General features: G+C 69.1%; 208 protein-coding genes, 1 tRNA gene, 2 pseudogenes and 1 riboswitch (2 of these 212 only partly in view). Of the genes and pseudogenes, 113 read left to right on the forward strand and 98 right to left on the reverse strand.

The annotated features are described in order from the left end of the window. A protein-coding gene (gene fdh, locus ACIBO2_RS24730; RefSeq protein ID WP_397299530.1) for a formate dehydrogenase crosses the window boundary here: on the reverse strand, positions 1-283 show its beginning. 2,969 nt of this gene lie to the left of the window's left edge; the window shows 283 of its 3,252 coding nt (coding positions 1-283); its start codon is at positions 281-283; its stop codon lies beyond the left edge, outside the window. Between the two features lie 29 nt (positions 284-312). Next, the gene (locus ACIBO2_RS24735; protein WP_358545423.1) at positions 313-1,497 is read right to left on the reverse strand and encodes a cytochrome P450; all 1,185 of its coding nucleotides are present in this window, start codon (positions 1,495-1,497) and stop codon (positions 313-315) included. 200 nt (positions 1,498-1,697) lie between these two features. Between ACIBO2_RS24735 and ACIBO2_RS24740 the strand changes: the two genes are divergently transcribed. Next, on the forward strand, positions 1,698-2,129 hold the full coding sequence (locus tag ACIBO2_RS24740) for a hypothetical protein (RefSeq protein ID WP_397299534.1): 432 nt from the start codon (positions 1,698-1,700) through the stop codon (positions 2,127-2,129). Further along, the gene (locus ACIBO2_RS24745; protein ID WP_358545426.1) at positions 2,129-2,488 is read left to right on the forward strand and encodes a hypothetical protein; all 360 of its coding nucleotides are present in this window, start codon (positions 2,129-2,131) and stop codon (positions 2,486-2,488) included. The genes ACIBO2_RS24740 and ACIBO2_RS24745 overlap by 1 nt, the downstream gene beginning before the upstream one ends. Before the next feature lie 50 nt (positions 2,489-2,538). Here the strand turns inward: ACIBO2_RS24745 and ACIBO2_RS24750 are convergent, their stop codons facing one another. Continuing rightward, entirely contained in the window at positions 2,539-6,039 is a 3,501-nt protein-coding gene (locus ACIBO2_RS24750) for a WD40 repeat domain-containing serine/threonine protein kinase (protein WP_358545428.1), read from the reverse strand. Between the two features lie 126 nt (positions 6,040-6,165). After that, positions 6,166-7,047, reverse strand: coding sequence for an SDR family oxidoreductase (locus ACIBO2_RS24755; RefSeq protein ID WP_358545429.1), 882 nt, complete (start codon positions 7,045-7,047; stop codon positions 6,166-6,168). Between the two features lie 86 nt (positions 7,048-7,133). Here ACIBO2_RS24755 and ACIBO2_RS24760 point away from each other — a divergent pair, with 86 nt between their 5' ends. The 3 genes from ACIBO2_RS24760 (at position 7,134) to ACIBO2_RS24770 (ending at position 11,226) form a co-directional block, all read left to right on the forward strand. Then, a complete protein-coding gene (locus ACIBO2_RS24760) occupies positions 7,134-7,712 on the forward strand; it encodes a helix-turn-helix domain-containing protein (RefSeq protein ID WP_358545431.1) in 579 nt (192 codons plus the stop codon). Between the two features lie 76 nt (positions 7,713-7,788). Continuing rightward, positions 7,789-9,042: an ATP/GTP-binding protein gene (locus ACIBO2_RS24765; protein ID WP_397299539.1), complete on the forward strand. Its 1,254-nt coding sequence runs from the start codon at positions 7,789-7,791 to the stop codon at positions 9,040-9,042. A 96-nt stretch (positions 9,043-9,138) separates the two neighbouring features. Then, a riboswitch (SAM riboswitch) is annotated at positions 9,139-9,227 on the forward strand. Between the two features lie 859 nt (positions 9,228-10,086). Further along, complete coding sequence (locus ACIBO2_RS24770) at positions 10,087-11,226, forward strand: RICIN domain-containing protein (RefSeq protein WP_358545435.1); 1,140 nt, start codon at positions 10,087-10,089, stop codon at positions 11,224-11,226. A gap of 60 nt (positions 11,227-11,286) precedes the next feature. Here ACIBO2_RS24770 and ACIBO2_RS24775 read toward each other — a convergent pair whose 3' ends face one another. Next, a complete protein-coding gene (locus ACIBO2_RS24775; RefSeq protein WP_358545436.1) occupies positions 11,287-12,084 on the reverse strand; it encodes a hypothetical protein in 798 nt (265 codons plus the stop codon). 373 nt (positions 12,085-12,457) lie between these two features. Between ACIBO2_RS24775 and ACIBO2_RS24780 the strand changes: the two genes are divergently transcribed. Further along, positions 12,458-12,985 carry a hypothetical protein gene (locus ACIBO2_RS24780; protein ID WP_358545438.1) on the forward strand — a complete coding sequence of 176 codons (528 nt, stop codon included), beginning with the start codon at positions 12,458-12,460 and terminating at the stop codon, positions 12,983-12,985. 73 nt (positions 12,986-13,058) lie between these two features. On the opposite strand, the gene ACIBO2_RS24785 is transcribed toward ACIBO2_RS24780, so the two are convergent. Together ACIBO2_RS24785 and ACIBO2_RS24790 are read right to left on the reverse strand one after the other, a co-directional pair. Continuing rightward, positions 13,059-14,594: an alpha/beta fold hydrolase gene (locus ACIBO2_RS24785; protein ID WP_358545440.1), complete on the reverse strand. Its 1,536-nt coding sequence runs from the start codon at positions 14,592-14,594 to the stop codon at positions 13,059-13,061. 120 nt (positions 14,595-14,714) lie between these two features. Next, positions 14,715-15,344 (reverse strand): TetR/AcrR family transcriptional regulator, encoded by a 630-nt coding sequence (locus ACIBO2_RS24790; protein ID WP_397299544.1) that lies wholly within the window; start codon positions 15,342-15,344, stop codon positions 14,715-14,717. A gap of 76 nt (positions 15,345-15,420) precedes the next feature. On the opposite strand from ACIBO2_RS24790, the gene ACIBO2_RS24795 reads away from it, so the two are divergent. The 3 genes from ACIBO2_RS24795 to ACIBO2_RS24805 all read left to right on the forward strand — a co-directional run bounded on the left by ACIBO2_RS24795 (position 15,421) and on the right by ACIBO2_RS24805 (position 17,210). After that, positions 15,421-15,828: a DUF4345 domain-containing protein gene (locus ACIBO2_RS24795; RefSeq protein ID WP_358545443.1), complete on the forward strand. Its 408-nt coding sequence runs from the start codon at positions 15,421-15,423 to the stop codon at positions 15,826-15,828. 42 nt (positions 15,829-15,870) lie between these two features. Continuing rightward, a complete protein-coding gene (locus tag ACIBO2_RS24800) occupies positions 15,871-15,996 on the forward strand; it encodes a hypothetical protein (protein WP_358545445.1) in 126 nt (41 codons plus the stop codon). 296 nt (positions 15,997-16,292) lie between these two features. Then, the gene (locus ACIBO2_RS24805; protein WP_358545447.1) at positions 16,293-17,210 is read left to right on the forward strand and encodes a hypothetical protein; all 918 of its coding nucleotides are present in this window, start codon (positions 16,293-16,295) and stop codon (positions 17,208-17,210) included. On the opposite strand, the gene ACIBO2_RS24810 is transcribed toward ACIBO2_RS24805, so the two are convergent. Next, positions 17,194-17,670, reverse strand: a complete 477-nt coding sequence (locus ACIBO2_RS24810) for a hypothetical protein (RefSeq protein WP_397299548.1) — start codon at positions 17,668-17,670, stop codon at positions 17,194-17,196. The two genes, ACIBO2_RS24805 and ACIBO2_RS24810, sit on opposite strands and share 17 nt — an antisense overlap. A 32-nt stretch (positions 17,671-17,702) precedes the next feature. Between ACIBO2_RS24810 and ACIBO2_RS24815 the strand changes: the two are divergent. The 3 genes and pseudogenes from ACIBO2_RS24815 to ACIBO2_RS24825 form a co-directional block, all read left to right on the forward strand. After that, a pseudogene (locus tag ACIBO2_RS24815) lies at positions 17,703-17,828 on the forward strand (BTAD domain-containing putative transcriptional regulator); the annotation flags it as partial. A 52-nt stretch (positions 17,829-17,880) separates the two neighbouring features. Continuing rightward, positions 17,881-18,450, forward strand: coding sequence for a TetR/AcrR family transcriptional regulator (locus ACIBO2_RS24820; protein WP_397299551.1), 570 nt, complete (start codon positions 17,881-17,883; stop codon positions 18,448-18,450). Positions 18,451-18,499: 49 nt separating this feature from the next. Beyond that, entirely contained in the window at positions 18,500-19,411 is a 912-nt protein-coding gene (locus ACIBO2_RS24825) for an SDR family NAD(P)-dependent oxidoreductase (RefSeq protein ID WP_397299554.1), read from the forward strand. 10 nt (positions 19,412-19,421) lie between these two features. On the opposite strand, the gene ACIBO2_RS24830 is transcribed toward ACIBO2_RS24825, so the two are convergent. Next, positions 19,422-19,883: an anthrone oxygenase family protein gene (locus ACIBO2_RS24830; protein ID WP_397299557.1), complete on the reverse strand. Its 462-nt coding sequence runs from the start codon at positions 19,881-19,883 to the stop codon at positions 19,422-19,424. 97 nt (positions 19,884-19,980) lie between these two features. Continuing rightward, positions 19,981-20,337, reverse strand: a complete 357-nt coding sequence (locus tag ACIBO2_RS24835; RefSeq protein WP_358545453.1) for an antibiotic biosynthesis monooxygenase family protein — start codon at positions 20,335-20,337, stop codon at positions 19,981-19,983. Between the two features lie 139 nt (positions 20,338-20,476). On the opposite strand from ACIBO2_RS24835, the gene ACIBO2_RS24840 reads away from it, so the two are divergent. Continuing rightward, complete coding sequence (locus ACIBO2_RS24840) at positions 20,477-21,199, forward strand: TetR family transcriptional regulator (RefSeq protein WP_358545454.1); 723 nt, start codon at positions 20,477-20,479, stop codon at positions 21,197-21,199. 15 nt (positions 21,200-21,214) lie between these two features. Here the strand turns inward: ACIBO2_RS24840 and ACIBO2_RS24845 are convergent, their stop codons facing one another. Next, positions 21,215-22,642, reverse strand: a complete 1,428-nt coding sequence (locus ACIBO2_RS24845; protein ID WP_358545456.1) for a serine/threonine-protein kinase — start codon at positions 22,640-22,642, stop codon at positions 21,215-21,217. Positions 22,643-22,811: 169 nt separating this feature from the next. Between ACIBO2_RS24845 and ACIBO2_RS24850 the strand changes: the two genes are divergently transcribed. From ACIBO2_RS24850 to ACIBO2_RS24860, 3 genes are all read left to right on the forward strand, one after another. Then, positions 22,812-23,354 carry a DinB family protein gene (locus ACIBO2_RS24850; RefSeq protein WP_397299562.1) on the forward strand — a complete coding sequence of 181 codons (543 nt, stop codon included), beginning with the start codon at positions 22,812-22,814 and terminating at the stop codon, positions 23,352-23,354. Positions 23,355-23,755: 401 nt separating this feature from the next. Then, a complete protein-coding gene (locus ACIBO2_RS24855; protein ID WP_397299899.1) occupies positions 23,756-24,271 on the forward strand; it encodes an RNA polymerase sigma factor in 516 nt (171 codons plus the stop codon). After that, on the forward strand, positions 24,268-25,128 hold the full coding sequence (locus ACIBO2_RS24860; RefSeq protein ID WP_358545459.1) for a hypothetical protein: 861 nt from the start codon (positions 24,268-24,270) through the stop codon (positions 25,126-25,128). Before ACIBO2_RS24855 ends, ACIBO2_RS24860 begins: the two co-directional genes overlap by 4 nt. Before the next feature lie 1,212 nt (positions 25,129-26,340). Here the strand turns inward: ACIBO2_RS24860 and ACIBO2_RS24865 are convergent. The 3 genes from ACIBO2_RS24865 to ACIBO2_RS24875 all read right to left on the reverse strand — a co-directional run bounded on the left by ACIBO2_RS24865 (position 26,341) and on the right by ACIBO2_RS24875 (position 29,469). Next, positions 26,341-26,640: a hypothetical protein gene (locus ACIBO2_RS24865; protein ID WP_397299564.1), complete on the reverse strand. Its 300-nt coding sequence runs from the start codon at positions 26,638-26,640 to the stop codon at positions 26,341-26,343. 90 nt (positions 26,641-26,730) lie between these two features. Further along, on the reverse strand, positions 26,731-29,070 hold the full coding sequence (locus ACIBO2_RS24870) for an NACHT domain-containing protein (RefSeq protein ID WP_397299566.1): 2,340 nt from the start codon (positions 29,068-29,070) through the stop codon (positions 26,731-26,733). Positions 29,071-29,280: 210 nt separating this feature from the next. Then, the gene (locus tag ACIBO2_RS24875; protein WP_397299569.1) at positions 29,281-29,469 is read right to left on the reverse strand and encodes a hypothetical protein; all 189 of its coding nucleotides are present in this window, start codon (positions 29,467-29,469) and stop codon (positions 29,281-29,283) included. On the opposite strand from ACIBO2_RS24875, the gene ACIBO2_RS24880 reads away from it, so the two are divergent. Next, positions 29,468-29,917, forward strand: coding sequence for a hypothetical protein (locus ACIBO2_RS24880; RefSeq protein WP_397299572.1), 450 nt, complete (start codon positions 29,468-29,470; stop codon positions 29,915-29,917). The genes ACIBO2_RS24875 and ACIBO2_RS24880 overlap by 2 nt on opposite strands. A 91-nt stretch (positions 29,918-30,008) precedes the next feature. Here the strand turns inward: ACIBO2_RS24880 and ACIBO2_RS24885 are convergent, their stop codons facing one another. From ACIBO2_RS24885 to ACIBO2_RS24910, 6 genes are all read right to left on the reverse strand, one after another. Continuing rightward, on the reverse strand, positions 30,009-30,620 hold the full coding sequence (locus tag ACIBO2_RS24885; protein ID WP_397299574.1) for a glyoxalase: 612 nt from the start codon (positions 30,618-30,620) through the stop codon (positions 30,009-30,011). Positions 30,621-30,673: 53 nt separating this feature from the next. Beyond that, positions 30,674-31,009, reverse strand: a complete 336-nt coding sequence (locus tag ACIBO2_RS24890) for a VOC family protein (RefSeq protein WP_397299577.1) — start codon at positions 31,007-31,009, stop codon at positions 30,674-30,676. Between the two features lie 1,358 nt (positions 31,010-32,367). Further along, positions 32,368-32,829 (reverse strand): hypothetical protein, encoded by a 462-nt coding sequence (locus ACIBO2_RS24895; protein WP_358545470.1) that lies wholly within the window; start codon positions 32,827-32,829, stop codon positions 32,368-32,370. Between the two features lie 121 nt (positions 32,830-32,950). After that, complete coding sequence (locus ACIBO2_RS24900; protein ID WP_397299580.1) at positions 32,951-33,466, reverse strand: hypothetical protein; 516 nt, start codon at positions 33,464-33,466, stop codon at positions 32,951-32,953. A 108-nt stretch (positions 33,467-33,574) separates the two neighbouring features. Then, positions 33,575-33,961 (reverse strand): VOC family protein, encoded by a 387-nt coding sequence (locus ACIBO2_RS24905; RefSeq protein ID WP_397299583.1) that lies wholly within the window; start codon positions 33,959-33,961, stop codon positions 33,575-33,577. Continuing rightward, positions 33,962-35,455 carry an MFS transporter gene (locus tag ACIBO2_RS24910; protein WP_358545476.1) on the reverse strand — a complete coding sequence of 498 codons (1,494 nt, stop codon included), beginning with the start codon at positions 35,453-35,455 and terminating at the stop codon, positions 33,962-33,964. It lies immediately after the preceding gene. Between the two features lie 105 nt (positions 35,456-35,560). On the opposite strand from ACIBO2_RS24910, the gene ACIBO2_RS24915 reads away from it, so the two are divergent. After that, positions 35,561-36,187: a TetR/AcrR family transcriptional regulator gene (locus ACIBO2_RS24915; protein ID WP_397299586.1), complete on the forward strand. Its 627-nt coding sequence runs from the start codon at positions 35,561-35,563 to the stop codon at positions 36,185-36,187. Positions 36,188-36,317: 130 nt separating this feature from the next. Here ACIBO2_RS24915 and ACIBO2_RS24920 read toward each other — a convergent pair whose 3' ends face one another. Beyond that, a complete protein-coding gene (locus tag ACIBO2_RS24920) occupies positions 36,318-40,469 on the reverse strand; it encodes a discoidin domain-containing protein (RefSeq protein ID WP_397299589.1) in 4,152 nt (1,383 codons plus the stop codon). A gap of 83 nt (positions 40,470-40,552) precedes the next feature. Then, positions 40,553-42,745, reverse strand: a complete 2,193-nt coding sequence (locus ACIBO2_RS24925) for a glycoside hydrolase family 36 protein (RefSeq protein WP_397299902.1) — start codon at positions 42,743-42,745, stop codon at positions 40,553-40,555. A gap of 404 nt (positions 42,746-43,149) precedes the next feature. Between ACIBO2_RS24925 and ACIBO2_RS24930 the strand changes: the two genes are divergently transcribed. Further along, the gene (locus ACIBO2_RS24930; protein WP_397299591.1) at positions 43,150-44,169 is read left to right on the forward strand and encodes a LacI family DNA-binding transcriptional regulator; all 1,020 of its coding nucleotides are present in this window, start codon (positions 43,150-43,152) and stop codon (positions 44,167-44,169) included. 14 nt (positions 44,170-44,183) lie between these two features. Here the strand turns inward: ACIBO2_RS24930 and ACIBO2_RS24935 are convergent, their stop codons facing one another. Beyond that, positions 44,184-44,897 (reverse strand): hypothetical protein, encoded by a 714-nt coding sequence (locus ACIBO2_RS24935; protein ID WP_358545484.1) that lies wholly within the window; start codon positions 44,895-44,897, stop codon positions 44,184-44,186. Between the two features lie 166 nt (positions 44,898-45,063). On the opposite strand from ACIBO2_RS24935, the gene ACIBO2_RS24940 reads away from it, so the two are divergent. Together ACIBO2_RS24940 and ACIBO2_RS24945 are read left to right on the forward strand one after the other, a co-directional pair. Further along, positions 45,064-47,049, forward strand: a complete 1,986-nt coding sequence (locus tag ACIBO2_RS24940) for a sensor histidine kinase (protein WP_397299594.1) — start codon at positions 45,064-45,066, stop codon at positions 47,047-47,049. After that, positions 47,046-47,684 carry a response regulator gene (locus ACIBO2_RS24945; protein WP_397299597.1) on the forward strand — a complete coding sequence of 213 codons (639 nt, stop codon included), beginning with the start codon at positions 47,046-47,048 and terminating at the stop codon, positions 47,682-47,684. The genes ACIBO2_RS24940 and ACIBO2_RS24945 overlap by 4 nt, the downstream gene beginning before the upstream one ends. Positions 47,685-47,829: 145 nt before the next feature. Here the strand turns inward: ACIBO2_RS24945 and ACIBO2_RS24950 are convergent, their stop codons facing one another. Beyond that, positions 47,830-47,988 (reverse strand): hypothetical protein, encoded by a 159-nt coding sequence (locus ACIBO2_RS24950; RefSeq protein ID WP_358545488.1) that lies wholly within the window; start codon positions 47,986-47,988, stop codon positions 47,830-47,832. Between the two features lie 335 nt (positions 47,989-48,323). Between ACIBO2_RS24950 and ACIBO2_RS24955 the strand changes: the two genes are divergently transcribed. The 5 genes from ACIBO2_RS24955 (at position 48,324) to ACIBO2_RS24975 (ending at position 51,966) form a co-directional block, all read left to right on the forward strand. After that, positions 48,324-49,376, forward strand: a complete 1,053-nt coding sequence (locus ACIBO2_RS24955) for a hypothetical protein (protein WP_358545490.1) — start codon at positions 48,324-48,326, stop codon at positions 49,374-49,376. A gap of 203 nt (positions 49,377-49,579) precedes the next feature. Continuing rightward, positions 49,580-49,921, forward strand: a complete 342-nt coding sequence (locus tag ACIBO2_RS24960; RefSeq protein WP_397299601.1) for a PadR family transcriptional regulator — start codon at positions 49,580-49,582, stop codon at positions 49,919-49,921. Then, entirely contained in the window at positions 49,918-50,784 is an 867-nt protein-coding gene (locus tag ACIBO2_RS24965; RefSeq protein ID WP_358545493.1) for a hypothetical protein, read from the forward strand. Before ACIBO2_RS24960 ends, ACIBO2_RS24965 begins: the two co-directional genes overlap by 4 nt. Before the next feature lie 54 nt (positions 50,785-50,838). Continuing rightward, the gene (locus ACIBO2_RS24970) at positions 50,839-51,507 is read left to right on the forward strand and encodes a DUF2993 domain-containing protein (protein ID WP_397299605.1); all 669 of its coding nucleotides are present in this window, start codon (positions 50,839-50,841) and stop codon (positions 51,505-51,507) included. 318 nt (positions 51,508-51,825) lie between these two features. Next, positions 51,826-51,966, forward strand: coding sequence for a hypothetical protein (locus ACIBO2_RS24975; RefSeq protein WP_358545495.1), 141 nt, complete (start codon positions 51,826-51,828; stop codon positions 51,964-51,966). Positions 51,967-52,078: 112 nt separating this feature from the next. Here ACIBO2_RS24975 and ACIBO2_RS24980 read toward each other — a convergent pair whose 3' ends face one another. After that, entirely contained in the window at positions 52,079-53,434 is a 1,356-nt protein-coding gene (locus tag ACIBO2_RS24980; protein ID WP_397299608.1) for a DUF1996 domain-containing protein, read from the reverse strand. 488 nt (positions 53,435-53,922) lie between these two features. Between ACIBO2_RS24980 and ACIBO2_RS24985 the strand changes: the two genes are divergently transcribed. Beyond that, positions 53,923-54,801, forward strand: coding sequence for a DUF1963 domain-containing protein (locus ACIBO2_RS24985; protein ID WP_358545499.1), 879 nt, complete (start codon positions 53,923-53,925; stop codon positions 54,799-54,801). 159 nt (positions 54,802-54,960) lie between these two features. On the opposite strand, the gene ACIBO2_RS24990 is transcribed toward ACIBO2_RS24985, so the two are convergent. Continuing rightward, positions 54,961-55,686 carry a dienelactone hydrolase family protein gene (locus tag ACIBO2_RS24990; RefSeq protein ID WP_358545501.1) on the reverse strand — a complete coding sequence of 242 codons (726 nt, stop codon included), beginning with the start codon at positions 55,684-55,686 and terminating at the stop codon, positions 54,961-54,963. A 541-nt stretch (positions 55,687-56,227) separates the two neighbouring features. Between ACIBO2_RS24990 and ACIBO2_RS24995 the strand changes: the two genes are divergently transcribed. Further along, positions 56,228-56,563 carry a VOC family protein gene (locus ACIBO2_RS24995; protein WP_358545502.1) on the forward strand — a complete coding sequence of 112 codons (336 nt, stop codon included), beginning with the start codon at positions 56,228-56,230 and terminating at the stop codon, positions 56,561-56,563. 72 nt (positions 56,564-56,635) lie between these two features. Here ACIBO2_RS24995 and ACIBO2_RS25000 read toward each other — a convergent pair whose 3' ends face one another. Then, positions 56,636-57,004 carry a VOC family protein gene (locus tag ACIBO2_RS25000; protein ID WP_358545504.1) on the reverse strand — a complete coding sequence of 123 codons (369 nt, stop codon included), beginning with the start codon at positions 57,002-57,004 and terminating at the stop codon, positions 56,636-56,638. Between the two features lie 63 nt (positions 57,005-57,067). Between ACIBO2_RS25000 and ACIBO2_RS25005 the strand changes: the two genes are divergently transcribed. Then, positions 57,068-57,526: a MarR family transcriptional regulator gene (locus tag ACIBO2_RS25005; RefSeq protein WP_358545506.1), complete on the forward strand. Its 459-nt coding sequence runs from the start codon at positions 57,068-57,070 to the stop codon at positions 57,524-57,526. A gap of 251 nt (positions 57,527-57,777) precedes the next feature. Beyond that, positions 57,778-58,188, forward strand: coding sequence for a hypothetical protein (locus ACIBO2_RS25010; protein WP_358545508.1), 411 nt, complete (start codon positions 57,778-57,780; stop codon positions 58,186-58,188). 255 nt (positions 58,189-58,443) lie between these two features. Here the strand turns inward: ACIBO2_RS25010 and ACIBO2_RS25015 are convergent, their stop codons facing one another. Together ACIBO2_RS25015 and ACIBO2_RS25020 are read right to left on the reverse strand one after the other, a co-directional pair. After that, on the reverse strand, positions 58,444-60,960 hold the full coding sequence (locus ACIBO2_RS25015; protein WP_397299614.1) for a DUF262 domain-containing protein: 2,517 nt from the start codon (positions 60,958-60,960) through the stop codon (positions 58,444-58,446). Between the two features lie 534 nt (positions 60,961-61,494). Next, positions 61,495-61,842, reverse strand: a complete 348-nt coding sequence (locus ACIBO2_RS25020; protein ID WP_397299617.1) for a pentapeptide repeat-containing protein — start codon at positions 61,840-61,842, stop codon at positions 61,495-61,497. Between the two features lie 1,005 nt (positions 61,843-62,847). On the opposite strand from ACIBO2_RS25020, the gene ACIBO2_RS25025 reads away from it, so the two are divergent. From ACIBO2_RS25025 to ACIBO2_RS25040, 4 genes are all read left to right on the forward strand, one after another. Further along, the gene (locus ACIBO2_RS25025) at positions 62,848-63,081 is read left to right on the forward strand and encodes a hypothetical protein (protein ID WP_358448069.1); all 234 of its coding nucleotides are present in this window, start codon (positions 62,848-62,850) and stop codon (positions 63,079-63,081) included. Further along, complete coding sequence (locus tag ACIBO2_RS25030; RefSeq protein ID WP_397299620.1) at positions 63,078-65,144, forward strand: hypothetical protein; 2,067 nt, start codon at positions 63,078-63,080, stop codon at positions 65,142-65,144. The genes ACIBO2_RS25025 and ACIBO2_RS25030 overlap by 4 nt, the downstream gene beginning before the upstream one ends. A gap of 1 nt (position 65,145) precedes the next feature. Next, complete coding sequence (locus ACIBO2_RS25035; protein ID WP_397299623.1) at positions 65,146-65,730, forward strand: hypothetical protein; 585 nt, start codon at positions 65,146-65,148, stop codon at positions 65,728-65,730. A 357-nt stretch (positions 65,731-66,087) separates the two neighbouring features. Then, the gene (locus ACIBO2_RS25040; protein ID WP_397299626.1) at positions 66,088-66,678 is read left to right on the forward strand and encodes a hypothetical protein; all 591 of its coding nucleotides are present in this window, start codon (positions 66,088-66,090) and stop codon (positions 66,676-66,678) included. Positions 66,679-66,922: 244 nt separating this feature from the next. Here the strand turns inward: ACIBO2_RS25040 and ACIBO2_RS25045 are convergent, their stop codons facing one another. Then, complete coding sequence (locus ACIBO2_RS25045) at positions 66,923-67,810, reverse strand: phosphorothioated DNA-binding restriction endonuclease (RefSeq protein WP_397299628.1); 888 nt, start codon at positions 67,808-67,810, stop codon at positions 66,923-66,925. Here ACIBO2_RS25045 and ACIBO2_RS25050 point away from each other — a divergent pair. Beyond that, positions 67,743-70,973, forward strand: coding sequence for a DUF3427 domain-containing protein (locus tag ACIBO2_RS25050; protein ID WP_397299631.1), 3,231 nt, complete (start codon positions 67,743-67,745; stop codon positions 70,971-70,973). The two genes, ACIBO2_RS25045 and ACIBO2_RS25050, sit on opposite strands and share 68 nt — an antisense overlap. 107 nt (positions 70,974-71,080) lie before the next feature. On the opposite strand, the gene ACIBO2_RS25055 is transcribed toward ACIBO2_RS25050, so the two are convergent. From ACIBO2_RS25055 to ACIBO2_RS25065, 3 genes and pseudogenes are all read right to left on the reverse strand, one after another. Then, positions 71,081-72,028: a restriction endonuclease gene (locus ACIBO2_RS25055; RefSeq protein ID WP_397299634.1), complete on the reverse strand. Its 948-nt coding sequence runs from the start codon at positions 72,026-72,028 to the stop codon at positions 71,081-71,083. A gap of 124 nt (positions 72,029-72,152) precedes the next feature. Beyond that, positions 72,153-72,329 carry a hypothetical protein gene (locus ACIBO2_RS25060; protein WP_397299637.1) on the reverse strand — a complete coding sequence of 59 codons (177 nt, stop codon included), beginning with the start codon at positions 72,327-72,329 and terminating at the stop codon, positions 72,153-72,155. Between the two features lie 94 nt (positions 72,330-72,423). Beyond that, positions 72,424-72,606, reverse strand: a pseudogene (locus ACIBO2_RS25065) (cytochrome P450); the annotation flags it as partial. A 1,324-nt stretch (positions 72,607-73,930) separates the two neighbouring features. On the opposite strand from ACIBO2_RS25065, the gene ACIBO2_RS25070 reads away from it, so the two are divergent. After that, on the forward strand, positions 73,931-74,590 hold the full coding sequence (locus ACIBO2_RS25070) for a DUF3800 domain-containing protein (RefSeq protein ID WP_397299640.1): 660 nt from the start codon (positions 73,931-73,933) through the stop codon (positions 74,588-74,590). Positions 74,591-74,704: 114 nt separating this feature from the next. Next, positions 74,705-76,906, forward strand: coding sequence for a hypothetical protein (locus tag ACIBO2_RS25075; protein ID WP_397299642.1), 2,202 nt, complete (start codon positions 74,705-74,707; stop codon positions 76,904-76,906). A gap of 68 nt (positions 76,907-76,974) precedes the next feature. Here ACIBO2_RS25075 and ACIBO2_RS25080 read toward each other — a convergent pair whose 3' ends face one another. Continuing rightward, entirely contained in the window at positions 76,975-77,214 is a 240-nt protein-coding gene (locus tag ACIBO2_RS25080) for a GntR family transcriptional regulator (RefSeq protein ID WP_397299645.1), read from the reverse strand. 180 nt (positions 77,215-77,394) lie between these two features. Here ACIBO2_RS25080 and ACIBO2_RS25085 point away from each other — a divergent pair, with 180 nt between their 5' ends. Both ACIBO2_RS25085 and ACIBO2_RS25090 read left to right on the forward strand, forming a co-directional pair. Next, a complete protein-coding gene (locus ACIBO2_RS25085; protein ID WP_397299648.1) occupies positions 77,395-77,577 on the forward strand; it encodes a hypothetical protein in 183 nt (60 codons plus the stop codon). 540 nt (positions 77,578-78,117) lie between these two features. After that, positions 78,118-78,384, forward strand: coding sequence for a hypothetical protein (locus ACIBO2_RS25090; protein ID WP_397299651.1), 267 nt, complete (start codon positions 78,118-78,120; stop codon positions 78,382-78,384). Positions 78,385-78,392: 8 nt separating this feature from the next. Here the strand turns inward: ACIBO2_RS25090 and ACIBO2_RS25095 are convergent, their stop codons facing one another. The 7 genes from ACIBO2_RS25095 to ACIBO2_RS25125 all read right to left on the reverse strand — a co-directional run bounded on the left by ACIBO2_RS25095 (position 78,393) and on the right by ACIBO2_RS25125 (position 87,764). Next, positions 78,393-79,631: a hypothetical protein gene (locus ACIBO2_RS25095; protein ID WP_397299654.1), complete on the reverse strand. Its 1,239-nt coding sequence runs from the start codon at positions 79,629-79,631 to the stop codon at positions 78,393-78,395. 164 nt (positions 79,632-79,795) lie between these two features. After that, on the reverse strand, positions 79,796-81,013 hold the full coding sequence (hutI, locus tag ACIBO2_RS25100) for an imidazolonepropionase (RefSeq protein WP_397299657.1): 1,218 nt from the start codon (positions 81,011-81,013) through the stop codon (positions 79,796-79,798). Continuing rightward, complete coding sequence (locus ACIBO2_RS25105; RefSeq protein ID WP_397299660.1) at positions 81,010-82,290, reverse strand: formimidoylglutamate deiminase; 1,281 nt, start codon at positions 82,288-82,290, stop codon at positions 81,010-81,012. Before ACIBO2_RS25105 ends, hutI begins: the two co-directional genes overlap by 4 nt. A gap of 128 nt (positions 82,291-82,418) precedes the next feature. Continuing rightward, the gene (locus ACIBO2_RS25110) at positions 82,419-83,621 is read right to left on the reverse strand and encodes an allantoate amidohydrolase (protein WP_397299904.1); all 1,203 of its coding nucleotides are present in this window, start codon (positions 83,619-83,621) and stop codon (positions 82,419-82,421) included. Between the two features lie 32 nt (positions 83,622-83,653). Next, positions 83,654-85,360 (reverse strand): urocanate hydratase, encoded by a 1,707-nt coding sequence (gene hutU, locus ACIBO2_RS25115; RefSeq protein ID WP_397299662.1) that lies wholly within the window; start codon positions 85,358-85,360, stop codon positions 83,654-83,656. Positions 85,361-85,396: 36 nt separating this feature from the next. After that, the gene (locus ACIBO2_RS25120) at positions 85,397-86,257 is read right to left on the reverse strand and encodes a MurR/RpiR family transcriptional regulator (protein ID WP_397299665.1); all 861 of its coding nucleotides are present in this window, start codon (positions 86,255-86,257) and stop codon (positions 85,397-85,399) included. A 13-nt stretch (positions 86,258-86,270) separates the two neighbouring features. Then, positions 86,271-87,764 (reverse strand): aromatic amino acid ammonia-lyase, encoded by a 1,494-nt coding sequence (locus ACIBO2_RS25125; protein WP_397299668.1) that lies wholly within the window; start codon positions 87,762-87,764, stop codon positions 86,271-86,273. Positions 87,765-87,865: 101 nt separating this feature from the next. On the opposite strand from ACIBO2_RS25125, the gene ACIBO2_RS25130 reads away from it, so the two are divergent. From ACIBO2_RS25130 to ACIBO2_RS25145, 4 genes are read left to right on the forward strand one after another with little or no spacing between them, the layout of a single operon-like run. Next, positions 87,866-88,954, forward strand: a complete 1,089-nt coding sequence (locus ACIBO2_RS25130; protein WP_397299671.1) for an ABC transporter ATP-binding protein — start codon at positions 87,866-87,868, stop codon at positions 88,952-88,954. Further along, the gene (locus tag ACIBO2_RS25135; protein ID WP_397299673.1) at positions 88,951-89,598 is read left to right on the forward strand and encodes an ABC transporter permease; all 648 of its coding nucleotides are present in this window, start codon (positions 88,951-88,953) and stop codon (positions 89,596-89,598) included. The genes ACIBO2_RS25130 and ACIBO2_RS25135 overlap by 4 nt, the downstream gene beginning before the upstream one ends. Continuing rightward, on the forward strand, positions 89,595-90,257 hold the full coding sequence (locus ACIBO2_RS25140) for an ABC transporter permease (RefSeq protein WP_397299676.1): 663 nt from the start codon (positions 89,595-89,597) through the stop codon (positions 90,255-90,257). Before ACIBO2_RS25135 ends, ACIBO2_RS25140 begins: the two co-directional genes overlap by 4 nt. Positions 90,258-90,279: 22 nt before the next feature. Continuing rightward, complete coding sequence (locus ACIBO2_RS25145; protein ID WP_397299678.1) at positions 90,280-91,203, forward strand: glycine betaine ABC transporter substrate-binding protein; 924 nt, start codon at positions 90,280-90,282, stop codon at positions 91,201-91,203. Between the two features lie 39 nt (positions 91,204-91,242). On the opposite strand, the gene ACIBO2_RS25150 is transcribed toward ACIBO2_RS25145, so the two are convergent. Beyond that, positions 91,243-91,746 carry a hypothetical protein gene (locus ACIBO2_RS25150; RefSeq protein WP_358545564.1) on the reverse strand — a complete coding sequence of 168 codons (504 nt, stop codon included), beginning with the start codon at positions 91,744-91,746 and terminating at the stop codon, positions 91,243-91,245. Positions 91,747-91,917: 171 nt separating this feature from the next. On the opposite strand from ACIBO2_RS25150, the gene ACIBO2_RS25155 reads away from it, so the two are divergent. From ACIBO2_RS25155 to ACIBO2_RS25165, 3 genes are all read left to right on the forward strand, one after another. Then, positions 91,918-92,460 (forward strand): RNA polymerase sigma factor, encoded by a 543-nt coding sequence (locus ACIBO2_RS25155; RefSeq protein WP_397299682.1) that lies wholly within the window; start codon positions 91,918-91,920, stop codon positions 92,458-92,460. 110 nt (positions 92,461-92,570) lie between these two features. After that, positions 92,571-93,119: a permease-like cell division protein FtsX gene (locus ACIBO2_RS25160; protein ID WP_397299685.1), complete on the forward strand. Its 549-nt coding sequence runs from the start codon at positions 92,571-92,573 to the stop codon at positions 93,117-93,119. Between the two features lie 250 nt (positions 93,120-93,369). After that, positions 93,370-94,236 carry a hypothetical protein gene (locus tag ACIBO2_RS25165; RefSeq protein WP_358545569.1) on the forward strand — a complete coding sequence of 289 codons (867 nt, stop codon included), beginning with the start codon at positions 93,370-93,372 and terminating at the stop codon, positions 94,234-94,236. On the opposite strand, the gene ACIBO2_RS25170 is transcribed toward ACIBO2_RS25165, so the two are convergent. Beyond that, positions 94,223-94,681, reverse strand: coding sequence for a MerR family transcriptional regulator (locus tag ACIBO2_RS25170; protein ID WP_358545571.1), 459 nt, complete (start codon positions 94,679-94,681; stop codon positions 94,223-94,225). The two genes, ACIBO2_RS25165 and ACIBO2_RS25170, sit on opposite strands and share 14 nt — an antisense overlap. A gap of 72 nt (positions 94,682-94,753) precedes the next feature. On the opposite strand from ACIBO2_RS25170, the gene ACIBO2_RS25175 reads away from it, so the two are divergent. After that, positions 94,754-95,359 carry a class I SAM-dependent methyltransferase gene (locus ACIBO2_RS25175; RefSeq protein WP_358545573.1) on the forward strand — a complete coding sequence of 202 codons (606 nt, stop codon included), beginning with the start codon at positions 94,754-94,756 and terminating at the stop codon, positions 95,357-95,359. A gap of 4 nt (positions 95,360-95,363) precedes the next feature. Here the strand turns inward: ACIBO2_RS25175 and ACIBO2_RS25180 are convergent, their stop codons facing one another. Beyond that, positions 95,364-96,041 (reverse strand): TioE family transcriptional regulator, encoded by a 678-nt coding sequence (locus tag ACIBO2_RS25180; protein WP_358545574.1) that lies wholly within the window; start codon positions 96,039-96,041, stop codon positions 95,364-95,366. A gap of 91 nt (positions 96,042-96,132) precedes the next feature. Here ACIBO2_RS25180 and ACIBO2_RS25185 point away from each other — a divergent pair, with 91 nt between their 5' ends. Further along, the gene (locus tag ACIBO2_RS25185) at positions 96,133-97,317 is read left to right on the forward strand and encodes an erythromycin esterase family protein (RefSeq protein WP_397299690.1); all 1,185 of its coding nucleotides are present in this window, start codon (positions 96,133-96,135) and stop codon (positions 97,315-97,317) included. On the opposite strand, the gene ACIBO2_RS25190 is transcribed toward ACIBO2_RS25185, so the two are convergent. After that, positions 97,294-98,265, reverse strand: a complete 972-nt coding sequence (locus tag ACIBO2_RS25190) for a WYL domain-containing protein (RefSeq protein ID WP_358545578.1) — start codon at positions 98,263-98,265, stop codon at positions 97,294-97,296. The genes ACIBO2_RS25185 and ACIBO2_RS25190 overlap by 24 nt on opposite strands. A 63-nt stretch (positions 98,266-98,328) precedes the next feature. On the opposite strand from ACIBO2_RS25190, the gene ACIBO2_RS25195 reads away from it, so the two are divergent. Both ACIBO2_RS25195 and ACIBO2_RS25200 read left to right on the forward strand, forming a co-directional pair. Then, positions 98,329-99,474 (forward strand): epoxide hydrolase family protein, encoded by a 1,146-nt coding sequence (locus ACIBO2_RS25195; RefSeq protein WP_397299694.1) that lies wholly within the window; start codon positions 98,329-98,331, stop codon positions 99,472-99,474. Between the two features lie 107 nt (positions 99,475-99,581). Beyond that, the gene (locus ACIBO2_RS25200; protein ID WP_397299697.1) at positions 99,582-99,980 is read left to right on the forward strand and encodes an AAA family ATPase; all 399 of its coding nucleotides are present in this window, start codon (positions 99,582-99,584) and stop codon (positions 99,978-99,980) included. Here the strand turns inward: ACIBO2_RS25200 and ACIBO2_RS25205 are convergent. Continuing rightward, positions 99,942-101,927, reverse strand: coding sequence for a hypothetical protein (locus ACIBO2_RS25205; RefSeq protein WP_397299700.1), 1,986 nt, complete (start codon positions 101,925-101,927; stop codon positions 99,942-99,944). The two genes, ACIBO2_RS25200 and ACIBO2_RS25205, sit on opposite strands and share 39 nt — an antisense overlap. Before the next feature lie 245 nt (positions 101,928-102,172). Here ACIBO2_RS25205 and ACIBO2_RS25210 point away from each other — a divergent pair, with 245 nt between their 5' ends. After that, complete coding sequence (locus ACIBO2_RS25210) at positions 102,173-103,462, forward strand: ATP-binding protein (RefSeq protein ID WP_397299703.1); 1,290 nt, start codon at positions 102,173-102,175, stop codon at positions 103,460-103,462. Between the two features lie 53 nt (positions 103,463-103,515). Here ACIBO2_RS25210 and ilvD read toward each other — a convergent pair whose 3' ends face one another. Continuing rightward, positions 103,516-105,162 carry a dihydroxy-acid dehydratase gene (gene ilvD, locus ACIBO2_RS25215; protein ID WP_397299706.1) on the reverse strand — a complete coding sequence of 549 codons (1,647 nt, stop codon included), beginning with the start codon at positions 105,160-105,162 and terminating at the stop codon, positions 103,516-103,518. Positions 105,163-105,274: 112 nt separating this feature from the next. Between ilvD and ACIBO2_RS25220 the strand changes: the two genes are divergently transcribed. From ACIBO2_RS25220 to ACIBO2_RS25230, 3 genes are read left to right on the forward strand one after another with little or no spacing between them, the layout of a single operon-like run. Further along, positions 105,275-106,069, forward strand: coding sequence for an alpha/beta fold hydrolase (locus tag ACIBO2_RS25220; protein ID WP_397299709.1), 795 nt, complete (start codon positions 105,275-105,277; stop codon positions 106,067-106,069). After that, complete coding sequence (locus tag ACIBO2_RS25225; RefSeq protein WP_397299712.1) at positions 106,066-106,512, forward strand: YdeI/OmpD-associated family protein; 447 nt, start codon at positions 106,066-106,068, stop codon at positions 106,510-106,512. Before ACIBO2_RS25220 ends, ACIBO2_RS25225 begins: the two co-directional genes overlap by 4 nt. A 50-nt stretch (positions 106,513-106,562) precedes the next feature. Further along, positions 106,563-107,096 (forward strand): ferritin-like domain-containing protein, encoded by a 534-nt coding sequence (locus ACIBO2_RS25230; RefSeq protein ID WP_358545593.1) that lies wholly within the window; start codon positions 106,563-106,565, stop codon positions 107,094-107,096. Between the two features lie 12 nt (positions 107,097-107,108). On the opposite strand, the gene ACIBO2_RS25235 is transcribed toward ACIBO2_RS25230, so the two are convergent. Next, entirely contained in the window at positions 107,109-108,284 is a 1,176-nt protein-coding gene (locus tag ACIBO2_RS25235) for a cytochrome P450 (RefSeq protein WP_358545595.1), read from the reverse strand. A 47-nt stretch (positions 108,285-108,331) separates the two neighbouring features. Here ACIBO2_RS25235 and ACIBO2_RS25240 point away from each other — a divergent pair, with 47 nt between their 5' ends. From ACIBO2_RS25240 to ACIBO2_RS25265, 6 genes are all read left to right on the forward strand, one after another. Further along, positions 108,332-108,889, forward strand: coding sequence for a TetR/AcrR family transcriptional regulator (locus ACIBO2_RS25240; protein WP_397299716.1), 558 nt, complete (start codon positions 108,332-108,334; stop codon positions 108,887-108,889). 875 nt (positions 108,890-109,764) lie between these two features. After that, positions 109,765-110,025, forward strand: coding sequence for a MerR family transcriptional regulator (locus ACIBO2_RS25245; RefSeq protein ID WP_358545787.1), 261 nt, complete (start codon positions 109,765-109,767; stop codon positions 110,023-110,025). Positions 110,026-110,335: 310 nt separating this feature from the next. Then, positions 110,336-110,920: a hypothetical protein gene (locus ACIBO2_RS25250; protein WP_397299719.1), complete on the forward strand. Its 585-nt coding sequence runs from the start codon at positions 110,336-110,338 to the stop codon at positions 110,918-110,920. Between the two features lie 49 nt (positions 110,921-110,969). Then, positions 110,970-112,139 (forward strand): histidine kinase, encoded by a 1,170-nt coding sequence (locus ACIBO2_RS25255; RefSeq protein WP_358545601.1) that lies wholly within the window; start codon positions 110,970-110,972, stop codon positions 112,137-112,139. After that, positions 112,136-112,852 carry a response regulator gene (locus tag ACIBO2_RS25260; protein ID WP_397299723.1) on the forward strand — a complete coding sequence of 239 codons (717 nt, stop codon included), beginning with the start codon at positions 112,136-112,138 and terminating at the stop codon, positions 112,850-112,852. Before ACIBO2_RS25255 ends, ACIBO2_RS25260 begins: the two co-directional genes overlap by 4 nt. Positions 112,853-112,989: 137 nt before the next feature. Then, positions 112,990-113,202 (forward strand): hypothetical protein, encoded by a 213-nt coding sequence (locus ACIBO2_RS25265; RefSeq protein WP_358545605.1) that lies wholly within the window; start codon positions 112,990-112,992, stop codon positions 113,200-113,202. Positions 113,203-113,244: 42 nt separating this feature from the next. Here ACIBO2_RS25265 and ACIBO2_RS25270 read toward each other — a convergent pair whose 3' ends face one another. Then, on the reverse strand, positions 113,245-113,847 hold the full coding sequence (locus tag ACIBO2_RS25270) for a TetR/AcrR family transcriptional regulator (RefSeq protein ID WP_358545606.1): 603 nt from the start codon (positions 113,845-113,847) through the stop codon (positions 113,245-113,247). Positions 113,848-113,909: 62 nt separating this feature from the next. Between ACIBO2_RS25270 and ACIBO2_RS25275 the strand changes: the two genes are divergently transcribed. Next, positions 113,910-114,848 (forward strand): beta-ketoacyl-ACP synthase III, encoded by a 939-nt coding sequence (locus ACIBO2_RS25275; RefSeq protein WP_397299727.1) that lies wholly within the window; start codon positions 113,910-113,912, stop codon positions 114,846-114,848. A gap of 11 nt (positions 114,849-114,859) precedes the next feature. Here ACIBO2_RS25275 and ACIBO2_RS25280 read toward each other — a convergent pair whose 3' ends face one another. Further along, on the reverse strand, positions 114,860-115,450 hold the full coding sequence (locus ACIBO2_RS25280) for a TetR/AcrR family transcriptional regulator (RefSeq protein ID WP_397299730.1): 591 nt from the start codon (positions 115,448-115,450) through the stop codon (positions 114,860-114,862). A 65-nt stretch (positions 115,451-115,515) separates the two neighbouring features. On the opposite strand from ACIBO2_RS25280, the gene ACIBO2_RS25285 reads away from it, so the two are divergent. From ACIBO2_RS25285 to ACIBO2_RS25300, 4 genes are all read left to right on the forward strand, one after another. Further along, positions 115,516-116,766, forward strand: coding sequence for an NAD(P)/FAD-dependent oxidoreductase (locus ACIBO2_RS25285; protein ID WP_358545611.1), 1,251 nt, complete (start codon positions 115,516-115,518; stop codon positions 116,764-116,766). Positions 116,767-116,810: 44 nt separating this feature from the next. After that, the gene (locus ACIBO2_RS25290; RefSeq protein WP_357651355.1) at positions 116,811-117,146 is read left to right on the forward strand and encodes an antibiotic biosynthesis monooxygenase; all 336 of its coding nucleotides are present in this window, start codon (positions 116,811-116,813) and stop codon (positions 117,144-117,146) included. A gap of 22 nt (positions 117,147-117,168) precedes the next feature. Further along, complete coding sequence (locus ACIBO2_RS25295; RefSeq protein ID WP_397299734.1) at positions 117,169-120,081, forward strand: BTAD domain-containing putative transcriptional regulator; 2,913 nt, start codon at positions 117,169-117,171, stop codon at positions 120,079-120,081. A 162-nt stretch (positions 120,082-120,243) separates the two neighbouring features. Continuing rightward, a complete protein-coding gene (locus tag ACIBO2_RS25300) occupies positions 120,244-121,257 on the forward strand; it encodes a fatty acid desaturase family protein (protein WP_397299737.1) in 1,014 nt (337 codons plus the stop codon). On the opposite strand, the gene ACIBO2_RS25305 is transcribed toward ACIBO2_RS25300, so the two are convergent. Further along, complete coding sequence (locus ACIBO2_RS25305) at positions 121,254-121,472, reverse strand: hypothetical protein (protein ID WP_358545616.1); 219 nt, start codon at positions 121,470-121,472, stop codon at positions 121,254-121,256. The genes ACIBO2_RS25300 and ACIBO2_RS25305 overlap by 4 nt on opposite strands. A gap of 65 nt (positions 121,473-121,537) precedes the next feature. Here ACIBO2_RS25305 and ACIBO2_RS25310 point away from each other — a divergent pair, with 65 nt between their 5' ends. The 6 genes from ACIBO2_RS25310 (at position 121,538) to ACIBO2_RS25335 (ending at position 126,251) form a co-directional block, all read left to right on the forward strand. Further along, entirely contained in the window at positions 121,538-122,662 is a 1,125-nt protein-coding gene (locus tag ACIBO2_RS25310) for a sensor histidine kinase (protein WP_397299740.1), read from the forward strand. After that, positions 122,659-123,327, forward strand: a complete 669-nt coding sequence (locus tag ACIBO2_RS25315) for a response regulator (protein WP_397299743.1) — start codon at positions 122,659-122,661, stop codon at positions 123,325-123,327. Before ACIBO2_RS25310 ends, ACIBO2_RS25315 begins: the two co-directional genes overlap by 4 nt. A gap of 138 nt (positions 123,328-123,465) precedes the next feature. Then, entirely contained in the window at positions 123,466-124,716 is a 1,251-nt protein-coding gene (locus ACIBO2_RS25320) for a cytochrome ubiquinol oxidase subunit I (protein ID WP_358545622.1), read from the forward strand. Between the two features lie 9 nt (positions 124,717-124,725). Further along, positions 124,726-125,466, forward strand: coding sequence for a cytochrome d ubiquinol oxidase subunit II (locus tag ACIBO2_RS25325; RefSeq protein WP_358545624.1), 741 nt, complete (start codon positions 124,726-124,728; stop codon positions 125,464-125,466). 72 nt (positions 125,467-125,538) lie between these two features. Then, positions 125,539-126,030, forward strand: a complete 492-nt coding sequence (locus ACIBO2_RS25330) for a DUF2975 domain-containing protein (protein ID WP_397299748.1) — start codon at positions 125,539-125,541, stop codon at positions 126,028-126,030. Then, the gene (locus tag ACIBO2_RS25335) at positions 126,030-126,251 is read left to right on the forward strand and encodes a helix-turn-helix transcriptional regulator (RefSeq protein WP_358545628.1); all 222 of its coding nucleotides are present in this window, start codon (positions 126,030-126,032) and stop codon (positions 126,249-126,251) included. The genes ACIBO2_RS25330 and ACIBO2_RS25335 overlap by 1 nt, the downstream gene beginning before the upstream one ends. A 250-nt stretch (positions 126,252-126,501) precedes the next feature. On the opposite strand, the gene ACIBO2_RS25340 is transcribed toward ACIBO2_RS25335, so the two are convergent. Together ACIBO2_RS25340 and ACIBO2_RS25345 are read right to left on the reverse strand one after the other, a co-directional pair. Beyond that, on the reverse strand, positions 126,502-127,314 hold the full coding sequence (locus tag ACIBO2_RS25340) for a metallophosphoesterase (protein ID WP_397299751.1): 813 nt from the start codon (positions 127,312-127,314) through the stop codon (positions 126,502-126,504). A 227-nt stretch (positions 127,315-127,541) separates the two neighbouring features. Next, positions 127,542-127,949 (reverse strand): MerR family transcriptional regulator, encoded by a 408-nt coding sequence (locus ACIBO2_RS25345; protein ID WP_358545631.1) that lies wholly within the window; start codon positions 127,947-127,949, stop codon positions 127,542-127,544. 58 nt (positions 127,950-128,007) lie between these two features. Between ACIBO2_RS25345 and ACIBO2_RS25350 the strand changes: the two genes are divergently transcribed. After that, positions 128,008-128,715 (forward strand): SDR family oxidoreductase, encoded by a 708-nt coding sequence (locus tag ACIBO2_RS25350; protein WP_397299754.1) that lies wholly within the window; start codon positions 128,008-128,010, stop codon positions 128,713-128,715. 112 nt (positions 128,716-128,827) lie between these two features. Here the strand turns inward: ACIBO2_RS25350 and ACIBO2_RS25355 are convergent, their stop codons facing one another. Further along, a complete protein-coding gene (locus ACIBO2_RS25355; protein ID WP_358545635.1) occupies positions 128,828-129,385 on the reverse strand; it encodes a dihydrofolate reductase family protein in 558 nt (185 codons plus the stop codon). Between the two features lie 558 nt (positions 129,386-129,943). Next, entirely contained in the window at positions 129,944-130,456 is a 513-nt protein-coding gene (locus ACIBO2_RS25360) for a DUF3841 domain-containing protein (RefSeq protein ID WP_358545637.1), read from the reverse strand. 1,207 nt (positions 130,457-131,663) lie between these two features. Between ACIBO2_RS25360 and ACIBO2_RS25365 the strand changes: the two genes are divergently transcribed. After that, positions 131,664-132,131, forward strand: coding sequence for an NUDIX domain-containing protein (locus ACIBO2_RS25365; protein ID WP_358545639.1), 468 nt, complete (start codon positions 131,664-131,666; stop codon positions 132,129-132,131). Between the two features lie 29 nt (positions 132,132-132,160). Here the strand turns inward: ACIBO2_RS25365 and ACIBO2_RS25370 are convergent, their stop codons facing one another. The 3 genes from ACIBO2_RS25370 to ACIBO2_RS25380 form a co-directional block, all read right to left on the reverse strand. Continuing rightward, complete coding sequence (locus ACIBO2_RS25370; RefSeq protein ID WP_358545641.1) at positions 132,161-133,252, reverse strand: nuclear transport factor 2 family protein; 1,092 nt, start codon at positions 133,250-133,252, stop codon at positions 132,161-132,163. Between the two features lie 117 nt (positions 133,253-133,369). Next, entirely contained in the window at positions 133,370-134,314 is a 945-nt protein-coding gene (locus tag ACIBO2_RS25375) for an NAD(P)-dependent oxidoreductase (RefSeq protein WP_358545643.1), read from the reverse strand. Beyond that, positions 134,311-134,904, reverse strand: a complete 594-nt coding sequence (locus tag ACIBO2_RS25380; RefSeq protein ID WP_397299760.1) for a dihydrofolate reductase family protein — start codon at positions 134,902-134,904, stop codon at positions 134,311-134,313. The genes ACIBO2_RS25375 and ACIBO2_RS25380 overlap by 4 nt, the downstream gene beginning before the upstream one ends. Positions 134,905-135,116: 212 nt before the next feature. On the opposite strand from ACIBO2_RS25380, the gene sigJ reads away from it, so the two are divergent. After that, entirely contained in the window at positions 135,117-136,025 is a 909-nt protein-coding gene (gene sigJ / locus ACIBO2_RS25385; protein WP_358545646.1) for an RNA polymerase sigma factor SigJ, read from the forward strand. A 34-nt stretch (positions 136,026-136,059) separates the two neighbouring features. Here the strand turns inward: sigJ and ACIBO2_RS25390 are convergent, their stop codons facing one another. Next, a complete protein-coding gene (locus ACIBO2_RS25390; protein ID WP_397299762.1) occupies positions 136,060-137,802 on the reverse strand; it encodes a bifunctional metallophosphatase/5'-nucleotidase in 1,743 nt (580 codons plus the stop codon). A 53-nt stretch (positions 137,803-137,855) separates the two neighbouring features. Further along, entirely contained in the window at positions 137,856-139,517 is a 1,662-nt protein-coding gene (locus tag ACIBO2_RS25395) for an alpha-amylase family protein (RefSeq protein ID WP_358545650.1), read from the reverse strand. Positions 139,518-139,648: 131 nt separating this feature from the next. Here ACIBO2_RS25395 and ACIBO2_RS25400 point away from each other — a divergent pair. From ACIBO2_RS25400 to ACIBO2_RS25430, 7 genes are all read left to right on the forward strand, one after another. Continuing rightward, positions 139,649-139,720: transfer RNA gene (locus ACIBO2_RS25400), tRNA-OTHER, on the forward strand. 34 nt (positions 139,721-139,754) lie between these two features. Continuing rightward, a complete protein-coding gene (locus tag ACIBO2_RS25405) occupies positions 139,755-141,221 on the forward strand; it encodes an SDR family NAD(P)-dependent oxidoreductase (protein ID WP_358545652.1) in 1,467 nt (488 codons plus the stop codon). Next, positions 141,221-142,354 (forward strand): gala protein, encoded by a 1,134-nt coding sequence (locus ACIBO2_RS25410; protein ID WP_358545654.1) that lies wholly within the window; start codon positions 141,221-141,223, stop codon positions 142,352-142,354. Before ACIBO2_RS25405 ends, ACIBO2_RS25410 begins: the two co-directional genes overlap by 1 nt. A gap of 74 nt (positions 142,355-142,428) precedes the next feature. Beyond that, positions 142,429-144,192: a hypothetical protein gene (locus ACIBO2_RS25415; protein ID WP_397299766.1), complete on the forward strand. Its 1,764-nt coding sequence runs from the start codon at positions 142,429-142,431 to the stop codon at positions 144,190-144,192. After that, positions 144,189-145,892 (forward strand): ankyrin repeat domain-containing protein, encoded by a 1,704-nt coding sequence (locus ACIBO2_RS25420; protein ID WP_397299769.1) that lies wholly within the window; start codon positions 144,189-144,191, stop codon positions 145,890-145,892. The genes ACIBO2_RS25415 and ACIBO2_RS25420 overlap by 4 nt, the downstream gene beginning before the upstream one ends. An 11-nt stretch (positions 145,893-145,903) precedes the next feature. Next, entirely contained in the window at positions 145,904-147,106 is a 1,203-nt protein-coding gene (locus tag ACIBO2_RS25425; protein ID WP_397299771.1) for an AAA family ATPase, read from the forward strand. 3 nt (positions 147,107-147,109) lie between these two features. Beyond that, on the forward strand, positions 147,110-148,282 hold the full coding sequence (locus ACIBO2_RS25430; protein WP_358545659.1) for a VWA-like domain-containing protein: 1,173 nt from the start codon (positions 147,110-147,112) through the stop codon (positions 148,280-148,282). 19 nt (positions 148,283-148,301) lie between these two features. Here ACIBO2_RS25430 and ACIBO2_RS25435 read toward each other — a convergent pair whose 3' ends face one another. The 3 genes from ACIBO2_RS25435 to ACIBO2_RS25445 form a co-directional block, all read right to left on the reverse strand. Further along, positions 148,302-148,724 (reverse strand): PIN domain nuclease, encoded by a 423-nt coding sequence (locus ACIBO2_RS25435; protein WP_358545661.1) that lies wholly within the window; start codon positions 148,722-148,724, stop codon positions 148,302-148,304. Continuing rightward, positions 148,721-148,966, reverse strand: coding sequence for a type II toxin-antitoxin system VapB family antitoxin (locus tag ACIBO2_RS25440; protein WP_358545663.1), 246 nt, complete (start codon positions 148,964-148,966; stop codon positions 148,721-148,723). The genes ACIBO2_RS25435 and ACIBO2_RS25440 overlap by 4 nt, the downstream gene beginning before the upstream one ends. A gap of 68 nt (positions 148,967-149,034) precedes the next feature. Further along, on the reverse strand, positions 149,035-150,018 hold the full coding sequence (locus ACIBO2_RS25445) for an aldo/keto reductase (RefSeq protein ID WP_397299776.1): 984 nt from the start codon (positions 150,016-150,018) through the stop codon (positions 149,035-149,037). A 62-nt stretch (positions 150,019-150,080) separates the two neighbouring features. Between ACIBO2_RS25445 and ACIBO2_RS25450 the strand changes: the two genes are divergently transcribed. From ACIBO2_RS25450 to ACIBO2_RS25460, 3 genes are read left to right on the forward strand one after another with little or no spacing between them, the layout of a single operon-like run. Beyond that, positions 150,081-150,959: a LysR family transcriptional regulator gene (locus ACIBO2_RS25450; RefSeq protein ID WP_358545665.1), complete on the forward strand. Its 879-nt coding sequence runs from the start codon at positions 150,081-150,083 to the stop codon at positions 150,957-150,959. A 29-nt stretch (positions 150,960-150,988) separates the two neighbouring features. Next, the gene (locus ACIBO2_RS25455) at positions 150,989-151,192 is read left to right on the forward strand and encodes an EF-hand domain-containing protein (protein WP_358545666.1); all 204 of its coding nucleotides are present in this window, start codon (positions 150,989-150,991) and stop codon (positions 151,190-151,192) included. A 59-nt stretch (positions 151,193-151,251) separates the two neighbouring features. Continuing rightward, entirely contained in the window at positions 151,252-152,448 is a 1,197-nt protein-coding gene (locus ACIBO2_RS25460; RefSeq protein WP_358545667.1) for a helix-turn-helix domain-containing protein, read from the forward strand. Here ACIBO2_RS25460 and ccrA read toward each other — a convergent pair. Both ccrA and ACIBO2_RS25470 read right to left on the reverse strand, forming a co-directional pair. Beyond that, entirely contained in the window at positions 152,420-153,778 is a 1,359-nt protein-coding gene (gene ccrA / locus ACIBO2_RS25465) for a crotonyl-CoA carboxylase/reductase (RefSeq protein ID WP_358545669.1), read from the reverse strand. The genes ACIBO2_RS25460 and ccrA overlap by 29 nt on opposite strands. Next, positions 153,775-159,999: an SDR family NAD(P)-dependent oxidoreductase gene (locus tag ACIBO2_RS25470; RefSeq protein ID WP_397299782.1), complete on the reverse strand. Its 6,225-nt coding sequence runs from the start codon at positions 159,997-159,999 to the stop codon at positions 153,775-153,777. The genes ccrA and ACIBO2_RS25470 overlap by 4 nt, the downstream gene beginning before the upstream one ends. Positions 160,000-160,227: 228 nt before the next feature. Here ACIBO2_RS25470 and ACIBO2_RS25475 point away from each other — a divergent pair, with 228 nt between their 5' ends. The 4 genes from ACIBO2_RS25475 (at position 160,228) to ACIBO2_RS25490 (ending at position 163,561) form a co-directional block, all read left to right on the forward strand. After that, the gene (locus ACIBO2_RS25475; protein WP_397299785.1) at positions 160,228-161,391 is read left to right on the forward strand and encodes an alpha/beta hydrolase-fold protein; all 1,164 of its coding nucleotides are present in this window, start codon (positions 160,228-160,230) and stop codon (positions 161,389-161,391) included. Between the two features lie 144 nt (positions 161,392-161,535). Beyond that, a complete protein-coding gene (locus ACIBO2_RS25480; protein ID WP_225300811.1) occupies positions 161,536-161,760 on the forward strand; it encodes a hypothetical protein in 225 nt (74 codons plus the stop codon). Between the two features lie 368 nt (positions 161,761-162,128). Then, the gene (locus tag ACIBO2_RS25485) at positions 162,129-163,175 is read left to right on the forward strand and encodes an MDR family NADP-dependent oxidoreductase (protein ID WP_397299788.1); all 1,047 of its coding nucleotides are present in this window, start codon (positions 162,129-162,131) and stop codon (positions 163,173-163,175) included. Positions 163,176-163,192: 17 nt separating this feature from the next. After that, positions 163,193-163,561, forward strand: a complete 369-nt coding sequence (locus tag ACIBO2_RS25490) for a MerR family transcriptional regulator (protein ID WP_397299790.1) — start codon at positions 163,193-163,195, stop codon at positions 163,559-163,561. Here ACIBO2_RS25490 and ACIBO2_RS25495 read toward each other — a convergent pair whose 3' ends face one another. The 5 genes from ACIBO2_RS25495 to ACIBO2_RS25515 all read right to left on the reverse strand — a co-directional run bounded on the left by ACIBO2_RS25495 (position 163,562) and on the right by ACIBO2_RS25515 (position 172,123). Beyond that, positions 163,562-164,845 (reverse strand): hypothetical protein, encoded by a 1,284-nt coding sequence (locus ACIBO2_RS25495; protein WP_358545675.1) that lies wholly within the window; start codon positions 164,843-164,845, stop codon positions 163,562-163,564. A gap of 52 nt (positions 164,846-164,897) precedes the next feature. Continuing rightward, entirely contained in the window at positions 164,898-166,133 is a 1,236-nt protein-coding gene (locus ACIBO2_RS25500) for a glycosyltransferase (protein ID WP_358545677.1), read from the reverse strand. A 188-nt stretch (positions 166,134-166,321) separates the two neighbouring features. Continuing rightward, positions 166,322-167,683 (reverse strand): MFS transporter, encoded by a 1,362-nt coding sequence (locus ACIBO2_RS25505; protein ID WP_397299794.1) that lies wholly within the window; start codon positions 167,681-167,683, stop codon positions 166,322-166,324. Next, positions 167,680-170,460: an MMPL family transporter gene (locus ACIBO2_RS25510; RefSeq protein WP_397299797.1), complete on the reverse strand. Its 2,781-nt coding sequence runs from the start codon at positions 170,458-170,460 to the stop codon at positions 167,680-167,682. Before ACIBO2_RS25510 ends, ACIBO2_RS25505 begins: the two co-directional genes overlap by 4 nt. Next, on the reverse strand, positions 170,453-172,123 hold the full coding sequence (locus ACIBO2_RS25515; protein WP_397299800.1) for a fatty acyl-AMP ligase: 1,671 nt from the start codon (positions 172,121-172,123) through the stop codon (positions 170,453-170,455). The genes ACIBO2_RS25510 and ACIBO2_RS25515 overlap by 8 nt, the downstream gene beginning before the upstream one ends. A gap of 190 nt (positions 172,124-172,313) precedes the next feature. Between ACIBO2_RS25515 and ACIBO2_RS25520 the strand changes: the two genes are divergently transcribed. Beyond that, positions 172,314-173,564: an MFS transporter gene (locus tag ACIBO2_RS25520; protein ID WP_397299803.1), complete on the forward strand. Its 1,251-nt coding sequence runs from the start codon at positions 172,314-172,316 to the stop codon at positions 173,562-173,564. 3 nt (positions 173,565-173,567) lie between these two features. On the opposite strand, the gene ACIBO2_RS25525 is transcribed toward ACIBO2_RS25520, so the two are convergent. After that, on the reverse strand, positions 173,568-174,155 hold the full coding sequence (locus tag ACIBO2_RS25525; RefSeq protein ID WP_397299806.1) for a hypothetical protein: 588 nt from the start codon (positions 174,153-174,155) through the stop codon (positions 173,568-173,570). Positions 174,156-174,283: 128 nt separating this feature from the next. Between ACIBO2_RS25525 and ACIBO2_RS25530 the strand changes: the two genes are divergently transcribed. The 7 genes from ACIBO2_RS25530 (at position 174,284) to ACIBO2_RS25560 (ending at position 180,821) form a co-directional block, all read left to right on the forward strand. After that, positions 174,284-174,913, forward strand: coding sequence for a helix-turn-helix domain-containing protein (locus ACIBO2_RS25530; protein ID WP_357957876.1), 630 nt, complete (start codon positions 174,284-174,286; stop codon positions 174,911-174,913). Between the two features lie 78 nt (positions 174,914-174,991). Further along, the gene (locus ACIBO2_RS25535) at positions 174,992-176,161 is read left to right on the forward strand and encodes a homogentisate 1,2-dioxygenase domain-containing protein (RefSeq protein ID WP_358545687.1); all 1,170 of its coding nucleotides are present in this window, start codon (positions 174,992-174,994) and stop codon (positions 176,159-176,161) included. Beyond that, complete coding sequence (locus tag ACIBO2_RS25540; protein ID WP_358545689.1) at positions 176,158-176,913, forward strand: hypothetical protein; 756 nt, start codon at positions 176,158-176,160, stop codon at positions 176,911-176,913. The genes ACIBO2_RS25535 and ACIBO2_RS25540 overlap by 4 nt, the downstream gene beginning before the upstream one ends. After that, positions 176,910-178,013 carry a fumarylacetoacetase gene (gene fahA / locus ACIBO2_RS25545; protein WP_397299810.1) on the forward strand — a complete coding sequence of 368 codons (1,104 nt, stop codon included), beginning with the start codon at positions 176,910-176,912 and terminating at the stop codon, positions 178,011-178,013. The genes ACIBO2_RS25540 and fahA overlap by 4 nt, the downstream gene beginning before the upstream one ends. Positions 178,014-178,083: 70 nt before the next feature. After that, the gene (locus tag ACIBO2_RS25550) at positions 178,084-179,241 is read left to right on the forward strand and encodes an Ig-like domain-containing protein (RefSeq protein ID WP_397299813.1); all 1,158 of its coding nucleotides are present in this window, start codon (positions 178,084-178,086) and stop codon (positions 179,239-179,241) included. A gap of 72 nt (positions 179,242-179,313) precedes the next feature. Next, the gene (locus ACIBO2_RS25555) at positions 179,314-179,745 is read left to right on the forward strand and encodes an NfeD family protein (RefSeq protein ID WP_358545694.1); all 432 of its coding nucleotides are present in this window, start codon (positions 179,314-179,316) and stop codon (positions 179,743-179,745) included. A gap of 2 nt (positions 179,746-179,747) precedes the next feature. Beyond that, entirely contained in the window at positions 179,748-180,821 is a 1,074-nt protein-coding gene (locus ACIBO2_RS25560; RefSeq protein WP_358545696.1) for an SPFH domain-containing protein, read from the forward strand. A 272-nt stretch (positions 180,822-181,093) separates the two neighbouring features. Here ACIBO2_RS25560 and ACIBO2_RS25565 read toward each other — a convergent pair whose 3' ends face one another. Continuing rightward, entirely contained in the window at positions 181,094-181,714 is a 621-nt protein-coding gene (locus ACIBO2_RS25565; protein ID WP_397299817.1) for a hypothetical protein, read from the reverse strand. A 379-nt stretch (positions 181,715-182,093) separates the two neighbouring features. On the opposite strand from ACIBO2_RS25565, the gene ACIBO2_RS25570 reads away from it, so the two are divergent. Further along, a complete protein-coding gene (locus tag ACIBO2_RS25570; RefSeq protein ID WP_397299820.1) occupies positions 182,094-182,963 on the forward strand; it encodes a helix-turn-helix domain-containing protein in 870 nt (289 codons plus the stop codon). Between the two features lie 87 nt (positions 182,964-183,050). Here ACIBO2_RS25570 and ACIBO2_RS25575 read toward each other — a convergent pair whose 3' ends face one another. From ACIBO2_RS25575 to ACIBO2_RS25585, 3 genes are read right to left on the reverse strand one after another with little or no spacing between them, the layout of a single operon-like run. Beyond that, positions 183,051-183,614 carry a hypothetical protein gene (locus ACIBO2_RS25575; protein ID WP_397299823.1) on the reverse strand — a complete coding sequence of 188 codons (564 nt, stop codon included), beginning with the start codon at positions 183,612-183,614 and terminating at the stop codon, positions 183,051-183,053. Then, positions 183,611-184,198 carry an RNA polymerase sigma factor gene (locus ACIBO2_RS25580; RefSeq protein WP_397299826.1) on the reverse strand — a complete coding sequence of 196 codons (588 nt, stop codon included), beginning with the start codon at positions 184,196-184,198 and terminating at the stop codon, positions 183,611-183,613. Before ACIBO2_RS25580 ends, ACIBO2_RS25575 begins: the two co-directional genes overlap by 4 nt. 30 nt (positions 184,199-184,228) lie before the next feature. Then, the gene (locus tag ACIBO2_RS25585; protein ID WP_358545703.1) at positions 184,229-185,422 is read right to left on the reverse strand and encodes a Gfo/Idh/MocA family oxidoreductase; all 1,194 of its coding nucleotides are present in this window, start codon (positions 185,420-185,422) and stop codon (positions 184,229-184,231) included. A 273-nt stretch (positions 185,423-185,695) separates the two neighbouring features. Between ACIBO2_RS25585 and tdh the strand changes: the two genes are divergently transcribed. The 4 genes from tdh to ACIBO2_RS25605 are packed head-to-tail and all read left to right on the forward strand — an operon-like array spanning position 185,696 to position 190,017. Next, positions 185,696-186,724 carry an L-threonine 3-dehydrogenase gene (gene tdh, locus ACIBO2_RS25590; protein WP_358182103.1) on the forward strand — a complete coding sequence of 343 codons (1,029 nt, stop codon included), beginning with the start codon at positions 185,696-185,698 and terminating at the stop codon, positions 186,722-186,724. After that, positions 186,724-187,905, forward strand: coding sequence for a glycine C-acetyltransferase (locus ACIBO2_RS25595; protein ID WP_358545705.1), 1,182 nt, complete (start codon positions 186,724-186,726; stop codon positions 187,903-187,905). Before tdh ends, ACIBO2_RS25595 begins: the two co-directional genes overlap by 1 nt. 20 nt (positions 187,906-187,925) lie before the next feature. Beyond that, positions 187,926-188,840 (forward strand): LysR family transcriptional regulator, encoded by a 915-nt coding sequence (locus tag ACIBO2_RS25600; RefSeq protein WP_358545707.1) that lies wholly within the window; start codon positions 187,926-187,928, stop codon positions 188,838-188,840. A 16-nt stretch (positions 188,841-188,856) separates the two neighbouring features. Further along, positions 188,857-190,017, forward strand: a complete 1,161-nt coding sequence (locus ACIBO2_RS25605; RefSeq protein ID WP_397299832.1) for a hypothetical protein — start codon at positions 188,857-188,859, stop codon at positions 190,015-190,017. 97 nt (positions 190,018-190,114) lie between these two features. Here the strand turns inward: ACIBO2_RS25605 and ACIBO2_RS25610 are convergent, their stop codons facing one another. The 9 genes from ACIBO2_RS25610 to ACIBO2_RS25650 all read right to left on the reverse strand — a co-directional run bounded on the left by ACIBO2_RS25610 (position 190,115) and on the right by ACIBO2_RS25650 (position 200,308). After that, on the reverse strand, positions 190,115-191,875 hold the full coding sequence (locus ACIBO2_RS25610; RefSeq protein ID WP_397299835.1) for a GTPase: 1,761 nt from the start codon (positions 191,873-191,875) through the stop codon (positions 190,115-190,117). Next, a complete protein-coding gene (locus ACIBO2_RS25615; protein WP_358545712.1) occupies positions 191,872-193,671 on the reverse strand; it encodes a GTPase domain-containing protein in 1,800 nt (599 codons plus the stop codon). Before ACIBO2_RS25615 ends, ACIBO2_RS25610 begins: the two co-directional genes overlap by 4 nt. A 9-nt stretch (positions 193,672-193,680) precedes the next feature. Continuing rightward, positions 193,681-194,337 (reverse strand): response regulator transcription factor, encoded by a 657-nt coding sequence (locus ACIBO2_RS25620; RefSeq protein WP_357957984.1) that lies wholly within the window; start codon positions 194,335-194,337, stop codon positions 193,681-193,683. Positions 194,338-194,402: 65 nt separating this feature from the next. Beyond that, a complete protein-coding gene (locus tag ACIBO2_RS25625) occupies positions 194,403-195,824 on the reverse strand; it encodes a sensor histidine kinase (RefSeq protein ID WP_397299838.1) in 1,422 nt (473 codons plus the stop codon). Continuing rightward, the gene (locus ACIBO2_RS25630; RefSeq protein ID WP_357651246.1) at positions 195,824-196,519 is read right to left on the reverse strand and encodes a response regulator transcription factor; all 696 of its coding nucleotides are present in this window, start codon (positions 196,517-196,519) and stop codon (positions 195,824-195,826) included. The genes ACIBO2_RS25625 and ACIBO2_RS25630 overlap by 1 nt, the downstream gene beginning before the upstream one ends. A gap of 14 nt (positions 196,520-196,533) precedes the next feature. Continuing rightward, positions 196,534-197,724, reverse strand: coding sequence for an L-2-hydroxyglutarate oxidase (gene lhgO, locus ACIBO2_RS25635; protein WP_358545716.1), 1,191 nt, complete (start codon positions 197,722-197,724; stop codon positions 196,534-196,536). Then, entirely contained in the window at positions 197,721-198,710 is a 990-nt protein-coding gene (locus ACIBO2_RS25640) for an NAD-dependent epimerase/dehydratase family protein (RefSeq protein WP_397299840.1), read from the reverse strand. The genes lhgO and ACIBO2_RS25640 overlap by 4 nt, the downstream gene beginning before the upstream one ends. 81 nt (positions 198,711-198,791) lie before the next feature. Further along, positions 198,792-199,229 (reverse strand): VOC family protein, encoded by a 438-nt coding sequence (locus ACIBO2_RS25645; protein WP_358545789.1) that lies wholly within the window; start codon positions 199,227-199,229, stop codon positions 198,792-198,794. 173 nt (positions 199,230-199,402) lie between these two features. Continuing rightward, positions 199,403-200,308, reverse strand: coding sequence for an NAD(P)H-binding protein (locus ACIBO2_RS25650; protein ID WP_358545720.1), 906 nt, complete (start codon positions 200,306-200,308; stop codon positions 199,403-199,405). A gap of 75 nt (positions 200,309-200,383) precedes the next feature. Here ACIBO2_RS25650 and ACIBO2_RS25655 point away from each other — a divergent pair, with 75 nt between their 5' ends. Continuing rightward, entirely contained in the window at positions 200,384-200,755 is a 372-nt protein-coding gene (locus ACIBO2_RS25655; protein WP_357957930.1) for a hypothetical protein, read from the forward strand. A gap of 83 nt (positions 200,756-200,838) precedes the next feature. Here the strand turns inward: ACIBO2_RS25655 and ACIBO2_RS25660 are convergent, their stop codons facing one another. Continuing rightward, the gene (locus ACIBO2_RS25660; protein WP_397299844.1) at positions 200,839-201,849 is read right to left on the reverse strand and encodes a hypothetical protein; all 1,011 of its coding nucleotides are present in this window, start codon (positions 201,847-201,849) and stop codon (positions 200,839-200,841) included. Between the two features lie 7 nt (positions 201,850-201,856). Beyond that, positions 201,857-203,131, reverse strand: a complete 1,275-nt coding sequence (locus ACIBO2_RS25665) for an MATE family efflux transporter (RefSeq protein WP_358545723.1) — start codon at positions 203,129-203,131, stop codon at positions 201,857-201,859. A gap of 119 nt (positions 203,132-203,250) precedes the next feature. Here ACIBO2_RS25665 and ACIBO2_RS25670 point away from each other — a divergent pair, with 119 nt between their 5' ends. Next, entirely contained in the window at positions 203,251-204,219 is a 969-nt protein-coding gene (locus tag ACIBO2_RS25670; protein WP_357957936.1) for an aldo/keto reductase, read from the forward strand. 95 nt (positions 204,220-204,314) lie between these two features. On the opposite strand, the gene thpR is transcribed toward ACIBO2_RS25670, so the two are convergent. The 4 genes from thpR to ACIBO2_RS25690 form a co-directional block, all read right to left on the reverse strand. After that, entirely contained in the window at positions 204,315-204,872 is a 558-nt protein-coding gene (gene thpR / locus ACIBO2_RS25675; protein ID WP_358545725.1) for an RNA 2',3'-cyclic phosphodiesterase, read from the reverse strand. Between the two features lie 22 nt (positions 204,873-204,894). After that, complete coding sequence (locus ACIBO2_RS25680) at positions 204,895-206,121, reverse strand: MFS transporter (protein ID WP_358545726.1); 1,227 nt, start codon at positions 206,119-206,121, stop codon at positions 204,895-204,897. A 23-nt stretch (positions 206,122-206,144) separates the two neighbouring features. After that, a complete protein-coding gene (locus ACIBO2_RS25685; RefSeq protein WP_357957941.1) occupies positions 206,145-206,597 on the reverse strand; it encodes a MarR family transcriptional regulator in 453 nt (150 codons plus the stop codon). 115 nt (positions 206,598-206,712) lie between these two features. After that, positions 206,713-208,155 (reverse strand): NCS2 family permease, encoded by a 1,443-nt coding sequence (locus tag ACIBO2_RS25690; protein ID WP_358435952.1) that lies wholly within the window; start codon positions 208,153-208,155, stop codon positions 206,713-206,715. Positions 208,156-208,237: 82 nt separating this feature from the next. Here ACIBO2_RS25690 and ACIBO2_RS25695 point away from each other — a divergent pair, with 82 nt between their 5' ends. Both ACIBO2_RS25695 and ACIBO2_RS25700 read left to right on the forward strand, forming a co-directional pair. Continuing rightward, positions 208,238-208,453 carry a DUF2530 domain-containing protein gene (locus ACIBO2_RS25695; protein ID WP_225300771.1) on the forward strand — a complete coding sequence of 72 codons (216 nt, stop codon included), beginning with the start codon at positions 208,238-208,240 and terminating at the stop codon, positions 208,451-208,453. A 91-nt stretch (positions 208,454-208,544) separates the two neighbouring features. Then, positions 208,545-210,110: an alpha/beta hydrolase gene (locus tag ACIBO2_RS25700; protein WP_397299851.1), complete on the forward strand. Its 1,566-nt coding sequence runs from the start codon at positions 208,545-208,547 to the stop codon at positions 210,108-210,110. A gap of 97 nt (positions 210,111-210,207) precedes the next feature. Here the strand turns inward: ACIBO2_RS25700 and ACIBO2_RS25705 are convergent, their stop codons facing one another. Then, positions 210,208-213,255, reverse strand: a complete 3,048-nt coding sequence (locus ACIBO2_RS25705; protein ID WP_358545730.1) for a sacsin N-terminal ATP-binding-like domain-containing protein — start codon at positions 213,253-213,255, stop codon at positions 210,208-210,210. A 101-nt stretch (positions 213,256-213,356) separates the two neighbouring features. Next, positions 213,357-214,157, reverse strand: coding sequence for a DUF3027 domain-containing protein (locus ACIBO2_RS25710; protein ID WP_358435960.1), 801 nt, complete (start codon positions 214,155-214,157; stop codon positions 213,357-213,359). A gap of 215 nt (positions 214,158-214,372) precedes the next feature. Here ACIBO2_RS25710 and ACIBO2_RS25715 point away from each other — a divergent pair, with 215 nt between their 5' ends. Next, positions 214,373-215,974, forward strand: a complete 1,602-nt coding sequence (locus ACIBO2_RS25715; RefSeq protein WP_358545732.1) for an MFS transporter — start codon at positions 214,373-214,375, stop codon at positions 215,972-215,974. Here ACIBO2_RS25715 and ACIBO2_RS25720 read toward each other — a convergent pair. Both ACIBO2_RS25720 and ACIBO2_RS25725 read right to left on the reverse strand, forming a co-directional pair. After that, a complete protein-coding gene (locus ACIBO2_RS25720; RefSeq protein ID WP_358545734.1) occupies positions 215,971-216,366 on the reverse strand; it encodes a cold-shock protein in 396 nt (131 codons plus the stop codon). The two genes, ACIBO2_RS25715 and ACIBO2_RS25720, sit on opposite strands and share 4 nt — an antisense overlap. Before the next feature lie 91 nt (positions 216,367-216,457). Next, positions 216,458-217,078: an HAD hydrolase-like protein gene (locus tag ACIBO2_RS25725; protein WP_358545736.1), complete on the reverse strand. Its 621-nt coding sequence runs from the start codon at positions 217,076-217,078 to the stop codon at positions 216,458-216,460. A 100-nt stretch (positions 217,079-217,178) separates the two neighbouring features. Between ACIBO2_RS25725 and ACIBO2_RS25730 the strand changes: the two genes are divergently transcribed. Both ACIBO2_RS25730 and ACIBO2_RS25735 read left to right on the forward strand, forming a co-directional pair. Further along, positions 217,179-217,649 (forward strand): hypothetical protein, encoded by a 471-nt coding sequence (locus tag ACIBO2_RS25730; RefSeq protein ID WP_397299857.1) that lies wholly within the window; start codon positions 217,179-217,181, stop codon positions 217,647-217,649. 35 nt (positions 217,650-217,684) lie between these two features. After that, positions 217,685-218,302, forward strand: a complete 618-nt coding sequence (locus tag ACIBO2_RS25735; RefSeq protein ID WP_397299860.1) for a TetR/AcrR family transcriptional regulator — start codon at positions 217,685-217,687, stop codon at positions 218,300-218,302. A 54-nt stretch (positions 218,303-218,356) separates the two neighbouring features. Here the strand turns inward: ACIBO2_RS25735 and ACIBO2_RS25740 are convergent, their stop codons facing one another. Then, positions 218,357-219,262, reverse strand: coding sequence for a hypothetical protein (locus ACIBO2_RS25740; protein WP_358545744.1), 906 nt, complete (start codon positions 219,260-219,262; stop codon positions 218,357-218,359). 44 nt (positions 219,263-219,306) lie between these two features. Here ACIBO2_RS25740 and ACIBO2_RS25745 point away from each other — a divergent pair, with 44 nt between their 5' ends. Continuing rightward, a complete protein-coding gene (locus ACIBO2_RS25745) occupies positions 219,307-221,706 on the forward strand; it encodes a helicase-associated domain-containing protein (RefSeq protein ID WP_358545747.1) in 2,400 nt (799 codons plus the stop codon). A 31-nt stretch (positions 221,707-221,737) separates the two neighbouring features. Beyond that, on the forward strand, positions 221,738-223,216 hold the full coding sequence (locus ACIBO2_RS25750) for an AMP-binding protein (RefSeq protein WP_397299864.1): 1,479 nt from the start codon (positions 221,738-221,740) through the stop codon (positions 223,214-223,216). On the opposite strand, the gene ACIBO2_RS25755 is transcribed toward ACIBO2_RS25750, so the two are convergent. Next, positions 223,213-224,151 carry a hypothetical protein gene (locus tag ACIBO2_RS25755; RefSeq protein ID WP_358545753.1) on the reverse strand — a complete coding sequence of 313 codons (939 nt, stop codon included), beginning with the start codon at positions 224,149-224,151 and terminating at the stop codon, positions 223,213-223,215. The genes ACIBO2_RS25750 and ACIBO2_RS25755 overlap by 4 nt on opposite strands. Position 224,152: 1 nt before the next feature. Further along, on the reverse strand, positions 224,153-224,653 hold the full coding sequence (locus tag ACIBO2_RS25760) for a SigE family RNA polymerase sigma factor (RefSeq protein WP_358545755.1): 501 nt from the start codon (positions 224,651-224,653) through the stop codon (positions 224,153-224,155). A 126-nt stretch (positions 224,654-224,779) separates the two neighbouring features. Between ACIBO2_RS25760 and ACIBO2_RS25765 the strand changes: the two genes are divergently transcribed. Both ACIBO2_RS25765 and ACIBO2_RS25770 read left to right on the forward strand, forming a co-directional pair. Next, complete coding sequence (locus ACIBO2_RS25765; protein ID WP_358545757.1) at positions 224,780-225,136, forward strand: hypothetical protein; 357 nt, start codon at positions 224,780-224,782, stop codon at positions 225,134-225,136. A 62-nt stretch (positions 225,137-225,198) separates the two neighbouring features. Beyond that, positions 225,199-226,851: a DNA repair helicase XPB gene (locus tag ACIBO2_RS25770; protein ID WP_358545759.1), complete on the forward strand. Its 1,653-nt coding sequence runs from the start codon at positions 225,199-225,201 to the stop codon at positions 226,849-226,851. Positions 226,852-227,061: 210 nt separating this feature from the next. Here ACIBO2_RS25770 and ACIBO2_RS25775 read toward each other — a convergent pair whose 3' ends face one another. Then, positions 227,062-227,355: a hypothetical protein gene (locus ACIBO2_RS25775; RefSeq protein ID WP_358545762.1), complete on the reverse strand. Its 294-nt coding sequence runs from the start codon at positions 227,353-227,355 to the stop codon at positions 227,062-227,064. Between the two features lie 154 nt (positions 227,356-227,509). On the opposite strand from ACIBO2_RS25775, the gene ACIBO2_RS25780 reads away from it, so the two are divergent. Beyond that, positions 227,510-228,022: the 5' portion of an AAA family ATPase gene (locus tag ACIBO2_RS25780; protein WP_358545765.1), read on the forward strand. The gene runs 1,500 nt beyond the window's last position; only the first 513 of its 2,013 coding nucleotides appear in the window; the start codon lies at positions 227,510-227,512; the stop codon falls past the right edge of the window.

Raw genomic sequence — 228,022 nt, forward strand, 5'->3', positions numbered from 1 at the left:
TCACGAGCTGCTTGCTCGCCGAGCCCTTGGGACACAGCCGCCCGCGCGAGATGGGCGAGTCCGGGTCGCCCTCGATCTGCGTGACCTTGCCGTCCTTGACGTAGACGAGCTGGCCGCAGCCGACCGCGCAGTAGGGGCAGATCGAGCGCGCGACCGTGTCGGCCTCCTCGGTGCGCGGGGCGAGCGCGTCCGTACGGGCGGAGCGCACAGCGTCGCTCCGACCGTCTTCTCCCTTGAACTGCCGGATCACCGGCCACCGGGAGAACCACCCCTTACCGGACACAATGCAGGCCCTGCCCCAATCGGTGCGAGCTAACCACCCCGGCGGTCGAAGGTCAGGTAGAGCTCGGAAGGGCTGCCGAAGGGCTCGCCGACCTGGCGCGGGATGTCGGCGCCCGCTTCGAGGCGGAAGTTCGTCGCCTGCTTGAGCAACTCCTCGAAGGCGATCACGAGCTGGATCCGGGCGAAGTTCTGGCCTATGCAGCGGTGCACCCCGGCGCCGAACGCCAGGTGCGGGTTGATCCGCCGGTCGAAGACCAGCTCGTCGGGCCGGTCGAAGCGCTCGGCATCGCGATTGGCCGAGTAGAACTGCAGGACGACCCGGTCCCCCGCCTTCAACGGGGTGCCCGCCAGCTCGGTGTCCTGAGTCACCGTACGGGCCATGAACGCCACGGTCGTCTCAAAGCGCAGGAACTCATCCATCGGGCCGCGCCACCAGTCCGGGCTGCGCAGGATCGGCTCGATGTCCGCGCGGGTGGCCAGATGGTAGGCGATGTTGACGATCACGCCGCGCGTGGTGTCCAGGCCGCCGAGCAGCAGCGTGGTGACGATCGCCACCTGCTCCTCTTTCGTCAGGGGCCGCCCGTCGACGCTCGCCCTGGCCAGGGCGCTGAGGACGTTCTCGTGCTCGGCCGAGGCCGGTGGGTCACCGGCCTCGGCGATCGCCTCCATCGCGAGCAGGGCGACCGCTTCGAACGTCTCGGGCGTGCTTTCTATGGCGCACCGCTTGACCGCCGCCACCCCCCGGCGCATCAGCTCCATGTTGTCGGTGGCGAAGACGACCCGGGCCAGCGACCCGGCGCTGAAGGGCACGGAGTAGTCACGGACCATCTCCACGCGGCCCTTGTCGATGAACCCCGCGATGGCGTCCCGGGCGATCTCCCGCATCTGCTCGGCGTACCGGAGCAGGAACGAGCGGGAGAAGTACGCCTCGAGGAACTTGCGGTATTGACGGTGGTCCGGCGGGTCGACGTCCAGCGGGATGAGCCGGACCGGCACGCCGCGCACGCCCGGCTGCGCCGAACTGAAGATCGCCGGTCGCATGCACACCGTGCGGACGTCCTCGTAGCGGGTGACCATGTAGTAGCCGCCGTCGGTGCGCGTGTGCACGACCGGGCATTCCCTGCGTGCGATGGCCAGCGCGTCGAGCAGGTGTTCGCGCTGGTCGTCGGCGAACAAGTCGACGTTCGCCAGGATGTCCGCGGCCGGTGTGTCCATCTGTCCTCCATTCCGAGAAGACCTCACAACCGTCATTTGACCTCGCCGCGGCTGTTTGCCCAAAGGACCGACCAAAGGGACACAAAGGACAGAGGGCGCACGTCACAGTTCGACAGCCCGAAGTATCAGCGGTGACGGGCGGGCGGCCCCATTCCCTGTAGGGAATCGTAAAGTCGCAGGCCGCGCTGGACACTACTCACATGAACCAACTTGATGTGAAGCAGTGGGCCGACCGTTATATCGCCCAGTGGAACGAGCCCGATCCGGCGACGCGGAGCGCCCTCATCCGCGAGCTGTGGGCGCCCGACGGCATTCAGGTACTGGTCGACCCGCCCCAGGAGATCCGCGACGCCGCCACGGCGCTCGCCTTTCCCGTGCCGCCCCTGGAGGTCCGGGGTTACGACGCCTTGGACGCCAGGGTGAGCCGTGCCTACGAGATGTTCGTCGAACCGGGCGAGCACGTCTTCGAGGCCGCCGAGGAGGCGTACCCCCTCATGCCCAACGTGCTCGCCATCCGGTGGTCTATGGTGTCGACCCGGACGGGCGAGCCCGTCGGCGGCGGCCTGGACATCCTGGCTCTGGACGGCGATGGCCGGCTGCGTACCGACCACCAGTTCATCGGAGCGAGCTGATGCGCTTCACCCGGATCGCCCGCACGGAGGACGGCGGATCGACGTTCGAGGACGGCGAGATCACGCTCGCTCACCGACAGGTCGCCGAAGGGGTGCCGGCCATGGCGGTCGGCGGGCTGCCGTCGAAGGGTGGCGTGCAGTTCGTCCGCAGCGCCGCGTTCGACAGCGCCGCTCATCCGGCGCCGCGCGAGCAGTGGGTGATGATGCTGCGCGGCACGATCGAGGTGACGGTCACGGACGGCAGCCGGCGCCGCTTCGGCGCGGGCGACCTGGTGCTCGCCGCCGACACGACGGGGCTGGGACACATCACCACCGGCGTCGGCGAACCACCGTTCGAGGCCCTGTTCATTCCGCTCTGACCGCCGGTCGGACGTGCGCCTCACCGGCTCGCGTCCGGCCGGTGTGAGGCTCACTGGCCGGGGGCCTCCGGGCAGGTCTCCCGGTACGCGACGTCACCCAGGTACCGGCTCCACTCCGCCTCGGTGAGCCGGCGGCCCGCGCGCCCGCACACCAGCGCGGCGACCCGCTCGGTCCCCACTGGCATCTCCAGGATGTCGCCGTCGGCCGAGAAGTACAGCGTGCCGCCGTCAGCGCTGAAGGTCAGCGAGTCGACGTCCTGGATCGTCCGGGCGTCGAAGGAGCCCCCGAGCCGGCGCCTGTTGACCGGGTCCCAGAGCTGAACGAGACCGCCGATGGCCGCCGTCGCGAGCACGTCCCCGCGCGGTGAGAACGTCAGGGCGTCCACGGGGCCCGCCGCTTTCGGCAGCATGGGACGTAGCGCCGTCGGCCCGGACGGGTCATAGAGCGTGACGTGTCCCATGTCGCCGTGGGCGACAGCCATGAGGCCGCGGCTGCTCAGGGCGACGCCCGCCCAGCCGCCAGAGGAAACGTCGTATCCCTCTCCGACCGGTTTGCCGGTGGCGACGTCCATGAACCTGCCGGAGCCGGTGGCGAGTCTCTTGCCGTCGGGCAGATACGGGCCGCCGGCGCTGGTGGTGGAACTGTCGTGCAGGACCCGGCCCGTGGCCGCGTCGAGCACGGTCAGCCAGTACTCCAGCGTCTGCCCGTACGGGCCGAGGACGAGCGCGATCGTCCTGCCGTCCGGGCTGAAGGCGGCCTGTGACGGTGGGAAGCCGTCGACGGCGTGCCGGGACCGGATCGACCAGATCCGTTTGCGGGTACTGACATCGACCAGCTCGACCTGGCCGGATTCCGACGCGATGAACAGCCGTCTGGCTGGCTGGTCGAACGCCGACAAAGCCGACAAGTCAGGTTCGACGGGGAAGCGGGCTACCTCCTGGTGTTGGTGCACATTCCAGAGCCGGACATACTTGCTCTCAAGACTGGAGATCGCCGCCCACTGACCGCCGGGGCTGAGGACAGCGTCGTCGCCCCCCGCCCTGATCGAGGTGGCGCGCGGGGACAGGTCCACGCTGACCACCGAATCGTCCATCAGGTAGCGCAGCGTGGAACCGTCGAAACCGACGCCGGACAGGTTGCCCTCGGCCTGGTACGTCAGCAGCTCGATGTCGTGGTCGGCGACCTTCCATACCCGGAGCTTCCGGCCCTTGAACGCGGCGAGGTAGCGGCCGTCAGGGCTGAAGCGCAGCCGCGGTGAGAAGCCCTCGCAGACGTCACAGGTCCAGTCACGCTTGTCGCGGCGGGACCCGGTGGCAGCGTCCAGGAGCACCACGTCGCTGCCCGCGCAGGCCAGGGTGGCGCCGTCGGGCGAGAACGCGGCGACCGAGTGCGACCCGCGGCAGCCGGGGTAGCGGTGCTCGGGGGTCCAGCCGGGCAGGGCACGCTCGGCGAAGCTGTCGCCGGTGAGCAGCAGGTGCCTGCCTGTCGGGTCGATCACCGGCCCCCACCCGTGCGTGGCTGCCTTATTGCCGAACTTCCTGCCGGTACGCAGGTCCACCAGGTGGTCGAGGTCGTTGTCGAAACTTACGGCGAGGGTGGCCTCGTCCTCGCCGATGTCGATCTGGATCGTCATGTCGCCCGGCGGGAAGCTCTCCTTGAACAGCCGCTTGCCGTCGGCGAGGCTCCAGACACCGAGCTCGTCGTGGGTGTACACCGCCAGCAGCCGTCCGGTCCTGCTCAGCACCGGATCGGAGAGCTCCTGACCTTTCAGCCCCAACCCCTTCCAACCGCCCGTCCGCTTGTGCGTGCGGACGTCGTACACATTCACGCCACCGCCCTCGCTGACGCTGACCAGCGTCCGGCCGTCGCCGCTGAGCGTCCGCGTAGCCAGCCCCCTGACCTGCGGATCGTGGAAGACGGCGGTCTCCTGCTGCTGGGCCGAGGCCATCAGCGCGGAGTGAGCCTCGACCTGCGGGGAGACGCGCCAGGCCGCCACGCTGAGCAGCATCGCCAGGACCGGGTCGGTGGTACGCAGCCGGTCCGCCTCGGCCGCCACCTGCTTGGCCGTGACCACGTCACGCTGGTCGGACGCCTGCTGGCGCTGCCACAGCGCCAGGCCGCTCGCCACGAGCGAGACCACCAGCAGCCCGGCCAACCCGGTGGTGGTCAAGGTCCTGCGCCTGGCGCGCTTCTTGGTCAGCGCGGTGCCCGCCTGGAGGAAGTCGCGCTCGCGGGGAGTCAGCGTCACGTGGCGGCGCCCGGTGGCCGCCCAGCTCAGCGCCTGCTCCAGGCGGCTGCCCTGGAGCAGGTCGGCGTCGCGCCTGCCGTTGCCGGTCCAGTGCCGCGCCGCGCTGGTGATCTGGCTCAGGACGGCGAGACCCTCACGGTCGGCGTCAACCCACATGCGCAGCCTGGGCCAGGCCCGCAGCAGCCCGGGACGCGACAGCGCGACCGACTCGTCATCGGCGGCGACGACGTACGAGAACGTCCGCAGAATGCGCCGGATGGCGGCGGCCTCGTGCTCGGGACGCCCGCCAAGCAGCTCCTCCTGGGAGACCGTCCGGCCGCTCTCCCGACCGTCCTCGTCCACGACTACCAGCCGCAGGAACACCTCGGCGGCCAGCTCACGCTCCTCCGGCCCGAGCGCGCCATAAGCGTCCTCGGCGATGGCGCCGAGCGCCGGATCGGCCCCACCCTCCCCCCGCACCCCCTGGGCGGCCCGACTCCCCTCCGCCAGCAGCCCCCGGGTGTCGGCGCGATTGCCGCTGACCAGCGCGAGCAACAGCTCGTGGGAGGTCGGCCTGCCAGCGGGATCCTTGCTCATCGCGGCCGAGATCAGCCCACCCAACTGCGGCGGCAACGCGCTCAGATCGGGCTGGTACGACAACACCCGATGCATCACACCGCCGAGGTTGTCGGCGTCGAACGGTTCCTGCCCGGTGGCGGCGTACACCATGATCGCTCCCCAGGCGAACACGTCCGCCCGAGCCCCCGCCCGCTGCCCGGTGAACACCTCGGGCGCCATGTAACTGGGCGTGCCCGACACCTCTCCGGTCTTGGTGAGCGACATGTCGAGAGTCCGCGCGATACCGAAGTCGATCACCCGCGGCCCGTCCGGACCGAGCAGCACGTTGTCGGGCTTCAGATCACGGTGGATGACCCCCGCCTCGTGGATCGCCGTCAGCGCCGTCGCGACCGCCGTGGCCAGCCGGTGCAGGTCGTCACCGGTGAACCTGCGCCCCTCGCGCACGGCCTGCCGCAGGCTCGGCCCCGGCACGTACTCGGAGACGATGTACGGCCTGGGCCCCTCCAGATCCGCAGTCAGCACCCTGGCCGTACAGAACGAGGCCACCCGGCCCGCGGCGGTGGCCTCCTTGGCGAACCGGTCGCGGCTGCCGTCGTGGCCGGCCGCGTGCAGCATCTTGAGCGCCACCCGGCGCCCATCCGCGTCGTACGCCTCGTAGACGACACCCTGCCCCCCGGAGCCGAGCCGCCCGGCCAGCCAGTAGCCCCCGATGTGCTGCGGATCTCCCCCGCTGAGCGATTCCACGGCGAATTAGACGCAAATGGTCACCCGCGAGTTGTACTGCTTCACCCCTCTATGCACGTACCACCTGGCTTCCTATGCACGTACCACCTGGCTTCGTCACCGTGGAGGACTACCAGCGTTTTCAGGTCAGGGCTGGATGTTCTCCAGGTCCTCCAGAAGGCGCGGGTGCTTCGGCTCCCAGCCGAGCGCCTGCCGGGTGTGGGTGCTGGAGGAGGGCTGGTCGCTCGCGAAGATCGGGCCGAGCGGGCCGTAGGTCTCCGATGGCACTGACTCGACCGGCAGGCCCAGCCGTCGGCCGATGACCGCGGCGATGTCACGCACCTTGTCTCCCTCATCGTCCACGGCGTGCCAGGAGCTACCGGCCGACGCCGACTCCAGAGCGAGCCGGAAGAGGACTGCCGCGTCGAGCGCGTGCACGGCCGGCCAACGCTGTGCGCCGTCGCCTGGGTAGCCGGACAATCCGGTCCGGCGTGCGATGTCGGTCAGCAAACCGGCGAACCCGCCCGCGCCCTGGTTGTGAACCGTGCGCGGCAGGCGTACGGCCGTGCTCCGGACCCCGCGCGAGGCCAGGCCCAGGACCGCCGTGACCGCGCGACCGCGACCACCGACCGGCCCGTCGGTCGGCAGCGGGTCGGCCTCGGTGGAGAGGCGGCCCGGCACATAGGGCGTACCCGCGACGGTGACGAAGGGGCGGTCGCTGCCGACGAGTTCCCCGCCGAGGGTCGCGAGGGCGGCACTTTCCTCGACGACCGACTTCGCGAGGGCGTCGGGGCTGCTGAAGTCGTTGCCGAATGCCAGATGGATCACCCCATCGGCCTGAGCGACGCCGGCGCGAAGGATGTCCAGATCGGCGAGACCTCCCCGGAGCGGCTCGGCGCCGGCTGCCTCGGCGACCAGCGCGGACGCGTCGGAGCGGGCGAGGGCGAGGACGGTGTGGCCGTTGCCGAGCAGTTCCGTGACCACGGCGGAACCGATCAGACCAGTGCCACCAGTGACAAAGACGCGCATGGATCTCTCCCGAAAGTGATGGGACTCTTGTCCCGTCACTTTAACAGGGCGACGGGACAAAAGTCCCATCACGCTAGGATGGACCCATGGGCCGGTGGGAACCAGGGGCGCGCGAACGCCTCGTCGTGGCTGCCGTCGACCTGTTCGCCGAGCAGGGGTACGACGCCACGACGGTCGCGCAGATCGCCGAACGCGCCGGAGTCACCAAAAGCACTTTCTTCCGGCATTTCCCGGATAAGCGCGAGCTGCTGGTGGCCGGACAGGAGACGCTGAGCCGGCTGCTGGTCGAGGGGATCGCCGAGGCGCCCCGTGACGCCAGCCCGCTCGAAGCGGTCGCCGCCGGTCTCGAGCGCGCGTCCAGCGCGATGGGCCCCATGAATCGCGAGCTCGCCCCTCGTCTGAAGGCGGCCGTCGCCGCCAGCGCCGAACTTCAAGAGCGTGACGCCCTCAAAAGCGTCAGCCTCGCGACCGCGATGACAACCGCTCTGGTCGCCCGCGGCGTACCCGATCCGGCCGCGGCTCTCGCGGGCGAGCTCGGCGTCCTCGCCTTCAAACGGGGGTACGCCCAATGGTCCGAGGGCGACCGTGACGCCAAGGACGAGCTCGCCGGATACACGCTGGCGGCCCTGAACGAGCTGCGCGCGGCGAGCGCATCACTGGGCTGACCGGCGGGCCAGCCGCGTAGATAATCTGCATGCATTGACCTAGAATCGACCCTGAGCATGGATTAGAGGGTGTTCAGTGCTGCTTAGATTCAGAGGCGCCAACCATAGATCGTTCCGTGACGAGTTCGAGGTCTGGCTGGCGGCGAGCAAGTTCAACCAGGGGGCAAGCCGCCCTGCCTGCCTCGCTGACGACCCCGACTTGGCCTATCTACCGGCGACCGCGATCTATGGTTCGAACGCGTCTGGCAAGTCGAACGTCCTGCATGCCATCCGCTGGATGCGACAGGCCGTCCTCAACTCCGTTCACGGCTGGTCCACCCTTGACGGCATTCCGCGCGAGCCGTACGAACTCGACCCGGCCGCCCGAACGGACGCTTCCCTCTTCGAGGTCGACATCGTCCTCGGCGGCGACCGGTACATCTATGGCTTCGAGGTCTCCGACCAACGGGTCGAGACCGAATGGCTGCATACGTACCCCGGCGGACAGGCCCGTCGGCAGGTCTGGTTCGAACGCGACGCCGACACCGACGAGCCCTTCACCTTTCCCGGCGAAGGGCTGAAGGGGCCGAAGGAAAGCCTTGTCTCCCAGACTCGACCCGACGCGCTGTTCCTGACCGTCGCCGCGGCCTTCAATCAGCCCTATCTCAAGCCGATCCACGACTGGTTCCGGCACAACCTCTGGTGGATCAGCCCAGGCCGCGACTTCGAAGATCGGCAGAGCTTCACCCGCAAGATGCTCGACGACCCACGGCAGCGGGATCGCATCATCGCGCTTCTCAAGGTCGCGGACCTGGGGGTCGTGGGAACCGAGATCGACAGCCTGACCGGCGAACTCCGACTCGTGCACCAAGGGCCCCACAGCCCTGTCGCACTGAGCTACGAACGCCAGGAATCGATGGGCACCCGATCCTGGTTCGCCTTCCTGGGCCCCCTCCTCACCACCCTGGACCACGGGGCGGCCCTCCTTGTCGACGAACTCGACACCAGCCTGCATCCCCTCTTCGCCGCCGAAGTCCTCCGGCTCTTCCAGGATCCGGCGGCCAACCCCAACAACGCGCAATTGGTATGCACGGTCCACGACGCGACCTTGTTGGGCCGCACGCACCTCTTCCAGCCATTGGAGCGGGACCAGGTGCGCATCACCGTCAAGAACCGGGACGGCGCCTCCGAGATCTATCCGCTGACCGACGCCCGTCCCCGAAAGTCCGAAGCCCTCGACCGCAACTACCTGGCCGGTACGTACGGCGGCGTACCGAGGCTGACCGTAGGCGAGATCGCAGAAACGCTCGCCGGCCCACTCGCGGAGCCGACAACAGAGGTGCCGACCTGATGGCCGAACGCGGGCCGCTGCGGCAACCCTCGGCTCCACGCAGCTCACCATCGACGTTTGACGCCGTCCTCGCGCTGAGGCAGGATCTCTCCACCGAGATCATCCAGAGGATCCGAGGGACCTGGCCCGCCGACGGTCCGGCAACCTGCCCAAGGGCAAGGTGCCAACGCCAGGAACGATGAGGAGGGTCCCATGCTCGTGGGCACCCGGCGAAGCGGGGAGGTTGCGAGATTCGGCCATGTTCTCCATGGTCGCCGCTGAATGGCCGGCCGTGAAGTCGGCACTACGTGCTCGCCTCACCACCGTGAGCGCCGGATAGCTTCGGGCTTGCGCCTTGAGCGTACGGCGGTCCGCGTCGGCCGCCAGGCAAGCCGACTTCAAGACCGCGACGACGGTCGATCTGGACCACCTCGTATAAGCCTTACGGGCCCAACTTCCCGAGCGCGGACGGCCGGACCGGGCCATCCCGGCTCCGCCCCGCGTCGAAGAGGTAGAAGAGAGGAAATCCGCCAACCGACAGCTGAAGGGAACTCGCATGCGTACTGCCCTCAGATTTGTGATCATGCTCGCAGTAGCGCTGGTCACCGTCGCAGCCGTACAGGCCGCGGCCTCCGCCGCCACGGCCATCGAGTACGGGCTCGTGCTCTAGGCGGATCGAGACCAGTCCGGTGCGTGCGTCCCTGTTGGTTCGCCGACGTGTTCGACCGCTACGTCGAGCAGGCCGAGGACTGGGCCTGGTGCCCGACTCCCCGCTAAGGATCAGTAGGTAAGGAGCAGAAGGCCGGTGGACACCCACCGGCCTTCTTTTCTCGCCGTCATAAGACGGGCGGGCGCGTCCAGTCGCGGGGCAACCGGCCCGATCTCGCGGCATTTACCGAAAAGCATTTCGCAAGCCGCAATGGCGTACGTAGTGCTGTCACCCCCGTGACCTGCTGTCCTCGTCGCTCTCTCTGTAACGTTCACAAGATCTTGCCGAAAACCTTTTCGCGCGTCATCGTATCCACAGGCCTGCCCTCGCTCTCAGGACTCGGAGGACGCGTGTCGATGAAACGATTAGCCGCCGCCCTTACCTCGCTGACCACCGCCCTGGTCTTCGTGATCACGATGGTCGGCGCCGCACCCGCCAACGCCGCCACGACATTCACCTCGACAGCCGTCAACCAGAACGGCGCCAACTGCCTGACCCTCCCCAACAGCTCCACCACCAACGGCGTCCAGCTCACGCAGGCGTCCTGTAACGGTGGCGGCAACCAGAACTTCACCTTCACCCCGGTGAGCGGCACCACCGACCAGTACACCGTCGGCACGTCGACCAGCGGCAGATGCGTGGACGTCTACGGCGCGTCCACCGCCGACAACGCCACGGTCATCCAGTGGAACTGCTCAGGCGCCAACAACCAGAAGTTCCGCCTGGTGACGGTCAGCGCCACCGACAAGACCTTCAGGCTCCAGGCCGTGCACTCCAGCAAGTGCGTCGTCCCCGCGGGCGGTTCGTCGGCCGCCAACACCGGGCTCGTGCAGTTGTCCTGCGACGCGGTGTCCTCACGGACCTGGCGGTTGCCGAACTACACCAGCGGTGGCGGCAACCCCACCACACCCCCGGAGAAGACAATCCGGGTGTACTGGCTGAAGCCATCCGACGTGGCCTTCGACCAGCGGTGGCCGGACGGCATCGCCAATGTCCTGCGGGAGGCGCAGCGCTACTACAAGCAGGAGCTGGGCAAGACCTTCACCCTCAACAACCCCGTGGTGGAGGTCGTCAACGGCGACCACGTGAAGAACTGGTACGAGACCACCCCCAACGGGAGCGACCCGTACTGGTGGACCGTCTTCAACATGCAACAAGAACTCCTCAGGAAGCTCAACCTGAGGGCACCCGACCCGCGCTGGATCAACGTGGGTGAGATCAGCGCGGAAGGCAACGGCGCGGGCGGCGGTGGCGGAGGTGGCTGGGTGATCCTGAACCAGCACGACGCCGATGGCGCCGCGGGCGTCAACGGCCCGATGAACCGCTGGTACGGCGGTATGGTCCACGAACTCGGCCATGCCTTCGGCCTGCCCGACTCCTCGTCCACCGACGGGACACCGATGTCCGCGTCGTTCTACGACTACCCGAACACGCATTTCAACCAGAGCCAGAAGAACCAGATCCTGTCCGGTCCGTACGGCAGCTTCCTGAGCTGACCTCGGCCAGACGTACGACCGGCCCGTCCCCGCTCGATCGGGAACGGGCCGGCCCAACGATCACGGGCAGCTCTCCCGGTACGGCACGCCGGGCAGATACCGCTGCCAGTCGGCCCGCGTCAGTCCCCGCCCGGCGCGGGCGCAGATCGTGGCGGCCGTCGCCTCGGGCCCGACGGACATGTCGCGCAGCACGCCTGTGCCGTCGAGGGTGTGCAGCATCACGCCACCTGATCCGAACGCGGCTGACACGAAGCGGTCCTCGTCCACCGCCATCGACGGTCCGAGCTTGCGTGGCGTGGCGACGTCCCAGAGCTGAACCTGTCCTGCGCCGATGGACGCGGCCACGTCGCCCTTGGGGGAGAAGACGATCTGGGTGATCCCGACGCCGTCGTTGGGATTCGCCCGGAAAGTCGGGCCGCGCTTGCCGCCCGTGGCCACGTCCCAGAACGCGAGCCTGCCCGACTCGTCCCCGGTGGCGAGGATCGCTCCGTCAGGACTGAAGGCCATCGTCCGCAGCCTGCCGTTCAGGCCTCCCGGGCCGAACGCGGGGCCCATCGGCTGGCCGGTGGAGAGGTCGATCAGGTGGTTCCCCGAGTTGGTCACCGGGATCATCATCGGGCGACCCGGCCGGAACACGACCTCCGACAGGTTCCCGGTCTCGACGGAGCGCATCCATGTGTGGTGCGGCACGTCCCAGACGAACACGCGGCTGTGCCCCGTGCCCTCGGCGTCGTCGGTGGTGTCGCTGGCGCCGACCGCGACGAGCGTCCCGTTCGCGTTCACCGCCACCGTGGAAGCCATCCAGCGGCCCCGCAGCCGGGCCTCGGACACGTGCGACGGCTGCGATATATCCCGCATCTCCGCCGCCTAATTCGACCATGAGCCGCACGTTCTGTTTGGCAGTACGTGATTATCGCGGTTGGCGATATGAGCCCGGCTGACGTCGCAGGACATTAAAGTACCGCTCTTCCGTTTTTCTTCCGCCCGCCTTCCGTCGCAGGTGAGCGATGTGATAGCCACCAGAAAAGCCGCTTTCCGCCGCCGATCGAACGGAGCGGATTGCTATCGCGATCGGTTCGAGAATTCGCCGTCACTCTCAGAGACCGGGCGAATCTGCTATACCTCTCAGGGCCGTTCGAAATGCGCGCGGCATTAACGATCGCGGAGTGCCTGACACAGGTCGGCAATCACCGCGTCGTCAAGACGCACAACGTTCCTGAAAGAGGTCCGCATGGCCATGTACGAACACCAGGCACCCGCCGACTTCGAAGCCCGGCGCGCCGCCAAGGCCCCCGAGAGGCCGGCGAACTTAACCCGGGCGGTGTACGCGGCCATCGCCGCCGCGGCGCTCAACGTGATCAGCGCCATCGGACTCCTCGTCTCCGGCGCAGCGGCGATCAAAGAACAGATCGCCGCGAATTCGGACGGGGGCTCTGCCCCCGTGAGCCTCGACGAGGTCGACATCCACAGCGACCGGTTCGAGTCGCTCCAGATGATCTACTCCGGGCTCGCCTACAGCACGATCTTCTGGTCGCTCGTGCTCGTCCTGCTCGCCTGGCTGGCGCTGCGCGGCGGCGGCGCCGTCCGGATCTTCGCCACCATCATCCTCATCGTCTCTGTCCTGTTCAAGCTGGTGGGCCTGTTCATCACCCTGCCCACTCTCACGCTGGTCGCCGACGTGCTCGTCGTCGTGCTGGGTCTGGCCGCGACCGTCTTGTTCTTCGGCGCCGGTGGCAAGGCCGCCCGCCAGGGAAGGTGACGAGGTCCCACCCCCCGCATGAGAAAACCGCCGGACCGCGGCGTGTGCCGTGGTCCGGCGGCTCTGCGTTTATCTACCAGTGCTGTTTGTCCGTGGGCCACGTCTTCTGTGGCGACTGCTGCTGCTTGCGCAGGCTCTCCTCAGGCGTGCCCACGGCGCAGCGGGTGCCGGGCGGAGGCACGGTCAGAGCGATCAGGTACTGGTCGATGATGTCCGTCTGGCACTTGTCCTTGCCGTAGATGCGGTGCCCCCAGCCCTCGTAGGTGAGCAGCACCGCCTTCGGACCGAGTTGCCGCGCCGCGTTGGCGGACCACATGTACGGCGTCGCGGGATCATGCAGCGAGTTCCCCAGCAGGATCGGCGCGTCGCCCGTGTACTTCAGCCGGTGCGGCGGGTTGGTCGGCGTGGAGTTGAGGCAGATGGGCAGGTCGTCGATCGGGTACGGGTGGTACCGCACGTCGGGCGCCAACCGCTTGGAAATGCCCATGTAGAAGGCGTACTCGGCATAGTTCCGCACCCGGAGGTTGTAGTCCTGGCAGAGGATCCGGGTGGGCAGCTCGGCGGTGTCGCCCTCCACGGGACCCCGACCCGGCAGCGGCGGCACCCACGACGGCTCTGGGCCGCCGCTCAGCCAGTTGATGACCTCGCTCAGCAGGCGCCAGTCGGGCCCCTCGGTGCCGAGCGCCGCGTTGTAGATGACCTGCAGCTCGGTCATCGGGCGGTCCGGGGCGCTCGGGTAGTACAGCTCGCCGCGCCGGGCCTTGGCCCGCAGGTCACTCCACATCTTTCGGACGTCACGCCCGTGCAGGATGCAGCTGGTGTCGGCCTCGCACCAGCCCACGAACTGGTCGAAGGCGTCCTCGATGGCGATCGCCTCGGTGCTGAGGAAGCCCGCGACGCCGAGACTGTGGTCCATGTTGCTGTCGAGCGCGAGGGCCCTGATCCGGTTCGGGAACATCTCGGCGTACATCTGGCCGATCAGCGTCCCGTACGAGATGCCGTAGTAGGTCAGCTTCTCCTCGCCGAGGGCGGCGCGCAGGGCGTCCATGTCGCGCGCGACGTTGCGCGAGTCGACGTGGTCGTACAAGGGGCCGGTGCGTGCCCGGCAGTCCTGGTGCAGCTTCTTGGTGAAGGCGTCCCAGGCGTTGTAGTCGGCCTGGCTCGACATGACGGTGTGCGGCATCTGGTTGTACACCGAGGCCGAGCAGATCACCGGGTGACTGCGGCCCACGCCCCGGGGGTCGAAGCCGACGATGTCGAAACGCTTCTGCAGCTCCTCGGTGTAGGAGTCGGGAGCGCCGTACACGGCCTCGACGCCCGACCCGCCCGGGCCGCCGGGATTGATCACCAGGGAGCCGACCCGAGCCGCCTGGTCGGTGGCCTTGCGCCGGGCGATGGCCAGGTCGATGCTCTCGCCGTTCGGCTTGGACCAGTCGATGGGGACGGTCAGCTTGCCGCACTCGGCACTGGGTTCCTCCTCACAGGGCGCCCAGGTGATGCTGCTCTGTCCTACGGCTTCCGGCTCGGTCGCCGCGCCGGCCGCGGGAACAGGCAGAAGCGCCGCCAGTGCTAAAAGCGCGGTAGCGAGCAGAGTCGTCTTTCTTCGCACGTTGCTCCAATCGTGGTCGACCTGCACGCCCCCCGTTTAACGAGCGTGCGGCCAGCCTCGATCATGGCGCGTGCGGGACTTTGTTGGGACTTGCACTCATAAATTGGCACAAAGTCGGCCCTAGGCACCCGCGGCGGGCCCTTGTCGCGGCCAGTCGGGGGCGGGGTCCTCGGCGAGCAGCGGCCGGAGGGCGCCGAGAACCGCGCCGACGCAGACATCGCGCAGCTGGGTGCGAGTACATGTCGGGTGGGTGAGCCAGTCGACGCAGAGCACCTGGACGAAAACCAGCCAGCTCTTCAGGACGCCGGACACAGCCTCGCGGGCGCTCTCGTCCGCGAGCGGGAGTACGGCCAGCAGCCGCGCACGGAGCGCGTCCAGCTCGTTCGTCATGATCGTCTGGATCACCGGGTCGCCCGCGAGGACCCGGTTCGCGGCGAGGACGGCGTGGCGGTTCGCCACGAAGTAGTCGAGATGGACGTCCATGCCCTGGATGAGCTGCTCCACCAGGGAGTCGGCGGGGTCGAGCCGCGTCTCGGCGAGCAGCTGGTCGGCCGCCTGCTGGTAGATGGCCGCGAAGAGGGCGTGCTTGCTGGGGAAGTGACGGTAGAGCAGGGCCCGGGAGACGCCGGCCTCTTCGGCGACCTCCTCCATCAGCACGTCGGCGTACGGGTGCGCGGCGAAGAGCCGGGCGCCGACGGCGAGAAGTTGGGCGCGGCGGTCGGCAGGGGTGAGTCGCTGGCGGGGTGGCACACGAGAAGCTTAGTTGACATGAGTCTACTAGCGCGCTCAATCTAGTAGACACATGTCAACTAAGCTTGGAGGGATCATGGCCAGGGTTCTCCGCGTACTCACACAGCTGATGGGCTGGACCAGCGTCGCGATCGGCCTGTTCCACGTGGCGCTCGGCAACACGGCGATCCCCGGCGCCGGTTCCGCCGGCCCGACGATCGACAGCTGGGGCCGGTTCATGGGGGCCAGCTTCGCCGGCTACGGGCTGGCCTGGCTCTGGGCCGCGCGACAGCGTCCGATCCCGGCTCGGGCGGTGCGGTGGCTGGCCGGCGTCTTCCTACTGGGCGGCGTGGGCCGGCTGCTCTCGCTCGCCGTGTACGGATGGCCGCAGTGGTTCCAGATCGCGCTGACGGTGATCGAGCTCAGCCTGCCGCCGGTCTTCTTCTGGCTGGCCGACGCGGAGGAGCGGGTGCCGCCACACCGGGCCCACACCCTCGCTTCGTAGGTTCAAGAGCGGCAAGTGATCCAACGTACGAAGGGAAACAGCATGCCGACTCAGACCGTGGAATTGCCGCAGTTCCCGCTGGCAGACAACACCGCCCCCAGCGTGGCCACCGACGCCGTGCACGAGCGCGCGTGGTACCCGCCGTTCTCCTCGCCCCGCGCCCAGTAACGGAGAGCTAGCCGACCGGCGGCGGGACATCCGGCCGCCGGTCCCCCACCAGTGAATGGAGGCGACGTCTTGGACACCGATCTCACGGCCCGCATCGACCTGACACTCGGCTCGGATCCCCGGTTCGGCAGCGCCGAGGCGATCGAGGTCAGGAACCTGGCTCGCTACCGCCTGGGTCTCGGCGTACTGGCCCGCCACCACCCACACGCCGCCGACCGGCTGGAGCGGTTGTGCCAGGCAGAGGACGCCGAGCTCCGGCCGGTCTTCGTCCATGGCCCGGCAATGCCGTCTCATGGGTGTGGACCGACCTCGAACCGCACTCCGAGCCGGAACGGGTGCTGGCCGCCCGCCTGGAAGAACTGCTCGCCGGTACGCTCTCGAAAAACGGCTCCGGCGTTCGAGTACGTCCCGACGCCGACATGCTGGCCGGGCTCAGCCGGGGCGCCGAACTGCTCGCCGAGCTGCTGCCTCACGCAGGCGCCGGCGTGACGCTGTTCCACGAGGGCCTGCACTTGAAGTTGTTCGACATCCTGCGCACCGGGTCCATGGCCGCCGATCCGGACCAGCTGATCCCGATCCCCTGGCGGGTGAAGTCGTGGACGCTGACGCGGGTGCTGTTCGCCATGCACGTCTACGCTCACCTGCTGCTGTTCCGCGCGGCCGCGACCGGCGCCGGCCCGGACCTGTGCGCCAGGTACGGAGAGCCGCCCGCGACCGACTTCGTCGATCAGGCCACGCCCGGCAGTCAGGCGGCCGGGAGCGGTGAGTACACCACCACGGTCGAACGCGTAACCTATCTCGCCCAGCAGGCCTCGCAAACGTACGGCGGGATGCTGACGGCGAGCGGCAGGCGGTTCGTCGACTGGCTGATCGGCGCCGTGGCCCCCCTCGCGCCGGGAATCCTGCCCGAATCGCCGCCCGTCGAGGCCCGCCCACGCACGGAGGTGGAGTTGGCGGTACGGGGCTACCGCCAGGCACAGCCGGTTCAGGTCTGCCCGATCCCTGAGCAGCGTGAGCTGGTGGCCGTCACACCCGGCGCGCCGAGCTTCCAATGGCTGAACGAACACGCATGGCTGATCTACGCCCTGTGCGACGGCAGGGACCTGTCGTCGCTGCGCGACCGGTACCGCCAGGCGGCCGAACCCGGTACAGACGACCAGCTGGGGCTCGGTGTGGCCGATCTCCTCTCGGTCGGGCTCATCGTCCCGGTGTGATCACGCCCAGCTCCTCGAAGAGCTGCGGCGGCCAGATGGTGGTCGGCGGTGGCGTCGCCCTGGTCGGCGAGGGCCTCGCCGAGATCCCGGTGGATTTCGGCGAGGCCCCTGCGGTCGCCGATGCCGGAGCGGATGCGCAGCGCCGCGGCGAAATGCGTGCGCGCCTCCTCCTCCCGCCCGAGACGGCGGCCCAGGTGCTCCAGGACGGCGCCGAGGTTGTGGTGGGCGACGGCGGCCGCACGTGCCGGCCGGCCCGCTCGGCGGCGGTGGCGGCCAGGGTGTGCAGTTCGGCGGTGTCGGTCAGGCAGTGGCGCAGTCGCAGTGGCTGGGCGAGCGCCGCGGGCAGCCGCCAGGCGGCGTCCATGCCGTGCTCCGCGGCGTGGCGGGTGCCCGTCATCATGTTCTCGTGCTCGTCCTGCAGCACGAGCGGGTCGTCGATGGTGAGGTACCACTCCAGCAACCGGCGTACGGACTCCTCGCGGATCGGGACGGCAGGCCGAAGCCCTGTCGGTGTACACCGGGTTGCGCGCGGCGCTGATCTCCGAACAGGGACTGGAGCCGGGGACGACCATCCGGGAGCTCCACCACCGAATCCTCACCACCGATCCCGCTGCCTAGGCTCAATCAGTTACCGCTTGACTGACTGGCCACTCATTTATAACCTTCAACCATGGCCCGGCCGAAGAGCAAAGACAAGAGGGACGCGCTGATGGCAGCGGCGACTCGCGTCATTGTCGCGCAGGGCCTCAGCGCGCCGACGGCGGTCATCGCGCGAGAAGCAGGCATCTCGAACGGCTCGCTGTTCACCTACTTCTCGACAAAAACCGAGCTCTTCAACCACCTCTACCTTGAGCTGAAAACCGGGATGGCCAACGCCTCGCTGGCCGGATTCTCGGCAGAGGCCCCGCCGCGCGAGCAGCTTTCTCGTATGTGGTCGAACTGGACGCGCTGGGCAACGTCGAACCCCGACGAGAGGCGGGCTCTCGCCCTGCTGGGCGTCTCCGACGACATCACCCAGGAGACCCGTACCGCCTCTCATCAGGCGATGGCAGAAGTCGCGGGAATTCTCGAACGGGTGCGCGCCCACGGGCCAATGCGGGACGCGTCGATGGATTTCACCGGCGCGATCATGGACTCACTCGCCGAAGCGACGATGGACTTCATGGTCAACGACCCCGACAACGCCGACGAACACCGCAGGATCGGGTTCGACGCCCTGTGCCGGATGTTGGGCTGCTGATTTTTTTTGAAGACAAATGACTGACTAGACAGACAATTAAGGAGGGCACATGACGAAGACAGAGCGCAAGGCGTACATCATCACCGGCCCGACCTCGGGCATCGGCCACCGCACGGCTCTCGAGCTGGCGAAGCACGGCACGGTCGTCCTGGTGGGCCGCGACCAAGGAAAGCTCGGCAAGGTGCGGGAGACGATCGAGCGCGCGGGCCGGCACGCGGTGGCGGTCGTGTGCGACCTGTCGGATCTCACGAGCGTACGGCGCGCGGCCGCGGAGATCATCGCGCTCGATCTTCCGATCGCGGGCCTGGTCAACAACGCGGGCATCCATGAGATGCGCGCCACGAAGAACGCTCAGGGCTGGGACACGACGTTCGCCACGAACCACCTCGGCCCGTTCGTGTTGACCGAGGCGCTCATGCCGCATCTCCCCGACGGCGCGAACGTGGTGTTCCTCTGCTCCGGCGTCGAAGATCCCGAGCGGAGACCCGCCGTGATCGCCGGGTTCCGAGGTGGTCGCTACATCTCCGCCGAGGCGAGCGCGCGGGGCGAATGGAAGCCCGGTGGTTCCACCCTTCCCGGCGGCGACGCCTACGCGACATCGAAGCAGAGCAACCTGGCGACGGTGATGGCGTTCGCGCGCGAGACTCCGCGACTGCGTTTCAACGCCGTCGAACCGGGCTTCAGTCCGGCCACGGGCCTCTCGCGCGACGCGAACGTCTTCCTGCGCCTGCTCGGGAAGTACGTCCTGGGGTCGCTCGCCCCGTTCATCAGGTACTGGAGCACTCCGGCGCGGGCCGCGAAGGTCACCACGAACGCCCTGCTGAACGAGTCGCGAGAGACCGGCGTCTACTACGACGAGCGGGGCAAGCCGATGCTCGGCTCGACGCAGGTGCGTGACCCGCGGTTTCAGGACCGCGTCGTCGCAGAGACGCGCGCTCTGCTCTCGACGGCGTTGACCTGAAGCCGGCGGGTCAGCTCGCCGTACCGTATGCGACGGCGAGTACCGCGAACAGGAACGCGGCGGTCGCCGCAGTCGATCGAAGCACGTCGATCCACGCCCAGCGGTCTATCACGGCCTTCCAGTCGGCCGGTGGAGCATCCACCCGCCAGTCGTTGACCTTGATGTTGATCGGCACCGTACCCAGGAACGACAACAGCAGGAACACCACCATCGCGATCACGGCCGCCCACCGCAGCGCCAGGCCGGGACCGGTGACGGTGGCCAGCCCGACCAGGGCGAGCGCCGCTGCCGGGAGCATCACGATCGGCACCATCACCCGCAGACGGCGTATGAGGGCTTGCCGCGCGAGCAGATGCGCACGGTCGTCCAGGCTGGACAGTACGGGATGGACGCCGTAGCGGACGATCAGCTCCTCACCCGCGAGAACGCCGAGCAGGAACAGGCCGCTGTACTGCACCACGCCACTGCTCATGCCGCACCGTCAGAGGTGAGCGGTTCGACGCGGCAGCTGTCCGGGGCCAGTTGTTTCCACTCCGCCACGGTCTCCGCGAACAGTTCGTCCGACGCCGTCACGAGTGCGCATCCGAAGAGGCGGTCGGATCCGGCGTCACATGCGCGACCGAATACAGCGTCGGGTGCGCGGACACCGCGTCCCAACCGCCGTCCACCCGCCCGGCGTCGTCGCTCCGGCCGGGGCCGGAGAAGTACTTGTCGAACGCGGCCTGCCAGTCCTCGACGCTGTCCCATCGGGCGATGTTGACCACGGGATATGGGGCGTCGGGGTCGAGGGACCGGTGCAGGCGGGTGCCGCGGAAGCCTGGGGCGTTCTTCGCCGCGGCGATGCTCGCCTCCCACCCGCCGACGAAGTCGTCGACCATCTCGGCGGGCATCGAGAAGAGGTTGATCAGGACGAGGGGTTCACTCACGAGACAACTCCAAAAGTCTTCGGCCGCGATTCTACTGACGCTGAAAGATTACGGTGACTGAACTTATAGCCGCAAGGCTGTAGCCGGAACTACTTTCGGCGACTGGAAGATTGCAGTCGCAGTAACTAAAGTTCGGGGCATGAGCTCAACCACCGTGGACTGGCAGGCGCCCGACAGGTCCGGCGTGGTGGAGGGGCTGCGGGAGCGTAAGAAGCGGCTCATGCGCCAGCAGCTGACCGACACCGCCACCGCGATGTTCCTGGAGCGCGGATTCGACGCGGTGCGCGTCACCGAGATCGCCGAGGCGTGCGGGGTGTCCGAGAAGACCGTCTTCAACTACTTCCCCAGCAAGGAGGCGTTGATCCTCGATCTCCCCGAAGCGACGATGGCCGCGCTGCGCACCGGGCTGGCACGAACCGACCGAACCCCCACCGACGCGGCGCTGGACATCCTGGCCGGCGAACTGGACGCCCTGGTGTCCTGGCTGGGCGGGCAACCAGACCTGGCTCAGGCCAGCGCGAGAATCCAGGATTTCAACGCGCTGATCCTTTCCACGCCTTCACTGCGCGCGTACCACCGGGAAATGACCGAGCAACTCGTCACGGTCGCGGCGGAGGCGCTGGCCGCCCGAACCGGGCGCGGCAGTGACGATCCGCTGTGCCAGATCGCCGCCACCGCTCTGCTCGGGCTCTGGCGCGTCCAGTTCAACGCGTTGCGCCGGAACCTCAACGGCGAACACCCGCCCGAAGAAGTCCGCCACGCCGTCATCGCCGACGTGCACAGCGCGGCCCGACTCATCGACACCGGACTGGCAGGGTTGGGCAATGCGACGGAGGGCGGCTCTGCCGTTCGTTCCCGGTAAGAATGGTCGCGTCCGTCAGCAGACCTTGATCGATATGGTCCTGGAGCGCCGCGTGCCCGGCCTGAGAAGCCAGAAGGTGGCCGTGTGGGTGCCGGGTTCGGTGAAACCTTCCCGGGTGACGACCTCGAAGGGCCCCTTGGGGCTGTAGCTGGTGGTCATGCCCATCTCACGACCGTCGAGCACCCAGCGGTGCCCTATCGGTTCGACGTCGTCGAGGATCCTCCCTCGGAACCGGACGCGGACGCCGCTCTCGTAGCAGGTTCCGCGCTTGCTGCCCTGCGCGACCAGGCTGCCGAACACGATGGCCTCCGGCGTCGAATTGGCCGGGGGCGGCGTGGACTCGGTGGGGGACCTTGTGGGATTCGTAGGAGAAGGCCTTGTGGGGGAACTCTTGGAAGACTTCTTGGGGGTACTCGTCGAGGGATCCTGTGCCTGTTTCCCCTGAGACTCGGAGGCTTCGGCGACCGGTGAGCTCGTGGCGCCGTCCGCGGCTCGGTTCGAGCCTCCCCCCGGAAGACCGAGCAGCAGGGTCACCGTGACGGTGACGGAGGTGACGACGACGGCGGTGCCGCCGACGAGCAGGCCGGTGCGCAGGGGCGTCGAACGGACCGTGGGCCTGGTGTCCGCGACCAGTTCGGAGGGGGCGATCGGCCGTACGCGCTGCTGCCCCAGCAGCTGGAGCAGCACGTCCTGCATAGTGGGGCGGCGGGACGGTTCCTTCGCCAGGCAGCTGGTGACGATGGAGCGCAGGGGTTCGGCCATGTCACCGAGGTCGGGGGCGGCGTACAGGATGCGCGAGATGACGGCGGGCAGGTGGTCGACGCCGAAGGGCGGGCGGCCGGTGGCGGCGTAGACCATCACCGAACCCCAGGCGAACACGTCGGTGGCGGGTCCGGTGTAGTGGCCGCCGAGTTGTTCCGGCGCCATGTAGGAGGGGGTGCCGACGATGCTGCTGGTGACGGTGAGGGATGCCTCGGTGTCGCGGGCGATGCCGAAATCGATGACGCGGGGCCCGTCCTTGGCGAGCAGCACGTTGGCCGGTTTGAAGTCGCGGTGCACGATTCCGGCCCGGTGAACGGCGGCGAGCGCCGTCGCGGTGGACACCGCCATCCGGTGGAGCGCGGGGCCGTGGTGCACGCCGGCCTGCTGCAGCGAGAGTCCTTCGACGAACTCAGTGACGATGTACGGCCGCCGGCCCTCGAAGGAGGCGTCAAGCACCTGGGCGACGCAGAACGGCTCGACCCGCCGGGCGGCGGCCACTTCCTTGGCGAACCGCTCGAGCACCTGGTCGGAGACCGCGTCATGCAGCACCTTGACCGCCACGTACCGCCCGTCCCTGGCCTGGCCCAGGTAAACGACACCCTGCCCGCCGGCTCCCAGGCGGCCAATCAGCCGATATGGGCCGATTGCTGGTGGGTCATCCGGATAGAGAGGCTCGGGCATGATCCAGGACCTTATTACAGGCTTTGTCAGACCGAAGGTCGTTCTAGGTGTTGGAGGAGGCTACTCAGCAGGAAAAGGGGCTGTGCCAGGCAGAGGTCGGAAGTGCGCTCGTGCTCGCCCAGTTCTCCCAGCCTGGACCGCCGGGTAGGCAGCACGCGAGCCTGTGGTGGTGAATGATGACGGGATGTCGAGCCCTCCGTTCGTCCAGAGTGACGGCAATTCCCGCGCCAAACGGCCATCGCAAGCGGATGAGCGTACGACGTTGGTGGCATTCCTGCGCTGGCATCGGGAAACCCTGACACACAAGTGCGCCGGCCTGGAGCCGAAGCAGCTCGCGGAGCGGGCAGTAGGCCGATCCGCGTTGTCGCTCCTGGGCCTCGTGCGGCACGCGGCCGAGTCCGAGCGCTTCTGGTTCCGCCGGGTGATGACTGGACAGGAGCTCCCACCCCTGTTCGCCCCCCACGACGCATTTGCTGTGGCGAACGCGGACGCGCAAATGGTTGCCGAGGCGTGGCAAGCGTGGCAGGCGGAGATCGCGTTCGCGGACCGTTTCGTCGACGCGGCGCCGGATCTCGAAGTCGCCGGGGATGAACCTGGAGAAGGACCCGTGTCATTGCGCTGGGTACTGATGCACATGGTCGAGGAGTACGCGCGACACAATGGCCACGCGGACCTGCTTCGGGAACAGATCGACGGAGCAGTAGGACTCTGACCGCGCCGCCACCTGCTGCCTTTCCCACTCACCACGACCACCGGCCACCAGGATCGGCCTTTTGGGGCGAGGCCCCTGGCTGGCCGACATCCCCGCCAGCCCGATGATCCAGGCGCACGCCGACCGGCTGGAGGAGGCGCGGAGAGGAAGTCCTGCACGGCCTGCTCAGGGACACGAAAGCTGCGTAGTCGCACGAGAGCCGGCGCGATCTGCTTGGTGGTGTTCGGCCGGGCATCAACCGCGGCGGCGACCGAGGCGTTCTCGACTCCTCAGGGTTTCTGCGCCGACCTGAAATTCTGCCGACGCTCGCGGACACGTAGAGAACGAAACCCAAAAGCGTTCGGAGGGTCGGATGAGGATGACGCGTGGATGAAACGAGTAGCCGGCACCGGTTCGAAGCCATGTACCGGCAAACGCATGAACAGATCCTTGGTTACGCCATGCGGCGATGTTCCAATCCCGAGGACGCGGCCGATGTCGTGGCCGAGACCTACGTGGTCGCGTGGCGGCGGATAACGGAACTTCCGCGTGGCGAGGCCGGCAGGCTCTGGCTGTACGGCGTGGCCCGGCGGGTCCTGGCCAATCACCGTCGTGGCGAACGGCGCAGAGCCACCCGGCACACCGAACTCACGGCCGAGGTTGAAGTCCTCTACGCCCTGCCCTCTCCTCAGACGGGGACTGACGAAGTGGGCGAGGCCATGAACATGCTCTCCGACGATGATCGCGAGCTGCTGGCCTTATCCGTCTGGGAGGAACTCGACCCCGCGGAGATCGCCGCAGTGCTGGGCTGCTCACGCAACGCCGCCCGCATACGCCTGCACCGGGCCCGCAAGCGCTTCGCCAAGGCGCTGGAGAAGACCCGCCCATCCATGCCCCGCCTCGAAGCGCGGCCCCTCATCGAGAAGGAGTCACGGTGAACAACGACCAGATCTTCAAGAACCGGGCCAGGGTGCTGGACGAGGACCTGGCCGGCCGCGCGTCCACCGCGGGGGCGGACGCGCTGCTGGCGGAGATCGTCCTGCTGGAGCAGGAGCCGGCCCGGCGGCGCCTCACGCCGTCACCCCGGCGCGCGTTGCTGGGCCTGGCCGCCGCGGTTGTCCTGGCTGGAGGCTTTGTCGTCGTGCCCTCCCTCTTCAAGGGGGCCGAGCAGGTGTACGCCAGCCAGGCCGTGACCATTGACCGCGACGGTGACTGGTACAACTTCTACATCACTGACGGCGATCCCGATCCAGCCGAGTTGGAGAAGGCCTTCCGAAAGGCCGGACTGGACAACATCACGGTCAAGCTGATCCCCGTCTCGCCGCAGCAGCGCGAGCCCGTCGTCGGGTTCGACAAGACCGATCCCGACGCCCGCATGTCGTCCACTCTGTCCAACTGTGGCGAGCGTGTCGAAGGGTGCCTGACGGCCTTCGGCGTCACCGCTGACATCAAGGGGTCCGCGGAGTTCCACCTAGGCCGCCCGGCGAAGCCCGGCGAGAAGTACGCCTACCCTGCCGATGCGAGCTGGCCAGGTGAAGCGCTGGCCGGAGTGAAGCTTCAGGGACGTTCAGTGGCCGAGGCGGTTCAGGTCGTACGCGAGCACGACCTGAAGGTGGCTTACGAGCTCGACTGGCCGCTCCGGGGCGGGGACAAGGGCGTCCGCTTCGAGCAGGGCGTGCCCGCTTCCCGTATCGATTCGAGTTGGAAAGTGGCGACAGCCGAAACCTACAACGACGGCGTGATCACGCTGCACGTCGAGCCAGGGGCAGGCGCGACTCCACCGCCCGGATTCTGAAGTTACGAACCGGTGAGCGCTCGCTAGTACGAAACGGCTGGTCACCCGCCACTCAACGCGAGCTGCGGTTGCGGCGGGTGGCGCCGGAGAAGCCGCGGTTGATGTAGATCCGGTCCTGGGATCCCCTAACGGACAGCGTCGGCGAAGTCGGAATGGAACGCTGCGGGAATGCCGAGCCCGCTGGTAAGAATCGCACCACACGGCCCTGAAGCCGAAGCAGCTCGCGGAGCGGGCGGTAGGTCGATCCGCGCTGTCGACCACCCCTCAACAAACGGTGTCGCGAGTGTCGATTTTCGAAGTCATCTGCACGGATGTCTGAAGTCCTGCGCACAGGGTGTCACACCAGGCGTAGAGGGTCGGCCCGCAGGTGCGCAATGTCCGGTAAATGTCCGGCGAGTGCCCTCGTCGACCCCTAGACGGGAATGCGACCCTTATTCAAGGGTGCCGCCTACCGACCCGAGTTGCTGATGCCCGGAGAGGGTAACAGGCTTCGCCCTCAGACACCCGGGCCTCGAGCGGCAGCCTCGATCGCGGCCGGGGAGAGTCGATGGTGACACCGCGTTTTCACGGATCGATCACACATTGACCTGCGACTCTGGGAGCAGACATGCAAATCCGGCGAACGATCACCTGCCTCGTAATGACGCTGATGGGCATCGCGATGATGACCCTACCTGCATCCTCGTCGGCGACTGCCACTCCGCGAGCGACCTCCTCCTCCATAGGGCAGTCAGCGATCATGGCGGACGGATGTAGTAACTACGTATGCATCGAAGCAGGGCCCAACAGCGCGACGACCGGCATGGTCAAGGCATCATGGCGCTGGAATTACTGCTGGATTCAGTCCCACTTCCATTTCTGGGGCCCTGGCTTCGATTTCAACACACCTGAATTGCCAAACTGTTCTGGTACACCGCCAACGGAAACTAAATGGTACGGACCATTTCAGCGAGGGACGTACTGCGTAGAAGGATGGTATAGAGACAATTTCGGCGTCTGGCACACCATAGGGCTCCCTTGCGTCACCATTTAGACCCCTGGATGCCGGGTCGTCGAGACCGGCTCGGCCTCGACGTAGCCGAAGCCTGGGAGTATGCGCACGCCCTCGTACTGCCAGGCTTCGGCAAGCGCCTGCTGAGTGCGCGCGACGATCTACCGGAGGTGGCAGACCGACGAGTGGTGATGAACTCGGCCAGGAAGCGAGCAAGGGGATCATTGATCGCTGATCTCGGGACAGCCCGGCGGCTCCACGATCTCAACGCCGAAGGGTGCCACAGTCCCTGCCTTCACATCAGGCATGTAGCCGCCGGACTCCACTGCTGACGGATCCGCGCTGGGCAGGAGCTCTTCCTCTTTCGGTATTTCCCCCAGGAACGGCATCTGCACAGCGAGGTTCTCGGCCTCGGCATCTGTGAGTGGCCGCACCTGGCAGCTTGGTGGAGCGGAGGTGCTGAGCGTCGGCACGGCCGCCAATGCCACCGTCAAAAGGAAGGCTATGCTCCGCCTCTTCACGCCCCATCACCCCAACTGCCCATCACCACCGCTTGGCAAGGTCAACAGCATGGAGCATCTTGATCACAAAGGGGAAAACCGACCACGTCCTCACCCACTCTCACCGATGCCGGTGGTCAGAGGGCAAGCGAGGCGTTGCTGGAGGGTGGCGTGCCGGAACTGGTACATCGCGCCCGCCTGCCGCAGCACGCCCAACCGATGGGCATCCGCCAGGAACGCCTGAAGCCGCCAGGGAAGCCGCCCGCTCACGGCGAAGCGCAGCCGAGCGAGCGAGTAGTACGGCCAGGAGGTAGCGGACAGGGCGATCAGCGCACCAGTCGGCCCGAAGATCGTCAACCAGTCGGTGAGCAGCATCCTGGTGATGTCCTGGGCGTCGAGGTGGGCGGCCATCGGAGTGGGCAGCAGGATCGTCGCGGCACCGTCCAGGTTGATCAGCAGCGAGCCCGCCAGCGCGGATCCGAGCCCAAGCGTTCTGTCGGTACGGATCGACCGGCGCGGGCTCGAGACCGGAGGGCCACCCGCCCGCTCGTACCACCAGGCCGCGGCGGCGAGCAGCCCCGTCACGGCGCCCGCGATCAGCGGCACCATGGCCACGCTCCTGGCGCAGGACGTACTGAGCTGGACTTCCGCACGGGCCTGAACGCAGTACACCGCCATCGAGCCAAGCTGGATGGCCACAGCCACAAGCACACCCGCGGAGACGAAGCGCGCACAGGCGCCACCCAGCCGCCGTCTCCACTCCCGGAAGGAGAAGCGCCCGCGCCGCGGCTCCGTCGGCATGACCGGAAGCCCGACGACCACCACGACGGGCAGCGCGAGGCCCACGTAGTAGGCCAGAATGCCCGTCTCGGAGAGGATCATCACGAGCGGCGACAGCCCCATGAACAGCAGGTGCTCCACCAACACAATGGCCACGGGCACCAGGGACGCGACGCCGACCGCCGGCAGCATCGTCCGCAGCGCCCCGGACCGCGACGGGCACCGCCGCGTGAACCACTCGGACGTGGTCAGCAGCGCCGGCAGGAACAGCACGGCCGCCAGCACCTTGGCCGCCGCGATGTGCCGCCAGTCATCGCCGTCGATGTCGGCGAATTGCCGACTCGTCCGCATCACCGTAGGCAGGATCGCCAGGCCGGTGATCGCGCCGGCCAGGGCCCGTACGGATAAGCGTGACCGGGTCAGCCGCGTCCAGTCGCGCAGGTGCCACCAGGCGAAGTCGGTCGTCCCGCGTTGCTGGAGCTGCTCGCTCAGGAAGCGCAGGTACCGTTCGGCGCGTTCGGGGTCACGATGGCGCATGCGCGGCGCCTGTGCGGCCGCCCGCTCGTACAGCGCGGGTACGAAGGCGTCGAGCAGATGTTCCTCAAGGGCCGCCGCGTCGGGGAACCGATCGCGGTCGAGGAGCGGGGCGGGGTCGTGGGCGTACAGGGACCGTACGAGGGCGACACCGAGCGGCCGGGCGAGCACGACGGCCAGCGGCTGCGCGGGATCGGCCCGCAACCGAACGGCGACGCGCCGCCACGCCTCCCGACCGGCCGGGTCGGCGTGCGTGAGCAGCCGGACAGCGTCGGTCACCGTCACCGGCGAGGGTACGAGCACAGCGGCACGCGGCAGCATCCCGCACCGAGCGGCGGCGGCCCTGAACTCGGCGGTACGGCAGGCGACAACGAGAGGTGCGCGCGGGTCGCCCGCCACGACCAGCGCCCGCAACACCGCCTCCAGGCGTGGCGCGGGCAACTCGTCGAGGCCATCGATGACGGGCACCACCCGGTACGCGGTCAGCAGATCCTCGGCGACCCGCGGCCCGAACCGCTCGATATCGGCCAGCAGGGGGTAGTCGCGCCGCAGCCGCCGGGCCAGCCATTCCACCGGCGTCTCGCTCTCGGGCCGGAAGCCGGTGGCGGACACCAGAACGGGCACCTGCGTCACCCGCTCATCGTCGAGCAGCGCCAAAGTGAGCTGCAGCGCGCAGGCGCTCTTCCCGGCACCCGCGTCACCGAGAAGGACCAGGCGCCGAGCCGGCGACCCCGCCCAGGCCGCCGCGACCGCCTCAGCGCCCTGGTACCTGACACCCTCCTGAGCTGAGCCGGCGTCCTCGCGGGCCGTCCAGACGATGGACAGCGGCCAGGGCTCGTACAGCCGACGCAGCGTCGCCTCAGCGCTCCACTGCTCTCGGACGAGGTACGCCAGCGCCTCGGCGGCGGCATCGAGCTGCGCGGCACTCGTCGCGACCGGCGCCACGGTCCGGCGCCACGCCCAGGGCGCCCCGATGGCCAGGACGGCCACGGCCAGCCCGAGCACCGCGACCACCCGCTCACCCGTGTCCGCGCCGAGCGTCACAGTAGCCAGCGCACCGGCGCCCGCGACGGCGGTCATTCCCAGCCACGTCACCGTCCACCGCACCCGGCGGCCACCGCGCAAGCCAGTTCCCATGCACCCACCCCTGCGGCACTGTAGGCAGGAGCGGCGATTACGTAAAGAGGTCGATCAGATACCATCCGCTATATTCGCCGATCACGCTGATCCTCTCCGTGGGCTTCACCGGACTGCTCGTCCAGGCGTACGCAACTGCTCCAGCGCGGTGGTTGGGGGCCGGAGCCGGGTTGATGTTCGTCACGCTCAGGTAGACCAGTCGAATAAGGGTCACGACCGAAAGCCGAGAAGAAGAGACGGCACCGTCACGGCGCGCACGTACCTGTGGTGGCAGAACGCGCCCGCCGCCCGCGAGGGCACCGGCACCACACCCGACCTCGACAGCTGCTCGACCGTCAGCGGCGCGGTCGGCCACACCCGTGCCCGCCACTGCGAGGTGCTTACAGCGGGCGGGTACATGGACTCCCCGCCCGAATCGCGCACCGGGACCTTCAGCGTCGCCGGCGACGTCCTGAACATCACGTGGAACATCGCCCAGACCTGGTCCGAACAGTGGTACCTGCGACCCAACAGCGACGGCACGCTCGTCCGGCTGGAAAGCAAGTACAACACCCTCGCCACCCACGCCTACGGCTACGGCAGCAACGCGGCGCTGTCCACGCGCCGGGCGATGAGCACCGTGCAGGCCTTCCCCGGGACGCTCAAGCAGGATCTCGCGTCCTGGACGAAGGAGAACGTGACCACCTCGACCGGGCAGGTGTTCACCAACACGGCCTATCGCACGTGCACGACGACGACCTGGTGCCTGACGTACGCCCAGCCGTCGTCGGCGGCTTCCACGGCTGGGTGGGCGCCGAGGCGTCCTTCTACCCTTCGGGCAGCGACCCGCGCTACTCCGACATGCTGAGTGTCTTCCGCCTCACTGACACCCGGTAGCGGCGAGAGACACCGAGTGGCCCTGCGGCGCTTGTAGGCATGATGGGACAGTTCATGATGCCTCAGACGGATGCGGTCTCCCAGACGAACCCGTCAGGGTCGGTGAAGGGCCCGGCGTCGCCGCCGATGGCGATCCGGTGCGATCCTGTGCCCTCCTGAGAGACACCGGCGTCCTTGGCGAGGGCGCGGCGCGGGTAGAGCGCCAGCGTGACGGCCGACGACGGGGTGTCGAACTCGACGTACTTGCCGCCGAAGCTCTTGGCCACCGCCAAGCCGCGGTCGACGTAGAAGCGCTTGCTCGCTTTGACGTCCGCCACGCCCAGCAGGAGCGCGACCTGATCGATGTCCCGGGTGGCAGGGCCGGTGTCCTTCTTCGCCGAGGACGCGATCTTGCAGATCGTCCCGTCCGGGGCGCGTACGACGCCGCCGTAGCCCCAGAACCCCTTCGTGGCCGGCTTCAGCGTCGTGGCGCCGACATCGAGGGCGGCGCCGACAAGGGCGTCGACGTTGCCCGGCTGGGCCACCACGAGGGACAGCGCGAAGCCACGGAAGCCGGTCGTCGGCGCGTCGGAGGCGCGCACGTTCACGAAGGCCCCCAAACCGAAGACTTGATAGAAGGCGTCCGCGGCCGTGGGGTCGGGAACTTCCAGGGTGACGGATTTGAACGAGGTCATGGCAGGTCCTTTGAGCGAGGTGGGGCCGATTGGCGACAGGCACAGGTCGGTGCTCACCGGTCCTGTAGGAGACCGAGGACGTTGCCGTCGGGGTCGATGACGGTGGCCACCCGGCGGCCGCCACCGACCTCGTGCGCGGCCTCCTTGACGGTGGCCCCCGCGGCGACCACCTCGGCCAGCTTCGCCTCGATGTCCGGCACGTGCCAGTAGGCCACCGGCGAGGTCATGTCCTGCGGTCCGCCGCCCGGCACCAGTCCGATGTGCTGGCCCTCGGCGTCGAAGCCGACGTAGTAGGACGAGTCGGTCTGCGGCGGGACGCCGAGCAGGGCGGCGTACACCGCCTTGGCCTTGGCCAGGTCGGACACGGGGTGCAGCACGGTCTTGATCATGGTCACTCCTGTAGTCGCGTGTAGGTATTCACAGCTTTTCTCCCGCCCTGGCTGGTCCGCATCCGTGGCGACCACGGGACCCATCACGGATCGACACCACGGATCGACGGCACGGATCGACGGCACGGATCGCGCGCGGTGGTCATTGCGGATGGGAGCGCGGAGGGGATGCGGCAAACTGGGGCGCTCGCCCAGCACCGGCGCCGCCGCCGACCTGGCGAGCGCTCGACGTGTGGTGGCGTGCAGGCAGCCCCGCCCGGTCGCTCCTCCGCCCGGCGGCGGCCGCCGTGGCGATGATCCACGGCCTCAGTGCCGAAGAAGACGCCCGACGTGAATGGGGAGATCCGCGGCAGCGCTGGCCGACCTCTGCCTTGCTCCGATGGCCCTGCCGCGGTTCAACCGTTCCTCCATCATGGAACGATGATCAGGATCTGGTGGGCTGTCGGCGTTCTCGGGGCGGTCGCGATAGCAGCCGGGGTAGTCGTCGGCCTCTATCCAAATCCTTGGGGCTTCGACGGTCACAGCGTCTTAACCTGCGGAAGCGCTTTTTTGAACGACGGCTACTCCGAAGAGTTCAATCCTCGATGTCCAACCCGACGGCTGCAGATGGGGATCATCGCAGCCTTCCTCATGGCTGGAGGCGCGGGTCTCATCTGGGTGAGCAACTCCGCGAGACGACGACGTACAAGATCCACTTCCCCTTAGCGACCGTCGCCATTTGGTCTCCCCGCTGATGCGGCCGGTTCTGCGGCCAAGAAGCTGATCGTAGGGGGGCGGGCGAGGGCAGCGGCCGGGTGTCGGGCCGCAGATGAGCCAGCCGCCGCGCAGTCAGGGTCCTCCAGGTAGTGGTCCAGGACCAGCCGTTCCCCGCCTTTGGCGGTCAGCCGTTCGTGCCGTGCGATCTCCGTGTTTCCGTCGTAGACGACCAGGTCGTTGGCGTACCAGACGGCCCGCACCCGGCGACCGACGAGATCCCTGAGTGGTACAGCGACCCTCCTTGCAACCGTGCGTACGATGGCGGTCCGCAGGGGCAGTGCTCTCATGAGCGGGTGGATGGTGAGGAGCGGTGACTGCCTGGGCTCAGGTGGCCGACACGCTCGATCAGGTGGCCACGCTCCTGGAGGAACGTCCCGGCCTGGACGCGGATGGTGCGATCCGTCTGGCCATCTGGGGTGACGCCGACGCCACGTATCCGGAGTGGCCGACCGACGAGAGCGACCTGTATGACGAGGTGTCCGGGGCGCTCGTGTCAGACCATGTGCTACATCCGATAGATCAGCGCTGGAGCCCGCCGCGATGTCGGCGGGCTCCGCCATGTTGTGAGCATGGTCGGCTTCGTCCGGCCGGTGGCCCGACCGTCAGCCGTAGTTCTGCATCCACGCCCTCACAGTATGGGACTTGCCCTGGAGCCAGATGGAAGTGCGGTAGACGGTACCGACCCTCGCAGAGGAGACGCGGTAGTACCTCTTCACGCCATCGCAGGCATAGGTACGAGGCTTACTCGCCCCGTAATAGACGCCCAAGCGCCTGCGCTCGAACCGCACCGTCGCCCGCGTGCCGTCACCCCCACTCCAGCACTGGACGACGGCTTGCAGGACGCGGGCCTTATTCTTCCGACCCGGACCTACCAGCCTTTTGCCCTTGGTCTTCCCGGACCAGAGAGTGAACCAGCGGGCGGCCGATGCTTCGGCGTTCGCACCGACCGAGGTCCTCGCTGGCGCGAGCGTGAGCTCGCTGGTGGAAGCCTGGGCCGCCGCTGGGGCGAGAAGACCTGTGGCGATCGCGCCGGCGACGATGGTGTACGTAAGCTTTCTCATCATGCTGCCTTCCCTTTCGTGGTCAAGCGCTCCACGGGAGAGTAGGCCGGTGCATGTTGAGTCGACGTTGAGGATCTGTTGAGGGCGCCGAGACGGGAGACTCAGAGCGGCAAGGAATCCAAGGTCAGCCCGGAGGAGAAAGGCAGTGCGCGCGGAACTGCGCGACATCGTCGCCGAGCGCACCGTGATGCTGGAACAGATTTCCGCAGAGTTCGCGAAGCTCAAACCCAAGCAGGCCGAGTTCGAGCGTGCCCGCACGGCCTACAACCGTCACGCCGCAGCGGCTGCGCGGCGAGCGGCGCGTAGCCCGTCGCGGTCCTCCGGCGTGGCGGGGGACGACGTGGCTGGCCCAGATGCACCATTCGACGCCTCGAAGTACGAGACCGACTACTTGCGAGAACCGGCCCGTCGCCGCGTCGTAGCCGACGTACCCGCCGGCGGCCTGCCCACTCAGCCATTCGGTGAAGTAGCGCGGGTGGCACCTGGTGCGCTCGGCGAACTCCTCGGGAGTCGCGGGCCCCTCGGCGAGGGCGCGATACAGGCCGAGTCGGTGACCGATCACGACGGAGCCCGCCGCCTCGGTCGCCCCCAGGTCGCTCACGGCCCTGCCCAGGAACTCCGTCACCTTGTTCTGGTCCATCTGTGGTCTCCTCCCCGCAAGAGGACCCGACAGGGGTGAGTCTGCCCTGCTCACAGGCTTGTTATCCGTGCGGGGCGGCTGGCCTGTCCAAGGTTGCGTGACAGGCCACTAGATCGCCCGGCCGGTCAGATCGCGGGTGAGTATTTCCATAAGGTGCCCGTCGGGGTCAGAGAAATAGACGCCGCGGCCGCCGGTGCGGGACCGGTAGATCTCACCCTCCTGTTGACGATGGGGATCGGCCCAGAAAGTGAGGCCGGCCGCACGAATCCGCTCGAACGTCGCGTCGAAGGTGTCCTCGGAGACCAGGAACGCGTAGTGCTGCATGGGGTTGTCGGCGAGATTCATGTAGTCGAGGGTGACGCCGTTGCTCAGGGTGAGCGGGGTGAACCGGGCGACGTCAGCGCTGATAGGTATGCCGAGGATGCCGCCGAGGAACCCGGCGGAAGCATGCCTGTCACGGGCGGGGACGATGGTGTGATTGAGCTGAATGGACATTTAACTTTCCTCTTTCGCGGTCTGTGCGTGGGTCGTCTGCTTGTGCTCGGTGGGTTGCCGTACGGGGATGAGGAGGTAGATGAGCACGGCCATGGCCGCGAGTAAGCCGGTGGCCCAGGCGGTCGCGGTCGAGTACCCGTGGACGAGCGCTGCTCGATGCAGGCTCGGGGCGGTGCGGTGTGTGGCGAGGTAGGTGGCGGTGGCGGTGACCGCGAGCGTGTTCAGGATGGCTGTGCCGATGGAGCTGCCGACCTGGGTGGCGGCGTTGATCACGGCGGAGGCGACGCCCGCGTCTTGTTGGGTGACGCCGTGGATGGCGAGCTGGAAGGCCGGCGGGAACAGCGCGCCCATGCCGGTCCCGATCAGTACCTGGGCGGGCAGGATGGTCGCAAGGTACCCGCTGTCGGGGGTGAGCTGGGTGATGAAGGCCAGCCCGGACGCGGCGACCAGCAGCCCGCCGGCGATCAGGATCCGAGGCGACAGACGCGCCATCAGCCGGTTGCCCAGCTGGTAGCCGCTGAGCGCGTTCGCCAGCGTCATCGGCAGCACGGCCAGCCCGGTGCGGACAGGCGAGTAGTGCAGGACCACCTGCAGGTGGAAGGTCAGGATGAGGAACATGCCGAACGCCCCGACGACCGCGGTGGCGACGGCGAGATATGCGCTGGCGCGGCCGCGGTCGGCGAGGATGCGCAGCGGGAGCAGGGGGTCCGGAATCCGTGCCTGCCGCAGGGCGAACACGGCCACCATGGCCAGTCCGCCCAGCAGCGCGCCGAACACGCTCGGCTGCGCCCAGCCACCCGCGGCGGCCTGGCTGCATCCAAACACCACGGCGGCGAGCCCACCGGTGACCAGCACGGCCGAGGCCGCGTCAAGGCCGGCAGCACCGAATCTGGGTGGATCGGGCAGCACCAAGCGGCCGACGACCAGCACCGCACCGCTGATGGCCACGTTGACGAACAAGCACCATCGCCAGTCGAGATAGGCGGTGAGGACGCCGCCCGCCAGCAGCCCGGCCGCCGCGCCACTGCTGGCCACCGCCCCGTAGATGGCGAACGCCCGGGTACGCTCCCGCTGGTCGGTGAAGGTGACCGCGAGCAGCGACAGCACAGTCGGCGCGATCAGCGCGGCGAACGCCCCTTGCAGGGCACGCCCGGCGACCAGGACCGGCAGCGTGGGCGCCAGCCCGGCGAGCAGCGAGGCAAGCCCGAATCCGGCGAGCCCGATCTGGAAGGATCGGCGCCGGCCGACGGCATCGGCCACCCGTCCGCCGAACAAAAGCAGGCCGGCGAAGCACACGGTGTAGGCGGTCACCACCCACTGCCGCTGCGCGTCGCTGAACTGCAGAGCCCGCTGGGCTGAGGGCAGCGCGATGTTCACGATCGTGGCGTCCAGCGCGGTCATCAGCTGTGCGGAGGCGATCACGGCCAGCGCGAACCAGCGACGCTCCGGCCGTCCTCGCGGCCGGGTTTCACCCGTAGGACGTGCGTCGGTCATCGCATCCTCCTCTCATAAACGAAGGGATATCCTCCGGCTACCATAACCGGAGGACATCCCTTCGTCTACTGATAGAGTGAGGCGGAGCCAGGAGGGAGAGCGCGGATGCGAGCCGATGCACGCCGCAACCACGAGCGACTGCTGGAGGCGGCGCGGGACGTGTTCGTGGAGCAGGGCCCGGGCGCGTCGCTGGAGGAGATCGCCCGACGCGCCGAGGTGGGGATCGCCACGCTGTATCGGCGCTTCACAGATCGCGGCACACTCATGCACGCCGTCGTCCTCCACGCGTTGACCGGCACCATCGAAGCCGTGCGGCGAGCCCGACACGACCATCCAGACCCGCTCGACGCGCTGGCCGCCTACGTCCACGCCGTCTTGGACCTACGGACCTCGGCGGTGATCCCGACGCTGTTGGTCGCGCTCGACATGGACGAGCCACAACTCAAGGCCGCCAGCACCACCTCGGCGCGACTCGTCGAGGAACTGCTGGAGGAAGCCCACAAAACCGGCAAGCTCCGCACAGACGTGGTTTTCGGCGACATCGGACTGCTGCTCACCCGACTGTCCCGGCCACTGCCCGGACCGATCCCCGATGAGACCCAAAAAGCCCTCGCCCACCGGCACGCCAACCTCTTCCTCGCCGGCCTACGCGCCGACCCGACCGCGCCACCCCTCGGCGACCCCGCCCTGACGCTGACCGACCTGCAACAACTCCAGCACGACACCCGATGAGTCACATGTCACTGATGGCCGGACACCTGTTCTCCTCTCTCCAACCGCCCCCGACGGCGCATTCGCCGCGGCATCTCCAGCCCTCCACGTGCTCGAACAGGCCCCGCGAAGTGGCGGGGGGCCTTCCCGGTCAGCGGATCTTCACGACGATCTCGCGAGTCCGGGTGACGCCGGCCGCGTTCTCCAACTCGGCGCGGTAGGTGTGCTCGCCGGCGGCCCGGCCGGTCAGTGCGGTGGACACGTGCTGGGCAGCGGGGGTCGCCGCGGTCAGCGTCCGGGTGTCGATGAGCACGCCGTCTTCGTACAACCGGTAGGCCGTGCCGTTGGTCCCCCACCACAGGTCGAAGGAGACGGTGTACGAGCCGTTCTTGTCCCAGTTGTCGTGGGAAAGCACGCCAACGCCGGGTTCGGCGTCGGTGACGCGGACGGTCAGCGGCTTGGTCGTGCTCTGCCCGTTCCGGTTGATCAGGACGGCCGTGTACTCGTAGTCACCGTTCGGGCGCCCGGTGACCGGGACGGAGACGTGCTGGGCGTTCGGGGTGTCGTCGGTCAGGTCGCGGGTCGCGATGAGTTCGCCGTTCTCGTAGAGCTTGACCCGGGTGGCGTTCGGGCCCCACCACAAGCTCATCGTGACGGTGTGGTTGCCATCCGCGAGCCCGTCGGCCCAGCCGCTGTCGCTCGACAGGACACCCTGGCCGGGTGGCTCGGTGGTGGTCCCGACGGGGACCGCGGGCTCCAGGGCGGCGACGGCGTTCGCGAGGCCGCCGGCCGCCGCGTCGACGGCCTGCTGGGTCGGTTCGGCCCCGTCGGCGACCAGCGCGGAGGTGGACGTGCGTGCGTTGGTGAGCGTCGCCCAGCTCTCCGGCGTCCAGTCGTCCTTCGCGAGTCCGTCGGTCTCGGCCAGGTAGAGCCGCACGGCCGTGGTGTCCACGATCGTCCGCACGAGCTGGACCTCCGCGAGGTTGGTGTTGCCCGACGGCGCCAGGACGCGCACGGCCCCGTAGGTCACCGGCCGGTCGAGGGTGATCTCGTTCCAGGCGGTGCTGGTCACGGTGCCGGCGGTGGCGAAGGTCTGCCAGGTCTGCCCGCCGTCGCCGGAGCCCTGGAACTGGACGCCACTCGCCCGGGAGGCGAACCCGTCCCTGGGCAGGAATCGCACGGTCTTCACCGTGAAGGTGGCGCCGTCGTCCGGGACCACGCTGACCCACCCGGAGGACTGGGTCGTGTCGGTGAAAGTCGTGACGTTGCCGTCGAACATCGACCAGCCGTTGGCGGCGGCGTCCTTGCGCCCGTCCCAGGACGGGCTGCTGGCGGTGACCCACGGCTGCTGGACCTTGGCGACCCCGACCGGGGCGGGCTCCAGCAGTTCCCAGGCGTCGAGGAGGCGGACGGCCAGCGCCCGGGTGTCCGCGCCCTGTTCCAGCGCCAGGGCCCGCACAGCGGCGGCCTCACGGGTGAACAGGATCGCGGATGCGCGGGAGTACGGGGCGAAGTCGACGGCATCGGCCAGGTCCAGGACGGTGTCCAGGCCCACCTCGGAGCGCTCGCCATCGATGCGGAAGTCGGCGAGGGTCCAGATGCCCGGGTAGGCGGGGTCGGACGGCACGCCGGGTTCGTCGACCTGCAGTTTGAGATACCGGTAGGCGGTGTCCCGCAGGTCGGCGCGGACCGGGACCCGCTCGATGCCGACGTCGTCGCCGGCGTTCGGGTGCTCCGTGAGCAGGGTCCAGGTCTGACCGTCGACGGAGCCGTAGACGTTGGTGCCCTCGGCACGGTTGGGGAAGGTGTCCCGGGCGAGGAACCCGAACCCGTCGGCGCGGAGCCGGTAGCCGACGCCGAAGTCGAGCACGATGCTCTGCACGCGCTGGTCGCCCCAGGTGGTCTGGTTGTCGCCGTCGGTCAGGGCGACGAGGGTCGGGGTGGACAGCGGGGAGGTGACGATCCTGGAGAAGTCGAGCGTTTTGTCTTCCAGCCGCGGGTTGAGCAGTGCGAGACCGTCGACGGCGACGCGCAGGTTCTCGAGCAGGGTCGCGAACTCGGCGGAGCCGGCGTCGGCGACCGCGGCCAGAGCGGCGTCCCGAGCGGCGGCGACGTCGGTCCACGTGGCCGTCGTGTACGTCTCGGGCGCTTTGAGCCCGTCGAGGCTCGCCTCGACGGCCGCCGCCCGGTCTTTGGCGACCGTGACGGTGATCGGCAGCGCGGTGTCGGTCTCCCCGACGGAGGCGACGACAAGGAACGTGTGGTTTCCGGTGTCGCCGGCGGAAGGGGTCCAGGTGAGCTTTCCGTCGCTGGACAGGGTGGCCGACGACGGCGAGCCCTGCATACGGAACGTGATCGGGCTGCCGCCTGTTGCCGACAGCATGCGGGTGAACGGCTCGCCGGCCACGGCCACGGCGGCCAAGGAGTCGCCGGCGGCGAAGACGGCCGGGGTCAGCGTCCCGTTCGCCTGAGCGAGCACTCCCGCGACGTCGACGTGCCCGTTGCCACCGGTGGCGCGCAGGAACACGATGTTGTCGCCCACCGGGGAGATGGGGTGCCTGGCCTGGTCGATGTCGAGCGTGACGTAGCGCCACTTCCCCCCGGTGTCGGGGAGCTGGACGGTCGCGTGCGTCTGGACGCCCGGCGTGGGCCGGACCTCGAGGGTCGCGGCCGCATCGGTGCGGACCTTGAACCCGATGAGCGCGGTTCCGACGCGGCCAGGCCACACGGCCCGGCGCACCGCGAGCCGCCCCTCGTCGGCGGCGTCGAGGCGCACGTACCGGATGCCGTCCTCGTCGGCGCCCGGCTGCGCGCCGTCGCCGACGGCGTGGCCGAACTGGGCGACATCGAGCTCGGGACCGTCCTGAAGCGGTGGCACCGAGTCGCTGGAACCGGCGAGCTCAGGCGGGAACGCCACCCAGTACTCGGCGGCGTTGAAGTCCGAGCCACGCAGGTTCCAGAAGTTCGCCACCCCGGTGCCGTTGTAGTAGAGCGGGCCGTCGCGGTGCGCGAAGACCTCGGCGACGTGCGGCGCCTTGGCCTTGACATCGACGCCGGCGACATAGGTGTACTGGTAGTACAGCTCGCTGACCGAGTCGATCAGCCGCCCGCGGTAGGCCTGGGAGAGCTTGCCGGATCCGCCGGAGGTGTCGACGTAGGGCACGTCCTCGCCGAGCATGAACGCGTAGAAGACGTCGCCGCCGGCCAGGGTCCGGTTGCCGAGGAACTCGTACGGGCTGACGGCGTTCCCGGCGGTGGACACGGTGCCGGCCACCGGGTCGAGCCGGGTGCCCTGGTTGTTCACGATCCGTGCGAGCGTCGTCAGGATGTCGACGTCGCCCTGCGCGTGCGCCTGGTCGCGCCCCATCTCCATGTGCTGGACGAAATCGTGTCCGTACGGGTTGATTTTGTCCTCGGCGGAGATGACGCGGAAGAGCGAGGCGAGGGACCCGTTGACGTCGCCGCCGTTGATCGTGTGCTCGCTGGTGTAGGTCGAGTTGACGGTGTACCACTCGACGCGCTCGGCGTACAGGTCGGCGTCATCCAGGAAGATGGCGGCCGCGATCATGCCGACCACGCCGTACAGGTGCTGGTTCCACAGCCGGTTCTGGGAGTACAGGAACGTGTTCAGGACCGGGTGGATCAGGTTGTCCTTGATCCGCTGCTGGTCGCGGTCGGTCCAGCGCAGGTCGTACCCGTCGAGGGTGTCGTTGACCGGGGTGGTGGACCGGATGATCTCGGCGGCCACGAGCATCTTGTACAGCGGATCGCCGGTGTGGATGTGCGCGTCGGCGAAGTAGCGGTACTTGGCCGGGTCCAGGCTGCTCCACGTGCGGATGACGTGCAGTGCGTTGGCCCGGTACACCTCCTCGCCGGTCACGACGTACCGCAGCGCCTGCGTCAGCGCGCCCACGCCGTCGTTGAGCGCGCGGGAGCGCATCGAGACGGCGTTGTAGGCGTCGCTGAGCGGCTGCTCGTCCGACGTGCCCGCGTTCTGCGCCTTGAAAGTCCTTGAGGCGAACCCGGTCTGGATCATCGCGTCGTAGTAGCCGGCCCACGGCTTGGTGCCCGCGAGCACCTGGGTCCGCATGTTCTCCAGGTTGCCGGCGGTCAGTCCGACGCCTGGGTGGACGAACCCGGCGTCGCTCGTCGTCTCGACGATCTTGGGTAACGCCGTCCCGGTGACCTCGGCGGCCGCCGCGTCGGCCGGCACGGTGAGTGTGGTGCTCAGTGCGACCACGACCACGCTGGCCGCGGCCCTGCGCCGCCAGCGTCGTAGCCGGTCGAGTCTCGTGGTGATCATCGTTGGTCTCCTCTCGTGGGACGCCGCCGGCCGTCGGCCGCGCTGTCCCCCTGCTCAAAAACGAAGGCCTCTGGTCGCCTTCATCACGAAGGGCCCAGCCGGTCGGCGACCTGGACGCGCAGGAGCCGGGCGGACAGCGGTGCCGGCAGCTTGACCTCGACCGCGGTGCCGCCGTCGATGACCGCGGCGGACTCGCCGCCCCACGTCGGGTACAGGACCTGCACGCCCCCGGTGGCGACCATCCCGGGTAGCCGCAGGTGCACGCTGTCCCCGCCTCGGGTCTCACGGCCCTCGTCGTCACGGCGCCAGATCGCCAGGTACAGGTCTCCGCCGTCGCGTGCGCCGAGTGCGACCCACGGGTCGCGCCAGCCGGGCAGGCCGAGGGGCCATACGGGCACGGATCTCGCCGCGGCGTGGCGGACGGCGCGGTGGACGGCCAGCGCCTCGCGGACGGCGGCCTGCTGCCCGGGGCGCAGGGTGTCGATCCGCCCGGCCAGATGGACCCGCGATAGCAGGGCGGTCACCAGGGAGAACGCCGTCTCCTCAAGAGTCATCGTCCCGTCGAGGGACGCCCACACACCGGCCTGCTCGGGCGGGATCGCCAGGGGCGCGGCGACCGCGATGGGGGGTGTGAGCCGGAAGTCCTGCTGGTCGGTAAGCGACTGGATCGGGAACACGGCCCCGGTCGCGGCGTCGGTGCGTGAGCCTCCGGCGGCACAGCCCTCGACGACCAGGCCCGGGTGCCGGTCCATGACCGCGCCGACCCAGTCGAGCAGGGCGCGGTCGTGGCCGAGCAACCCGTTGCCCAGCGGCTCGCCGCGCCCGGCGTCGGTCCCCGGGCCGATGTCGACGTTGTAGTCGAGCTTGAGGTAGGCCAGGCCGAACTCTCCCACGAGGCGGTCGACGACCGCGTCCAGGTGGCCGCGGGCCGCTGGGTGGCGCAGGTCGAGCTGGTGGCGGCCCCACTCGGTGACCCGGTGCCCGCGCCGCTGGAAGAAGGCCTCGGCGGGCAGGCTCCGGGCGACTGGGCTGCGCACGCCGACGACCTCGGGCTCGAGCCACAGCCCCGGCTTCATCCCCAGGTCGCGGATCCGGTCGAGCACGGCCCCGAGCCCTCCGCCAGGGAACCGGTTGACGGAGGGCTCCCAGGCGCCAACGGAGTCCCACCACCCGCCGCGCTCGTCGTCGTACCAGCCGGCGTCCATGACGTAGTACTCGGCGCCCAGGTCGGCGGCGGCCTCGACCAGGGGCAGGACCCGCTCGGTCGTCGAGTCGGACATCAGGCCGTTCAGGAAGTCGTTGTAGACGACGGGCAACCGGTCGTGGTCGGGGTGCGGGCGGCGGACGCGACGGCGGTGCGTGGTCAATGCGGCGGCGACCGCGCCAAGGATGGTCTCGCGCCCGTCCGGGTGCCCGGGCACGACGGCGAGGCTGACCGGCACGGTCCGCACCTGCGTTCCGGGTCCCACGGCGCCGGCCCACTGGTGCTCCAGGGCCGTCGGTCCGGTGGCGAGCAGGTAGACGTCGTCGTACCGGTCGCCGAGCTCGGCGTGCCAGGCGCCGTTGGTCTCGACCTGCCAGGCGAGCATCCGTCCTGTGCGGGTGTCCTCGACGATGCCCTGGGCGAGGTACTCGGACGTGGACCAGGCGCCGGTGGAGGTCAGGCTGACGCGGTTCTTGGATCCGACCTGGCCGTGGCGCACCATGCCGACATCGATCAGCCCGCGCTCGGCGAGCGTGGCGCAGTGCCAGCGGAACTCGCCGCTCCAGGGGTTGGCCGCCGCCCAGAGCACGAGCTCCTCCTCCCAGCGGGCGCCATGACCGAGGCCCGAGAGTACGCCGGTGGTCGCGTGGTCGAGGACCGCCGGGCGGACCGCGGTGACCGTCGCCGACGACCGCACCACCGGCACGCCGTCGTGCACCTCGTACGTGACGCGGGCGCGCAGCCCGGCCTCCTCCTCGGCGAGGTCGAGCTCCAGACATGTGCGGTCGCCGTCGCGCCGCTCGCGGTGGCCGGTGAGGCGCAGCCGCTGGGCGGCCGCGCCGTCGACGTGTCGCTTGCCGGACGTCCCGGACCGGCCCTCGCCCAGGACCGCCGTCTCCAGCACCGGCAGTGCCGAACGACGCAACGCCATCAGGTCCGGCCCGCCTTCGGCGGCGTGCCAGAGGGCCACGAGCCGGGGGGCGGTGTCCGGCCCGTGAGCGATCACGAGCCGGAGGACGTCGTTGCCCCACTCGAGGTGCTGCTCGTCCTCCTCGGGCAGCCCAGGCAGCATGACGGTCACGCGACCACTCCGGTGACCGGGTCGATCGTCCACTCGTCGCGCCACCCGAGCGCGGTCGCCACGGCGGCGATCCCTGTCGTCACGGAGCGGGTGCGCTTGATCCTCATCAGCTCTCTCTTTCGAGACGGCCTGTGCACGCTCCCGAATCATCTCGACGGGAAATCGTTATCCCCGGGCGCGTGGACACATCCCCGCACGGTCGGCCCGGCGAGGAATCGTACTGACATCCCGCACCAACTGACCCACCTCTGAGCCCCTGTTTGGGATATCGTTATCCTACATACGCCCAACATCTTGACAAGAGCCCGTAGCCGATTCGCTACCTCCAGGAAATCTGCTGCCGTACGCCGGTGGGAAAACGATGATCCAACGAGTGCAGCGCATATCCTCGGTGCATGACCACGCAGAAGGGCTACCGCGCACCAGTTCTGGCCGATGTCGCCCGCGCCGCCCAGGTGTCCGTGCCGACCGTCTCGCGTGTCCTCAACGGGACCAAGTACGTCGCTCCCGAGCTCGCCAACCGCGTCCACGAGGCGATCGAGCGCCTGGGCTACCGCCCGAACGGCGCCGCGCGCTCGATGCGCTCCGGTCGGCGCACCCTCGTCTCGGTCTTCGCCGGAGCGACGGCCAACTACGGTTACGCCCGCACCCTCCAGGGCATCGAGACCGCGGCCCGCAAGGCGGGAATGTCGGTGACGATCACCGTCGTGGAGTCAGGCGAGGACGACGACGTCAAGCGCGCCATCGATCTCGCGCTCGCCCAGCCGACCGCCGGAGCGATCGTCCTGGAGTTCGATCGCGCCGGGATCAACGCCCGGCACATGCTCCCCGACGGGCTCCCCGTGATCGTGGCAGGCGGTGGCTCGCGCCGGCCCGGCGGCGTCCCCGCCGCGCTCATCGACGAGCGCACGGCCGCACGGAAGGCCACCGAGTACCTGCTCCGGCTCGGGCACCGGACTGTCCACCACATCGCGGGCCCAACCGCGGGAAAGCACTCCGGGCGCACCGACGGCTGGCGCGCCGCACTGACCGACGCCAAGATTCCCGTCCCCGCGGTGATGAACGCCGAGTGGGACGTCACCTCTGGATTCCGCTGGGGCGAGCGGATCGCCGGCCGTGACGACGTGACCGCCGTCCTGTGCGGCAATGACGAGATCGCCATCGGCCTCATGCGCGCACTGGCCGACCGCGGGATACACGTACCCCGTGACATCTCTGTCGTCGGGTTCGACGACCAGCCGCTGGTCGCCATGTGGCAGCCGTCACTCACCACCGTCGATCAGGACTTCGAGGACCTCGGAGAGCGGGCCTTCACCATGCTCGAACAGCTCGTCGACGGCGACATGACCGCGACCTCGAGCGTCGTGGTACCCCAGCTCGTGGTGCGGGAGTCGACCGCTCCGCCACGAGGGTGACACGACGGATCGGATCACCGGACGCTGCCGTCCTCGCGCCTGTCCTGTGGGCGGATGGACCCACCCTGGTGGCGGGCGAAGGCGAACGCCGCGGCCGCGAAGCCCATCGCGGTCAGCCCCCAGGCCAGCCCGTCGAGCGCGGCGTTCGGCACGACGGCGGCGAACACGGCGTGCAAGGGCTGGGAGACGATCAAAGCCATCCCGGCCCAGGCGGGAACAGTTCCGCCTCGCCACAGCGCGGCCCCGAGCAGAGCCACGCCGATGATGTGGCCGAGGACGAACAGCATGGTGGCCGCCGAGACGGCGGGCAGACCTTGCACGTCGTCGAGGAGCCGTGCGGCCGAACCGAGGTCGAGGCCATCGCGGACCGCTGACAGCGCGACGTGGTCGCTGACCCCTACGGCGTACAGCGAGGAGAAGCCGGCAACGGTCAGCACCATCCCGGCCGTCCCCAGCCGGGGGGCGCGCCGGACCGCGAGCAGGCCGATCGCGATCGTCCCCGGCACCAGCGTCAGGGTGGCGGCGAAGGCGAGCCACAGCACCACATTCTGGGCGTCCTGGTGGGCGGCGACCTTGCCGACGAGCCCGGCTGAGTCGTCGGTCGTAGAGTACGGCAGGATGGCCCGCAGGATCGCGACGGCCAGCGGGCCGACCGGGATGAGCAGCGCGAGCGCGGCACGCAGCGGCGGGACGGCCTCGCGCCTGGTCGTGGGCATGGCGGTAGTCATGCAAGAGCCTCCGAGATCGTAGGGGTGGAGGTCAGATGCCAGCAGCGTCCGCCTTCGCCGTTCCCAGGCGCATGGGCCAGGGCCGCCGAGAGGCCCGGAGGATTTCCCGGCCGTCCCAGGAGCGCACACCCACGACAGCCGGGCCTGTGCACCTCATCATGTGCTCATGACACCGGGTGATTCCGCCACCTCGCCGGCGCAGGCACGGTGGCCGGTCGTACTGGCCGCCGGGCTCTTCGGCATCGCCGTTGCCGAGGTCGCCGTCGCCGTGATCGGCAGTGCGGTGGCCGGGATGACCTGGATCGAGGCGTGGGACCACTTCGTGGTGACCAACGCGGCGATGGGCCTGTCGTTTCCGATCGGCGGTGTCCTGGTGGCCTGGCACCGACCTCGCAACCCGGTCGGCTGGCTGTTGCTGGCCGCCGGGATCGGGCACGCGACGACGGCCGCGATCGTCCCTCTGGCCGAGGCCGGTGTGCGCGACGGTTGGCCCGGCGGACTGATTCGCACGCTCGTCACCGTCGCGTCGTGGGCGTGGCCGTGGTCGATCGGGTTGTGCCTGCCGCTGATCCTGCAGCTCTTCCCCGACGGTCGTCCCGTCTTTCGGCGGCTGATGTGGGCCACCGTGGTGACCTCACCGCTGTTCGCGCTGGAGATGGGCACCAGCCCGGATCCCGTCGTCGACGGAATTCCCGGTTACCTGATCATCCACGCCGACCTTGACCCGCTGTGGACGGCGGTCGAGGTGCGCGGCCTGGCCGCCATGGCGGTAGGCCTGGTGGCGCTGGTGGTGCGCTACCAGCGCGGAGACGAGCAGAGGCGCCGTCAGCTGCTGTGGCTGATGCAGGCGGTGCTGCTCGTCCTGATCGTGCTGGTGCCGTGGGGGGTTCTGCAGAACGCGCCGGTCTACGTCTTGCTCGCGATCCCGCTCATTCCCGCCGCGATGACCGTGGCGATCCTGCGCCACCAACTGCTCGACATCCGGCTGGTGCTCTCGAGAACGGTGCTGTACGCGCTGCTCACGGCCGCCGTCGTCGCCTCGTACGTCGGCCTGGTGGCCCTGCTCGACAACGTGATGCGGCGTGAGGCCGGGCTGGGCAGCTCGGCGGCGGTCACCGTGCTGATCGCCGTGGGGTTCAACCCGGTGCGCGTACGCCTCCAGCGCATCGTGGACCGGATCGTGTACGGGGACCGCGCCGATCCCGTACGGGCGGTGTCACGGGTCGGGGCGCGGCTGGACACCGGTCTTCCCGGAGTGCTGGAGGCCGTACGGGAGGCGCTGCGCCTGCCGTTCGCCGCCCTCCGCACCGATGACACCGAGGTGGCGGCCTGCGGCGCACCGCCTGAACTGCTGCACACGATCCCGCTCACCTACGGCGGGGTACGGGTGGGTGAGGTGGTCATCGGCCTGCGTGCCGGTGAGAAACGCCTCGGCGGCCCGGACCGGGCGGTCCTGGAGCTGCTGGCGGCGCCGCTGTCGGTGGCGGTGCACGCGGTCGCCCTCTCCGAGCAGTTGCAGCGTTCCCGCGAGGCCCTGGTGGCGGCCCGCGAGGAGGAACGGCGGCGCCTGCGCCGCGATCTGCACGACGGCCTGGGCCCGGTGCTGACCGGCGTGACGTTCAAGGCCGATGCCGCAGGCAACCTCCTGGTCACCGACCCCGGCTCCGCCCTGGCGCTCCTAACCGAACTTCGCACCGAAACCGCTCAGGCCATTGACGACATCCGGCGGCTCGTCTACGACCTTCGGCCGCCGGCCCTGGACGACCTCGGCCTGGCCGGCGCGATCCGGCAACGCGCCGCCCAGCTCGAACGCCCCGGCTTGACGGTACGCGTCGAGGCCGCCGGCCTTCCCGCCCTGCCCGCGGCTGTGGAGGCGGCGGCGTACCGGATCGCGGTGGAGGCCCTCACCAACGCGGTCCGGCACTCCAGCGCCGGCCGAGTGCGTATACGGATCCACGCTGACGGACACCCGGCCGCCCATTACCTGCACGTTGAGGTGGCCGACGACGGAAGTGGATCCGGCGCGTGGCCGCCGGGAGTCGGCATGCGATCGATGCGCGAGCGCGCGGCCGAACTGGGCGGCACCTGCATCGCGGGCCCCGAGCCCACCGGCGGCCGGGTGACGGCCACGCTACCTTTGGGGGCGACATGATCAGAATTGTGCTGGCCGACGACCACCCAGTGGTGCGCAGCGGCCTGCGCGCGTTACTGGACTCCATCAGCGGCCTGACCGTCGTGGCGGAGGCGGCCGACGGCCACGCCGCCGTACGCGAGGCGGTGACGCACAAGCCCGACGTCCTGGTCATGGACATCCAGATGCCGCGTCTGGACGGCATCGAGGCCACCCGCCAGATCGCCCAGGCGGCGCCCGAGGTCGCGGTGCTCATGCTCACCATGTACGAGGACGACGACTCGGTGTTCTCCGCGATGCGTGCCGGTGCCCGCGGCTATCTGCTCAAGGGCGCCCAGCAGGACGAGATCGCCCGCGCCATCCACGCCGTCGCCGCCGGCCAGGCCATCTTCGGCCCCGGCGTGGCCCGCCGGGTACTGGGCTTCTTCGCCGCCCCGCCGGCCGTCCAGGACCCCTTTCCCGAGCTCACCGGCCGCGAGCGGGAGATCCTCGATCTCATCGCCGCCGGCCGTCCCAATGGCCAGATCGCCCGCCACCTGGTCATCGCTCCGAAAACGGTCGCCAACCACATCTCCAGCATCTTCACCAAGCTCCAGGTGGCCGACCGCGCCGAAGCCATCATCCGCGCCCGCGACGCCGGCCTCGGCCGCCCCTGACTTTTCTGCTTCATATGAAGGGCGCGCAGCCGCAAACCAGTGTCGTTGGTCAACACCCTGGAACCAGCCTGTGGGTTGAGCAGATACCGCCTGCCATAGCCAGCGGCAGGGCCGATCCTTGCTCCCCCGGCTTGGACGAACCCCCTTACGCTCCGTCACGCAGCGCTCGGATCGCGGCGAGCACCTCGGCCCGGTTGCCGGCCGCCTTCATCCACGCGGGCAACCGCTCCAGCAACGTCTGCGACCCCGCCGGCCTGGGCCGCTCACGCTGAAACGCGGCCACGTACCCCTCCAGCAACTCCAAATGCGGCACGTTGTACGCCCACAACAAGCCCGCCGCAACCACAACGGCAACCCGAAGTAGGGGTCGTCCGCCCCGCCGAACGTCGGCACCACAAGCGCGCCACGACCGCTGAAGTACACATCCTGCCCCGCCCGCCAAAGCCGCGCCTTTCGCCAGCCCCAGGCTTCTGCGTCCGCCCATCGCCCGGCCGGAGAGGGCTCTTCGCCAAGCCGACCACCCCGGGACAGCACACTCCAGACCTGAGCTCTACGCGCCCACCACTCCGACCCGCTGCTTGATCGCTAGGCTGATCGCCCTCCTGCGAAATGCTATGGACCGACCAGAAAGTACCGAACATGGCCATCGAGGAACACCTGCTCACAACGACCGCGCGTCTACTCGAGCAGTGGCTGCCGTCCGACTCGCGAACCGGCCTCCCCGCATGGCGCGTGCAGGTCATCGGCGGCAGTGCGCCCCGCGTGTTCAACGAGGACTGGGAATCGCCGCCGCCACTGACAAAGGTGAGCGAGTACGGCCGATTCCCGGAGACGTTCGGCGCACACGGGGACCGTTTCCCCGTCGAGGCCGAGCTGCTGGAGTTCGAGGAAGGCCTGGACTATCACTGCGGCCAGCGGGCTTCAGCGGGCCGACCCGACGAGGCGGCCGCCTTCGTCATCGAGACCCTGACCGAGACCTTAGACGCGGGTTCCGGACCGCTCGACCACCGCGTACGACCGCTGGTGGGCTTCCTTGCCGGTGTACTGACCCAGTGGGCCTGCGAACACCTGCTGCGGATCCATGTCGCCGCCGAGCCGGGCGGCGCTCGGCTTGACGACGAACTGCACCTCCTCGTACGCGATCACGATGGAAAAGCGTGCCGACTGTCCGTGGCTCCGAGCACCGCAGTGCCATCAGCCGGCGAGCCCGCCGGACTTGACGCGCGGATCACCTGGGACACGACGCTGCTCAGCCAGTTCCTCTGGATGAACAACAACAACGAGGTCGGCTTCGAGGTAGCCGTCGAACCGCACGGCCTCGTCCTGGACACCGATGCCGATGCCATCTTCCGCACGTGGAAAAAGGATGCTGATGACTTCCGGTTCCTAGACGACGAAGCCCTGGTCACCGTACTTGCCGAGACCGAACAAGCCGCCGCCAACATGGCCCTGGCTGTGTGCTTGAGCGCGGACGACGACTTGGACGGCCCTGAGCCACCCGTAGACCAGCTCGTCATCCCAATCCTTCACGACCTCATCGACACGCTCACCAAACGGATCGCCGGTGACAGCAAGAAGCCGCTGCTCGCGTACAGCAGCGGCTGGCCGCTGGAGTTTCGCGGTGAAGGCGCCCAACTGGTTCTGGTGGGTCCCGAAGAGGTGGGCGTCATCGACGTCGACGACTCCTGCTGACGACCGTAATACCTGATGTTGATCGCGAGGCGATGCGGGCAACTGTCGGTTGCACTTAAAACTGTCGGTGTTCGGGGGGCTCGTGTCGGTGTTCATGGTGAGTGGTCGGGTTCCGCCTTCTTGAGGTCCGGTACGTCGCTGAGGACATCGGAATCGACTTCTAGATCCTTCCAATATACCGACTATCGGTATATAAAGATCCTGTGTCCAAGTTACGCCCTTTACAGGAGCCTTCGTTCCTCATACTCACCGCGCTGGCCACCGAGCCCCAGCACGGCTACGGCATCATCACCGATGTGGAGCGCATCTCCGAGAGTGAGGTCCGGTTGCGGGCCGGCACTCTGTACGCCGCCCTGGACCGGCTCCAGTCCGAAGGCCTGATCGCGGAGGACCGGGAGGAGATCGTCGGCGGGCGGTTGCGGCGCTACTACCGGCTCACCGACGAGGGCAGCGCCCGTCTGGCCGCCGAGGTCGAACGGCTGCGGCGCAACGCCAGGACCGCCGCCGCCCGGCTGCACACGCGCCCCGCCGGAGGTGTCGCGTGAGCGACCTCGAACGGCGTTACCGCAGCCTTCTCCGCTGGTACCCGCGCGAGCACCGCGAGCGGCACGAGGAGGAGATGCTCAGTGTGCTGATGGAGTCGGCGCGGCCAGGGCAGAGCCGTCCGGAGCCGCGTGACACCCTCGACCTCGTCAAGGGAGCCGCCGCGATCCGCGCGCGCTGGGCGTTCGGGCCGGAGTCCATGGCGCGGTGGCGGGATGCGATGCGTGTCGTCGCGGTGGTCGGTCCCATAGTGTTACTCATCTACCAGATGCAGTTGCGCATCAGCGGTGAGCTGCTTCTGATGGGCATCCTGACCGTCTTCCTGGCCTGGACCAATCGCCGCTGGCCTGCTGCGGCGGTCGCGTGGATCTGGGCACTCCTGTTCAGCGCGGGCATGACCGCCGCGGCGATGTTGTCGGCCAGAGGCGTCTCCTTCGATATAAGCGTGACACTCAGCGGCATCGTTGGCTCTTTCGCGCTTGTGGCGGCGGCGCTGACGGGGGTGGCGCAGCCGCGTCAAGGGCTGTCACTGGTGGGGCGCGGGCGGATCCTAACGTGGTCCGGGGCGGCTCTGGCGGTAGTCGTCGTGACGTGGCAGCTGGAGGCTGCCCTGCGGGAGGTCGGAGTGCCGCCCGAACTGCTCCTGCTCGGGCTGTGTGCGGTGGTCTGCGGAGTGGCCGCACAGTCTCCAGTAGGGCGCAGGAGCGTGGTGGTGCTCTCGCCGGTCATGCTGGCGATGTTCCCCCAGCTCATGATGGTTGGGTTGTGGGGGGTCGCGCTGTTGGGGCTGGGGTCGGCCGGGTTTCTGGTCGCCGCCTTCCGTTCAAGGACGCCGGCGTTAAGCGGGTCATCGACGGATGAGTGATGCCGGAACGGCAGCCAAGACCTTCCGCGGCCGCCGACGCATGCGGAGTCCCCCATGCGCAAAGTGATCGTTTTCCTGATCGCGCTCGTCGTCCTCCTCATCATCGACCGAGTCGCCGTAGCGAACGTCGAGCGCGACCTGGCAAACAGAATCGCCGCCACTCCCGGCCTTTCCGGCACGCCGGCTGTGTCAATCGAGGGCATCCCGTTTCTCACGCAGGCCGTGTCGGGGCGCTATCCAGAAGTGCGGTTCAATCTCGGCACTTTCAGCTACGGCGGCGTGCCGGTCAGGAACCTGAGGGGCGCCGCGTACGACGTGACGGCGCCCCTGGCCGATGTCCTGCGGAATCAAGCCCGTGTCCAGGCAGGTCGCGTGAGCATCAGCGGCACCCTCACCAGGACGACGATCGACGAATACGCGCCGAGCGGCGTGAAGATCGGCGGCAACGGGCGACGGCTCACGGCCTCGGGGGAGGTAACGATCGGGGCGGACAAGGTGAAGTTCAACGCCGAGATGCGCGTCGAGGTCGCCGACGGGCGGATCAAGCTCCAAGCCGACAAGATCCAGGGCGTGCCCGTGCCTGACCAGATCGCACAGCTGATCTCCTACCCGATCCCGTTCAAGGGGGACCTGCCCTTCGACGTGAAGCTGACCAGGGTCAAAAGCGTGCCGGAAGGACTGGAGTTCTCCGCCGAGGCGTTCGACGTGCCGATCCGTGGATGAGATGACACCATTTCGCCCTGTCGTCCGCGAAGAGGGTGGACACAGCAGGCGCCGAGGCTGAGCTCCGCCACTTCCTCGAAGCCGTCCGGGCCCAGGTGTCGTGCCGCAGGTCAGCGCTGCCCCTTTGCCCAGGTTAGGCTCGCGACCACCTCTGGCCGGTTCGGCGGCACGGAATCCTGCGCAAGGCAGCCAACACCCGACCGTGTTGGGTGCCGACCTTGTCGGTGCGTGTGACCGCACCACCTAGAGCCACCACTACGCGGGAACCTACGGTGCTCTCGGACGTTCTACGATGCAGGCGATCCAAGGAGATCCACGTTGGAAGATCTGTTCCCGTACTTTCCGCTGCTGTTCGTGGCGTTTGGAGCAGTGATCATTCTGAGGTCGATCAAGGGAATCATCGACGCCAAGCAGTTCGTCCGGCGGGCGCAGCGGGTGCCCGGCGTGACCGTTCCTTGAGCTCCTCCCCGGCTTGAAGACTGAAGGCCGGAGCACTGCGGGCAAACCCGATAGACCCGAAGGCCGGACCACCCCCTTCTCGGGGGCGGTCCGGCCGGGTGCGTCGTTCAGATCAGCAACGGCGCCCCCTGTTGATGCAGTCGACGACGAAGCGCATCAGGTTGTCCGGCATGACGTTGGCGAAGTCGGCGTGGTCGGTGACCGGGTTGTGCTTCTGCTCGGGGAAGGCGTCCACGGCGAACGACTGACCCTGCGGCACGGCGTACGTCAGGGTCATGCGCAACTGCGGAATCGCCTGGGTGCCCTGGGGGCAGCCGCCGTTCTGGCCGGGGAAGACCACATGGGTGCGGTGGTTGGCGCTGTCGGTGTTCTGCCCATCCCAGCAACTGGGGAAGTCCAGGATGCGAACGACCAGACTGCCGCGCGGGCACAGCGGGTACTTGTTGGGCGTAATGCGGTTCTGGAATCCCGTGCAGGTCCACGCGGCGCGCGCGTTGGCACCGCCGTTCGTCGCGGCCTTGGCGTCACCCATGATCAGCCTGAGGAACCTCGGCATCGCCACGACCTTCGAGGTCGCGTTGCCGCCGAACTGGAGCCGCACTGAACGCGCCGTCAGCACCTGGCCGACGTTCCCTTCCGGGTCGTTGGCGTTCTCGTTGGACGTACGGTCCCTGAGCACGGGCCAGAAGTACGTGGACAGGTCGCCTCGCTGGCACGTCGTGCCCGCCGCGGCCAGGCTCTCGTCGGTGGAGAATCCGTCCGTCGACAGGTTGCCCACGTAGTCGTGCAGGTGGTGCGCCCCGTCCTCCACGCCGGGAGCGACGATGAAGTTGGCCGTGTTGTTGTGGCGGTTTTCGTTCCTGCCGCACTGGGAGACGAAAGTGCCGCGAGAGCCGTTGTTGCCGAAGCGCCCGAAGGTGCCGATGTTGGACTGGCCCGGCTGAACCTGACGGATGTCGATGAAGTCCTCGGGGAACGGGCCGAAACCCTCCGCGGGGTTGTCCCCATCGCCTTGGCCGTCTCCGTCGCCGTTGTTGTCGCCGCTGTTGTCGCCGCTGTTGGTGAGTGTGCAGGTGGCGAAGGCGTTGAGGCCGGTGGGTCGTTGGGCGACGCGGCCGATGGCGATGGCGATGCGGTCGAGGGTCGCGACTCGTTTGTCGGCGAGTGGGCCGAGGATGGCGTTTTGGATGAAGTTGGGGCCTCCTTCTCCGGCTGAGCGGGCGAGGCGATTGTTGGCTTCCTGGATCTGGGTCTGCAGGAGGGCGAGGTTCCGGTCGACTTCGGCCCTGGCCCTGGCGGGTACCTCAGGAAGCTTGTCCGCGACGCTGGGACAGACGATGGTCTGCGCCGCCGTCGTGCCCGCCTGCGCGGACAATGGGGAGCCGGCCAGGACAAGTGCGATGCTTCCCCCTATGGCAAGGGCCACTCGCCACGGTCTGAGCCGTCTTCCCCCGAGCGGATTTCGCATGTGTTGCTCCTTTAAGTCTCATGACCCGGGTGGAAGTCCGGTCTCCGGGGGATACGGGAGTACATACGGGAGCAGTTCGGTCATTTGTCGCGAATTGTGCTTACAAATCCATGACGAGGGCCAGTCAGGGGCCACGCCTCGCGCGTACGGCGAGGCGGTCGCCTGCCGACCCGCGAGCGGCCGCGGTGTTGAGGCTCCGTGCGCTGGTCGCCCATGGTCATCTAGAGGAGTACTGGAGTTACCACGTCGCCCGGCAACACGAGCGTGTCCATCAGACCGACTACCAGGACGGATATGTCCTCACGGCTTGATCGCTCCAGTTACTGAGAACAAACCGCACCCAGCGGAGATCGCGTTCGCGGATCGTTTCGTCGACGCGGCCCCGGAGCTCGAACTCACCGGGAACGAACCCGGAGAAGACCCGTGCCACTGCGCTGGGTGCTCGGAACTGGTGATCTTCAGGTGCATTGTGCTGCTTTCATGGTCGGGTGAGGTACGAAGAGATGCTGTCCAGCGTGCGTGAGCTGTGCGTTGAACATCTGGGTGAACACGTGGGGGGCCAGCTGGCGGCGTTGGCGCGGCCCGGGTTCGATCTGAAGCCCGCGGATGAGGATGCCGCGGCGACCGGGCTGTGCCGGTGGGGCGGCCCGGCGCTGCTGGAGCCGGGCACACAGTGGCCTGTGTACGCGGGTGTGCCGCTCAGCCTGTACGCCGTGCTCGATGTCGGCGCGCTCGGCCCATGGCTCGGTGATCAGATCCCGTCGACCGGGTCCGCGCTGCTCAATTTCTTCTTCTTGGATCCATGGACCGGATCCAGGGAGGTTCCGAAAGATGCCGGCAGCTTCAGCTATGACGATCCGCGGGTATGCCGGGTCGTGCCTGCCGACCCGCAACGCGCGGTCGAGGTCCCGGCACCGGATCCGGCCCCGAGGTTCGACCGGGTTGGGATGCACGCCAAACCTGCCGTCACTTTGCCCTCGATGTCGTCCTACGACTGCGATCCGGTGCTCAGCACCCTCGATTACGGAGATGAGATCGAGCGGTCATCGCTTTACCGCGTGGATCCCGGCTGGCTGGTGGTCGACAAGTTCGGCGAGGATGCCTGGCCGCGGTACTGCGTGGACGAGCAAGGCATCCAGTGGGGTGGCATGAGCAATCAGGCGTTCGGTTGGCCGCCGATCCGCAGCTACGGCGTTGACCTGTTGCAGGAGTTGTCGCAGGAGGAGCCCTATGCTCACCTGCTCACTCTGGCCGGCACCGACATGTGGGAGTGGGGCGACGGGGGCATTGTGCGGTTCGTCGCCCCGGCCAAAGCACTCCGGGCAGGCGACATGAGCCAGGTGCGAGCCAACCCCGACGACTGGTAGAACCGCGATCTCGTGACCCGTTAGTGAGCACAGCTGTCTCATTCGGTGAGCTCTGAGAGCGCCGGCCACACCTCCACGGCCCCGAAGGCGCCGGGGAAGGAGTACACCAGTCGACCGTCCGGGGTGAAGGTCATGGTGCAAGGCCTTGGACTGACCAGATCACTCCGTCACGGGCAGGCACTCGGCGAGCAGGTCGACGACGTCGCGCCAGGCTCGCTGCGCGTGCCGTGGGTGGTAGCCGACGCCGGGGACCACGGTGTGGTCGACCGGCGGGTGGTGGAAGGCGTGCAAGGCGCCGCCGTAGACCACGAGGCGCCAGTCGACGCCCGCGGCCTGCATCTCGGCGGTGAACGCGTCCCGTTGCGCGGGCGGCATGATCGGGTCTTCCGACCCGACCCCGGCCCACACCGGGCAGCGAATGCGCGCCGCCTCGCCCGGTCGGCCCGTGGTCAGTGCGTTGACTGTCCCGATCGCGCGGAGGTCGACGCCGTCGCGCCCGAGCTCCAGCCCGATGGCGCCCCCGGTGCCGTAGCCGACGGCGGCGATCCGGTCGGGGTCGGTCCGCGGTTCGGCGCGCAGCACGTCGAGCGCCGCGTGGCCGATGCCCCGCATCCGGTCGGGGTCGGCGAGCAGCGGCATGCAACGGGCCAGCATCTCCTCGGGGTCGGTGAGCAAGCGCCCGCCGTGGAGGTCGAAGGCCAGCGCCACGTATCCCAGCTCGGCGAGCGCATCGGCTCGGCGGCACTCGACGTCGCTGAGCCCTGGGCCCTCTGGTCCGAGCAACACCGCGGGGCGGCGCCCGGTGCCGGAGGGAAGCGCAAGGTGCCCGATCATCGTCAGGCCGTCGGCCGGGTACTCGACCGTGCGGGTTGTCACTGTCGTCATGAGACTGGACTGTAGTGATCGTCGATCCCGGTCGGGCCGGTGTTCACCGCTGGCAGAGTTCACCGCTGGCAGAACACTGCGGGTGTGCCTCTGAAATGCGGCGATGGCTCACAAGGTCCGTCACAAACCCCGTTCTCGCGGCAGCGTTATCGGATCACCTGCCCTGGCCACGGGGCTGGAGACTGACCCTCGCGGCAGGTTTCTGGCATATTCCAGCCCACCCCTCACACAGCGTCACGAGAGCCATGCCCCAGACCCACGGGCATGGCTCTCGGATCCACCTTCATAGCCACACAGGTGTCCCCGTCAGGGAGGACCGCTCGCGCCTCGGGGATGTACGCCTGCTTGATCCTTATCTTGCGAATCGGTGTCAGAACTTCGATCAACGGCTTGCTCCAGGGTCGGTGACAACACCGCCGACCGCTGAGACCCGGACCTCGAAGCGATCTGGCGATCAAGTCCGGCCAACCATAGCGGTCAAGGTCGACAGCTGCCTCGGTCTCGTTGACAAACACCAACAGGTGCCTCGGCTTCGCTGGCGATGCCTCAAGTGGGCGGCAGGAGACAGGCCGGCGCCACGCCCAAACGAGAGCTGCAGGCCACAGGCCGACGGACGCGCCCGCCGGCTGGCGCCTTGCCCGAGCCCGGCCCGCTGGTGGCCGTGCCGTCGGTCGACGACGCGCCCTGCTTCCACGTGGACATCGAGACCGACGACGTCGAGGCGGAGACCCCGCGCCTGCTCGCCCTGGGCGCGAGTGAGGTGGCGCAGTGGCAGGAGTGCCGCACCCTGCGCGTCCCCGGCGGTCATCTCATGTGCGTGCTGCCCGTGGAGAGCGACCGCGCGGTGTTCGAGTCCGAGGCCAAGACCTGGCCCTGAGCCTGGATTCTCGAGCCTCGGGCGCAACCTCGGTCTCCGGGGGCCGGTGATCGTCCGGTGGCGTCTGGCCTGTCAGGCGCGATCGTGGAGAGTGATCTGGTAGCCGTCGGGGTCGGCGAAGGTGAATGTCCGGCCGAAGGGGCCGTCGATCGGTGCGGAGACGATGGTGTGACCGTCGGCGACCAGAGCATCGTGAATGGCTTGGACGTCGGTGGCGTGAAGCCAGATCGCGGCACCGATGCCGGGCTGAGCAACGGATGCGAGATCGGTGCCGGGAACGATGTCGCGCAGTGCGAACGCGATCGGCTTCGTCTCGAAGACGACGGCGTGCGGAGGTCCGGTCTGCGAGCGGACGAGGCCGAGGTACTGCTCGTAGAACGCCTGCGAAGCGTCGAGGTCGCGCGCTTGGAGCGAGATGAAGTCGGGGCCGGTGGCGGGCATGATGATGCTCCCTCTCTTCGTGTCAGCTTTCTGACACAGGCGAATCTATGTCAGAATACTGACATGAGTCAAAACGGTGTCGGCGTCGACCTGGAGACGTCACTGGGCTACCTGTTGAAAGAGGCGTCGAGCGCCCTCCGTGCGGCCATGGAGGAGGTGCTGCGGCCGCTCGGGATGAGCGTGACGCACTACTCCTGCCTTGAGCTGCTGGCTCAACGACCGGGCTTGTCGAACTCCGAGCTCGCGCGGGGCGCGTTCGTGACCCGGCAGACGATGAACGTGCTGCTCCAGGCCCTGGAACGAGACGGCTACGTGACCAGGCCCGCGGAGGCACCCGTCGGGAAGGTTCTTCCCGCGCGACTCACTCCTCGCGGCCGGCGGAGCCTCGAGAAGGCGACCGTAGCGGTCCGGTCCGTCGAGGTCAGAATGCTGGCCGGCATGACCGAGACCGAGCAGTCAGGCGCGTTCCGGATCCTGCGGAGCATGATCCATTCCCTGCGCGATGGCAACGACGGTGCATAGCTCGTTCCCTGGCGCACGTCTCGTCGCGCTCGGCTAGGAGTGCAGCCGAGCGTGAAAATCCGTACGGGCGACCTCGAAAACCGACGGACCCCGACGGCCGCTCGAGACTGCGCGTGCGGGAGACGGCGGGCATCGTCACCGGGGCGGCTGGTTCCCCAGAGTCTGGACATACAGGGCGATCCTCCCCCATGATCAACTTTGTGGCGGCCGGGAAGGCTGCGGCGCACAAACGCACAACCTAAGGAGAGATCGTGAAGTACAAACTGATTCTCGCTCTCGCAACACCAGTCCTTGCTCTCGGCTTGGCCGTTCCTCCCGCTCAGGCAGCAGCCCCACAGGAATTGTCGAAGATCATGGCCGACGTCGTCGCGGTCACCAAAGGCGGCGGAAGCACCTACGGCGAGGCTCACTACGGCAATAGCGGAGGGCCGTACCTGAAGGTCGTGGACTTCACCGACCGCGGTGGCTGGCGGATCAGGGGCAGTATCGAGAAGTTCTACCGGGGTGAGTGGGTCCAGGTCTTCCAGTGCACGGCGGCCGATGGGGACTTCACGACCTGCCGGCATAGCATTCCCGGCGGGACTCTGATCAGGGCTCACGTGTGGGCGTACACCGGGAGCAGCACCGCGTACCACGGCTACAGCGCCCAAACCCGCGTCTGAGATTCTGACGCATCCTTCGGCGGACCGGCGCGCCCACTGTGACGTTTAGCCAAGATCAGATCGACTGCAGTTATCCGCCTTGGGCGCGCCGACAAGAACCAGCGCACGAACTATGCATGACTGCCTATGGGCGCCGGACAGTCGCCACGGTACTACTCGACCTTGGACTTGGGTTACTCTCGCGACGCCCAGCACGACGGGAACGAGCCTGCAATCGCGGCCGCTCCTACGATCCAGAGCGGGGCCGAAGACGACTCAGTCAGCTACCCGCGCGGTGAACCAGTCGAGAACAGCGACGATGACGTCGAAGACCGCCATGTTGGCCAGCTGCGTGTTCTTGATCGAGGGGTAGAGCTCCAGCTTGGCCACAGGGATGTCCACACCCGGCGCGTCATTGAGCCGCTGCCGAAGCTCCTCACGCAAGGCCGGGTCGTCGAAGGGCGGCCGCTTCTTGAGTGTCCCGAAGGGGATCTCGACGGTCTTGGCGTAGAAACGAATGACGTTGGCCGGCTTTCCATCGATCTTGACGATCGGCGCGCAGGAGGCACCGGCGGCAGTGCCGTACTGCACCTCGCCGCCGCGTGCTCGCCAGTGCTCCAACACCCGCTGGACCGCGCCGGCAGCCTGCGGGCCGCTCTGCTCGTTGAGCTGGCGCACGAAGCGCTGCTCATGTTCACCGACGACCTCCAGGTCCGTGTCATGCTCCCCCGCCAGTTCGGACTCGGCCAGGTCCTCGGCGGCGGGCAGGCCGAGCAATTCGGCGAGCTCGCGCACGCTGACATGCTGATCTGCGACCGCGCGGCCGGACTCGTCGAGCGTGATGCCCTCGGCGCGCAGAACGTCACGGATATCGCGTTCGTCGTCCGGGTCGCTCCAGCGGAAGCCCTCAGACACCTGCCCGGATTTGGTGAGCACCCGGTGGGCGTTGAGGACCTGGACCGTAGCCAGGTGCACGCCCACGGGAACCGCGTGTGAGCCGATCAGCTCGGCCAGATCCGAGTAGGACGTCCAGGTGGCGGGGGGCAGGGCTGCCAGCGCGTTGTGCAACAGGGTCCAGTCGCGGGAGGCGGCGCTGCCCCGGTCGGTCTCCTCGGGGCCGGGCCAGAGGACGATCGCCCGCTCAGCCAGCCGATCAGCGCGGGCCAGGATTTCGGCTTTGCCCCAGCGCTCGCAGGTGGCGATCTCCTGGTTCATCACCAGCCCGCTCTGTCCGAGCTGCGTACGCTTGGTGGCGAACGAATTGTTGCTCAGCTCGGAGTTGTAGCCGCTCAGGGTGAGGTTGCCCAGGGTGTGTACCAGCTGCCGGTGCAGTAGATCGGCGGCATCGCCTTCACCGGACAGCTCGTGCAGCCAGTCGGCGGTCATCGACTGCGGCAGGACGTGCTCGATGGTGATCCGCTTGTCGGCCAGGTCCACCCGTTCCTTGCTCCCCAGCGACTCCTCGATGCGGCGCAGGACCAGCTTCTGCTGTGCCGTACGGCCCTGCCAGTAGAAGGCGCGGCTGCGGATCTCCTCGCGCAGCTGCGCGTCGGACGGCCAGTACAGGCGGGCCGGTGACAACGCGGCCCGCACCGCCTGCGGCACGTCCTCCTCGGCGGTCAGTTGTACGGCCAGCCGCTGGAAGATGCGGTTCAGGTTGCTGGTGGTCACCCCGGCGATCAGGCGGCGGACCAGGAAGCTCTCGACGTACAGCAGTGCTTGGGCTGCCTCCTCGTCGGTGATGAGATCGTCCTCGCGGAACTCCAGCAGCCGCATCGCCAGCGGGTAGGCAGTGGAAGCCTGCCATTCCTTGAGGAAGCGCAACCGCGCCGCGACCAGCGAATCGCCATCCGGGTTGAGGATCTGCTTCAGGTGCCGGGCACGGCGGTGCAGATCCTTGACGTACTGCTCGACCTTCGCCTCGTCGCCCGCCAGCTCCAGCAGGAGTTGCTGGTGACCCCGGTAGACGGCGTTGTACTGGGCCTCATCGCCCTCCTTGAGGACCAACACCAGGTACATCAGCTGTTCCAGTGCCTTGGGATCGAGTAGGTCCTGGGTCGGCTTCCAGTAGTCGTCGTAGACATGCTGTCCGAGCGTGGGCAGGCACATGAACACGTAGTTGCGGATCAGGTCGACCTGGCTGAGTCGCATCCCCGTGTTGTTGATCGACTCGAAGATGCGAAAGGCGTTGTCGTCCTTCTCCACCAGGATCTGCACCAGGTTGAGCCGGTCCAGGAGCACCGTCTCCACCCGGTCGATGTCATGCGGATCGGCTGGGTCGTCGAACTCCACCAGCATGGTCTTGAAGAACTGATACGCGTTACCTACCAGGCTGTCGGTCTTACCTTCCGGCACCCCATCGACACAGGCCTTGAACGCCGCCCGGTCCCCTTGCGTGGGCAGCAGCCGATAACGCATCTCACCACGCTGGAACTTGTTGATCAGGTGCAACTCGTCGATCCGCTCCCGGTGTCCCGGGTCCTCGGCCACCAGGTGGTCGCGAATCGCGCAAAGCGCCAGCATCAGCGTGGTCAGTCGTTGCTGGCCGTCCACCACGATCCATTGAGACCGGCTCGGCGCCAGCTCCGGCCCCGGGGCCAGCACCACAGATCCCAGGAAGTGACTGGGGGCGTCCTGCCGTCCCTCGGCCAGGACGTCGACCTGGGTCTTGAGGTCGGCCCACAGCTGGACGAGTTGTGGGCGTTCCCACGTGTATTGGCGCTGGTACAGCGGGACCAGCAACTGCTGGTCTCCCTGGATGAGCCTGCGAAGCGTGGTCTCGTTGGCCTTCACGTCGTCTCCCCCTCGCTCCCGGATACTTCGCGATCAGCCGAGAAGCACGATGGCCACGCCTCGATGGGTCAACTCAATGACGAAACTGTCGACAACCAGCCGTTATGACGTACTTTCCTCGGCTGCATTCGCAGCTTCAACCGAAAGTAACTATCGCCGCACCATCTGCATGCGTTACGCCCGCAGCAGCGAAGGAATTGGCACTACAGCAGCGGCTGGCCGCTGGAGTTTTGCGGAGAAGGTGCCCAAATGGTTCTTGCCGGCCTGGACAGGTCGGTGTTATCGACGTCGACGACTCCTGCTGACCGCCGTGTAAGTACCTGACCGAGACGTCGTCGACAACCTGTGCGACTCACCGGAGCATGACTCCAACGCGCTTCCAGTCGCACACCAATCCACCAGTTCGCGACCGGATTCAGGACGTTCAATCAGATGCTGGGACAGGGGCGGCCAGATTGAGCGTTTTCTGATGCCCGAGCATTTCGTGGAAGCCGTCGATCGTGGGGCCCTGCCCGGGTAGTCACAGAGCCCGAGCTAGGAGGGATCAGGCAGAGGGGAAGGGCTGGGCGATCTTGACGAGATGTCCGCTATGCCGGGGGCGCCCTTCAGGTTCACCTGGGTTAGGTCGGCCCCGGTCAGGTTCGCGCGGGTTAGGTCGGCGCTGGCGAGGTTCACCCCCCATAGGTCGGCGCCGCTGAGGTCCGCGCCCCAAAGATCGGCGCCGGTCAGGTCCGCGCCGGCCAAGTTCGCGTCTGCGAGGTTGGCACCGGCCAGGTTCGCGTTGGCCAGATCCGCGCGTGGGCGGGGTGGTGGACGGGGGGTTGGTTCGAACTGCCCGGGGCTGGGGGTCGTGCTCACGGACGAACGCGGACAAGACCTCATAGATGGTCTGATGGTCGCGGGGAGAGTCGATAGCCACGCGTTCCAGGGCGTAGATGCCGTCGAGGCGGATATCGAGTTTGTCTAACCCCAATTGTTCGACAGCTGCGGTGTAGCGGTCGGTGATCTGCCCTTGCCGGGTGACGTCAAGAGTCTGGGCGGTGTACCACAGGCCCTGTGCGGTGAATACAACGCCACCGATGATGACCAGGCCTGTTGCCGCCTGGATCAGGGTGTTGCGAGCAGTGTTGATCGCCTCGACGCGCTCGGTCGCGCTCAGCTGGGCCCGCTCATCGGGGGTGAGCGGATTCGCGTCGCCAGCCAGACGGCGGGCCGCGGGACCGAGTAGTACGGCGATCCCCAGACAGGACGTGACCACCAGAGCGATCCCGGCCAGCGTCCACCTAGCCCAGTCCGGTATGGCCAGGACTGCCGCCGCTCCCGCACTGACCGCGATCAGTGCCAGGGTGGGCAGCAACCAGAGTAATCGCCGCCCCCAGCCACCCCGTGTTGTGGATGCGGATGGCCCGGCAACTGGTGAGGTGGACATCGGGAGTTGGTCCCTTCGTCTGGAGCTCGACGAGCTCCTGCCCGCGGTGACGATCGGGTTGGACGTCCCTGGGTGACGTTGCTCGATCATGGTCGGCGGGGTCCGCTCTTCTCGCCCGACGTCCGATGCTCGCGGTGGAATGTGGACTACCAACGCTAAGGATGCACTTGATCGCACAGCGCGACAATCCCCAACGGGCAGGGGCTTTCGGCCGTACCCTTCAGAATGATCAAAGGCCCTTTTACGCATGATGGCGCATCGGGCGACGATCCGGGCGTACGCAATTTGCTAATGGCCGCCGAAGAGCTTGCCGGCGCGTCACTTCAAACGTGTACGCACGAGAGAGCTATTTGGCTCGAATTGTCTGGAAAAATTCTGAGTTCGTTGGATTCAAGGGCAATCGGCCCGGAGGGAGCTATCGTTTCTAGGGGGCTTGGGAGTCGTACGAGGAGATCGGCATGCCTGATCTTGATCGCGAGGCGATGCGAGCAGCGGCGCAACGCATCCAGAAGCTGTCCGACGACCACTGGTGGGCCCTTCATCCTTCCTGCGAGCTCATGGATGCCGGAGCATGGGTCGGACCGACCGGCGGTCGCTTCGGCCAGACCGTACATGGCCGCGAGCGGGAGTTGCGCGCGGTGCTCGCCCGGGCTGTCGCCGACGCCAGCGACAAACTGGCAGGTACGAGGTGAGCTTCACCGGGGTAAAGCAACCCGAGTTCGACAGTCTGGTCTCCAGGCACAGCACGGCGGCCCAGCAACTCGAGGGATTGGCCGCGGCACTGTACGGCGAGCTCACGGCCGCGGGGCTGGACACCGGACCGGCGCTGCGCATCCGCGACATGGCCAAGGAGGTCGGAGCGGAGGTCGAGGACCTGCGGCGGCGGCAGCGACTGATCAGGGATATGGAGCGACTGAAGGTCACTTTCGGCACGCACACGCCGGCCGGGACCATGGTCCCCGTCCCCGATTCGCGGGCAGCCGCCGAGGGATTGCTGAACGGAACGCTGGCCGCGAACGCCGCAGTTGCCGCAGGCCGCGGGGACACCACAGCGCTGGCGCAACTGCGAGGGTTCGCGGGCAAGGCCTCTGACCCGGAATTCGTCAAGGCCTTCCTGTCCAAACTGGGGGCCAAGGGCATCACCGAGCTTCCGGCATCGCTGGCCCTTCAGATGCGCGCCAACGTCATGATGCGGACCGCCAAGGGCGACCAGGTGTCCCAACAGGTCAAGGAGGGCATGAAGCTGCTCGCCACCGCGCTGGCCAAGGGCACCGACCCCAAAGACCCGGCCTTCCTGGGCGAGGCGTTCCTCTCCCAGTTGGTGAAGGAAGGGCGGGCGGAGCACAAGGCCAACGAGGTGGCTTACGTCGGGTATCAGGCGCAGGCACTGATCTGGCGGGCGAGCGACGGCAAGCCGCCGTTCTCCAAGCGATTCATGGAAGTGGTGGGCCGGGACGCGATCGTCCACCAAAAGGAGCTGTCGGACGCCGGGCCGCCTTACGCCAACGCCATGGACTTGGCCACCGTGCTCGGGCTCAGCGATTCGATGCAGCCCGGCGGGCCCAACATGGGGGAACCGGGCAAGCCGATAAAGGCCAGCGTCATCGACGATCTGTCCCAGGCGGCGAGACACACGCCGGAGGCGGCGCAGGCCCTGCTCTTCCATACGCCGCAGGGCTGGAACAAGAGCATCATGGAGTACTTGCTCACGGATCGGCTGGACGGCTTCAACCACACGAAGAACTACGCTCCGTTCGCCGGACTTCTGCAGACGGCGTTGAGCGGCAAGGACAAGGAATCGCTCAAGTTCACCAATGACGCACTCGTCATCCTCAAGAAGGAACTCGACGGTGTCTTCGCAGCAGGGGACGACGGGAAGCTGACAATCGCCGACCAGAAGAAGCTGGACCGGTTGTCCTTCCTGGACGGACCGATGGGGACAGTCATGGCCGCGCACATCGACGAGATCTTCGGTGTCTTCGACGACCAGAAGCCCACGCTGAAGAACATCAACCAGGTCGAGATGGATCGGGTGCTGACCTTCGTGGGCCGCAACGAAGGGTCGGTGAAGGCCCTCGTGGGAGCGGAATCCCAGCGCATGTTCAAGGCGATCCAAGACTCCTACAGGCGGGATAACGGAGCCAACATGCGCGAGTTACTCATCCCTGAGGCCCGCTTTATGGGGCACCTGCTGGAACCTCGAAGGCTGGTCCTGATGGCTCAAGCCAAAACCGATGAACAGGCCAGGGCGGAGATGAAAGGCCTGATCAATGACACGCTGAGCGAGCTGACCGGCCCCGCGGGCAAGCTCGCCGCGCGCTTCGGGTTCTGGGGGGACAAAGCCCACGAGAAGCTCACGCCGATGGCTTTCGACAAGCTATCGGCCGTCCTGGCCGAACGACTGGTGAAGGAAGGCCTAACCAAGGATTCGGCCTTGCAGCAGGCGAACGACGACCGCGAGATGACCCTGTGGATGGTACGCCAGATGATCCTCAGCACGAAGATCGCCCATGGCGGCTGGAGCTCAAGCGCTCTCAAGGATCTTGAAGGTAAGCCGTTCGCCACAGCAGGGCATCCTCCTGCTCTCAAAACGCTCGACGAGATCGTCGCCGACCCCGCCACCTACGACGGATTCATTGATTGGGCGCGCTGGCACACTAAGATCGAAAGCAAGACGCAAGACATACGAGTGGACATGGATAACAGTGCCGGCGTGGATGTCCATGCCAACCTCGGCATCGACCGGAACTACTGACATGTCCACGCGCGGCCTGGACGTCGTCCTTGGAACGCTTCTTGTTCTGGCGCTAATCTCCGGCTGTACTCAACGAGCCGGCTCCCCAGCAGAGACACCATCCTCAACTGTCGATACCAGCCCAATCACCAACTCGAGCCCCTACTGGTGTGACGTATTTCCTCAACAGGCAATACGCAAGATCAGCGGTCTTACCATGCCGCTGGAGGAGAGCAAGGACGGCGTTCCCACCACTCATGGCGGATGCGCGCTAAGAAACACGTACAACCGATTTTCCCTAAACTGGTCCGTACGCGGCGGGAGCGAGGCACTTGATCTTGCCCGCGAGAATTTCGGCAGAAAGCAGCTTTCGGGACTGCCGCTGGATCTCGGAAAAGGATTGATCGCGTACACAGGCGAGAGCGCCAGAACGAAGCCCTATGTCGCGTTTATGCTGTTTCGCTGTGGAGATAAGCGCCCCTGGATGGGCATTGACCTTTCCGAGATGGCGAGGGGACGTGACCCGGTCAAGGATTTCACCGAGCTGCTCCGCATCGCCCGCCACCGCTTCGGCGAGATACATCACTGCACTCCCAAGGCCACGTAACTACTTACTGGCATGTCCGCACGCGTTCCCGCTGCCATCCTAGTACAGCAGCCGCCATTCGTTAGTTGAGCTGGATATATGCGGTGGTCAAGCGGGTGCGGTGATGGAACCAGCGGGCGCGTGCTTGATGGCGTCGTCGCCAGGCTGACCAGAGAGCAGGGTGCTCCAGGGTCGGTGTGTGGCTGGTGACGGCGTTGAACAGGCGTTTCGCTGTCTGATCTGCGTTGATGATGCTATGCCTTTGGGTACTGCTCGGCATGGCGGGGAGCGGTGTCTGGCATCGGCGCTTCTCTCTACGCACGCAATTGATCCATCCAGACGTGGCTATAGGACACGACGGACCCGGACGAGGACACCATGGCGTGGTGGCAGCAACCTTTATTGACGATCGTCGGCGTCGTGTTTGGTGGCGTGATCTCCATGGCCACCACGCTATTTGCCACAAATCGACAGTGGCGGAACGAGCGGAGCCGTCGCGTCGAGGAGCAAGGGCGAGCGGCTGCCTTCGAACTGATCCGGCTGTTGACGGTCATCAGAGACGAACGTGCCGCCGACGATTTGCATGCGCCGGAGTCGTCGCAGGAAGACTTCTGGGAACGGGTGGAGCGGGTCCGAGCTTGGCGCGATTCGGTGGAGATGTACGCATTCTGCCTCGACAACGCCGAGCTTCGCGCGAAGGTGCTGGAGTTCTCCGACAATGAGTACGGCCTGGAGTGGGAGCATGGAACTGGCGTCAATTACCTGCGCGAGTGCTGCGGCGCGTATTTGCGGTATGAGCTGCTTCCATCTGAGCCGGAGGAGCTTCGTGAGGAATATCAGAGCATTCCCGATTTTTCGTACGCGCTAGATGCGGTCGAGTCGCATGAGGAGTGGCGGGAAGAGGTGAAGAAGGAGGGGGAGGAAAATCGCAGACGCGCCTTAGGAGAGTCATCGGAGACAGAAGGCTGACCTGTGTCAGAACCCGGATGGGCAGGGTCTCGGCAAAGTGGCGTTGGCGGCCACGATATCCGGTTCCGGATTTGAGACCGAATACAGGAGTATACGAAAAGGCGCGGCCTCCGGGTCGAGAGGTTCTCGACGCCAAATGATCAGAGAAGATGAGGTCGAACCTGGCTCCGTCCACGACCCAACCGCTTCTCATCCTGGCGCGAGGGCACGATCCTTCCCAACACGGACCAACTAGCCGATCACTTCAGCCGCGGGCGGGTGCGCGAAAGACCTGGCGGCTATGCCAGCCGATGTGGTCCGGCTCGACCGCGTCCAGTCCCCGCTGCGGCTCCCGTACCGGGCGTCCAGCCAGGGAGAGCACCATGTTGTGGGACGCCTCCGACCGGCCCACGAACTTGGCCGAGACCGCGATAGTCCGCTCTCCCGTCAGTCCGAGGACGCCCTTGTCGAACAGCTTGTGGTGGATCGCGCACAGGCACAACCCGTTGGCCAGCTCGTCAGGCCCGTCGAAGGCCCACCAGCGCACGTGCGCCGCGTCCAGGCCGACCACCGCACCGTCCAACCAGCCGTCGTAGGTGCAGAACGCGCAGCAGTACTCGTACGCCATAAGCACCCGGTCGCGAAAACCCGAGCCACGGCGTACGACCGGCGGCGTCCTGATCTCCCCACCAGTTTCCAGCGTCTCCAGATCCAAGCCAGCCAGCAGGCACAGGTCCGCCTGCAGAGACGGGGCAAAGTTAGCGTCGAGGAGGTAGCGAGCCATCCGAGCGAGCAGTCCGGGTTCCTCCGACAGCGCGCGGGCCAGGTCGGGGTGGAGGCGGCCGCTGGCCTGGCTGTCACGCAACCGGCCCAGTTCTGGGCCCGGGCTGCCTGGGCCGTGACGGGTGTCGACCAACCAGAGGCCGTCGCTCGTCAGGTAGTGGAACGGGTAGCCGGGACTGGTGTCGCGGGGTGGGCCGTACTCCTTGAGCAGTTTCTTAAGCTCGGCCTCCGCGGCGCTGAACGGGATGGGCCTGTTCCCGTTCCGCTGGAAGTGACCCAGGACATACAGGAGGAGGAGCGGCTTGTGCGGTGCCCGCTCGCCAGCTCTGGTCCAGCGCCGGATCTCGGCGACTCGCTCGATCCAGTCCACGGTCGGCCAGTGTAGGGCGATCTTCCGGTTGCGTCAGGGCAGACGGTCGTTGACATTCGCATATCGCCGCAGCCGGACACACCCTATAGTCGCCGACGTGACCGATCTTCAGCCGGGCATCTACCAACATCTGATCACCCGCGAGCTTGATGCTCTGCTGAAAGCGATGCCTGATCGCGAGCTGATCGACCGGCGGTCATTGGACGTCGCCGACTCCCACGAGACGCTGGCCCGGCATCTGGCCGCGCTCACTCGTCGTGCGCTGCGTTCCGTACGGGGTGAGAACGACGCCGTTCGGCTGGCCCGGCAGGTGGAGATCGTCAACCGAATCGCCGACCTCATCGGCGATCTGGTGCCCGAGGCTGCCGCGCCCGAGGAACTTGTGGAGGCCGCCGAGGAACTGCTTGGCATCGCCAAGAGCCGGGATGCGGCCGGCCAGGTGCGGTTTCCCGCACATCCTGTGATCCCTCTTACAGGTAGCGCGTTGCTGGTCAACGGCAGGGGGCAGCCGGAGATCGGCCATGAGCTCAAGCGCGAACTGGCCTCCGCCGACCGCGTGGACCTGCTGTGCGCGTTCGTGAAGTGGAACGGCGTACGGGTATTGGCAGAGGCGATCGAAGAGTTTCTCACGCGCGGCGGCCAGCTGAGAGTGGTGACCACCACCTATATCGGCGCCACCGACCGCCTTGCGCTGGACCGACTGGCCGCCATGGGCGCCGAGATCCGCGTCTCCTACGACACCCGGATGACCAGGCTGCATGCGAAAGCCTGGCTGTTCCGTCGGGCTAGCGGCTTGTCCACTGCCTATATAGGCTCCTCCAACCTGTCGCAAACCGCCCTCAGCCATGGGCTCGAGTGGAACGTACGGCTCGCCCAGGCCGAACAACCCCACCTGATCGACACTTTCACCGCCACGTTCGACGACTACTGGGATGATCCGTCGTTCGAGTCCTACGATCCGGCACAGGACGCCGAGCGGCTCGACCGCGCCCTGTCCGCCGAGCGGGCCGGCGGCCGGACGGTCGTGCTCGACTTTGCGCACGTCGACGTCCGCCCCTACTCCTACCAGCAGGAGATCCTCGACGAGCTCGCCGCTGAACGGCAGATCCACGACCGCTGGCGGAACCTGGTCGTCATGGCCACGGGCACCGGCAAGACCGTGGTCGCCGCCTTGGACTACCGACGTCTGCGTGCGGCTGGACAGGCGGAGTCGCTGCTGTTCGTCGCGCACCGTGCGGAAATCCTGCGGCAGAGCCTGCTCACCTTCCGACAGGTGATGCGGGATGAGACGTTCGGCGAGTTGTACGTCGACGGCGCCCGTCCCGAGGAGTGGCGGCACGTGTTCGCCTCGATCCAGACGCTGCACGCCAACCCGCTGCCGAACCCGGACGCATTCGACATGGTGATCGTGGACGAGTTTCACCACGCCGAAGCCTCCACGTACCGGCACCTGCTGTCTGCAGCGCGGCCGAAGGTACTCCTGGGACTGACAGCGACACCGGAACGCGCCGACGGCCAGGACATCAAGCACTGGTTCGGCGGCCGGATCGCTGCCGAACTGCGCTTGTGGGAGGCGCTTGAACGCGGGCTCTTGGCCCCGTTTCAGTATTTCGGCGTCCACGACGGTACTGACCTGCGCGAGGTCGGCTGGCGCCGGGGTCAGGGTTATGACATGGGCCAGCTGTCGGGGGTCTACACGGGTAACGACCGCCGCGTCGCCGTGGTGCTCGAGACGTTACGCCGCAAGATCGGCGATGTTGGGCGGATGCGGGCCATCGGCTTCTGCGTAAGCATCGAGCACGCCCGCTTCATGGCCGACCGCTTCACCCGAGCCGGGCTTCCCTCGGTGGCTGTCACCGCGCAGAGTTCGTCGAGCGAACGTTCCCAGGCGCTACGAGATCTGCGAGACCGCCGAGTCAACGCGGTGTTCACCGTTGATCTCTTCAACGAGGGCGTGGACGTTCCGGAGATCGACACTGTGCTCTTCCTGCGTCCCACCGACAGCGCCACTGTCTTCCTACAGCAGCTCGGACGTGGCCTGCGACTGGCCGACGACAAGCCGTGCCTGACCGTGCTCGACTTCGTCGGCCATCAGCACAAGCAGTTCCGCTTCGACCGGCGGTATCGAGCCCTCACCGGCGCCAGCCGTACCGGAATCGCACGGGAGATCGAGCAAGGATTTCCGACGCTGCCCGCCGGCTGCGTAATCGACCTGGACCGTGATGTGCGCCGGTTGGTCCTGGAGAACGTCCGGCAAGCGCTCAGCCTGAATTGGCGAGATCTGGCGCGCGAGCTTCGCGAGCTCGGTGATGTCAGTATGTCCGGGTTCCTGCAGGAGACCGGACTGGATGTGGAGGATCTCTACCGGCGCCGTCAGGGCTGGGCCTCCCTGCGGCATACCGCTGGTCTCGAAGCTGCGCCCCCTGACCCAGGGCTCGGGCGGGCTTTCGGCAGAATGCTGCATATTGACGACGTGGAGCGTCTCGCCTTCTTGGGCGAGGTGCTGGCCGGCCGAACTCCACAGTCCCCGCGCGAGCTACGTCTCATGGCCATGCTGGATGCGATGTTGTGGGGCGGCAGCGAGCCCGGCTCCGGTATAGAGGCCCGGCTCGCGCGGCTCACGGGTGCTCGCGCCGCGGAGCTCAAAGAACTGGCGGACGTACTCCGCTCGGGAATCCGTCATGTGGCCCCACCTCTGGACCCTGTTGTGCCGTTGCACGTCCATGCCCACTACAGCAAGAACGAGGTACTGGCCGCCTTCGGCATCGACAGGCCCGCGCATATGCGGGAAGGGGTCAAGTACGTCGAGGAGCACCAGGCGGACCTGTTCTTCGTCACCATCGACAAGTCCGAGAACCACTACTCCCCCACCACGCTCTACCATGATCGGGCAATCAGCGAGGAGCTGTTCCAGTGGGAGTCGCAGAGCACCCTACGGTCCTCAGCCGCCACCGCCCGCCGCTACCTGACGGGTGGATCTACGGTTCATCTCCTGATCCGGCAGTCCAAGCGCGACGAAGGGCTGGGCGCTCCGCCATACACCTACGCCGGTCCCATGCGATATGAGAGCCACGAAGGTGAACGGCCTGTCCGTTTTGTATGGCGCCTGAACCACCGGCTCCCACCCGAGGTGTTCCACTACGCCAAGGCCACCGCGGGCTGAGCCGACAATAACTTCCGCCGCCGGTCGGCGCTCATCCGCGGGGTGTGTCCAGTTGACCGGACACACCCCGGCAAATACGTACGTCGAGCGTCCTGGCCTCAGCGTTCCTACTCCAGGGCGAAGTCCGCTCGACTGCTGCCGTAGTCGCGCTTGCCTACAGGCCAGAGGATCACGATGTTCTGGCTGTGGGCTAGCTTGATCAGGTCGGAACGTGGCTCGGTGGGCAGCAGGATGGCTCGTGTGGCGTCGGGGAGGAATCGGCCGTAGTCGGTAAGCTGGCCGATCGCCATGCGGACGTTTTCCCTGGTGACGCTGCCCTTTGCCTCTACGAGAAGACCGAGATCTCGATCGAACAGGTCCGTGAACAGTGGCCTCGTTTCCCCGTGGGGAAGTATCTGGTGCCGGTTGACGGCGTGGCCTTGGCCGCGCAGGTGGTCGGCCAGCGCTTGCACCAGGCTGGCCTCCTTGCGCTCGGCCTCGTAGACCTCCCGGGCCGGGTTGACGAACGTACGCTCCGTGAGTTGCCGTTCCAGGGGCAGTTCTTCTACCTGATCCTTGGTGGTTTCTAGTAGTCGGGCCAGGCTGGTCTGTGGCGGTTGGCTGGTGGCGTCGATGGGACGCAGTCGGAAGACGATGACTCGGCGCAGCGGACCGCCGCCGGTCTCCGGCGCGTCTGCCTCGTACCAGGGGTCCTTCTCGTCCACCTCGAACTTGCCGAGGTAGGTGACAGTGCCGCGGGCGCCTTGGAAGACGCGCAGGGCGCGTCCTTCTTGTTTGTGGTTGAGGATGCTCGCGTTGCCGGAGACCATGCGCTGATCGCCGTACTGCCCTTCACCGCTGTAGTGGAACAGCCCGTCGGGCATCCAGCCGTCGAAGTAGCCGTGCTTCTCACCAGCGATGGGGTCGGTGAAGACGAAGACGTTCGGGGTGCGGCTAGACGGACCGATGCCGCCCTGCGTGCGTCCGCCGAAGTCTTCGTGCAGCTTCTTGCGCTCGATCTGCTGGTTGGGCCGGAGGGCCCATTCGGACGAGTCCGGGGATAACGGCGAAACCATGCTTCCTCCTATAGATCACCTAAGCGGTGATCTACTGTGGCACATGGCTATATTCTAGGTCAACTTCTTATCTGTCATATCTACTTCCAAATCGGACACTCATATTTGGCATCCGATCTGCTCATCAAGTAGCTGCTCGGCGGAGCCAACGGGCGGCGACCACGGCCTTAAGCTCGACGATGGCCAGGCCGAGGGCGAAGTTGGCGGCGCCGGAGACGACGACACCCCTGGAGGAGCTGGTCTTGACCGCGGCCGTCACAGCCCAGATGACCTGACTCGCCACCGCGACACACAGCGCCACCCAGGCCGTAACCGTGTTGGACCTGCCCAGCCCACGTACGATTTGCGCAGTCCCGCCACAGAGATGCCGGGGACCGCGTGGATCCACATCGCGCTCATGCCCGGCCCCAGGTGACGGGCAGGCTGCGTACGCTGTAGATCTGCGAGGGGTCGGTGCGCAACGGCACCTCTTCGTCCGGTACGGCAAGCCGTAGCGTCGGGAATCGGGTGAGCAGCGCGGGGAAGGCGACGCGCATCTCCACGCGGGCGAGCTGCTGGCCGAGACACTGGTGGATGCCGTCTTCTGGCGGCGATCGGATCCACGGGCTCGTTATGGCTCGCGTTGACATCGCGCTCAAGAGCCTCGTCGAGGTCCTCGAAAGACATCCCAGGAGCTTTGATGTAAAGCGGTAAGCGATTCGGCGTGATGTGGCCAAGCGGTTGTTTCGTTGTAGAGGGTGCCGTGTCTTGAGGCAGCCATGCAGGATGCCGACGAGGCGGTTGGCGACTTGGCGCAGGGCGGTGTTGTAGTCGGCGTCGCGGGTGCGTTGGTCTCCGAGCGTGAAACGGTACCGAGCCAACAGCCGCTCGCCTCAGCGCGAAGGCCAAGGCTCCTTGATCCAGCTGTCCGTGCGGTCCGGCGGTTGCGTTAGCACCCTGAGTACCAAAGAATCAACGCTGAGAGGGTACGGATCTGCGAGGCCACAGCTGAAGCCTGGACTGACGGTAGTAGTTACCGGTGGTGGACCGAGGGGGTATCGCCAGCCACGCGCCGACGGCATCACGCGAACTGTCAGTCCCGTCAACGCTTCCGGAGGGGCGGCACGCGCGTGGCTGAGCCCTCTTTTCGTAGTGGACACGGTTGATCTTCGGCTTCAGCCTGTCATTTCGCGCGGCCCAAGCGCAGATAGCGGCTGGGTGGCCTAATCAGTAAAGGCAGATACGAATGCAAGTTCGAACTCTCCGTTAAGCTTGCCAGAGAACCAAACAATCGATTGTTCGGCAACGCTTCGTCGCGAAAGAGAATCAATGCCGCTCTTCCGGACTTCCTCTGCCTGTTCCGCCAGGGGAACTATGTGCATCGGACGCTCACGAAGCCCAGAGGATGAGAGGCGCTTGCCTCGCGCGCGATCCCCGAGACCCGACTTCACGCCGAAGCAACTAGCTTCTAAATATTATTAGAGGCGGCCCATATCTCACGCTGGACCAGGATACAGGGCCTCGGACAGCCGAAGAGAAGGTAGCTAAAAACCGACTCCGAAGAATTAACGACATCCGCTTCTACCGGCCAAAACCGATCCAGAGAGTTGACAGTCCGGCTTAATATACAGGCCTTAATGCAGAATACGGTCACCTTTTATGCCTTCCGGGTTCCCAGGTCCGCCCGCAGGTAAAATTGCCGTACACCGTACAGGGTCTAAAATCAACACATCGACATCACCGGCGCTGATACCGTGAACGTCCTCGCGGTAAATGTGGCTGCCCGCCCCGGACGGGGCTTTTGTGATCAACAAAAGCCAGCGCCGGTCGCCTCGGCCGATCCCCATCTGCGGCGTCAGTAATCGGCCAGGGTCCCAAGCGGGGTGTTAGATGAATCGACAAGATCGCAAAACACACGGTCGAGTGCTCTATGTCGACGACTCGGGAAACAGCCGGGACTTAATGATCTATGCAGCCCTGGACATCGACCGCCGTTTCCTTCTGGAGGCGCACGCGCGCTGGGCCCGTCTTCGAGAAGAGATCGCCCACGAAGGGCTCATAGCTGCGCATGTTCCACTGCACGCTGTCGATCTCATCGGAGTACGTGGGGCACATGTCCACTTCTACAGCGATCATGGCCTTAGTCGGGAGAAACACCGACAATATATGCGAAACATCGTGCGGCGCGGCCTCCAAGCTATTGCCGATATGCCAGGCATCTGCCCCCGCATCGCTTATCGAAAGGCTTTATTGGGCAAAACGGGCAGGCCCGAGCTCTATCAGGAATTTGTTACGGAGGTGAATCGCGATCTTGCTAAGAGTGACGAGATGGCGAAAATCATCATCGATGGAAACGGGACCGACCCGTCGTTTCGAGAAGCGCACCGCCGCCTTTCTGCGGTGAACCGGAGAATCAACGGAGATCCCGCCTTCCTCCCAAGAGCGCAGTGCGGCCTGCTACAGGCCGCAGACTTCGTTGCCTACGCTGCCTTCCAGAGCCTGGAGGCGAATCCAAAGCGGTTGTTCATGTGGAACTGGTTCAAACAGACGTTCCCACAATGCCAAGGCCCTATGGCCCTCTGAGAAGGGTTGGGTCCGACCTTACGGCCGGACCCAACCGGGCAGGACCTGGGTCGAAATCCGATCCAGGACCGCAGCCTCAGTCTTTCATATCCACGACGAAAGGTGGAGAAAGTTATGGTGACGGCCGATGCCGGCAAGCCAGCCGAGATCGCATGGGGGCGCGAGAAGCTCGTCGTATCTTCCCTGTTGGGAGAGTTGCCTGCAGCGCCCAGCCTCGAGGACGAGGCACGTATGCTGCGAGCGTCTGTCGGACATGAGCTCGTCTCAGTCCCCGAGCACTCCTGGGAAGCGGTGGCGCGTGCTTGTGTACGCCCGGATCTCGTCGCCCTCCAACTGGAGCAGACCCAAGGCCCAGGCCTCCTATTGGAGGAACACGTCGACGGTGCGACGCTCCGATCAGTGCATTCGCGCGTCTGGATGACTGAGCTCTTCCCCGGGATCCAGCCGCGGACGGGGCAGGAGGCTCTTGACGTTGCCGACCCGCAGGTCATCGGGGTCGTCAAAGACGGCAAGCCGCAAGCGATTATCAGGTACCGATACCGTGATCTCGCGCATTTCCAGCAGCACGTGTGGCAGACGATCTCTGTCACCTTGCACCTCAACTCCTATGAGGAATCGATTCTCTCGCGCCGGGTCACCCGAGCCCTGATCGCGCATCCCGTGGTGATCGAGTTCGAGGATCACACGGATTCTCTCAACGTGATCGCCACACGGGACGGGATCACCAGGCTCGCTAGCGCCTGGAAAGTTCTCGCGGGTCCCTCCGCAACACCGAGCGACGCGGCCGACCTCGCCGTCAAGGTCCTTTTCGCAGAGCCGAGTTCACACGAGGGCACGTCACTTCAGGACCGAATGGCCCGCGGCAGGGCTGCCTACCGTGAGCAGCTCCGCCAGGAGCACCAGCGAGAGTCAGAAAGCGAAGGTCTCTCACTCAGGAAGATTCAGATCGCCCAGACGTATCTGATGCCCGTCCACCTCACTGTCGGTGTGGAAGCTCTATCGAGCGGAGCACTCGCCCCCGAAGATGTGTTCGACGACGCCGTGCGTTCAATCCTGGCCTCAGTTCACGTCGAGTTCAAGCCGTGGGACGAATCGGCTCAAAACCTCGAAGTCGTCACCCGTGCCCTAAAGCTCTTTGCGCAGAGCCGTCATTACGCCGTGGACGACCAGGAGCAGCTGCGGGATGTATATTCCCTCGCTATTGGGCGCACAAATGAGGCTGCCACACCGCGTGTCTACGGGGATGAGAGCATCCCGGGCACACCGCTATGGCGGGCAATCTGTCTGTTGCACACCTTAACTCGTCCCGAGTTCCACGAGCAGCTGAAGGCCAGGGCCAAGGAGATCAAGAACGAGCGCCGCATGTCCACCAAGGGGTACGCCGGCCTGCTTGGCCCTGTCCTCGACCTACCGTGGAGGGCAGCCAAGAGCTCCGCGACGAAACCTGCTCGCAACGCTTGGAGCAACGGCGGAGTGCTATGCGAGGACGTCCTGGCCGACGGGTGGGAGCCTGTACCAACAGCCAACTTCCTCGATCTAGTCGAACCGGCACTTGCTGGTGACGTGAATGCGCGCTGCACACTGGCAGTGGCAGGGGGCGTCGCCTTGATAGCCGACAAGCTGCTCACCCGGAACGTCGGGTCCGCCGTCGCTACCATGCCTGCTCCTGGGAAGGTCCCGTTCCGCGCGGACGTATCGACCGTCATTGGTGGACTGGCGCGCAAGGACAACGAACTGGGCCTGTGGATACTGGCACACGCGGCACAACGCTTCCGGCACGATCTGCTCCCCCGCAACGCGAGCACCGCGCGCCAGATGGGGCTGCGTAACCCCGCCGTTGGGGATGACGCCTCTGTTCATGTTGCCGTCGATCTCACGGCCTCTGACCGCATCCTTCGAGAGAATGGACGCGAGGTCCCCCTTACGACCTGGGATGTCGTCTTCGCTTCCGACCAGGAACGCGCTCGCAGGATGACGAGATTGGCCGATCCTCCACAGGAAACCCTCTCCACCATCAATCTCAGCACCGATGAAGCCGCTGAGAGCGACGTAGATCCGGCTCCGGTCTCTGCCCAGATCGAGATGTCCACGGGCCAACTGATCGTTGAAGAGCGTAGGCGTCTGGACGAATGGCTGACCGGCGCGAAGCGTTCGCTGGAGACCCTTGAACAACTAGGCGGTAGGGTCTCGTTCCCGCCGCTTCTCGGCTCGCCTGAGGAGTGGCTGGACCTCCAGCAGAGAGCCTTCGAGGTGCTCGAGTTCATTCAGCGTTATAGGTCCGGTGGGCCAGAGGAGGATGAGGAGGAGCAGAACTGACCGTTACCGCTGGATGGCTGCCGCACCCTCCGAACCGCGCTGGGGAGCCCATAGGCCACAGGAGGGGGTCAGTTCTCACGGGGTGCCACGAAGGTTCCGCGGCCCTGGATCGCGATGACGAAGCCCTCCTCGCGCAAGATGCCGATGGCCTTTCTGACAGTGTCGCGGCCCACTTCGTGCTCGTGCATCAACCTCTGCTCGGTCGGGATCGGCCGGTTGGGCGGGAGTGTGCCGTCCGCGATCTGTGTCCGCAGCAGGTCTGCGAGCTGGCGATAGAGCGGTGTCGGCCCCTCATGGTCGATCGTCATGAATATAGACCGTAAATGTCCGCATCCGTGGCCCATCACTCGCCCATGTTTGCGATCAGGGGCAGACGTTTGCAGACGTTTGCTTTAGCCTGGCACTGCAAGACCTTCAAGGGAGTCGGGCCCGTCCTCGCGACCCAAACGCCAAGACGGGCCCTTGATCGGACAGCGGAGGTCCGACCCATGGGTAACTCAATCACAGACCTACGATTCGGGTCCTGCCTGACAGCCGAGATCCAAGCCGTACTCGAGAAGCACGGCTACCGGCTGCCTCCAGGCGGCGATCACATCCGCGAACTCGTCATGGCTCGCGTCGACATCGCGCTTAAGAACCTCGTCGAGATCTTCGAGGGGCGGACTTGGTGATATGGCGGGATGAGATTCCCGACTTCCATGGTCCGCACGTCGCGTCGCCTCAGCCGGGCCATACCAAGCTGACCTGGTACGAACCGACCCAGCGGGCTCAGCGTATCCGCGTGCTCTCACACACCTGCGAGTGCCGCCGAATGACGTACGAATTGTGCGCCGCCGCCGGCCAGGGCTTCGTCCGCCGTACGGACCGAGAGAAGGGCACCGTCCGCGAAACTGCGTGGGCGTTGACCGCAGCCGCCAAACGTACCTTCGATCAGATTCTCCAAGGCGCGGCCCGGTGAGAGCAGCGCGGCGGACACCTCCCTGGGCTCGTCCGCCGCGTCTGCGGAAACGAAGTGCGCGTCCTTGACCGGGACCAATCCGGAATTCGTGCTCAGGACGTAATCCGGCTCGCGGGCTCGAAGGTCGAGTCCCGCCTCTCTATCAAGCGTGCACCGCACCGCTGACCCGTCTTCGCCAAAGCGAGGGTCCCGATCCACCTGGACTCTCGCCCGCATGGTGCTACACACCGAAGGACCTTAGGAGCCACAAGAGATGAAGACCTTTACGGTGACCATCGCCGGCACGGAACGATTCGACGGAGAGACGCCCTATACCTGGGTTGTGGAGGCATCCGACGTGATGAGCGCCATGAACAAAGCCCTGGCCTACCACGCGCTTTCGCAAGAGCAGCGATTGTGTGACCTGGAAATTGACCTTCTGCACACGTTCGAGGGCCTGCCCCCTGAGAACTGTGAATATTACTGGAACGACCTACGGCATGCTGCTTTCGAAGCAGACGGCACCGATGGACGAGATTGAGTTCATGATCAGGCCATTGCCTCAATGGTGAGGATGCCCATGGATTTCGGCCCGACCAGCAGCAGGCACCCGTAGAAGCCGTAATCTTCGGGCGTGATTTCGAATGGCAGGCCGATTCCGTACGCAAGTGGGCGGACATTGTCGGAGCTGTTCGCGACCTGCTTGGTGAGGGTGTCGAACAAGTCACGACCGAGTAGAGCCACCAGTCGGTCGTTGGGGAAGCGGGGTTGCGGTTCATCGGCGTCGTAATCGTCGATCTCTCTCATTACCCACGCACCGCTTGCTGCCAGCGCGAGATTGTGCTGCTCGAAGTCCGTCAGGAACCTGGTCAGGCTCTCCTCGTACAGTCGGTGGGGGCTGGTCACGTGGCCCTCGTCCCACCACTCCTCGCCCGCCAACTCGGTGCAGCGCGCTGACTTCGGCCACCACGAACGGAACCTGGCGTCGGCATCTTCTGGGGCCGCGCAGTCGAGATTCAGGCCATGCCGCTCGGCCTTCACCGTGATCTTCATCCGGTCGTTGTTGGTCAGCCAAACAAGCTCACCGAGCACCTCCGCGATACAGGAGGCGCGGATGGCAAGGTCCGCACGCCGGTAGTCCTGTTCGTTCAGGGAACGAGGCGGGTCGATCTCCCCCTTCATCAGGCGCGCGGGCTCCGGCCAAAGCGGGCCAAGGGGCGGCAGGGACGTCGCCGGGGCTACGGAAAGACGGAAAGTGTTTCCGTACAAGTCACGTCCGAGTAGGTGCAGCTCATCGTCGAGAGGAGCGCCGCCTGGCTGAGCGGCGACCGTGACACGCACCAAGTCGTAGTCACGCGAGTGCACGAACAGTTTCCTGACCAGCCCCGCTATGAGTTCCTGGGCGGGTTCGTCCAAGGTCCCAGGGCCAACGTCAAGCAAGTCGGTCAGCAGTAGCTCCACGTCCGCGGCCATCTCCTCCAGTGGGCGCGCACCTGTCCATCCCCCCTTGCCTCGACCCGGATTTATCGCGTGGTTCAGCACTTCAACTGCGACCGGATGGCGGAATCCTGCCTCCCCCGCCCCCGCGAACGTCTCTGGAAACCGACCGAAGTTGGCAACCTCCACTGGCGTCGGCGCGGTCGTCCACGGTTGCTCTTCAGGAGTCGGCGCGACGCCGCTGATCGGCGTGAAGCGGAACGCCGGGAGACAGGTCTGCGTGTCGACCGGTCCCCAGCGTTCTAACAGATGCGTTGCAGCTGCCGGCCATTTGTGCCCCCAGTAGGTCATCTACCTGCCTCCTACGGCTGTAAGGCCGATGCGTGCATCCCTGACCCTGCTCGCCAGCTTTGATGATCTTAGAAAGAAACGTAGAGCATCAGGAGAGGTAGGAGCACAAGATCGACAGCAGGAGCGCAACCTGATCGGCCCGTGCGAGTCCTGCGTGGAGTCGGTTAGGACACCACTTGGCGGCCGCGCTGCCAGACGGCCGAGATGAGCGGGACCCCAGGTCGATAGGCCAGGTGGACGTGGGAGGGAGCGTCCAGCAGCGTCAGGTCGGCGCGTGCGCCCACGACTATCCGGCCCACGTCGTCGCGCCGCAGCGCCCGCGCGCCACCCAGTGTCGCCGCCCCCACCGCCTCGTCGGGAGTCATGCCCATCTCCCGAACTGCCAGGGCGATACAAAACGGCATGCTGGTGGTGAAGCTGGAGCCGGGGTTGCAGTCGGTCGACAGTGCCACCGTCACGCCCGCGTCCAGGAGGCGACGGGCGTCCGGGTACGGGGCTCTGGTGGAGAACTCCGCCCCCGGCAGCAGGGTCGCGACCGTCGTACCGGAAGCCAAAGCGTCCACGTCCGCGTCGGTGAGGTGGGTGCAGTGGTCGGCGGAGGCGGCGTTCAGCTCGACGGCGAGTTGGACGCCTGGTCCATGGGTGAGCTGGTTGGCGTGGATCCTGGGTACGAGGCCTCGCTTGATGCCGCTCTCCAGTACGGCCCGCGCCTGGTCGCCGTCGAACGCCCCTCGCTCGCAGAAGACGTCCACCCAGCGGGCATGGGGAGCGCAGGCGTCCAGCATTGCGCCGGTCACCAACGCCACGTACGCGTCGGGGTCTTGGTCGGCCGGTACGACGTGCGCGCCAAGGTAGGTCACCTCGTCTGTGTGCTCCGCGGCGATGCGCAGCAGGCGTGCCTCGTCCTCGACAGTGAGGCCGTAGCCTGATTTGCACTCGATGACCGTAGTGCCCTGTCGCAGTGCCTCGCCCACCAGGCGGGCTACCCCCGCCGACAGCTCCTCGTCGCTCGCCGCGCGGGTGGCCGCCACCGTCGTGCGGATCCCGCCTGCGGTGTAGGGCAGGCCGCGCATCCGCGCGTCGAACTCGGCCGTACGATCTCCCGCGAAGACCAGGTGGGCATGGGAGTCGACGAAACCGGGGAGCAGGGCCCGGCCGTCGGCGTCGTACATCCGATCCGCCGCCGGAGCCCGCGACGCCGGCCCCACCCAGGCGATCTCCCCACCCGAGACGGAGACGACGACGGCGGCGTCCGTGATGAGCCCGAGCGGACCCTCGCCCAGCTGGGGCTCGTTGGTGACCAGCGTGGAGATCCCGGTGATCAGGAGGCTTCCCATCGTGCCGCCAATCGCGTGCGAGCCTTCCGCAGCCGCGCGAGTCATGCCGCCACCCGCGCGAGAGCCTGCCGCAGCGCGCCCGCGACGTCGGGTACGAGCTGATGGACGCCGCGCCGTACGATCACCCGGCCGCCCGTGACGACGTCGCTGACGTCGGCGGAGGTGGCCGCGAAGACGGCGGTCTCCGCACCGTGAAGCGGGCCCGTGGTCCGGACCGAGTCCAGGGAGACGGTGACGAGGTCGGCGAGCGCGCCCACCTCCAGCCTGCCCGCCTCCGGCCAACCCAGCGACACGTGGCCGTCGGCAGTGGCGGCCCGCAGGAGCGCGTCCGCCGTCCAGTGGCCGCGGCGACGCGTACGCAACCGCTCGTTCAACTCCATGGCCCGGGCCTCCTCGAACAGGTCGATGACGGCCTGGCTGTCGCTGCCGAGCGACAGCGGCGATCCCGCGGCCTGCACCTCGCGAGCGGGTCCGATGCCGTCGGCGAGATCGCGCTCGGTCGTGGGGCACATGCACACAGTGGTGGCGGAGTCACCGAGCAGGGCGATGTCCTGCGCGGTCAGGTGGGTGGCGTGCACGGCGGTGGTACGCGGCCCGAGTAGGCCGTGGTCGGCGAGCAGGCGCGTAGGCGTGACGCCGTACGCCGCCAGACAGCCCTCGTTCTCGGCGGGCTGCTCAGACACGTGCGCGTGGATCGCGGCGTTCCGCTGCGCCGCCCAGGCGCCGACCACCCCGAGCTGGTCGGCGGGAACGGCTCGGACCGAGTGGACGGCCGCGCCGACGCGGGCGTGCTCGCGCTCCTTCAACCCGGAGACCCGCTCGGCCCACGCCTCCCCTGAACCGTCGCTGAATCTGAGCTGGGTCTCGTCCGGTGGAGCGCCGAACCCCGACGAGAGGTAGCAGGTGTCGAGCAATGTGATCCGGATGCCGGCCTGGGCGGCCGCCTCGATGAGCGCCTCTCCCATCGCGTTCGGGTCGTCGTAGGCGACGCCTCCGGGAGCGTGGTGAAGGTAGTGGAACTCGCCGACGCAGGTGATCCCCGCGAGGGCCATCTCGGCGTAGACGGCCCGTGCCAGCTCCAGGTACTCGTCGGGGGTGAGGCTCGCGGCGACCCGGTACATGGTCTCGCGCCAGGTCCAGAAGGTGCCGCCGCCGAGCTGCGTGGCTCCGCGCAACGCCCGGTGGAAGGCGTGCGAATGGGCGTTGGCCAGTCCGGGGATGACCAGGCCGTCCAGGACGACAGCGTCGCCGGGAGGAGCGCTGCCCGCTTGCAGGGAGGCGATACGGCCCGCCGAAACGTCGATGAGGACTCCGGACTCCACGGCGCTGGACCCCACCGCACTGGACGCCAACGCACCGGACCCCACAGCGCCGGACGCCGACGCATCGGACCCCAACGCACTAGCCCCCGACGCGCCGGTCCACGCGTACCTCGCCCAGAACCGGCCGTTCACAGCAGATCCTCCAGGACGGCGACCAAGGCCGCCACACCGGCGAGGCAGTCGGCCTCCTCGGCGTATTCCTCCGGCGAGTGCGAGACGCCGGTCGGGTTCCGTACAAAGAGCATGGCCGTGGGGATGGCAGAGGCGAGAATGCCCGCATCGTGCCCCGCCCCTGTCGGCAGGACGGGAACCCCACCGAGCCGAGCGGCCAAGCGGTCCCTGAGCGGCCCGTCGAATTCGACCACCGGCGTGTACGACTCGCGAGTGACCTCCGCCCCCGACTCGTGAATGATCTCTTTCACGAGCGTGTCAAGGGTGGCGGAGTCAGCAGCACGCGAGTCCAGCCAAGCAGTCACTCGGGAGGCGATGGCGTTGGTGCCGTTAGGCTCGACAGAGATCTTCCCGAAGGTGGCGAGCGCCCCGGCGAGCCTGGCCTGCTCGCGGGCGTTCAGGACCGTGGCGGCGTAGGCCAACATCGGATCCCGGCGGTCCTCCAGGCGGGTGGTTCCTGCGTGGTTCGCCTCTCCGTGAAAGTCGAAGCGCCAGCGCCCGTGCGGCCAGATCGCCGACGCGACGCCAACCGGCGCGTCGCCCAGGTTCCTGCCCTGCTCGACGTGGAGTTCGACGTACGCGGAGATGCGCGCGAGCCGCTCGTCATCGCGGCCGATCCCGGCGGGGTCGTGCCCCGCACGCTCCATCGCGTCGCCGAGCCGAACACCGTCCTGGTCCCTGAGAGCCCGCGCCTGTCCCGGCTCCAGAACCCCCGCCATCAGCCGGGACCCGACACACGCCACGCCGAACCTGGCCCCCTCCTCGTCACCGAAGTTGACGATCGCAAGCGGGCGGCCACCCGTGGTGCCCCGATCCCGAAGCACGCCCCGATCCCCGAGCTCGCCCCGGCCCCGAAGCACGCCCCGATCCCGGAGCGCGTCCAGGGCCGCAAAAGCCGACACGACGCCAAGCGGCCCGTCGTACGCTCCCCCATCAGGCACCGAGTCCAGATGGGAGCCAGTGACGATGGCGTCCCCCGCCGCAGGATCGCCGTACCAAGCCCACTGGTTGCCGTTCCTGTCGACCTCGTACGTCAACCCCCTCTTGAGCGCCTGCTCCCTGAACCAGGCCCGGCATTCGCCGTCGGCCGCGGTCCAGGCGTGGCGACGATACCCGCCGGTCGCGTCATATCGCCCGACCGGCAGAAGCTCGCGCCACATCCCCCGAAAATTTCCCTCGAAGACCTGATCGATCACGCCGAGTCGCCCTCACGCATCGGGATCCGCACGCCGCGCTCCTGAGCGACCTCGGTGGCCCGGTCGTAGCCGGCGTCGACATGCCGAATAACCCCCATACCCGGATCGTTGGTGAGCACCCGACGGATCTTCTCCCCAGCCAGAGCGGTCCCATCAGCGACCGTGACCTGCCCAGCGTGAATGGACCGGCCGATGCCAACGCCCCCACCGTGGTGGATGGACACCCAAGACGCACCGGAGGCCACGTTCACCATGGCATTCAGCAGCGGCCAGTCGGCGATGGCGTCGGAGCCGTCGAGCATGGCCTCGGTCTCCCGGTACGGCGAGGCGACGCTGCCGCAGTCGAGGTGGTCACGGCCGATGGCCAGCGGAGCGGAGATCTCGCCACGGGCCACCATGTCGTTGAACCGCTCGCCGGCCTTGTCGCGCTCGCCGTAGCCGAGCCAGCAGATGCGTGCGGGCAGGCCCTGGAAGTGGACCTTCTCCCCGGCCAGGCGGATCCAGCGGGCCAGCGACTCGTTCTCCGGGAACAGGTCCAGGATCGCCTGGTCCGTCTTGGCGATGTCCTGGGCGTCGCCCGACAGCGCCGCCCAGCGGAACGGGCCCTTGCCCTCGCAGAACAGCGGCCGGATGTAGGCGGGCACGAAGCCGGGGAAGTCGAAGGCGCGGGTGTATCCGGCCAGCTGGGCCTCGCCCCGGATCGAGTTGCCGTAGTCGAACACCTCGGCCCCGGCGTCCTGGAAGCCGACCATCGCCTCCACGTGCCGGGCCATCGAGTGCCGGGCACGCTCAGTGAACCCGACCGGGTCCTTGTCCGCCTCGGCGGCCATGTCCTCGAACGCCACGCCGATCGGGAGGTACATCAGCGGGTCGTGCGCCGACGTCTGGTCCGTGACGATGTCGATCTCCGCGCCACGCGCGAGCAGCTCCGGTACGGCTTGCGCCGCGTTGGCGACCACGCCGATGGACAGCGGCCGACGCGCGTCACGCGCTTCGTAGGCCAGTCGCAGCGCCTCGTCCAGCGACGAAGCCTTGACATCCAGGTAGCGATGCTCGATGCGCCGGTCCACGGAGCGCGGGTCGCAGTCGACGCAGATGGCGACCCCGCCGTTCATGGTGACGGCCAGCGGCTGGGCGCCGCCCATGCCGCCCAGCCCGGCGGTCAGGGTGATGGTCCCGGCCAGCGTGCCGCCGAACTTCTTGGCGGCCACGGCTGAGAAGGTCTCGTAGGTGCCCTGGAGGATCCCCTGAGTGCCGATGTAGATCCAGGAGCCGGCCGTCATCTGCCCGTACATGGTCAGGCCGAGCTGCTCCAGCCGCCGGAACTCCGGCCACGTGGCCCAGTCGCCGACCAGGTTGGAGTTGGCGATGAGGACCCGCGGCGCCCATTCGTGCGTGCTCATGACGCCCACCGGACGGCCCGACTGCACGAGCAGCGTCTCGTCGGCCTTCAATGTGCCGAGCGTGCGGACGATCGCGTCGTAGGAGCGCCAGTCACGGGCCGCCTTGCCGGTGCCGCCGTACACGACGAGCTTGTCGGGATGCTCGGCGACCTCGGGGTCGAGATTGTTCATGAGCATCCGCAGGGCGGCTTCCTGCTGCCAGCCCTGGGTATGAAGCGTCGTGCCACGCGGAGCCCGAACCGGGCGCGGACCGCTGATCTGGTCCATGTTCCTGACCTCCCCCTCGGTGCATCTATTCATGCATCTATATCGAGAATGAATAGATTCAGTCAATAGCTAATCCGTGAACAAGCCGCGCGATGCCGCCGATTGCTCGAACGCCTCCAGGCGTGCCTGCGCGCCCGGGATCTCGTCGACCATGGTCTCCAGCAGGACCCGGCCGAGCATCATGGGCGCGCATGCCGTATCGAAGACCAGTTCCGTGCCGACCGGCACGGGCAGCAGCACGTCGGCGAGGTCGGCCGAGGGCGCGAAGGCGTTGTCGGCAATGGTCACCACGCTCAGCCCCACCTTCTTGGCCGCCGACAGGGCCTCCGTCAGCTCGGCGGGATGGCGGGGCAGGGCGAAGCAGAGCAGGGCGCTCGCCCCGGCGTCGGCCGCCTGTTCGATGCGGTCGGCGAGCATGGAACCGCCCTCGTTGAGCAGGCGTACGTCGGGGTGGACCTTGGCGGCGAAGTAGGCCCAGCCCGCGGCCTGCGCCGCGGCCGCACGCAGGCCGAGCACGAGCAGCGGCCGGGAGGGCGCCAGCAGCCGGGCGGCCTTGACGATCGCCGTCATGTCCGACAGCGAGTCGGCCAGATGCTGAAGGTTGGCGATCTCGGTGCGTACCGCCCGCTGGGTCTCGCTCAGGGCCGCGCCTTCGCCCCTCTCGCCCCTGCCCGCCGAGTCGGGCAGGCCGAGCTCGCGGATCTGCTTGCGCAGCGCGGGGTAGCCGTCGTACCCGAGGGTCATCGCGAACCGGGTCACCGACGGCTGGCTCACCCCCGCGAGCTCGGCGATCTCCACGCTGGACAGGAAGGCCGCCTGCCCGGCGTGCTGAACCAGGCAGTGCGCGATCCGCCGCTGGGCGGGGGTCAGCCGATGCCCTTCGAACAGCCGGAGCAAGCGGGCCTCCGGCGCGACATCGTCCGTGTTCATGACTCTCCAGGGGTTACAGATCGGCCAGTGCGTCGAGGAGACCGGCAGCCGCCGAGACGTCCGCCGTGAGCGGCCGGTCCTCCATCGATAGGTCAAGATTGTCGTCCACCAGCGCGTACGCGCGACCGACCGGCAAGGACCGGTCCCGCTTCACGCTGAGCTGACGCAGAGCGCGGACGGCGGCGACGAGCTCGCAGGCGAGCACCAGCCGGTACGTCTCGACGGTCCGCAGAACCTGGCGGGCGGCCTGCGAGGCGAAGCTCGTGGCCTCCTCCACGCTCCGTGACAGTACGGCATGACCGGACGAGGCCGGAGTCGCCGCGTTCCGCAGCTCGGCGAGGGCGGCGTTCGCGCTGTATTCGAGGATGAGCACCCCGGATCCGGCCGACGCCCCACCGGCCAGGAACGGACGCAGCCCCGTGATGCCCGGCTCGTTCAGGGCCGCCAGCCGCGCCGCGGACAGCCGCGCCGTCGGCAACAGCGCGAGAGACAGCTGGTCCAGCGCGAGCGCCACGTGAGCCGAGAAGAACCCCCCGTGATGGTACGAGGCCGGTCCGCCGTCCGGACCATCCGCGCTGATCAGGGGGTTCTCCGCGCCCGCGTTGAGCTCGATGGCCAGCACCCGCTCCAGCGCGTCGGAGGCTTCCAGGGCCGGCCCGTGGATCTGCGGAAAGCAGCGGAAGGCGTACGGGTCCTGGATGCGGCCGGTCGGTGGCGCGGGCCGATCCGGCGCGCCGACGAGCCGGCGGACCTCGGCGGCGACACGGATGTTGCCCGGATGCGGACGCGCGGCGTGCACCGGCTCGGCGAAGGCCTCCAGCGAGCCGTCGACGGCCAGCAGGGAGAGCGCGGCCACCACATGGGCGGCCCTGAGCAGGCGGTCCAGGCTGTGGCGGGCCAGGGCCGCCTGTCCCAGAGTGAGGGCGTTGCTGCTGATCAGGGCCAGTGCGTCGCCGGTTTCGAGGGTGATCGGAGGTGGCTGGGTGGGACCGCCGTGCCAGGGGTACTCTCCGGCGAGGGCCAGTCCGAGCTGGGAGAGCGCGGCCAGATCACCGGTGCCGACCGCGCCGTACTCGTTCACCGGCGGGTGCACTCCGGCCTTGAGCGCCACACTGAGCCCGCGAACCACCTCGGGACGGAGCCCGGCGTTTCCCACCAGCAGCTGGTTGAGCCGGACGATCATCATCGCCCGGACCTGCCTGGCTGGCAGCAGCGCCCCTATCCCGCCCGCGTGGCTGCGCAGCAGGCGCAGGCCGTGCAGGTCGAAATCGGCGGGATCGACATCCAGAGTGCGGTTGGCGCCGACGCCGGTGCTGCGCCCATAGACGCGCCCGGTGGCGACGAGGTCGGCCGCCCTGCGCCACGACCGTTCGACCTTGTCGTAGGCGGCCAAAGGCACCTCCACGCCGGCCATGCCGTCGGCGAGCAGCGCGACCGTCTCGCTGTCGAGACCATGTCCGTCAAGCTCGATCTGTGGGACGGCCACGCCTACGATTCGAGACGCCACGGCGTTCAACTCCCTTTCACCTGCACAAAACCGACTATTGACACATCTTCATTCGTGCATGAGTCTGCATGAATACATGCAGACCGGCAAGGGTGGTGCCCATGATCCGATTCGAGTCAGTCACAAAGAGGTTCGCCAACGGCACGACAGCCGTGGACGACCTCTCCGTGGAGTTTCTCGAAGGGGGCATCACGGTGCTCGTCGGCTCCTCCGGTTGCGGCAAGACCACAACGCTCCGGATGATCAACCGGCTGGTCGATCCCACCTCTGGCACGGTCAGCCTGGGCGGGCGCGACGTACGGGAACTGCCGGCTGCTCAGTTGCGGCGCGGCATTGGGTACGTCATCCAGCAGGCGGGCCTTTTCCCGCACCGTACTGTCCTGGACAACATCGCCACCGTGCCGGCGCTGCTCGGCTGGGGCCGGCGCAAGGCCCGCGCCAGGGCCGCCGAGCTTCTTGAGGTCGTCGGCCTGGCCGCCGAGTCCGGCAAACGCTATCCCCACCAGCTCTCCGGCGGTCAGCAACAGCGCGTGGGCGTCGCCCGCGCGCTGGCCGCCGACCCGCCCGTCCTGCTCATGGACGAGCCGTTCGGGGCGGTCGACCCGGTGGTCCGGACCCTGCTCCAGGACGAACTGATCCGGCTGCAGGCCGAACTCCGCAAGACCATCGTCTTCGTCACCCACGACATCGACGAAGCCGTACGGCTCGGCGACCGCATCGCGATCTTCCGCACCGGCGGGCACATGGTCCAGGTCGCCCCACCCGCCGAACTGCTCGCCCGGCCGGCCGACGACTTCGTCGCCGGATTCCTCGGCGCGGAACGCGGGCTGAAGCTGCTCTCTCTCATCTCGCTGCAGGATGTGCCGTACGAGCCGATCGCCGCGATACGTACCACCGACACGGCCGCGCAGGCGCGCGCGGAGGCGACGGGACGCTGGCTGCTCGCGGTCTCCCCCGATGGCAAACCCGCGGGCTGGCTGGACGTCCACGCGCTCGACGGGTCTGATTCGATCGGGCAGGCGGCCCTCACCCCGGTGCGCGGCCTGACCGATTCCGACTCGCTGCTCTCGGCGCTCAACGAGACCGTCTCCTCTCCCACCGGGATGGCGGTACGGGTGGACGCGGCGGGCGTGCTGGTCGGGGCTTCCCGAGACGACGTCGTGCACGCCCATCAGCGGAGCCTCGCATGACCATCGAGTGGGGCTGGCTCACCACGCACACCGACGACCTGCTGACACTCACGCTGGACCACCTGGCGACGGCGGTCCCCGCCGTACTGCTCGGCCTGCTGATCGCGCTGCCGCTCGCCGTGGTCGCCCACCGGGTCCGTCCGCTCCGCGGGCTGCTGCTCGGCATCTCCAACATCATGTTCACGGTGCCGTCGCTGGCACTGTTCGTCCTGCTGCTGCCGATCACGGGGCTGACCAGGACGACCGCGATCGCCGGGCTGACCGTCTACACCCTGGTCGTCCTGCTCCGTAACACCGTCGAGGGGCTCGACAGCGTGCCCGCCAAGGTCCGGGAGGCGTCCCTGGCCATGGGCAGGGGCAGTCTGGGCACGCTGGTGAAAGTCGAGTTCCCGCTCGCCCTACCGGTGATCATGGCCGGGGTCAGGGTGGCCAGCGTCATGACCATCTCCCTGGTCAGCGTGGCCAGCTACATCGGATATGGCGGCATCGGCCAGCTGTTCACCGATGGCTTCCAGCGCAGTTTCCCCACCCCCGTACTCGCCGGGGTGGTCCTCACGCTGCTGCTCGCGCTGGTCGCCGATGCGGTGCTCGTCGTTGTGCAATGGCTCTGCACCCCCTGGATCCGCAAGGGAGCGCGCGCATGATGGATCTCCTCTCCAAGCTGGTCGCCTGGCTGACCTCCGCCGGCCAGTGGGCCGGTTCGGAAGGCATCGCCCAGCGGCTGTTCGAGCACATCGAGTATTCCCTGCTCTCCACACTCGTCGCCGCGCTGATCGCCCTGCCCATCGGGTTGTTCATCGGCCACACCGGGCGCGGCGCGTTCCTCGCCATCAACCTCTCGGGCTTCGGTCGTGCCCTCCCGACCGTGGGCATCGTCACCCTGGTCTTCCTGGTCAGCGGCCTGAGCATGACCCCGGTGTACATCTCCCTGGTCGCGCTGGCCATCCCAGCGATCGTGACCAACACCTACGCGGGCATGGCCGCGGTCGAGGCGGACACCAAGGACGCCGCCCGCGGCATGGGGATGACCGGGCTTCAGTCGTTGTGGCGGGTGGAGATCCCTCTCGCCGCCCCGCTGATCATGACAGGGCTGCGGCTGGCGACCGTACAGGTCATCGCTACCGCCACCATCGCGGCCTATGTCAGCTTCGGCGGTCTCGGCCGGTACATCTTCGACGGCCTCGCCCAGCGCGACCTCACCCAGGTCCTGGGCGGCGCCGTCCTCGTCGCGGTCCTCGCCGTGGCCGTGGACCTCATCCTCGCCGGAATCCACCGCGTTCTCTTCCGCCACCGCCTTACTTGATCATCGCTTTGATGGAGACTTCATGAATCGCCGGAACTTCGTCGCGGGCGCGCTCGCGCTCGCCGTACTCCCCGTGCTCGCCGCCTGCGGCGGCGGCACGACCAGCCTGAACACGCCGCCGACCACCGCCGCGTCTGGGAACTCCACGATCGTGATCGGTACGGCCAACTTCTCCGAGAACCAGATCCTCGGCTACCTCTACGCCGACGTCCTCGAAGCCGCGGGCGTGAAGACGACGGTCAAGCCCAACCTCGGCTCGCGGGAGATCGTCGTGCCCGCGCTGCAGAACGGCGACATCGACCTGCTGCCCGAATACCAGGGCAACCTCCTGCTGCACTTCGACCCCAAGGCCACCGCGAGCGACTCCGACGCCCTGCAGCAGGCGCTCGCCGCCAAGCTGCCGAAGGGACTGACGGTTCTGCCGCCGGCGGCCGCCGAGGACGCGGACGTCTTCACCGTCACCAAGGAGACCGCGGCCAAGTACGGCCTCAGCACCCTCGCCGACCTGGCCAAGCACAACGGCAAACTGGTCTTCGGCGGCCCTCCGGAGGACAAGACCCGCCAGGTCGGCGTGGTCGGGCTCAAGGAGGTCTACGGTGTGGAGTTCAAGGAGTTCAAGTCCCTCGACGCCAGCGGACCGCTGGTCAAGGGAGCCTTGAAGAGCGGCGACGTCCAACTGGGGAACCTCTTCAGCACCGACGTGGACATCGCGAAGAACGGCTGGGTCGTACTGGCCGACCCGAAGCACCTCATCCCGGCCCAGCGCATCGTCCCGCTGATCCGCACCGACAAGGCCACCGACACGGTCAAAACCGCCCTGGCCAAGCTGAACACCGCGCTGACCACCGAGGAGCTGAGCAAGCTCGATTCGCTCGTGGACAACGACCACAAGGACCCGGACGGGGTCGCCACCGAGTGGGTCAAGACCCACGGCCTGTCGAGCTGACCCCTCCCACGGCACTTGCGATGGCCGCCTGTCCAGGCGTCAATGGCCGGCGACCACGGTCTTGAGCGCGACGATGGCCAGGCCGAGGGCGAGGTTGGCGATTCCGGAGATGACGACGACTCTTCTGGAAGAGCCGATCTTGACCGCGGCAGTCACAGCCCAGGTGACCTGGCTCGCCACCGCGACACACAACGCCGCCCAAGCCGCGACCGCGTTGGACATGCCCAGCCCCGAGGCCATGGCCGCGGCGATCGACGGCGGGAACGAGGCTTGGGCCAGCGGCCATTCACGCCTGGCGACCGTGCGCAAATTCGCCCAGGTGAGGGGCCTGGCGGGATAACCGGAGCTCACCACCTGGACATAGACATGGGTGATCCAGAACACCACCCCCGTACAGACCAGAAGCGTCACGAGCTCCGGCGGGGACGGCGGTCCGCCCTCCGCGGCGGAGCCGGCGACCACGGAAGCCGCCAGCAGCGAGCCGTACACGGCACCCCCGAACTCCGCCCGCTCCGCCGCCGCACTCGCCTCACGCCCGTCCATGCCAGCAGTGTCCTTGGACGCCCAGCCGATCAGCCGATCGACGGGCCCGGTATGTACAGACTTGGCGCGGGCCTGCCCAGGATCATCGGAAACGGAGACGGCCATCGCGTCGTCCGGATTATTTCCGACGCCGAGAAGCAGCGGATCCGTAGAGGTGCGCGTTCATAGACCATGGACAGCGAAATCTTGCGGCTGGGGGAGCCGGCATCGAAGGTGTCCGCTCCGCCAGCCGCATCCCCTGACGCTGAGCTGGTCGCCTTCTATCGCCAGCATCGGCTCGGTCTTGTACGGCTCGCGGTGCTGCTTCTCGGCGACCAGGAGACGGCCGAAGACGTGGTGCAGGACGTGTTCGCTCGGCTGCATGGCAGGTGGCGGCCGGGAGTCACGACGATCGCTTATGTCAGGACGTGCGTGCTCAATGGTTCCCGGTCGGTCCTTCGCCGCCGGGCGCTCGCGCTGCGACGGGTCGAGCCGGTCGCGGGCCTGGCCGACTCGGCGGAGACCGCCGCGCTGATCGGAGAGTCGCGGCGGGAGGTGCTGCTCGCGCTGGCCCGCCTGCCGCGCCGCCAGCGAGAGGCCCTGGTGCTGCGCTTCTACCTCGACCTGTCCGACGCCGAGATCGCCGAGGCCATGCGCGTCAGGCAGAGCACCGTCAGGTCCATGACCGCCCGAGCCCGGGCCAGGCTCCTTCTCGAGTTGGGAGACAACGCATGAGCAGCATTGAAGAGCGACTCCGCGACGCCATGACGGCTCGCGCGGAGATCGTCCGCGACGACCAACGTCCATTCCCCGCCCCGCGGTCCAGCCGCAGCTCCAGGAAGGGCATGATCAGAGTCGCCGCCGTCACTCTTACTGTCGCAGTGACAGTCTTCGGAGTGGTAGAGCTCACCGCCCCCTCGCTGGAACCGCAGGAAAGCATCGTCGCTATGTCACAGGACAGCACGGTGCCATCTGGAGGGCCCGAGGTCTCGGTCTTCTTCTGCGGTGACAGCGACCCCCGCGATAGTTGCGTGGGAGGCGGGATCACCACGGCAGAACGGCAGAATCTCCAGCTGGCGCTGGAGGCCCGGCCTGAGGTGGAGAGCGTCAGCTTTGAGGACCAACAGCAGGCCTGGGACAACTTCCGTCAGGCGTACAAGGACAAGCCCCTACTCCTGAAGTCGACAGCCCTCACCGACATGCCCGAGTCCTTCCGTGCCCGGATCAGGGCGGGCGCCGACCGTTCGGCCGTGGCCAAGGCCGCGAGTGAACTGCCCGGCGTGTCCATGAGCGTCGACCAGGTTTGCAGCCTCGACAATGCCTCTTTCTGGGGGTACGTCAAGAGGCTCCTGGGAAGAGCTGAGCAGTGCTCCTTCCCCGGCAAGGGGCGGTGACGCACCTCAACTGACAATTCAGCGCGATCTATAACGAGAATGTCAGGTAATTGTCTGAACCCGGGCCGATCTGCGCTACGTACATCGTGGCAATCGACATCCGGAGACAGCGATGAACATTCGCCATTCAGCTCCCGTTCTAGCAATTTTAGTCCTTTCTGGTGTCGCCGCCTGCGGGAGCGGATCCGCTCAGCAACCCCCATGGGCAGTCGGCGGACGCCAGGCACGCGCGACCCCAGCCCAGCAAGGCGTGGTCACCCCGGCTGAGGCCAAGGGCATTCTCGGCCGGTACGAGAAACTGGCCGACCAGGCCGTACTTCAGGGGAAAGGATGGGAGGCCGCGGAGGCGGGGCTCTCCCTGCGGCAGACCAAGGCCGACGAGCGCCTGAACGGGATGATCGGCAACCACAGCACCAATCCGATGGAGATACGCAAGACGCGTTTCACCATTCCCAGGAGCGGCGGCGCTAATGCGCCGTGGTTCCTGGCCGAATTCACGCGGAAAGGGAACAAGTCCTGGACGCAGGCCATCTTCCAGAAGACGGCCCAAGGATGGCGCGTGGTCGCGTCCTCCTTCACGGACTCGACGATGAAGGTGCCCGCCATAGCCAAGGATCGCGACGGACTCGCCACCGCGCTACCGGTGGACGAGCGCGGAACTCTCGCGATCTCGCCCCGGCAGGCGGCCCAGTCGCATGTGCGCCTGATCGCCACCGCGGGCGCCGACCCGCGTGCCCGGCAGACGATCGCTGCGGGCAGGTTCACCACTGAAACCGCCAATGCCGTGCTGGATGAGCGGAAAGGGCTGGGCGGCCAGTGGAATGTGCGCTACCAGCCGAAACTCATGCCGGAGATCTTCGCGCTCAAGACCTCTGCGGGTGGGGCCCTCATCTGGTACGGGGCTCTGCAGGGAGACAGCTTCGTCGCCCGGCCCGGGAGCACGTTCACCGCAAGCTTCCCTGGTCGCGAAACCGCTGCTCTGAGCCACGGCAAGACCTTCAAGAAGCGGCTCAAGCGCAATAGTGTGACCAGTTATCTCGCCGTCATACCACCGTCTCGTGGAAAGGCTCGCGTCATCAATCAGTGGTTCTCGCTGCTCAGCATCACGGGCTCCTGACGTAGGGCATCCCAGGGTGGATCTGCGAATGCGCCTCTTCGACAGAATGTCCCGCCAGGAGCGCCGTGACCCCGCTGGTGAAGTTGGCGCACTCGAAGATGTTCTCGTGTGGGCAGGCCAACCCATGGGCGATGGCGGTGCGGGCCACCTGAGCCTGAGCGATTCGTTGGTCCAGCTCGGCGAGCTTGCGTTCGTACAGCTCCCGCCAGCCGTCGCCGTCCGGCGAGTGAGCTGCGACGAACGCCTTGACCTCCCGCAACGTGAAACCGACACCTCGCAGCAGCAACACCACACCGACCAGCTCGACCGCCGACGGCGGATAACGCCGTTGGCCGGAGACTCGGGCCGGTGCCGGTAGCAGGCCGAGGTCCTCCCAGTAGCGCAGGGCGGAGGTGGCCACACCGGTGCGGTGTGCCAGCTCGCCGATCGTCAGCTGCTCGTCCATGTTGACTTCAAGCGTACTTGAAGCCGTTGACTGACGATCATGCAGACAGCGGGTACATCTCTCAAGCAACGCGTGATCAGATACTTGGTGGGCCAGGCCCATCGCCCCCGGGGCATCGTCGGGTGGGCGAACGGCTGGATGTTCGCCCATCGCCCCTCCAACCGGCAGCGCAACATCTGGGCGGTGCGGTTGCTGGACGTCCAGCCAACCGACCGGGTGCTCGAGATCGGGTTCGGTCCCGGCATCGCCATCGCCGAGTTCGCTGCCCGCGCCACCCAGGGCCATGTCTTCGGCGTCGACCACTCGCAGGCCATGGTCCGGCGGGCCACCCGCCACAACGCCGCCGCTGTCCGCGCTCGCCGTGTGCACCTCACGTGCGCCTCCGTGGAGCGGTTGCCGGGCTTCGGCGGTCCGCTCGATGCCATTCTCGCCGTCAACTCCCTGGGGTTCTGGCCCGACCCGGTGGCGCGGCTTCGCGAGCTGCGCGGCCTGCTCCGCCCCGGAGGACGTATCGCGCTCGTCAGCCAGCCGCGCTGCCCCGGCGCAACCCGGGACACCACGGTCCGAGCCGCCCAAGAGCTACAGGACCTGCTCACCCAGGCCGGCTTCACCCAGCTCCGGGTCGAGACGCTTGAGCTCGACCCGCCGGTCGCCTGTGTACTCGCCAACAACTCATAAGGCCTCAAGGTTCGCGGAGGTACGCGTCCAACTCGGCGGCGCCTCTGAGCATGGCGCGACCCCGAGCGGACAGGCGGGCCTGCCAGTCGCGCAGGGTCGACTCCAGGGGGGCGACGCCTCCGGCGGAACGGACCTGAGCGATCAGCGGGGCGATCTGCTCCAGCAGGTAGCCGCCCCGTCTGAGCTGGTGGGCCAGCCGGACATCCCGTACGTCGGCCGCGCTGTAGATCCGGTAGCCGGTCTGCGGATCGCGGCGCGGCTGGATCAGCCCGGCGTTCTCCCATTTGCGCAGCGTGGCGGGGCGGATGCCGAGCCTGCGCGCCAGGGGGCCGATGAAGGTGTCGCCGCGTTCCTGCGGCACCGGCGCCAGATCGCGGAGCGCGGCTTCGACGGCTTGGAGGGTGCGGCGGTCGTCGAGGAGCTGGCCGTGGCTCTCGTCGATGAGCCGCAGCGCGTCCTCGGTGGCACCCCGGTTGACCGCCTGCATGATGGACGTGGCCGTGTGGTGACCGTGGCCCGGCACGAGGGCGAGGAACGCGCGCAGGGCTTGCGCGTGCAGTGGCGTATAGGTGCGGTAGCCGTGGGCGGTGCGTTCGGCGGCGGGCAGGATGCCGGCGTCCTCGTAGTTTCTGATCGCCTGGGTGGACAGGCCGTGCTCGCGCGCCAGGTCCACTGGCCTCATGGATGCATCACCGATTGAAGGTCCGTCGTGGTGGAAGAGGGTATTTGCGCGGCAAAGTCTACAACGAAAGTTCAACGATACCGTTTAAGGAATGGATATCAAGGACACCGCCCGTCCGCTCGACGGCGCGAGCATCTCGGAGTTCCTCCAGTCACTGCCCGCCAAGCCCCTGCTGCTCGGCCTGGGCGAGGCCCGGCACTTCGTGCAGGAGTTGGGCGAGGCGCGCAACGAGATCTTCCGGCATCTGGTCGAGCACGAGGGCTACCGGTCGTTCGCCATTGAGAGCGACTGCCTCATGGGCCTCGTGGTGAACGACTACATCACGACGGGCACGGGCACGCTCGACGACGTCATGGAGCGCGGCTTCAGCCACAACTTCGGCACGTCCCCGGCCAACCGCGAGCTCGTCCACTGGATGCGTACGTACAACGAGGACCACGACGAAAAGCTCCGGTTCTTCGGCTTCGACGGCCCGCTGGAGTATTGGGCGGCGAGCCCGCGCCAGGCGCTCACCGGCCTCTACGACCTCCTCGACGGCCCGCTCCTCGGCGCCGTAGTGACCAGGGAAGCCCTCGACACGCTGCTCGGCCCGGACGACAGGTGGTCGAACGAGGCCACGGCCATGGATCCGTCCGTGTCGATCGGCCAGTCCGCCGACGCCCAGCGGCTGCGGCTGATCGCCGACGACCTGGTGGCGCTGCTCGACACGCAGGCGCCGGGACTGAGCGCGGCGGACAGGGAGCTGGCGGAGCTGTACGGACGCACCGCCGTCGGCCTGCTCCGCTTCCACTACTGGATGGCCGACGCGTCCCCGGCCCGGTGGACCCGGCTGTCGGCCCTGCGGGACGCGATGATGGCCGCCAACCTGCGGGCCATCGCCGAGCACGGCCCGGCCCTGGTCTTCTCCGCCAACCTCCACCTGCAGCGGCACAAGAGCTTCATGTCGTTCGGCGACCAGACGCTGGAGTGGTGGAGCGCGGGGGCGATCACCGGGACGCAGTTGGGCGACCGGTACGCCTTCCTGGCCTCGGCCTTCGGCACGGTCGGCGAGGACACCCCGTCCCCGGACACCGTCGAGGGCATCCTGTCCGCGCTCCCCTGGGACCACTCGCTCATCGATGCCCGCCAGTTGGCCGAGGCCGTCACGAAGCCCGCCCAGCGCGTCTCCCAAGATTTCGCCTATTTCCCGCTGGACCCGGCCCAGCTCGACCTGATCGACGGCGTCCTCTTCCTCAAGCGGGCCGTCAGGCTGTCAGGCTGGCCCGACAGGGGATGAGCCGGCGGCGGTGGCGAGGCGGGTGGAGAGGGCGCGGACGCGGTCGACGAGTTCGGGCGGCGCGTGCACCTCGAAGTCGATGTCCATCAGCGCGACCCAGACGGCGAGTTCGTCAAGGTGGTTCGCCCCGCTGGACAGCATGCAGGACCGCTCGTCAATCGGCTCAATCGTCCCAGTCGTGGCCGGCATGTGCCCGGCGACGACCTCGGCCGGCGCGTACATCTTGAATCGGCCCTGATACCGATAGGGCGCGCTGGAGATCGACCGGGACATGTAGGCCGCCACGTCGGAGTCGGGCGGGTCGCGGGGGACGTACCGCGGCCCGTTCGGCGTCCGCAGGCTCAGGCGGTCGATCCGGTACGTACGCCAGTCGGCCCGGTCGGTGTCCCACCCCAGCAGGTACCAGTGCCGCCCCGAGTGGACCAGCCGACAGGGCTCGGCGGCGCGGACGCTCTCCTGCCCGTCGTGCGTCCGATAGTCGAACCGCAAGGTCTCGTGGTCGCGGCAGGCGGCGGCGATCGCGGTCAGGGCCGTCGGATCCACCACCGAACCCGCCCGCCCCATCGGCACGGTCATCGACTGCAGCGCGTGCACCTGATGCCGGAGCCGGGACGGCAGCACCCGTTCCAGCTTGGCCAGCGCCCGCACGGAGGTCTCCTCGATCCCCGACACCGAGCCCCCGGCCGCCGTCCGCAGCCCCACCGCGACCGCCACCGCCTCCTCGTCGTCCAACAGCAGCGGCGGCAGGTCCGTACCCGCACCGAGCCGGTAACCGGGCGCGCCCGGGATGGCGTGCACGGGATAGCCGAGCTCGCGTAGCCGCCCGACGTCACGGCGGACGGTACGCACGGTCACGCCGAGCCGCTCGGCCAGCTCCACACCCGACCGCTCCCGATAGGTCTGCAGGAGCGAGAGCAGTCTGAGCAACCGGGCCGATGTCTCCAACATGCTCTCCAGATTGCCGCACTCCTAGGACCGCTCCTGACCTAGCTCGTTCCTAACGTGTTCTGTATGACGTTCACCACGGAGATCAGTCCGTTCCGCATCGATATCCCGCAGTCCGCGCTCGACGACCTGCACGACCGGCTGACGCGCACCCTCTGGCCCGACGAGTTGCCCGGCGTCGGCTGGTCGTACGGCATCCCGGTCTCGTACGTGCGGCGGCTGGCCGAGTACTGGCGCACCGGATACGACTGGCGCAAGCACGAGGCGGCGCTCAACGAGTACCCGCAGTTCACCACCGAGATCGACGGCCAGAACATCCACTTCCTGCATGTGCGCTCCCCCGAGCCGGACGCGCTGCCGCTGGTCCTCACCCACGGCTGGCCCGGCTCGATCGTCGAGTTCATGAAGATCATCGGCCCGCTCACCGACCCCCGCGCCCACGGCGGCGACCCCGCCGACGCCTTCCACGTCGTCGCCCCGTCCATCCCCGGCTTCGCCTTCTCCGGCCCCACCCGCGAGACCGGCTGGGACCTGAGCCGGGTCGCCCGCGCGTGGGCCGAGCTGATGAGCCGCCTCGGCTATGAGCGCTACGGCGCCCAGGGCGGCGACAGCGGCTCGGTCATCTCCCCCGAACTCGGCCGCTTCGCCCCCGACCGGGTGGCCGGCGTACACGTCAACGGCGCGCTCGGCTTCCCGACCTTCGACCCGGCCGAGATGGAGGGCCTCACGGAGGCCGAGCTGGCCCGCATGCAGCAGTACGCCGACAACGACCGTTCCGGCTACGCGATGATCCAGGCCACCCGGCCGCAGACCGTCGCCTTCGGCCTGCACGACTCCCCCGCCGCCCAGCTGGCCTGGATCGTGGAGAAGTTCAAGGAGTGGACCGACCCCGCGCACGACCTGCCCGAGGACGCGGTCGACCTGGACCAGATGCTGACCGACGTGACGATCTACTGGCTGACCCGCACCGCCGCCTCGTCGGCCCGGCTCTACAAGGAGGGCTCGGCACAGTGGGGAACGCCGGTCGAGCGGTCGGAGGTCCCGCACGGGGTCGCGGTCTTCCCCGGCGACGGCGGGATCCGGCGGATCGCGGAGCGCGAGCACAACGTGATCCACTGGTCGGAGTACGACCGGGGCGGCCACTTCGCCGCCATGGAGGCCCCTGACCTGCTGGTCGACGACGTGCGGGCATTCTTCCGGAAGGTCCGCTAGCTCAGGGCTCCGTGGGAGTCGCGGTCTGGCGGGGCAGGAAGGCCGCGGAACATCCGCGGACCGCGGCTCTCCGTTGGCGGATCGGGTCGCTCGCGAAGGATCGATCGGTGACCGTCGATCGGCGATCCTGCGTACGCGCGGCCCGCGAAACAGGGAAAATAGAGTCCGCGAAACAGGGAAAACTCAGCCCGCGAAACAGGGAAAACCGGGCTCTGCGCTGTCTACTTGCAGGTGAGGGCGGTATGGATCTTCTTCCTCGGCTCGCGGCCGACTCTCTCAAGGAGCTTCTCGCAGAGCTCAGGATCGTCATCATCAACGGGCCGCGCCAGTCCGGCAAGACAACGCTGCTCCAGTCCTGCCGACGGTTCGGCGAAGCCACGTTCACCACCCTCGACGATCCTTCAGAGCTCGCCATCGCCAAGGACGATCCGCGCACTTTCGTACGCAGATGCGGAACAAGCTCTGTCTCAGTGTTTGCGCTTCTTGCCGTGGCGACGCCCGCGTGATCCTGGTGCGTTGCCGGGCACGAGGCGTAGCGGGTGGGCACGGGCGGACTGGGCAACGAGTTCGCCCAGTTCCGCCAAGCCGATGACGTCAGGATGCCCAGAGCTCACGGCCGCCTCGATCACTCCCGTCGCGTCCTTTCCCGCCATCTCGGTGACCTGCTCGAGGACGGCCTCTGGTCCTCCGAGTTCGAAGAGGTTGAGCAGCCCTTCCGCCAGTAGCAGCAGTTGTTCGCGATCTTCGATGGACTCCGGCTGGAGGTCTCCGCCGTCGAGGAGCGCGGTCAGGGCGAGGGGGCCGAGGACGGGGTCGGCGCGCAGGCTCCGGAGTATCGACGGGCCGTCGGGCAGTGCTTCCGTCAGGATGCCGAGCGTGGCCGAAGCCCGCGTACGGAATGGACAATCGCGTACGGCCCGCAGCAGCGTCTCGACGTCCTGCCCCGGCACCGCCAGCCAGCCGGACAGCTCGACGGCGGCCGCCTCGGGCGGGTAGTGCTGGGCGAGCAGGCCGAGGAGTTCGGCGGGTGGCGCGGTGGCCAGTTGGCCGATCAGCGGGGCGTCACGGCCTTCCGCGAGCATGCGTTCCCGGGTGGCCCCCAGGCCCAGCGGCGTCAGACGGGCCAGCAGGAGGTCCGGATCGCGCAGGCGGGCCAGCAGCCGGGTGGCCGCCGCCGAATCCAGGGGCTGGTCTTCGTCATCGAGGTCGCTGGAGTACAGTTCGTCGGCCGCCCCATGGCTCAGCTCCACGGCACCGAGCGCGGCCAGCGCCTCGAGTGCGGCCACCAGGTCCACATCGACCTGCCGCCGCCACGCCTCCTCCCGGAATCCCTTGTCATCGACCAGGAAGTACTCCTTGCAGGCCAGCCAAACCGACTCCTGGAGGCGGACCACGGGAACAGGACTCGGCAGGCCGTACATCGAGTTCAGCACGTCCGGCAGGATCTCGTCGAAGGACTCGACGAGCATGGAGGCGGGGTACCAGGACGAAGGCGGCGCCCCGATCGTGCTGCCCATCTCGAAGAACGTCTCGAACGCACGTCTCCAAAGGGCGTCCGGATCGCGCAGGATCGGCGCGGCCTTGGCCACCCGGAACAGCCGTCCCTTGCTCGTACGGATCAGGCGGGCCTTCTTCGCCCAAGCGAGCAGGAGGTTCACCTGGCGCATCTCGGCGACGCGCAGGTTGTCTTCCCCGGTTTCCAGCAGTGCCGCCAGCTCTCGGGCGTCGGGGCGCCGGGGAGCCCCCGCGGCGGTGAGTGGTCGCCCGTCCGCTCCGGCCCACTCCGCCACGGCGGCGAGTCGCCGTACGAGAACGCTCTGAGCCGCCGCCTCGGTGAGCTCTGCCGCGGGCGGGAGGGCGATGGGCGGCTGGGCGTATGCGCGCTCCTGGTCCGGCCCCGGCTCGGTGAGCCGCGCCATCATCAGCTGGTCGAGGACCTCGGCGTCGAACGTCACCCGCCCGGCGTCGACGTCCCGCTGGAACTTCTCCACCGCCCGGCGATCGTCGAAATCGACACCCCTGTCGACGGCGGTCCGCGTCCAGAACTTCGCGACGCTCTGGCGGAGGGGATCGTTCAGCGCGGCGGTGTACTCGGCCTCGGTCACGGCGGACGACAGGTCCGCCACCGCGGTGCCGCGCGGGTCGCGCAGACCTGAGGCGTCGAGGTAGCGCAGGAAGGTCAGCAGGCAGTCCGGCGCGGCCTCGAGGATGTCCCGAGGAGCGACCACGTAGTGCGGGACCCATTCCAGCAGGAAGCGCCGCACCTGTTCCGTGTCCCAGTAGGCCAGACGGCCGTCGCGGCTGCGGTGGCGCGATTCCAGGGCCGCCGCCAGCACCGTGTCGTCGGCGGGCAGGCCGTGTTCGTCCGCCCAGGCGAGGCAGCGGCGGGTCAGCAGACCCACGGCAGCCTCGAACTCGTCGGTCTCGTCGGGTTCGAAGAAGGTTCGAGTCATTGTCGTCCCAGGCTAGCCAGCCGGGTGGTCTGGCACCGGTCGTTCTTCCATGGGAGTGTCCCGGGCGAGAGCTGGACGGCCACCGCGCCCCTTCGCGAAGGATCGATCTCCTGACCGTCGATCGGCGATCCTCTGTACGCGCGGGCCGCGAAACAGGGAAAATAGAGTCCGCGAAACAGGGAAAACTCAGCCCGCGAAACAGGGAAAACCGGGCTCTGCGCTGTCTATTTGCAGGTGAGGGCGGTATGGATCTTCTTCCTCGGCTCGCGGCCGACTCTCTCAAGGAGCTTCTCGCAGAGCTCAGGATCGTCATCATCAACGGGCCGCGCCAGTCCGGCAAGACAACGCTGCTCCAGTCCTGCCGACGGTTCGGCGAAGCCACATTCACCACCCTCGACGATCCTTCAGAGCTCGCCATCGCCAAGGACGATCCGCGCACTTTCGCACGCAGACGGCCCCAACCGGTGATCATCGACGAGATCCAACGAGCCGGCGATCCCCTGATTCTGGCCATCAAGCAGATAGTCGACGAGGACTGGTCTCCAGGCCAGTTCGTGCTGTCAGGATCGACCCGCTTTCTCAGCATCCCCACGTTGTCGGAGTCGCTCGCGGGTCGGGTGGCCTTCGTGGACCTGTGGCCCTTCGCGGTCAGCGAGCGAGTGGGCGACGCGGGCAGATTCTGCGATCAGGCGTTCATCGACCCGGGGGCCTTCACCGGTCGCCAGTCGGCATGGACACGCGAGGACTACATCCACCTCATCAGCCAGGGCAGCTATCCGGAAGTCCTGCGCCTGAACTCACCAGTGGCGATTCGGGCGTGGTTCCGCGGCTACCTGGACACCGTGATCTCGCGCGACATCCGCGAGTTCGCCCATGTCAACAAGGCCCAGGCGATCCCCGATCTGATCGCCCTGGTCGCGGCCCGAGCAGGCGGCCAGGTCGTCCTCGCCCATATCGCCGAAGGTCTAGGGCTGGACGTCGCAACCGTGCGCACATATCTGGCCTACCTGGAAACCGTGTTCCTGGTCGCTCCGGCGCCCGCATGGTCCAACAACCTCAGCTCTCGGGTGACCCACGCGCCCAAGACCTATGTGACCGACAGCGGACTGGCCGCCCATCTCATGGACGTGGACGCGGAGTCGCTCCTTGCCCCTGGTCATCCAGCCCTCGGCGGACTGCTGGAGACCTTCGTCTTCGCGGAGCTTCTCAAGTTGTCGACCTTCGCCCGCCGACATGTCGCCGTACGGCACTATCGGGACAGGGAGAAGCGCGAAGTCGACTTCATCCTCGAACGCCGCGACGGCACTGTGGTCGGCATCGAGGTCAAGGCGTCAGCCACGCCCAAGAGCGAGGACGCCAAGCACCTGCGCTGGCTGAGAGACAAGCTCGGCGACAGGTTCCGTGCCGGGTATGTCCTGCACCTCGGTGCGACGAACCTCCCGTCAGGGGATCGAATCTTCTTCTCGCCACTGTCGATCCTGTGGAATCACCTGGGACCGGACACGGTGACGCCGAGCCTGCCGTCCCGCCGCTAGCCTCACCGGCTCACGCCCCCCAATAGCGAAAAGCGTCGAGTAGCCGGCACCGGTCAAACGGTCACCGCGCCGTCCGAGGCGGACCTGACGGTCGCCGCGTACTTGGCCAGCACCCCTCGCTCGACCGGCCGCTCCGGCCGTACCCAGGCGTCCCGCCGCAGCCTCAGCTCCTCCTCCGCCACGTTCAGGTCCAGCGTCCCCGCCGCGCTGTCGATGACGACCACGTCGCCGTCACGTACCAGCGCGAGCGGGCCGCCGACGTACGCCTCGGGTGCGACGTGCCCGATGACCATGCCATGCGAGACCCCGCTGAAGCGCCCGTCGGTGACCAATGCCACCGAATCCCCCAACCCCGTGCCCACCAGCGCGCCCGTGATCGACAGCATCTCCCGCATGCCAGGGCCGCCGGCCGGGCCCTCGTAGCGGACGACGATCACGTCGCCCGGCAGGATCCGTCCCTCCTGGATCGCCGCGAAACACTCCTCCTCGGAGTCGAACACCCGGGCCGGGCCCTCGAACCGGAAGTCCGCCTTGCCGCTGAGCTTGAGCACGCAGCCGTCAGGGGCGAGCGAGCCGCGCAGGACGGCCAGCGCTCCGCGTGCCTTGGCGGGGTTCTCGACGGTCGTGACCACCTGCTGCCCCGGCGTTTCCGTCGCCGCCGCGGCGACCTCGGCGTACGTACGGGCGTCGACCAGGGCGGCGTCCGCGCGCAGCAGGCCCGCGTCCAGCAGCCGCCGCGCCACCAGCGCGGTGCCGCCCGCGCGCCACAGGTCGGCGGCGGTGTGCGCGCCGCTGGGCATGAGCCTGGTGATGATGGGGACCTGGCGGCAGATGGCGCCGATCTCGTCGACGCGCAGCGGCAGCCCGGCCTCGCGGGCGATGGCGAGCAGGTGGAGTACGGCGTTCGTCGAGCCGCCCATGGCGGCCACCGAGACGATGGCGTTGTGCAGGGCGTCCTCGGTGAGGATGCGCGAGGGCCTGGCGTCGCGGGCCAGCGCGTCCATGACGAGCTCGCCGACGCGCTCGGCCGCGGCGTTCTTCGTCTCGGCGACGGCCGGGATGTCGCCGATGCCGAACGGGGCCAGGCCGAGGAAGTCGGCGACGGAGGCCATGGTGTTGGCGGTGTACTGGGCGGCGCAGGTGCCGGGGCCCGGACACGCGTACTTGGCCAGGTCGTCCACGTCGGCCTGGTCGACCCGGCCGACCGCGCGCTCGCCGAGGGCCTCCCACATGTCCTGGATGGTGACGTCCCGGTCGCGCCAGCGGCCGGGCATCATGCTGCCGCTGTAGAGGACGACAGCGGGTACGTCCAGGCGGGCCAGCGCCATGATGCCCGCCGGTACGGTCTTGTCGCACCCCACGATGCACACCAGCGCGTCGAACCCGTGCGCCCGGCCCATCAGCTCGATCGAGTCGGCGATGATCTCGCGGCTGACCAGCGAGGCGCGCATGCCGGGGGTGCCCATGGTCAGGTTGTCGGAGACGGCGATCGTGTTGAACTCCATCGGCGTGCCACCCGCCCTGCGCACCCCCGTGGCGACGTGCGCGGCCAGTTCACGCTGGGTGAGGTTGCAGGGCATCGTGCCGGTCCAGGTGGAGGCGATGCCGATCATGGGGCGGCGCATCTCCTCCTCCGACAGTCCCATGGCGTACAGGTGAGAGCGGGCGGGTGCGCGGTCCGGATCATCGGCGATGCTCATGCTGCCACCTTACGAACGAGCCGGCCGTACCGATCACTGAGGGTCCCCTGGTCGTTCCTTGACAAAAATAATTGTCGGTGGGAGGCTGCAACCATCCGACAAGGAGACGAATATGGACAAGGTCACTTCCAAAGACGGCACCCAGCTCGCGTACGACCGCATAGGCCAGGGTCCGGCGGTCATCCTCGTCGACGGCGCGATGTGCCACCGCGCGGCCGGCCCGAACCCGGCGCTGGCCAAGGAGCTGGCTCGGCGCTTCACCGTCTACACCTACGACCGCCGGGGGCGCGGCGACAGCGGCGACACCGCGCCGTTCTCCCCCGAGCGCGAGATCGAGGATCTGGCCGCGCTGGTGGAAGAGGCGGGCGGCACTGCCTTCCTGTACGGCATCTCCTCCGGCGCGGCGCTGGCCATGGCGGCCGTCGAGAGTGGCCTGCCGGTGTCGAAGGTGGCCGTCTACGAGGCGCCGTTCGTGGTCGACGACACCCGGCCACCGATCCCGGGCGACTACGTACGGCAGCTCGAAGAGATGGTCGCCACCGGGCGCCGGGGCCAGGCAGTCGCCTACTTCATGCGCAAGGGCGTCAATCTGCCCGGCGCGGTCGTCGCCATGATGCGCTTCATGCCCGCCTGGTCCGGTATGAAGGCCATCGTCCACACGCTGCTCTACGACGTCGCGTTCGTGGCCGACTACGAGCGCGGCAAGCCGCTCCCCGCCGCCCCCTGGGCCTCGGTCAAGATCCCGACCCTGGTGATCTGCGGCGGCAAGAGCCCCGCGTGGATGCGCAACGGCATGCGGGCCTGGGCCGACGTGCTGCCCAACGCCGAGCACCACACGCTCGACGGCCAGACGCACATCGTCAAGGCCGCGGCCCTGGCACCGGTCCTGGAAGGATTCTTCCGATGAGATTCCGCGCCGTCGTCGAACGGGGCGGCAAGACCGCCACGGGCATCGAGGTCCCCAGCGAAGTCGTCGAGGGCCTCGGCGGAAGCAGGCGGCCCGCCGTCAGCGTCACGATCAATGGCTACGGCTACCGCAGCACGGTCGCCTCCATGGGCGGGCGGTACATGCTGCCGCTCAGCGCCGAGAACCGGCAGGGCGCCGGAGTGGCCGCGGGCGACGAGGTGGAGGTGACGCTGGAGCTCGACACCGCGCCCCGGGAGGTGGCGGTGCCGGCCGACCTGGCCGCGGCGCTCGACGACGCTCCCGAGGCCAAGCGCTTCTTCGAAGGGCTGTCGTACTCCCGCAAGCTCCGCTACGTCCTGCAGGTCGAGGGCGCCAAGAAGGCCGAGACCAGGCAGCGGCGCGTCGCCGACACCGTCACCCGGCTCGCCAACCATGAGGGCTGATTTTGCGGACGAAGGGGCGTCTTTGCCAAGCGAGTGGGCATATGGGCGCCATGGCTGAGTTCCTGACCGACATCAAGACCATTCGCGAGCGCGCCCGCGTCGAGATCGACAAGGGCCCGATCACCGACGCCTACGGCGCCGACCTGGAGCGCGTCATCCAGGTGTGCAACGAGGCCCTGGCCACCGAGCTGGTGTGCGTGCTCCGCTACAAGCGGCACCACTACACCGCGTCCGGGCTGCAGTCGGAGTCGGTGGCGGCGGAGTTCCTGGAGCACGCCGGCGAGGAGCAGGAGCACGCCGACAAACTCGCGGCCAGGATCGTACAGCTCGGCGGCGCGCCCGACTTCAACCCCGACACGCTCAGCTCCCGCGCCCACTCCCAGTACGACGAGAGCCGCGGACTGATCGACATGATCAAGGAAGACCTGGTCGCGGAGCGGATCGCGGTGGCCAGCTATACCGAGATCATCCAGTGGCTGGGCGACAAGGACATCACCACCCGCCGGGTGTTCGAGGAGCTCCTGGCCAAGGAGGAGGAGCACGCCGACGACATGCAGAGCCTGCTCGAACGCATTCCCTCCTAAGAAGGGGAAACTTCACCATTTAACCGGCAGCGACACCAGGCCTGCCGTCAGTGAGTCGGCGCGCACGCGCAGCTCCTCGACCGGCACCGCCAGCCGCATCCCCGGAAAACGCGGGATGAGCCGGGCGAACACCGCCTGCAGCTCGATCCGGGCCAGCGGCGCCCCGATGCAGTAGCGGGCACCGTAGCCGAACGAGACGTGAGCCATCGCCTCCCGGGTGATGTCGAACCGCTCCGGGTCCGCGAACATCGTCTCGTCGTGGTTGGCCATGCCGATGTGCAGCAGGACCAGCTCGCCCGCCCGGACCGTGACCTCGCCGATCTCCAGATCGACGCGGGCGTATCGGGGGATGCCGCCGGTGCCGTTCACCATGGGCACCCGGAGGATCTCCTCGATCGCCCCGGTGAGCAGCTCGGGCTCGGCCAGCAGGGCGTCCCACTGCTCCGCGTTCGCCAGCAGGTACAGGGCGCCCATGCCGATCTGCACGACCGTGGTCTCGTGTCCGGCGAACAGCAGGTTCATGGCCCGTCGCGCGATCTCGTCGTCGTTCGTGTCGGGCACCTCGATCATGCGAGAGATCACGTCGTCGCCCGGCGCGTGCCGCTTGCGCTCGACGAGGCTCTTGCCGTACTCGTACAGGTCGATCAGGCCCTGCATCGAGCGGGCGTTGTCGGCGGTGTTGCCCGCCGCCTCCGTCCAGGCGCGGAACTGGTCGCGATCCTCGTACGGCACGCCGAGCAGCTCGCAGATGACCAGGATCGGCAGCGGCAGCGCCAGCGCCTGGTGGAGATCGGCCGGTGAGCCCTTCCGCTCCAGCTCGTCGAGCAGCTGGTCGGTGAGCTCTTCCACGCGCGGACGGAACGCCCGCATGCGCTTCGGCGAGAAGTGCGGCTGGAAGACCGCCCGCATCCTGGTGTGGTCCTCGTGCTCGGTGTCGAAGTCGCCCATCGGGCCACCGAACAGCGCGGACTCGCCGATGCGCGCGGCGGTCTCGGGTTGGGGGTGCGAGCGGCCGAGCCGGTCATCGTCGAGCAGGCGCCGCACGTCCTCGTAGCCGGTCACCAGCCAGGCGTCGTCGCCCGTGCTCGTCTTTACGCGATGCACCGGCCCCTCGGCCTGGAGCGCGCGCAGCAGGGGCGCCGGCCGGAGGAGCTCAGGCTGCTCGAAGGGAAGCTTGTTTACTGGCATGTGAACAACGGTATTTGTAGACTCGAAAGTAAACAAGAGGAGCGCTCATGGAAACCGTCCGGCGGATGCCCCGGGCCGAGCGCCGGGAGCAGATCCTCGACGCCGCGACGCGCGCCTTCGCCGCGGGCGGCTACACGGCCACCGGCCTCGACGACGTGGCCGGCGAGGCGGGCGTCAGCCGGGTGATCCTCTACCGGCACTTCGAGTCGAAGACCGACCTCTATCAGGCGGTGCTCGACCGGGCGTGCTCGCGGCTCGGCGAACGGGTTGGGGAATCGGGCTTCAACGACCAGACGATCCCGGCGCTCATGCGGGCGGCCGATGCTGATCCGGACGGGTTCCGGCTGCTGTTCCGCCATGCGGCCCGCGAGCCGGAGTTCCGCGAGCTCATCGACGACTTCACCCGCGAGTCCGTCCGGATCGCCCGGCATCATCTGGCCGCCAGGATCGTCGATCCGAAGTGGACGGACTGGGCGGCGCGGCTGGTGTTCGCGGTGACCGTCGAAGGGGTCATCGCCTGGCTGGACGCCGGACGGCCCGATCCCGACACGGCGGCCGAGCGCGTCTCCCGGGCCGTCCACGGCGTCATCGAAGCGGCCTCCTGACCACGAACTCCTCGCCAGAGGCCATCTGGTGAGACTGCTGCGCCAGGGATCGAAAATCTGTAGTCGCCGCAGTAGACATTCGTTGCTGTTGTGGCTAGTGTTTCTTCCATCGCAAGGAACGGATCCACGAGGGCGGCGCACGAGATACCCGGCGTCACGACGAGCCGCCCGGACGAGCGTGGATAGCAGGAGTGATCGGCAGAAGGTCGGACGTGAAAGGCCGAGCAGTCGCAAGGGGCCGGACGCGTGGACGCGCTGCCAGAGCGGCCATACGGGTCGCAGCAGTACCGCAGTTGCAAGTGAGCAGTAACCGGCAGAAGGTCGGACGTGAAAGGCCGAGCAGTCGCAAGGGGCCCGACGCGTGGACGCGCTGCCAGAGCGGCCGAAGGTCGTCTCATGACATGGGTTGTAGAAGGTTCACAGATAGCGAAGGGAGTGTTGAACGCCATCAGGATCGCCCGTCGCCGGCGTGTTTTCGCCGCACGGGTACCGCAGCTCCACAGACGGGAAGGTGGTCTACGGTCACGCTTACGCGATCCCCGCACCCCCGCCCACAGCGGGCGGCTGTTGCGGAAACGGCAATTCGGCCTCTTGGCCGGTAGATGGTGTTGAACAACCTAGTTGCGGGCCCCGGCGCATCATGGCGCCGGGGCCCTCGTCCGCGTTCAGGAGGTTACATGGATCGAACATCCCCAGAGTTGGCCACAGGGCCCGATAGCAAGCCCAAGCCCCGCACCACGGCCGCTACTTCCACGCTCGCGTCAAGCGCCGCTTACGGCGACAAAGCCGAGTCCCGCGCCCTACCACCCTCCGATGCGGCGGTGGATGCCAGCGCTGAAGCCAAACTCGACGATGACGACTACCCCGCCTACAGCATGGGCCGGGCCGCGGAAATCTTGGGCGTCAGCGCGGCTTTCCTGCGCAGCCTGGGCGCCGCCAAACTGATCGAGCCGCAACGCTCCAACGGCGGCCACCGCCGCTACTCCCGCTACCAGCTGCGCTTGGCGGCCAGGGCCCGCGAGCTCGTCGACCAGGGCACCGCCCTGGAAGCCGCTTGCCGGATCATCATCTTGGAAGACCAGCTCGCCGAGGCGCTACGCATCAACAACTCCCGCGACCGCCCGGCCAACCCTTAGCGCCGGCGACCTCATCGACCCCGCGGCCTGGTCCCGCAGAGTGCCGACCAGGCCCAGCGATGCCCCGGATGCCGGGACGCCGATGTCGGCCTGACAGCCGCCGGAGCGGAGGCCTTCTGGAGCCGGCCCTGCCAGGACTGCTCCAGCGCCTGCCCGTCGATCTCGGCGTACGTGCGATCGACATCGCCCTCCTGAGCGACGGGACTCGCTCTTGAGAGGGAGGCCGAGGATCGCCCGTCGCGGCGATCCCTTTTGAGCGGCGAACTCCGAGGATGGGCTGCATATCCCGCAGCTTGAAGGAGAACCGGTCATGAAGAATCGCACCGCGCTCATCGCCGCCCCCCTGCTCGTCCTGACCTACGGTCTGCTCAGAATCGTCGACGGCTTCGACGGCGTCCGAGGTCCTGGCTTTGCCTGGACCGCCGGGCACCTCGCCTTTCTCGGGGCTCTGACACTGTTTATCCCGATATTTTGGGAGATGCGGAGGATGCTGGGGCGGTCCGCCCTCGTCACCGCGGCCCTGGTCGCGGGCGTCGTCGGGATCGGCTGCGCGGCTGCCCAGTTCGCGATCGACATCATCGTCGGCTTCCTGGCGGCCGACCATGACGCGATGAGCCCGATGTTCGAGCAGGTGAAGGCGGTGCCGGGGGTGGACCTGGCCGTCTACAGCGCGGGCCCGATCCTGTTCTACGTGGCCCAGCTCGCCTTCGCCGCCCTGCTCGCCGGGCACCGGCTGGTCAAGGTCTGGGTGCCGGTGGCGGTGCTGGGCGAGGTCGTGCTGTCGGCGGTCGACAAGGACCTCATCCCGGTGGGCGCGATCCTGCTGTTCGTCTCCTTCCTGCCGCTGATGGGCCGCCGTACGACGACGGCGAGGCACGCTCCCGTACATGCGTGAGAGCCGGCGTACGGGAAGCATGAGCCAGCATAGGGAAAGATGGGGCGCCGTGTCCGACTTGTCGCTTATCGACATCGTGCGTCGAAGGATCGCGGCGCTCCCTCACCTCTGGGTGGACGCCGCGCTCACCGCGGTGATCCTGATCGCCCAGCTCTGGCCCCTGCTGTCCAGCGACGATCGGACCGGCGAGCCCTGGGACTGGTGGGGGTACGCGGTGGTGATCGTCGCGTCGTTGCCCCTGGTCTGGCGGCGGCGGGCGCCGATCACCGTACTGGTCGTCTGCCTGTGCACGGGTGCCCTCTACGATCTCGCCGACCACGTCGCGCGCCAGCCCGTCTGGTACGGCGGCATGGTCGCGCTCTACACGGTCGCCGCCTACTCCGGCACCTGGCAGCGGATTCTCGTGCTCGCCATGACCGTCACCGGTGGCCTGCTCGTGGTCGGCTCGTCGGAGACCGCGCTGCGCGGGACGGTGCTGTTCGTCGCCGCGTACGCCATCGGCCGGGCCACCGCCACCTCCCGCGCCCACGCCGCCGCGTTGGAGGAACGGGCCGAACGGCTGGAAAGGGAGCGACAGATGGAAGCGGAACGCGCGGCCGAGCACGAGCGCGCCAGGATCGCCCGCGACATGCACGACATCCTCGCCCACGCGGTCAGCCTCATGGTCGTCCAGGCCGAGGCGGGGCCCGTGGTGGTCAGGAGCAACCCGGCGCGGGCGGAGGCCGCCTTCGACGCGATCGCCGCGGCGGGACGGGACGCGATGATGCAGCTGCGCCGGATGTTGGGCGTGCTGAAGGACGAGGAGGCGCCGCGCGCGCCACAGCCCACCATCGACGACCTGCCCGCCCTCGCGGACCAGGTCTCCCACACGGGGCTGCGGGTGGCGTACGCCTCGACCGGAACGCCACGGCCCGTCTCACCCGACTGCGCGGTGGCGGCGTACCGGGTCACGCAGGAAGCACTCACCAACATCGTCAAGCACGCCGGCGCGAACCACGCGGACATCCGGCTCACCTGGGAGGACGACACCCTGATGCTCGACATCACCGACGATGGGCACGGATTGCCGTCAGGCGGGCGCGGACTGCCTTCGGGCGGGCACGGGCTGATCGGCATCCGTGAGCGCGCCGCCGCCTGCGGTGGCAGCGCCGCGGCCCGTCCCCGCACCGACGGGCCGGGCTTCCACGTGTCGGTACGGCTCCCGCTGGCCCGGGCATGACCGGCCAGGACGCGGCCACTCCCGCTGGCATGACCGGCCAGGAGGCGGTCCCGAGCATCCGGGTCGTGGTCGCCGACGATCAGGAGCTGGTCCGCGGCGGGTTCGCGATGATCCTGGACGCGCAGCCGGACATCGACGTGGTGGCCGAGGCGGGCGACGGGCTCCAGGCCGTCGCCGCGGTCCGCGAACACGACGCGGACGTACTCCTGCTCGACATCCGCATGCCCAGGATGGACGGCATCGAGGCGGCCAAGATCGTCTGCGCGGAGACCGGCTGCCGGGTGCTCATGCTCACCACGTTCGACCACGACGACTATGTCTATGACGCGCTGCGGGCGGGGGCCAGCGGGTTCCTGCTGAAGGACGTGCGCCGGGACGATCTGGTCAACGCCGTACGAGTGGTCGCGGAGGGCGAGTCGCTGCTGGCGCCGACGGTGACCAGGAGGCTGATCTCCGAGTTCACCTCCCGGCCCGCCGCCAGGCCCGCCGCCAGGCCCGCCGACGCGCTGGACGTACTGACCGCGAGAGAGCGTGAGACGCTGCAGCTGATCGCGCGCGGACTGTCGAACGCGGAGATCGCCAAGGCCATGGTGGTCAGCGAGCACACCGTGAAAACGCACGTCAGCAACCTGCTCGCCAAGCTCGGGCTGCGCGACAGAGTGCAGGCGGTGATCACCGCCTACGAATCGGGCCTCGCGGTACCGGGTGCGTAACGTGTGGTCAGACGGGGTAAGCGGGGACGTATGCACGACCTCTCGACCGTCGAAACGGGAACGGCCCCAAGAAAAGTGGATGAATCACCCTGCCAAGTGATGCAATGGGCCAACCCGCAATCACCCGAGGAGGCCCGTTGAGAGACAACCTCGACCTCGCCGCGAGCGCCCAGCAGCTGGCCGACGCCGCGCCGGCGGGCTCGCTGGACCGCGCGGCGGCCGCGTCCGTGGCCATCACGCTGGCCACCACCCGCGACGTCGTCCAGGCCAGGGAGACGCTCGACGGCCTCGCACCGCAGGACGTACGTCAGGCGGCGCTCACGCTCTTCGAGGAGCTCTCGGCGAGCTGACCTGGCCTGACCGGACGCCGACTTCGACTTCGACGCGGCGTCCTAAGGCATGCCCAGACGAGCTCGTACGGCCCGGCGCGCCCATACGACGGCCTGCCGGTCGCCGTGCAGCTGCAATGAGTGGTTCAGGGCCATGACCAGGCCGTGCAGCTCGAACACCAGCTGATCGACCTCGGTGCCGCCCGGCAGGTCCCCGGCGGCCACGGCCCGCCGAGTCTCCTTGAGCAGCCGCCCCCGCCAGGCGTCGAACCGGGCAGCCACCGCATCGCGCACCGCCCCCACCCGCCCGTCGAACTCGTGGGCCGCGGCGACGAAGAAGCAGCCCCCGGGGAAGACGCCGCGCTCCAGGTAGGAGATCCACTCCTCGCAGAGCGCCCGCAGCCGGCGTAGCCCCGGCTCGATCCGGATGACCGGCTCCCAGACCTCCGCGCGGAAGACCTCGCCGGCCCGTTCCAGCACCGCCAGCTGCAGCGCCTCTTTCGAGCCGAAATGACCGAGAACGCCGGACTTGCTCATGCCGAGCTCGGTCGCGAGGCGGCCGATGGTCAGCCCTTCCAGCCCTTCGAGGGAGGCGATGGCGACCGAGCGGTCGAGGATGGCGGAGCGGGTACCGAGGGCCTCCGCCACGGATCTCCGTGGACTCATCCAGGCAGTTTAGCGCCAGAAGCGGTTTAGCGTCCGAACGGTCGGTTGCTATAGTCCCGCCCATGAATGGATCAAGACTCGTCGCCACCGGCCACTATCAGCCCGCCAAGGTGCTGACCAACGACGACCTCGCCGCCATGGTCGACACCTCCGACGAGTGGATCACCAAGCGGGTCGGGATCCGTACCAGGCACATGGCCGGGCCAGAGGAGGGCGTGACGGAGCTGGCCGGACATGCGGCGGCCAAGGCGCTGGCGGGCAGCGGGCTGGACGCCGCCGACATCGACCTCGTCCTCGTGGCCACCTGCACCCAGACCGAGCGGGCACCGAACATCGCCTCCCGCGTCGCGGCCAAACTCGGCGTACCGGACGCGGCCGTCATGGACCTGGGCGTCTCGTGCTCCGGCTTCACCCACGCGCTGGCCATGGCCGACCACACGATCAAGGCGGGGGCCGCCACGCACGCCCTGGTCGTGGGGGTGGACAAGATGACGGCCGTGACGGACTGGACCGACCGTACGACGTGCGTACTGACCGGCGACGGCGCCGGGGCGGCGGTGCTCAGCGCGGCGGCGGAGCCGGAGATCGGGCCCGTCGTCTGGGGCTCGGCCCCAGAGCTGGGCAACGCGGTGCGCATCGGCGGCACACCGACCCGGTTCGCCCAGGACGGCCAGACCGTCTACCGCTGGGCCACCACGCGGCTGCCGGAGATCGCCCGGCGCGCGTGCGAGCGTGGCGGCGTCAAGCCGGAGGAACTGGCGGCCGTGGTGCTGCACCAGGCGAACCTGCGGATCATCGAGCCGATCGCGCAGAAGCTCGGCGCGGTCAACGCGATCGTGGCCCGTGACGTGGTCGAATCGGGCAACACCTCGGCCGCGAGCGTCCCGCTGGCGCTGTCGAAGCTGCTGGAGCGGGGTGAGGTGCGGCAGGGGGCGCCGATGCTGCTGTTCGGGTTCGGCGGGAATCTCTCGTACGCGGGGATGATCGTCCGCTGCCCCTGACCGCTCCGACTTTAGTCGCGCAGGTGGTCGGCGAGCCGCTCCAACTGCTCGGCGTAGTAGTCGCCGAACTCGGGTGAGGCCGGGTCGAGCCCGCAGGCGGCCCGGACGAGGTGCGGGAAGACGATGCCCGCTGCGGCCATCCCGAACAGCGCCACCAGCACCGCGGCCGGGTCCAGGTCGGCGGGGAACTCCCCCGCCTCCTGGCGGGCGCGCAGGTGCTCCAGGTCGCGGCGCACTTCGTCGTCGAAGGCGGGATCGGGCGGGGCGTCGTCGGTGAGCCCCTGCCAGACCAGCAACTTGCCGAAGTCGCGGCGGCTGGAATTGGCGCGCGCGTAGCCCGCGATGAGCCGGCCCAACGACGACCCGCGATCGGCGAACACGCTCTCCTCGCTCTGCCAGCGGGTGTTCAGCGCGCGGAAGAGCCCCTCCTTGCCGCCGAAGTAGTAAGAGATCAGCTGCTTGTTGACCCCGGCCCTGGCCGCGATCTCGCCGACCCGCGCCCCGGAGAACCCCTTGGCCGCGAACTCCTCCAGCGCCGCCTGAAGGATGCGGGCCTTGGTGCGCTCCGGGTCGCGCTGCTTCTCCTCCGGCGCTCGTCTCATGCCCGGAACACTATCATCCATCCGGATGGTTGACAGAATCATCCGTGCGGTTGATAGTCATGGACATGACAGAGCACATCGCGATCATCGGCGGCGGGGTCGGCGGCCTCTGCCTCGCTCAGGGGCTCCGCAAGGCCGGAAAGCACGTCACCGTCTACGAGCGGGACCGCACTCCGGCCGACCGGCTGCAGGGCTACCGGGTGCACATCGACCCCAACGGCGCCCGCGCCCTCCACGACTGCCTGCCGGCGGCGCTCTGGCAGGCGTTCCTCGCCACGACCGGGCAGGGCGGCCAGGACTTCGGCTTCCTCACCGAGCGGCTCGGCACGCTCGCGCTGATCGAGACCCCGCCCGCGGCCGACCCGGCCGACGGCCACCACTCCGTGAGCCGCATCACGCTCAGGCAGGTGCTGCTGACCGGGCTGGAGGAGGTGGTGCGGTTCGGCAAGACGTACGAGCGCTACGAACGGCTGACCGACGGGCGGGTCGAGCTGTTCTTCGCCGACGGCTCCAGCGACACGGCCGACGTCGTGGTCGCCGCCGACGGCGGCAACTCGCGGGTGCGCAAGCAGTATCTGCCGCACGCCGAGCGCGTCGAGACCGGCATCACCACGGTGGCGGGCAAGTTCCCGCTCACCGACGAGACCAGGACGCTCATCTCGCGGCGGCTCGTCGAGGGCCCGAACACCATCGTCCCGCCCAAGGGCCTCGGCCTGTTCTGCGCCCCGCACGACCTGAGCGACACCGCGCCGGTCGGCGCCATCGGGGCCACCGAGCAGCAGGGCGCGCTGATGGACAACGCCGGCAGCTACATCCTCTGGGCCGTGGGCGCCGCCAAGGACCGCTTCCCCGCCGACATCGCCGACCTGCCGGGCACGCGGCTCAAGCAGACGGTGGCGAAGATGATCGAGTCCTGGCATCCCGATCTCCACAAGCTGATCGACCTGTCCGATCCCGACACGGTCTCGCTGCTGCCGATCCGTACCTCGATCCCGATCGAGCCATGGCCGGCCACCACCATCACGCTGCTCGGCGACGCCATCCACAGCATGACGCCGATGCGCGGCATCGGCGCCAACACCGCGCTACGCGACGCCCGCCTGCTATGCCTGGCGCTGACCGGCGGACGCGACACGGTCGAGGCCATCGCGGACTACGAGGAGCGGATGCGCGAGTACGGCTTCGCGGCCGTGCGGGACTCGCTCCGCGCGGCCGAGCAGTTCATCGGCGAGAGCCGGGCCGCCAGGATGGGCTTCAAGACGTTCCTGCGTACGGTCCAGCGCTTCCCGTCGCTCAAGGCGAAGGTGTTCTCGTAGTCCGACGCCGTACCTTAGCGTTGGAGGCGAGGAGAGGGGTTCCGTTGTCAGTCGTGAAGATCAACGTCCTGACCGTGCCGGCGGAGATGCGGGAGGAGCTGGAGCGACGCTTCTCCAACCGGGCGGGCATGGTGGAGTCGGCCGACGGGTTCGAGTGGTTCGAGCTGCTCAGGCCGGTCGAGGGCACCGACCAGTACCTTGTCTACACCCGCTGGCGCAGCGAGGACGACTTCCAGACGTGGCAGCAGGGTCAGGCCTTCCAGCGCGGGCACGCGCAAGCCGGGGCCGCCCAGGGGCATGGCCACGGCCAGGGGCCCGCCGCGTCCGGATCGCAGCTCTGGTCGTTCGAGGTCGTCCAGAGCGCCAGCCCCAAGAGCTGAGCGGCCCTTTGTTGGAGGGTGGATGCGGATCGGGATCCTGGGGCCGCTCCAGATCGCGGGGGCCGCGGTCGGCGGCGCGCGGGTGCGGGCGCTGCTGGTCCGCCTGGCGCTCGATCCCGGCCGGGTGGTGACCAACGACCGGCTGATCGACGATCTGTGGCCGGGTGAGCCGCCCGAGCATCCCATGGCCGCGCTGCAGTCGCTGGTGTCCAGGGCGCGCAGGGAGGCTCCCGGGCTGATCTCCTCCCATCCGAGCGGCTACCTGCTCGACGTACCGGCCGATGAGGTGGACGCGCAGGCGTTCGAGCGGCTGGCCCGCACGGGCGACGCGCACGCGGCGCTGGCGCTCTGGCGCGGCCCGGCGCTGGGCGGCATCGATCTGCCCTTCGCGCTGGCCCCGGCCGCCCGGCTGGAGGAGCTGCGGCTGGCGGCGCTGGTCGGCCGGATCGCGGCGGACCTGGCCGCGGGTGGCGATGTCGTGGCGGAGCTGGAGGAGCTGGTGGCCGAGCACCGGCTGCGCGAGCCGTTCCACGCGCTGCTGATGCGGGCCATGGTGGCGGACGGGCGGCGTGGCCAGGCGCTGGAGGTCTTCGAGCGGATCAGGGCGCGGCTGGCGGACGAGCTGGGCGTCGATCCGGGGGCCGAGCTGCGGGAGGCGCACCTCGCGGCGCTGCGCGACGAGGAGCCGGAGCCCAGGAGCAACCTGCCCGCCCGGCTGACCAGCTTCGTCGGCCGGAGCGACGACGTCGCCCGTATCCGGACGCTCTTCGTCGGCCGCGGCGATGACCTCGCTCGCATCCGGACGCTCTCCGTCGGCCGCGGCGATGACGCCGCTCGCATCCGGCCGCTGACGGGCGCCCGGCTGATCACCCTCGTGGGGCCCGGCGGGGCGGGGAAGACTCGGCTGGCCGTCGAGGCGGCCGCGACGCTGCGCGTGCCCGACGGGGTGTGGCTGGTCGAGCTGGCCCCGGCGGCTGGCGTGCGGGTCGCGCTGGAAGCCGTGTTCAAGACGTCCGACCTGGTCAGGACGCTACGTGGCACGTCACCGGTGATCGTGCTGGACAACTGCGAGCACCTGATCGACGAGGCCGCGCGCGTGGCGCAGTGGCTGCTGGGCGAGGTGGCCGGGCTGCGCATCATCGCCACCAGCAGGGAGCCGCTGAACATCCCCGGCGAGACCCTGCACCCCGTACTCCCGCTGGCGGAGGAGCCCGCCGTGGAGCTGCTCCGCGACCGCGCCGCCGCCGCCCGGCCGGACCTGAGCCCGGACCCGGCCGAGGCCGCGCGGATCTGCCGTGAGCTCGACGGCATCCCGCTGGCCATCGAGCTGGCCGCCGCCCGGCTGCGGACGATGCCGGTGTCCATGCTGGTCGAGCAGCTCGGCGACCGGCTGGGCTTTCGCGGCAGCCGTACCTCCGAACCCAGGCACCGGACGCTGCGCGCGGTCATCGACTGGAGCTGGGACCTGCTGTCGCGGGAGGAGCGGGAGCTGCTGCGCGGGCTGTCGGTGTTCTCCGGCGGGGCGACGGCCGAGGCGATCGGGCGGGTCTGCGGCGGCGATCTCGATCTGCTGTCCGCGCTGGTCGACAAGTCGCTGATCGCGCTCTCCGGTGACCGCTACACGATGCTGGAGACGATCAGGCAATACGTCACGGGCGACCTGCCGGAGATCAGGCAGGCGCACGCCCGCTACTACGCCGAGCTGGCCGAGGCCGCCGAGCCGCATCTGCGGACGGGTGAGCAGGTCAAGTGGCTGGCCGTGCTCGACGCCGAGCAGGGCAACCTGGACGCGGCGTTCCGGCACTCCGACGACCCGCTCCGGATCATCCTGCCCAGGCTGTGGCCGTGGATCATGCGCGGGCGGCGGCACGAGGTCATCGCGAACGCGGCCACCGCACTGCGCAGGGTCGGTGACGTCCCGCCCGAGGGGCGGGAGCTGGCCCATGGGCTGTGCATGATGGCCACCATGGGCGCCGAGCCGAGCCGGGCGGTCCGGGAGTCCGACCATCCGGCGGCGCTGCACTCCTGGGCGATGGGCATCGCCATGGGTCCGCCGCGCGACGTGGTGGCCCTCACGGAGGCGAGCGCCCAGCGGCTTCGTGAGCATCCCGACGCGTGGACCAGGTCGACGGCGCTGCTGGTGGCGGGCATCGTGCGGTTCGAGTACGGGGCGGTCCACGGGGCCGAGGCCCTGCTGGAGCCGGCGCTCGACGGTCTGCGCGGGACCGGCGACCGCTGGGGGCAGTGGACCGCCTACTTCTGGCTGTCGCTGGCCGCCGAGAACCGCGGCGACTTCGCCCGCGCGCTGGCCCTGGCCAAGGAGCCGGAGCCGATCGCGACGGAGCTGGCCGGGCTGGGGGCGCCGCTCGGGCCGATGATGTTCCTGCTGCGGCTCAGCCAGCTCATGATGCGCACGGGCGATCACGCGGGCGCCGCCACCACCCTGGAGCGGGCCTGGCAGGCGGCGCTGCGCTCCGAGGACGAGCTGACCATCGCGCGAGTGACGCACGCCAGAGCCGAGCTGGCCCGGCGTTCCGGCGATCCGGGCGCGGCCGCCCGGCTGCTGCGCGGCGCCCTGGCCATGGACATCGACGCTCCTCCCCAGTTCAGGGCGTTCATGAACATCGAACTGGCCCGCGTCTCCGAGCCGGCCGAGCCGTCGCGCAGGGCGCTGGAGCTCATGGCCACCTGCGAGGACAGGACAGCCCGCGCGACCGTGCTCGAAGGCGTGGCCGAGCACCGCGACCCACTGATGGCCGCCGAGCTGCTGGGGGCGGCCCGGGTGCTGCGCGGGATCACCGAGTCGGCCGATCCGTTCGTGGTCGCGCTGGCGGGGCGGTGCCGGGCGGCGCTGGGCGCGGAGCGCTACGCGGACGCCCTGGTCAGGGGCGCGGCGATCCCCAACCCGGAGAGGTACGCGCTGTCGTCCCCGTGAAAGTCTCCGTCAGCCGCCGTCACCACGCCGAGCATGGCTTGGCATGAACCATACTGGGCAGTCTACTGAGCAGGCGCGATGGCGGAGCACTAGCCGTGATCTCTCCTTATCGCGGAGAATGCGCCGGGTGGGGGTAACTTCCACCTCTAAGTAAGGAGACCTGTGGCCGATACAGGCACGCTCGAAACCCGTGGTAGTGACTTCGCCAAACTGGCCCGACAAATCCAGGACGCCGGCCTGCTGGACCGGCGCCCGGTCTACTACGCCGTGCGGCTGACCCTGGTATTGGCCGCTTATGTTGGTCTATGGGCGCTGTTCGTGTGGGTCGGCGACTCATGGTGGCAGCTGCTGGTGGCTGTCGCGCTCGCCGTGGCCTCCGCGCAGATCGGGTTCGTCGCCCACGACCTGGGTCACCGGCAGGTCTTCAGGACCCGCCGGGCAAGCGACATCCTCGGCTTGATCATCGGCGACTTCGGCATCGGCCTGGGCTGGGGCTGGTGGAACACCAAGCACAACCGCCACCACGCCAACCCCAACCACGAGGACGAGGACCCCGACGTCTCGCCCGCCGTGATCGTCTGGTCGACCGACCAGGTGGAGCGGAGCAGCGGGTTGCCGAGGTTCATCGCCAAGTGGCAGGCGTACTGGTTCTTCCCGCTGCTCACCCTGGAGGCGTGGCATCTGCACATCGCCAGTGTCAAGGCGGTGTTCCAGCCGACGACGAAGCACCGCAGGATGGAGGGGGCGCTGCTGCTGGCGCACTTCGCCTGCTACTTCGGCCTGATCTTCGCCGTACTGCCGTTCGGCATGGCGCTGCTCTTCCTGCTGGTGCACCAGGGGCTCTTCGGCGTCTACCTGGGCAGCACGTTCGCGCCGAACCACAAGGGCATGCCGATCCTCACCAAGGAGGACAAGCTCGACTACCTCCGCAAGCAGGTGCTGACCTCGCGCAACGTCAAGGGCGGCGTGTTCGTGGACGTGGCGCTCGGGCAGCTCAACTACCAGATCGAGCACCACCTGTTCCCGAACATGCCGTCGCCGAACCTGCGCAAGGCGCAGCCGATCGTCCGGCAGTACTGCGCCGACTTGGGCGTCAGCTACCTGGAGACGGGACTGATCACCTCGTACGGGCAGGCCCTGCGGCACCTGCACGAAGTGGGCGCGCCCCTGCGCTAGCCGCTGGCGCCCTTGACACGCCGGAGGAGCTCGTCTCGGCGGCCTTCCAGCTCCGCGATCAGCTCTTCCTGCTCGTCCGCCATGCCGATCATCGCGCTGATCTCCACCTGGTCGGTGGCGCCCATGTCGCGGATCTGGTCGCGCAGGTCCTTGGTCTCGGCGCGCAGCCTGGCCAGGTCCTCTTCGACGTGCCGCAGGTCGTCTTCTTCGCTCATGCTCCGGCTCTACCCATTACGGGGCGGTTGGCCACCCGTGGGGGCCTCCGTACAGAATGGGCCCCATGCGTAGGTTGTCGGCCAGCACCATCGTGTCGGTGGCGGTGATCATCGTCACGCTGGCGGGTACGGTCGTCACCTCCCTTTTCCAGCCCGCCTTGACACCGAACGCGCTGGACATCGTGCTGCCGCTCGTGGCCAGTGCCGGAGTATTGGCGCGGCGCCGCTACCCGGTGGTGGCGATGATCGTCGTGCTGGCGACCGTCGCGTTCTACTACCCCTTCGCCCGGCTCGACGGGCCGATCCTGATCATGGCGTTCGTCGTCCTCTACACCGCCGCCGACCTGGGCCACCTGATCGCCGCCATCGCCGCGGGCGCGACCACGATGCTGGCCATGGGCCTGGGCGAGACCGGCGGGACCCGGCATGTGGACGACAGTATGTTCATAATGATCACCGGCTGGGTGGTGGCCGCCGTCGCCGGTGGGGGCGTCACCCGCAACCGGCGCGCCTACCTCCGGGAGGCCGAGCAGCGCGTGCTCGACGCCCTGCACGGCAAGGAAGAGGAGGCCAGGCGGCGGGCGGGCGAGGAGCGGCTGCGCATCGCCAGGGAGCTGCACGACTTGCTGGGGCATAACATCTCGATGATCAACGTGCAGGCCACGGCGGCGCTGCACGGGCTGAAGAAGCGGCCGGAGGACGCGGAGGCCGCGCTCCGGGCGATCAAGGAGGCCAGCAAAGAGACGCTGCGCGAGCTGCGTACCACCCTCGGGGTGTTGCGGCAGGTGGACGAGGACGCGCCGACCGCGCCCGCCGACAGCCTGGCCCGGATGGAGGCGCTGGTCGCGGCATCGGGGCTGGACGTGCGGACCGAGCTGTCAGGGCCGCTGGACGAGGTGCCGGCCGAGGTGGACCTGGCCGCGGCGCGCATCATCAGAGAGGCCCTGACGAACGTCTCCCGGCACTCGGGAACCGATACGGCTCGGCTGACCGTCACCCACGAGTCCGGAAATATCGTTATCCGCGTGGAGGATGATGGGCCGGGCGCGACGTTCACCGGCGGGACCGGGTTCGGACTGCAGGGCATGCGGGAGCGCGCCACCGCGCTGGGCGGCACACTGGAGGCGGGCCCCCGGCCTGATGGCGGCTTCCAGGTCGTCGCCCACTTACCGCTGAACGGAGTTCGATGATCCGCACCGTGCTCGCCGATGACCAGAACCTCGTACGGGCTGGGTTCCGGTCCATCCTGAGCGACGAGGACGGCATCGAGGTGGTCGGCGAAGCGGCCAACGGCGCCGAGGCCGTGGCCAAGGCCCGCGAGCTGCAGCCCGACGTGGTGCTGATGGACATCCGGATGCCCGAGCTGGACGGCCTGGAGGCGACCCGCGTGATCGTCACCGATCCGCGGCTCGACGGCGTCAAGGTGATCATCCTGACCACTTTCGACCTCGACGACTACGTCTACGGCGCGCTCCGGGCGGGCGCCAGCGGGTTCCTGGTCAAGGACACCGAGCCGGCCGAGCTGATCCACGCGGTGCGCGTGGTGGCCAGGGGTGACGCGCTGATCGCGCCCTCGGTGACCCGGCGGCTGATCGCCGAGTTCGCGGGCCGGATCAAGCGCCCGGAGCCGGGGCCCCGGCTCAACGCGCTCACCGAGCGCGAGCGCGAGGTCATGGCGCTGGTCGCGGCCGGGCTGTCCAACGACGAGATCGCGGCCCGGCTGGTGCTCAGCCCGGCCACGGCCAAGACGCACGTCAGCCGCATCATGACCAAGCTCGGCTCGCGCGACCGGGCGCAGCTCGTGGTGCTCGCCTACGAGGCCGGCATGATCACCCCGGGCTGGCTCACTCCCTGACGTGCCGGGCCGCTGTGATGCCGGGGTCGGCTTACACCCTGGGATGTACGGCGGGCGGCCGGTTGGCACCACAGGTGTACGGCAGGTGCCCGCCCCAGCATGACGCGGCGGAGGTGACCTTGGCCGGAACCTCTGACCATGGAGACCGTAGACCTCGCCCGCCTGCAGTTCGCCCTCACCGCGGGGGCGCACTTCCTGTTCGTCGCGCTGACCCTCGGCCTGGCGACGCTGGTGGCCGTCATCCAGACCTGGGCCACCTTGACCCGCAGCCCGGTGCACATGCGGATGACGCGGTTCTGGGGGCAGCTCTACATCATCAACTACGCGATGGGCATCGTCACCGGGCTCGTCATGGAGTTCCAGCTCGGGCTGTCGTGGAGCGGGCTCACCGAGTTCGCCGGGAACGTGTTCGGCTCGTCCCTGGCGATCGAGACGATCGTCGCGTTCTTCATCGAGTCCACCTTCCTGGGCCTGTGGATCTTCGGCTGGAACAAGCTCAACCGCTGGGCGCACCTGGCACTGATCTGGGTCGTCACCCTGACGGCCTACGCCTCGGCGTTCTGGATCCTGATCTCCAACGGCTTCCTGCAGAACCCGGTGGGCTACCAGCTCAAGGACGGCGTCCTGCACCTCACCGACTTCGGCGCGCTGGTGGCCAATCCGGCGGCGCTGGTCGCCTTCTTCCACATCGGCGGCGGCGCGCTGATCGTCGGCGGCTTCCTCATGGCCGGGGTGAGCGCGTACCACCTGGCCAAGCGCACCGCCGAGCAGGACTTCTTCCGCAAGTCGCTGCGCATCGGGATCGGCGTGGCGCTGCCCGCGACGCTGTTCACCGCGACGTTCGGCGGAATCGGCTTCGACACGCTGCAGCCGACCAAGCTGGCCGCCTGGTCGGGTAGCGCGCGGCGGCTGGCCGAGGCGCAGGCGGACATGGTGGCCATGTACGGTCCGGGCGACTACCTGCCGTCGCTGGAGTGGGTGCGTACCTCCGGAATCATCATGATGTCGCTCTTCGCGCTGCTCTTCTTCATCTCCGGAGCGAGCTTCCTGCTGATGCTCTTCCGACCGGTCGTACGGAGCTTCCGGCCGTGGCACTGGCTGCTGACCGCGCTGATCCCGGTCCCGTTCGTGACCATGATCGCGGGCTGGCTGTTCCGGGAGATGGGGCGTCAGCCCTGGGCCGTGTACGGCCTGCTGAAGACCGCCGACGCCATGTCACCGGTGTCGTACGGCCAGATCAGGTTCTCGCTGACCGCGTTCGTCACGGTGTTCGCCGTACTCATCCTGGTCAACTACTGGCTGCTGGCCAGGACCGCCCGCAAGGGGCCGGATGCCGTCGCGCTGGGCGACCGCCCGCTCGAGACCGTCGCCCCCGTACTGACCTTCTGAGGAGCCGTCATGGAGATCCTTGTTCTGGCCTTCTTCGCGATCGGCTACCTCGTGCTGGCCGGGGCCGACATCGGCGTCGGCATGGTGCTGCCGTACCTGGGCCGCACCCTGGGCGAGCGGCGCGAGGCGATCGCCGCGATCGCACCGTTCTTCCTCGGCAACGAGGTGTGGCTGGTGGCCACCGCCGGGGTGCTCGCCGGGCTCTTTCCTGCGCTGGAGGGCACGTTGCTGAGCGGCAACTACTCGCTCGTCGTGGCGTTGCTGCTTTCCTGGGTCATCCGGGACATGGGCCTGTGGCTGCGTGGGCGGCTGGCCGGCGTCCGGTGGCAGGGGTTCTGGGACGGCGCCGTCGTGGCGGGCAGTTGGGGGCTGGCGCTGAGCTGGGGTTCGCTGCTCAGTGACGTGCTGCTCGGCATCCACGGGCCCCTCGCGCTGCTGCCCGCCCTGCTGGTGGCCGCGTTGTTCGCCACGCACGGGCTGTCGTTCGCGGCGCTGCGGCTGCGGGGGGTGCTCCGCGAGCGCGCTGCGGTGCTGTCCGGCGGCACCGGAGAAGGCCGCACGTACGCCCTGACGGCGACGGCTCTGGTGGCGATCGGCGTCCTGGCGGGCTTCCGGCTGCCCCTGGAACCGGGTACCTCGGGCGCGCTACTGGTACCGGTCATCCTCACGCTGATCCCGTTCCTGGTGGCCTCGCAGGCGTGGGTCTGGTGGACGTTCCGGCACCGGGTGACCGGCCCGTCGTACCTGTAACCGGTTTCCCAGCTCTTGCTTAACCTATCGAAACTCGATAGATTTCCATCGCAACTCGATGGAAGGAAGGGTATGGGAAATCTGACAGTGCTCGCGCTGCGCGCCGTGCTCGGGGTGGTGCTCACCGGCACCGTGTTCATACAGGCATTGATGGTGTGGACGTTGGTCAGCGGGAACGACCCGGAGGACGGTTCGCTCCCGCTGACCCCGCTGCGCCTGATCACGATCCTGGGCATGGTGTCGGTCCAGGTCGCCGTGGTCTGCGTATGGCGGCTGGTGACGATGGTGCGACGCGGAACCGTGTTCTCCCACGCCGCCTTCCGGTACGTGGACATCGTGATCGGCGCGATCGTGGCGGCCGCCCTCGTGTGGTTCGCGGTCACGGCAATCAACGCGCCGGGCCAGCGGGACGACCCGGGCGTCAGCGTCATCATGGCCGGGATCGGCGTGGCCATCCTGGGGGTCGCGCTCATCGTGCGCGTGCTGCGGGTGCTGCTCGCCCAGGCCGTCGCGCGCGACGGCCAAGCGGCGCAGATGCAGGCCGAACTGGACGACGTGATCTGATGCCGATCGCCGTCGACATCGACGTGATGCTGGCCAAGCGGAAGATGTCCGTGGGCGAGCTCGCGGACCGCATAGGGATCACGCCCGCCAACCTGGCCGTACTCAAGAACGGCCGCGCCAAGGCGGTGCGCTTCACGACGCTCGCCGCGCTCTGCGAGGTGCTCGAGTGCCAGCCGGGCGACTTACTGCGCTGGGAGACCGAGGACGCCGCGGACGGATGACGTGCCGGGGGCCGAGCGTGAAAACGCCTCGCCCACCGGCCCGTGACACGGCACGTGGAGCGCATAGTGCTGTGACCGCATAGGTTCACAGCGTTGCTTGATCACGCGGCGAGGGCTGGTGCTTTTGCGGCGGTGACGTCTCCATGCACCAGACCGGATGTGTCCGCATCCAATCGGTCCGGAGCGCGTCGCCGCGAAACTCGGCCCCTGTCGGTGCGGTGGTCCTTGCCGCCGGGCAGGACGGGGCAGGTCACCCGGGAAGAGGCTTCACACTCGTCCACGCGCTGAGCCCCGAGTCGGCAGCGCCTTCGGCATCAACGACGTTCTCGACCAGCACCGGCTGGCCGTCGGCATCCCGCTCGAGGACGGCGAACGCGGCGGCCCCGGAGCGGATGTGGCCTAAGCACACGACCTCCGTCGACCCGATGGCCGCCCGATGCCGATGGTGCATGTGGCCGCAGAAATGCCATCGCGGCCGGAGACGCTCGGCCAGGGCACGGAGCTCGGGACGGCCGACCGGACTTCCCCGGTGCGGGCCGGCGACACCGGCCGGCCAGTCGTGGGTCAGCAGGATGTCGACCCGGCCCGCGCGGCGAGCGGCCCGGCTCACCTGCGCAACCTCCTCCCCGGTGTAGTACGTGCGCTCCCTGACCGTGGCGCGGCGCGCTTTGGGAACGTCGGTGATGCGGGGCGAGTGGATGCCCGACAAGAATGCCACCCGAAAGCCCGCCACGTCGCAGACACCAGCACGGCCGAGGAAGTAGGCGCCGTCGCTCCACCAGCCGGGGCCGGCCTCGTCCAGAGCCGGCCAGGGCTCGTGGTTGCCGCCGATGAAGTACAGCGGAGCCCCCAGATCGAGCAGCCCCTCGCGAACCAGCGGAAAGTCGCCGACCTTCCGGTACTTCGCGGGGCCGTGCACCCCGGCCGCGTCCGCCTCGTCACGATTCGGCTCAACGTCACCGACCGCGAGAATCGCATCCAGCGGACCGCGCACCCGACGAACGGCCGCTGCCCATTCGGCGAGCAACTCGAACTCGCCATGGACATCCCCGACCACCAGCACTCGAACGGGCCCAGCGGCCCCGCCACCCCTGCGTCTCACGACCGGGTCCTCCTCCCAAGGCAGCTCGCCCGAAGGTACGCAGACCGAGCCGCCGACCACCACCCGTTTACATCTGCGGCGGTCGGCAGGAGCGCTCGGGCGTGCTCCGCGTAACGGACCGCGGTCTTGGCATCGAGTTCGACTTGGCCGCGACGATCACGGCATCGAGTTCGACTTGGCCGCGGCGATCACGGCGTCGCGGAGAGACTTGCCTCTGCGGCGACGTCCTGGTCCGCGATCCACGCGCAGCCGCTGTCCGGGCTTTCGGTGTTCCGGATGATCGCGTCCAGGCGGTCACGCGTATGGGTCAGCGCGGTGATCTGGGCATCGATGCGATTGCGCTCGGCGGCGAGCTGGGCACGCGACTCCGGAGTGCTGACCTTGGCATCGACGCAGGGCAGCAGTTCGGCGATGGTCCGGCTGGACAGACCGGCCGCGTAAAGCATCTGGATCAGGTGGACACGGTCGGCTGCCGACTCGGGGTAGTGGCGCTGGCCGGAGTCGCTCCGGTACGCGGCGAGCAGTCCCTGTTCTTCGTAGTAGCGCAGGGCCCGCACGCTGACGCCCGACCTTGCCGCCAACTCGCCGATCCGCACCGTGACCTCCATCACAAGACTTGCCTCTGACGTCAACGTCAGGTTTTAGCCTATCCGCATGCAGATCAACGGAGCACATGTGCTGGTGACCGGGGCCAACCGCGGCCTCGGACGGCAATTCGTCCTGTCCCTCCTCGACCGCGGCGCAGGCAAGGTGTACGCCACCGCCCGCCGCCCGGAGCTCATCGACGTACCGGGGGTCGTCCCGCTGCGCCTCGACATCACGGATCCGGCATCGGTCGCCGACGCGGCGGCAGCGGCACCTGATGTCAAGATCGTCATCAACAACGCGGGAATCTCGACCGGGGCGAATCTGGTCACCGGGGACCTGGACACGGTTCGCCGCGAGATGGACACCCACTTCTATGGCACCCTCAACGTGATCCGTGCCTTCGCGCCCCAGCTGGCCGACGGCGCGATCCTCAACGTTCTGTCCGCGATCTCGTGGCTGGCCTTCGACGGTGCGGGCGGATACCACGCGGCGAAGGCCGCCGAATGGGCGCTCACCAACAGCGCACGGTTGGAGCTGGCCCACCAGCGCACTCTGGTGACGGGCCTGCACCTGGGCGCCGCGGACACCGACATGATGGCCTGGTACGAGGGCGACAAGAGCGCCCCCGAGGTGATCGTCGCGGCGGCCCTCGACGGCATCGAGGCGCACCGGTCCGAGGTGCTCGCCGACGACTGGAGCCGCCAGGTGAAGGCATGGCTGTCCGAGGACCCGACTGTCATCTACCGGGAAGCGACGGCCGCCCTCACGACCTGACTCGCTGCCCTTGTAGGTTCGGCCGCGGCTTCAGGCGCGGCCGGTACGGCACTGGGGATGGGCAGGCGCCTGCCCCTCGGTGCCACCGTGACCGTGTGTCGCTCGCTGGGTCCTACTTGTCGGTCGGCGCGTACACCAATTCGAGGATTCCCGACGGGAAGGACGTGCTTTTCACCAAGCGCAGGGTCACAGCCTGATCCAGCTCGGGGAACAGTGGCGCGCCCTTGCCGGTGACAGCGGGCAGCACCCACAGCCGGTACTCGTCGACCACGCCGAGCTTGATCAGGGAGTGCATGAACTCGGTGCCACCGGCGGCGACGAGGTCCTTGCCGGGCTCGGCCTTGAGCTTGGCGATCTCCTCCGCGGTGTCACCGGCGGCGATCCGGGTCTCGGGCCAGTCGTCGGCCGATTTCAGGGTGCGGGAGAACACGACCTTGGGGATCTCGTTCATGGCCTTGGCTGAGGGGTGGTCGGAGGTGGGCCAGTATCCGGCCATGATCTCGTAGGTGTTGCGGCCCATGAGGAAGGCCCCGGCCTCCCACAGCCGGCTGACGAAGTACTCCTCCTGCTTGGGGTCGTCGATGCTCATCATGACGTCCCGGATTCCGTTGTCCCCGTCAGCGCTCTTACCGTCGAGCGAGACGTAAAAACCCAGAATCAGCTTCCGCATCCGGTGCCTCCATTTGTTTCGTCCCGCGCCGGGACGATCCCAACACGGGCCCTTGCACGAGCTCCGATCAGCGCCCACCGCTCGATCAGCTCGTGCTCAGCGGTTGGTCACTCACACACTCAGACCGCCGGCTCCCACAAAACTCATCGCGCGCTGCGCCATCTCGCCCGCGGCAGCAGGAAGCTGCTCCCGCGACGGCACGGTCGCGGCGCGACCGGAGCAGGCTGGGCCGCAGGTCCTGCGCGGTGGCCACGACATAGCCGCAGAGCGTAGCCGGTCGCCGGGACGGTCTGGCAGCAACCAAAGTCGCGTTTCCGAGGTGACCTAAGTGGCCACGGTCCGGCTGCCCGGCAGTAGCGGCCACGCTGGCGGGGGTCAACGCGGTCGTCCGGCTGCGCGGGTGCACAAGAGGCGATCAGGAGCGCACGCACCGCGCGGTCGGTCTTCCCCCACAGCGTGTACGCCTCGGCGATGCCCGTGTAATAGCTGGCGCGGCGCTCCGACGTCGGAATCTCGTCTGGGGCGACTGTATGACGGACACCAGCGCACGGCGCACGGTCAGGAGCCGATTCCCTCTTCCTCTTCCTCTTCCGACCTGAACGGTTCCAACGGATGGACGCCGAGCACCCATCCGGCTGCGACACGCGGAAGGCACGCCTGCACCCCGTTGAGCTCCTCTTGGCCGATCGACCAATCCATGTCCGGCGATTCCTCGCCCATGATGATCGCTTCCATGAAATCGTTCCAGCGCCCGTACGAGCTGAGCAGGACGGCCTCGTCTGGCACGTCCAGGTCGAGCACGACATAGCGGGCGTACTCCTCCGGGGTCTGCGGGCAGAGCAGCATTTCCGCCGTCAGCGCCACGCTGTTGTCGCGGGTGTCCGGCCCGGCCCACGCCCACACCGGCGGCCGGCCCCCACAGTCGATGCCGCGCCGTGCCATCTCCGCCACCATCTCCTCGTAGCAGGCCCGGTAGTTTCCGACCATGATCCGGACCCAGTCCCCGACCAGCTCGCCAGCATCCTCCAGCGACTCGAGAACCGCTCGATGCTGGACCGTCCACAAACGCACCGGGCGATTGTGCCATCGCGGAGACAGAACGATCTACGCAATTCTCCGGGAGCGGCGGTGACGGTCCAGTGGAGCGGACAGGGAGTGCGGCCGTGGCGTCGTCGACCGGCAGTGTCCGTTCACGACGACGCCGCAGGAAGTCCTCGCCGATCTTTCCTGCACCCGATTCTTGCGGGTGGACCCCGACGCCCGCCGGCACGGCCCTCGCGGTTGGCTAACCTGATCAATAGAGGGCGAGGAGGGGGCCGATGACTGTCTCAACGGCGGTAGCAGCTCTGATGCTGCTCACGGTTGCGGCGATCGCTGTCCGTTCGGCGTGGTCACTGCTATTCCGCAAGGCTCCCGTGCCCAGGCGTCGGGCCCAGGGCCGGGGCCGCCACCTGCCGTACCACGGTCCGACGGATCACGCCGGCCTGTACCCCATGCCTGGCGCGGACGGTATCGGCTGTGACTCAGGTAGCTCGGACAGCAGTGGCGGCTGAGACCATGCCCGGCGACCCAGGTGGCAGGGCCCTGACAGCCGTTGTAGAGCGTTGCCGAGGTCACATTGAGTAACGGCCGCGGCGCGACTCCGGGTTTCGGTCCGGGCCGCTCACAGCCACTTTGCGTCTGGTAAGTCGAGCCCGAGCGGAGGGCCTCTCCCGCAAGTCACAGAGAAGGTTCAGAGGCTTACGCCGGAGCGGCGCGCGCGCATTTCAGCCCGGGCCGGGAGTGGGTTCAGCTCAGCATCGATATGGATCCCACGTCGGTGCGCGTGACAGTGACGGATCCTGGACATCCCACCGAATATCCGCAACGGCGCTGCGCAGACTCGCGGGACCTGGACGGACTCGTAGTGGGAGGCAGGGGGCTACAGATCGTTGATCATATTTGCCACGGCGCCTGGGATACGAGCCTGACCGAGAGTCATGAACGCCTGGTTCACGCCCGAATTCCCATAGATCCCCACACCTGACAGGTGCTCCCACCTGGACCGACGCTGGGCGGGGCAGGCGATCATCCGCCGGGCCATCCAACGCGACCGCAGCCACGAAGTACATGAGAGCTCTATCCGGCCGATCAATGAGGCTCGGGCGATCTGGACGGGATTGTTGTCCGGAAGAGCCCGCTAGAACGGGCGTGGCGGCGAAATCTGGAGGGACGGCGCCGTCACGCCTGCTAGTGCCGTGACGGAAGCCGTCTCCGAGTTGCCGGTAGCCTCGGACAAATGATCACGAAGCGCCCCACGGCACGTGTCATCCTCGTCGACCCCGCGGACCGCGTGCTGATGTTCCGCTTCGTCCCGCCGGACCCCTGGCCCCACGAGCCCGCATGGCACATGCCTGGCGGCGGGATCGAGCCAGGCGAATCAGCGGCCGAAGCGGCCTGTCGAGAGGTGTACGAAGAAACCGGCTTCATCATCACGCGCCAAGACCTGGGCGAACCGGTAGCCGTCAACGAGGGAGAGTGGTCCGTTCAGGGAAGCCGCTACTACACCGTGCACACGTACTTCTTCGCCCGAGTCCCAACAGCGGAGGTTTCCGGATCTGGAGATGACGGATTCGGGCACCGATGGTGGACCGCCACCGAACTCGATACGACCACGGAGCGGGTCTTTCCGCCCGGCTTGGCCGTACTACTGAAAGACCTGCTCCAAGGAGTGCGGCACGAACGGCCCGTCACTCTCGACTGGTGAAGTCGTGCATCATGACGGCTCCTGGTGGTTCAGAATCCGATGGCTTCGCGGAGCAGCAGGACGGTGCCGCGCCCTGGGTGGGGTTCCGCGTTGAGGATGAGAACGCGGTTCAGAGCGCTGGGCTGCCCGTACGCCTTCATGGCCCGTTCGTTCTCCAGCGGAAGGCAGTGGGCTTCGACGCGCCGCAGCGCGGTGCCCAGGTCGGGGACCACCTTCTGGGCCCCGACGATCCAGATCGCGCGGGGCGCGGCGCCCGAGTAGCCGGCCAGTTGGCTGCCGCTGGCCGAGGCGGCCACCAGGGATCCGGTTTCGGTCACCGCGGCGACGCTGCCCACGATGACGTCGGGGCAGGCGATCATTCGCCAGATCTCGGCCAATTGGGTAGTGCGGTCCATGGTCGTGCTGCTTGCCTTGACGGACTTGTATCGCCCGCTGGTGTTGATGTCCTCATCGATGCCGGACAGGCGGAGGGTCTCGCTGGCCCCGGTGAACACGCTGGCGCCCTCCGGGATCAGATCCTTTACGCGGGTACGAGCGGCGGCGGCGTCGTCGAGGATTTCCACGGTGAAACCGTGTGCGGTCAGGGCGGCGGCCGTCCGCTCCAGGCGCTGCTCAGATGCCGGGTCGGCGAACGGTGTCGCCGGCGGGTCAACGGGCGCCTCGGCCGTGCCGCGCGCTGAGCCTGCCAGTGGAGCCGAGCCTGCCAGTGGGGTGGTGTCGAGATATCTGACCTCGTAGACCCGCTCGCTGAACTTCCAGCCGTCGCCGGTGCGCTGGTAGCTGTCGTGGTAGACGGCGTAGTTCAGCCCCTCGCGGCCGTCGAGGGTACGTGCGAGCTCTTGCATGTAGGCGCGGCCGGACGCCGTGTCGCCGTCCAACTGGATCGTGCCCGGGTGCGTGTTCTGCACGAAGAAGTCCCACTGACTCTGCAGTTGCTCGCCCACGGAGCGGATCTCCTCCCGGCCGACCATCTCGGCCGGGATATTGGGCATCCGCAGCGCGCCATCGTGGGTGAACAGGGACGCGAGGCGGGCCCGGTCGCGCATCATCGCCGCGTCGGTGAACTCGGCGCGCAGCGCCTCGATCTCGACGCGGTCAGCGATGGCCTGAAAGTCACTCATCGGTTTCCTCCTGGTCGCCCCGAAGCCGATGTACGACGGCTTCGAGGGTGGTGTGTTCGTCTCAGCGGTTCGACAACACAACCCCGCTGAATGTGAGGATGCGCTGAGAGTGCCCGTTCAGCGGGGGTTGTCGGCGCGCCAGGCGACGTAGTCGGCGACCGCCCTGGCGACGTCGAAGGCCGGCGTGAAGCCGGTGTCCTGGGTGAGCCGGGTGGTGTCGAGGTAGGGGTCGTCGCCGGGGCCGTTCCGCCGTCCGGGCACAAGGCCGGGCTGCGGGTCGGGCTGCGGGTCGGGTCGCGGGCCGAGGGTGATCGCCCGTACGGCGTCCACGAGCTCGCGGTTGGTGAACGGCCGGCCGCTAGAGACGTTGTAGGTGGTGTGCCGCAGGGTTTCCGCGGTCATCAGCAGGGCGATGGCGCGCCCGGCGTCGGGTGCGTAGCAGCTGTCGCCGCCGTCGTCGGCGTACAGCGGCTGCGGCTCCTCGCCACGGAGTGCGGCGTTGATGTACGGCGGGATGGGGTTGAACGGTGATTCCGGGTCCATCAGCGGTCCCCAGATGCTCCCGATCCGGAGCACGACCGGCTGGACGCCGCTGCCCTGGAGGCTGTGCGTGGTGAGCGGCTCGACGGCCTTCTTGAAGGCGATGATCAGGTGCGGCAGGTCCGCGGTGGGCAGCGCGAGCTCTTCGTGCCAGCGGGTCTCGGCCGCGCCGATGTACACGCCGAGGCTGCTGGCGACGGCGAACCTGCGCACGCCCCAGGCGCGGGCGGCGTCCAGCGCGTTGAGCAGGCCCATCGTGTCCGTACGGAAGTAGCCGACCGGGTCCTTGTCAGGGATGCCGCCGGCGAGATGGACGATGTCGCTGATGTCGTGGCGATCGGCCAAGGCCAGGAAGGCGTCCCGGTCGGTGACGTCCAAGGATTCCACGGTGACCCGGCCGGCCAGGAACGAGGGGACCTCGGTACGGCGGTGCGCGGTCACGACGACCTCGTGTCCGAGGTCGACGAGGGCGCGGGCGGTGTGGGCGCCGATCATGCCGAGCCCTCCGGTGATGAGGATCATCGGACCACCTCGTAACGCAGGTGGGTCACGCCGGGCGCCGGGATGGCCTCCAACAGACGGAGGTGCAGGTGTTTCGGGAGCTCCTGGAAGAAGGGGCGGCCGGCGCCCAGCAGGATGGGCACCTGGTGGAGGATCACCTCGTCGACGAGGCCCGCTTCCAGTGCGGCGGCCAGCACGCCACCGCCCATGAGGCCGACGTCGTTGCCGTCGGCGAACTGGCGGGCGACCGCGATCGCGTCCTGGATGCCGGTGGTGATCAGGGTCTGCCGCTCGGTGATTTCTGGGGCCGGTCGGTGGCTGAGGAGGATCAGCGGGGCTGCCGGGTGCGGGCTGCCGCCGCCGAAGTGGTCGGAGTCCTCGTAGGTGTTGCGGCCGGCCACGATCGCACCCACGCCTCCTGCAAGAGTGTCGAAGAGGCGGGCGCTGGGCTCGCTTAGGTTGAATCCGTCGAACGTCTGGCTGGGTGTGTCGCCGTTGAAGTACCAGTCGAACAGCATGTTCGCGTCGCCGAGGCCGCGTCCGGCGCCGGGGTCGCGGCCGGTGATGTAGCCGTCGACCGAGACGGCGTGGGCGCTGATGACCTTGCTCATGTCTTTCCTTCCGGATCAGCTGGCTTGGGAAGCCGGCGATTCGGTATCGAGCCTGCCGTTCAGGCAGGGCGGGAGGCATCCGTGCCGACCACGTGCCGGGTACGCGGGCACCACGTGGTGACCACGTACGTCGACACCACGACCTCACATTCCGGTGCGCTGTCTTGTCGAAACTGGTGAGGGCGGATGCGACCAAAGGAGCCGGCTACACCATGACCACCCCACCCGATCCGGGACTGAGCGCGATCATGAGCGAGCGGCGTCAGCTGATCAACGTCGCGTACCGGCTCCTGGGCTCCCTGGCCGAGGCCGAGGATGCCGTCCAAGAGGCCTACACCCGCTGGTACGCCATGACCCGGCAGCAGCAGGACGCCATCGAGTCCCCCGGCGCCTGGCTGACGACGGTCACCAGCCGTATCTGCCTCAACCTGCTCGGCTCGGCCCGGTCACGGCGTGAGACCTACGTGGGCGAATGGATCCCTGAGCCGCTGCCCGAACATACGGAGTGGCGGCCGGGCGACACCGCGGTCGACCCGGCCGACCGGGTCACCCTGGATGAGTCGGTCAACTTGGCCTTCCTGATCGTGCTCGAATCGATGACCCCGGCCGAGCGCGTCGCGTTCATCCTGCACGACGTCTTCTGCCACTCCTTCGCCGAAGTGGCCGAGATCGTCGGCCGTACCCCGGCGGCCTGCCGCCAGCTGGCCTCCTCTGCCCGCCGCCGCATCCGGGCCGCGCGGCCTTCCGCGACTCCGGCGGCCCAGCGCGCCGGCGTCGTCAGGGACTTCAAGCAGGCATGGCAGGCCAAGGACATCGACGCCCTCATCGGCCTGCTCGACCCCGACGCCACGGCGATCGCCGACGGCGGCGGCTCTGCCATCACCTTCCTGCACCCCATCGAAGGCGGCGAGCAGGTCGCGCACGCCTGGATCGAGCTGGCCGGCCGGGTGATGAACAACATGACGTTCCTGGAACGTACGGTCAACGGTCAGCCCGGTCTGGTGGCTCAGGAAGACGGCATCACCGTGACGGTGTTCGCGTTCGAGGTCGTGGATGATCGGATCAAGCGCATCTGGGTGGTCCGCAACCCCGACAAACTGCGTCGCTGGACGATGGGCTGAGACGCATCCGCGCCTCAGCCCATCGGCCCGTACATCAGAAGACCGGCGCGCCGTCACGCGTCAGGCGCCAGTTGGCGGCGGCGAAGTCGGCCGGGTTGATCGTGCCCTTCGCGGTCGCGTAGTCGATCAGCGCCTGGCGGATCTCCACCTGGGCGTTGTACAGGACCGGCGCGCCCGCGACGTGCGGGAACCCGCCGCCACCTGACTGCCGGTAGTTGTTGATCGCGACCACGAACTCCTTGCCCGCCGGCACCGGCGCGCCCTCGTAGGTGAGGTTCGCGATCCGCTGGCCCACCGGCTTGGCGATGTCGATGTCGTACGACACGCCCGACAGCTGGTCGTAGTTGTAGTCCGGCGTGTTGCCGGCGTTCGTGAGCTTGGCGACGTCCACGGGGTCACCGGGCGCCAGCTGGTTGAAGTACTTGGCGGAGTACTCCAGGTAGTCCTTGATCTGGGCGCCCGTCAGCTTCACGGCCAGCAGCGTGTTGTCGTACACGTACAGCCCGGCCACATCACGGACCCGGATGTCGCCGGCGGGGAAGACGGCGGTGCGGCTGAACGGCGCGGCGATCGACAGGACCGGGAGCTGGTTGTCCGGCAGCGCCTGCTTGACGGTCTCGACCTGGACCTGCTGGATGTAGTCGAGGATCGGGGTGTCCTTGTAGGGGGACTCGGCGGCCGAGAGCTGCTCCGACGACTTGGCCACGACCTTGTTGACGTAGCCGACCGTGGCGTCGTGCTGCGGCTTGAGCAGGGCGGTGATCTTCGGGTCCTCGGCGACCGTGTTCGTGTTGAGCGTGGCCGAGGACTTGCCGGTGACCGTCCATCTGCCGCGCTGCTTGGCGAGCTGGAAGTCGATCACGCTGAGGCGCTGGCCCCACTTGCTCGGCTCGGTGAGCAGGACCTGCTTGCCGGTGGCCTGGTTCGTGACGAACCGCTGGGCCACGTCGTTGTGCGCGTGCCCGAACAGCACCGCGTCGATGCCCGGCACCTGCTCGGCGACCATGGCGGAGGCGTTCTCCACGGGCAGGTCGCCGCCGTACGACGACATGCCGTTGTCGCCCGCGTGCGCGGTCACCACGACCACGTCGGCGCCCAGGCCACGGATGATCGGCACCCACTTCTTGGCCGACGCCACCAGGTCGGTGAAGCGGAGTTTGCCTTCGACGTTCGCCTTGTCCCAGATCGCGACACCCGGGTTGGTCAGGCCGAGCACACCCACCTTGACCGGCTTGTCGCCCTTGACGTTCATGGTCTTGATCACGAACGGCAGGTAGGCGGGCCGGCCGGTCTTCGCGCTGACGGCGTTCGCGCCGAGCACCGGGGCCTTCATCTGGTGGATCCAGGTGGCCAGCAGGGGCAGGCCGTAGTTGAACTCGTGGTTCCCCAGGGTGACGGCGTCGTAGCCGATGGCGTTCATGGCCTTGGCCATCGGGTGGACCGGGCCGTTCTTGGTGATCGGCTCGACTTTGGCGTAGTAGTACGCCAGCGGGGTGCCCTGGATGGTGTCACCCGAGTCGAACAGCAGCGTCCGGCCGGCGCCACGCTCCGCTCGCACCTTGTTGACCAGCGTCGACACCTTGGCCAGGCCGACGTTGTTGCCGGCGCTGTCGGCGTAGGCCGCGTCCTTGTAGTAGTCCCAGTTGAGGACGTTGCCGTGGATGTCGGAGGTGCCCATCACGGTGACGGTGACGGTCTTGTCACCGGTCGCGTTCGCGGGTACGCCCATCAGGGCCAGCGCGGTCAGCGCGACGGCCCCAAGCTTCATGGTGTGCATGGCGTGGACAGTAATTGCGGCAAGTAACCCATGGATTACGGCCCCTCGTCACGTCAGTGGGACTTGACCGAAGCGTCCTCGGCGGGGATCTCCTTCGGGGAGGCGCGCAGCCAGCGGCAGCCGTGCGGGTCCATCGTCAGCCGGGCCACACCGTCCTCCGAGACCTCCAGTGTCCCGTCCACCAGGAGGTCCGTGAGCGTGTGCGTCTCCAAGCCCACCAGCTTCAGCTCCACGTCCTGGGCGGTCTCGCCGAGGTTGTGGATCGCCACCACCGTGGCGCCGTCGGCGTCGCAGCGGTGCGCCAGGATCGCCGGATCGGCCGTCTCCAGCACCGTACAGTCGCCCCAGGCCAGCTCGGGGCACTCCCGGTAGCGCTCGATGAGCAGCTGGAACCAGCGCAGCAACGAGTCATTGTTCCGCTTCTGGTCGGCCACGTTGATGCGGGCGGGCGCGAAGGCGGCGTCCGGCATCTCGCGTTCGGGGGTGCCCCGGGTGAAGCCGCCGTCCGGTGACCACTGCATCGGCGTCCGTACGGCCATGCGGCCCTCCGCCTTGAGGTTCTCCCCCATGCCGATCTCTTCGCCGTAGAACATGACCGGGGTGCCTGGGAGGGAGAAGAGCAGGCTGTAGGCCATCTTGATGCGGCGCATGTCCCCGCCCATCATGGTCGGCAGGCGTCTGCGCAGGCCACGGCCGTAGATCTGCATGTCCTCCTCGGGGCCGAACGCCTGGAAAATCTCCTGGCGTTCCTTGTCCGTGAGCTTGTCCAGCGTCAGCTCATCGTGATTGCGGAGGAACATCGCCCACTGGCAGTCCTTGGGCGGTCTGGGGCGAGAGCTGAGCGCGTCGGCGAGCGGCGCGGCCTCGCCGCGCGCCAGCGACAGCCACGCGCGCTGCATGCCGATGAAGTCGAAGCACATGGTGAGCTGGTCGCCGAGCCCGTCGCCGAAGTACGAGAGCAGGCCCTTGTAGGGCAGGTTGACCTCGCCGAGCAGCACCGAGGCGCCCTCGCGGCGGGTCATGAAGGCGCGCAGGTCCGCCAGGAACTCGTGCGGGTCGGCCAGTTGGGGCTGGACGTTCTCGATGAGGAACGGCACGGCGTCGACCCTGAACCCCGACAGCCCGAGCTCCATCCAGAAGCCCAGGATCCGGGCGATCTCATCGCGGACCTCGGGGTTGCTGACGTTCAGGTCGGGCTGGTGGCGGTAGAAGCTGTGCAGGTAGTACTGGCCGGTGGAGGTGTCGAGCTGCCAGATGCTGTCCTCCTTGTCGGGGAAGACCACCTGCTTGGGGTCGTCGGGTTCCGGTTTGTCCGACCAGACGTACCAGTCGCGCTTCGGCGACTTCTTGCTGGAGCGCGACTCGATGAACCAGGGATGCTGGTCGGAGGTGTGGTTCACGACCAGGTCCGCGATCACCCGCAGGCCGCGATCCTTGGCGGTCCGCATGAACTCCACGAAGTCGCCCAGGGTCCCGAGCCTCGGGTCGATGGCGTAGAAGTCGGTGATGTCGTAGCCGTCGTCCCTGTTGGGGGTGGGGAAGAACGGCATCAGCCACAGACAGGTGACCCCGAGCCCCGCCAGGTAGTCGATCTCCTGCGTGAGCCCCCGGAAGTCGCCGACCCCGTCGTCGTTGCCGTCCTTGAAGGTCTCGACGTCGAGACAGTAGACAACGGCATTTTTCCACCACAGATCAGACGTGTAGGTCAGTCGCATGAGGCCACCGCTACCCAGCGGCGGCGCACACATTCAGAGCAGCGTGCCGGAACGCGGCTCTCATCCACATAAGCCGGACAGGTCCCATACACCCGTAGTGGCCATTGAATGTCGCTAAGATCTCCAGCGGCAAGGCTGTAGCGCAGAGGTCGTCGCGCCTTACAGCAGGTTGGAGGACGTCGGTTCGAATCCGACCAGCCTTGCCCTAAATCGTGGGCGTCATCGGTGGGGGTGTGGGTGTCGGTCGTCGATCCTGACTTGACCGGGACACCGCCGCCCGACTCAGGAATCCTCCCCAACCCGGCTGAGGTCGAGACCTGCCTGCGGGTGATGGCCCAGGCACGCGCGGCGGACCCGGCCGATCCTCGATGGGCGGCCGTGCACGAGGCCGCGGCGCACCTGTACCGGGCGGGGAAGAAGACCCGAAAGGCGTCGCGGCACGCCGAGCGCAGGCGACGCGATCACGAGGCCACGGCGGCCACGGCGCGCTATCGAGAGCAGGATCCATCCCCCGCGCTCGTCCCGCCGGCGGCCCCGACGGGTGACGCGCCGACCCGGCGCCCGCTGGTGGGCACGCGACGCTGTTACGTCTGCAAGTCCGCCTACCAGCAGGTGCATCCGGAATACCACCTGCTGTGCCCGGATTGCGCCGAGGAGAACGTGGCCCGTCGGCACGCTCGCTGCGATCTACGTGGCCGCCGGGCGATCGTGACCGGGGGACGGGTGAAGATCGGTTTCCAGCTGACGCTGAAGCTGCTGCGCGACGGCGCGGACGTCCTGGTAACCACCCGCTTCCCACGGGATGCCGCCCGTCGATTCGCGGCCGTGCCCGACGCCGAAGCCTGGCTGGACCGGGTCCACGTCCACGGTGTCGACCTGCTCGACCTGGCGGCCGTCGCGGGTCTGCTGGAGTCCGTTGAGCGGCGGTTCAGTCATCTCGACATCCTCGTCAACAACGCGGCCCAGACGATCCGCCGACCCGGCGCGTACCACCGCGAGGTGCGCGCGGCGGAGCGCGCGCCGCTGAGCGGCCTGGCCGCGCGGATCGACGTGGCGGACGTGTCGGGGACGGTCTCGCCCGCCGTCGCCACGCGGCTGGAACCCGCGCCGGCGGTCGCGGTTCCCTCGGACTCTGGGCAGGCCGTCACGCGGCGGGACACCCTGGAGGAGCTGTTCCCCGCCGGGCAGATGGACGAGACCGGTCAGCCGCTGGACCTGCGCGATCGCAACAGCTGGAGTCTCCGGCTGCACGAGGTGGACCCGGCCGAGTGGCTGGAGGTCCAATTGGTGAACTCCTTCGCGCCGTTCTTGCTGACGTCCCGGCTGCGCGGTCTGCTCGAGGCCTCGCCGTGGCCGGACCGGTACGTCGTACAGGTCTCGGCGATGGAGGGCAGCTTCTCCCGGGAGCAGAAGACCGTCCGCCATCCGCACACCAACATGGCCAAGGCCGCCCTGAACATGCTGACCCGCACCGCCGCCGCGGACTACGCGGCCTCGGGCATCTACATGAACAGCGTCGACACCGGCTGGGTCACCGACGAACGCCCCCATCCGGACAAGATCGCGCAGCGGGCGGCGGGATTCCGCCCGCCGCTGGACGTCATCGACGGCGCCGCCCGGGTCTACGACCCGATCGTGCGCGGTGTGGGCGGGGACCGGGTGTCCGGCCTGTTCTTGAAGGACTACCGACCGGTGGATTGGTGATGATGGAGCCGACGCCCGTACGCTGCCCCGCGATCGAGCACCTTGACGTGCCGCCGGCCGATCCGGCGGACCTGGATCCGCTGGTCGCCCGGCTGGCCGCACCGACCCGGGTGGCGGCCGACGAGACCTTCCCGGTCGGCACCGTACGGCCCGATGGTCGAGTCGATCTGTGCAAGCAGGGCCTCGGCCCGGCTGGTGCGGCGCGGCTGCTCCCGGTCGCGGTGGCCTCGCCGCACGCCGTCCATCTGCTGCTGGGCACCAACGCCATCGGCAACGACGGCGCCCGGACCATCGCCGACGCGCTCGTTCCCGGCCACGGCCTGGAGACCCTCTACCTCGGCTGCAACCGCATCGACGCGGCGGGCGCCGGGGCGCTCGCCGGTCGGCTGGCCACGGACACCACCGTGCGCGCCCTGTGGCTCAAGCGGAACCCGGTGGGCGACGACGGAGTTCTCGCCCTCGCCGCGATGCTCCGCCGGAACACCACGATCCGCACGCTCGACCTGGTCAACACCGGGCTCACGCAGGAGGGGCTGCGGGCGCTGCTGGCTGTGCTCACCGAGCGGTCGCATCCGGTCGAGCGGCTGTTTCTGGGCGGCAACGGGCTGGGCGCGGAGTCCGGCGACTTGCTGGCCGCGCTGATCCGGGACGCCGGGGTACGCGAGCTCTACCTTCCGGCGAACCATCTCGGCGACGCCGGTGCGGCCACGCTCGCCGCGGCGGCCGATCCCGCCCGGCCGGTGCGCCTGGGCCTCGGTGGCAACGGCATCGGGCCGGACGGTGCCCGCGCGCTGGCCGACGCGCTCAGCGGCATCGAGGCACTGGACCTGGGACGTCCGCCATCGGAGCGGAGCCTCGGCGCGCCCGCGAACGTCACCGGAGACACGGGCGCGGCCGTGCTGGCCGCGGCTCTGCCCGGCAGCCCACTGCGCCGGTTGGAGCTGCGCCGGACCGGGATCACCGGCCGTGGCGCCAAGGCTCTGCTGGCCGCCGTACCCGACGACACCCGGCTGGAATACGTCGGGTTCGGCCCCGGCGTGCCCCGCCAGGTGAAGCGCGCGCTGGCGCCACGGCTGCGTCCCGCCGCCCGGACCCATCCGGACCTGCACGCGATCGGGAGCCTCTACCGGTGAGCGCGGCGCCCTCACCGGCCGGTCCGCCACCTCGTACGCCGTCCCGTTCGTATCCGCCACACGAGGCGTCCCGGTTGCGGCGGATACGGCGGTACGCGGTGCCCCCGTGGATGGTCGAGCAGGCGACCGAACGACGGCTCGCGGGCGACTGGCGTGGCGCCTGCGCCGCCGCCAACATCGATGTCACCTTCGACCTGGCCGAGATCGCGAATGAGCACGGCGACGCCGTCGCCACGGCGCTCGAGGACGACCTGCGCAACTTCGCCCCGGACCTGCTGCGCTGGCACCTGCCCCGCCTGGATCGTGGGCGTACGACGATCGTGCCCGACCAGGTGATGGTCCTGGGAAAGCCGGGCGGGGCCGCAGACGCCCCGTACCTGTACCTCCAGACGCCCCGCTGGATGGTCCACGGTCCGCAGCGGCTGCGCCTGCATGTCGGGCCGGTTGACCAGCAGGACACCTATCTGGAGACCGACTGGGCGTACTGCGCGTTCTGGCGCGACATCGTCCAGGACTGGAGCTCGTCGCGTCACCTGTGGGATGTGCGCCATAGCGACGACCTGCGTGAACGCTGCGGTGGTGACAAGGCGCGGGCTCCGTTCTTCCACGGTGACGGCACACCGCGCGGGGCGCAAGAGCTTCCCACGGCCGACCCTGGCCGCGCCGACCCGGCGTCGCTCACCGAGTGGGTCACGCTGCTGCACGAACGTGGCGAGGTCGAAGCGGCGTTCGCAGCCGCCGGCATCGACCTGGACGCCGCGCCGCTCGAGCTCGATCCCTATTACGGGGTGAATCGCGTTGATCCGCTCGACGTTCTCGCGCGGATGCCCCTCGCCTTGACCCGGGTGGAGGCGGAGATCCGTCGCCTCGCCGCCTCGGTGGGAACCGGCCGTTTCTGGCTTCCCTACCGGCAGTACGCGGCGATCCTGTTCGAGACCGACGGATCGGATGCGGGTCTGCGCGTCCGAGTCGTCAAATTCGAGACGGGCACGGAGCCCGCGGACATAGTGCTCCCCGAAGCGTGCTGGCGCCGCCTGCCCGACCTTGACCTGCTGCGGGACGGCTATCCGCCGGAGCGGCTCCATCCGCTCGTACACGAAGCCCTGTTCCCGAGCCGCGCCGTACCCGGCGTTCCTGCGGCCGACCCGGAGCTCCCGAAGCCGACCCGGATCCGCTGCCGCGGCGAGTGGCACGAGGCGTCCTTCCGTGACGGCGTCCTGCACATTCCGCACAGCGCGGAGGAGCAGCAGCGGGAGGACGCCATGCGGGTCTTCGGAGGCGCGATCGCCGGATGCTTCGCCGCACGGCACGCGTGGACGTCCGGAACCGGACGGCTGCCCAAGGCCCTGCGCGACCAGCGAAGGGACCTTTTCGCGCGGGCCCAGCACGGCGACCTCCCGGGAGTCCTACGACTGCTGGACGCCGGCGTGGATCCACGCGTCCGTGATGGCCGACAGCGCACCCTGCTCCACATGCTGCACCTGCTCGATCCCGGCGTCGATCCGAGGGTGCCCAGCCCTCGAAAGGGCGAGCTGACCCACCGGCTGCGACACCTCGACCATGATGGTCTGCTCGGGCGGCTCCTGGCGGCGGGCCTGGACATCGATGCCAGAGATGAGGACCAGCGCACGCCACTGTTCTCCGCGATCTGCGGGGACGGTTCGGTGGCACTCGTCCACGCGCTGCTCACCGCGGGGGCGCGGATCGACCTGACCGGCGAGATCCAGGGCGAGGCCGTCTCGCTCTACAGACTGATCGTCATGCTCGATCGCTATGACCTGGGCTTCATCAAGGATCGGATCGAACGCGAGTATCCGGAACTCACTGAGGAACAGTGAACGCCGTCAGCACGCCAGTCCCCAACCCCGCGCCCGAGGCAGCCCGGCGCCGCACGCCGTCGTACCCACCGGACGAGGCGTCGAGCCGACGGCGGATCCTGCGGTACGCCGTTCCCCGGTGGATGATCGAGCGGGCCACCGAGCGACGTCTCGACGGAGACTGGCGCGGCGCCTGCGCCGCCGCGAACGTCGACGTCGCGTTCGACCTGGCCGGCATCGCCCGGGAGCATGGCGGCGCCGTCGCGGTCGCCGTCGAGGACGACCTCCGCCATTTCGCACCGGACCTGCTGCGCTGGCATCTGCCCCGCGTCCTGGAGGGACGTACGACGATCCGCACCGGCCAGACGGTGACATTGGGCGGTTACCTAGGTGCGGACAAGGCCCTGCATTATCTGGACGTCACCACGCCCTCCATGGTGGACGGGCCGCAGCGGCTACTCCTGTGCTTCGGCCGGATCGACCATGTCTTCAGCTCGGGCGGTCATCGGCGCGTCCACAACTGGACCATGCTGCGGCACCTGTGGGATGTACGGCACAGCGGCGCGCTGCTGGAACGCCATGGTGGCGGAGACCGGCCACCGTTCTTCAACGCGGACGGGACCCGGCGCGCCGCCGAGGAACTGCCCACGGCCGACCCCGGTCCCGCCGACCCGCCGACCCGCGCCGAATGGGTGACCCTGCTGCATGAGCGAGGGGAGGTCGAGGCGGCGTTCGCCGCGGCGGGGCTCGCGCTGGATCCGTCACCGCTCAAGCGCCGCTGGGGCCTGCTCGATCCGCTGCCTGTCCTGGAGAAACTCCCGTTAGCGCTGACCAGGCTCGAGCCGGAGATCCGGCTGCTCATCCGCGAGGGCTTCGGGCGTCGCTTCCAGATTCCGCATTCCTACTACTCCCTGCTGCTCGAAAGCAGCAGGTGGGTCGGCGAACTGCGGATCCGGATCACCGACCCCGAGGAGATCTCCGGTACCCCGGTGCTGCCCGAGGCGTGCTGGCGGCGGCTGCCGGACCTCGACGTACTCCGGCACGGCGACGCGGATCCGGACCGGCTGCATCCGCTGGTCCGGGACGCGCTCTTCCCGCTGCGTGCGGACCCCGCCGATCCGGTCGGACCGCCGGATCTGCGGCTCCCGTCCCGGGTTCGGGTGCGCTGCCGCGGTGAGTGGCACGAGGTGTCCTTCCAGGACGGCGCGCTGCGGGTGCCGCACAGCGCGGACGAGCAGCGGCGCGAGCAGGCGATGCGGGCGTTCGGCGGCGCGGTCGCCGGCTGTTTCGCCGTGGCGCAGGCGGTGTCCTCCGGCAAGGGGCGGCTGCCGAAAGCCTTGCGGGAGCAGCGGCGGGAGCTGTACACGCGCGCCCAGCACGGTGACACGCCGGGAGTGCTCAGGCTTCTCGACGCCGGGGTCGACCCCCGGTTCCGTGACGGCCGGCGCCGCACGCTCCTGCACGCGCTGATCCACCTGGACCACGAGGTTCTGCTGCCGCGCCTGCTGGCGGCCGGGGTCGACCTCGAGGCCGAGGACCACAACCGGCGCACGGCGCTGCACGTGGCGGTCGGGGACAACGGCTCCGTCGCGCTGGTCCGGGCGCTGCTGGCCGCCGGAGCGAACCCCGACGTCACCGACGACGAGGGCCGGTCGCTCCCCCAGCTCATCCGCTCCTACAAGCGCACCGACCTGGACTTCCTGCTGGACCGGGACCGTTAGAACGAGGAACATTGAACGTCACCGATGAGAACCGCACACCGGATCCGCTGGCCGCGGCCGATGAGCTGGTCCGCCGGCTCGGCTCCCAGCGGACGGAGCCGGCCGCGAACCCGCAGTTGGAGGCGCTGGCGCTCGCGGTGTCGGCGAACCTGCCCGTGCTGTTGTGGGGCGAGCCGGGGATCGGCAAGTCCGCCGGCCTCCAGCAGCTGGCCGCCGGGCTCGGCGTCCCGCTGGAGACGGTGATCGCGAGCGTGCACGAGCCCTCCGACTTCGCCGGCCTTCCGATCATCGGTGATGATCCGGCCACCACCGGGGTGCCGATGGCCCCACCGGACTGGGCGGTGCGGCTGGCATCGGCCGGGCGCGGCGTCGTGTTCTTCGACGAGCTGTCTTCCGCTCCCCCTGCCGTACAGGCGGCGCTGCTGCGGGTCGTCCTCGAACGCCGGGTCGGCAGCCTGCCGCTCCCGGAGACGGTCCGGGTGGTCGCCGCCGCCAACCCGCCGTCCAGCGCCGCGGACGGCTGGCACCTCAGCCCGCCACTGGCGAACCGGTTCGTCCACCTGCAGTGGACGCACGACCCGCGAACGGTCGCACGAGGCATGGCCGGCACCTGGCCGGCCGTGCCCCTGCCGCTCATCGACCCGGCCCGGGTGCCCAGCGCGGTCGCCCGCGCCCGTGGGGTGGTCTCCGGGTTCCTCACCGCCCGGCCCGGCCTGGCCCATCATCTGCCCGGCGACGCGGAGAGCCGGGGTCGCGCCTGGCCGTCGCCGCGTACCTGGGAGATGGTGCTGCGCCTGCTGGCGGTCGGGTACGCCGCCGGCTCCGACCAGAAGGCGGTCGCGGCCGCGGTGATCGGCGCGGTGGGCGACGGCGCAGGTCTGGAGCTGCTGGCCTACCTCGAACAGCTCGACCTGCCCGACCCGGACCGCGTTCTGGCCAGTCCGGACGCCTTCGCACTACCGGAGAGAGGCGACCGGCAGCTCGCCTTCCTGACGGCCGTCGTCTCGGCGGTGCAGAGCGACCTCACGCGGCGGCGCTGGGAGGCCGGCTGGGCGGTGCTGGCCAAGGCCGTCGACGCCGGCGTACCCGACGTCGCGGCCCGGGCCGCCGGGGATCTCGCGGCGATGCGCGACACCGACTGGCCGGTGCCGAGCGGCATTGACGCCTTCCTCGATCTGCTCCAGCTGTCCGGCGCGCTGCCGAGCGCCCGCTGACCCGTGGCCGAATTCGACCGGGTCAAGTTGCTCGCCGCGCGCTACCGTGCCGCGAGCGACCGGCCGTACCTCGCCTCCGCGCTCTACTCGCTGACGGTCGTGCCGACCAGCGTCGTTCCGACGATGGCCGTCGACCGGCACTGGCGGTGCTACGTGTCACCGGCGTTCGTCGCGGCGACGCCCGTTCCCGAGCTCGCGGGCGTATGGATCCATGAGGTTTCGCACGTGCTGCGCGACCACCACGGCCGTGCGGACCGGCTGCCGGCCACCGACCAGCGCGACCGGTTGCGCGTGAACGTCGCCCAGGACTGCGAGATCAACGATGACCTGCTCGCCGACGGGCTGGCACTGCCGGAAGGCCGGGTGGAACCCGGCACCTTCGGGCTGACGGCCGGACGGCTGTTCGAGGAGTATCTTCCGCGGCTGCCGCCGTCCGCCGTCTGCTCCGACTGCGGCTCCGGCGCCCACGGCTCACCGGGTGATTGGGAGATCACCGGTGACGGCGGGCCTGGCGGCGTCAGCACGGTCGAGGTCGAGGCTCTGCGCCGGCATACCGCCGAGGCGATGCGCGCCCACCGGCGCAACCGCGGCAGCCTCCCGGCCGGCTGGCAACGCTGGGCGGAGCAGATCCTGGAACCGACGGTCGACTGGCGCCGCGTGCTGGCGGGCGCCGTACGGGAGGCGGTCGCCTGGGCCGCCGGGGCGGTCGACTACACCTACCGCCGCCCGTCCCGCCGCACCGCCGCGCTGCGCGGCGTCGTGCTGCCGAGCCTGCGCCGCCCACTGCCGGCCGTCGCGATCGTCATCGACACCTCGGGGTCCATGGGCGAGGCCGACCTGGCGGCGGCCCTTGCCGAGGTCACCGGGGTACTGCGGGAGGTCGGGGTCGGCGGTAATCGGGTCACGGTGCTCGCCTGTGATGCCGACGTACAGACCGCCGCTCGGGTGACGTCCGCGCAGCAGGTGGATCTCGCCGGTGGGGGTGGCACGGACATGCGGGTCGGCATCAGTGCGGCCCTCGCTCTGCCCGAACGGGTCGGCGTCGTGATCGTGCTGACCGACGGCTTCACTCCGTGGCCCGACGCACCGTCGTCGGCCCGCCTCATCGCCGCGCTCATCGGCACGGATCCGCCGCTCCCGCCCGCCTGGGTCGAGGCCATCCGCATTCCTGCGTGATAAAGCGCGGCGTACACATTCAGAGCACCCGGTCCGCTGTCCCTGTGGGCACGACCCACTGGGTGGGCTGGCCGGTGATCGACGCGACCATATCGAAATCACCGTCGTAGTGGAGCACGGTCGCCCGGTGACGTTCGGCAGTGGCGGCGATAAGGAGATCCGCCATGGACAGGGCACGGTGAAAACCACGCTCCAACGCGACGCCCTGAACCTCGAGCACGCGCTCGAACACCTCGTCGCCGCAGTAGAGAAAGTTGAAGCCGCGCAGCAGGAAGCGGATACGGGCCATGTCCGGCTTGTTGCGAGCGCTGTAGACCATCTCCCATTCCACCGCCGCGCAGGTGGCCAAGACGCCCCGGTCACTGAAATCGTCCAGAACCCGGCCGACGGAGGGATTGCCCCACCGCGCGAGCGCCGATTTGTCAACGAGGTAATCGGTCACGCGGCACCTTGTTGCGTGGAGCGCTGAAGGGTGCCGTCGGCATTGCGGGGACCGGTGTTCTCCACGATCTCGCTGAGGTCGAGCTCCCCGCTCTTGATCGCGTTCGCGAGCTCCTGACGGAGATGGCGCTTGACGGCATCCTCCATGGCCATGCGCACAGCCTTCGCCTTGGTCTTTGTGCCGTAGATGCGCATGGCCTCGGCCACCATCTCGTCATCGAGGTCGATGACAGTTCGGGACATGACAGAACCCTTCCGTTAGCCAGCCTTCCCCAAAACGATACCGCACACGCAGGAAGATAGATATCATTTTAGAGCAGTGTGCCGCCCGTCACCTCGAAACCGGCGAGCGCCTCGTCGACGCGGGCCAGCGTGTCGGGGTGCAGGACGAGGTCGGCGGCGGCCAGGTTCTCCTCGATGTGCGCGGGCGTGCGGCTGCCCGGGATGGCCACCACGTGCTCGTACTGGTGCAGCAGCCAGGCCAGCGCCAGCTGGGCCGGGGTGATGCCCAGGCGGGTGGCCAGGTCCCTGATCGGGGCGTAGCGGTCGTTGTTGCTCGCCAGGTTGTCGGCGGAGAAGCGGGGCGCGTTGTGCCGGAAGTCGCCCTCGCCGAGCCGCTGGACGGTGCCGGTGAGGAAGCCGTTGCCCAGCGGGCTCCAGGCCACGATCCCCACGCCCAGCTCGCGGGCCGCCTTGAGGAGGTCGGGATCGACCGGCCGCCACATCGACCATTCGTTCTGTACGGCCGCCACCGGGTGCACGGCGTGTGCCCTGCGCAGCTCGTCGGCGGTCACGTTCGACAGGCCGAGGTGTTTGACCAGACCGGCCTCGACCAGCTCGGCCATCGCCCCGGCCGTCTCCTCGATCGGTACGCCCGGGTCCACGTAGTGCGCGTAGTAGAGGTCGATCACGTCGGTGTCCAGGTTGCGCAGGCTCCGCTCCGCGTAGCGGCGGACCAGCCTCGGCTCGGCGTTCACCCGCAACTCGCCGAACGCGTAGCCCACGGGGTGCGACCTGCTCGCCTCACCCTCCGGGATGGCCAGGCCGAACTTGGTGGCGACCACCACCTCATCGCGTCGCCCCTTGATCGCCCGGCCGACCAGGCGTTCGTTGTGGCCGTTCACGCCGTAGGCGTCACTGGTGTCGATGTGTACCGCTCCGGCGTCGAGTGCCGCCTTGAGCGCCGTTTCCGCGCGGGTGTCGTCGATGTCGCCGTACACGCCGGGGGACAGCACCATGGCGCCGAAACCGATCGCGGGGACCGTCAGGTTGTTGCCAAGTTCACGGGTCTTCATGTGGTTCATCCTGCTTGCGGTACGGGCGGCGCGTCCAAGTCCTTCTGCTATAACCATCGGTTATGGACGTGCACTTGCGTGACTTGCGCTATTTCGTGGCGGTCGCCGAGGAGCTGAATGTGACCAGGGCCGCCGAGCGGCTGTTCGTCTCGCAGCCCGCGCTGTCCAAGCAGCTGAGAGCGCTGGAACGGCAGCTCGGCTTCGACGTGTTCGAGCGCGTACCCACCGGAGTGGTCCTCACCAGGCAGGGCGAGGCGCTGTTGCCGGTAGCGCGCGAGCTGCTTGACCGGTGGAGCGCCGGGCTGGAGACCGCCAGGGCCGCCGCGCCCACGGGCACCCTGGTCATCGGCATGCAGACGGCCGTCGGGCGGGGGCTGCAGCACGAGGCGCTGCGCCTGTTCCGCGCGGCGATGCCCGGCTGGGAGGTGTCACTGCGGCTGGTCGGCTGGGACGACCCCAGCGGCGGCCTGGCCGACGGCGGCTCCGACGTGGCCTTCATCTGGCTGCCCGTGCCGGAGGGGCTGAGCACGCATGTTCTGGCCACTGAGGGCAGAGGCGTGGCCATGCCGGACGATCACCCCCTCGCCGGACTGGCGGAGATCCCGTTCGAGGCCCTGCGCGACGAGCCGTTCATCGCGCTGCCCGCCTCGGCCGGGCCGCTGCGCGACTACTGGCTCGCCCGCGACCTCCGGGCCGACGAACCGGTCATCGGGTTCACGGCCAACACGCCTGAAGAGGTGTTCGAGGCCGTGACCAGCGGACTGGGCGTCGTACTGGTGGCCGAGGGCAACGCCGCGCTCTACACGCGGCCGGGCCTGGTCTACCGCCCGGTGGCCGGCCTCCCGCCGGGTGAGCTGGCCATCGCCTGGCGCTCCGGCGATAAAAGACGAGAAGTCAGGGCATTCATCGACGCGCTTCGAGAGAGCGCCACTAAGGTCTGACCGATACGGATCCCGCGAAAGGGCTACCCATGAGCGACGACTACACGATCACCTTCGATCTGATCGACGTTGACAATGACGGCCGGATTTCCGCCGAAGAGCTGGTCGGGCTGATGGAGGTGCTCGGTCAGCCGATCACGCTGGAGGCCGCGCACGCCGGGGTGGAGAGGCTCGACAAGGACGGGGACGGCCTGATCGACGTGGAAGAGTTTGGCGCCTTCCTGCAGAGGTAAAACAAGCACTTGCTACACAAACCTCTGCCGCACGGGTAACAATGGCGACAGGAGGGACGATGGCCATCAAGAGTGACACCAGCGAGACCCGGATCTCCGCGGACATCGTGAAGACGCTCAGGGCCGGAATCGGCCGGATCTCCGCCGAGGTGATCGCGGAGATCCAGGTTCGCATCCCCGAGTACGCCAGACCGTCCGACGAGGTCTACATCAAGGTCGTCAGGATGGCCGTCGAGCAGGCCATCGACGGCTTCCTCGACCACATCGAGGACCCCGGCGCCCCCTGGGACCCCGAGCCGTTCCGCATGATCGGCAAGGGCGAGGCGGCGGAGGGACGCAACCTGGAGCCGCTGCAGGCCGCGATGCGGCTGGGCGCCAGGGTCGGCTGGCGGCGGCTCACCGAGATCGCCGACACTCTAGGGCTCTCCCCGCAGTCCCTGTACGACCTGGGCGAGGCCATCTTCGTCTACCTCGACCAGCTCGCCGACGCCGCGGCCGAGGGCTTCGACGAGGCCAGGGCGCACGCGGCGGGCGAGATCGAGCGCCGCCGCAACCGCCTGCTCGACCTGCTGCTGAGCCGGCCGCCCGCCGGCGCGGAGGCCATCTCCGACCTGGCCAAGGCCGCCGGGTGGCGGCTGCCCAAGACCGTGGCCTGCGTCGCCCTCGACGACCAGCACGGCACCTGCCGCTCACCCGCGATGCCGCCCGACGTACTGATGGGCCTGGATCGAGCCACGCCCTGCCTGCTCATACCCGACCCGAACGGCCCCGGCCAGGCGCGCATGCTGGAGACCGCGCTCCGCGGCTACCTGGGCGCCATCGGGCCGCCCGTGCCCCTGACCGCCGCCGCGGCGTCGCTGCGCTGGGCGGCCGAGGCGCTGGAGCTGTCCGGGCGCGGCGTGCTGCCGCGCGGCCTGCTGCACTGCGCGGACCACATGGCGACGCTGGTGGTGTTCAAGGACGAGGAGCTGGTCAACGCGCTGGCGGAGGTACGCCTGGCGCCACTGGCCCACCTGCGGCCCACGCAGCAGGACCGGCTGGCGGAGACACTGCTGGCCTGGCTGCGGTACGGCCGGGGGGCGGGTGAGGTGGCGGCTCGGCTGCACGTACATCCGCAGACGGTCCGCTACCGATTGCGGCAGCTGGAGGAGCTCTACGGCGACCAGCTCGCCGATCCGGACATCCGCTTCGAGCTGGAGATCGTGCTCCGTGCCCGCCGGGCCTCGATCATGAACTTTGGGCCCGGAAAAGCCTGAGCCGATCCTCTCCGACGCGCTCGCGGAGACGGCCGTCCTCGATGCCGAGGTCCTGCTCGGGGGCCAGCGCGAGCACGCCGACCTTGCCGACGTGCTGGTTCAGTTGTACGGCGCGCGCCGCGTCCGCCGCCTCTTCCAGCGGGTACACCCGGGAGAGCGTGGGATGGACCATGCCGAGCGAGATGAGGCGGTTGGTCTCGTGGCATTCCTGGTAGTTCGCGCCGTGTGAGCCGATGATCTGCTTGAGCCGCATCCACAGGTGGCGGTTGTCGTAGGTGTGGTCGTACCCGCTGGACGAGCCACACGTGACCACCTTTCCACCCTTTTTCGCGACATATACCGAAGCGCCGAAAGTGTCCTTTCCGGTGTGCTCGAAGACGATGGCCGGGTCCTCACCCACCAACCGCCTGACCTCCGCCCCCAGCCCGCGCCAGCCCTTCTCATCGGTCAGGTCGTCGAAGCGCGATCGGTCGACGACGTGCTCGCAGCCCATCTCGCGCAGCAGCGCGGCCTTCTCCGGTGAGCTCACCACGCCGACGGGGATGCCGCCGCCGTTCCTGACAAGCTGCACGCCGTACGCGCCGAGGCCGCCCGTCGCTCCCCACAGCAGCACCACGTCGCCCTGCTTCATCCGCGCGCCGCGCTCGCCCACCAGCATCCGGTACGCCGTGGACGCGCACAGCATGTTGCACGCCGCCTCCTCCCAGCTCAGATGCCTCGGCTTGGGCAGCAACTGGGTCGCCTTGACCACCGCGAACTCCGCCAGCCCCCCGAAGTTCGTCTCGAACCCCCACGCGCGCAGGTCCGCGGCCAGCATCCCGTCGTGCTGCACCATCGGGTCCTGGCTGTCGAGGTAGGCGGGGCTGGTGACGACGCGATCCCCGGGACGCCAGTGCCGTACCGCCTGACCCGCCCTGACGACCACCCCGGCCGCGTCGGAGCCGAGCACGTGGGTGGGCAGGTCGTGCCGGGGATCCGTACGGCCGAACCGCTCCAGGAAGGCGAACGTCGGGATCGGCTCGAACATCGCCGACCAGACCGTGTTGAAGTTGATCGCACTGGCCATGACCGCGACGAGCACCTCATCGGGGGCCAGCTCCGGCATCGGCACCTCGCCTACATGGAGCGACCTCCGCACGTCCTTGTCCGGGCCGTCCTTGTCCGGGCGGTCTTTGTTCGGGCGGTCTTTGCCCAGGTCGTCTTTGCCCGGGCTCTCGAACATGCCGACCTCGTCCTTGCGGAGGTGTACGGCGCGGTAGCGCGTGGGCACCTCCAGGCTCGCCAGCTCGGCAGGCGCCGCGCCCGCCACCACGGCCTCTGCCAGCGTCATGCGAGCCTCCTCTTCAGGTCGGCGGCGATGCCTTCGACATGGGGTGGATCGAGCAGGTTGAGGTGATGCGCGCCGGGGACCTCGATGATCTCCAGGCACGGGCAGTACGGGCGGAAGCCACGTGCCGGATCGTCCTCGTGGGCGTACCGGACGTCCTCGACCGCCCAGGGCGTCCGCTCCGTGGACCGGTAGAGGAGCACGTCGCCCAGGTACGGTCCGGCCTCGTAGCGGTCGATGGCCCTGGTGTCCTCGTGCGAGGTGATCTGGTGACGCAGGATGGCCGGGCTGAGCAGCTCCGGCACGCCGGACTCCACGATCCGCTCCTCGGCCAGCGCGAGCTGCCCGCGCTCGTCGAGCGCCAGGAGCTCTCGTGGGTCGAGGCGGACCCGGACGCCGTAGGTATCGCGCAGATAGGCCGCGAAGTCCACGTACCGCCGGGCCTGGATCTCCCGCCGCCGCTCCTCGGGCACCCGCTCGGGCAGCCCCGAGTCGACCATCACGACCAGCTCGACGTCGTCGCCCAGCCGTCTGGCGATCTCGAACGCCAGGATGCCCCCGAACGACCAGCCACCCAGCCGGTACGGTCCCGGACAGGTCCGTTTGACGGCCTCGGTGTAACGGGCGGCCCGCTCTGGGATACCCAGCTCAGCCGCGTCGTCCAGCCGCTCCAGGCCGATGACCGGGAGGTCTAGGTGGGCGGCCAGCAGGGCGTACACACCTGTGGTGCCACCGGCGGGGTGGGCCAGGAACAGCGGCCTGCCGCCGGTCCGCTCAGTGCGGTCGGTCCGTTTGGTCCCGGTTCGTTCGGTGAAGGGTCTGACGGTGGCGAGCCCGGCTTCGGCTGCCTCGCCCTGGCGTACGGCATCGGCGACCTCGGCCACCCGCACACTCTCCCGCGCTCTCTCCTGTCCGCCACCTGTCGCGACCGGTCTACCGAGTTCGAGGCGGAGAAGGTCGAGGGCCTTCGCCAGCATGTCCGGCGCGATGGTCTCGGTGACCGAGGGTTCGCGTCCCAGCAGACCGGTCAGCACCCGAACCACCTGCCGCTCCGCCGCGTCCCTCGGCCCAACCACCGCACGCCCGTTGACGGCACCCGACGGTCCGGCTGTGCCGCGCGGCGGTCCCGTCACCGCGTCCTGATCCGCCGTGGCAGGCGCCGGATCTGTCGCCGCGTCCGCCCGACCTGCTGAGGCGGGTGGCGGTTTGGGTTGCGGGGGGCCCAGTTCGGCGGTGACGGCCAGGGCCAGTTCGCCCAATGTCCCGCCGTTGAGCAGCGGTGTCGTCGAGATCGTGACGCCGAAGTCGTACTCGATCAGGCCACGCAGCCGGGTGGCGGCCAGTGAGTCGAGCCCTCGGCCGGTGAGCACGGCGCCCTCGTCGAGCCACACCGGCTCCACCCCGAGCACGGCCGAGACCCGCTCTCTGACAGTGGCCAGCACTCCCTCAGGCCCGAGGTCGCGCCGCACCTCTGGAGCGAGGTCGGCGACATCAGAGAAGTACGGAAGGCGACCAATCCCAGGAAACACCGACAAGGCCGCAGCTGGGGCGATCCTGACCACTCCCGCACACCGGTCCCGCTGGATCAACGCCTCAAACGCCTCGACACCCTCCTCGGCGGTCAGCGGCTCGACGCCTGGCATTGTGACGGCGCCGGCCCACGTACCCCAGCCGATGGCGATGGCGGGCAGCCCCCGGGCGCGGCGCAGTCGGCAGAGGGCCTCCAGCCAGGCGTTGGCCGTGGCGTAAGCGGCCTGCCCAGGAGACCCGAGCAGCGCGGCGGCGGAGGAGAAGGCCACCCACCAGTCGAGGTCCAGGTGTTCGGTGGCTCGGTGCAGGTTGAGCGCGCCGTCCACCTTGGCGGCCCAGACCCGTTCGAGGCTGCTGGGGTCAAGGTCGGCGACCAGACGGTCGTCCAGGACTCCGGCCGCGTGTACGACTCCGCGCAGCCGTACCCCTCCCTCGGTCGCGGCCGCCACAAGCCGCTCGGCCGTACCCTGAGCGGCCAGATCGCCCGCCACCACCTGGGCGACACCCGCGAGGTCGCTGGGCACGGGGGTGGCGGACCGGCCATTCAGCACGATGCGGGTGGCGCCAAGGCGGGCCAGCCGACGCGCGACGACCAGCCCGAGCCTCCCGTACCCACCGGTGATCACATACCCCCCGGGCCCCGCGACCGCCGTGGCCGAATGCAAGGTCGCCGAACGCGGCGTCGCCGGGTCGGGGACCGCCGGGCGAGGGGGCGCTGGGGCGGGGGCCGTCGAGCCAAGGGTCGCGGAGGCGGAGGCCGCCGAGCGGGAGGTCGCCGGGCCCGGGGGCAGGGTGGCGCGGCGTAGTCGGGCCGCGTAGCGGACGCCGTCGCGCCAGGCCACCTCGTCGTCTCCGGTCGGGGTGGCGAGTTCCCGTGGCAGCACGCCGGGGTCGTCGATGTCCACCAGCCTGACGCGGGCTTCGGGACGCTCCAGCGCCAGCACTCTGACCAGCCCGCTCAGCGAGGCGGGACCAGGATCGGCGGCTTCTCCGTCCCGTATGGCCTGAGCGCGTTCGGTGACGATCGTGAGCTGTGTCCCCTGGTCGGCGAGGCGGGCCAGGTCCAGGATCAGCCGCCGAGCCGCCGACGGCTCCAGCAGCCGCGGAACTCGCACAACAACGCCCGACCCTTCCGCCACCTCTTGGACCTCGCCCGCCGGAGCCGTCGGCAAGGGGGCGGGGGCCCAGACGCGTTCGATGAGCTTGGCGTCGAGGGGCACCGGGATGCTCGACGCCGGAAGTTCCCGGCTCTCGACCCCGTGGAGCGTGCCGTCCGCCGCCACCCGCCGTACCCTCTCCAGGGCCTCGGGCGGCTCAGCCGACTGTGTGTCCAGAGCCTTGGGCGGCGCGGTCGGCTGCGTGAGGCTGGCTGAGCCGTAGACGGTCCAGGAGCCCGCCGCGTTCTTGGCGGTCACCTCGACCCGCGCACCCGCCAGGGTGACCGTCACCTGCGCGGGCAGGGGAAGCAGCGCGTGCAGGGCCACCTCGTACAGCTCCACACCGTGCGACTCCGCTGAGCCGTGCAGCTCCCCTGAGCCGTGCGGCTCCGCTGAGCCGTACACCTCCACGGCCGCGGCGTGCGCCAGTCTGGCCACGGCGGTGAGCGGGAGCACAGGGTGGCCATGGCGGTGCCAGTCGGACGGGTCCAGGTGCCAGGGCGCGTCGGCGAGGTCGTCGAGCGCGGTGGTCCACGCGTGTCCGGCCGGGGTCTCGACGTGCGCGCCGAGCAGGCGGTGTCCTGGCGGGCGGCGGTACGGGGTGACCCAGTTGCGGGTGTGCCGCCACGGCGCTCCAGGCACGTCCACCACCCGGCCGCGCGTCCTGGGCGTGATGGCGGTGGCCACGGTGGCGAGTTGGGAGTGGAAGGCGTGGTCGTGGTGGCGCTCGAGGGAGTGGGTGATCATCGTCGCGGCCGGGAGCGTGTCCTGGAGCGCCTGGCTCAGCACGGGGTGCGGGCTGAGCTCGGTGAAGACGGTGAATCCGTCCTCCGCGGCGGCCCGTACGGCCTGGAGGAGGCGAACCGGCCGACGCACGCCCGCGGCCCAGTACGCGGCCTCGAACGTGGGAGTCTCGCGAGGGTCGTCCAAGACCGTGGAGTAGAACGGCAGGCGCGGCTTGGCGGGGGTGATGGCGGCTAGCTCGTTCCTGATCTTCGGTAGCAGAGGGGCGACCTGGGGTGAGTGTCCGGCGCCTTCGGTGGTGAGTGTTCTGGCGAACAGCCCTCGTGCCTCGACCTCCGCCACGAACCGGGCGACCCGCTCGGGAGCGCCGGTGACAACGGTCTGGTGCGGGGCGGAATGAACCGCCACATACAGGTCACCGGGCACCTCATCGGCAGCCACCCCGACCACGGCCATCGCCCCACCACCACCGCGACCGCCATCGCCATCTCGACCGCCGCCCCCGCCATCGGGACTGCGACCGCCATCGTGACCGCGACCACCACCGTGACGGCGACCACCACCGCCGCCGATGCCACCGATGCCGCCGAGGCTGGCGAGGAGGCGGGCGCGGCGGCAGATCACGCGTACCGCGTCGTGCTGGTCGAGGCCGCCCGCCACCACGGCAGCCGCCACCTCGCCCATCGAGTGGCCGATCACGGCGGCGGGCTCGATGCCGTACGCCTGCCACAGGCGGGCCAGGGCGAGCTGGACGGCGAAGATCATGGGCTGGACGGTGGCCACGCCCCGGGCCTCCGTGGTGTGGAGGTCGATGCCGGCCTCAGCTCGGAGCAGCGGCGCGAGCTCGTCGATGGCCTGCTTGTAGGGCGGCTCCGTTTCGTACAGGTGGTGGCCCATGGCCGGCCACTGTGAGCCGTACCCGCTGAAGACCCACACCGGGCCGACCGGCGCCAGGGGGACGGGCCGGGGCGTGACGGCGGCGAGGCGATCACGCAGCTCGGCCGTGTCGGCGGCGGTCACAACGGCGGCCGCGCGAGCGCCACTGGCTCGCCTGGCCAGGGTGTGGGCCATGTCGCCGAGGTCGGCCGAGGGCTGCCATGCGGCCAGGGTCTCGGCGTACTGCCGCACGCGATCGGGCGTAGCACCGGTGAGGACGAAGACGTGCTGGGCAGGCGCGGGCTGCGGAGGCTGGGTGAGGACGGAGTGGGCGGCGACGGGCTGGGTGAGGGCGGGCTGGGCGGCCGATGAGGCGGTCGAGCGGGCGGAAGCCGCCTCCCCCACCGCCCGATAGGCGGCCAGAGCGATGTGCGCGTTGGTGCCGCCGAAGCCGAACGACGACACCCCCGCGCGTGCGTCCACCCGTGGCCACGGCGTCGGCGAGGTGACGACCCGTAGCCTTTCCCACGGGATGTGCGGGTTCGGCTGCCGGAAGTGGAGGCTGGGTGGGATCACGCCGTGCCACAGCGCCAGGACCGTCTTGATGAGCCCCGCGACCCCGGCCGCCGCCTCCAGGTGGCCGAGGTTCGTCTTGGCCGAGCCGAGCAGAATCTGCCCGGGAAAGACCCCGGCGATGGCCCGCGCCTCGATGGGGTCGCCGAGGAACGTGCCCGTTCCGTGTGCCTCCACGTAGTCGGGCCCCCGGTCCAGCCCTGCGTACACCTCACGCAGCAGGGCCTCCTGCGCTTCGGGGTTGGGGGCGACGAGGCCGTTGGAGCGGCCGTCCTGGTTGACGCCGGTCTCCCTGATCACCGCCAGCACCCGGTCGCCGTCGCGTTCGGCGTCCGTCAGGCGTTTGAGTACGACGACGCCACAGCCCTCGGCCCGCACCATGCCGTCCGCCGACGCGTCGAACGTCTTGCACCGCCCGTCCGCCGCCGTACCGCCGCCCTGGTCGAAGGCCACCGTGACCAGGGGCGACAGCAAAAGGTTCACCCCGGCGGCCAGGGCCAGGTCGCACTCCCCCGATCTCAGGGCTCCTACCGCGAGGTGGGTGGCGACGAGTGAGGACGAGCAGGCCGTGTCCACCGCCATCGAGGGGCCGCGCAGGTCGAGCAGGTAGGACAGGCGGTTCGCGGCGATGCTGAGGGCCGCGCCGGTGGCCGTCCACGCGCCGACGCCGCTCAGGTCCGCGCTGGTCAGGTAGGCGTACTCGGCGCCGGAGATGCCGACGTACGTCCCGGTACGGCTGCCGCCCAGCGACCTCGGCGCGATGCCCGCGTGCCCCAGCGCCTCCCAGGCCGTCTCCAGGAGCAGCCGCTGCTGCGGATCCATGAGCGCCGCCTCGCCCGGCGCGATCCCGAAGAACTCCGCGTCGAACCCGGCCACGTCCTCCAGGAACCCGCCGTGCCTGGTCGTACCGGCCAGTACCTCCTCCGTACGCGCCGATCCGTCGTCGAACGCCTCCCACCGCCCCGCGGGCACCTCGCCGACCGCGTCCCGCCCGTCGAGCAGCAGTTCCCAGTACGCCTCGGGGCCGTGCACGCCCGGCAACCGGCACCCCACCCCGACCACCGCCACCGGCTCACCCAGGTCGCCGGGGATCTCCGTCCTGTCCTCCTGAGGCGGTTCCGCGAGTGCGCGGGCCAGGCGGTTGATCGTCGGATGCTCCCAGGCCAGGGTCGGGCTCAGCTGCCTGCCGAGCAGCTCGGCAAGCTCGCCCGCGATCGCCACCGCGTCACGTGACGACAGGCCGTACTCCTCCAGCGGCCGTTCCGGATCGACCCGCTCGACTCCGCGTGACGCGATCCGCTCGGTGAGGAAGCGGCGGATGTCGGCTTCGCCCAGTACGTTCACGAGGGCTCCCATGCTGCCGGGTGATCGGCCAACATACCCACACGCCGTGGCACCGGGGCAGGCCCGTACCGAACATTCCTCGGGTCCGATTTGTCACGCCAGTGATAACCCTCGGTTTTGTCCGGCAGAGCGCACCCTACGGCGATATTTCGTTGCGTTGGGGCATAGCTGGGCCGGTACCCGGGCCCCTAGCCTCGCCTCCGGTCTCACTTGCGAAGGGGAGCCCTCATGCGATCCCGCGCCCTACTGGCACTGGCGACGACGGTGCTCCTCGTCGGCTCGAACGCCACCCCCGTACTCGCCGATCCGGGCTGGTCGCTTGTGCCCGACGGAAAATCGACCACCACGGGCACGGACGCTCAACAGGCCAAGGGCGGGCGCCCCACGGCGGCCCCCAAGACCGCGACGAACTACATGCCCGGCCAGAAAGCCCTCCCCGGCAGTGCCCGCGTCGTGCGGGAGAGGTGGCTGAGCCCTCGCATGCTCGACCTCCTCATCTCCTCACCGTCGATCGGCCTGATGACGCCGGTCCGACTGCTGCTCCCCAAGGGCTGGTCCAAGCAGGCGAACCGTACCTGGCCCGTCCTGTACCTCCTCCATGGCGGCGCCGACAACTACACCTCCTGGACCCGCATGACCGACATAGCCGGCTTCACCGAGAACCTGGACGCCATGGTCGTCATGCCGGAAGCAGGCCGAGCCGGTAACTACTCCGACTGGTACAACGGCGGCAAGGGCGGCACACCGGCGTGGGCCACGTTCCACACCTACGAGGTGCGGCGGCTGCTGGAGATCGGCTACCGTGCGGGCACCCGGCGGGCCGTGGCCGGCCTGTCGATGGGCGCGTACGGGGCGATGAAGTACGCGGCGCGCTATCCGGGGATGTTCCGCTTCGTCGGCGCGTACAGCGGCATCATGGCCACCGAGATCCCCGGCATCCCGGCGATCATCATGAACGCCCAGGCCAGTGAGAAGCAGGACCCCAAGGCCCTGTGGGGCGACCCCGTCCGCGACAGGCGGATCTGGGCGGCCAACGACCCCGTGGCCCTGGCCCCGAGGCTGAGGGGCGTCTCCATCTACATGTCGAGCGGCACGAACAGCTTCATGGGCCCCCTGGACCCGCCCGGCTCCCCCTGGCACCCGGCCCACCTGGGCGAACCCATCTCCGCCTACACGGTCAAAGCCCTGAGCAAGCGCCTGAACAGCCTGGGCATCCAGCACACCCTCAACCTGTACGGCAACGGCACCCACACCTGGCCGTACTGGATCAGGGAGTTCAAGAACTCGTACCCCATGATCTTGGCCGCGCTGGGCCTGCCGGGCGGCGGCCCGCCCAAGCTGGACACGACGGACCGCCAGGGCGACTGGCAGTTGGCCAATCCCCGACCCTGAGCGGTGACGACCCCCTGTCCGCGGCTTTCCGGACGCCAATAAAACGGGCATAAGGCCGATGTTCCTGGGTATTCACGCCCGAAAACCGAACCACTGCGGCGAATGTGGCGTTCTAAGATCTCGCGGTGGCGCATACTGGAGTAGATGAAGCCACCCAGCGCCGCGACCCGGCGCCACCTGCCCACCAGCCCCTTCAAACCCCCGCCTCCGGCGCCGCCGGTCGAGCAGTTCAGCATGCACGACCAGGTGTCCCACGACCGCTACGGTCTCGGTCGGGTCATCGGTGTCGAGGACGAGGCCGTCCTCATCGACTTCGGATCACGACAGGAACGCATCACGACCCCATACGCCAAGCTGATCAAACTCTGAAACCGCCTGGCACCATCTGAAGCGGGCAGCGTTCGCCAGAGGGCGCTGTCGGCGTGTGTTGACGCGTGTTATCGGGCCCGGCCCTGTAAGTATGGTCACCGCCTTCAGGCGCTCCGCGCCGATGGAGCTCGGGCGGTGACAGTGGGGACATGTCCCCACACCTCCGGCGAGGTTACCTTCCGGCCCTCGTGCTCCCCGGGCCCAAGCCGTCTGGTCAGTTCGTGCTATCGGAAATCCAGCCTGCGGCGTGTGCCCCAGGGCGGCGAGCCACGACCATCTCCTCATCGTGCGACTTGCCTTTGACGTATGGGTCAAGGGTTAGGGTCGCGACGCCATATGGGCCCCCTGCCCACCGCTGAGGAGCGTCGATGCCCGCCCTATCCCGCATGTCCCGCGAAGCCTTGCCCCGTACGTCCCGCGAAGTCCGGCTCGCCAGCCTGCCTGACGGCCTGCCGAGGCCGGAGCACTTCGAGGTCGTCGAGACGCCATTGCCCGTGCCTGAAGAAGGCCAGGTACTGGTCCGCAATCGCTTCTTCCACGTCTTCGCGGCACTCCGCACCCTGATCGGCGGGTCGGTGAAGGGCGCGCCGTTTCCCCCGCTCCTCCCCGGTGACACCCTGTTCGGGGCGGCGATCGGTGAGGTCGTGTCAGCGCCCGCGGACAGCGGGCTGCGCCCCGGTGAGCTGGTCTCACACTGGCTCGGGTGGCGCGAGTACGCGGCCGTGGCCGCGGCCCAATGCACCCCACTGGGTGACGCACTGCCCAACCCTGTCGCGCATCTGGCACAGGGCTGGACCGCGTACGCCGCGTTGACCCTGGGCGCCGAGGTACGGCCGGGCGACACGGTGTTCGTCTCCGGCGGCGCCGGCGCGGTCGGCTCGCTGGCCGGGCAGATCGCCCGCCTGCTCGGCGCGGGCCAGGTCATCGGCAGCACCGGCTCACCGGAGAAGGCTGAGCGGCTGGTGTCCGAGCTGGGGTACGACGCCGCCGTGATCCGCGGCGCGGAGCCGATCGGCGAGCAGCTGGCCAAGATCGCGCCAGACGGCATCGACGTCCTCCTGGACAACGTCGGCGGCGAACAGCTCCAGGCGGCGCTGGCCGTGGCCCGGCCCGGGGCACGGTTCGTCCTGGTCGGTGCACTGTCCGGCCAGATGTCGGCGCACGGCACCGGTACGACGGCGCCGGTCGAACTGGACACCTACCAGCTCATCCTCAAGGGCGTCACCATGCGTGGCTTCAGCGCCCCGGACGACGCGCGGGCACGAGCGCAGTGGATCGAGCGCTTCGGCGGCTGGCTGCGTTCCGGAGAGATCACGTTTCCGCACGTACGAGTGCCGGGCATCGAGCAGGCTCCCCAGGCGTTGCACGAGATGATCGGCGGCCGGCACCTCGGAGCCGTCGTCGTAGAGCTGTAGTTACCTTTGGAGGGCTGATGCGGATCGGCGACGCGGCGGCAGCGGCGGGCACGACACCTCGGGCACTGCGTTTCTATGAGCAGCGCGGGCTGCTGCCCCCGGCGCCGCGCACGATGACCGGGCAGCGGGAGTACGGGCCCCGTGACGTGACGCTGGTGCGGATCATCCGCGAGCTGCTGTCGCTGGGGCTGACCGTCGAGGACGTACGCAGCTGCGCCGAACGCCTCCACCTTCTGGAGGGCGACGCGTTGCCGCCGTACGACAGCACTGGCTGCACCCAGGGCACCGGAGTCGTCCAGCGCCGGCTCACCGCCCTGGATGAGGAGATCTCCCGCCTGACGGCGCTGCGCGAGCGCCTCGCCGCCAGGGTCGGGACGGCGAGCTGATCAGGCGGTGTGCAGATAGACCTGCCCGAACACCTCGGACAGCTTCTTGAGGTCCGTGGCCGAGTCGACTTCCGGCGCCGACGGGTCGTAGATCGTGGCCAGCCGGGGACGGATCGAGGTCAGCTTCTTCAGCTGGTCCCAGGTGGCGTTCTCGGCCCACTTCTCGCCGTACAGCCTGCTGACCTGGCCCTGGTCGTTCTGCCAGCGGGACCAGAGGTTGATCGTCTCGGCGGCGTCGGCCTGGAGCGGCGTGGCGATGCGGTCGGTGATCGACTTGGTGGCCTGCTCGGCGGTGAGCTGCGGCGAGCCCACGGCGGCGAAGCCCGCGTCTTCCGCGGCGATCTGACCGTAGGCGTCCCAGGCGCGGGCCCTGACCTGGATCCACTGGTTGCGCTGGGCCTCGGTGGCGTCGATCTTCCAGGTGGCGTACTCGGTCGCCAGGTGCCCGCCGTCCAGGGCGAGCTGGTCGACGAGGCCCTTGGTGAGCCAGGCGCCGATCCGCTCGGGGTCGAGCAGCGGGTACTTCTTGGTCACCTCGGCCTTGCACGTGTCGTTGGCACCGCAGCCGAGCACCGGCACCACCGTGTGCACGGCCAGCTTCTTGCCCGGCGCGAGGTTGCGGAGCGTGGTCGTGGCCTCCGTGACGAACTTGTCCATCTCGTCAGCCGTCTCGAACGTCTTGTTGAAGCCGAGCTGCGAGCTGAACCTGATCCCCACGGCGCCCTGCTGCGCCGCGACCGCGGCGACCTTCTTGGCCGCCTCGGCGAGCTTGCCCGCCTTCCAGTCGTCGGCCAGCTCCGCGTCGATCCAGACGCGCATCCCGGCCGCGGCGGCGGCCTTGACGGCCTGGCCACCGGCGGACTTCTCGGCAGCCTGGATCTCGGCCTTGGACAGGCCCTCGGGGTTGACGAAGCAGTCCTCGGCGGACTGGCACTCGGGCGAGCCGCCGTCCTCGGCGCCCTCGACATCGGGCGAGTCGACGTCGTGCAGCTCGCCGTCGCCCTCGGAGTCGTTGGCGCACTCGTTGCCGGCTTCGGTGCAGTCGACGGTGATCGGGCTCATCGGGCCGGCTTCCTGCATGTGCTCGCCGTCGTTGGAGAGCCAGAAGTTGGCGATGTCCCGTGCCTCGTCGGGCGTGGCCATCCAGCGGCAGACGACGTACGCCGGGGTGTCGCCGGACATCAGGTCGTTGCAGCTGCGCGGATCGTCCTCCGACCAGGCTGGAACGCCTATGCCCAGCAGTGAGAGTGCCAATCCGATGACGAAAATCTTCCTCAGTCGCATGGCGCCTTACTCCAGGGGGTGATCACGGACATATCGCACAATATCTGGATGATCAGCTACCTTCAATGAGATCCACTGCGTTCTTCACCCCGTGTTCCACCCGCAGTAGCCCCCCAAGTTGCGCCGCGTTCTCGCGATATTCCGGTACGGCCAGCAATCGCGCCGCCAATGACCGCCCGCTCAGCGCCCGAATAGGCAACGGCGGCGGCCCCGCTCCCAATGCCGCCACCCGGCGACCCCAGAATGGTTGGTCGGAGAAAAAGGGGCAGACCACGTTCGGCACCCCGGCCGCCAACCCCGCCGCCGTGGTCCCCGCCCCACCGTGGTGCACGACGGCTGTCATCCTCGGGAACAGCACCTCGTGCGCCACCTCCCCCACCGGACAGACGTCCGCCGAGGCGGCCACGGGCAGCCCCTGGACCACCGCCCGTACCCCGGCCAACCGCAGCGCCGCGACCACCTGCTCGGCGACCGCCTCCGGCTCATCGGGCACCATGCTCCCGAACCCGACGAACACGGGCGGCGGTCCAGCATCCAGAAAGGCGGCGACGTCTGGGGGCAGCGGGATGGCGGTCGGCTCTGGGTTGGGCGGGAGGCGCCAGTAGCCGGTCAGGTGGACGTAGTCGGGCCAGTCGCGCGGCCTGGGCACCACCAGCGGGCTCACCCCGCACAACACCGGCACCCGATCCCGCCGGTCGGCTGCGAACGGGCTCCCCCGCAACGGTCGCAGCCCCAGCACTTGCTCGCGCAGCCGGTTCATCATGCGGCCCAGCATCAGCCAGCCAAGCCGCTCGACCACGGCGAAGCTGGCCCGGTTGCCGACCCTGCCCAGGGTCCGGCACGGGATCAGCGGGTTCGGGAACTCGCCGGTCGGCTCGCTGGGCTGGAACTGCAGGATCCCGTACGGCATGCCGTACCTCTCGTGCAGGTGCCTGCCCATGGCGCCGAGCGCGGGCGCCAGGACCAGTTCGGCGTCGGCGCAGGCGTCGTCCACCTGGGCGACGAGCTCCGCGGCGAGCGGTTCGAGAACGGCCCTGAAGCCCCGCACGAACCCCAGCGGCCCGCTGCGCAACCACGCCTGCCCTTCGTCACTCTCGACGATCGCCACCGGATCCACCCCCAGTGGCACAAACCACAGGCCCGATAAACGCTCACCTGCGGCCAGATGCCCGAAGCGTTCGGACGCCACGAGCGTGGCCTCGTGCCCACGCGCGGCCAACCCTTGGGCCAGCGCCACGCACGGCTGAGTGTCCCCCCGCGACCCCAGAGCCAGCACCGCAACCCTCACACCCAGCCTGCCTTCTCGGCTCTGCCCGCCGTCACGCCCAGCCCGCCCTTACGCGCGGGTCACCATCACGCCCAACCTGCCTTCTCGTCCCGCTCGCTCTCACACGCGACCCGCCTTCACCAGCGGGTCCTCGGCCGGCCCTCAGGCGCGGGTCACCGTCTTGGCCGACCATCTCACGGCCGATCTGCTCACGGCAGTGTCAGCAAGGCGATCAACGCGCCCAGTAGTACGAGGGCCGCCGCGACCAGCAGTCCGAGCGCGTACCCCTGGGAGAAGCTTCCGGCCTCGTGGACGATCACCCCGATGGCCGCGATCCCGAAGAGGCCGGAAATTTCACGACTCACGGAGAAGATGCCACCCGCCACCCCGGCCCGAGACTCAGGCACCGCCCCCAGCACGGCCGACCCCAGCGGCATGGTCAGCGCCGACCCCACCCCGATCGCGCAGACAGCGGGCACCAATCGCCCCCATCCGTCCCCCGCCTCCAGGAACGCCGCCCCCACCATCCCACCCGCCACCAGCACCAACCCGCAGGCGACCGTCCTCCCGCTCCCCAGCCGCCGCTCGACCACCGGCACCAGCGGCGTGACGACCACCACGAGCAACGCCAACGGCACGAACGCCATCCCGGAGGCTGTAGGCGTGAACCCGAGCACCCCCTGCAGGAACAGCGCGGTATAGAAGAACACTCCGTTGACCCCGAGCCCCCACAGCACCTGAGCCAGCACCCCACCCGTGAAGCTCCGGCCCGCGAACGGCCCCAACTCCACCATCGGCGCCCGCGCCCCACGCTCCAGGACCAGGAACAGCAGCCCCCCACCCACGCACCCGGCCACCGCTATCAGGATCGGCGGCGACCCCCAGCCGTACTCGCCCCCGTGGATCAGCGCGAACGTCCCAGAAGCCAAAAACACCACTGACGCCAACAACCCAGGCACATCCACCTGACCCCGCTGCCCGGCGGGAGGCTCGGCGCGTGTTTCCGGTATTGCGAAGGTGGCCAGCGCGATGACGGCCGCTCCCATGGGGACGTTGATCAGGAACACCCAGCTCCAATGGGTGTGCTCGCTCAGGTACCCGCCCAGCACCGGTCCCAACGCGAGGGCACCGGCGCCGGACGCCATCCAGATGGCCACCCCGAGCGAGCGGTCGGGCCGCCCTGCCAAGACGGCCAGCGTCGCGGGCAGGATGAGTGCCGCCCCCACCCCCTGGGCCAGGCGCGCGGCGACCAAGGGCTCGATCGACGTGGCCAGACCGGCGCCGAGCGATGCCCCGGTGAAGATGGTGAGCCCGATGAGCAGCACCTTGCGTCGTCCATAGACGTCGGCCAGGCGGCCGCCGGCGATCATGAGGCCGGCGAACGTCAGGATGTATCCGGTGGCGACCCATTCGAGCGCGCTCAGGCGGGTGTGGAGATCGCGCTGGATGCTGGGCAGGGCGACCGTGACCACGGTGTTGTCCAGCGTCGTCACGAACCCGGCCAAGCCGACGACCGTCAGGAGCAGCCGGGACCGGGTGGCGGGCTGGACAGGGGCGACGGTCAAGGTCACGTGTCCACCTCCGCCCAGGTCCAGCCGGGTCCGTTGGGGTTCGCCCTGACGACCCTGGTACGACCGGTGGTGACCTTCTCCCAGGTCGGGCGCCGCGTACCAGCGGCACGCCTGGAGCCAGGGGCACCCGGGTCGTCGGGACCAGATGCGGTGTCGGCGGTATCGGCGCCGACCGGGCTTGGGGGGGTCGGGCGGGCGGTGACCTGCGGTCGTTTGGAGATTGCGGGCTCGGCGGCGCTGTAGGGGCGCTTTCTGACGGGTGGTGCGGCGGGGCGCGGGACGGGGAGGGCGGCAGGGGGGTCGTGTTCGGCGGATACCGGTATGGGGTCGGTGTCCACGCCGAAGATGGCTGGGCGGCCGTTGACGGTCACCGGCGCCGCTGTCCCAGGGCCATCTTCCGCCCAGCACCAGCCGGGGCCGTCCGGATTGGGCTTGATCGCCCTCCCGGGACGCGGGCCGCTCGCCGTCTCAGGGCGCCGACTCCCGCCGCCGTCCGCACTCGCCGACGCGGCGCCCGGGGACGGCGCTGGCGGGGAAAGCGCGTCCGGGAGAAGCCCAGCAGGCAACTGAGCCGAAGAGGGCCCTCCCGAAGACGGAGGCCCCTCGCGGAACTCGATCCGCCGATGCACCCCCCGTAACACCCCCGGCAGCCACCAGTTGGCCCCGCCCAACAGCCGCATCGTCGCCGGCACCAGCAGCGCCCGCACCAGCGTCGCGTCCACCACGATCGCCACGAACATGCCCACCCCGAGCAGCTTCACGATCGTGATCCCAGCCGTCGAGAACGCCCCGATCACCACCAGCAGCAACAGTGCCGCGCTGGTGATGACGCCGCCGGTCCGCTGCAACCCTGTCGCCACCGCGGCCGTGTTGTCGCCCGTTCGCAGCCACTCCGCCCGTACGCGCGACAGCAAGAACAGCTCGTAGTCCATCGACAGCCCGAACACCACCGCCAGGATCAATACCGTCACCGTGGCCTCGATGGTCCCCGTCGACGTGAAGTGCAGCCAAGCAGCCAGGTGGCCGTCCTGGAAGGCCCAGACGATCACGCCGAACGAGGCGCCGATCGACAGGACGTTCATGAGCAGGGCCTTGAGCGGCAGCACGATGGAGCCGAAGGCGGCGAACAGCAGCAGGAACGTCACCCCGCCCACCACCAGCGCCATCCACGGCAACCTGGACAGCAGGCTCGACAGGAGGTCCATCTGGGCGGCCGTCGGGCCGCCTACGACGAGCCGCCGGATGTTCGGCTCCGGGGTCATGGATCTGATCAGGGTCACCAGGTTCTGGGCCTGGGCCGACATGGGGTCGTAGGAGTAGCGGACCGCCAGCCGTACCGCGCCGTTGGGCTGGGAGAGGCCGGCCAGGTCGACGCCCGTGACGCCGGGCAGTTTGCGCAGGCGGTCGGCGAGGGGTTTGGCGTCGGTGGGGTCGATCGGGGTGACGGCGCTGATCGGGGTGTAGCCCTGGCCGAGGGGGCCGACGGCGGCGGGGCGGGTGGTGAAGGAGCGTTCGATGAGGGCGTGGACGTCGATCGTGGCCATCGAGTTCTTGGCGAAGTCGCGGTCGACGGTCTCGGCGACGCGGCGGCTCTCGGCGGCGGCGGGCAGGACCCGGTGGTCGACGTTGCCGAACCGTACGTGGGCGAACGGCCCGGCCAGCGCGAGCAGTACGGAGGTGACCGCGACCAGGTAGAGCACGGGCCGTTTCATCACGCTGGAGGCGATCGCGTGCCACAGGCCGGCACCCACGCGGGCCGAGCCGAAGTCGGGGGTGATGCGGATGGCGTCCACGCGGGGACCCAGGACGGACAGCGCGGCGGGCAGGACGACCAGCGCCGCGACCATGGCCACCAGCACCACGGCCGCCGCGCCCAGCCCGATCGAGCGAAGGAACATCTGCGGGAACAGCAGCAGCCCCAACAGCGAGGTCGCCACCGTCAAACCGGAGAAGGCGACGGTACGCCCGGCGGTCGCCATGGTGCGCACCACGGCCTCCTGGGTCGGGGCACCGGACCTGATCTGCTCCCGGAAAGAGTTCAGCACGAAGAGCGAGTAGTCGACGGCCAGGCCGAGACCGAGCATGGTGACGACGTTCAGCGAGAAGACCGAGACCTCGGTCACCTCGGTCAGCAGCCTGAGCAGCACGAGCGCGCCGAGCACCGCGAAGAGCCCGACGAGCAGCGGGAGCCCGGCCGCCACCACGCTGCCGAACACCACCACGAGCAGCACCAGCAGCACCGGCATCGAGATCGCCTCGGCGCGCGCCAGGTCGGCGGCCGTCTGGTCGTTCAGCTCCTTCAGGAGCGGCACCGAGCCGCCCACCTGGACCTGGAGGTTCGCGACGGGCAGCCGGTCCTTGATCGCCGCGTACGCCTGCTGCTTGGCGCCTTTCAGGGTGATCAGGGCGTAGGTGGCGTGTTCGTCGGTGGACATCAGCTCCTTGGCGCCGGTGGTCCAGTAGGTGGCCAGCTTGCGTACGTACTGGACGGGCAGGGCGCGCAGGGAGTCGTGTACGGCCTTCTTGAAGCGCGCGTCGCGCACCTTGACCTGCGGGTGCCGGTAGAGGACGACCACGTCGGGGGCGTTGCCGCTGTACCAGACGTCGTTCCAGCGGGCGGCGGTGGTCGAGTCGGCGGCCGGGTCGGCGAAGCCGCCGTCGGCCATCCGGCCGAACAGCTGCAGCCCGAAGGGCGCGACCAGGACGGCCGCCACCAGGCTCAGGACCAGCAGCGTCCACCGGCCGCGGTGGATCAGGCGCCCCGCCGACTCAAACAAGGGCGCCCTCCAGGTACGCCCGCAGGCAGGCCCGCCGGGCGATCTTGCCGCTGGTCGTCCGGGGTACGGCTCCGGTGCCGGTCAGCACGAAGTCGTGCACGGATAAATCGTGAAATTTCCGGACCGCTGCCCGTACCCGAGCCGCCACCTCCGCCGGATCGGCCGAAGCACCACCGCGCGACCGCTCGGCCACCACCACGAGCCGCTCGGTCTCCTGCCCCGGCACCGAGAAGGCCGCCACATGGTCGCGCCGCACGGCCCGGTGCGCCTCCTGGACGGTGACCTCGATGTCCTGGGGATAGTGGTTGCGCCCGTCGACGATGATCAGGTCCTTGATCCGGCCCGTGACGTACAGCAGCCCGCCGTACACCACCCCGAGATCCCCCGTCCGCAGCCAGGCGCCGTCCGCGCCGTCCAGTACCGCGCCGAACACCTCGGCCGTACGGAGCGGATCGCGCCAGTAGGCGCGCGCCACGTTCGGGCCCTGGACCCAGATCTCCCCCACGCGCCCGTCCGGCGACTCCTGCCCGCCCGAGCCGACGACGCGCACCCGCTGACCACTGGGCCGGCCGCACGCCACCAGCGTGGTCAGCGCCCCCGACGACCCGCCGTACGGCACGGCGCGTCCGTCGCGGAGGGCGTCGCGGTCGAAGTCCGTGGCCACCACCGCCTCGTCGGGTCCCATGGCGGAGACGAAGACCGTGGCCTCGGCCAGCCCGTACGCCGGGGTGTGCGCCTCCGGCCGCAGCCCGCACCCGCCGAACGCGGCGTTGAACGCCTCGACGGTGCCGGGCCGTACCGGCTCCGCGCCGTTCAGCATGACCCGCACCCCGGACAGGTCCAGCCCCTCTTTGTCGGCCGCGCCGACCCTGGCCGCCGTGTACTCGAAGGCGAAGTTGGGCCCGCCGGTATAGACGTCGTCGAACTCGCTGAGCAGCCGCAGCCATCGCACCGGATGCATGACGAACGCCACCGGATCCATGAACGCCACCTGATTGCCCGCCACCATCGGCAGCGCGATCGTCGCGACCAGCCCCATGTCGTGGAAGAGCGGCAGCCACAGAGCCGCGACCGAGGTACGCGGCTTGGCCCGGAACAACTCCCACAGCTGCGCGGCGTTGGCCTCAAGGTTGCCGTGCGTGATCTCCACGCCGGCGGGCGCCCGGGTGGAGCCGGAGGTGTACTGCAGGTAGGCGAGCTCGCCGGGCTCGATCGCCACCGGCTCCCACTCGTCGGCGAGCAGGTCCGAGACCGTGTCGACGGCGATCACCGGAACTTCGGCGGCGAAGGCCCGCACGCCGGGCAGCGCGGCCGTGGTCGTGAGCACGGCGACCGGCTCGGCGTCGGCGTAGGCGCGGGTCAGCCGCTCGGCGTGCCCCGGCAGATCGGGCGCGAACAACGGCACCGCCACGATCCCGGCGTACAGGGCGCCGAGCATCGCCACCACGTACGGCAGCCCCTGGGGAGCGAGGATCGCCACCCGGTCACCGGGGCCCGCGACCTCGCGCAGCCGTACGGCCAGCGCCCGCGCTTTGAGGTCGGCCCGCGCCCAGGTCAGGGTCTCGCGGGAGCCGTCGCCCAGGTAATCGACGAAGGTGTAGGCGGGCGCGTCCGGGATCTCCCGCGCCCATCGCGCCACGCGCTCGATCAGTGCCTCGGGCATGCCCGGGTCCCCTCGCCGACTACAGGGACCTAGAAAATTACGGCAGAAAGAGCTTCGATTCTTGCCAAACGCCTGCACATTCCGCTTCCGGTCTTGTCAGCGGCGTGACAAGCACGGAGATATTCAGACGACAGCAGATGCGAAGAACCATCACAATAGTGAGCATTTGGGGGATTAGGGGGCTTACCACGTGCACGGCTATCTTCGCGATCTCGGGCTGCTCCGGGATCGGCGGTTCACGCTGCTGCTGACCGCGCGGACCATCTCAGTGCTGGGCACCTCCTTCGCCCCCGTGGCGCTCGCCTTCGGCATCCTCGCCCTGCCCGGCGCGAACGCCACCACGCTGTCCGTGGTGCTCACCGCCGAGGCGCTGCCGATGATCGTGTTCATGCTGTTCGCCGGGGTGATCGCGGACCGGTTCCCCCGGCACAAGGTGATGATGGTCAGCGAGTTCATGAGCGCGCTGGCCTTCTTCTCCCTGGCCGCGATGATGCTGTCGGGCTGGACCCCGCTGCCCGCGATGGCGAGCGCCGCGGCGGCCAGTGGCGTGGCGATAGCGATGCTGTTCCCCTCGCTGACCGGCATCATCCCCGAGGTCGTGCCCGCCGATCAGTTACAGACCGGCAACGCGCTGCTCGGCCTGGGGGCCAACAGCTCGCGGGTGGCGGGCGCGGTGCTGGGCGGCGGCGCGGTCGTGCTGTTCGGCAGCGGGTGGGCGCTGGCCGTGAGCGGGCTGATGTTCACGGTGGCCGGGGTGCTGATCGCGGCACTGCGGCTCACGCCCGCCGAGCGCGACGCGGCGGCCGAGCATTCGATGCTGGCCGACCTGCGGGACGGGTGGCGCGAGTTCAGCACCCGGCAGTGGATCTGGGTGGTGGTCGCGCAGTTCTCCGTGCTCGTGATGGGACTGCAGGCGGGTCACGGGGTGCTCGGGCCGCTGATCGCCAAGGAGAGCCTGGGTGGGCCCGCGGCCTGGTCGGCGTTCCTGGCTGGCGAGGCGGCCGGCACGATCGTGGGAGTGATCGTCTCGCTGCGGGTCCGGCCCAGGCGGCCGATCCTGGTCGGGACGCTGCTCTGCCTGCCGACCGCGCTGCCGTACGTGCTGCTGGGCACCGGCGCGCCACTGTGGGCGATCGTGGCGGGCGCGTTCGTGCTGGGCGTCTGTTTCGACGTGTTCGGTGTGCTCTGGCAGACGACCATGCAGCGTGAGGTGCCGCCGGAGTCGCTGTCGCGGGTCAGCTCGTACGACGCGCTGGGCTCGCTGATGTTCGGCCCGATCGGGCTCATGCTGGCCGGGCCGGTGGCGAGCCTGGTCGGCACCCGGACGGCGCTGCTGGGCTGCGCGGCGCTCGTCGTGCTGTCCACACTCGCCGCGCTGCTGTCTCCGGGGGTGCGGCAACTACGCGCTCCGGATCCGGTCGCCGAAAGCGTAGCCAGCTGAAATTCAGACGACGATCAGCGTCACCACGACGCCCGCGCAGTTGCCCGCCACACAGATGCGGACGGACACCTCGGACACCCCCGCGGCCTCCGGAATGCCGCCGATGTGCCCGTCAGGGCCGATCGTGACACCCGCCGGGAGCTTGCCGTGGTCGGTCACGGAGAACGTGGGCGGCACGCCGGTGGGCCCGCCCGAGATCCCGATCTGGTCGTCGTAGCGGTTGCCCACCTTGCCGGGGAAGGCCAGCTCACTCGGCTGCCAGGGCACGTTCCGCAGCACGACGACCGTGACCTGCTGATCGACGCAGTCCTGGCCACGGCACAGGCGGACCGGCGTGGCGAAGGTGCCGGGACGCTGGGGAACACCGTGCAGCCGGCCCGCGTCGTCCAAGGTCACGCCCGGCGCCAGAGCGCCGCCGCGGATGGTCAGGCCGTCCTGGAACGGCAGCAGGCGATTGGTCACCTCGATGCCCTGCGTGACGTAGAAGACGTCCTCGACGAGCCGCTTGGTCGGCGGATCCACGTGCTGGGCGGGCAGATCCCTCGACATGGCCACGGTGTGGAAGTCGGCCGGGGGCAGCATGGGGAGCAACGCGCACAGACTCAACCCGGCAACGACAAATGCCCATCTTTGCCGCATCCCACCCCCTGTTCGTCTCCTCGATACGTACCCCACCAGCGCGTAGCGTTACTCCTGGCTCACGCATAGATAATCGGTTCATGGCCGCTGAATCCGCCCAGACCCTGGAACGCGGGCTGCGCCTGCTCAGGCTGCTCGCCGACGGCAAGGGCGGGCGGACGCCCACCGAGCTGAGCACCGAGCTGTCGCTGTCGCGCCCGGTGGTCTACCGGCTGGTGACCACACTGCTGAGCGAGGGGTTCGTCCGCCGTGACGCCGAGGGGCGAGTGCACCTCGGGTTCGGCGTGCTCGTGCTGGCCCAGGCCGTACAACCGCTGCTTCGGGCGGCGGCGCTGCCCACGCTGCGGCGGCTGGCCGAGGACGTGGGCGCGACCGCGCACCTGACCGTGGCCGAGGGCGACGACGGCCTGGCCGTGGCGGTGGTGGAGCCGTCGTGGACGGACATGCACGTGGCCTATCGGGAGGGGTCGCGCCACTCCCTGTCGCTCGGCGCCGCCGGACGGGCGATCCTGGCGCTGCGCGAGGGGCGGGCCGACTATCTGGTGACGGAGGGGCAGTTGCAGGAGGGCGCGCGGGGGATCGCCGCGCCGGTGTCCGGGCTGCCGTGGCTGGAGGCGTCGGTCGGGGTGGTGACGTTCGGGCCGCTCAGCGAGTCGGCCGGGCCGCGCGTGGTCGAGGCGGCCGCCGAGCTGTCCGGCGCGCTGGGTTGACATCGCTTGGTCGATGGCGGACGGTAGTTGCATATAGAGGACACGTACGTCCGATAATCGGACGCTCCGGAGGCGAAGATGCCTTACTACCGCGTCGTTGGCGAGGTGCCCAGAAAGCGGCACACGCAGTTCAGGCGGCCCGACGGCGGCCTCTACGCCGAGGAGCTGATGGGCGAGGAAGGCTTCTCGTCGGACTCCTCGCTGCTCTACCACCGCTATCTGCCGACCGCGATCGTCAAGGCCGAGGCCGTCACGCCGCTGACCGACACGCGCCTGGAGCCGAACCTGCCGCTGTCGCCGCGCCACTTCCGCACCCATGACCTGCGCGGCGCGGGCGACCTGGTGACGGGCCGGATGCAGCTGGCGGGCAACGCCGACGTCCGATTGTCGTACGCCACCAGCGACCAGCCCAGCGAGCTCTACCGCAACTCCATGGGCGACGAGTGCGTGTACGTCCAGGACGGCCGCGCCCGCTTCGAGTCGACGTATGGAGTCATCGAAGCCGGCGCGGGCGACTACATCGTCATCCCGACCGGCACGATCCACCGCTGGGTGCCCGACGGGCCGGTCAACGTGCTGGCCATCGAGGCGTCCGGGCACATCAGGCCGCCCAAGCGCTACCTGTCGCAGTACGGGCAGTTCCTGGAGCACGCGCCCTACTGCGAGCGCGACCTGCGCAGCCCGGCGGAGCCGTTCGTCGTCGAGGGCGAGGAGGTCCCGGTGCTGGTCCGCACCCGGGGCGGGCTGACCCGGCTGGTCTACCGCAACCACCCGTTCGACGTGGTCGGCTGGGACGGCTACCTGTATCCGTTCGCGTTCAACATCAATGACTTCGAACCGATCGTGAAGAAGACGCACGCGCCGCCGCCGGTACACCAGACGTTCGAGGGGCCGGGGTTCGTGGTCTGCTCGTTCTGTCCTCGGCCGCTGGACTTCCACCCCGAGTCCGTACCGATCCCCTACAACCACCACAACGTCGACTCCGACGAGTTCATGTTCTACGTGGGCGGCGACTACTCGGCCCGCAAGGGCTCCGGCATCGACGTCGGCTCGATCTCGCTGCACCCGGCCGGCTTCACGCACGGCCCGCAGCCCGGGGCGGTGGAGGCGGTCATCGACGCGGTCAGCCGCGGCATCACGACCACCAGCGAGATGGCCGTGATGATCGACACCTTCCGCCCGCTCGACCTCGGCCAGGCCGCGCTAAGCTGCGAGGACCCCGGCTACGCCTGGACCTGGGCCCGATGAACCTCTACCTCGCGCTGATCGACGACGCGGGCCTGTTCCCGCCGACGTCCCTGCACATGTCGCAGGCTCTGGCCCGCCACCAGCGCGACCTGGAGCGGGGCTCCCAAGTGCTCACCCACCGCTTCCTCTGCTCCGCCAGCCGCCTCGACGGGCTGCGCCGCGAACAGGCCCCGCCGCGCCGGATCGGGCTGATCGTGGACACGCCGGAGATCCCGCCGTTCGACGACCTGCCCGTGGACTCGGTCGAGCTGCGCGCGGACGCCCTCGCCCTGCTGCCCGGCGGCGGCCTGCCACCGGGCGTGCGGCTGTTCGTCGAGGTGCCCGCCGGGAAGTATGTCGCCGACGTGCCCAAGGGCGCCGCGCTCAAGGTGCGCTGCGGCGGCCTGACCGCCGACGCCTTCCCGTCGGTCGAGCATCTCGCGGCGTTCATCCGGTTCTGCGCCGAGCACGACCTCCCGTTCAAGGCCACCGCCGGGCTGCACCACGCCGTACGCCACTTCGACCCCACGCTCGGCGTCGACCGGCACGGCTTCCTCAACCTGCTGCTGGCCGTCTGTGAGGTGGTGGACCAGCGCGACCCCGCGCCCGTGCTGCGCAGCACCGACGTGGGCCACCTCGTACGGCTGGCCCACGCCGTGTCCGAGGAGACGGCGAAGCGGGCCAGGGCGCTGCTGGTGAGCTACGGCTCGTGCAGCACCAGCGCCCCGCTGGACGACCTGCGCGCACTGGGACTGATCGAGGAGGACGCGTGAGCTGGGGAGTGGACAATCTGCCCTACGGGGTGTTCTCCCGGCGCGGCGAGCGGCCACGCGTCGGCGTGCGCTACGGCGACCGGGTGCTCGACCTGGCCGCCGCGCTGCACGACGAGGTGTTCGCGGCGCCCAGCCTGAACCCCTTCATGGCCAGGGGCCGCACCGCCTGGCACGACACCAGGACGCTGATCGCCAACAAGCTCACCTCCGACCTCGCGATCACCGAGCCGCACCTGATCCCGCTCGACCAGGTGCGGCTGCACATGCCGTTCGAGGTGGCCGACTACGTCGACTTCTACTGCTCGCTGGAGCACGCCACCAATCTCGGCAAGATGTTCCGGCCCGGCACCGAGGGGCTGCTGCCCAACTGGCGGCACCTGCCGGTCGGCTACCACGGCAGGTCGGGCACGATCGTGGTCTCGGGCACCCCGATCGACCGGCCGCACGGCCAGCTCGGGGCCGGGCGGTTCGGGCCGTCCGCCAAGCTCGACCTCGAGGCCGAGCTGGGCTTCGTGATCGGCGTGCCGTCCGAGCTCGGCTCGCCCGCCGGGGCCTTCGAGGATCACGTGTTCGGGGTGACGCTGGTCAACGACTGGAGCGCGCGCGACATCCAGGCGTGGGAGTACGTGCCGCTCGGGCCGTTCCTGGGCAAGTCGTTCGCCACCTCGATCTCGCCGTGGATCACGCCGCTGGAGGCGCTGCCCCGGCTGGCCGGGCGCGTACAGGATCCCGAACCGCTCGACTACCTGCGCAGGACGGACGACTGGGGGCTGGACGTCTCGGTCGAGGTGTCGCTCAACGGCGAGGTCGTGTCCCGGCCGCCGTACTCGGGCATGTACTGGACGCCGGACCAGATGCTCGCCCACATGACGGCGAACGGCGCGTCCCTGCGGACCGGCGACCTGTTCGCGAGCGGCACGATCTCCGGCGAGCAGCGCGACGAGCGCGGCTCGCTCATCGAGCTGACCTGGAACGGCAGTGATCCGATCAAGCTCGCCGGCGGCGAGACCAGGACATTCCTGGAGGACGGCGACACCGTGACGATCCGCGCCACGGCCGGCGGCCGGTCATTGGGGGAGGTTTCCGGAACAGTCCGATAGGTGACTTGGCGTGCTCATTCAGTGACCCTCCGCTAACCTGGATATCCCCTTCCCGGAAAGCAGGATCGAGATGCGGCGCGCCGCGGCCATCTTTCTCGTGGCCCTACTCCTGACCGCGGGCTGCTGCCCGGTGACCGCCGACCGCCCGGCGCCCAAACCGCCCGTCGTCCAGGTCTCCCCCGCCTTCGACACGCGGCGCGCCCGGACGGACCAGGGTCTGGTCGTCCAGGCGCAGGGTGGCAAGCTCAGCCAGGTGATCGCCTACGTGGCGGGGGCGCTGGTGCCGGGCAGGCTCGACGCGTCGCGCACGACCTGGCGCTCCTCCTGGACGCTGGCCCCCGGCGCCGAATACACGGTGACCGCCACCGCGGCGGGTTCGGCCGGCCCGTCGACGGTGGCCATGGGCCGCTTCCGCACCCGCGCCGCCAACCGGTCGTTCCAGATCGCCTCCATCGTGCCGCTGCCCGGCGAGACCGTCGGCGTCGGCATGCCGATCATCATGGACTTCGACACCCCGATCCAGGACAAGGCGGCCGTGGAGCGGGCGCTGGAGATCAAGCCGGCCGTCGAGGGCGCGTGGCGCTGGGTGAGCGACACCCGGGCGATCTACCGCACCCGCGCGTTCTGGGCGCCGAAGCAGCAGGTCACGGTCACGGCCCACCTGACCGGCGTACGCATGGCGCCGGGCGTCTACGGCCTGACCGACCGCACGTTCGCCTTCAAGGTGGGCCGCGAGCAGACGACCTCGATCGACACCCGGACCCACCAGATGGTCGTCAGGCGCGGCGGCCGGGTCGCGCAGCGCATGGCCATCAGCGCGGGCATGGCCACCACCCGCGAATACACCACGACCAGCGGCGTCCACCTGACCATGGACAAGGGCGACCCGGTCCGCATGATCTCCCCCGGCCGCAAGAAGGGCGAGCCCGGCTTCTACGACGTGATGATCGACCACGCCGTGCGCATCTCCAACAGCGGCGAATACGTCCACGCCAAGAACAACCTCTGGGCCCAGGGCCACGCGAACGTCAGCCACGGCTGCGTCAACGCCCGCCCCGACCAGGCGGCCTGGTTCTTCGACACCTCGCTGCGCGGCGACCCGGTGACGATCACCGGCACCTCCCGCGAGCTTTCCTGGGACAACGGCTGGGGGTTCTGGCAACTGCCGTGGGACAAGTGGCGCCAGGGCAGTGCCTTGTACGACCCCGCGGCCCTGCCACAGCAATGATTCCGGCATTACGGTAGGAGGGGGGAACCAGGCGAGCACACAGGCCCGTTATTCCGTTAGGAGGGCCGGAGCATGGATGAATGGATCATCTGGATAATCCTGGCAGTCGTCCTCGGCGTGGCGGAGATCTTCACCGTCACCGCGGCGCTCGGACTGCTCGGCGCGGCCGCCCTCCTCACCGCGGCGACCGCCGCCATCGGGCTGCCCGTCCCCCTGCAACTGCTGGTCTTCGCCCTGTCTTCCACGGCCGGCCTGATCGTGATCCGGCCGATCGCCATGCGCCACATCCGGCAGCCACAACTGCAACGCTTCGGCGTGGAAGCACTGGTCGGCAGGCAGGCGTACGTATTGTCGGAGGTCACCGGCAGGGACGGCAGAGTACGCATCGGCGGCGAGGAGTGGTCCGCGCGCGCCTATGACGAAACCCTGGTGATCCCCACGGGGGCGACCGTCGATGTCATCGAGATCGAGGGCGCCACAGCCCTCGTATATCCCCGGGAGTGACCATGGATCCGCTGTTGGTGGTCGGACTGCTCGTCATCCTCTTCGCGGTGTTCACGGTGCTCAAGGCCGTGCGGATCGTGCCCCAGGCACGCGCCCGCAACGTCGAGCGCCTGGGCCGCTACAACCGTACGCTCAAGCCCGGACTCAACTTCGTCATCCCGTACATCGACCGCGTCTACCCGATGATCGACCTGCGCGAGCAGGTCGTGACCTTCCGCCCGCAACCGGTCATCACCGAGGACAACCTGGTCGTCGAGATCGACAACGTCATCTACTTCCAGGTCACCGACCCCCGGGCGGCGGCCTACGAAATCGCCAACTACCTCCAGGCGATAGAGCAGCTCACCGTCACCACCATGCGTAACGTCATCGGCGCCATGGACCTGGAGAAGACGCTCACCTCCCGCGACCACATCAACAGCCAGCTGCGCGGCGTACTCGACGAGGCCACCGGCAAGTGGGGCATCCGCGTCAACCGCGTGGAGGTCAAGGCGATCGACCCGCCGAAGACCATCAAGGACGCGATGGAGAAGCAGATGCGGGCCGAACGGGACAAGCGGGCGGCCGTCCTCAACGCCGAGGGCCAGCGCCAGTCGCAGATCCTCACCGCCGAGGGCGACAAGCAGAGCGCCATCCTGCGCGCCGAGGGCCAGCGCACCGCCGCCATCCTGCAGGCCGAGGGCCAGTCACGGGCCATCGACCAGGTCTTCCAGGCGGTCCACCGCAATGACCCCGACCCCCAGCTGCTCGCCTACCAGTATCTGCAGATGCTGCCGCAGCTCGCGCAGAGCCCCGGCAACACGTTCTGGGTGATCCCCAGCGAGGTCACCTCGGCACTGCAGGGCGTGTCTAAGGCGTTCACCGAAGCGCTGCCCCGGTCGGCGGCGACGCGCGAGGAGGAGCCGGGCAGCTCGGCGGCGGACGAGGAGGTCGCCAGGGCTTCGGAGGCGGCTGCGGAGGCCGTGGCCGACGCCCAGGAGGCCGAGAGTCCCAACGGGCCGCGCCAGCTCACGCAGGGGGTGGAGGACCCGGCGGCCGCGTTCACGGACCTGGAGAAGGAGCGCCAGGAGCGCTGACCGGCCAGGACGCCCACCCGCTGGTGGGACGTGACGGCCAGGATGTCCACCTGACCAAGACGCCCACCCGCTGGCGGGGGCACGGCGGCCGACCGGCCGACCGGCCAAGACACTCGCCCGGCAGAGTGCCCGCCCGACCAAGACGCCCGCCTGTGTGTCCGCCTGGCCAAAGGCGCCTTGCCACGCCAGAGGTGCCCGCCACGCTCACCCCAGCGGGCACCGGCCAGGCGACCCTGGCCGCGGACCTGGTGCCCACCCCGGGCGGGCACCGGTCAGGCAACTCTGACCTCGGACTTGGCGCCGGATTTGGCCTCGGGCTTGCGTTCGGGCTCAGGCTTGGGTTCGGGCTTGGCCTCGGTCCGGAGGGGGCGGCAGGCCATTTCCAGCAGGTCCCGCACCTGGGAATCCCGGTGCAGGGCCCCTGCTCGGCAGGCCAGCCTGACCGTGGCGTCAGCCAGGATGACGTCCGCGTTCGCCTGCGGGACATCGTCGCCCAGCTCGGTTCGTAGCCACTCGGAGATCTCCGCCCAGGAGTAGACGCTGACGTTGTCGGCCTCAATGAGCGGTGCCGGGAAGCCACCGGGCCCGCGCTGTCCGCTCGCCAACTGGCGGAAGCTGGCCTGCGTGCGGCCACCGTGCCGCCTGGCCGCGTCGCCGAGCGTCACCGCGTCATCGTGTCCCACGCCAACGGCCCACAGCTTGTCGACCGTGCTCATCTGGATGAGCACGGACATGATGGCCTCCAGCAGGCTGTCCGCCTCACGATCACACATGAAGTAGGGCTGTGTGCCCCCTACCAGCGCGCAGTCATCCATGCCCGCCTCGTGGAGCCGGTCGAACTCGGCAGCGTCCGGCTCGCGGTTGAGCATGACCTGGAAATCCCAGCTAGTCATGATGTCCCCTCTTGATCGTCGCTTTTGCACTCGAGGTGCCGAGTGAGCCAATGGCGGATCTGCTTGGCATGGACCCCTGGATTTCGGGGTGTGCAGTTGATCGTGAACGGTTTGTCTCCGCATTGGCAGGTGATCCAGCCCCAGCGATGGCCGTTGTGGTCCTCCTCGACGGTGAGAGCGCTATTGATCTTGCGGATTGCCTTGAGCACCGCGTTGATCTCGTTGTGCTGATGTCTTCCTCGCCCAACCATGTTCTAACTGTGCAACAGTGTTGCACAGTTAGAACGGCTTTTCCAAGCCAGGCACCCCAACTCCGCACGGCGCAGCCTGGGAGTGGCGGGTCCACCCTGGCTTTCCGACCAGCGCCTAACCTCGAAAGATGGACAGCGCCAACCGTCTGGGTGAGTTTCTGCGAGCGCGGCGGGAGCTGGCCCGGCCCGAATCGCACGGGATGCCCGCGGCCGGGCTCCGCCGTACACCGGGGATGCGTCGGGAAGAGGTCGCGATGCTCGCCGGCGTCAGCACCGACTACTACATCCGTCTGGAGCAGGGCCGGGACAAGCATCCGTCGGCGCAGGTGCTCGACGCGCTGGCGGCCGCGCTGACCCTGGAGGAGGACGCCGTCGCGCACCTGCACGAACTGGCCCGCCCGCAGCCGCGGCGCAGGCGGCGGGCCGGGCGTCCCGAGCGGGTCGGCCCGGGTCTGGTCCGGCTGATGGAGCGCTGGCCGGACACTCCGGCTCTGGTGCTCGGCCGGTACATGGACGTGCTGGCCGGCAACGCGCTCGGCGTGGCGCTGTTCGGCTGGCTGAGCGATCGGAGCCTGGTCCGGGCGGTGTTCCTGGATCCGCGGGCGCGTGACTTCTATCGCGACTGGCAGAAGGTCACGCGGGACTGCGTCGCGTCCCTGCGGGCCACCGCAGGCGCGGATCTGGATGATCCCCGCCTGACCGACCTGGTCGGTGAGCTGTCGCTTAAGAGCGCCGACTTCGCCCGCCTGTGGGCACGCCATGACGTACGCGGCAAGACGGCGGAGAGCAAGCGGCTGCGCCACCCGGTCGTCGGCGAGCTGACCCTCAGCTACGAGGCCCTGACCGTCAACAGCGCGCCCGGTCAGCAACTCGTGGTCTACCAGGCCGAGCCCGGCAGCCCGTCCGAACAGGCGCTCGCCCTCCTGGGCAGCGTCCTCGCGACGCCGGTGATGCGCGACATCGCCATGACTGAGCACATACCTGGGCGAGAGAAGTGATCATGTCCGGCTGATTCAGCACCGGATGCCCCGAATGACCGCGTACGGCAGGCGCCCCCGTCCAGGCCGCCTGCCGGCCCCGTGGGCTCAGTGCGAGAGTGGCGCGTCCGTCGTGTCGACCAGCGTGCAGTCGGCGACCGGGCCCTCGGCGACGCGCGCCCAGATGCCCGCCACGACAGAACCCTGGACATCACCGACGCTGAACTCCAGCACTCCGGTCTGTCCCTCCTTGATGACGCTCGGGTCGATGGTGAAGCCCTCCTGTTTCGAGGGCCAGACCGCGAGCTGCACGTCCTTTGGCAGGAAGTGCGCGGCCCGGGGCTGCGGGCTGCACTTCTTGCCCCGGGGGATGTAGTTCACCACCACGTTGATCCCCTTGTCCCGCAGGTCCGCCTGGAGCTTGTCGGCGTCCTTCACCTCGTTGATCTGGATGTGGACGGTGCCGTCGGGATTGTCGGATATGGCGTACGCGGGGGTGCCGCCGAACAGCAGCGGGATCGCCACGGCCGCCGCCGCGGCCAGGCCCAGCGCGGGCGCCAAGACGATGGGCCGCAGCAGTCGGCGCTTCGGCTTGTCGATCTCGGTCATCACGAACTCCTTGAGCAGTCGGTGACGGCCCTCGGGAAGATCGCGGTCGTATGGCCAGCTCATCGGATCTCCTTCTTTGTAGGGCCTTGGTCACCTATTACCTGTCGGGGCGCGGGTGGCGGTTCCGCGAGTTGGCCGAGTTTCTGGCGCGCTCGCGACAGCCGGGATCGTACGGTGCCCACGGGGACGCCGAGCGCCTCGGCCGCCTCCGCGTAGCCGAGCCCGGACCAGACGCAGAGCGCGAACACGTCCTGCTCCTGGCGGCGCAGCGAGTCATAGGCCGCGCGGACGGCGGCCAGCCGCCCCGCGTCGTCGATCCGGCCCACGATCTCGTCGGCGAAGTCCGGCACGCTCTCGCCTCTGGGCATCCTGGCCAGCGCGTCGCCGTGCCTGCGAGCGGCCCGGCGGGCGTTGCGGGCCACGTTGGTGGCGATGCCGAGCAGCCATGGCCGCAGCGAGCCGCCCTCGGGGTCGATCCGGCCGCGTAACCTCCAGGCTTCGAGAAAGGTCAGCGCCATCACGTCCTCGGCCGCGGACCAGTTCGCGGTCAGGCGGAAGGCATGGTTGTAAACGGCCTTCGCGTAGTCGTCGAAGAGCTGCGCGAAGGCCGCCTTGTCCCCGGCGCGTATCAGGGCGCGTGTCGACATATCCACATAGAGGGACTGTCCGCCCGCGGGTCAGAGTTCCAGCTGTCCCCGGTCGAAGTACGCCGCCAGGTCCGGGGCGAGCGGCGGGACGTCGTACGGCATGCCGCCGTCGCGCAGCGACATCGTGGCCATGTAGCCGGCGGCGACGCTCATCCGCGCGGCCACCGGAGAGGTGTCGGTAACCCCGCCGTCCCGGACGAACCCGCAGAACTCCCGCATGATGTCCGCGTCGGCGCCACCGTGCGAGCCGGTGGCGTCGGGCACCCGGTACGCGATGTCGCCGTCCTCCCGGTAGTCCGATGGCCCGGTGTTCCAGACCTTGACCGTGTCGCCAGGGCCGTCGCCGAAGTTCTCCAGCCGGCCCTCGGTGCCGATGACCGTGTAGTTGCGTACGTAGTCGGGGGTGAAGTGGCACTGCTGGTAGGCGGCGATGACGCCGTTGTCGAGGCGCATGTTCATCACCGACACGTCCTCGACGTCGACGACGTGGTTGAGGTCGACACGGCTGGTGGGCGGCCACTCGTACTCGCTCAGCCAGCCCTCCGGCCTGGGCGTGCCCGGCTCGCGGCGCGGCAGGTCGCCGTAGAGCATGAGGTCGCCGAGGGCGTTCACCCTGGTCGTGTAGCCGCCGGCCAGCCAGTGGATCACGTCGAGGTCGTGCGCGGCCTTCTGCAGGAGCAGGCCCGTGGTACGGCTGCGGTCGGCGTGCCAGTCCTTGAAGTAGTAGTCGCCGCCGTACGACACGAAGTGGCGCACCCAGACCGTCTTCGGCTCGCCGATGACGCCCCGTTGGATGATGTCGCGCATCAGCCGGACCACGCCCATGTGGCGCATGTTGTGCCCGACGTACAGCCGGGTCCCGGTACGCCGCGCCGCGCGCAGGACGTTGTCGCAGCCCTCCACGGTGATGGCCAGCGGCTTCTCCAGGTAGACGGCCTTGCCGGCCTCCAGGCAGTCGATCGCGACGCGCTCGTGCGTGTCGTCGGGGGTCAGGACGATGACCGCGTCGAGGTCGTCGCGGTCGAGCAGCCGGCGGTAGTCCTCGGTCAGGAACGCCGCGTCGAAGCGCCCGGCCTGGCTCTTGAGCACCGCGGGGTCGGTGTCGCAGAGCGCGGTCACGACCGAGCCCTGGCCCGGCCGGTGAGCGTAGCGGGCCAGGTTCGCGCGCAGGCCGAGGCCGATGACTCCGATGCGCAGGTCTTCCACTCCAGTGACGATGTCCACGTCTTGAGAGGTTAGCGCTCGTTTATGCAGAAAACCACCGCGAACAGCGCGCAATCGGGCACGTCCTCTGTGGTGCGAAAGCGGGCAGAAGGTGGGCGTGAGAGCGGGCGTGAAGGCAGGCGTGAGAGCGGGCGTGAAGGCAGGCGTGAGAGCGGGCGTGAGGGCGGGCGTGAAGGGGAGCTGTGGGGGCACTTAAGAATCCCTCGATGGACACCTCCCTCAGAGAGCGGGCACAGTGCGTTAGGTTCGGGGACACAGGGGAGAGTTGGAGCCATGAAAGCGCTGGTCAAGGATCGAGCCGAGCCCGGATTGCGGCTGGCCGACGTGCCGGAGCCCACACCGGGGCCGGGCGAGGTGCTGATCCGGGTGCTGCGTACCGGCATCTGCGGCACCGACCTTCACATCCGGAAATATGACGATTGGGCGCGGCAAACTCTGAAGCTTCCGCTGATCGTGGGGCATGAGTTCTCCGGCCACGTGGTCGAGGTCGCGCCCGGCGTCGAGGACATCTCCGTCGGCGACCTGGTGAGCGGCGAGGGGCACATCGTCTGCGGCAAGTGCCGCAACTGCATGGCCGGGCGCCGCCATCTGTGCCGCAACACCATCGGGCTCGGCGTCAACAGGGACGGCGCCTTCGCCGAATACGTCACGCTGCCCGCCACCAACGTGTGGGTGCACCGGGTGCCGGTCCACCCCGATGTGGCGGCCATCTTCGATCCGTTCGGCAACGCCGTACACACCGCGCTGTCATTCCCGCTGGTCGGCGAGGACGTGCTGATCACGGGCGCGGGCCCGATCGGGCTGATGGCGGCGGCGGTGGCCACGCACGTGGGCGCCCGCAACGTGGTGATCACCGACGTCAGCGAGGAACGGCTGAACCTGGCCGGCAAGGTCGGCGTCTCGCTGGCCCTGAACGTCGCGCGGACCTCGATCGCCGACGGCATCACGCGACTGGGCATGCGGGAGGGCTTCGACGTCGGGCTGGAGATGTCCGGCAACCCGCGGGCCGTCCGCGACATGATCGCGAACATGACGCACGGCGGGAAGATCGCGATGCTCGGGCTGCCCGCCGAGGAGTTCGCCATCGACTGGGCCACGGTGGTGACCTCGATGCTCACCATCAAGGGCATCTACGGCCGGGAGATGTTCGAGACCTGGTACAACATGTCGGTTTTGCTGGAGAAGGGCCTCGACCTGTCTCCGGTGATCACCGATCGCTACCCGTACGCCGAGTTCGACGCCGCCTTCGACACGGCCGCCAGCGGCCGCACGGGCAAGGTCATCCTGGATTGGAGCGCTTGATGTTCACGAACGTACGCGATCAGCTGCGTGCGACGCTCGACGAGATCACCGAGGCGGGGCTGCACAAGCCCGAGCGGGTGATCACCACGCCGCAGAGCTCGCAGGTGGGCGTGGCCGGGCGACAGGTGCTGAACTTCTGCGCCAACAACTACCTCGGCCTGGCCGACCACCCCGAGGTGATCGCGGCCGCCAAGGAGGCGCTCGACCGCTGGGGTTTCGGGATGGCCTCGGTACGGTTCATCTGCGGCACCCAGGAAGTGCACAAGGAGCTCGAAAGCCGCCTTTCACACTTCCTCGGCCAGGAGGACACCGTCCTCTACAGCTCGTGCTTCGACGCGAACGGCGGCGTCTTCGAGACGCTGCTCGACGCCGAGGACGCGGTGATCTCCGACGCCCTGAACCACGCGAGCATCATCGACGGCATCCGGCTGTCGAAGGCCCGGCGCTACCGCTACGCCAACCGCGACATGGCCGAGCTGGAGGCCAGGCTGAAGGAGGCGTCCGACGCGCGGCGGCGGCTGATCGTGACCGACGGCGTGTTCTCCATGGACGGCTACCTGGCGCCGCTGGCCGACATCTGCGACCTGGCCGAACGCTACGACGCGATGGTCATGGTCGACGACTCCCACGCCGTGGGCTTCGTCGGGCCGACCGGACGCGGCACGCCCGAGCTGCACGGCGTCACCGACCGGGTGGACATCATCACCGGCACCCTGGGCAAGGCGCTCGGCGGCGCCAGCGGCGGCTACGTCGCGGCGCGCAAGGAGATCTGCGAGCTGCTGCGCCAGCGCTCCCGCCCGTACCTGTTCTCCAACTCGCTCGCCCCGGTCATCGCCTCGGCCTCGCTGCGCATCCTCGACCTGCTGGAGACCTCCAGCGAGGCACGCGAGCAACTGCGTGCCAACACCGCCCGCTTCCGCGCCAAGATGGCCGAGGCCGGGTTCGACATCCTGCCCGGCGACCATCCGATCACCCCGGTGATGATCGGCGACGCCGCCGAGGCCGGAGCCATGGCCGAGCGGCTGCTGGAGCTCGGCGTGTACGTGATCGGCTTCTCCTACCCGGTCGTACCCCACGGAAAGGCCCGGATCCGGGTCCAGCTGTCAGCGGCCCACTCGGCCGAGGACGTGGACCGCGCGGTCGACGCCTTCATCAAGGCCCGCGCTCCCCACCCGGTATAGGCGCTGAGTATTCTCGCTGCGTGATAGACACGCGGCGACTGCGTACGCTGCGCGCGGTGGCCGACCACGGCACGGTCACCGCCGCGGCCGCCGCCCTGCACCTCACCCCGTCGGCCGTGTCCCAGCAGCTGCTGGCGTTGGAGCACGAGGTGGGCCATCGGCTGTTCACCCGCGACGCGCGCGGCGTGCGCCTGACCGCCGTCGGCCAGATCATGCTGGCCCACGCCAACGAGGTGCTCGCCCAGCTCGAACGCGCCGAGGCCGAGGTCGCCGCCTACACCACGGGCGCGGCGGGCGAGGTGACGGTCGCCTGCTTCGCCACCGCGATCAGCGCCGTGCTCTCCCCCGCCATCACGGCCCTGCGCGCCGGCTCCCCGGGGCTGCGCGTACGGGTGCTCGACGCCGAGGGCGACCACAGCCTGTCCATGCTGCTCGACGACCGGGCCGACCTGGCCATCGCGGTCGAATACCGAGGCGCCCCCGACGCGGCCGACCCCCGCCTGCACCGGTCCGCCCTGTACGCGGAGCCGTTCGACCTGGTCCTCCCGCAGGACCACCCCCTGGCAAGCTCCGGCGGCGCCTCGGTCCGGCTGGGTGATCTCGTCGGGGAGACGTGGATCGGCCCCTACCCCGGCAATCCGGTCCACGACGTGATCACGTTCGCCTGCGAGCAGGCCGGCTTCTCCCCGGACTTCGCGCACTGCTCCGACGACTTCCGCGCCGTGGTGGCGCTGGTCGGAGCGGGTGCGGGGGTGGCGCTCGTGCCCAGGCTGGCGCTGCGTGACATGGTGCTGCCCGGGGTGGCGGTACGCCGTACGCCGGGTCCTGAGCGACGCGTCTTCGCGGCCGTACGCCGTGGCGCCGAGACCCACCCGCTTCTCCGGCCGTTGCTCGACACCCTGCACACCATCGCCGGCTCCCTCGGAAACGGGTGACACTGTGGGACCAGGCGTGCCCTACCGGAAGTTATTCGGCCTGCCGGGGGTGACGGCGCAGGCCGTGCTCGGGTTCCTGGCCCAGCTCACCCAGCAGGTCGCGCCGGCGGGGATCGTGCTGGTGGTGCAGGCGTCGAGCGGCTCGCTCGTACTGGCGGGGCTGGCCGCGGCGGCGTTCGGCATCGGCGCGGGGATGGCCCGGCCGGTCCAGGGGCGCCTCATCGACCGGCGCGGGCCGGGCGGGGTCTTGGCGGTCAGCGCGTCAGCGCACGTCACGGCCTTGATCGCGCTGGTGATCGGCGCCGGGTCCGGCTGGCCGGGGTGGACGATCGTGGCGCTGGCCTGGACGGCGGGGGCCGGGCTGCCGCCGATCTCGGTGACGATGCGCATCGAGTGGGGCGGCCGGATGGCCGCGGAGGGCCGTACCGCCGCCTACAGCCTGGTGTACCTGGTGCAGCAGCTGGCCATCCTCACCGGCCCGCTGCTGTTCGGGCTGCTGATCGCGCTGGTGTCGGCGTCAGTGGGGCTGGGTGTGGTGGCCGCCGCCGCGGGCGCGGGCACGCTGGCTTTCTCGCGGGTGCTGCGGGTCACCGGTCCCTCGCTGTCGGCGGGCCGGGGCCGGGTGTTCCGGCATGTCGGCATGCGCGTGCTGCTCGGCGTGGTCGTCCTGCTCGGCGGGGCCATCGGCGTGCTGGACGTCGGGGTGCCCGCTCTCGCGGTGGCTCGGGGCATTCCGGCCGCGACGGGCCCGCTGGTGGCGGCGCTGGCGCTGGGCGGCGTCGCCGGAGCGGCCGTCTACGGCGCCCGACAGTGGACCGCCGCGCCCGCCCTCAGGCTGAGCGGGCTGCTCCTGGTATTCGGTCTCGCGTTGGCGCCGCTGGTGCTGGTGTCCTCGCTGCCCTTGTTCTGGGTGGTGCTCTTCGCCGGAGGGCTCATGGTCAACCCCGCGCTGACGACCACGTCCCTGCTGGTGGACGAGTTCGCGCCGGGGGCGCAGGCGGAGGCGTTCGGGTGGGTGTCGACGGCGGCGAGCATGGGGGCCGCGGCGGGGGCGGGGGTGGCGGGGGTGGTGGCGCAGCAGTTCGGGCCGTCGTTGCCGTTCCTGGTGGCCGCCGGTTTCGCCGGTCTGGCCGCGATCCTGTCGAGCCTCCTTCTCGGGCCCGTCGGCCGCGTCTGACCGGTTCGCGGTTTGGTGGCCGTGTACGGGCAGGCGCGGGTCCGGGTGATCGCCTCGGTGATAAGCGGTTCGCGTTTTGGTGAGCGCGTACGGGGCGTCAGGCGCGGGCTCGGGTGATCGCCTCGGTGAAGCGGGCGTGCCTGGCCAGTTCGCCCTCCACCGGATCTAGTACGTAGTCGGCGCCCACCTGGGCGATGGCCGCCCGCAGCGCCTTCGCCACGCGCCGCGCCCGGCGGTGCCCACCCGCCCAGGCCGCCAGCCGGGACAGCAGCGCGATGACCACCCCGGCCAGCGCACCCCCGCCCAGCAGCACCGTGGGCCACGGCACCACACCCACCGTCGGCAGAGGCGGCTGGGGCAGGCGCAGATAGTCCATGCCGAACAGCACCCCCAGCCAGAGCCCCCCGGCCACCATGACGGCGAACACCAGCCACTGCAGCACCCCCACCGCCCGCCACCACCTCGGCCGCCGGGTCGCCCCGAGCGAGGTCGTCGCCACCGCCCGGTCCACGGCGTCGGCCAGATCCCCGGCCCGCGACCGCGCCGCCTGCCGCACCGCCGCCGCCCACACCCCCGCCAGGTCACTCGCCGCCGCCTCGCCGACGTCCCTGAGAGCGGTCTCTACCTGCGCCTTCTGTACGGCCGAAGCAGCCGGTACGGACGTGCGGCCGACGATCTCCCGGTCGGCCGACTTGGCCGCGCTGCTCGTACCGATACGCAGCCTGCGCAACGGATCGGGCCGGAAACGCCGGACCCACTTGGTGACGGGCCAGCCGGTGGCGACCACAGCCCGATGCCGGTGCCCCTTGCTGACGGCCGCCACGACCAGCGGCACCCCGGCGGCCTCGGACAACGCGTCAGTGAGCGGCGTCCCCAGGCCTGCCACCGCACCACCCGGCCTACCCAGCCTCGCCACCCCACCACCCGTACCCGGCCCCGCCACCGCACCACTCGGCGTACCGGAGCCAGGGGACGGGTCGGCCAGTCGGTCGGCGGCGGCGGACACGTCGGCGGCCAGGCGGGCGGACCAGGAGCGGCGCTCGGCCACCCGCTTGGCCAGCAGCTCGCGCAACTCGGCCAGGCCCGCGCCGGTGCGCGCGGAGACGCCGAGGATGGGCACGCCCGTCAGCCCGTCGTCGTCCAGGAGGCGGCGCAGGTCGCGCAGGCACCGGTCCACCGCGTGGGGCGGCAGGCGGTCGATCTGGTTGAGGACCACCACCATCACGTCCCGGTGGCCGGACAGCGGGCGCAGGTAGCGCTCGTGCACCGCCGCGTCGGCGTACTTCTGCGGGTCCAGCACCCACACCAGCAGATCCACCAGCTCCACCAGCCGGTCGACCTCCAGGCGGTGCGCCAGCCTGATGGAGTCATGGTCGGGGAGGTCCAGCAGGATAAGTCCGGAAAAATCAGCATCGGCAGCCGGAGCCGCCTGGCCGTAAGCCGTGGGCGCGGCATCGGCAGCCGGGGGCAGCCGGCCAGACGCGGCGGGCTCAACCGTGGTCTGTGGGGTGTGCCGTTGGGGGATCTCCAGCCAGTCGAGCAGCGGACCCGCGCCCGTCCCGTCCCACAGCGCCGCCTGCGCGGTCGACGTGGTCGGCCGGGTGACGCCCACGGCCGCCAGCTCATCCCCGGCCAGCGCGTTGAACAGCGACGACTTCCCGCTCCCCGTGGCCCCGGCCAGCGCCGCCACCGTGTGGTCGACCGACAGGCTCCGGCGCGTCCCGGCCCGCTCCGCCACCGCCCGCGCGTTGGACACCACGTCGGCCGGCAGCCGCCCCTCGGCCAGCTCGGCCGCCTCCAGCAGCGCGGCCAGCCGGGAGTCCAGCGAGGGCCCCTCCTTACGGCGCAGCAGCTTCACGGCCCCTCACTTTCGGCGATACCTCCACCGATACCTTCGGCAGCGCCTTTACCGACACCGTCGGTGACGCCTTCACCGCCGTCGATCGGAGCCGGACCCGACGGCAGCTCGGCGCGATGCGCACGGACCGATTGAGCGGCCTCCCGCAGGGCGTCCGCCGCTCCGGCAGGTGGCTCGACCTCCGAAAGCAGCGCGGTGAACCGCCCGGCTTCCTCCTCCAGCAGCACCCGCACCCGCTCCCGCAGATCGTCCCGCGCCTGCACGGTCAGCGTCCGCACCGCCTGATCGCCGAACACCGCCTCCAGCAGCTTCTGTGACAGCACGCTCGTACCGCCCGCGATCCCCACCTCGATCCCCGTCAGCCCACCCGTGGAGGCGAAAACGGCCAGCATCAACAGCAGCCCGGCCCCGTTCACCCCGAAGGAGGCGATCCTGGCGGTGGTCCGCTTCTCGGCGCCCTCTTGGCGTACGAGGTCGAGAACGTACTCCTGCCACCCCCGCACCGCCGCCGAGGCCCGCTTGCCCAGGTCGGGCGAGGTCCGGCCGAGCCGGGCCGCGTCCACCGCACCGACGCGGGCGATGATCCCTGGCCCGCCGGGAGCGGCCGACCAGCCTTCCAGGCTGCGTTCGGCGGCCCCGTCGGCGGCGCCTCTGATCAGCGTCTCGACGCCGCTCTCCAGCGCGTCCCGCAGCGACGCGGCGGGCGCCCGTCCGGTGAAGAACCCGGCGATCCGGTCACGCAGCCACCCGACCCGGCTCTCCAGCGACCGCATCAGGTCGCCGGTGCCGATGAAGTCCTGCCAGCGGGCCAGCACCTCACCGCGCAGCAGCGACCCGTCGCGCATGCCCTCGTCGAAGTCGGCCAGCCCGCCCGCGTAGGCCCCCGACACGATGGACCGCAGCCCGTCGAACCCGGTCTGCTGCCGCGTGACGGCGTCGGCCAGCAGCGGCACCCGCGTGACCAGGCTGTCGAGCGCCCCGGACAACGTCTGCCGGACGACCCGGGACCGTTCGGCCGCGTTGGCGGCCAGCTCGGACAGCCAGGCGGAGATGGGCGAGACCAGTTCGGCGGGCAGCCGGGCCTTCTCCGACGGCAGCGCCGCCTCGGGCACGGTGAACAGCCGGGTGCCGTCGAGGCCGTTCTCGACCAGCAGGCGTTCGAGATCGCGGGTGACGGGCTCGACGGCCTCGGCGGGCACGCGGTCGAGCACGAGGGCCAGGGCCGTACTGCGTTCGCGCGCGGAGCGCAGGAAGCTCCACGGCACCTCGTCGGCGTAGCGGGCGGCGGTGGTGACGAACAGCCACAGGTCGGCGGCGGCCAGCAGTTGGGCGGCCAGCTCGCGGTTCGCGGTCACCACCGAGTCGATGTCGGGCGCGTCCAGCAACGCCAGCCCGGCGCCGAGCGACGAGGAGGTGACCACCCGCAGGGCACCCGCGGCCGATCCGGTGGCGCGCGACAGCCCGGGGAGCACGTTCTGGCCCATGAACCAGTCGCGGTCGGCCGGGCTCACCACCAGCGTCGGCACCAGCGTGGTGGGCCGCAGCACGCCCGGCTCGGCGACGTCGGCCCCGACCAGCGAGTTGACCAGGGTCGACTTGCCCGCCCCGGTGGAGCCGCCGACGACGGCCAGCAGCGGCGCGTCAATGGCCCGCAGCCGGGGCAGCAGGTAGTCGTCGAGCTGGCCGGTCAGCTCCTTGAGCGCGCGACGGTCGTCGGCGGCCGGGCCGATCTCGAGCGGGAACAGCTCGCGATCGAGCCGGTGGCGCAACCCCTCCAACGCGCCCAGCAGATCCATAGGACCACGCTAGCCCGCCGGGGGCTCCCGCAGCACATATCCGACGCTCCGCAGCGTGTGGATCAGCCTGGGCTCGACGTCGTCGACCTTGCGCCGCAGGTAGGAGACGTATGACTCGACCACGCCGGCGTCGCCGCCGAAGTCGTAGTTCCACACGTGGTCGAGGATCTGCGCCTTGGACAGCACCCGCCCGGCGTTGGACATGAAGTAGTGCAGCAGCTTGAACTCGGTCGGCGACAGCCGTACCTGCCGCCCGTTGCGCCAGACCTCGCGGGCCTCCTCGTCCAGCTCCAGGTCGGCGACCTGGAGGCGGCTCGCGGGGGTGTTCTCCCCTCGGGTACGGCGGAGCACCGCGCGGATCCTGGCCTGGACCTCCTCCAGGCTGAACGGCTTGGTCACGTAGTCGTCGCCCACGCCCAGCCCGACGATCTTGTCCTCGGTGTTGTCGCGGGCGGTCAGGAAGAGCACCGGTACGCCGATCCGCCTGGCCACCTCGAACCCATCGAGATCGGGCAGCATGACGTCGAGCACGACCAGGTCAGGAGTGGTCCGCTCGGCCACCTCCACGGCCTCGTAGCCGTCGGCGGCGGTCAGCACCTCGAAGCCGGAGAAGCGCAGACTCGCGGACAGCAGGTCTCGGATGCTGGGCTCATCGTCCACCACCATGATCAGCGCCTCGGGTCTAGTCACCTACTCAGAGTGACCCAGGAGGCTGAGGAATAGCTGAACGCTCACTCCAAGGCGAGTGGGAGTTCGACGCGGAAGGTCGAGCCTGACCCCGGTGCGCTGTCCAGCAGCACCGTGCCGCCGTGCGCCTGTACCAGCGCCTGCACGATGGCCAGACCGAGCCCGCTGCCCCGGTCCTCGCCCGAGCGGTGCCGCGATCTGGCCGAGTCGGCGCGATAGAACCGCTCGAAGACCCGCTCGACCTGCTCGGGCGTGAGGCCAGGCCCTTTGTCGCCCACTTCGAAGAACGCCGTGTCGGCCCCTGCCCCCACTCGCACCGTCACCGGAGTGCCCGGCTCTGTGTGGGTCAGGGCGTTGGTCATGAGGTTGGTGACCACCTGGCGCAGTCGTACCTCGTCGCCGGAGACGATCAGGGCCGCGCCGCCGACGACGTCCAGGCTGATCACCCGGTCGGGCGCCAGGATGCGCGCCTCGTGCACCGCGTCGGCGGCCAGCGCCAGCATGTCGACCGGCCGCATGCGCAGCGGGCGCTGCTGGTCGACGCGGGCGAGCAGCAGCAGGTCGTCCACGAGCAGGCTCATTCTGCCCGCGGCCTTCTCCACGCGCTGCATCAGCTCGGCGGGGTCGGCCTTCTGGTTCTGCCTGGCGTACTCGGCGAAGCCGCGGATCGAGGTGAGCGGGGTGCGCAGCTCGTGCGAGGCGTCGCCGATGAACTGGCGCATCCGGTCCTCGGAGCGGCGGGCCGCCGCCTCGGACGCGGACCGGGCGGTGAACGCGGCCTCGATCTGCGCGAGCATCCCGTTGAGGGACAGGGCCAGGCGGCCCACCTCCGTACGCGGGTCGCCGGCCGGCACCCGGCGGCCGAGCTCGCCCCCGGCGATGGCCTCGGCCGTGCTCTCGATCTCGGCCAGCGGACGCATGCTCCGCCGGACCATCGCGACGCCCACGACGGCGAGGATGAGCAGGATGCCGCCGCCGCCCAGCAGCTCGATGAGGCCGAGCCGCCGGGTGATGTCCCTGACCTCCTCCAGGTCCGCGGCGATCACGTAGTCGCCCACCACCGTCGAGGTCTGCAGCACCCGCCACTCGCCGTCGCCTCTGACCGCCCGCGTCGTGTAGGGGTTCGCACCCGGCGCGGTCGACAGCAGGGGCCGCGGCCGCGCGTCGACGTCGCGGTCGCCGAACACCGGCGCGAGCGCCCCGCCCGGCGGCTTCACCAGCACGATCGTGTCGGACTCGATCAGCGCCATCTTGTCGTTGGTCTCTTTGCCCCGGTTGCGCTTCTCCTGGTCGTGCTTGAGCTTGTTCTCCACGCGTACGGCCAGGAGCTGGATCTGGCTGTCGACCCGGTTCATCAGGTAGCCGTGCAGCACGGAGACGCTCACCACGCCGATGAAGGTCAGCCCGACGCCGAGCAGCGCCAGCATCGCGGCGATGAGCTTGATCCTGAGCGGCAGGCCGCGCATCACGGACTCGGCGGCAGCCGCAGGACGTATCCGACACCGCGCAGCGTGTGAATGAGCCGCGGGTTGCGGTTGTCGATCTTACGGCGGAGCACCGACACGTAGGACTCGACGATCCCGACCTCGCCTCTGAAGTCGTAGTCCCAGACGTGGTCGAGGATCTGCGGCTTCGACAGCACCCGGCCCGCGTTCGTCATGAAGTAGCGCAGCAGCTTGAACTCGGTCGGCGACAGCGACACGGCGTTGCCGCCGCGCCACACCTCGTGGCTCTCCTCGTCTAGCTCGATGTCGGCGAACGTCAGCCTGGGCGGCGGTGCCGGCGACTCCCCACTGGTACGGCGGAGCACCGCGTGGATCCTGGCGACCACCTCTTCGAGGCTGAACGGCTTGGTGACGTAGTCGTCGCCGCCGATCGTCAGCCCGCGGATCTTGTCCTCGGTCTCGTCGCGCGCGGTCAGGAAGACCACGGGCACGTGCACACCCCCGCCGCGCAGCCGCCGGACGATCTCGAAGCCGTCGAGGTCGGGCAGCATGACGTCAAGGACGACCAGGTCAGGACGGTGCCGTTGGACGGCGGTGACGGCGTCCAGGCCGCTCTTAGCCGTACACACGTCGAAACCCGCGAACCTCAGGCTCGCGGCGAGGAGTTCGAGGATGTTGGGGTCGTCCTCGACGATCAGCAGTCGCGCTTCCATCATCTCCAAGGATGCCCTCACCGAACGAGTGCTGGGACAATTCCGGAGATGTGCCGAGCAATCGCCAGGCTGGAGGTGGCCGCGGGGGACGGCGCGTTGCGTACCAGCACGACCCTGCCTTCCACGTCCACGGCGAAGTCGTCGACCAGCCGGCCGTCCTTGGCCACGGCCTGGGCGCGTACCCCGCCCTCGGTTCGCCGCAGGTCGGAGGCGGTGAGCTCGGGCACGTAGCGGCGCGCGGCCCGGACGAAGGCCCCCTTGACCAACGAGCCGTGCACCTCCTTGAGCCCGGTGCGCCAGTGCTGCCGGGCCATGCGCAGCGTGCCCGGCCAGCGCAGAATCTGCCAGGAATTACGGAGGTTGTAACCCCGGTAGCCCTCATAGGCGAGCGCGAGCACCGCGTTCGGCCCGACCAGGACCTCGCCGTCGATGTGCCTGGTCAGATGGACGCCGAGGAACGGGTAACGGGGATCGGGCACCGGGTAGATCAGACCGCGCACCAGGTCCCTGGCCGCGCCGTCGAGCGCGTAGTACTCGCCTCTGAACGGCACGATCCTGATGTCGCCTCGCCGTCCGGCCATCCGGGCCACCGCGTCGGTGCCCAGTCCGGCGCAGATCACCAGCCGGTCGAAGGCGAAGCGCCGCCCGGCGGCCAGCATCTCGACGCTCCCGGCGGTCTCCCTGATCGCCCTGACCGGGTGTGCCAGCCGTACCGAACCGCCCAGCTCGGCCACGTCGAGCGCCAGCCGGCGCGCGACGGCGGGGAAGTCGGCGATCGCGGTGTGCGGCGAGTGAACCGCGCCGACGCCGACGGCGTGCGGCTCGATCTCGCGCAGGCCGAGCGCGTCCAGCTCGGTGATGCCGGGCACGCCGTTCGCCCTGGCCCGCTCCGCCAGCGCCGCGAGCCGTGGCCGCTCCGCGCTGGTGGAGGCCACGACCAGCTTCCCGACCTCCTCGTACGGCAGGTGGTGGTGAGCGCAGTACTCCTTGAGCAGCGCCACGCCCTCACGGCAGAGCCTGGCCTTGAGCGAGCCCGGCGGGTAGTAGATGCCCGCGTGGACGACGCCGCTGTTGTGGCCGGTCTGGTGCGCGCCGACGCGGTCCTCCTTCTCGAGGACCGTCACCTCGGCACCTCTCGTGGTGGCGAGCTCGCGAGCGACCGCCAAGCCGACGATGCCGGCCCCGATGACACCGATCTTCTCTGTCACAGCGCCAGTTTGCCGATTCTGGCGGCATCCAGGTGGCCTTCAGCGGTCAACCACCGCAATGTATCCGAAACGGTGTCTTCCACCGGGCGCAGAGTAAGGCCGAGGTCCTTGAGCGCGGGGCCGTCGTCGGTGGGGACCAGGGTGAGCATGAAGTCGGCCGCGTCACGGGTGAGGGGGTAGTCGATGGGCGCCAGCCGCTTGAGCCCGTCGAGCGTCGCGGCCATCCCGCGCAGCAGGCCACCGGGCATCCGGTAGGTCAGGCCAGCCCGCCCCGTCGCCTCCGCACATATGGCGGCCAACTGCCTCCAGGTCAGGAAATGTCCCCCAAGCAGGTAGCGGCGGCCCCGGCGGCCGGGCGTGAAACAGCGGGCCAATGCGACGGCCAGATCCCGAACATCGAGCACGCCCACCCCGCCCGGCACGATCGGCCAGCCCCACCGCAGGCCCGCGCGGAGCCCCTCGTTGAGCGCGTCGAGCGTCGGCTGGCCCGGCCCGGTGATGCCGCCCGGATAGACGATGGTCACGCCGCCGAGCTCCCTGGCGTACCGCTCGCCCTCGACCTTGGACCGGCCGTAGGCGTTCCTGGGGCTGGCCAGCGGGCTGTCGGCGGCGATGAGCGGCCCGGCGGGCGGCACGAACACCGCGATCGTGGAGACGTGCACGATCGGATCAAGCCCAAGCTCGGCGGCCTGTCCGAGCACGTTGCGCAGCCCGACGACATTGGACCCGCGCAGGTCCGCCCCGTGGCCGGTGACCCCCATGTCGGCGGCGGCATGCAGCACCGCGTCACACCCCTCCAGAGCGGCCCGTACGGCCGGCGCGTCACGAATGTCCCCCTGGCGGATCACCCACTCCCCGGCCCCCAGGACCCGACGCACTTTCTCCGGATTTCTCGCCAGAAGGCATGGCTCATGACCGGCCGCGATCAGGGCCGTGACCGCGTGCGAGCCGACGAACCCCGAGGCACCGCTGACCAGGACGCGCATGCCAAGGAAGCTAGCGCTTACTTGGGCGATCCATCAACCGTCTGATCCCTGGGCAGCGGCGTCCCCGGCCTCCGTCCGGGCTCAGCGGCCCGGGAGGCGGGTGGTGACCTCCTGGAGTATCCAGCCGTTGCCGTCAGGGTCACTGAAGGAGGTGTAGGAGCCGTAGCTCTGGCGGTCCGGGTCCGGACCCGGCACCCGTCCCTCGGTCCCGGCCCGGTGGAACACCCCGCCCGCGTCGTGGAACACCTCAGCCACGTCGACCCCGCGCTCGGCGAGCTCGGCCCGTGCCGCCTCGATGTCGTCGACGATCAGATGCAGCCCCTGCGTCGAACCCGGCGCGGCCGAGGTGACGCCGGTGCCGAAGATGATCGAGCACGGCGAGCCGGGCGGGGTCAGCTGCACCACCCGGAAGTCCACGCCGACGGCGACGTCGGCGTCCTCCCGCCACCCGAGCGCCTTGTAGAAGTCCTTGGTGCGGTCGACATCGGCGACCGGCACCACCACGACCTCAAGCTTCATGTCCACAGCGGCGGATCCTCCCCGTTGGCTGCTGTCATGGCATGGGGGGTCGTTCTCTCCACATTCGCGCACCTCACGGGCTAAGTCCAGGAACGGTAGCTTCAACGATCGGCAGGCTTTTGGCCAGGTCCGCGTAGCGGCCCGGTGGTTGCTTCTGACCCTGCCGGAACGGCTCAGCCCAGGTAGAAGTCCCTGCGCGCGGCCACGAACGCCTCGATCGTCTGGGCGGCTACGCCTGTGAGGCGTTCGACGTCATCGGAGGCGCGGTCATAGCGGTTCTCGCGGTGCAGCCGGGCCATGGTGGCGATGTGCTGCTCGGTGTGCGGCGGCAGGCCCGCCTTCGCGAGCACCTCGGCCCGCCACCGGTCCAGGGGCACGTCCACATAGGCCACCGGACGCCCCAATGCCCGTGAGAACTCCTCCGCCATCTCCGTCATGTCGACCGTACGTGGCCCGGTCAGCTCATAGACGTGCCCGACGTGCGGATCCGGGTCGCGGAGCACGGTGGCGACCACCCGGGCGACGTCGGCCACGGCGATCGGCGACGTACGCCCGGTGCCGAACGGCAGCTCGATCGTGCCGCGCTCCCGGATCGAACGCGCCGCCAGCGTGGTGAACAGCGGGTTGTCCAGGAACGCCGTCGGCCGGATGTGCACCACCGGCAGGCCCGACCAGTTCAGCACCTGCTCCGCCAGCCAGTGCAGCCGCTGCTGGTGCGACTGGGCGGTGCTGATGGCGGTCATCTGCGACACCGTCATCTGCGACATGTCGACCAGTCCGGTCAGGTCCCCGTACTCCCGCGCCACGGTGGCCACCACGGTCGCCGCCAGCAGATGGTCCGGCGACACGGGCATCCCGAAGTACATCCGTCCGGCACTCTCCAGCGCGGCCGCGACGGTCTCGGGCCGGGTCAGATCGCCTATGACCACCTCCGCGCCGAGCGCACGCAACTCAGCCGCCCGATCGTCGTCGCGACGGACCATCGCTCGCACCGGTACGTCCTGCGCGCGCAGCTGCTCAAGGACCGTGCGGCCCACCCCACCGACCCCGGCGACGAGAACAAGATCACTAGCGACCATCGGCCGATCTCCTTTGCGTTACCCCAGGTAAAGACACCACTACACCGACAAATCGAACGTGAGTACGATGGCGTTATGTATCTCCCGCCAGAGTGGCCGCCCGAGGTCCGCCCGCCCAGCGTCCCCGACTGGGAGACCTCGGCGGTGGCCTGGCTGCTCGACGCGGTGCCGCCCGACTACCGCGCCTACGAGGTGCTCCGCCGCCACCCGATCGCGCTGGCCAGGATGGCGAGCCACCACGTCGGCGCGGCGATCGAGGCGGCCCGCGCCGGCTACCGGGGCGCCGCGGTCGACCTCAAGGGCCACCTGCCGCCCCACGCGATCGAGGCGGTCCTGGACGCCTACCGCGAGGAGGGGCCCCGGCTCGTGCGCCTGTCCCGCTCGATCGCGGTGGTCGAACGCGCCCTCCGCGGCGACCTCTTCACGGCCACGATGCGCCGTCCATGACGCGCGCCCACCGGGCGACCACCGACCACGCCTACCGGATGCGACCGCCGACCGTGCCTACCGAGTGCGACGGGCGACCGTGCCTACCGACTGCGGCGGGCGATCGCCGCGATGATGCCGCTGGCGCCCGCGGCGGCGGCCAGCCAGATCAGGACGTCACGCGCGCTGAGCCCCTTGGCCGCCGCCACCGGCCGGGCGGACGGCGACGCGGTCGTCTTCGGCCGGTGGGACGGCGAGCCGGACGGAGTGGCGACCGGTAACGCGGCCGCGGGCAGCGCCACCTGGTAGACCGGGCTGCGCACGCCCTCCGAGCCGGTCAGCAGGCTCCTGCCATCGCGGGTGTAGGTGATGGACTCGGCCTGCTTCAGCTCCGGCATCGACACCCTGGCGATCGACTCACCCGAGGGCCGGAAGACCGTGGCCGAGAAGTACGTACGGATCACGTACGAGTTGCCGTCCGGCGCGTACGCGGCGTCCGTCGCCATGATCGGGGCCGTGCCCACCTTGCGGAGCACGTTGACCCGGTCGCTCCTGAGCTTCTTGGGCGCCTGGTACACCGACCCGGAGAACTCCTTCGACACAACGAAGAGCCGCCCGGTCACCGGGTTGACCATGATGCCCTCGGCGTTCCTAGCGCCGTCCGCGTAGCGGAACCGGTAGCGGACCGCCGGAAGGGTGGCGTCCCGCAGCGTCTCCGGCTCCATGACCTTGTAGATGGAGACGTTCGGCCAAGCCCCGTCCAGGTTGTCGCCGATGTCGGCGAACCACAGCACCCCACGTCCCGTGGCGGGGTCCTTGCTCGCGGCCATCGCCTCCCAGTCACGAGCCTGCGCCCCCTGGAGCCGGTACGTCGCCCGCGTCCGCCCATCGGAACCCACCGCGTAGAACCTCGGTGCCGCCGAGCTGTCATTGTGCGTGTAGAAGACGCCTTCCTTCGTCGGCGACACGGCCAGCCCGCTCGACTCGGTGATCCGCGCGTCCTTGAACGTGAACAGTTTCTTCTCGCCGTCATCGGCGAAGGCCGCATTCGCCGGAACGAACACCACGAAGACCGCGATAACCCCGGCGGCCGTACGAATCACAACATCCCCCACCCCGCCATCATGCCCCAACGGACGCCGCGCCGACGGTAGCGCTGTGCCGATGAAATCCGGTGCCCTGCAGCACGACCAGCACTCCGTTGGTCACCGCCATGAGCCACCACAGCCCGACGAGCCCCCAGGTCGCGGCCACGGGTGCGGCCACGGCCACCATCACCCCGTAACCGACGGCGAAGTAGATCAGACTCGCCCCCGACCGCTTGAGCGCGGTGAGCCCGATCCCCTGAACCGCCTGCGCCCCGTCGGCCGTCGAGGCCAGCAGCATCAGCGGCAGCAGCGCCGCGACCCGCTCTCGTACGCTCGCGTCATCGCTGAACAGCACCAGCGCCGAGTCGCCGAACCCGAGCAGCACGGCCGCCGCGACGGCCGTCCCCGCCAGGGCGAGCAGGGCCGCGGCCCGGTTGGCCCGGCGCGCCTCCGCCACGTCCCGGGCCCTGGCCACCTCGGGCACCGACGCCTGCGCCACGGAGATCGAGGCCAGCATGATGAACCCGGTGAGCGTACTCAGCACCGCGTGGGCGGCCACGTCACGGGTGCCGGTCGCGCTCGCGGCGAAGGTGACGACCCCGAGACCGCCGAACTTGATCAGAACCGTCCCGGCCAGCGGGATGCTCACCCGGCCGAGCCGGACGATCTCCCTGATCCGCGGCCGGCCCTGGCCGACGCGCGTCCCGAGGGCGCGGCGCAGGCAGAGGTTCGAGACGAGCACACCCGCGACGCCCGACAGCAGCCAGGCGACGCCCACGCCGGTCAGACCGAGCGGCGGCACCAGAGCGACCGTGCCGCCGACCATCGCGGCACTGGCCGCCAGACTGGACCAGAGGACCTGGCGGCTGCGGCCGAGCGCCACGAGCACGGTATTGGCCCCACCACCCGAAGCGAACACCAGTAGATAGAGCGACAGCAGCCAGGGCAGCGGCCCCAGCTCGGCCACGACCTCGGCGGGCGCCCCGGTGGCGCGGGCGAGCAGCGGCACGCACAGCACCGCGAGCGCACCGACCGTACCTACCAGCAGGGTGAGCCAGCGCGCGTCACGCAGGATCGGCACGGCCGCCGCGGGCGAGTCCTTGTACGGCGCCACGAACGGCGCGAGCCCGCGAAGAGCGCCCACGACAGCGGCGGAGGCGGGGTTCAGTACGGCCGACATGACCGCGAAGGCGGCCAGCGTGACGGTGGCGTGCCTGCCGAGCACGGAAGTGACCACCAACGTGCCGACCGTAGTGGTGACCATGGAGAGGAACAGGGGAACCGCCGCACGAAGGAGGCCCGAGTTCACCCGGCCGATCTTAGTAGGCTGGAGCGAACGCCAGGCATTCCGGTGGCTGGAGCGGACTCCAGGCATTCCCGCCACCCCTACTAGCCTGGAGTGCACTCCAGGTATTTAGGGTGGAGTTCATGGATTATGTGAACCTCGGACGCAGTGGCCTCCGGGTCAGTCCACTCTGCCTGGGCACCATGAACTTCGGCCCGCTGACCACGGAGGAAGACTCCTTCGCGATCATGGACAGGGCCCATGAGCTGGGGATCAACTTCTTCGACACGGCCAACGTGTACGGCTGGAAGCAGGGCGAGGGGATCACCGAGCAGATCGTCGGCCGTTGGTTCGCCAAGGGCGAAGGTCGCCGGGAGAAGACGGTCATCGCGACCAAGCTCTACGGCGCGATGGGCGACTGGCCCAACGAGAACCTGCTGTCCGCGCTGAACATCCGCCGGGCCTGCGACGCCTCGCTCAAGCGCATGCAGACCGACTACATCGACATCTACCAGGCTCACCACGTCGACCGGAACACGCCGTTCGACGAGTTCTGGGAGGCCATGGACGTCCTGAAGCAGCAGGGCAAGATCCTCTATGTGGGATCGTCCAACTTCGCGGGCTGGCACATCGCCAAGGCCCAGGAGTCCGCGGCCCGCCGCAACTCGATCGGGCTCGTCAGCGAGCAGAGCCACTACAACCTGCTCACCCGCGCGGTCGAGCTGGAGGTGCTGCCCGCCAGCCAGGAATACGGCCTCGGCGTGATCCCGTGGAGCCCGCTGGCCGGCGGCCTGCTGGGCGGCGTGCTGCGCAAGATCGACAAGGGCCGGTCGGCCGCCGACCGCATGGTCACGGAGCTCGAGAAGCACCGCGACAAGATCGAGCAGTACGAGAAGTTCTGCGACGAACTCGGCGAGGACCCCGCCTACGTGGCGCTGGCCTGGCTCCTGAAGCAGCCCGCGGTCACCGCCCCGATCATCGGCCCGCGCACGCAGGAGCAGCTCAACGGCAGCCTGCGCACGCTGGAGATCGAGCTGGACGAGCAGGCGCTGGCCCGCCTCGACGAGATCTTCCCCGGACACCGTCCGGCGCCGGAGGACTACGCCTGGTAACTCAGGCCAGCAGGGCGCCGATCACGACGATCAGCAGCAGGAGGCCGAGCACGACGGGCAGCAGCCAAGGGCGAGGACGGTCCACATTGTGGAGCCTAATCGCGCCCGATGGGTGCCAGATCCCATTGTGCGAGTGACTCGTACCTCATCTGCGCCCCTTGATGGCTGCGTACGAGATGGACGGCTTTCGCCCGCCATGTCGAGCCGCTGAATTCCGACAGCGACTCGACGAGCGGGCGGAGGTCCATCTCCGTCTTCGCCCGCGCGAGCGTCAGATGCGGGTGGAAGTGCTTGTCGTCGGTCTGTACGGCCCCCGCCCGGCGGGCGCCCGCTCTGACCGACTCTGACAGCCGGACCATCGAGTCACCGGAGAGCCCGGCCCAGAACACCCTGGCCCGGCGGGCGGACGAGAACGCCCCGAACCCGGTGAAGGCCAGGTCCAGGCTGGCATGCCGAGCCACGGCGCGGGCCAGCCGCACCTGCAGCTCCGGCAGGACGTGCTCGGGCACCTCGCCGAAGAAGCCCAGCGTGATGTGCCAGGTGGCGCGGTCCGGCCAGCGCAGGCCCGGCACCTGCCCGACGTGCGGCGCGATGGCACGCTCGATCTCGTCGAGCACCTCATCGGGCGGCATCAGTGCCGCGAATAACCTCATGCCACCCGATTCTCCAACGTGCTCAGGCGATCGCCAGCACCGGCTCGCCCACAACACGGGCGCTGATCAGCCTCGTCAGCATCACCGCGACGCCCGTGCCGACCAGCACCAGCAGCCCGGAGAGCATGACGCCCGTCCTGGGTCCGCCCAGCTCCGACAGCCAGCCGACCAGCGGGGCGCCGACGGGCGCGCCACCGGTGAAGACGAGCATGTAGATGCCCATGACGCGGCCGCGCATGTCCGGCGCGGTGGCGAGCTGGACGCTCGCGTTCGCGGCCGTGTTGATCGTGATCAGCGCGATGCCGGTGGGGATCAGCAGCAGCAGGTACACCGGGTAGACCGGGGCCAGCCCGGTGGCGATCTGGAACAGCCCGAACCCGATGGCTCCGGCGATCAGCATGCGGCGTGACGGCCGGGCCCGGCGGGCGGCGAGCAGCGCCCCGCCCAGCGCGCCGACGGCGAACATGCTGGAGGCCAGGCCGAACGACGAGGCGCCGGCCTTGAAGACCTCGCGGGCCATGAGCGCGATCGACATCGAGAACGACTGGGAGAACATCGACACGAACCCGATCAGCAGCACCGGCATCAGCAGCTCTTCGCGATGCAGCACATAGCTCAGCCCTTCGCGCAGCTGGCCCTTGGCTCTCGGCACCGGTACGGAGAGGTTCAGCTCCGACTTCCGCATGAAGATCAGGCTGGAGATCACGCCGGCGAACGTCACCGCGTTGATCAGGAAGAGCGGTCCCGTGCCCCCGAACAGGAAGATCAGCACACCGGCGATCGCCGGTCCCACAACGCGGGCCAGGTTGAAGATGGAGCTGTTGAGCGCGATCGCGTTGGACAGATCCCGGCGGCCCACCATCTCGACCACGAACGCCTGCCTGGTCGGCACCTCGACGCAGGAGATCACACCCAGCGTGAACGCCATCACGTAGACGTGCCACACCTGGGCACTGCCCGTCATCGTCAGTACGCCGATGACCAGGGCGAGCACGGCCATGAGCGACTGCGCCACGATGAGGATCGGCCGTTTGGGGTAGCGGTCGGCCAGCACGCCGCCGAAGAGCCCGAACAGCAGCATCGGCAGGAACTGCAGCGCGGTCGCCGTGCCTAGGGCCGCCGCGCTGCCATGGGTCAGATCGAGCACCAGCCAGTCTTGGGCGGTGCGTTGCAGCCAGCCGCCGACGTTGGACACCGCGCCACCGGCTGCGAACATGCGGTAGTTACGTACCTTGAGAGACCGGAACATCCCGGTCTTGGGTTCTTCAGGCTCTAGATCCTGCTGAGTTTCTCCAGAATCGGCGCCGCCTGCCTGAGGATCGCCCGCTCCTCCGCGGTCAGATCCCTCAAGCGCTGGCTCAGCCACGCTTCCTTGAGACGTCGTTCCTCCTTCAGCAGTTTCTGGGCGGCCTCGGTCACGGTCACGGTCACCTGTCGCCGGTCGGTCGGGTGCGGTGTGCGCGACACCAGACCGCGTTCCTCTAGCGCGGCGATCACGCGAGTCATCGAGGGGGGTTGCACCTTCTCGAGCTCGGCCAATTCGCCGGGGGTTATCGCGGAATGCCGTTCTACCGCGGCGAGGGTCGCGAACTGCGTGGGAGTCAGCGAGTGCGCTGCCGCTTGTCGTCGTAGCCGCCTGGTCAGCCGCGCCAGCGACACGCGCAGGGCTGTGGCCAGGCCTGCGTCGCTGCGCAGGTTTATCTGGGACTGGTTCTTGGTTAGCATGAGTCATTACCTTTGCTAACTATACGGCACTCCACGTTATTTCCCTACCTCATTTCTCGTCTCACTCTTTGATACCCCGAGGCCGCCTCCCATGCGAAGACGGCCTCACCAGGCATCAGACCCCGAAAAGTACCCTGATCGGGCCGAGCGCGAAGTAGATCACGAACAGGCCCATGACCACCCACAGCAGCGGGTGGATCTCCCGTACCTTGCCACGAACGATCTTGATCAGCACGTAGCTGATGAAGCCGGCGCCGATGCCGTTCGAGATCGAGTACGTGAACGGCATGACCACGATGGTGAGGAACGCCGGGATGGCGATCTCGTAGTCCGTGAAATCGATCTCACGGATCGAGGTCATCATCAGGAAGCCCACCACGACCAGCGCGGGCGCGGCCGCCTCATACGGCACGACCGTGACCAGCGGCGCGAAGAAGATCGCCACCAGGAAGAGCAGGCCGGTGACCACGCTGGCCAGGCCGGTCCGCGCGCCCTCGCCGACCCCCGCGGCCGACTCGATGTAGGTGGTGTTCGACGAGACCGAGCCCGCGCCGCCGGCCGCCGCGCCGAGCGAGTCGACGAGCAGGATCTCCCGGGTACGCGGCAGCATCCCGTTGGCGTCGACCAGACCGGCTTGGCGGCCGACCCCGACGACGGTGCCCATCGTGTCGAAGAAGTCGGTGATGAGCAGCGTGAAGACGAACAGCACCGCCAGGATCACCGAGACCCGGCTGAACGCGCCGAACGGGTCGAACTCCTTGAACAGCACCAGCGGGTTGTGGAAGCCGATGATCTGATCCGGCAGGCTGGGCACGTTCAGCATCCAGCCGCCGGGGTTCTTGTCGGAGACCTGGCCGGCCTTCGCGATCGCCTCCACGATGATCGCCAGCACGGTGGTGCCGATGATGCCGATCAGGATCGCGCCCTTGACCTTGCGGGCCACCAGCGCAGCCGTCACGAGCAGCCCGACGACGAAGACGAAGATCGGCCAGGAGGTCAGGGTGTTGTGGATGCCCATCTCCAGCGGCGGCCCTGCGGGCACCCGGCGCACGAAGCCGGCGTCCACGAAGCCGATCAGCGCGATGAACAACCCGATGCCGACGCTGATGGCGGTCTTGAGCTGGGCCGGGATGGCGTTGAACACCGCCACCCGGAAACCGGTCAACACCAGGATGCCGATGATGACGCCCTCCAGGAAGACCAGCCCCATGGCCTCTTCCCAGCTCATCACAGAGGCGATGTTGAAGGTCACGAAGGCGTTGAGCCCCAACCCGGCCGCCATGGCGAAGGGCACCCGGCCGATCACCCCCATGAGGATGGTCAGCACGCCCGCCACGAACGCCGTGCCCGCCGCCACGAGGGGCAGGTTGGGCGAGGAGCCGTCACCGATGAACTGCTCCTGGACATCCTTGCCGTTGGCGATGATGATCGGGTTCAGCACGACGATGTAGGCCATCGTGAAGAACGTGGCCAGCCCGCCGCGGATCTCACGGGAGATCGTCGAGCCTCGTGCGGAGATTGCGAAGAACCTGTCGATACCACTACTTGTGTCACTCACGGGCGAACAGTGACAGTTTGCGTCACCTGCGAAAAGTGGCGGTGATCGGATCGAGACCCGATTGGAAGCTAGGCTGGATCCCGTGAAGCAGGAATGGCGTCCCGACCCGGAGCCGATCGAGACCAACGACGTCGCGGCGGTCGCCGTGGGCACGGTCGCGTGGGCGCTCGCGCTGGTCGCGCTACTGATCTTCCGCCCGGCCGCCGAGCAGTCGTGGTGGATCTGGACCTGCGTCGCCGGGGTCGGCCTCGGGCTCCTCGGCCTCTGGTACGTGCACAGGCGGGCGTCCCGGAGCTGACATTAGTCACCTCCAGTCGATCCCCGAAGTCACCGGAAAGTGCTGTTTTACCCCACTACCTGGGAAAAAGCCGGTTGATCATGCTGGAGGCATGAAGAAGACGTCATTTCCCTCGCTCCTGTGCGCGGTGACCCTCGCGAGCGCCACCCTCGTGGGCTGCTCCGCCGCCAAGCCCACCAGCGGGCCGGCGGAGCAGCCCACGACGAGCACCGCCACGGAACCTGCCCGGACGGCGCCGGACCAGGCGAGCACCGCCGCCACGAAGCCTGCCCAGACGGCGAAGGGCTCCGGCAGCGTCGCCTGGAGCACGTGCACCGGCCTGCCCGGCCCCGACGGCAAACCCGCCGCGCCCGATCCGGCCATCGAATGCGGCAAGCTCGCGGTACCGCTCGACTACACCAAACAGGACGGCGAGCAGATCGACCTGGCGCTGATCCGCGTCAAGGCCTCCGGCGACCGGCTCGGCTCGCTGGTGTTCAACTTCGGCGGCCCCGGCGGCTCGGGGGTCGACCTGCTGTCCATGACCGCCAAGGTCTTCGCCGGCATGGGCGCGAGGTATGACCTGGTCAGCTTCGACCCGCGCGGCGTCGAGCGCAGCGCACCCGTCAAGTGCGGCAGCGTCGAGAAGTGGATCTCCCTGGACCCCGCGGGCGACGAAGTGGACAAGGTCGCCAAGAAGTTCGCGGCCACCTGCGCCAAGATCTCCGGCAAGCTCCTGCCCCACGTCGGCACCGTGAACGCCGCGCGGGACCTCGACCGCATTCGCGCCGCGCTGGGCGACGAGCGGCTCAACTACTTCGGCATGTCGTACGGCACCCACCTCGGCGCCGTGTACGCCACCCAGTACCCGAAGAACGTCGGCCGGTTCGTCCTCGACGGCGCCCTCGACCCGACCGTCACCTTCGCCGAGCGCGCGAAGACGCAGACGGCCGGCTTCAGGCAGGCGTTCGAGGCGTTCGCCGCCGACTGCGTGAAGCAGGGCTGCGACCTCGGCGCCGACCCCGCCGCCGTGCGGAAGAGCGTCGAGACACTACTGTCCGGCCTGCGGGACAAGCCGCTCAAGGTGGCCGACCGGGAGCTCACCAAGGGCCTGGCGAGCACCGGCGTCCTGGCCGCTCTCTACGCCAAGCTCAGCTGGCCGATGCTGGAGCAGGCGGCCGCCGCAGCCGTCAAGGGGGACGGCACGCAGCTGCTCGCCCTGGCCGACTCCTACAACGGCCGTAAGGCCGACGGGACGTACTCGTCGCTGATGACCAGCGTCCTGGCGATCGACTGCGTGGACAGCGCCGAACGGCCGAGCGCCGCCGAGATCGACCAGGTCGAACGGGAGACCGCCAAGATCTTCCCGCTCATGCGCAACGGAGGGCTCGGCTCGATCTGCGCGCACTGGCCGGCGCCCGGCAGCGACGAGTCCAAGAAGATCGACGCCACCGGCTCCGCCCCCATCCTCGTGATCGGCGGCAAGGGCGACCCCGCCACGCCGTACGCGTGGGCGCCCAAGCTCGCCGCCCAGCTCAAGACCGGGGTCCTGGTCACGTACGAGGGCGAGGGGCACGGCGCCTACCTGAGCGGCAGCAGCTGCGTCAGCCGCCTGGTCGACGCCTACTTCCTCACCGGCAAGTCCCCCGGCACGAACGCCACCTGCCCGGCGGCGTGAACCCTCACGACGCTACGGGCCGGTCGGCGCTACGGACCGGTCAGCGCTACGGACCGGTCAGCGCTACGGACCGGTCAGCGCTACGGACCGGTCAGCGCTACGACAGGTCGGCTTCGGCCAGCAGGAGCGGCACGGCCGTCGGGTCGTGCAGCAGTGCGGCCACGGCGAGCCGGTCGTTCCACTGCCCCGTCGCCCAGGCCAGGCCGCGTGCCAGGCCGTCGAGCCCGGTGCAGTGCACGGAGCCCTCGAAGAAGCGCCACGTGCAGGCGACGCCGTCGACCAGCAGCTTCTCGTGCTCGACGTAGGTCTCGGGAGCCGTCGGGAGCAGGGAGCGCACCTCTGGCGGCACGGGGCGGGTCTCACCCTCGGACGTGACCTCGCCCTGGGCCAGCTCGCCGGCCAGCGGCAGGTCGAGCAACTCGGACAGCGACTCGGCCAGGTCGTAAGGGGCCAGCACCAGCGGCCGGTCGGTGACGAGCTGGAGCAGGTCAGGGGCCTCCACCACGACGGCGTCGTCGGCCGCGGCCACCACGATGTCGCCACCGAGCACGGCCCGCACCCGCGAGGGCGGCGCCACCCGCGCGGGCTCGACGGCCGCCAGCGCGATCCACAGGGCCCGCAACTGGGCCCGGTCGACCTCGATGGACTCATCGGCCATCAGGTCGAGCAGCTCTTCGGGACCGCCGTGGCCGGCCAGCAGCTCGGCCAGCGTGGTGCGTACGCCGAGCATCCCCAGCGCCACCGGGTCGAGCCCGCCGGGCGCGTCACCATAGAGGCCCTGGAGCAGCGGGTCGGCACCGGGCAGCCGCAGCTCCCGGGGCCGTCGCCCGTCCAGCACGGCGTGGTTGGCCAGCCACCACGCCGTGTAGGACGGCACTTCGACGCCCTCGACCCGCAGCGGGTGCAGTGCGGCACGCAGCGGCGGTCTGGTCAGCAGCGCCAGCGCGGCGGGCCAGTCGGCGACCAGCTCCAGGTCGCGCACCGCGGCGAAGTCCGGCACCACAGGCGGGAGTTCCAGCTCGGGCAGCAGGTCGAGCACGTGGTCGAGCCAGTCCTCCTCACCGTCGAGGTCGTGGTCGCAGTCGTCATGGTCGAGCAGCACGTCGGAGTCGTGCGCCACGGCGAACCCGTCGAGCACGCCCGCGGCTTCGAGCACCCGGGAGCCGTAGGTCTCCACCAGCTCCGGCGCGACCACGCCGAGGTGCGTGTCGGGCTCCAGCAGGCCGGCCAGCGCGCCGTCGGCCAGCATCAGCTCGCCCGCCGCGTAAAGATCGCCGTCGCTGCCGCGCAGCGCCAGCTCGGCCAGCCACGGCGCCTCGCCCGGCACCAGCGAGGCGGCCTCCACCAGGGAGAGCACGGCCTGCGCCACGGGCTCGGAGTCCGCGCTGTCGAGGGACTGGGCGACGGCGGCCTTGGTGATGGGGTCTTCGAGGATCGTCCGCGGTGTGGCCTCGGCGGCACCGAGCCGCAGCAGCGCCGCGTGCGCCGCGTCCGGGTGCACGATCCGCAGCCCCAGAGGCGTCAGATCGAGCCCGTCGCGGGCCGAGGCCAGGCGGGTGCCGCCCAGGTCGAGGATGAGGGTGCCGCGCGGGCCACGGACCAGCCGGCCGTCGGCCAGCGGCACCGGCAGCGCGCCCAGCGACTCGGGGTCGTCGGCCGGCAGCACCTCATACAGCGAGCGCCACCACGACGGCTCCCGCGCCTCGACCGCCTCACCGGACAGCAGGTCGACGACCTCGGCCAGCTCGACCCGGCGCACCCCGAGCGAGGCCATCGCCGGGTGCCGGGCGGGCCACCCGGCGGGCAGCAGGCCGGGGACGAAGTCGGCGATCGCGGCCAGCAGGTCTCCCGACCCGGCGACCACGGCCGCCTCCTGGCCGGCGACGATCCAGCCGTCCTCGTGCGGCTCCCTGGCCGGGTGCTCGACCTGCCACTCGGCGTCGGGCTCATAGACCTCGGCCTCGGCGAACGACGGCGTCTGCACGGCCGGCGCGGGCGCGGACAGGGCCGGGAGCAGCGGGATGGCGGGCAGGCGCTGCAGGATGGCCCGCCGGATCCGGGCGTCGAGCTCGCCCTTGCCCATCAGGGCGGGGACGAGATCGAGGAGCTTGGGCGTGCGCGGCAGCTCGCCGAGCAGCCTGACGTAGGCGTCGGCGGCCCGCTCGACCAGGAAGTCGGTCAGCGGCCCCTTGGCCACGTGCCGCCGGTCGGTGGCCATCGGGAACGAGGCGATGAGCAGGGCCGGCAGGTCGAGCGGCTCGTCGCTGGGCGTCGGCGCGTGCACCACCGGCGGCACCCCTGAGGGCAGCGGGGCCGGCTCCGTGTCGGCGACGCGCACGGCCCAGCGCAGCGACCAGTAAGGGCGGGCACGTTCTTCGGTGGGCCGGTCAGCGAACAGGGCCGCCACCTCGTCGGGAGCGAACTCGCCCGACTCCGACACCAGCTGCCACCCATCGGCCGACACCCGGCGCTCCGAGCCGTCGAGGTCGATCTCGATGCTCGTCAGCGCGGGCATGCCGAGCAGCAGCGCCGGGCTGGTCTCGGTCAGCATGCGCCGGACCGCCGCGACCGAGGCGGCGTCGCGCAGCGGCAGGCGTACGAGGGTGTCGAAGCCCTCCGGCACGTCGAGCGGCTCGGCCTCGAACGGCAGGCGCAGCAGCGGGACGTGGCCGCCGCGCGAGCCCAGCTCGGCGGCGAGCTCCGGCACCGAGGCCACCACGGCGGCCGTCTCAGCCCGCGACCAGCGGGCGGCGCCCGTCTCACGCGAGCCGATCGACGGCTCATCACAGACCGACACGACCGCGGCGAACCCGACGCCGAACCGGCCGGCGGCGCCCGCTTCGTCCCGCTTGCCGGAGACACGCAGCGTCGACAGACCCTCGACGCCGGTCGCGTCCAGCGGGGCGCCGGTGTTGGCGGCGGTCAGGACGTCGTCACGCAACGTCAGCCGGAGCACCCCTGGCACGCCCGCGCGCAGCGCCGCGTCGGCGGCGTTCTGGGCGAGCTCCACAATGAGCCGGTCGCGGTAGCCGCCGAGGGCGAAGTCTTCCTCGGCGTTGGCGTCCTCGCGGAATCGGGCGGTCGAGGCCGTCCACGCGGCGAGCACTGCGGCCCGCGTCCGGTCGGTGCCAAAGGTGTCGGTCATCTGTCACGATCCTGGTCGCTGGTGGGGCGGGCTCCGGCACGTGTCCGGGGTCCGCCGATGGGGGGCCACCGTAGGCTAGCGGCCCTCACCGACATTCGCGTTCAGGAGTGGCCGAGCTCCTCGGTGGCCGTTCCGTCGACGGATCCGGCCTCCTCTTCCATCAGGTCGAAGCCCATGTCGTCGAGGATGGGCATGGCCTGCTCGACGGACGGCGGCATGACCGCGGCCTCCGAGTGAGCCCCGCAGCCGTGGTCGGCGGCGACCACCTTGCCGTCGTCGGGGGCGTACTCATTGGCGCAGACCCCGAACACCTGCCGGAGCCCACCCGCGAGTGGCCAGTAGAAACCACAGGTGGAGCACTGCGCGGGAGCGGCGTGTGCGATCGGCGTATGCGGCCCGTGCTCGCCCGAGTGCCAGCGTCTGGCAGCGCGGTCCTTGCCGATGGCCGAGAGCACACGGGCCCGGCCCAGGCCGTACTCGAAAATCGTCTGATGGTCGGTCTCGTCGTCGGTCTTGACGAAACCTGGCTCCAGCCGGTCGTCGTCCTCCGAGGTCGGCAGCAGGTCACCGACGCCCAGGTCGCCGGGGCGCAGACGCTCGCTCCAGGGCAGCCACTCGGGCGCGAGCAACGCCCCCGAGCCGGGCAACAGGACGGCTTCGCTCACCGTGACGTTCTTGGCCCGCGAGGCGCGGGTCACGGTGACGGCCCAGCGCCAGCCGCGGTAGGCCCGGTCGAGACAGGCGAAGTAATGGGTGACGATGCGGTCGCCCTCGCCCTCGTAACCAAGGTGCTCACCCGGCTCGCCCGGCCGCGCGAGCTCCTCCGCGGCGGCGCGCGCCAAGTCCACCGCGGCGACGCACGCCTGGTCGGGCGGGGAGACGCGGGTCCGGGTGCGGGTCATCTGTCCGCCTCCGCCGCAAGGTGCTGTTCGCTCACACTTCATTCTCACCCATGACCGGACCTGAAGGTGCCCACACCGCCCATCCCGGACCCACTGACACCGAACCTGGAGGTGCGCACACCGCCTATCCCCGATCAACTGGCGGCACATCGGTGGGCCCGTCCCTGGGCGATCCGTCGCCGTTTGGGAGCGGCGATCGGGTAAGACTGGTAAGCGTGCAAGGAGGCTGGGACACGGCTCGTGAGGTCACGCGGCGCGTGGGGCGAGGCGTCGCCGACGCGGGCCGCGCCACCGCGCGCGCGGGCCGGGCCACCCTGCGGGCGGGAAAGGCGACCGCCGGCGGCACCGCGCGGGCGGGCAAGGCCACGGCCAGAGGGGCGCAGAAGGTCGGCAGGGGCGCGCAGAAGGTCGGGAAGGCGACCCGCCGTCTCACCCACGCCAACGGCGCCGACCGCACCGGGCTGGGCCGGCTGATCGAGCTCACCGCCGGTCACAGCGGCGGCGACGCGCTGGTCACGGTCGCGCTGGCGAGCACCGTCTTCTTCGGTGTGCCCGTCGGCGAGGCTCGTGGGCCCGTGGCGCTCTACCTGGTCATCACGATGCTGCCGTTCGCCCTGCTGGCGCCGTTCGTGGGGCCGATCCTCGACCGGTTCAGGTCGGGCCGCCGCTACGTCATGGCGGGCACGCTGTTCGGCCGCGGCCTGCTGTGCTTCGCGATGGCCGCCGCCGTGGGGCCCGGCGACCTGCCGACGCTGTTCGTCGGGGCGCTGGGCGTACTGGTGCTGTCCAAGGCGTACAACGTGTCACGCGCGGCGATCATGCCGAGCGTGCTGCCCGCCGATATCACGCTGGTCTCGGCCAACGCGAGGGTGGCGCTGTTCTCGCTGATCTCGGCGGGCGTGATGGTGCCGGTCGCCGCGGGGCTGACCGCGTGGCTGGGCAGCGCCGCGGTGCTGCGTACCGCGATGGTCGCCTTCCTCCTGATCGGCGTCCTCGCCGTACGACTGCCGCGACACGTCGACTCACCCGAGCTGGAAGAGGAGGAGGGCAGGCCGCTCCGCTGGCGGACCCTCCTGAACGTGGGCCCGGCGGTGGCCGAGGCGGTCTGGGCGAACGTGGCCATCCGCCTGTTCTCCGGCTTCCTGCTGTTCTTCATGCTGTTCCTGGTGCAGGACAAGGGCGTGCCGTGGCTGGCCGCACCCGACCCGTTCTTCGACATCCCGAAGACGATCGCGTTGCTCGCGGCCGCGGCCGGGCTGGGCGGCCTGGTCGGCGCGGTGGTCGCGAACTGGACCCGCAACCACTCGCCGCACCTCATCACGCTGCTGACGCTGGCCGTGACCGGCGCGACCACGATCGCCACCGCGGTGTTCTTCGGCCTCTGGACCGCGGTCGCGATCTCGCTGGTCACCGCGTTCGCGCAGGAGCTCGGCAAGCTCGCCCTCGACGCGATCGTGCAGCGGGAGATCGGTGAGGAGGTGCGCTCGTCCACGTTCGGGGTGGTCGAGGCGGTGTTGCAGCTCGCCTGGGTGTTCGGCGGGCTGATCGGGCTGCTGCTGTCGCTGGCCGAGAGCAGCGCGGCGGGGCTGGTCACGCTGGCCGTGGCGCTGACCGGCACGTTCGGCTGGCTGATCGTACGCCGCCGCAAGCGGATCCGCGCCGCCACACGTGGCCCCAAGGCCGCGACCCAAACGGACCAGGAAGACCAAACAGACCAAGGTGCGTGGGACGACGAGGATCGACGCGCCGATCGGCGAGATCAGCGCGTCGACACCACTCTCGACACGACCAAGCCGCTGACGAACCCCAACAGCTAGGCGTCGAGGTCGTCCGCCACCGCTCTGAGCACCTGCGCGATCTTCTTCGCGTGCGCCGCGTCAGGGTGCTTGCCCCGCTGGTAAGAGGTCGAGACGTCGTCGAGGAGCTTGATCAGGTCCTCCACGATGACGACGAGTTCGTCCGGCTTCTTGCGCTTGGCCTTGGGCTTCACCTTGGCCAGCGTCGGCGGCTGCTCAAGGATCCGCACCGACAGGGCCTGCTGGCCGCGTCGTCCCTCGGCCACGCCGAACTCGACCTTCTGGCCGGGCTTGAGCGGGCCGGCACCTGTGGGTAGCGCGGAGGAATGCACGAAGACCTCACCACCGTCGTCGCGGGTGAGGAAGCCGAAACCCTTGTCGGCGTCGTACCACTTGACCTTGCCACTCGGCACAGGAGGAACCTCGTTCAAACAGTCGTAAAAGGCGAATGGATGTAGGTTATGCCCCGCGAGGCTCCGGGGCGACCAGGAAAATTCCCGGCATTTACCGGAGTAGCCCACTCGAACGCCATCCGGCGAACCAGTCGGCGAATTCCGTCAGGTCCCCAAGTGCCACATCGGCTCCGTGATCACGTAGTTCGCCCAGCGTGTACGGGCCGGTCGCGACCGTCACGCTGACGGCTCCCCCGGCCCGCGCGGCCTCGATGTCCGCCACATGGTCACCAACATAGGCGGCGGCACCGAAACGCGCGAGGGCCGTACCCTTGGCCGCTCCGAAGACCGACCCGACCACCTCGTCCACGGCGAGCCCGAGCGCCTTCACGGTGCTGGTCGCGTCGCGCGGGTTCTTGCCGGTCACGACGATGATCCTGCCCCCTTGCGCGCGTACGGCCTCGACGGCCTCCATCGCTCCGGCCATGGCCGTGTGCACGGGCACACCCAGCTCCGGATAGATCTCCCTGAACAGGATCACGGCTTCCGGGATCGCCTCCAGCGGCAGCCAGTTCGCCAACTCCTGTTCGAGTGGCGGGCCGAGCCTGGTGATGATCGCCTTGCTGTCGATGACGACGCCGAGGCGCGTCGAAAGCTCGTCGTAGACGGCCGCGATGCCCGACCGCGTGTCCGCCAATGTCATGTCCAGGTCGAAACCCACCGATGTCCGCACAAGGTGAAGGATGCCAAACGCGTCCGCATTACGGGTAACGGCCCTTGTTGTGGGACCGTGGGAGTGGGAAGAAAGGAATTACTTATCGGGAGGAGTGGCCGTGACCGAGCCCCCCAAACCGCCGGAAGCGGGAGACCGGCTGGTCGCCGCCGACCGGCCCAGCCCACCCGACCGGCCCAGCCCACCCGACCGGTTCAGCCCACCCGAACAGCCAGTCCGGAACGTCTCGCCCCGGCCGCACCGGCCCGCGCTGCCCCAGCCCGTGACCGGACCGGTCAGGGTGTGGCAAGGCGTGGTGGCGTTCCTGGCCGCCGCCGTCCGGCTGGCGTCCCGGCTGGCCGCCCTGATCCTGGTGCTGTACGCGATCTTCACGGTGTTCCGGGCCAACCCGGCCAACATTTGGTACCAGTTCGTCGAATCGCTCGCCTCGCCGTTGTCGGTGGGCCTGGCCAACCTGTTCCAGCTCGCCGACGTACGGTGGACGACGCTGGTCAACTACGGGCTCGCGGCGCTGGTCTGGCTGATCGTCGGCTCGGTCGTCGCGGGGTTGATCCGGCGCGCCGCGCCGTGACCGCTACGCTCCATCAGGGAGGTATCAGGAAAAGAATGACCAGATCGACGCGTGAGCGGATCATCGACGAGGCCCTGCGGCTCTTCGCGGAGCGGGGCTACTCCGCCACTTCGGTGGCCGAGATCGAGGCCGCCTCAGGGCTCTCCCCGGGCGCCGGAGGACTCTACCGGCACTTCAAGTCGAAGTACGAGGTGCTCGCCGCGGCGATCAACGAGCATGCCGCCCGTACCCGTACGCAGGTGGCCGAGAGCCTGGCCCAGCTGGGCGACATGGAGACCTCGGCCGACCTGGAGATGCGGCTGTCGCACCTGTGCCGCGCCGGGCTGGCCAAGGTGCGGGAGGAGTCGGAGCTGACCCGGGTGTTCTTCCGGGACCTGAGCCAGTTCCCCGAGCTGGTGGCGGTGGTGCGCGAAGGGCTGCTGCAGCCCATGTTCGACGCCATCACGACCTGGTTCCGCGCGCAGCCCGAATACGAGGACGCCGAGGTCGACTGGAACGGCATCGCGGCGGTGCTCGGCGGCTCCGTGGTGCACTACCGCTTGTTCCAGGAGACGGTCGGCGAGTCGCCGGGACACGCGGAGAAGGACCAGTTCGTCACCGCCTGGGTACGCCTGGCCGTGGGCCTCCTGCCAAGCCCCGCCCCGGTCGGCTGACCTCCAGCAGGCCGCAGTCCCACCCCGGTCGGCTGACCCCCAGCCCCGCCTCGGTCAGTTGACCTCCACCAACCGGTAACCCAGCCAGACCACGCCCAGCGCCGTGCCGATCATGAACATCACACCGCTGACGTCGAAGAACTGCACCACGAACGCCTGCACCCCCGGCTCCGCGCCCACCCGCAGACCGCCGACGAGCGCGCCACCGAGCGTGTAGCCGACCAGGGGCGCACCGATCCCGATCAGCCGGTCACGCAGCACCCAGCCTTCCGAGAACGCCACCAGCAGCGCCCCCAACGCCCACACCAGCACCGGCACCCGGAAGATCGCGACGGCCGGCAGGCCGACCGGGACCAGCAGCGCGGCCAGCACCAGGACCACCATCGCCGCGGTCTCGCGCGGGTACTCCTTGACGATGGTGCCGGCGTCCCGTCCACGGGTGGCCATCGGGTTCGCACTGGACATGGCCGCCTGCCGCAGCCGCGCGAACGGCAGCCCGCGCAGGGGCCGCGGGGCCAGCCGGTCGAGCCGGTCCAGCTGGGCTCCTGCGGGCGGCGCCACGTCGTCGACGATCTTGGGGAAGAACGGCGTCGCCCCGCCCGCCCCCGCGACCCGTTCCGCCTTGGCCACGGCACCCGGCGTCACGGTTCCCCGTGCGGCCCCGGGCGCGGCCGTGGGCGCCGTTCCGGGCCGGGTTCCGGCCGGGGCACCGGGCGCGCCGTCCGGCCCCGCCTCGGCCAGCCTGCGGGCCTCACGTTCGACCAGCGCCACCGGGTCGCCGAACCGGGCGAGCACCTTGACCACCTGGCGTGGGTTCTGGCTGCCCTGCCGTTCGACCTCGATCCTGGCCCGCAGCCGCTTGGCGAAGTCGAGCCGCTGGTCGGATCTGAGCACGCCATGAGCCGCGTCGGCGGCCGCGCTGACGTAGTTGAGTATGAGCTGGTCCGCTCGCTCAATCACGTGAGCCATGCTGCCCCAATCAGGGTGGACATACCATGGCAACGATGGAGTTCACGGAGTGGATCAGGGGGCGCACCGACGAACAGCTGCGGGCGCTCGTCTCGGCGCGCCCCGAGCTGATCACTCCGGTGCCCGCGCATCTGGAGGGCCTCGCCGTACGCGCGGGCAGCCCTTCGGCGATCGGCCGCGCGCTCGACCGGCTCGACCGCTTCACGCTCGCCGTCCTCGAAACGCTGGCCGTCGTTGAGACGTCGGCCGTCCTCGAAGCGCCGACCGCCGCCAGAACGCCGGCCGACAAGCCGGACGTACGTCCGAAGTCCGTCACGAAGGCGGCCCTGCGCACGCTCGTCGGCGGGGCGCTGGCGGCGGGCAAGCCGGAGCCCGCGCTGACGGCGGCGATCGACCACCTGCGCGGCCTGGCCCTCGTCTACGGCCCCGACAGCTCGCTCGCCCTGGCCCCCGGCGTGCGAAAGGTGCTCGACGATCCGGCGGGGCTCGGTCCCCCGGCGGTGGAGGCGTTCCGGCACCACGCGCCCGAGCAGCTGGCCGAGATGGCCGACGACATCGCGCCGGGCACCACGGGCTCGGGCAAGGAACGCCTGGCCGCCGCCCTGGCCCGGCCCGGGAAGCTGATCGAGGAGGTCTCGCCCGAGGCCAGGGCGGCGCTCGACCAGCTCACCTGGGGGCCCGCGACGGGCCGGGTGCCCAACGCCAGACGTGAGGTGCGGGTCGCCTCCGCCCGCTCGCCCATCGATCAGCTGCTCGCCCGCGGCCTGCTGGCGGCGACGGGTGAGGAGAGTGTGGCCCTGCCTCGGGAGGTGGGCCTCTATCTGCGTAATGGCCTCGTACACCGGGATCTGTACGCCGTACCCCCCGCTCTGGAGGGCGCCGCGCGGGACCAGAAGCTGGCCGACCGGACGGCGGCGGGGCAGGCGTTCACGTTCGTGCGGACGGTCGAGGACCTGTGCGAGCGGTGGAGCGCCGAACCACCGGGCGTGCTGCGTACCGGCGGGCTGGGCGTACGGGATCTGAAGCGCACCGCGACCGAGCTGGACGTGCCCGAGTGGGCCGCCGCGCTGACCGTGGAGGTGGCGCACGCGGCCGGGCTGATCGCGGCGGGCGGCAACGTCGACGGCGAGTGGCTGCCGACCACCGGCTACGACCTGTGGCGGGTGCGGCCGACCGCCGACCGGTGGGCCGCGCTGGCGATCACCTGGCTGCACACCGACCGCGTCCCCGGCCTGGTCGGCGAGCGTGATGACCGGGACCGGCCGCTCAACGCGCTGCACACCGAGCTACGTCGCTCGTCCGCGCCGGGTGTGCGGTCGGCGGCGCTGGGCGTGCTCGCGTCGGCGCCCGGCCTGGCACCGACGCGCGAGTCCGTGTTCGACCGGCTGGCGTGGGAGCAGCCGCGCCGCCGTGGGCCGCTGCGGGAGCAGCTGACGGAGTTCGCGCTGCGGGAGGCCGAGCAGGTCGGCGTCACCGGGCTCGGCGTGCTGTCGGGACACGGCCGGGCGCTGCTGTCCGGCGAGGACACCGCCTCGGTGCTGGCCCCGCTGCTGCCCGAGCCGGTCGATCATGTGCTGCTCCAGGCCGACCTGACCGCCGTCGCGCCAGGACCGCTCACCAGCGAGCTGAACCGCTGGATGACGCTGGCCGCCGACATCGAGTCCAAGGGGGGCGCGACCGTCTACCGGTTCGGCGAGGGCTCGGTCCGCCGCGCGCTCGACGCGGGCCAGGGGGCCGAGGAGCTGCTGGCCATGCTGGAGCGCCACTCGGCGACGCCGGTCCCGCAGGCGCTGTCCTATCTGATCGCCGACGTGGCCCGCCGGCACGGGCGCATCAGGGTCGGCACCGCCAGTGCCTACATCCGCTGCGACGATCCGGCCCTGCTCGACCAGATCACCGCCGACCGGCGTTCCGCCGCGCTCCGTCTGCGCCGGCTGGCTCCCACGGTCATCGCCTCCCGCTCCTCGCGGGCCGCGCTGGTCGACGCGCTGCGTGCGATGGGGTACGCCCCGGTGGCCGAGTCGCTCGACGGCGACGTGATCATCTCCGAGCTCGACAGGAAGCGCACCGAGGGCCTGCCGCCGGCCCGGTCCGTACCCTCGCCCAACGGCCTCGACGCCGAGGTCACGGCCGCCGCCGTACGCGCGCTGCGGGCGGGCGACGCGGCCCACCTGACACGGCGTGAGCCCACTGACGCCCCCAGCGGGCAGATCCCGCGCGGCCCGGCGACCGCCACGATCTCCGCGTTGCAGGAGGCCATCAGGCAGGGCGTACGCGTGTGGATCGGCTATCTCGACTCCCAGGGCAACGCCACCTCGCGCATCCTGGAGCCGGCGCGGATGGAGGGCGGTTACCTCACCGCGTACGACGAGACCAGGGCCGCCGTCCACCGCTTCGCGCTCCATCGCATCACCGGGGTCTCCGACCTGTCTTGACGCCCGGCGATGATCAGGCGAGGTTGGGACCGTGAGCGAGCTGACGTTGGGCCGGTTGGCCGAGGAGTCTTGGAGCAGGTTCGACGACTTCGACGCGGTCCATTACGAGGGGGTCTGGCACCGCGCCCACGCACTGGCCGAGCGGGCCCGCAAGGTCTGCGGCGGGCTGGTCGAGGCGGGGGTACGCCCCGGCGACCGGGTCGTGGTGATGATGGCGAACTCACCCGAGGTCGGCCTGATCTATGAGGCGATCTGGGCGGCCGGCGCGGTGGTGACGCCCGTGGTGTTCCTGGTGGGACCGGCGGAGTTGCGGCACATCCTGGACGACAGCGGCGCCACCGCCCTCATCACCTCGCCCGAGCTGATGGAGACGGTCCAGGCCGCCGAACCCAGGATCCCGATACTTGTGGACACGGGGGAGCTGGAGCGGGCAGCCGAGCGGGGCCCGGTCGAGCGGGACGCCACCGATCTGGCGGCTCTCATGTACACCGGAGGCACGACCGGCATGGCCAAGGGCGTCATGCTGAGCCATCGCGGGCTCTGGCAGGTGGCCAAGGACGCCTACGAAATGTCCCACCAAGCGGGGAAAAATCGCGCAATAGTGCCGGTGCCCCTCTCCCACTCGTACGGGCTGATCATCACGGTCGCCGGGATGCACGCCACGGAGCCGCAGCAGGCGGTGCTGATGCGCTGGTTCGACCCGAAGACCTTCCTTGAGCTGGCCGCCGCGCAGCGCGTCCAGTACGGAACGGTCGTGCCCGCCATGCTGCAGATGCTCCTGGCCGAGCCGCTGGAGTCTCATCCCCTGCCCGATCTGGCCTTCCTCACCTGCGGCGCGGCGCCGCTCGGCCGGGAGACGCTGGAGGAGTTCGAGCGCCGGATGCCCGGCGTCCAGGTCCTCGAAGGTTATGGGATGACCGAGACCAGCGCCGTGACCACGTTCAACCCGCCGGGGCGGCGCCGGATCGGCAGCGTGGGCCTGCCGCTGGCCGGCTACACGATCACGATCCGCGACTCCTCCGGCGACCAGGCCGAGCCGGGGGACGTCGGGGAGGTCTGCGTCAGCGGCGACTCGCTGATGCTCGGCTACTGGGGCGAGCACCCCACGGACCCCACGGGCACCGCGCTGGTCGAAGGTGAGCTGCGTACCGGCGACATCGGCTGCGTGGACGACGACGGCTACCTGTACATCGTCGACCGGAAGAAGGACCTCATCATCCGCGGCGGGTTCAACGTCTTCCCGCGCGACGTCGAGGACGCGCTCAACGAGCACCCCGACGTGGTGATGTCCGGCGTCGTGGGCCGCCCGGACCCGCGGGTGGGCGAGGAGGTCGTGGCCTTCGTCCAGCTCAGGCCGGGCGGCACGGCCACCGCCGAGGAGCTGATGACCTGGGCTCGTGACCGGGTCGGCCGGGTGAAGTATCCCCGGGAGGTGCTGTTCGTCGACTCGATCCCGGTCACGAGCGTGCTCAAGCTCGACCGCAAGGCGCTGCGGTCGAGGCTCGGCTAGTCGTCCGCGTCGATGGTTCCCGTCGAACCCCACGCGATGCCCTTGACCTCGCCCAGCGCCCGCCCGCCTGAGCCATAGGCGGTCACCTTGCTCAGCACGGCCGGGCGGTAGGCACCCTTCTTGTCGGGATACACCCGCGTCCGGCCGATGTAGAAGCCGTTCTGGACGTTGGCCGTCATCATCCGCCCGTCCGCCCACTCGACCTCCACCCGGGTCGCCTGCGGAACGACCCTCCCTGCCACCACCAGGAAGTACGGATCTCCGTCCCGGCCCGGGTTGATCTCCGACTGCATCTGGCCGTCGTAGGCGTCGATGCTGATTGCCCCGCGCAGGGCCAGCTTGCCGGGTGGGTCATCGCCCCAGTAGGAGAAGATCGGATCCGTCGGATAGCTGACCAGCCGGACGCCCGGTGTGCACAGCACGAACCCCTTGCGGCTGCCGACCAGCCGCGTCACGCCCAGCTTGTCCTTGGCCTCCACGAGCCAGCGGTAGTCCTTGACGGTCCCGTACTGGGGCAGCAGCCTCTCCCCGTCCATGCTGTGCACCGGGCTGCCCTTGGGCATGCAGTCCTCCACGGTCGCGAACTGCGCGATCGTGTTGCGCGGCAGGCCGGGGATGTCCCGGACGTACGCGGTGGCGGGCGGGTCCGTCGTGGACCGCGTCGAACTTGCCGTGGGCACCATGTCGGCCGTGGGTTCCGTGCTCGCCGTCGGTGGGCTCGCGGGGGAGATCGCCAGCTGTTCGCGCGCTTGCAGCGCCACCACCCCGATGGCCACCACACAGGCCGCCGCCGCCAGGGCCAGCCCCCATCTCGGCCACTTCAGCCGTGCCCGCCTCCGTAGGGCACGTGACAGAAGCAGCTCGGGATCCACGGGCCGTGCCCGGTCGGCCAGCCTGCTCAGGGCCTCGGTGACCGCGCGTTCGTCGACTGTCATCTCAGGCCTCCAGACGGACTGTCTCGCCCACCAGTTCGCGCAGCCGCTTCACTGCCTGGTGGGTCTGGCTGCGTACGGTGCCGATCGAGCACCCCATGATCCTGGCGACGTCGGACTCCGGCAGATCCTCGAAGTAGCGCAGGACCAGCACGGCCCGCTTCTTGACGGGCAGCCGGCGCAGGGCCTGTTCGAGCGTGAGCCGGTCGTCGACCCGCGCGGTGCCGTCGCCCGCGATCCGCTCGGGCAGCGTCTCGACCACGCGCTCGCGCCCCCAGCGCGGGCTCCGCCATCGGCCGACCTGCTCGTGGTACATGACCCGGCGGACGTACGCCTCCGGATCGCCCCTGATGCTCCGCCATCGGTCCGCGGTTCTGGCCAGCGCGCTCTGGAGTAGATCCTCCGCGGCGTGCTGGTCGCCGGTGAGCACGAACGACAGGCGCATGAGGCTGTCCGATCGCGTCGTGACGAACGCCGTGAAGACTCGTAGGTCGTCCGGGTGCAACTCGCCTCCCTGCTCTGGGTCTCGATCTCTAAAGACGTGTGAGAGGGTCCAGATCTATGGCGAGGCAGCGGACCCGGCAGGGCGCGTGGCCATTCCGTGATAAATGTTGACCTGTCAGGAGGTGGCATGAGCCAAGAAGGCCCATCGGGCGAATATCCGTACCAGCCCTACGGCGCACCATACGGCCAGCAACCCCCGCCACAGTACGGTTATGGCTATCCCCCGCCACCCCGGCCGTCCGAGGGACCGAAGGCCACCGCCATCGTCGCGCTGGTGCTCAATCTGCTCTCGATCGTCGGCTGTTGCAACATCTTCGCGATCCCTGGCGCCATTCTGGCGGGCATGGCGCTCGGCCGGTCGAGCACGCAGCCGGCCAGTGCCAAGGGCCTGCTCGTATGGTGCTGGGCACTGTTCGGGGTGGGCCTCGCGCTGAACCTCGGCATCTTCCTCTTCCTCGGCCTCAACGGCTACCTCGACGACTGATTACCTGTTCGGGGACTGTTCTTGCCGTCTGATGTGTTGGATAGGCGTCAACCGTAGAAGGGATGTCCGTGAACGACGGCCCGCTCATCGTCCAGTCGGACAAGACGCTGCTCCTCGAAGTCGACCATGAGAACGCCGGCGAGTGCCGCAAGGCCATCGCGCCGTTCGCCGAGCTCGAGCGCGCCCCCGAACACGTGCACACCTACCGCGTCACCCCGCTGGCGCTGTGGAACGCGCGCGCGGCCGGGCACGACGCCGAGCAGGTCATCGACGCGCTGATCAGTTTCAGCCGCTATCCGGTGCCCCACGCGCTGCTCGTGGACATCGCCGAGACCATGGCCAGATACGGCCGGCTCAAGCTGGAGAAGGACCCGACCAACGGGCTGATCCTGACCTCCACCGACCGGGCCGTGCTCGAAGAGGTGCTGCGGTCCAAGAAGATCCAGCCCATGCTGGGCGAACGGCTCAGCGGCGACTCCGTGGCCGTGCACCCGAGCGACCGCGGCAACGTCAAGCAGGCGCTGCTCAAGCTGGGCTGGCCCGCCGAAGACCTCGCAGGCTACGTCGACGGCGAGCACCACAAGATCGAGTTGCTGCAGGACGGCTGGAGCCTGCGGCCCTACCAGCAGGACGCGGCCGACGCCTTCTGGCACGGCGGCTCCGGCGTGGTCGTGCTGCCCTGTGGCGCCGGCAAGACCATCGTCGGCGCGGCCGCGATGGCGCACGCCCAGGCCACCACGCTGATCCTGGTCACCAACACGGTGAGCGCGCACCAGTGGAAGCAGGAGCTGCTCAAGCGCACCACGCTGACCGAGGACGAGATCGGCGAATACTCCGGCAGCAAGAAGGAGATCCGCCCGGTCACCATCGCCACCTACCAGGTGATGACCACCCGGCGGAAGGGCGTCTACAGCCACCTGGAGCTTTTCGACGCGCGCGACTGGGGCCTGGTCGTCTATGACGAGGTGCACCTGCTGCCCGCGCCGATCTTCCGGATGACCGCCGACCTGCAGGCCCGCAGGCGCGTCGGGCTGACCGCGACGCTGGTGCGCGAGGACGGCCGCGAGGGCGACGTGTTCTCGCTGATCGGTCCCAAGCGCTACGACGCGCCCTGGAAGGAGATGGAGAACCAGGGCTGGATCGCCCCCGCCGACTGCGTGGAGGTCCGGGTCACGCTGACGGACGAGGAGCGGCTGGCGTACGCGATGGCCGAGTCCGAGGAGCGCTACCGCTTCTGCGCCACCACGCCGTCCAAGACCCACGTGACAGAGGCGCTGGTCCGCCGGCACCTGGGCGAGCAGGTGCTGGTCATCGGCCAGTACATCGACCAGCTGGACGAGCTGGGCGAGCATCTCAACGCTCCGGTGATCAAGGGCGAGACCAGGGTCAAGGAGCGCGAGCGGCTCTACCAGGCCTTCCGCGACAAGGAGATCCAGGTCCTGGTCGTGTCCAAGGTGGCGAACTTCTCCATCGACCTGCCCGAGGCGGCCGTGGCCATCCAGGTGTCCGGCACGTTCGGGTCACGTCAGGAGGAGGCGCAGCGGCTCGGCCGGGTGCTGCGGCCCAAGGCCGACGGCGGCGGCGCCCGCTTCTACACGGTGGTCAGCAGGGACACGGTCGACCAGGAGTTCGCGGCGCACCGCCAGCGGTTCCTGGCCGAGCAGGGTTACGCGTATCAGATCATCGACGCCGACGACGTGCACGGCGGGGTGTAGCACCAGGAGGCGAGGCCCGGCCGCTCACCCTCCGAGCGGCCAGGCATCGACGTCGTTACGTCCACGAGACTCCGCGGGCTGTCGACAATCGAACCACCCCCCTCACCAGCGTGCTACGCCGCTGCGCGCCTCAACCAGCCAGCGACATACCCCCATGATCCGGCAAATGCACCTGATATGCCCGAATTCTCGGTTATTGGCAGGTTGTCGTTATCTGGCTAGCAGGCCGCCCAGGAAGAGCACCCCTTCGGCGGCGATCCAGGCGGCCACGCTCACGCCCATGAACCGGCTGAACACGCGTGGGTCGCTCCTGGCGGAAGGGACCAGCCAGGCACCGGCCGTGCAGCAGGCGGCGGCCACGGCGAACAACCCCGACAGCGTCGAGACCGAGCCGAGCCGCTGCGAGCAGCCCGCCGCGGACTCACCCCCCGTGCAGAACGCCTCCAGCCCCCAGCCCGCGAACACCGACAACGCCCACAACGCCGCCAGCAGGAAACTCGCCACTGTCGGGATGATCGGGGAGAAAACAAACCGTACGCGGGCCACTGTCCCTCTCTACCCCGGCTAAATGCTTTGGAAGCCTGCCGGACACACCACTAAGCTGGTCGATTCGCTGCCTATACCACCTCCGTTACTTCGACCAGGGAGGCACTTTCGCATGCCCGCACACCAGCTGGCCCCCGACATACCCGCCGACGTACTCGCGGCCGAGCAGTCCCATCTGGCCGAGTCGAGAGCCGCGCTCCAGGCCATGCGGCTGCACGCCCAATCGCTGTCGGCCGACGCGGCCGGCGACTGGGTGTCCCAGCAGATCCTGCAGTCGCTGCTCGACAAGCGGGTGGCGGCGCTGGCCGACCATCCCGACACCCCGCTGTTCTTCGGCCGCCTCGACCGCTCGGCGGACGACGACCTGCCCTCCACGATCTACGTCGGCCGCCGTCATGTGCACGACGGCAGCAGCCGTCCGCTGGTGATCGACTGGCGCGCGCCGGTGTCCCGGGCGTTCTACCAGGCCAGCCCCGCCGATCCGATGAGCGTCGCGCGGCGGCGCCGGTTCGGCTACCACGGCGGCATGCTGACCGCGTTCGAGGACGAGCCGCTCGGCGAGGGCGGCGACATCGGGCCGTCGAAGATCCTGACCGAGGAGATCGAGCGGCCGCGCACCGGCCCG

This window comes from Nonomuraea sp. NPDC050022 (genome assembly GCF_044460705.1).
In the GTDB taxonomy this organism is placed as follows: domain Bacteria; phylum Actinomycetota; class Actinomycetes; order Streptosporangiales; family Streptosporangiaceae; genus Nonomuraea.

Coding starts and splice junctions, on each gene's coding strand:
- ACIBO2_RS24735 (WP_358545423.1), bottom strand. CDS start 1,497: ATGGACACACCGGCCGCGGACATCCTGGCGAACGTCGACTTGTTCGCC.
- ACIBO2_RS24740 (WP_397299534.1), top strand. CDS start 1,698: ATGAACCAACTTGATGTGAAGCAGTGGGCCGACCGTTATATCGCCCAG.
- ACIBO2_RS24745 (WP_358545426.1), top strand. CDS start 2,129: ATGCGCTTCACCCGGATCGCCCGCACGGAGGACGGCGGATCGACGTTC.
- ACIBO2_RS24755 (WP_358545429.1), bottom strand. CDS start 7,047: ATGCGCGTCTTTGTCACTGGTGGCACTGGTCTGATCGGTTCCGCCGTG.
- ACIBO2_RS24760 (WP_358545431.1), top strand. CDS start 7,134: ATGGGCCGGTGGGAACCAGGGGCGCGCGAACGCCTCGTCGTGGCTGCC.
- ACIBO2_RS24770 (WP_358545435.1), top strand. CDS start 10,087: ATGAAACGATTAGCCGCCGCCCTTACCTCGCTGACCACCGCCCTGGTC.
- ACIBO2_RS24775 (WP_358545436.1), bottom strand. CDS start 12,084: ATGCGGGATATATCGCAGCCGTCGCACGTGTCCGAGGCCCGGCTGCGG.
- ACIBO2_RS24780 (WP_358545438.1), top strand. CDS start 12,458: ATGGCCATGTACGAACACCAGGCACCCGCCGACTTCGAAGCCCGGCGC.
- ACIBO2_RS24795 (WP_358545443.1), top strand. CDS start 15,421: ATGGCCAGGGTTCTCCGCGTACTCACACAGCTGATGGGCTGGACCAGC.
- ACIBO2_RS24800 (WP_358545445.1), top strand. CDS start 15,871: ATGCCGACTCAGACCGTGGAATTGCCGCAGTTCCCGCTGGCAGACAAC.
- ACIBO2_RS24820 (WP_397299551.1), top strand. CDS start 17,881: ATGGCCCGGCCGAAGAGCAAAGACAAGAGGGACGCGCTGATGGCAGCG.
- ACIBO2_RS24825 (WP_397299554.1), top strand. CDS start 18,500: ATGACGAAGACAGAGCGCAAGGCGTACATCATCACCGGCCCGACCTCG.
- ACIBO2_RS24830 (WP_397299557.1), bottom strand. CDS start 19,883: ATGAGCAGTGGCGTGGTGCAGTACAGCGGCCTGTTCCTGCTCGGCGTT.
- ACIBO2_RS24840 (WP_358545454.1), top strand. CDS start 20,477: ATGAGCTCAACCACCGTGGACTGGCAGGCGCCCGACAGGTCCGGCGTG.
- ACIBO2_RS24845 (WP_358545456.1), bottom strand. CDS start 22,642: ATGCCCGAGCCTCTCTATCCGGATGACCCACCAGCAATCGGCCCATAT.
- ACIBO2_RS24855 (WP_397299899.1), top strand. CDS start 23,756: ATGTACCGGCAAACGCATGAACAGATCCTTGGTTACGCCATGCGGCGA.
- ACIBO2_RS24870 (WP_397299566.1), bottom strand. CDS start 29,070: ATGGGAACTGGCTTGCGCGGTGGCCGCCGGGTGCGGTGGACGGTGACG.
- ACIBO2_RS24880 (WP_397299572.1), top strand. CDS start 29,468: ATGGACTCCCCGCCCGAATCGCGCACCGGGACCTTCAGCGTCGCCGGC.
- ACIBO2_RS24875 (WP_397299569.1), bottom strand. CDS start 29,469: ATGTACCCGCCCGCTGTAAGCACCTCGCAGTGGCGGGCACGGGTGTGG.
- ACIBO2_RS24885 (WP_397299574.1), bottom strand. CDS start 30,620: ATGACCTCGTTCAAATCCGTCACCCTGGAAGTTCCCGACCCCACGGCC.
- ACIBO2_RS24890 (WP_397299577.1), bottom strand. CDS start 31,009: ATGATCAAGACCGTGCTGCACCCCGTGTCCGACCTGGCCAAGGCCAAG.
- ACIBO2_RS24895 (WP_358545470.1), bottom strand. CDS start 32,829: ATGATGAGAAAGCTTACGTACACCATCGTCGCCGGCGCGATCGCCACA.
- ACIBO2_RS24900 (WP_397299580.1), bottom strand. CDS start 33,466: ATGGACCAGAACAAGGTGACGGAGTTCCTGGGCAGGGCCGTGAGCGAC.
- ACIBO2_RS24905 (WP_397299583.1), bottom strand. CDS start 33,961: ATGTCCATTCAGCTCAATCACACCATCGTCCCCGCCCGTGACAGGCAT.
- ACIBO2_RS24910 (WP_358545476.1), bottom strand. CDS start 35,455: ATGACCGACGCACGTCCTACGGGTGAAACCCGGCCGCGAGGACGGCCG.
- ACIBO2_RS24915 (WP_397299586.1), top strand. CDS start 35,561: ATGCGAGCCGATGCACGCCGCAACCACGAGCGACTGCTGGAGGCGGCG.
- ACIBO2_RS24920 (WP_397299589.1), bottom strand. CDS start 40,469: ATGATCACCACGAGACTCGACCGGCTACGACGCTGGCGGCGCAGGGCC.
- ACIBO2_RS24925 (WP_397299902.1), bottom strand. CDS start 42,745: ATGCTGCCTGGGCTGCCCGAGGAGGACGAGCAGCACCTCGAGTGGGGC.
- ACIBO2_RS24930 (WP_397299591.1), top strand. CDS start 43,150: ATGACCACGCAGAAGGGCTACCGCGCACCAGTTCTGGCCGATGTCGCC.
- ACIBO2_RS24935 (WP_358545484.1), bottom strand. CDS start 44,897: ATGACTACCGCCATGCCCACGACCAGGCGCGAGGCCGTCCCGCCGCTG.
- ACIBO2_RS24940 (WP_397299594.1), top strand. CDS start 45,064: ATGACACCGGGTGATTCCGCCACCTCGCCGGCGCAGGCACGGTGGCCG.
- ACIBO2_RS24945 (WP_397299597.1), top strand. CDS start 47,046: ATGATCAGAATTGTGCTGGCCGACGACCACCCAGTGGTGCGCAGCGGC.
- ACIBO2_RS24955 (WP_358545490.1), top strand. CDS start 48,324: ATGGCCATCGAGGAACACCTGCTCACAACGACCGCGCGTCTACTCGAG.
- ACIBO2_RS24970 (WP_397299605.1), top strand. CDS start 50,839: ATGCGCAAAGTGATCGTTTTCCTGATCGCGCTCGTCGTCCTCCTCATC.
- ACIBO2_RS24980 (WP_397299608.1), bottom strand. CDS start 53,434: ATGCGAAATCCGCTCGGGGGAAGACGGCTCAGACCGTGGCGAGTGGCC.
- ACIBO2_RS24990 (WP_358545501.1), bottom strand. CDS start 55,686: ATGACGACAGTGACAACCCGCACGGTCGAGTACCCGGCCGACGGCCTG.
- ACIBO2_RS24995 (WP_358545502.1), top strand. CDS start 56,228: ATGCCTCAAGTGGGCGGCAGGAGACAGGCCGGCGCCACGCCCAAACGA.
- ACIBO2_RS25000 (WP_358545504.1), bottom strand. CDS start 57,004: ATGCCCGCCACCGGCCCCGACTTCATCTCGCTCCAAGCGCGCGACCTC.
- ACIBO2_RS25005 (WP_358545506.1), top strand. CDS start 57,068: ATGAGTCAAAACGGTGTCGGCGTCGACCTGGAGACGTCACTGGGCTAC.
- ACIBO2_RS25020 (WP_397299617.1), bottom strand. CDS start 61,842: ATGAGGTCTTGTCCGCGTTCGTCCGTGAGCACGACCCCCAGCCCCGGG.
- ACIBO2_RS25025 (WP_358448069.1), top strand. CDS start 62,848: ATGCCTGATCTTGATCGCGAGGCGATGCGAGCAGCGGCGCAACGCATC.
- ACIBO2_RS25035 (WP_397299623.1), top strand. CDS start 65,146: ATGTCCACGCGCGGCCTGGACGTCGTCCTTGGAACGCTTCTTGTTCTG.
- ACIBO2_RS25040 (WP_397299626.1), top strand. CDS start 66,088: ATGGCGTGGTGGCAGCAACCTTTATTGACGATCGTCGGCGTCGTGTTT.
- ACIBO2_RS25055 (WP_397299634.1), bottom strand. CDS start 72,028: ATGGTTTCGCCGTTATCCCCGGACTCGTCCGAATGGGCCCTCCGGCCC.
- ACIBO2_RS25075 (WP_397299642.1), top strand. CDS start 74,705: ATGGTGACGGCCGATGCCGGCAAGCCAGCCGAGATCGCATGGGGGCGC.
- ACIBO2_RS25080 (WP_397299645.1), bottom strand. CDS start 77,214: ATGACGATCGACCATGAGGGGCCGACACCGCTCTATCGCCAGCTCGCA.
- ACIBO2_RS25085 (WP_397299648.1), top strand. CDS start 77,395: ATGGGTAACTCAATCACAGACCTACGATTCGGGTCCTGCCTGACAGCC.
- ACIBO2_RS25090 (WP_397299651.1), top strand. CDS start 78,118: ATGAAGACCTTTACGGTGACCATCGCCGGCACGGAACGATTCGACGGA.
- ACIBO2_RS25095 (WP_397299654.1), bottom strand. CDS start 79,631: ATGACCTACTGGGGGCACAAATGGCCGGCAGCTGCAACGCATCTGTTA.
- hutI (WP_397299657.1), bottom strand. CDS start 81,013: ATGACTCGCGCGGCTGCGGAAGGCTCGCACGCGATTGGCGGCACGATG.
- ACIBO2_RS25110 (WP_397299904.1), bottom strand. CDS start 83,621: ATGTGGCGCGAGCTTCTGCCGGTCGGGCGATATGACGCGACCGGCGGG.
- hutU (WP_397299662.1), bottom strand. CDS start 85,360: ATGAATAGATGCACCGAGGGGGAGGTCAGGAACATGGACCAGATCAGC.
- ACIBO2_RS25120 (WP_397299665.1), bottom strand. CDS start 86,257: ATGAACACGGACGATGTCGCGCCGGAGGCCCGCTTGCTCCGGCTGTTC.
- ACIBO2_RS25130 (WP_397299671.1), top strand. CDS start 87,866: ATGATCCGATTCGAGTCAGTCACAAAGAGGTTCGCCAACGGCACGACA.
- ACIBO2_RS25135 (WP_397299673.1), top strand. CDS start 88,951: ATGACCATCGAGTGGGGCTGGCTCACCACGCACACCGACGACCTGCTG.
- ACIBO2_RS25140 (WP_397299676.1), top strand. CDS start 89,595: ATGATGGATCTCCTCTCCAAGCTGGTCGCCTGGCTGACCTCCGCCGGC.
- ACIBO2_RS25145 (WP_397299678.1), top strand. CDS start 90,280: ATGAATCGCCGGAACTTCGTCGCGGGCGCGCTCGCGCTCGCCGTACTC.
- ACIBO2_RS25150 (WP_358545564.1), bottom strand. CDS start 91,746: ATGGACGGGCGTGAGGCGAGTGCGGCGGCGGAGCGGGCGGAGTTCGGG.
- ACIBO2_RS25155 (WP_397299682.1), top strand. CDS start 91,918: ATGGACAGCGAAATCTTGCGGCTGGGGGAGCCGGCATCGAAGGTGTCC.
- ACIBO2_RS25160 (WP_397299685.1), top strand. CDS start 92,571: ATGATCAGAGTCGCCGCCGTCACTCTTACTGTCGCAGTGACAGTCTTC.
- ACIBO2_RS25170 (WP_358545571.1), bottom strand. CDS start 94,681: ATGGACGAGCAGCTGACGATCGGCGAGCTGGCACACCGCACCGGTGTG.
- ACIBO2_RS25180 (WP_358545574.1), bottom strand. CDS start 96,041: ATGAGGCCAGTGGACCTGGCGCGCGAGCACGGCCTGTCCACCCAGGCG.
- ACIBO2_RS25185 (WP_397299690.1), top strand. CDS start 96,133: ATGGATATCAAGGACACCGCCCGTCCGCTCGACGGCGCGAGCATCTCG.
- ACIBO2_RS25190 (WP_358545578.1), bottom strand. CDS start 98,265: ATGTTGGAGACATCGGCCCGGTTGCTCAGACTGCTCTCGCTCCTGCAG.
- ACIBO2_RS25195 (WP_397299694.1), top strand. CDS start 98,329: ATGACGTTCACCACGGAGATCAGTCCGTTCCGCATCGATATCCCGCAG.
- ACIBO2_RS25205 (WP_397299700.1), bottom strand. CDS start 101,927: ATGACTCGAACCTTCTTCGAACCCGACGAGACCGACGAGTTCGAGGCT.
- ACIBO2_RS25210 (WP_397299703.1), top strand. CDS start 102,173: ATGGATCTTCTTCCTCGGCTCGCGGCCGACTCTCTCAAGGAGCTTCTC.
- ilvD (WP_397299706.1), bottom strand. CDS start 105,162: ATGAGCATCGCCGATGATCCGGACCGCGCACCCGCCCGCTCTCACCTG.
- ACIBO2_RS25220 (WP_397299709.1), top strand. CDS start 105,275: ATGGACAAGGTCACTTCCAAAGACGGCACCCAGCTCGCGTACGACCGC.
- ACIBO2_RS25225 (WP_397299712.1), top strand. CDS start 106,066: ATGAGATTCCGCGCCGTCGTCGAACGGGGCGGCAAGACCGCCACGGGC.
- ACIBO2_RS25230 (WP_358545593.1), top strand. CDS start 106,563: ATGGCTGAGTTCCTGACCGACATCAAGACCATTCGCGAGCGCGCCCGC.
- ACIBO2_RS25235 (WP_358545595.1), bottom strand. CDS start 108,284: ATGCCAGTAAACAAGCTTCCCTTCGAGCAGCCTGAGCTCCTCCGGCCG.
- ACIBO2_RS25240 (WP_397299716.1), top strand. CDS start 108,332: ATGGAAACCGTCCGGCGGATGCCCCGGGCCGAGCGCCGGGAGCAGATC.
- ACIBO2_RS25245 (WP_358545787.1), top strand. CDS start 109,765: ATGGGCCGGGCCGCGGAAATCTTGGGCGTCAGCGCGGCTTTCCTGCGC.
- ACIBO2_RS25250 (WP_397299719.1), top strand. CDS start 110,336: ATGAAGAATCGCACCGCGCTCATCGCCGCCCCCCTGCTCGTCCTGACC.
- ACIBO2_RS25260 (WP_397299723.1), top strand. CDS start 112,136: ATGACCGGCCAGGACGCGGCCACTCCCGCTGGCATGACCGGCCAGGAG.
- ACIBO2_RS25270 (WP_358545606.1), bottom strand. CDS start 113,847: ATGAGTCCACGGAGATCCGTGGCGGAGGCCCTCGGTACCCGCTCCGCC.
- ACIBO2_RS25275 (WP_397299727.1), top strand. CDS start 113,910: ATGAATGGATCAAGACTCGTCGCCACCGGCCACTATCAGCCCGCCAAG.
- ACIBO2_RS25280 (WP_397299730.1), bottom strand. CDS start 115,450: ATGAGACGAGCGCCGGAGGAGAAGCAGCGCGACCCGGAGCGCACCAAG.
- ACIBO2_RS25285 (WP_358545611.1), top strand. CDS start 115,516: ATGACAGAGCACATCGCGATCATCGGCGGCGGGGTCGGCGGCCTCTGC.
- ACIBO2_RS25295 (WP_397299734.1), top strand. CDS start 117,169: ATGCGGATCGGGATCCTGGGGCCGCTCCAGATCGCGGGGGCCGCGGTC.
- ACIBO2_RS25305 (WP_358545616.1), bottom strand. CDS start 121,472: ATGAGCGAAGAAGACGACCTGCGGCACGTCGAAGAGGACCTGGCCAGG.
- ACIBO2_RS25310 (WP_397299740.1), top strand. CDS start 121,538: ATGCGTAGGTTGTCGGCCAGCACCATCGTGTCGGTGGCGGTGATCATC.
- ACIBO2_RS25315 (WP_397299743.1), top strand. CDS start 122,659: ATGATCCGCACCGTGCTCGCCGATGACCAGAACCTCGTACGGGCTGGG.
- ACIBO2_RS25320 (WP_358545622.1), top strand. CDS start 123,466: ATGGAGACCGTAGACCTCGCCCGCCTGCAGTTCGCCCTCACCGCGGGG.
- ACIBO2_RS25325 (WP_358545624.1), top strand. CDS start 124,726: ATGGAGATCCTTGTTCTGGCCTTCTTCGCGATCGGCTACCTCGTGCTG.
- ACIBO2_RS25330 (WP_397299748.1), top strand. CDS start 125,539: ATGGGAAATCTGACAGTGCTCGCGCTGCGCGCCGTGCTCGGGGTGGTG.
- ACIBO2_RS25335 (WP_358545628.1), top strand. CDS start 126,030: ATGCCGATCGCCGTCGACATCGACGTGATGCTGGCCAAGCGGAAGATG.
- ACIBO2_RS25350 (WP_397299754.1), top strand. CDS start 128,008: ATGCAGATCAACGGAGCACATGTGCTGGTGACCGGGGCCAACCGCGGC.
- ACIBO2_RS25355 (WP_358545635.1), bottom strand. CDS start 129,385: ATGCGGAAGCTGATTCTGGGTTTTTACGTCTCGCTCGACGGTAAGAGC.
- ACIBO2_RS25365 (WP_358545639.1), top strand. CDS start 131,664: ATGATCACGAAGCGCCCCACGGCACGTGTCATCCTCGTCGACCCCGCG.
- ACIBO2_RS25370 (WP_358545641.1), bottom strand. CDS start 133,252: ATGAGTGACTTTCAGGCCATCGCTGACCGCGTCGAGATCGAGGCGCTG.
- ACIBO2_RS25375 (WP_358545643.1), bottom strand. CDS start 134,314: ATGATCCTCATCACCGGAGGGCTCGGCATGATCGGCGCCCACACCGCC.
- ACIBO2_RS25380 (WP_397299760.1), bottom strand. CDS start 134,904: ATGAGCAAGGTCATCAGCGCCCACGCCGTCTCGGTCGACGGCTACATC.
- sigJ (WP_358545646.1), top strand. CDS start 135,117: ATGACCACCCCACCCGATCCGGGACTGAGCGCGATCATGAGCGAGCGG.
- ACIBO2_RS25390 (WP_397299762.1), bottom strand. CDS start 137,802: ATGCACACCATGAAGCTTGGGGCCGTCGCGCTGACCGCGCTGGCCCTG.
- ACIBO2_RS25395 (WP_358545650.1), bottom strand. CDS start 139,517: ATGCGACTGACCTACACGTCTGATCTGTGGTGGAAAAATGCCGTTGTC.
- ACIBO2_RS25410 (WP_358545654.1), top strand. CDS start 141,221: ATGATGGAGCCGACGCCCGTACGCTGCCCCGCGATCGAGCACCTTGAC.
- ACIBO2_RS25440 (WP_358545663.1), bottom strand. CDS start 148,966: ATGTCCCGAACTGTCATCGACCTCGATGACGAGATGGTGGCCGAGGCC.
- ACIBO2_RS25445 (WP_397299776.1), bottom strand. CDS start 150,018: ATGAAGACCCGTGAACTTGGCAACAACCTGACGGTCCCCGCGATCGGT.
- ACIBO2_RS25450 (WP_358545665.1), top strand. CDS start 150,081: ATGGACGTGCACTTGCGTGACTTGCGCTATTTCGTGGCGGTCGCCGAG.
- ACIBO2_RS25455 (WP_358545666.1), top strand. CDS start 150,989: ATGAGCGACGACTACACGATCACCTTCGATCTGATCGACGTTGACAAT.
- ACIBO2_RS25460 (WP_358545667.1), top strand. CDS start 151,252: ATGGCCATCAAGAGTGACACCAGCGAGACCCGGATCTCCGCGGACATC.
- ccrA (WP_358545669.1), bottom strand. CDS start 153,778: ATGACGCTGGCAGAGGCCGTGGTGGCGGGCGCGGCGCCTGCCGAGCTG.
- ACIBO2_RS25475 (WP_397299785.1), top strand. CDS start 160,228: ATGCGATCCCGCGCCCTACTGGCACTGGCGACGACGGTGCTCCTCGTC.
- ACIBO2_RS25480 (WP_225300811.1), top strand. CDS start 161,536: ATGAAGCCACCCAGCGCCGCGACCCGGCGCCACCTGCCCACCAGCCCC.
- ACIBO2_RS25485 (WP_397299788.1), top strand. CDS start 162,129: ATGCCCGCCCTATCCCGCATGTCCCGCGAAGCCTTGCCCCGTACGTCC.
- ACIBO2_RS25490 (WP_397299790.1), top strand. CDS start 163,193: ATGCGGATCGGCGACGCGGCGGCAGCGGCGGGCACGACACCTCGGGCA.
- ACIBO2_RS25495 (WP_358545675.1), bottom strand. CDS start 164,845: ATGCGACTGAGGAAGATTTTCGTCATCGGATTGGCACTCTCACTGCTG.
- ACIBO2_RS25515 (WP_397299800.1), bottom strand. CDS start 172,123: ATGCCCGAGGCACTGATCGAGCGCGTGGCGCGATGGGCGCGGGAGATC.
- ACIBO2_RS25530 (WP_357957876.1), top strand. CDS start 174,284: ATGGCCGCTGAATCCGCCCAGACCCTGGAACGCGGGCTGCGCCTGCTC.
- ACIBO2_RS25535 (WP_358545687.1), top strand. CDS start 174,992: ATGCCTTACTACCGCGTCGTTGGCGAGGTGCCCAGAAAGCGGCACACG.
- ACIBO2_RS25540 (WP_358545689.1), top strand. CDS start 176,158: ATGAACCTCTACCTCGCGCTGATCGACGACGCGGGCCTGTTCCCGCCG.
- ACIBO2_RS25550 (WP_397299813.1), top strand. CDS start 178,084: ATGCGGCGCGCCGCGGCCATCTTTCTCGTGGCCCTACTCCTGACCGCG.
- ACIBO2_RS25555 (WP_358545694.1), top strand. CDS start 179,314: ATGGATGAATGGATCATCTGGATAATCCTGGCAGTCGTCCTCGGCGTG.
- ACIBO2_RS25560 (WP_358545696.1), top strand. CDS start 179,748: ATGGATCCGCTGTTGGTGGTCGGACTGCTCGTCATCCTCTTCGCGGTG.
- ACIBO2_RS25565 (WP_397299817.1), bottom strand. CDS start 181,714: ATGACTAGCTGGGATTTCCAGGTCATGCTCAACCGCGAGCCGGACGCT.
- ACIBO2_RS25570 (WP_397299820.1), top strand. CDS start 182,094: ATGGACAGCGCCAACCGTCTGGGTGAGTTTCTGCGAGCGCGGCGGGAG.
- ACIBO2_RS25575 (WP_397299823.1), bottom strand. CDS start 183,614: ATGAGCTGGCCATACGACCGCGATCTTCCCGAGGGCCGTCACCGACTG.
- ACIBO2_RS25580 (WP_397299826.1), bottom strand. CDS start 184,198: ATGTCGACACGCGCCCTGATACGCGCCGGGGACAAGGCGGCCTTCGCG.
- tdh (WP_358182103.1), top strand. CDS start 185,696: ATGAAAGCGCTGGTCAAGGATCGAGCCGAGCCCGGATTGCGGCTGGCC.
- ACIBO2_RS25595 (WP_358545705.1), top strand. CDS start 186,724: ATGTTCACGAACGTACGCGATCAGCTGCGTGCGACGCTCGACGAGATC.
- ACIBO2_RS25615 (WP_358545712.1), bottom strand. CDS start 193,671: ATGGATCTGCTGGGCGCGTTGGAGGGGTTGCGCCACCGGCTCGATCGC.
- ACIBO2_RS25620 (WP_357957984.1), bottom strand. CDS start 194,337: ATGGTGGTGGACGATGAGCCCAGCATCCGAGACCTGCTGTCCGCGAGT.
- ACIBO2_RS25625 (WP_397299838.1), bottom strand. CDS start 195,824: ATGCGCGGCCTGCCGCTCAGGATCAAGCTCATCGCCGCGATGCTGGCG.
- ACIBO2_RS25630 (WP_357651246.1), bottom strand. CDS start 196,519: ATGATGGAAGCGCGACTGCTGATCGTCGAGGACGACCCCAACATCCTC.
- ACIBO2_RS25640 (WP_397299840.1), bottom strand. CDS start 198,710: ATGCGCGTCCTGGTCAGCGGTGCCTCGGGGTTCGTCGGCTCGCACGCG.
- ACIBO2_RS25645 (WP_358545789.1), bottom strand. CDS start 199,229: ATGAAGCTTGAGGTCGTGGTGGTGCCGGTCGCCGATGTCGACCGCACC.
- ACIBO2_RS25650 (WP_358545720.1), bottom strand. CDS start 200,308: ATGGTCGCTAGTGATCTTGTTCTCGTCGCCGGGGTCGGTGGGGTGGGC.
- ACIBO2_RS25655 (WP_357957930.1), top strand. CDS start 200,384: ATGTATCTCCCGCCAGAGTGGCCGCCCGAGGTCCGCCCGCCCAGCGTC.
- ACIBO2_RS25670 (WP_357957936.1), top strand. CDS start 203,251: ATGGATTATGTGAACCTCGGACGCAGTGGCCTCCGGGTCAGTCCACTC.
- thpR (WP_358545725.1), bottom strand. CDS start 204,872: ATGAGGTTATTCGCGGCACTGATGCCGCCCGATGAGGTGCTCGACGAG.
- ACIBO2_RS25680 (WP_358545726.1), bottom strand. CDS start 206,121: ATGTTCCGGTCTCTCAAGGTACGTAACTACCGCATGTTCGCAGCCGGT.
- ACIBO2_RS25685 (WP_357957941.1), bottom strand. CDS start 206,597: ATGCTAACCAAGAACCAGTCCCAGATAAACCTGCGCAGCGACGCAGGC.
- ACIBO2_RS25700 (WP_397299851.1), top strand. CDS start 208,545: ATGAAGAAGACGTCATTTCCCTCGCTCCTGTGCGCGGTGACCCTCGCG.
- ACIBO2_RS25705 (WP_358545730.1), bottom strand. CDS start 213,255: ATGACCGACACCTTTGGCACCGACCGGACGCGGGCCGCAGTGCTCGCC.
- ACIBO2_RS25710 (WP_358435960.1), bottom strand. CDS start 214,157: ATGACCCGCACCCGGACCCGCGTCTCCCCGCCCGACCAGGCGTGCGTC.
- ACIBO2_RS25735 (WP_397299860.1), top strand. CDS start 217,685: ATGACCAGATCGACGCGTGAGCGGATCATCGACGAGGCCCTGCGGCTC.
- ACIBO2_RS25745 (WP_358545747.1), top strand. CDS start 219,307: ATGGAGTTCACGGAGTGGATCAGGGGGCGCACCGACGAACAGCTGCGG.
- ACIBO2_RS25755 (WP_358545753.1), bottom strand. CDS start 224,151: ATGACAGTCGACGAACGCGCGGTCACCGAGGCCCTGAGCAGGCTGGCC.
- ACIBO2_RS25765 (WP_358545757.1), top strand. CDS start 224,780: ATGAGCCAAGAAGGCCCATCGGGCGAATATCCGTACCAGCCCTACGGC.
- ACIBO2_RS25770 (WP_358545759.1), top strand. CDS start 225,199: ATGTCCGTGAACGACGGCCCGCTCATCGTCCAGTCGGACAAGACGCTG.